The organism is Sphingobacterium sp. B16(2022), from assembly GCF_012030425.1.
Taxonomy (GTDB): domain Bacteria; phylum Bacteroidota; class Bacteroidia; order Sphingobacteriales; family Sphingobacteriaceae; genus Sphingobacterium; species Sphingobacterium anhuiense.
This window is the reverse complement of sequence record NZ_JAAUVN010000001.1, coordinates 2,076,175-2,306,860: the sequence shown is the minus strand read 5'-3', so window position 1 is coordinate 2,306,860 and position 230,686 is coordinate 2,076,175. Positions and strand designations below refer to the sequence as shown.

At 36.8% G+C, this 230,686-nt stretch carries 184 protein-coding genes, 1 tRNA gene, 2 pseudogenes and 1 riboswitch (2 of these 188 running past the window's edge); of the genes and pseudogenes, 110 read left to right on the top strand and 77 right to left on the bottom strand.

Annotated features, from left to right (window positions below; translation table 11 throughout):
- The 3 genes from HCX49_RS10060 to HCX49_RS10050 form a co-directional block, all read left to right on the top strand.
- Nucleotides 1-1,173, top strand: partial view of an NAD(P)/FAD-dependent oxidoreductase gene (locus tag HCX49_RS10060; RefSeq protein ID WP_168126965.1) — the 3' portion only. It extends 345 nt beyond the left edge of the window; only the last 1,173 of its 1,518 coding nucleotides appear in the window; its start codon lies off the left edge, out of view; the stop codon is at nt 1,171-1,173.
- Between the two features lie 95 nt (nt 1,174-1,268).
- Nucleotides 1,269-2,315: a ferredoxin--NADP reductase gene (locus tag HCX49_RS10055; RefSeq protein ID WP_168126964.1), complete on the top strand. Its 1,047-nt coding sequence runs from the start codon at nt 1,269-1,271 to the stop codon at nt 2,313-2,315.
- A 537-nt stretch (nt 2,316-2,852) separates the two neighbouring features.
- Entirely contained in the window at nt 2,853-4,772 is a 1,920-nt protein-coding gene (locus HCX49_RS10050; RefSeq protein WP_168126963.1) for an acetoacetate--CoA ligase, read from the top strand.
- Nucleotides 4,773-4,877: 105 nt separating this feature from the next.
- Here HCX49_RS10050 and HCX49_RS10045 read toward each other — a convergent pair whose 3' ends face one another.
- The gene (locus tag HCX49_RS10045) at nt 4,878-6,485 is read right to left on the bottom strand and encodes an acyl-CoA carboxylase subunit beta (RefSeq protein ID WP_168126962.1); all 1,608 of its coding nucleotides are present in this window, start codon (nt 6,483-6,485) and stop codon (nt 4,878-4,880) included.
- Between the two features lie 151 nt (nt 6,486-6,636).
- Here HCX49_RS10045 and HCX49_RS10040 point away from each other — a divergent pair, with 151 nt between their 5' ends.
- The 3 genes from HCX49_RS10040 to HCX49_RS10030 are packed head-to-tail and all read left to right on the top strand — an operon-like array spanning nt 6,637 to nt 9,418.
- A complete protein-coding gene (locus tag HCX49_RS10040; protein ID WP_168126961.1) occupies nt 6,637-7,782 on the top strand; it encodes an acyl-CoA dehydrogenase family protein in 1,146 nt (381 codons plus the stop codon).
- Complete coding sequence (locus tag HCX49_RS10035) at nt 7,775-8,620, top strand: hydroxymethylglutaryl-CoA lyase (RefSeq protein WP_168126960.1); 846 nt, start codon at nt 7,775-7,777, stop codon at nt 8,618-8,620. Before HCX49_RS10040 ends, HCX49_RS10035 begins: the two co-directional genes overlap by 8 nt.
- Nucleotides 8,621-8,632: 12 nt before the next feature.
- Complete coding sequence (locus HCX49_RS10030; RefSeq protein WP_168126959.1) at nt 8,633-9,418, top strand: enoyl-CoA hydratase/isomerase family protein; 786 nt, start codon at nt 8,633-8,635, stop codon at nt 9,416-9,418.
- Nucleotides 9,419-9,424: 6 nt separating this feature from the next.
- Here HCX49_RS10030 and HCX49_RS10025 read toward each other — a convergent pair whose 3' ends face one another.
- The 8 genes from HCX49_RS10025 to HCX49_RS09990 all read right to left on the bottom strand — a co-directional run bounded on the left by HCX49_RS10025 (nt 9,425) and on the right by HCX49_RS09990 (nt 17,509).
- The gene (locus tag HCX49_RS10025) at nt 9,425-9,892 is read right to left on the bottom strand and encodes a hypothetical protein (RefSeq protein ID WP_168126958.1); all 468 of its coding nucleotides are present in this window, start codon (nt 9,890-9,892) and stop codon (nt 9,425-9,427) included.
- Nucleotides 9,893-9,899: 7 nt separating this feature from the next.
- The gene (locus tag HCX49_RS10020; protein WP_168126957.1) at nt 9,900-11,759 is read right to left on the bottom strand and encodes a CocE/NonD family hydrolase; all 1,860 of its coding nucleotides are present in this window, start codon (nt 11,757-11,759) and stop codon (nt 9,900-9,902) included.
- 142 nt (nt 11,760-11,901) lie between these two features.
- On the bottom strand, nt 11,902-13,206 hold the full coding sequence (locus HCX49_RS10015; protein WP_168126956.1) for a DEAD/DEAH box helicase: 1,305 nt from the start codon (nt 13,204-13,206) through the stop codon (nt 11,902-11,904).
- A 76-nt stretch (nt 13,207-13,282) separates the two neighbouring features.
- On the bottom strand, nt 13,283-14,290 hold the full coding sequence (gene asnA / locus HCX49_RS10010; RefSeq protein WP_168126955.1) for an aspartate--ammonia ligase: 1,008 nt from the start codon (nt 14,288-14,290) through the stop codon (nt 13,283-13,285).
- Nucleotides 14,291-14,575: 285 nt separating this feature from the next.
- A complete protein-coding gene (locus HCX49_RS10005) occupies nt 14,576-14,902 on the bottom strand; it encodes a HesB/IscA family protein (protein ID WP_021189141.1) in 327 nt (108 codons plus the stop codon).
- Nucleotides 14,903-14,992: 90 nt separating this feature from the next.
- Nucleotides 14,993-16,177 (bottom strand): cysteine desulfurase family protein, encoded by a 1,185-nt coding sequence (locus HCX49_RS10000; RefSeq protein WP_168126954.1) that lies wholly within the window; start codon nt 16,175-16,177, stop codon nt 14,993-14,995.
- 25 nt (nt 16,178-16,202) lie between these two features.
- A complete protein-coding gene (locus tag HCX49_RS09995; RefSeq protein WP_168126953.1) occupies nt 16,203-16,637 on the bottom strand; it encodes a DUF983 domain-containing protein in 435 nt (144 codons plus the stop codon).
- Between the two features lie 2 nt (nt 16,638-16,639).
- Entirely contained in the window at nt 16,640-17,509 is an 870-nt protein-coding gene (locus HCX49_RS09990; RefSeq protein WP_021189138.1) for an AraC family transcriptional regulator, read from the bottom strand.
- A 136-nt stretch (nt 17,510-17,645) separates the two neighbouring features.
- Here HCX49_RS09990 and HCX49_RS09985 point away from each other — a divergent pair, with 136 nt between their 5' ends.
- On the top strand, nt 17,646-18,497 hold the full coding sequence (locus HCX49_RS09985) for a mechanosensitive ion channel family protein (RefSeq protein ID WP_168126952.1): 852 nt from the start codon (nt 17,646-17,648) through the stop codon (nt 18,495-18,497).
- 123 nt (nt 18,498-18,620) lie between these two features.
- On the opposite strand, the gene HCX49_RS09980 is transcribed toward HCX49_RS09985, so the two are convergent.
- The 5 genes from HCX49_RS09980 to HCX49_RS09960 all read right to left on the bottom strand — a co-directional run bounded on the left by HCX49_RS09980 (nt 18,621) and on the right by HCX49_RS09960 (nt 23,933).
- Entirely contained in the window at nt 18,621-19,604 is a 984-nt protein-coding gene (locus tag HCX49_RS09980; RefSeq protein ID WP_168126951.1) for a 2-hydroxyacid dehydrogenase, read from the bottom strand.
- Nucleotides 19,605-19,784: 180 nt separating this feature from the next.
- Entirely contained in the window at nt 19,785-21,215 is a 1,431-nt protein-coding gene (locus HCX49_RS09975; protein WP_168126950.1) for a serine hydrolase, read from the bottom strand.
- A 36-nt stretch (nt 21,216-21,251) separates the two neighbouring features.
- A complete protein-coding gene (locus HCX49_RS09970) occupies nt 21,252-21,992 on the bottom strand; it encodes a LytR/AlgR family response regulator transcription factor (protein ID WP_132842306.1) in 741 nt (246 codons plus the stop codon).
- A complete protein-coding gene (locus HCX49_RS09965; protein WP_168126949.1) occupies nt 21,985-23,028 on the bottom strand; it encodes a sensor histidine kinase in 1,044 nt (347 codons plus the stop codon). Before HCX49_RS09965 ends, HCX49_RS09970 begins: the two co-directional genes overlap by 8 nt.
- Nucleotides 23,029-23,030: 2 nt before the next feature.
- A complete protein-coding gene (locus tag HCX49_RS09960; RefSeq protein ID WP_132773016.1) occupies nt 23,031-23,933 on the bottom strand; it encodes a LiaF transmembrane domain-containing protein in 903 nt (300 codons plus the stop codon).
- A 284-nt stretch (nt 23,934-24,217) separates the two neighbouring features.
- On the opposite strand from HCX49_RS09960, the gene HCX49_RS09955 reads away from it, so the two are divergent.
- Entirely contained in the window at nt 24,218-24,547 is a 330-nt protein-coding gene (locus HCX49_RS09955) for a DUF3276 family protein (protein WP_132773015.1), read from the top strand.
- Nucleotides 24,548-24,592: 45 nt separating this feature from the next.
- Here the strand turns inward: HCX49_RS09955 and HCX49_RS25730 are convergent, their stop codons facing one another.
- Nucleotides 24,593-25,465, bottom strand: coding sequence for a DMT family transporter (locus tag HCX49_RS25730; protein ID WP_317166828.1), 873 nt, complete (start codon nt 25,463-25,465; stop codon nt 24,593-24,595).
- 217 nt (nt 25,466-25,682) lie between these two features.
- A complete protein-coding gene (locus tag HCX49_RS09945) occupies nt 25,683-26,414 on the bottom strand; it encodes a FadR/GntR family transcriptional regulator (protein WP_021189128.1) in 732 nt (243 codons plus the stop codon).
- 138 nt (nt 26,415-26,552) lie between these two features.
- Here HCX49_RS09945 and HCX49_RS09940 point away from each other — a divergent pair, with 138 nt between their 5' ends.
- The 3 genes from HCX49_RS09940 (at nt 26,553) to HCX49_RS09930 (ending at nt 32,449) form a co-directional block, all read left to right on the top strand.
- Complete coding sequence (locus HCX49_RS09940) at nt 26,553-29,852, top strand: SusC/RagA family TonB-linked outer membrane protein (RefSeq protein ID WP_237682750.1); 3,300 nt, start codon at nt 26,553-26,555, stop codon at nt 29,850-29,852.
- A gap of 20 nt (nt 29,853-29,872) precedes the next feature.
- Nucleotides 29,873-31,411 carry a SusD family outer membrane lipoprotein NanU gene (nanU, locus tag HCX49_RS09935; protein ID WP_168126948.1) on the top strand — a complete coding sequence of 513 codons (1,539 nt, stop codon included), beginning with the start codon at nt 29,873-29,875 and terminating at the stop codon, nt 31,409-31,411.
- A 117-nt stretch (nt 31,412-31,528) separates the two neighbouring features.
- Complete coding sequence (locus HCX49_RS09930) at nt 31,529-32,449, top strand: dihydrodipicolinate synthase family protein (protein ID WP_132773011.1); 921 nt, start codon at nt 31,529-31,531, stop codon at nt 32,447-32,449.
- A gap of 137 nt (nt 32,450-32,586) precedes the next feature.
- Here HCX49_RS09930 and HCX49_RS09925 read toward each other — a convergent pair whose 3' ends face one another.
- Together HCX49_RS09925 and HCX49_RS09920 are read right to left on the bottom strand one after the other, a co-directional pair.
- Entirely contained in the window at nt 32,587-34,407 is a 1,821-nt protein-coding gene (locus tag HCX49_RS09925; RefSeq protein ID WP_168126947.1) for an alpha-L-fucosidase, read from the bottom strand.
- 163 nt (nt 34,408-34,570) lie between these two features.
- Nucleotides 34,571-35,479, bottom strand: a complete 909-nt coding sequence (locus HCX49_RS09920; RefSeq protein ID WP_168126946.1) for an AraC family transcriptional regulator — start codon at nt 35,477-35,479, stop codon at nt 34,571-34,573.
- A gap of 584 nt (nt 35,480-36,063) precedes the next feature.
- On the opposite strand from HCX49_RS09920, the gene HCX49_RS09915 reads away from it, so the two are divergent.
- From HCX49_RS09915 to HCX49_RS09900, 4 genes are read left to right on the top strand one after another with little or no spacing between them, the layout of a single operon-like run.
- A complete protein-coding gene (locus HCX49_RS09915; RefSeq protein WP_168126945.1) occupies nt 36,064-38,820 on the top strand; it encodes a DUF1553 domain-containing protein in 2,757 nt (918 codons plus the stop codon).
- Between the two features lie 5 nt (nt 38,821-38,825).
- Nucleotides 38,826-40,319, top strand: coding sequence for a DUF1501 domain-containing protein (locus tag HCX49_RS09910; RefSeq protein ID WP_132773005.1), 1,494 nt, complete (start codon nt 38,826-38,828; stop codon nt 40,317-40,319).
- Nucleotides 40,320-40,331: 12 nt separating this feature from the next.
- Nucleotides 40,332-41,213: a sugar phosphate isomerase/epimerase family protein gene (locus HCX49_RS09905; protein WP_237682749.1), complete on the top strand. Its 882-nt coding sequence runs from the start codon at nt 40,332-40,334 to the stop codon at nt 41,211-41,213.
- Entirely contained in the window at nt 41,210-42,643 is a 1,434-nt protein-coding gene (locus HCX49_RS09900; protein WP_237682748.1) for a c-type cytochrome domain-containing protein, read from the top strand. The genes HCX49_RS09905 and HCX49_RS09900 overlap by 4 nt, the downstream gene beginning before the upstream one ends.
- A 204-nt stretch (nt 42,644-42,847) precedes the next feature.
- Here the strand turns inward: HCX49_RS09900 and HCX49_RS09895 are convergent, their stop codons facing one another.
- The 3 genes from HCX49_RS09895 to HCX49_RS09885 all read right to left on the bottom strand — a co-directional run bounded on the left by HCX49_RS09895 (nt 42,848) and on the right by HCX49_RS09885 (nt 44,306).
- Nucleotides 42,848-43,342: a GNAT family N-acetyltransferase gene (locus HCX49_RS09895; RefSeq protein WP_168126944.1), complete on the bottom strand. Its 495-nt coding sequence runs from the start codon at nt 43,340-43,342 to the stop codon at nt 42,848-42,850.
- A 49-nt stretch (nt 43,343-43,391) separates the two neighbouring features.
- Nucleotides 43,392-43,853: a VOC family protein gene (locus tag HCX49_RS09890; RefSeq protein ID WP_168126943.1), complete on the bottom strand. Its 462-nt coding sequence runs from the start codon at nt 43,851-43,853 to the stop codon at nt 43,392-43,394.
- Nucleotides 43,854-43,919: 66 nt separating this feature from the next.
- The gene (locus HCX49_RS09885; protein ID WP_168126942.1) at nt 43,920-44,306 is read right to left on the bottom strand and encodes a DUF2809 domain-containing protein; all 387 of its coding nucleotides are present in this window, start codon (nt 44,304-44,306) and stop codon (nt 43,920-43,922) included.
- 207 nt (nt 44,307-44,513) lie between these two features.
- On the opposite strand from HCX49_RS09885, the gene HCX49_RS09880 reads away from it, so the two are divergent.
- The 3 genes from HCX49_RS09880 (at nt 44,514) to HCX49_RS09870 (ending at nt 46,847) form a co-directional block, all read left to right on the top strand.
- Nucleotides 44,514-45,086, top strand: coding sequence for a Crp/Fnr family transcriptional regulator (locus tag HCX49_RS09880; RefSeq protein WP_132772994.1), 573 nt, complete (start codon nt 44,514-44,516; stop codon nt 45,084-45,086).
- A gap of 71 nt (nt 45,087-45,157) precedes the next feature.
- Nucleotides 45,158-45,979, top strand: a complete 822-nt coding sequence (locus tag HCX49_RS09875; protein ID WP_168126941.1) for an alpha/beta hydrolase — start codon at nt 45,158-45,160, stop codon at nt 45,977-45,979.
- Nucleotides 45,966-46,847: a DMT family transporter gene (locus tag HCX49_RS09870; protein ID WP_168126940.1), complete on the top strand. Its 882-nt coding sequence runs from the start codon at nt 45,966-45,968 to the stop codon at nt 46,845-46,847. The genes HCX49_RS09875 and HCX49_RS09870 overlap by 14 nt, the downstream gene beginning before the upstream one ends.
- Before the next feature lie 69 nt (nt 46,848-46,916).
- On the opposite strand, the gene HCX49_RS09865 is transcribed toward HCX49_RS09870, so the two are convergent.
- Nucleotides 46,917-47,393 carry a hypothetical protein gene (locus tag HCX49_RS09865; RefSeq protein WP_132842339.1) on the bottom strand — a complete coding sequence of 159 codons (477 nt, stop codon included), beginning with the start codon at nt 47,391-47,393 and terminating at the stop codon, nt 46,917-46,919.
- A 165-nt stretch (nt 47,394-47,558) separates the two neighbouring features.
- Here HCX49_RS09865 and HCX49_RS09860 point away from each other — a divergent pair, with 165 nt between their 5' ends.
- The 4 genes from HCX49_RS09860 (at nt 47,559) to HCX49_RS09845 (ending at nt 52,388) form a co-directional block, all read left to right on the top strand.
- Nucleotides 47,559-49,535, top strand: coding sequence for a sensor histidine kinase (locus HCX49_RS09860; RefSeq protein WP_168126939.1), 1,977 nt, complete (start codon nt 47,559-47,561; stop codon nt 49,533-49,535).
- On the top strand, nt 49,528-50,160 hold the full coding sequence (locus tag HCX49_RS09855; RefSeq protein WP_168126938.1) for a response regulator: 633 nt from the start codon (nt 49,528-49,530) through the stop codon (nt 50,158-50,160). Before HCX49_RS09860 ends, HCX49_RS09855 begins: the two co-directional genes overlap by 8 nt.
- A 162-nt stretch (nt 50,161-50,322) precedes the next feature.
- Entirely contained in the window at nt 50,323-51,279 is a 957-nt protein-coding gene (locus HCX49_RS09850; RefSeq protein ID WP_168126937.1) for a hypothetical protein, read from the top strand.
- Between the two features lie 92 nt (nt 51,280-51,371).
- A complete protein-coding gene (locus HCX49_RS09845) occupies nt 51,372-52,388 on the top strand; it encodes a hypothetical protein (RefSeq protein ID WP_168126936.1) in 1,017 nt (338 codons plus the stop codon).
- Between the two features lie 74 nt (nt 52,389-52,462).
- Here the strand turns inward: HCX49_RS09845 and HCX49_RS09840 are convergent, their stop codons facing one another.
- Nucleotides 52,463-55,027 carry an SEL1-like repeat protein gene (locus tag HCX49_RS09840; RefSeq protein ID WP_168126935.1) on the bottom strand — a complete coding sequence of 855 codons (2,565 nt, stop codon included), beginning with the start codon at nt 55,025-55,027 and terminating at the stop codon, nt 52,463-52,465.
- 374 nt (nt 55,028-55,401) lie between these two features.
- A complete protein-coding gene (locus HCX49_RS09835; protein WP_168126934.1) occupies nt 55,402-55,989 on the bottom strand; it encodes a glutathione peroxidase in 588 nt (195 codons plus the stop codon).
- A 301-nt stretch (nt 55,990-56,290) separates the two neighbouring features.
- Here HCX49_RS09835 and HCX49_RS09830 point away from each other — a divergent pair, with 301 nt between their 5' ends.
- Nucleotides 56,291-56,983 carry an alpha/beta hydrolase gene (locus tag HCX49_RS09830; protein ID WP_168126933.1) on the top strand — a complete coding sequence of 231 codons (693 nt, stop codon included), beginning with the start codon at nt 56,291-56,293 and terminating at the stop codon, nt 56,981-56,983.
- 177 nt (nt 56,984-57,160) lie between these two features.
- Here the strand turns inward: HCX49_RS09830 and HCX49_RS09825 are convergent, their stop codons facing one another.
- Genes HCX49_RS09825 through HCX49_RS09815 form a run of 3 tightly spaced genes read right to left on the bottom strand, consistent with a single transcriptional unit; the run spans nt 57,161 to nt 59,059 of the window.
- Nucleotides 57,161-58,144: an aldo/keto reductase gene (locus HCX49_RS09825; RefSeq protein ID WP_132842357.1), complete on the bottom strand. Its 984-nt coding sequence runs from the start codon at nt 58,142-58,144 to the stop codon at nt 57,161-57,163.
- A 13-nt stretch (nt 58,145-58,157) separates the two neighbouring features.
- On the bottom strand, nt 58,158-58,445 hold the full coding sequence (locus HCX49_RS09820) for a putative quinol monooxygenase (protein ID WP_168126932.1): 288 nt from the start codon (nt 58,443-58,445) through the stop codon (nt 58,158-58,160).
- On the bottom strand, nt 58,442-59,059 hold the full coding sequence (locus HCX49_RS09815) for an NAD(P)H-dependent oxidoreductase (protein WP_168126931.1): 618 nt from the start codon (nt 59,057-59,059) through the stop codon (nt 58,442-58,444). The genes HCX49_RS09820 and HCX49_RS09815 overlap by 4 nt, the downstream gene beginning before the upstream one ends.
- A 355-nt stretch (nt 59,060-59,414) precedes the next feature.
- On the opposite strand from HCX49_RS09815, the gene HCX49_RS09810 reads away from it, so the two are divergent.
- Both HCX49_RS09810 and HCX49_RS09805 read left to right on the top strand, forming a co-directional pair.
- A complete protein-coding gene (locus tag HCX49_RS09810) occupies nt 59,415-60,353 on the top strand; it encodes a LysR family transcriptional regulator (RefSeq protein WP_311732290.1) in 939 nt (312 codons plus the stop codon).
- A gap of 15 nt (nt 60,354-60,368) precedes the next feature.
- Complete coding sequence (locus tag HCX49_RS09805) at nt 60,369-61,352, top strand: Gfo/Idh/MocA family protein (protein WP_168126930.1); 984 nt, start codon at nt 60,369-60,371, stop codon at nt 61,350-61,352.
- Between the two features lie 94 nt (nt 61,353-61,446).
- Here the strand turns inward: HCX49_RS09805 and HCX49_RS09800 are convergent, their stop codons facing one another.
- Together HCX49_RS09800 and HCX49_RS09795 are read right to left on the bottom strand one after the other, a co-directional pair.
- Entirely contained in the window at nt 61,447-61,764 is a 318-nt protein-coding gene (locus tag HCX49_RS09800; RefSeq protein ID WP_132842363.1) for a hypothetical protein, read from the bottom strand.
- Between the two features lie 193 nt (nt 61,765-61,957).
- On the bottom strand, nt 61,958-62,512 hold the full coding sequence (locus HCX49_RS09795) for a hypothetical protein (protein WP_168126929.1): 555 nt from the start codon (nt 62,510-62,512) through the stop codon (nt 61,958-61,960).
- A gap of 523 nt (nt 62,513-63,035) precedes the next feature.
- Between HCX49_RS09795 and HCX49_RS09790 the strand changes: the two genes are divergently transcribed.
- On the top strand, nt 63,036-66,335 hold the full coding sequence (locus HCX49_RS09790; RefSeq protein WP_168126928.1) for a SusC/RagA family TonB-linked outer membrane protein: 3,300 nt from the start codon (nt 63,036-63,038) through the stop codon (nt 66,333-66,335).
- 13 nt (nt 66,336-66,348) lie between these two features.
- A complete protein-coding gene (locus HCX49_RS09785; RefSeq protein WP_132773801.1) occupies nt 66,349-67,941 on the top strand; it encodes a RagB/SusD family nutrient uptake outer membrane protein in 1,593 nt (530 codons plus the stop codon).
- A gap of 103 nt (nt 67,942-68,044) precedes the next feature.
- On the opposite strand, the gene HCX49_RS09780 is transcribed toward HCX49_RS09785, so the two are convergent.
- Nucleotides 68,045-68,788, bottom strand: coding sequence for a DUF1080 domain-containing protein (locus tag HCX49_RS09780; protein WP_132773803.1), 744 nt, complete (start codon nt 68,786-68,788; stop codon nt 68,045-68,047).
- 286 nt (nt 68,789-69,074) lie between these two features.
- Between HCX49_RS09780 and ligD the strand changes: the two genes are divergently transcribed.
- The 9 genes from ligD (at nt 69,075) to HCX49_RS09735 (ending at nt 79,020) form a co-directional block, all read left to right on the top strand.
- On the top strand, nt 69,075-71,546 hold the full coding sequence (gene ligD, locus HCX49_RS09775) for a DNA ligase D (RefSeq protein ID WP_168126927.1): 2,472 nt from the start codon (nt 69,075-69,077) through the stop codon (nt 71,544-71,546).
- A 433-nt stretch (nt 71,547-71,979) separates the two neighbouring features.
- Nucleotides 71,980-72,486 (top strand): RNA polymerase sigma factor, encoded by a 507-nt coding sequence (locus HCX49_RS09770; RefSeq protein ID WP_168126926.1) that lies wholly within the window; start codon nt 71,980-71,982, stop codon nt 72,484-72,486.
- Between the two features lie 185 nt (nt 72,487-72,671).
- Nucleotides 72,672-73,661 (top strand): aldo/keto reductase, encoded by a 990-nt coding sequence (locus HCX49_RS09765; RefSeq protein ID WP_168126925.1) that lies wholly within the window; start codon nt 72,672-72,674, stop codon nt 73,659-73,661.
- Nucleotides 73,662-73,734: 73 nt separating this feature from the next.
- The gene (locus HCX49_RS09760) at nt 73,735-74,694 is read left to right on the top strand and encodes a YihY/virulence factor BrkB family protein (RefSeq protein ID WP_168126924.1); all 960 of its coding nucleotides are present in this window, start codon (nt 73,735-73,737) and stop codon (nt 74,692-74,694) included.
- 198 nt (nt 74,695-74,892) lie between these two features.
- Nucleotides 74,893-76,011, top strand: a complete 1,119-nt coding sequence (locus HCX49_RS09755) for a hypothetical protein (protein WP_168126923.1) — start codon at nt 74,893-74,895, stop codon at nt 76,009-76,011.
- Nucleotides 76,012-76,172: 161 nt separating this feature from the next.
- The gene (locus tag HCX49_RS09750; RefSeq protein ID WP_168126922.1) at nt 76,173-76,985 is read left to right on the top strand and encodes a hypothetical protein; all 813 of its coding nucleotides are present in this window, start codon (nt 76,173-76,175) and stop codon (nt 76,983-76,985) included.
- Nucleotides 76,986-77,184: 199 nt separating this feature from the next.
- Nucleotides 77,185-77,931, top strand: a complete 747-nt coding sequence (locus HCX49_RS09745) for a WG repeat-containing protein (RefSeq protein WP_168126921.1) — start codon at nt 77,185-77,187, stop codon at nt 77,929-77,931.
- Nucleotides 77,932-78,005: 74 nt separating this feature from the next.
- The gene (locus HCX49_RS09740) at nt 78,006-78,299 is read left to right on the top strand and encodes a hypothetical protein (RefSeq protein WP_021189955.1); all 294 of its coding nucleotides are present in this window, start codon (nt 78,006-78,008) and stop codon (nt 78,297-78,299) included.
- A gap of 43 nt (nt 78,300-78,342) precedes the next feature.
- Nucleotides 78,343-79,020 carry a hypothetical protein gene (locus HCX49_RS09735; RefSeq protein WP_168126920.1) on the top strand — a complete coding sequence of 226 codons (678 nt, stop codon included), beginning with the start codon at nt 78,343-78,345 and terminating at the stop codon, nt 79,018-79,020.
- Between the two features lie 47 nt (nt 79,021-79,067).
- Here HCX49_RS09735 and HCX49_RS09730 read toward each other — a convergent pair whose 3' ends face one another.
- Together HCX49_RS09730 and HCX49_RS09725 are read right to left on the bottom strand one after the other, a co-directional pair.
- Nucleotides 79,068-79,226, bottom strand: coding sequence for a hypothetical protein (locus HCX49_RS09730; protein ID WP_165902415.1), 159 nt, complete (start codon nt 79,224-79,226; stop codon nt 79,068-79,070).
- 26 nt (nt 79,227-79,252) lie between these two features.
- The gene (locus HCX49_RS09725) at nt 79,253-80,458 is read right to left on the bottom strand and encodes a glycosyltransferase family 4 protein (protein ID WP_132773821.1); all 1,206 of its coding nucleotides are present in this window, start codon (nt 80,456-80,458) and stop codon (nt 79,253-79,255) included.
- A gap of 401 nt (nt 80,459-80,859) precedes the next feature.
- Between HCX49_RS09725 and HCX49_RS09720 the strand changes: the two genes are divergently transcribed.
- The 6 genes from HCX49_RS09720 to HCX49_RS09695 all read left to right on the top strand — a co-directional run bounded on the left by HCX49_RS09720 (nt 80,860) and on the right by HCX49_RS09695 (nt 88,183).
- Nucleotides 80,860-82,326 carry an ATP-binding protein gene (locus HCX49_RS09720; RefSeq protein ID WP_132773823.1) on the top strand — a complete coding sequence of 489 codons (1,467 nt, stop codon included), beginning with the start codon at nt 80,860-80,862 and terminating at the stop codon, nt 82,324-82,326.
- A gap of 7 nt (nt 82,327-82,333) precedes the next feature.
- Nucleotides 82,334-85,930: a response regulator gene (locus HCX49_RS09715; RefSeq protein ID WP_168126919.1), complete on the top strand. Its 3,597-nt coding sequence runs from the start codon at nt 82,334-82,336 to the stop codon at nt 85,928-85,930.
- Nucleotides 85,931-85,946: 16 nt separating this feature from the next.
- The gene (locus HCX49_RS09710; RefSeq protein WP_021188095.1) at nt 85,947-86,318 is read left to right on the top strand and encodes a response regulator; all 372 of its coding nucleotides are present in this window, start codon (nt 85,947-85,949) and stop codon (nt 86,316-86,318) included.
- Nucleotides 86,319-87,149: a CheR family methyltransferase gene (locus tag HCX49_RS09705; protein ID WP_168126918.1), complete on the top strand. Its 831-nt coding sequence runs from the start codon at nt 86,319-86,321 to the stop codon at nt 87,147-87,149.
- Nucleotides 87,150-87,161: 12 nt separating this feature from the next.
- Nucleotides 87,162-87,725, top strand: a complete 564-nt coding sequence (locus tag HCX49_RS09700) for a chemotaxis protein CheB (protein WP_132773827.1) — start codon at nt 87,162-87,164, stop codon at nt 87,723-87,725.
- Nucleotides 87,726-87,796: 71 nt separating this feature from the next.
- Complete coding sequence (locus HCX49_RS09695) at nt 87,797-88,183, top strand: response regulator (protein ID WP_021188098.1); 387 nt, start codon at nt 87,797-87,799, stop codon at nt 88,181-88,183.
- A gap of 150 nt (nt 88,184-88,333) precedes the next feature.
- Here the strand turns inward: HCX49_RS09695 and HCX49_RS09690 are convergent, their stop codons facing one another.
- Nucleotides 88,334-89,242 carry a diacylglycerol/lipid kinase family protein gene (locus tag HCX49_RS09690; protein ID WP_168126917.1) on the bottom strand — a complete coding sequence of 303 codons (909 nt, stop codon included), beginning with the start codon at nt 89,240-89,242 and terminating at the stop codon, nt 88,334-88,336.
- An 83-nt stretch (nt 89,243-89,325) separates the two neighbouring features.
- Here HCX49_RS09690 and surE point away from each other — a divergent pair, with 83 nt between their 5' ends.
- Both surE and HCX49_RS09680 read left to right on the top strand, forming a co-directional pair.
- On the top strand, nt 89,326-90,054 hold the full coding sequence (surE, locus tag HCX49_RS09685) for a 5'/3'-nucleotidase SurE (RefSeq protein WP_168126916.1): 729 nt from the start codon (nt 89,326-89,328) through the stop codon (nt 90,052-90,054).
- A 64-nt stretch (nt 90,055-90,118) separates the two neighbouring features.
- Nucleotides 90,119-90,301: a hypothetical protein gene (locus tag HCX49_RS09680; RefSeq protein ID WP_206368353.1), complete on the top strand. Its 183-nt coding sequence runs from the start codon at nt 90,119-90,121 to the stop codon at nt 90,299-90,301.
- Nucleotides 90,302-90,342: 41 nt separating this feature from the next.
- Here HCX49_RS09680 and HCX49_RS09675 read toward each other — a convergent pair whose 3' ends face one another.
- The 4 genes from HCX49_RS09675 to HCX49_RS09660 form a co-directional block, all read right to left on the bottom strand.
- Nucleotides 90,343-90,804 carry a ferritin-like domain-containing protein gene (locus HCX49_RS09675; protein WP_132773835.1) on the bottom strand — a complete coding sequence of 154 codons (462 nt, stop codon included), beginning with the start codon at nt 90,802-90,804 and terminating at the stop codon, nt 90,343-90,345.
- 284 nt (nt 90,805-91,088) lie between these two features.
- Nucleotides 91,089-93,386, bottom strand: coding sequence for a multicopper oxidase family protein (locus tag HCX49_RS09670; protein WP_168126914.1), 2,298 nt, complete (start codon nt 93,384-93,386; stop codon nt 91,089-91,091).
- Between the two features lie 141 nt (nt 93,387-93,527).
- Entirely contained in the window at nt 93,528-94,388 is an 861-nt protein-coding gene (locus tag HCX49_RS09665; RefSeq protein WP_168126913.1) for a DUF3347 domain-containing protein, read from the bottom strand.
- Nucleotides 94,389-94,479: 91 nt separating this feature from the next.
- On the bottom strand, nt 94,480-94,869 hold the full coding sequence (locus HCX49_RS09660) for a hypothetical protein (RefSeq protein ID WP_021188103.1): 390 nt from the start codon (nt 94,867-94,869) through the stop codon (nt 94,480-94,482).
- Between the two features lie 381 nt (nt 94,870-95,250).
- Between HCX49_RS09660 and HCX49_RS09655 the strand changes: the two genes are divergently transcribed.
- Nucleotides 95,251-95,976 (top strand): hypothetical protein, encoded by a 726-nt coding sequence (locus tag HCX49_RS09655; RefSeq protein ID WP_168126912.1) that lies wholly within the window; start codon nt 95,251-95,253, stop codon nt 95,974-95,976.
- Between the two features lie 72 nt (nt 95,977-96,048).
- Here HCX49_RS09655 and HCX49_RS09650 read toward each other — a convergent pair whose 3' ends face one another.
- From HCX49_RS09650 to HCX49_RS09640, 3 genes are read right to left on the bottom strand one after another with little or no spacing between them, the layout of a single operon-like run.
- Complete coding sequence (locus HCX49_RS09650; protein ID WP_206368351.1) at nt 96,049-97,461, bottom strand: efflux transporter outer membrane subunit; 1,413 nt, start codon at nt 97,459-97,461, stop codon at nt 96,049-96,051.
- Nucleotides 97,461-100,616 carry an efflux RND transporter permease subunit gene (locus HCX49_RS09645; RefSeq protein WP_021188105.1) on the bottom strand — a complete coding sequence of 1,052 codons (3,156 nt, stop codon included), beginning with the start codon at nt 100,614-100,616 and terminating at the stop codon, nt 97,461-97,463. The genes HCX49_RS09650 and HCX49_RS09645 overlap by 1 nt, the downstream gene beginning before the upstream one ends.
- Before the next feature lie 19 nt (nt 100,617-100,635).
- On the bottom strand, nt 100,636-101,784 hold the full coding sequence (locus tag HCX49_RS09640; protein ID WP_021188106.1) for an efflux RND transporter periplasmic adaptor subunit: 1,149 nt from the start codon (nt 101,782-101,784) through the stop codon (nt 100,636-100,638).
- 453 nt (nt 101,785-102,237) lie between these two features.
- Nucleotides 102,238-102,331: riboswitch (TPP riboswitch) on the top strand.
- A gap of 62 nt (nt 102,332-102,393) precedes the next feature.
- Here HCX49_RS09640 and thiM point away from each other — a divergent pair.
- From thiM to HCX49_RS09615, 5 genes are all read left to right on the top strand, one after another.
- Nucleotides 102,394-103,188, top strand: a complete 795-nt coding sequence (gene thiM, locus HCX49_RS09635; RefSeq protein ID WP_197086323.1) for a hydroxyethylthiazole kinase — start codon at nt 102,394-102,396, stop codon at nt 103,186-103,188.
- A complete protein-coding gene (gene thiE, locus HCX49_RS09630; RefSeq protein ID WP_168126911.1) occupies nt 103,188-103,826 on the top strand; it encodes a thiamine phosphate synthase in 639 nt (212 codons plus the stop codon). Before thiM ends, thiE begins: the two co-directional genes overlap by 1 nt.
- Nucleotides 103,823-104,656, top strand: coding sequence for a bifunctional hydroxymethylpyrimidine kinase/phosphomethylpyrimidine kinase (thiD, locus tag HCX49_RS09625; RefSeq protein WP_168126910.1), 834 nt, complete (start codon nt 103,823-103,825; stop codon nt 104,654-104,656). The genes thiE and thiD overlap by 4 nt, the downstream gene beginning before the upstream one ends.
- Entirely contained in the window at nt 104,643-105,293 is a 651-nt protein-coding gene (locus HCX49_RS09620) for a TenA family protein (RefSeq protein ID WP_168126909.1), read from the top strand. The genes thiD and HCX49_RS09620 overlap by 14 nt, the downstream gene beginning before the upstream one ends.
- A gap of 179 nt (nt 105,294-105,472) precedes the next feature.
- The gene (locus tag HCX49_RS09615; protein WP_168126908.1) at nt 105,473-107,257 is read left to right on the top strand and encodes a DUF4091 domain-containing protein; all 1,785 of its coding nucleotides are present in this window, start codon (nt 105,473-105,475) and stop codon (nt 107,255-107,257) included.
- A gap of 185 nt (nt 107,258-107,442) precedes the next feature.
- Here the strand turns inward: HCX49_RS09615 and HCX49_RS09610 are convergent, their stop codons facing one another.
- Nucleotides 107,443-108,387 (bottom strand): alpha/beta fold hydrolase, encoded by a 945-nt coding sequence (locus HCX49_RS09610; RefSeq protein ID WP_168126907.1) that lies wholly within the window; start codon nt 108,385-108,387, stop codon nt 107,443-107,445.
- Between the two features lie 281 nt (nt 108,388-108,668).
- Here HCX49_RS09610 and HCX49_RS09605 point away from each other — a divergent pair, with 281 nt between their 5' ends.
- From HCX49_RS09605 to HCX49_RS09595, 3 genes are all read left to right on the top strand, one after another.
- Nucleotides 108,669-109,529 carry a LytTR family DNA-binding domain-containing protein gene (locus tag HCX49_RS09605; protein ID WP_168126906.1) on the top strand — a complete coding sequence of 287 codons (861 nt, stop codon included), beginning with the start codon at nt 108,669-108,671 and terminating at the stop codon, nt 109,527-109,529.
- 73 nt (nt 109,530-109,602) lie between these two features.
- A complete protein-coding gene (locus tag HCX49_RS09600; protein WP_168126905.1) occupies nt 109,603-110,376 on the top strand; it encodes a CPBP family intramembrane glutamic endopeptidase in 774 nt (257 codons plus the stop codon).
- A 162-nt stretch (nt 110,377-110,538) separates the two neighbouring features.
- Complete coding sequence (locus HCX49_RS09595; RefSeq protein WP_132842425.1) at nt 110,539-110,877, top strand: cupin domain-containing protein; 339 nt, start codon at nt 110,539-110,541, stop codon at nt 110,875-110,877.
- Between the two features lie 22 nt (nt 110,878-110,899).
- On the opposite strand, the gene HCX49_RS09590 is transcribed toward HCX49_RS09595, so the two are convergent.
- The 4 genes from HCX49_RS09590 to HCX49_RS09575 form a co-directional block, all read right to left on the bottom strand.
- The gene (locus tag HCX49_RS09590) at nt 110,900-111,430 is read right to left on the bottom strand and encodes a YdeI/OmpD-associated family protein (RefSeq protein WP_132842426.1); all 531 of its coding nucleotides are present in this window, start codon (nt 111,428-111,430) and stop codon (nt 110,900-110,902) included.
- 37 nt (nt 111,431-111,467) lie between these two features.
- Entirely contained in the window at nt 111,468-113,069 is a 1,602-nt protein-coding gene (locus HCX49_RS09585) for a Na+/H+ antiporter (protein WP_168126904.1), read from the bottom strand.
- Between the two features lie 277 nt (nt 113,070-113,346).
- Nucleotides 113,347-114,216: a hypothetical protein gene (locus HCX49_RS09580; protein ID WP_168126903.1), complete on the bottom strand. Its 870-nt coding sequence runs from the start codon at nt 114,214-114,216 to the stop codon at nt 113,347-113,349.
- On the bottom strand, nt 114,213-114,914 hold the full coding sequence (locus HCX49_RS09575) for a hypothetical protein (protein ID WP_168126902.1): 702 nt from the start codon (nt 114,912-114,914) through the stop codon (nt 114,213-114,215). Before HCX49_RS09575 ends, HCX49_RS09580 begins: the two co-directional genes overlap by 4 nt.
- 290 nt (nt 114,915-115,204) lie before the next feature.
- On the opposite strand from HCX49_RS09575, the gene HCX49_RS09570 reads away from it, so the two are divergent.
- Nucleotides 115,205-116,014, top strand: coding sequence for a class I SAM-dependent methyltransferase (locus HCX49_RS09570; RefSeq protein ID WP_168126901.1), 810 nt, complete (start codon nt 115,205-115,207; stop codon nt 116,012-116,014).
- A 273-nt stretch (nt 116,015-116,287) separates the two neighbouring features.
- On the opposite strand, the gene HCX49_RS09565 is transcribed toward HCX49_RS09570, so the two are convergent.
- The 3 genes from HCX49_RS09565 to HCX49_RS09555 all read right to left on the bottom strand — a co-directional run bounded on the left by HCX49_RS09565 (nt 116,288) and on the right by HCX49_RS09555 (nt 119,134).
- Complete coding sequence (locus HCX49_RS09565; RefSeq protein WP_021188118.1) at nt 116,288-116,695, bottom strand: hypothetical protein; 408 nt, start codon at nt 116,693-116,695, stop codon at nt 116,288-116,290.
- A 273-nt stretch (nt 116,696-116,968) separates the two neighbouring features.
- Nucleotides 116,969-117,535 carry a DUF1772 domain-containing protein gene (locus HCX49_RS09560; RefSeq protein ID WP_206368349.1) on the bottom strand — a complete coding sequence of 189 codons (567 nt, stop codon included), beginning with the start codon at nt 117,533-117,535 and terminating at the stop codon, nt 116,969-116,971.
- 432 nt (nt 117,536-117,967) lie between these two features.
- Nucleotides 117,968-119,134, bottom strand: coding sequence for an MFS transporter (locus HCX49_RS09555; protein ID WP_168126900.1), 1,167 nt, complete (start codon nt 119,132-119,134; stop codon nt 117,968-117,970).
- A gap of 105 nt (nt 119,135-119,239) precedes the next feature.
- Here HCX49_RS09555 and HCX49_RS09550 point away from each other — a divergent pair, with 105 nt between their 5' ends.
- The 4 genes from HCX49_RS09550 (at nt 119,240) to HCX49_RS09535 (ending at nt 122,078) form a co-directional block, all read left to right on the top strand.
- Nucleotides 119,240-119,635: a VOC family protein gene (locus tag HCX49_RS09550; RefSeq protein WP_237682747.1), complete on the top strand. Its 396-nt coding sequence runs from the start codon at nt 119,240-119,242 to the stop codon at nt 119,633-119,635.
- An 11-nt stretch (nt 119,636-119,646) separates the two neighbouring features.
- A complete protein-coding gene (locus HCX49_RS09545) occupies nt 119,647-120,255 on the top strand; it encodes an HAD family hydrolase (protein WP_168126899.1) in 609 nt (202 codons plus the stop codon).
- A 132-nt stretch (nt 120,256-120,387) separates the two neighbouring features.
- Nucleotides 120,388-121,137, top strand: coding sequence for a DeoR/GlpR family DNA-binding transcription regulator (locus tag HCX49_RS09540; RefSeq protein WP_132842433.1), 750 nt, complete (start codon nt 120,388-120,390; stop codon nt 121,135-121,137).
- A gap of 23 nt (nt 121,138-121,160) precedes the next feature.
- The gene (locus HCX49_RS09535; protein ID WP_168126898.1) at nt 121,161-122,078 is read left to right on the top strand and encodes a sugar phosphate isomerase/epimerase family protein; all 918 of its coding nucleotides are present in this window, start codon (nt 121,161-121,163) and stop codon (nt 122,076-122,078) included.
- A gap of 190 nt (nt 122,079-122,268) precedes the next feature.
- Here the strand turns inward: HCX49_RS09535 and HCX49_RS09530 are convergent.
- Nucleotides 122,269-122,786: pseudogene (locus tag HCX49_RS09530) on the bottom strand (ClbS/DfsB family four-helix bundle protein).
- A 470-nt stretch (nt 122,787-123,256) separates the two neighbouring features.
- On the opposite strand from HCX49_RS09530, the gene HCX49_RS09525 reads away from it, so the two are divergent.
- Nucleotides 123,257-123,892, top strand: a complete 636-nt coding sequence (locus HCX49_RS09525) for a DUF4136 domain-containing protein (RefSeq protein ID WP_168126897.1) — start codon at nt 123,257-123,259, stop codon at nt 123,890-123,892.
- 910 nt (nt 123,893-124,802) lie between these two features.
- Nucleotides 124,803-125,225, top strand: a complete 423-nt coding sequence (locus HCX49_RS09520; RefSeq protein ID WP_168126896.1) for an organic hydroperoxide resistance protein — start codon at nt 124,803-124,805, stop codon at nt 125,223-125,225.
- A 68-nt stretch (nt 125,226-125,293) separates the two neighbouring features.
- On the opposite strand, the gene HCX49_RS09515 is transcribed toward HCX49_RS09520, so the two are convergent.
- From HCX49_RS09515 to HCX49_RS09505, 3 genes are all read right to left on the bottom strand, one after another.
- Nucleotides 125,294-126,364: a glycosyltransferase family 4 protein gene (locus HCX49_RS09515; protein ID WP_237682746.1), complete on the bottom strand. Its 1,071-nt coding sequence runs from the start codon at nt 126,362-126,364 to the stop codon at nt 125,294-125,296.
- A gap of 143 nt (nt 126,365-126,507) precedes the next feature.
- Entirely contained in the window at nt 126,508-127,785 is a 1,278-nt protein-coding gene (locus HCX49_RS09510; RefSeq protein WP_168126895.1) for an adenylosuccinate synthase, read from the bottom strand.
- Nucleotides 127,786-127,864: 79 nt separating this feature from the next.
- Nucleotides 127,865-128,434 (bottom strand): Crp/Fnr family transcriptional regulator, encoded by a 570-nt coding sequence (locus HCX49_RS09505; protein ID WP_168126894.1) that lies wholly within the window; start codon nt 128,432-128,434, stop codon nt 127,865-127,867.
- A 309-nt stretch (nt 128,435-128,743) separates the two neighbouring features.
- On the opposite strand from HCX49_RS09505, the gene HCX49_RS09500 reads away from it, so the two are divergent.
- From HCX49_RS09500 to HCX49_RS09485, 4 genes are read left to right on the top strand one after another with little or no spacing between them, the layout of a single operon-like run.
- Nucleotides 128,744-132,655, top strand: coding sequence for a response regulator (locus tag HCX49_RS09500; RefSeq protein ID WP_168126893.1), 3,912 nt, complete (start codon nt 128,744-128,746; stop codon nt 132,653-132,655).
- A 1-nt stretch (nt 132,656) separates the two neighbouring features.
- The gene (locus HCX49_RS09495) at nt 132,657-133,013 is read left to right on the top strand and encodes a response regulator transcription factor (RefSeq protein WP_168126892.1); all 357 of its coding nucleotides are present in this window, start codon (nt 132,657-132,659) and stop codon (nt 133,011-133,013) included.
- An 8-nt stretch (nt 133,014-133,021) separates the two neighbouring features.
- Nucleotides 133,022-134,089 carry a hypothetical protein gene (locus HCX49_RS09490; RefSeq protein ID WP_168126891.1) on the top strand — a complete coding sequence of 356 codons (1,068 nt, stop codon included), beginning with the start codon at nt 133,022-133,024 and terminating at the stop codon, nt 134,087-134,089.
- Nucleotides 134,083-137,505, top strand: a complete 3,423-nt coding sequence (locus HCX49_RS09485; RefSeq protein WP_168126890.1) for a sulfatase-like hydrolase/transferase — start codon at nt 134,083-134,085, stop codon at nt 137,503-137,505. Before HCX49_RS09490 ends, HCX49_RS09485 begins: the two co-directional genes overlap by 7 nt.
- Here the strand turns inward: HCX49_RS09485 and HCX49_RS09480 are convergent.
- A complete protein-coding gene (locus tag HCX49_RS09480) occupies nt 137,502-138,743 on the bottom strand; it encodes a YaiO family outer membrane beta-barrel protein (RefSeq protein WP_168126889.1) in 1,242 nt (413 codons plus the stop codon). The genes HCX49_RS09485 and HCX49_RS09480 overlap by 4 nt on opposite strands.
- A gap of 245 nt (nt 138,744-138,988) precedes the next feature.
- A complete protein-coding gene (locus HCX49_RS09475; RefSeq protein ID WP_021188850.1) occupies nt 138,989-139,885 on the bottom strand; it encodes a helix-turn-helix domain-containing protein in 897 nt (298 codons plus the stop codon).
- 194 nt (nt 139,886-140,079) lie between these two features.
- On the opposite strand from HCX49_RS09475, the gene HCX49_RS09470 reads away from it, so the two are divergent.
- Nucleotides 140,080-141,060, top strand: coding sequence for an aldo/keto reductase (locus HCX49_RS09470; protein WP_168126888.1), 981 nt, complete (start codon nt 140,080-140,082; stop codon nt 141,058-141,060).
- Nucleotides 141,061-141,271: 211 nt separating this feature from the next.
- Nucleotides 141,272-142,411 carry an aldo/keto reductase gene (locus HCX49_RS09465; protein ID WP_132773891.1) on the top strand — a complete coding sequence of 380 codons (1,140 nt, stop codon included), beginning with the start codon at nt 141,272-141,274 and terminating at the stop codon, nt 142,409-142,411.
- 250 nt (nt 142,412-142,661) lie between these two features.
- Here the strand turns inward: HCX49_RS09465 and HCX49_RS09460 are convergent, their stop codons facing one another.
- Complete coding sequence (locus HCX49_RS09460) at nt 142,662-145,028, bottom strand: glycoside hydrolase family 127 protein (protein ID WP_132773889.1); 2,367 nt, start codon at nt 145,026-145,028, stop codon at nt 142,662-142,664.
- 111 nt (nt 145,029-145,139) lie between these two features.
- The gene (locus tag HCX49_RS09455; RefSeq protein ID WP_021188845.1) at nt 145,140-145,844 is read right to left on the bottom strand and encodes an NUDIX hydrolase; all 705 of its coding nucleotides are present in this window, start codon (nt 145,842-145,844) and stop codon (nt 145,140-145,142) included.
- 304 nt (nt 145,845-146,148) lie between these two features.
- On the opposite strand from HCX49_RS09455, the gene HCX49_RS09450 reads away from it, so the two are divergent.
- The 16 genes and pseudogenes from HCX49_RS09450 (at nt 146,149) to HCX49_RS09370 (ending at nt 177,894) form a co-directional block, all read left to right on the top strand.
- Nucleotides 146,149-147,822 carry a ribulokinase gene (locus tag HCX49_RS09450; RefSeq protein WP_168126887.1) on the top strand — a complete coding sequence of 558 codons (1,674 nt, stop codon included), beginning with the start codon at nt 146,149-146,151 and terminating at the stop codon, nt 147,820-147,822.
- Nucleotides 147,823-147,893: 71 nt separating this feature from the next.
- The gene (locus tag HCX49_RS09445; protein WP_168126886.1) at nt 147,894-148,592 is read left to right on the top strand and encodes an L-ribulose-5-phosphate 4-epimerase; all 699 of its coding nucleotides are present in this window, start codon (nt 147,894-147,896) and stop codon (nt 148,590-148,592) included.
- A gap of 77 nt (nt 148,593-148,669) precedes the next feature.
- Entirely contained in the window at nt 148,670-150,172 is a 1,503-nt protein-coding gene (araA, locus tag HCX49_RS09440) for an L-arabinose isomerase (protein ID WP_132773883.1), read from the top strand.
- A 66-nt stretch (nt 150,173-150,238) separates the two neighbouring features.
- Complete coding sequence (locus HCX49_RS09435) at nt 150,239-151,939, top strand: sodium:solute symporter family transporter (RefSeq protein WP_132773881.1); 1,701 nt, start codon at nt 150,239-150,241, stop codon at nt 151,937-151,939.
- 37 nt (nt 151,940-151,976) lie between these two features.
- Nucleotides 151,977-153,119, top strand: a complete 1,143-nt coding sequence (locus HCX49_RS09430) for an aldose epimerase family protein (RefSeq protein ID WP_021188843.1) — start codon at nt 151,977-151,979, stop codon at nt 153,117-153,119.
- A gap of 6 nt (nt 153,120-153,125) precedes the next feature.
- Nucleotides 153,126-155,087 (top strand): alpha-L-arabinofuranosidase C-terminal domain-containing protein, encoded by a 1,962-nt coding sequence (locus tag HCX49_RS09425; RefSeq protein ID WP_021188842.1) that lies wholly within the window; start codon nt 153,126-153,128, stop codon nt 155,085-155,087.
- Between the two features lie 713 nt (nt 155,088-155,800).
- Entirely contained in the window at nt 155,801-158,374 is a 2,574-nt protein-coding gene (locus tag HCX49_RS09420; protein ID WP_168126885.1) for an alpha-L-arabinofuranosidase C-terminal domain-containing protein, read from the top strand.
- A gap of 8 nt (nt 158,375-158,382) precedes the next feature.
- Nucleotides 158,383-159,459, top strand: a complete 1,077-nt coding sequence (locus HCX49_RS09415; RefSeq protein WP_206368347.1) for a glycoside hydrolase family 43 protein — start codon at nt 158,383-158,385, stop codon at nt 159,457-159,459.
- Nucleotides 159,460-159,911: 452 nt separating this feature from the next.
- The gene (locus tag HCX49_RS09410) at nt 159,912-163,037 is read left to right on the top strand and encodes a SusC/RagA family TonB-linked outer membrane protein (protein ID WP_168126884.1); all 3,126 of its coding nucleotides are present in this window, start codon (nt 159,912-159,914) and stop codon (nt 163,035-163,037) included.
- A 12-nt stretch (nt 163,038-163,049) separates the two neighbouring features.
- The gene (locus HCX49_RS09405; RefSeq protein ID WP_168126883.1) at nt 163,050-164,906 is read left to right on the top strand and encodes a RagB/SusD family nutrient uptake outer membrane protein; all 1,857 of its coding nucleotides are present in this window, start codon (nt 163,050-163,052) and stop codon (nt 164,904-164,906) included.
- A gap of 11 nt (nt 164,907-164,917) precedes the next feature.
- Complete coding sequence (locus HCX49_RS09400) at nt 164,918-165,595, top strand: DUF3823 domain-containing protein (RefSeq protein WP_132773873.1); 678 nt, start codon at nt 164,918-164,920, stop codon at nt 165,593-165,595.
- A gap of 76 nt (nt 165,596-165,671) precedes the next feature.
- Nucleotides 165,672-167,594 carry a family 43 glycosylhydrolase gene (locus HCX49_RS09395; protein ID WP_206368344.1) on the top strand — a complete coding sequence of 641 codons (1,923 nt, stop codon included), beginning with the start codon at nt 165,672-165,674 and terminating at the stop codon, nt 167,592-167,594.
- A gap of 47 nt (nt 167,595-167,641) precedes the next feature.
- On the top strand, nt 167,642-169,585 hold the full coding sequence (locus HCX49_RS09390) for a glycoside hydrolase family 97 protein (RefSeq protein WP_132773871.1): 1,944 nt from the start codon (nt 167,642-167,644) through the stop codon (nt 169,583-169,585).
- Nucleotides 169,586-169,612: 27 nt separating this feature from the next.
- Nucleotides 169,613-172,114 (top strand): sugar-binding domain-containing protein, encoded by a 2,502-nt coding sequence (locus HCX49_RS09385; protein WP_168126882.1) that lies wholly within the window; start codon nt 169,613-169,615, stop codon nt 172,112-172,114.
- Nucleotides 172,115-172,198: 84 nt separating this feature from the next.
- A pseudogene (locus HCX49_RS25815) lies at nt 172,199-173,568 on the top strand (IS3 family transposase).
- Nucleotides 173,569-174,723: 1,155 nt separating this feature from the next.
- A complete protein-coding gene (locus tag HCX49_RS09370; RefSeq protein ID WP_206368342.1) occupies nt 174,724-177,894 on the top strand; it encodes a PVC-type heme-binding CxxCH protein in 3,171 nt (1,056 codons plus the stop codon).
- Between the two features lie 73 nt (nt 177,895-177,967).
- Here the strand turns inward: HCX49_RS09370 and HCX49_RS09365 are convergent, their stop codons facing one another.
- The 10 genes from HCX49_RS09365 to HCX49_RS09320 form a co-directional block, all read right to left on the bottom strand.
- Nucleotides 177,968-178,933, bottom strand: coding sequence for a 2-hydroxyacid dehydrogenase (locus tag HCX49_RS09365; RefSeq protein ID WP_206368340.1), 966 nt, complete (start codon nt 178,931-178,933; stop codon nt 177,968-177,970).
- A gap of 33 nt (nt 178,934-178,966) precedes the next feature.
- Nucleotides 178,967-179,452, bottom strand: coding sequence for a VOC family protein (locus HCX49_RS09360; RefSeq protein WP_021190653.1), 486 nt, complete (start codon nt 179,450-179,452; stop codon nt 178,967-178,969).
- Between the two features lie 22 nt (nt 179,453-179,474).
- Nucleotides 179,475-180,641 carry a mandelate racemase/muconate lactonizing enzyme family protein gene (locus tag HCX49_RS09355; protein ID WP_168126880.1) on the bottom strand — a complete coding sequence of 389 codons (1,167 nt, stop codon included), beginning with the start codon at nt 180,639-180,641 and terminating at the stop codon, nt 179,475-179,477.
- Nucleotides 180,642-180,823: 182 nt separating this feature from the next.
- Complete coding sequence (locus HCX49_RS09350) at nt 180,824-181,711, bottom strand: sugar phosphate isomerase/epimerase family protein (protein WP_132773942.1); 888 nt, start codon at nt 181,709-181,711, stop codon at nt 180,824-180,826.
- A gap of 44 nt (nt 181,712-181,755) precedes the next feature.
- On the bottom strand, nt 181,756-182,628 hold the full coding sequence (locus HCX49_RS09345) for a ThuA domain-containing protein (protein ID WP_132773940.1): 873 nt from the start codon (nt 182,626-182,628) through the stop codon (nt 181,756-181,758).
- Between the two features lie 282 nt (nt 182,629-182,910).
- On the bottom strand, nt 182,911-184,200 hold the full coding sequence (locus HCX49_RS09340) for an MFS transporter (protein WP_021189434.1): 1,290 nt from the start codon (nt 184,198-184,200) through the stop codon (nt 182,911-182,913).
- An 18-nt stretch (nt 184,201-184,218) separates the two neighbouring features.
- Nucleotides 184,219-186,372: an FN3 associated domain-containing protein gene (locus tag HCX49_RS09335; RefSeq protein WP_168126879.1), complete on the bottom strand. Its 2,154-nt coding sequence runs from the start codon at nt 186,370-186,372 to the stop codon at nt 184,219-184,221.
- A 7-nt stretch (nt 186,373-186,379) separates the two neighbouring features.
- Entirely contained in the window at nt 186,380-187,405 is a 1,026-nt protein-coding gene (locus HCX49_RS09330) for a 6-bladed beta-propeller (RefSeq protein WP_168126878.1), read from the bottom strand.
- Between the two features lie 12 nt (nt 187,406-187,417).
- Complete coding sequence (locus HCX49_RS09325) at nt 187,418-188,869, bottom strand: DUF1501 domain-containing protein (protein ID WP_132773934.1); 1,452 nt, start codon at nt 188,867-188,869, stop codon at nt 187,418-187,420.
- A 3-nt stretch (nt 188,870-188,872) separates the two neighbouring features.
- Entirely contained in the window at nt 188,873-191,194 is a 2,322-nt protein-coding gene (locus HCX49_RS09320) for a PSD1 and planctomycete cytochrome C domain-containing protein (protein ID WP_168126877.1), read from the bottom strand.
- Between the two features lie 465 nt (nt 191,195-191,659).
- Here HCX49_RS09320 and HCX49_RS09315 point away from each other — a divergent pair, with 465 nt between their 5' ends.
- From HCX49_RS09315 to HCX49_RS09300, 4 genes are all read left to right on the top strand, one after another.
- Nucleotides 191,660-192,823 carry a Gfo/Idh/MocA family protein gene (locus HCX49_RS09315; RefSeq protein WP_168126876.1) on the top strand — a complete coding sequence of 388 codons (1,164 nt, stop codon included), beginning with the start codon at nt 191,660-191,662 and terminating at the stop codon, nt 192,821-192,823.
- Between the two features lie 3 nt (nt 192,824-192,826).
- Nucleotides 192,827-193,882: a sugar phosphate isomerase/epimerase family protein gene (locus tag HCX49_RS09310; RefSeq protein WP_168126875.1), complete on the top strand. Its 1,056-nt coding sequence runs from the start codon at nt 192,827-192,829 to the stop codon at nt 193,880-193,882.
- Nucleotides 193,883-194,056: 174 nt separating this feature from the next.
- Nucleotides 194,057-195,079 carry an AraC family transcriptional regulator gene (locus HCX49_RS09305; protein WP_021190080.1) on the top strand — a complete coding sequence of 341 codons (1,023 nt, stop codon included), beginning with the start codon at nt 194,057-194,059 and terminating at the stop codon, nt 195,077-195,079.
- 253 nt (nt 195,080-195,332) lie between these two features.
- Complete coding sequence (locus HCX49_RS09300) at nt 195,333-196,238, top strand: AraC family transcriptional regulator (protein ID WP_021190079.1); 906 nt, start codon at nt 195,333-195,335, stop codon at nt 196,236-196,238.
- Nucleotides 196,239-196,277: 39 nt separating this feature from the next.
- Here the strand turns inward: HCX49_RS09300 and HCX49_RS09295 are convergent, their stop codons facing one another.
- From HCX49_RS09295 to HCX49_RS09285, 3 genes are all read right to left on the bottom strand, one after another.
- Nucleotides 196,278-196,622: a hypothetical protein gene (locus HCX49_RS09295; RefSeq protein WP_132773924.1), complete on the bottom strand. Its 345-nt coding sequence runs from the start codon at nt 196,620-196,622 to the stop codon at nt 196,278-196,280.
- Entirely contained in the window at nt 196,606-197,253 is a 648-nt protein-coding gene (locus HCX49_RS09290; protein ID WP_132773922.1) for a SatD family protein, read from the bottom strand. Before HCX49_RS09290 ends, HCX49_RS09295 begins: the two co-directional genes overlap by 17 nt.
- Before the next feature lie 135 nt (nt 197,254-197,388).
- The gene (locus tag HCX49_RS09285) at nt 197,389-198,531 is read right to left on the bottom strand and encodes a TlpA family protein disulfide reductase (protein WP_168126874.1); all 1,143 of its coding nucleotides are present in this window, start codon (nt 198,529-198,531) and stop codon (nt 197,389-197,391) included.
- A 298-nt stretch (nt 198,532-198,829) separates the two neighbouring features.
- Between HCX49_RS09285 and HCX49_RS09280 the strand changes: the two genes are divergently transcribed.
- Nucleotides 198,830-199,897, top strand: coding sequence for a DUF4476 domain-containing protein (locus HCX49_RS09280; RefSeq protein WP_165905992.1), 1,068 nt, complete (start codon nt 198,830-198,832; stop codon nt 199,895-199,897).
- Nucleotides 199,898-199,953: 56 nt separating this feature from the next.
- Here HCX49_RS09280 and HCX49_RS09275 read toward each other — a convergent pair whose 3' ends face one another.
- The 4 genes from HCX49_RS09275 to HCX49_RS09260 all read right to left on the bottom strand — a co-directional run bounded on the left by HCX49_RS09275 (nt 199,954) and on the right by HCX49_RS09260 (nt 203,612).
- Nucleotides 199,954-200,928 carry an alpha/beta fold hydrolase gene (locus tag HCX49_RS09275; protein WP_168126873.1) on the bottom strand — a complete coding sequence of 325 codons (975 nt, stop codon included), beginning with the start codon at nt 200,926-200,928 and terminating at the stop codon, nt 199,954-199,956.
- A 259-nt stretch (nt 200,929-201,187) separates the two neighbouring features.
- On the bottom strand, nt 201,188-201,943 hold the full coding sequence (locus HCX49_RS09270; RefSeq protein WP_021190073.1) for a Ku protein: 756 nt from the start codon (nt 201,941-201,943) through the stop codon (nt 201,188-201,190).
- Between the two features lie 60 nt (nt 201,944-202,003).
- Entirely contained in the window at nt 202,004-202,195 is a 192-nt protein-coding gene (locus HCX49_RS09265; protein WP_021190072.1) for a hypothetical protein, read from the bottom strand.
- A gap of 457 nt (nt 202,196-202,652) precedes the next feature.
- Nucleotides 202,653-203,612, bottom strand: a complete 960-nt coding sequence (locus tag HCX49_RS09260) for a YeiH family protein (protein WP_132773913.1) — start codon at nt 203,610-203,612, stop codon at nt 202,653-202,655.
- A gap of 266 nt (nt 203,613-203,878) precedes the next feature.
- Between HCX49_RS09260 and HCX49_RS09255 the strand changes: the two genes are divergently transcribed.
- The 7 genes from HCX49_RS09255 (at nt 203,879) to HCX49_RS09225 (ending at nt 211,553) form a co-directional block, all read left to right on the top strand.
- Entirely contained in the window at nt 203,879-204,040 is a 162-nt protein-coding gene (locus HCX49_RS09255) for a thiol:disulfide interchange protein (protein WP_132773911.1), read from the top strand.
- 418 nt (nt 204,041-204,458) lie between these two features.
- Nucleotides 204,459-205,502 (top strand): hypothetical protein, encoded by a 1,044-nt coding sequence (locus HCX49_RS09250; protein WP_132773515.1) that lies wholly within the window; start codon nt 204,459-204,461, stop codon nt 205,500-205,502.
- A 317-nt stretch (nt 205,503-205,819) separates the two neighbouring features.
- A complete protein-coding gene (locus HCX49_RS09245) occupies nt 205,820-207,148 on the top strand; it encodes a gluconate:H+ symporter (protein WP_168126872.1) in 1,329 nt (442 codons plus the stop codon).
- Nucleotides 207,149-207,200: 52 nt separating this feature from the next.
- A complete protein-coding gene (locus HCX49_RS09240; protein ID WP_021190979.1) occupies nt 207,201-207,677 on the top strand; it encodes a RidA family protein in 477 nt (158 codons plus the stop codon).
- Complete coding sequence (locus tag HCX49_RS09235) at nt 207,674-208,783, top strand: D-TA family PLP-dependent enzyme (RefSeq protein WP_206368338.1); 1,110 nt, start codon at nt 207,674-207,676, stop codon at nt 208,781-208,783. The genes HCX49_RS09240 and HCX49_RS09235 overlap by 4 nt, the downstream gene beginning before the upstream one ends.
- Nucleotides 208,784-208,786: 3 nt before the next feature.
- Entirely contained in the window at nt 208,787-209,866 is a 1,080-nt protein-coding gene (locus tag HCX49_RS09230; RefSeq protein WP_021190977.1) for a dipeptidase, read from the top strand.
- 208 nt (nt 209,867-210,074) lie between these two features.
- Nucleotides 210,075-211,553, top strand: coding sequence for a glycoside hydrolase family 130 protein (locus tag HCX49_RS09225; RefSeq protein ID WP_132773521.1), 1,479 nt, complete (start codon nt 210,075-210,077; stop codon nt 211,551-211,553).
- Here the strand turns inward: HCX49_RS09225 and HCX49_RS09220 are convergent.
- A complete protein-coding gene (locus HCX49_RS09220; RefSeq protein WP_132773523.1) occupies nt 211,531-213,747 on the bottom strand; it encodes a glycosyltransferase family 4 protein in 2,217 nt (738 codons plus the stop codon). The genes HCX49_RS09225 and HCX49_RS09220 overlap by 23 nt on opposite strands.
- Before the next feature lie 527 nt (nt 213,748-214,274).
- Here HCX49_RS09220 and HCX49_RS09215 point away from each other — a divergent pair.
- Nucleotides 214,275-214,463, top strand: a complete 189-nt coding sequence (locus HCX49_RS09215) for a CsbD family protein (protein WP_031289203.1) — start codon at nt 214,275-214,277, stop codon at nt 214,461-214,463.
- Nucleotides 214,464-214,975: 512 nt separating this feature from the next.
- Here the strand turns inward: HCX49_RS09215 and HCX49_RS09210 are convergent.
- A tRNA-Ile gene (locus tag HCX49_RS09210) sits at nt 214,976-215,049 on the bottom strand.
- Nucleotides 215,050-215,136: 87 nt separating this feature from the next.
- Here HCX49_RS09210 and HCX49_RS09205 point away from each other — a divergent pair.
- The 8 genes from HCX49_RS09205 (at nt 215,137) to HCX49_RS09170 (ending at nt 222,530) form a co-directional block, all read left to right on the top strand.
- On the top strand, nt 215,137-215,775 hold the full coding sequence (locus HCX49_RS09205) for an HAD family hydrolase (protein ID WP_206368335.1): 639 nt from the start codon (nt 215,137-215,139) through the stop codon (nt 215,773-215,775).
- 88 nt (nt 215,776-215,863) lie between these two features.
- Nucleotides 215,864-216,058, top strand: coding sequence for a 30S ribosomal protein S21 (gene rpsU / locus HCX49_RS09200; RefSeq protein ID WP_021190399.1), 195 nt, complete (start codon nt 215,864-215,866; stop codon nt 216,056-216,058).
- Between the two features lie 92 nt (nt 216,059-216,150).
- Nucleotides 216,151-217,029 (top strand): tyrosine-type recombinase/integrase, encoded by an 879-nt coding sequence (locus HCX49_RS09195; protein ID WP_021190398.1) that lies wholly within the window; start codon nt 216,151-216,153, stop codon nt 217,027-217,029.
- Between the two features lie 14 nt (nt 217,030-217,043).
- Nucleotides 217,044-217,388: a ribosome hibernation-promoting factor, HPF/YfiA family gene (hpf, locus tag HCX49_RS09190; RefSeq protein ID WP_132773528.1), complete on the top strand. Its 345-nt coding sequence runs from the start codon at nt 217,044-217,046 to the stop codon at nt 217,386-217,388.
- Nucleotides 217,389-217,584: 196 nt separating this feature from the next.
- Nucleotides 217,585-217,959, top strand: a complete 375-nt coding sequence (locus HCX49_RS09185; protein ID WP_021190396.1) for a DUF6686 family protein — start codon at nt 217,585-217,587, stop codon at nt 217,957-217,959.
- A 181-nt stretch (nt 217,960-218,140) separates the two neighbouring features.
- The gene (locus HCX49_RS09180; RefSeq protein WP_021190395.1) at nt 218,141-218,668 is read left to right on the top strand and encodes a ferritin; all 528 of its coding nucleotides are present in this window, start codon (nt 218,141-218,143) and stop codon (nt 218,666-218,668) included.
- Between the two features lie 140 nt (nt 218,669-218,808).
- On the top strand, nt 218,809-221,562 hold the full coding sequence (locus HCX49_RS09175) for an outer membrane beta-barrel protein (protein ID WP_132773530.1): 2,754 nt from the start codon (nt 218,809-218,811) through the stop codon (nt 221,560-221,562).
- A complete protein-coding gene (locus tag HCX49_RS09170) occupies nt 221,562-222,530 on the top strand; it encodes an NAD(P)H-quinone oxidoreductase (RefSeq protein WP_168126871.1) in 969 nt (322 codons plus the stop codon). Before HCX49_RS09175 ends, HCX49_RS09170 begins: the two co-directional genes overlap by 1 nt.
- On the opposite strand, the gene HCX49_RS09165 is transcribed toward HCX49_RS09170, so the two are convergent.
- Nucleotides 222,527-223,399 carry an AraC family transcriptional regulator gene (locus HCX49_RS09165; RefSeq protein ID WP_132773534.1) on the bottom strand — a complete coding sequence of 291 codons (873 nt, stop codon included), beginning with the start codon at nt 223,397-223,399 and terminating at the stop codon, nt 222,527-222,529. The two genes, HCX49_RS09170 and HCX49_RS09165, sit on opposite strands and share 4 nt — an antisense overlap.
- Nucleotides 223,400-223,540: 141 nt before the next feature.
- On the opposite strand from HCX49_RS09165, the gene fucP reads away from it, so the two are divergent.
- From fucP to HCX49_RS09130, 7 genes are all read left to right on the top strand, one after another.
- Nucleotides 223,541-224,797, top strand: coding sequence for an L-fucose:H+ symporter permease (gene fucP / locus HCX49_RS09160; RefSeq protein ID WP_132773536.1), 1,257 nt, complete (start codon nt 223,541-223,543; stop codon nt 224,795-224,797).
- Between the two features lie 10 nt (nt 224,798-224,807).
- Complete coding sequence (locus tag HCX49_RS09155; protein ID WP_132773537.1) at nt 224,808-225,143, top strand: L-rhamnose mutarotase; 336 nt, start codon at nt 224,808-224,810, stop codon at nt 225,141-225,143.
- 1 nt (nt 225,144) lies between these two features.
- On the top strand, nt 225,145-226,809 hold the full coding sequence (locus tag HCX49_RS09150; protein ID WP_168126870.1) for a UxaA family hydrolase: 1,665 nt from the start codon (nt 225,145-225,147) through the stop codon (nt 226,807-226,809).
- Between the two features lie 132 nt (nt 226,810-226,941).
- Nucleotides 226,942-227,706, top strand: a complete 765-nt coding sequence (locus HCX49_RS09145; protein ID WP_021190391.1) for an SDR family NAD(P)-dependent oxidoreductase — start codon at nt 226,942-226,944, stop codon at nt 227,704-227,706.
- A 48-nt stretch (nt 227,707-227,754) separates the two neighbouring features.
- The gene (locus HCX49_RS09140; protein ID WP_021190390.1) at nt 227,755-228,609 is read left to right on the top strand and encodes a fumarylacetoacetate hydrolase family protein; all 855 of its coding nucleotides are present in this window, start codon (nt 227,755-227,757) and stop codon (nt 228,607-228,609) included.
- Between the two features lie 9 nt (nt 228,610-228,618).
- Nucleotides 228,619-229,446: an amidohydrolase family protein gene (locus tag HCX49_RS09135; RefSeq protein ID WP_132773541.1), complete on the top strand. Its 828-nt coding sequence runs from the start codon at nt 228,619-228,621 to the stop codon at nt 229,444-229,446.
- A gap of 8 nt (nt 229,447-229,454) precedes the next feature.
- Nucleotides 229,455-230,246, top strand: coding sequence for an SDR family oxidoreductase (locus HCX49_RS09130; protein WP_132773543.1), 792 nt, complete (start codon nt 229,455-229,457; stop codon nt 230,244-230,246).
- Nucleotides 230,247-230,323: 77 nt separating this feature from the next.
- Here the strand turns inward: HCX49_RS09130 and gap are convergent, their stop codons facing one another.
- A protein-coding gene (gap, locus tag HCX49_RS09125) for a type I glyceraldehyde-3-phosphate dehydrogenase (protein ID WP_132773545.1) crosses the window boundary here: on the bottom strand, nt 230,324-230,686 show its end. 636 nt of this gene lie beyond the right edge of the window; the window shows 363 of its 999 coding nt (coding positions 637-999); its start codon lies off the right edge, out of view; the stop codon is at nt 230,324-230,326.

The window sequence follows — 230,686 nt, the reverse complement described above, 5'->3', positions numbered from 1 at the left end:
GGCAATCCAATTTTTGACGAAGAGCAATTGTCCTTTGCTCCACAGGAACGTTTATTTATCAAAAATTATTGGCAGGAAGGTATTGTACCGCAATATGGAAGTAGTGATGCTGATCAACAAGAGTTTACAAGGTTTCTGCATAAGATGGAAGAGTTTAAAGCCTTGAAAGATCAAAATGGCCATTATATTTTTAATATTCCAATGTGCTATTCTTCACCCGAAAAATTTGATTTAAGCCTTGATCAAATAACGATGGAAGAGTGGTTACGAAAAGAAGGTTATACTTCGAGCTATCTTCATGAGTATCTTAATTATTGCTGTAGGGATGACTATGGTACTGGAATAAAATATACCGCTGCATTTGCGGTGATTCACTATTTTGCCGCTCGAAAGCACGATTTTAAAAAAGATGAAGATGCTGTACTTACGTGGCAAGAAGGAAATGGTCGATTAGCCAAGTTATTGGCTGAAAGCTTCGAAAATCAAATTCTGAAACAACATATGGTTTACAAAATAACGGTAAATGAAAGTAATGTTGAAGTGTTGCTGTTCGATGCGCAGAGAAAGGTGTCAAAAAAAATAATAGCTGAAAAAGTGATTAATTGCTGTCCGCAATATGTCAACAAGTACCTATTGCCGCAGAGAGGCAAAAATTTTCAACTGCTACAGTATGCTCCCTGGATTGTTGCAACAGTGGTGTTGCATAAATTTCCTTTTGCTGATGGCGCCAATCTTGCCTGGGAAAACATTATTTTTGGAGCAAAGGGATTAGGGTATGTATATGCACAGCACCAGAGTTTAGGCCAATTCACAAGTCCATTTGTGATTTCTTATTATCATAGTTTGGATGGTACGGATTTAAATGAACAAAGGCGTAAACTGTATAATCAAACTGATGAGCAATGGAAGGAGTTTATTATTAAGGATCTTTCAATAGCGCATTTTGGTATTGAAGATGAAATCATTTCTATAGAGATTTTTAGGCATGGCCATGGCATGGTTTCCCCAATTCCGGGTTATTTGTCTTCTGAATATAGAAAACAGCTGACTCTACCAATTGCTAACAAGATTTTCTTTGCTCATTCTGATTTAAGTGGAGTTTCTATTTTTGAAGAAGCTTTTTATCAAGGAAGGGGTGCTGTAGATAATATGCTTGATAGTTGGGAAGCATAATGTTCCACTTTTTTGAAGAATTGTCTATTACAGCTATCTATAGTCTATTGCAATTAATGATTTGATAAAACTCGATGTGAATACTATCTTTGGTTATGCACAAGCTCAGAATTACGAACATCATTCCGCGTGAAAATCACAATGTAACCATTAATTTCGAACCAGTATCAGGGGAGTTTCCAACTTATAAAGCTGGTCAATTTTTGACTTTATCTTTTGAATTTGCTAATCGGGAGTTGAGGAGATCGTATTCTTTTAGTAGTTCACCAGATGTCGATGAACCCTTAAGTATTACGGTTAAGCGGGTTGAAAACGGTGAGATTTCCCGTTTTTTACATCATAAAATTCAGGAGGGAGATATTGTGGATGCATTAGATCCACAAGGTCTGTTTATTTATGAACCTATTGAAGATAGCGCACGTACCGTATTTTTATTCGCCGCAGGTATTGGTATCACTCCTTTATTCTCCATCTTGAAGACTGCGTTGGTTCGTGAAAGTAAATCAAAGATAGTGCTGGCTTATAGCAATAGCTCTCCAGAGGTAACTCCTTTTAAAGAAGAACTACAGCAATGGGCAAAAAAATATCCGGATCGTCTTCAGATCATTTGGATTTATTCAAATAGTAAAAATCTGATGACAGCACGATTGAATAGAGATTATATCCTTTCCATTTTGAAAAATCATTTGCCAACTGCACATCAGGACGTTCTGTTTTACACCTGTGGTCCAGTGATCTATATGGACTTGTGTCGTTTCACTTTGTTGGGGATGGGGTTTGATGAATCTCAAATCAAACGGGAGACCTTTTTGCTTCCTGAAAATGAAGAAGACGATGATGATGAAACAGAAAAAGAGGTGGATAAGACGACTTACTCCATCAAATTAAACTTTCAAGGCCAAAGCTATCATTTAGATATTCCTTATAATAAATCTATTTTAGATGTGGGTTTGGAAAACAAGATTAAGCTTCCATATTCCTGCAAGTCGGGTATGTGCAGTACATGTATATCAAATTGCTCCCAAGGAAAAGTGCGTATGTCGTATAATGAGGTACTGACAGATCGTGAAGTTGAAAATGGACGTATTTTACTTTGTACGGGACATCCAATTGAAACAGATACGATTATCGATGTGCTTTAGTACAAACATTAGCCATTATTTAGGGGTTCATGTTAATATTAAATACGCTTAGGCCATTTTCTTTTGATATCCGTTGGTAATGGTTCGGATATTGATTCGTGTTGGTTCGGGGATGCTAGGGAACTGGTTCGGGATTCGTTCGATGATTATTTGGCATTTGTTTGTCTTTTTATCGAAAAGGAGTCGAAGTACAGTCGAACAGGAGTCGAACGAAAGGCGGAGGTGTATCCTAGTAAATACCTATCAATGCAGAGCCGTTGTCGAGTAGAGTGTGGACTTTCACGGACTTTCATGGACTTGTACGGACTTTCAAGGAGTTCTCTTCACGATTTAACGGGGGTATAAAAGCTGATGTCTATGTTTGAATCTTTTAGATTTATTGATGTTTCTCGTAATGGCTACAACCCTGATTAGCATTTTTATTAGATTTAAGACCTGATTATAGCAATACATCTGTTGTTTACAAATCAATTTCTTGAGCTGATTTATTTTACATTATTTTCGTTAGATTTGATTCAAACCAAATGAATCAGAATAATGAGTAATTTACTTTGGAAGCCTTCTGTTGCTTATCAACAGGAATCTTCTTTATACCAGTTTAAGCAATTTGTAGAACAGAAACGACAATTTAAGATGGATTCTTATCCTATACTTTGGGACTGGTCAGTTTCAAATCTGGAAGAATTCTGGGAAGATATCGCCGCGTTTTTTGACGTAATTTTTCATACTCCTCACCAAGAAATTTTTCAAGCTTCTCCACAAGGATTTATTGGTTCTAAATGGTTTGAAGGTGCCACTTTAAATTATGCGGAACATATTTTCCGAAAATCTACTGCAGAACGGCCGGCTCTTTTGTTCCAGGAAGAGAATAAGCCCCTTCAGAGCATTTCTTGGGACGAACTGGAAGGAATGGTTAGTTCATTGCAGCCGTTCTTGATAGGGCAGGGTATAGAGAAGGGAGATCGTGTTGTGGGTGTGTTGAGAAACAGTCCCGCTTCTATCGCTCTTTTTTTAGCGGCTAACAGTATTGGCGCTATCTGGTCATGCTGTTCTCCAGATTTTGGATCTTCAAGTATATTGGAACGATTTTCTCAGGTGACACCTAAGCTTTTGTTCGCAGATGCTGCATACAGCTATAACGGCAAATTATTTGATCTTAAAGCTTCAATGATTGATCTATCTTCAAATCTGGAAAGTCTGGTACACGATGTCGTTTTTGTGGATGAACAGGTCTGGAAAGATGCGGTATCACAAGAGACAGGAGTGCCGTTGCGTTTTACAGCGGTACCTTTTGACCATCCAATTTGGATTTTATACTCTTCTGGTACGACAGGTAAGCCTAAGGCAATTACGCACAGCTGTGGTGGTATTTTATTGGAGCATTTAAAAGCATTGGCTTTACACCAGAATGTGCAAGAGGGGGAGCGATTTATCTGGTATGCAACCACCGGGTGGATGATGTGGAACTATGCGCTTTCTTCCTTATTACTGGGGGCTACCCTTTGTATTTATGAGGGTTCATTGGCCTATCCTGAAAAGTTATCTTTTTGGAATTTTATTGGACAGCACGAGATTGACCATGTGGGGGCTGGCGCCGCCTATTATATCGCCAATCAGCATATTGAATTGACGCAACCTCGTTTTCAACCCAAAACGATTGGTTCAACAGGCTCTCCATTGCCTCCGCAGACCTTTTCCTGGTTACAAAAGCAATTTCCCCAAGCGCAGATTGTTTCACTGAGTGGCGGTACAGATGTCTGTAGCGCATTTTTATCCGGAAATCCTTTATTACCTGTCTATGCCGGTGAAATACAGTGTTTAACCTTAGGGTCAAAGATTGAAGCCTTTAATGAAAATGGAGAATCAGTGAAAAATGAAGTAGGTGAACTGGTTATAACGCTCCCTATGCCATCAATGCCCATATATTTTTGGAATGATCTTCATAATGAAAAGTATCAGGAGAGCTATTTTGAAAAATACCCAGGAGTGTGGTGTCATGGCGACTGGATCAAATTTACGGAACATCAGGGTATTATCGTTTACGGTCGTTCTGATGCTACTTTGAATCGGGGTGGGGTACGTATCGGGACTGCTGAAATTTATAACATATTAAATACTTTTCCGGAAGTTGCCGATAGTTTAATTATTTGTCTTGATCATGCGGACGGGACGTCTACCATGCCCCTGTATGTGCAGATGGAGGACGGAGTCTCTTTGACCGATGAGCTGAAAGCGGCTATCAAATTAAAGCTAAGAAAAAGCTATAGTCCACGTCATGTACCCGATACTATTGTAGCAGTACCAATCATTCCTTACACGCTTAGTGGTAAGAAACTGGAGATTCCTGTGAAAAAAATTATGATGGGAACTCCGTTAGAGAAGGCAGTAAGCGTCGCTGTATTAAGAGATCCTAATTCTCTTGATTTTTGGGTTAAATTACTATTAGATAGTAAGTAGTTATTATTAATGTAAATAATTACTGTATGTAAATAAATAATGCCCCGGTCAAAAATCGGGGCATTATTTATGCTATTTTACTTTTGCAAAATGTGATGTAGGGGATCAGGTTTGGATCACACCGACATTGTAACGTTCTGTAATTGGGTTATGATTTGCAGCTTCTATACCAAGGCTAATAACAGTTCTTGTCTCATCGGGTCTGATTACGCCATCGACCCAGATGCGGGCAGCAGCATAGTAAGGGCTTAGCTGTTCCAAGTAACGTTTCTTGATATCATCTAGCAGTGTGTTCTTTTCTTCTTCAGATATATCTATGCCTTTCGCTTTTAAAGCAGATTCTTGAATCTGTAAGAGGGTATTGCCGGCAGCAGCACCGCTCATAACAGCCATCTGCGCCGTAGGCCAAGCATATATGAGTCTAGGATCGTATGCCTTACCGCACATCGCATAATTTCCAGCTCCGTAACTGTTGCCGATGATAAAGGTAAACTTGGGCACAACTGAATTTGCCATCGCATTGACCATCTTAGCTCCATCTTTGATGATTCCGCCCTGTTCGGAGCGACTACCGACCATGAAACCTGTTACATCTTGCAGAAATACCAGTGGAATTAATTGTTGATTACAGTTCATGATAAAGCGTGCAGCCTTATCTGCAGAATCACTGTATATTACCCCACCCATCTGCATTTCAACAGCACCAGCTGGTTTCTTTGCTTTAACAATTTCACGTTGGTTTGCAACGATTCCTACTGCCCATCCGTCAATACGGGCAAGACCACAGACAATCGTTTTGCCATAATCCTGTTTATATTCTTCAAAAGTACCTTCGTCCACTAAAGCTTCTAAAAGCTTGTGCATGGAATACGGTTTTGTGCGATCTAAAGGCAATATTTCTGCGATTTCGGAGCTTTGACGTAAAGGCGCCTTGGCTTCTTTACGATTAAATCCTGCTTTTGGATGCGCACCAAGTTTATCCATAACACCTTTTATAGCATCAAGACAGCTTGCTTCATCTGGAAATTTATTGTCTGTAACGCCAGAAATAACAGAATGTGTGCTTGCGCCTCCTAATGTTTCGGCATCAACAGTCTCACCGATAGCAGATTTGACCAGATAGGGGCCAGCTAAAAATACAGAGCCGGTTCCTTCAACGATAAATGCGTAGTCGGACATGATCGGTAAATAGGCACCTCCCGCAACACAACTGCCCATTATAGCGGCTATTTGAGGTATACCCATAGATGACATTTTAGCATTATTTCTAAAAATGCGTCCAAAATGCTCTTTATCAGGGAATATTTGATCCTGCATCGGTAAAAAGACACCTGCAGAATCGACAAGGTATATGATGGGAATTTTGTTCTCCATAGCAATTTCTTGCGCACGTAGATTTTTTTTGCAGCTAATGGGGAACCAGGCACCAGCCTTTACAGTTGCATCATTAGAGACAATGACGCATAATTCGTCTTTAACATACCCTAAAACACAGACAACACCTGCATTTGGACAACCGCCTTCTTCAGGGTACATATTGTCTCCGGCAAACTGGGCAATTTCAACATAAGCTTTGTGATCATCAAGGAGGTATTCGACACGCTCCCATGCAGTGAGCTTTCCTTTGGCTTTTAATTTTTTGATTTTATCTTCGCCACCTCCCAAGCGAAGTGCTGCTCTTTTTAGTTCTAACTCTACAATTAGTTCATTCATGTTATAATTGGATTTTAAGCATGTCAAATTCAGAATTTGATAATATGAGATAAATTTAACATTATATTTTGAGTTTCTCTAAAAAAAGATGTTATAATTTTGTTATTATTGTAAATAACAGAATTCCAATTATAAATTAAAGATTACATTTATGTTTATTGAAAATGAACAACAAATGATGATGATTCGCCAAAGTGCTAGAGACTTTGCTGAAACTCATATTCGTCCCTACATCATGGAGTGGGATGAAGCACAAACATTTCCTGCACCTTTATTTAAGAAGCTCGGCGAGCATGGCTTTATGGGCATTATTGTCCCGGAAGCTTATGGTGGATCTGGCTTTGGATACCAGGAGTATATAACCGTTTTGGACGAGATTTCCAAAGTTTGTGGTTCCATAGGACTTTCGGTAGCGGCACATAATTCATTGTGTACAAATCATATATTGAGTTTCGCAAATGAAAGTCAGAAGCAGAAATATCTACCAAAATTGGCAACAGGAGAATGGCTGGGAGCTTGGGGTTTAACAGAAACGGGTTCGGGGTCTGATGCTGGAGGATTAGCGACTGTTGCGGTTCGTGACGGTGATTATTTTGTGCTGAATGGTTCTAAAAACTTCATCACACATGCCATTAGCTCGGACGTAGCTGTTGTACTTGCCCGTACCGGTGAGAAAGGTGACAAAAAGGGTGTTACTGCTTTTATTGTCGAGAAGGGGACGGAAGGTTTTTCTGCAGGTAAAAAGGAAAATAAATTAGGGATGCGTGCTTCAGAAACCGCATGTTTGTTTTTCGATAATTGTCGTATTCATCAGGATCAGATGGTCGGTGAAGAGGGGCAGGGTTTTGTTCAGGCATTGAAACTATTGGATGGTGGCCGTATTTCTATCGCTGCTTTATCATTGGGTATTGCTCGTGGTGCTTATGAATGTGCGTTAAAGTATGCAAACGAAAGAGAACAGTTCAAGCAGAAGATTTTTGAATTTCAGGCGGTTGGATTTAAGCTTGCAGAGATGGCTACAGAAATTCAGGCAGCAGAGCTGCTGACCCGTCAAGCTGGATATATGAAAGATCGTGGTGAACGCATTTCTAAAATAGGAGCAATGGCAAAGCTATACGCTTCAGAAACGGCAGTTTCGGTTTCTAATGAATCTGTTCAGATTTTTGGAGGATATGGCTTTACAAAAGATTATCCTGCTGAGAAGTTCTTTAGAGACGCAAAATTATGTACAATAGGGGAAGGTACGTCGAGTATACAGAAGATGGTTATTTCTCGGGAAATTCAAAAAGATGCCTAAAAAAGAAGATATAATTTTGGTAGAATGTCCCAGGGATGCCATTCAAGGGATATCGCATGTGATTCCAACGGAAAAAAAAGTTAAGTATTTGAACATGTTGCTTGAAAGCGAATTGTTTGACTGGCTTGACTGTGGATCGTTTGTTTCTCCAAAAGCTGTTCCGCAATTGGCGGATACTGAAGAAGTGCTTCGTCAGCTGAATACGTCCGGTAAAACGAAGCTGCTGGGGATCATTGCTAATGAACAAGGTGCTTTACGTGCTGTGAAATCGGATAATCTCACTTATTTGGGATATCCTTTTTCCATCTCTGAGGTTTTTCAGCAACGAAATACAAATGCTTCTATCATTGATTCATTTGAACGTCTGAAAGGTATTGTGGAAATTGCACATCAACACAAAAAAGAAATGGTGGTTTATATATCCATGGCATTTGGAAATCCATTTGGTGATTTTTGGAGTAATGAGCTTGTGCTTGATTGGATGGACAATATTGCTGCCCTAGGGGTGGTGGAATTTTCTTTGGCAGACACAACTTCTGAGGCAACATTGCCACAGATAACACAACTTTTTGAACAGGCATTACAACGGTTTCCAACCTTAAATATCGGTGCACATTTTCATTCTCCTAAGGCAAGTAGTCTAGATAAAATCAATGCCGCTTACCTTGCTGGATGTCGAAAATTTGATGGTGCTATTTTAGGATACGGAGGCTGTCCGTTTGCCGAAGATGAGTTGGTAGGGAATATTCCAACGGAAGATTTAATATATTATTTTGAGCGAAAAGGGCAGGATAAAATATTGACCTTTGGTGGTGAATTTATTAATTTAATAGCATAAAGTCAGAAGTTTATGAGTGGTCATTTGAATTATAAGTTTATTAAGGTGAAACAGGCCGATCATGTTTTTTATTTGACCTTGGCCCGTCCTGAAAAACGAAATGCTTTTACACCGTTGATGATTGATGAGATCTATCATGCCATACAAATCGCAGATTCTGATCCGGATGTTAGGGTGCTTATTCTCGACGCGGAAGGTCCTGTATTTTGTGCGGGCATGGATTTGAAAGCTTTTGAAAATCCAGATGTTTCCGAGCTGGCAAAGACGGTTCCACATGTTGATTTGTCTTTGGGAGAAGTCATATCACAATTGAATAAACCTTCGATCGCAGTGCTCGAAGGAAATGTGATTGCGGGAGGTTTTTTAATGATTCTAGAATGCACCTATGTTATTGCGAAGTCGACAGTTCAGTTCTCTTTACCAGAGGTGCAGTTAGGATTGTTTCCTTTTCAGGTTTTGGCGGGTCTGCTGAAGCATTTGCCCCATAACAAAGCAATGGATCTATGCATTCGTCCAGAGGTGATTTCAGCTCAAGAAATGAAAAATATGGGTTTAGTTTTTGAACTGATGGATCAGAAACCCGATATGTTGCCAGATTTGATCAATAAGCTGACGTCTATTGCGCCATTAGCGGTTAAGATGGGCTTTGAGTCAGCGAAACAATTAGAAGGGCTTAGAAAGGCTGATCAGTATGCTTTTCTTCTTGAGCAGTTGCAAAGACTGAGAACAAGCCATGATTTTAAAGAAGGAATGGCCGCGCGTATGGAAAAAAGACCTCCAAATTGGAAAGGAGAGTAATTGTTATTAAAACATTCTGAAGCTAGGTCTACTCGTTAAAGGTGAAAATTCCCACGGGATAGAGGTGAAGATAATGCATATAGCCCAAGCAGTGTAGATAAATATCGTTTTGAATTTAGCTACACTGCTTTGTTGTTTACGGGCCTTTATATATCCAATGGTAAACACTAAAAGGCCAATAGTCATCATGGTGATGTGTTCCATTCCAAAAAAACGTACCTGACGCAGTTTGATGGCTTCATTAAAATTTTTGATAAAATAATGTACGATCGGACTTTCAAAATAGAGTGTTAATCCTACTATAAACTGTATGTAAAGTAAGATTAACGTTACTATCTGTAGTATATAATCATACGGTTTCATGTGATACTTTTTTTTCCAGCCCATATAGGCACGTACTAATAATGCGATAAGACAAACGACGATCATCCATCTGCTAGCCGAATGTAGGGCAAGAAAGAAATGGTAAAGCATGCTTTTTCTATTTTAAGATCGAAAATTCAATATATGACGAATTGTTGTGATCATGAAAAATACGATGTGTTGCTTTCCTGTAGTCACTCGCTTTGGCTTCATAACCTTCAAAAAACTGCTGTGGATTACGTTCTGCAATTGGAAACCAGGTATTTTGTACCTGAATCATGATGCGGTGTCCTTTTTTGAACGTATGCGCTACATCAGGCATGCTATAGTTAACCGCAGTAACAAAATCCGGTTGCATAGGTTCTGCCTTCTCAAATCCATTCCGATATTTTCCAGCCATAATTTCACCGCGAACCAGCATTTGGTAGCCATCCATAACTTTATTGTTGGAGGATGGACTGTTTGCAGGGTAGACATCAATAAGTTTTACGACATAATCTGCGTCTGTTCCAGAGGTTGATACTTTTAGGAAGTTTTTAATGGGGCCAACTATTGTGATATCTTCGTTTAAAGGTTCTGTTTGATAAACCATAACATCGGGTCTAGATGAGGCGAAACGCTGGTCGTCGATCATGTACTCACGTGTCCTGCTCTCCATAACACCACCTTGATAAGGTACAGGTTTGTTAGGATCACTAACATATTCATCCCAAGAATCTGTACGTCCTACTTTTTCAAACCCTAGTTTGCCTTGAGGTTGTAGGTAGAGTTTTTTGTCCTCTACATCTTTTGGAGGCCATTTATCAAATGATTTCCATTGGTTGCTTCCTGTTACAAAGATATTCGCTTCTGCCCCCTTAAAATCACCCTTCCCTTTCAGATAATAATTGAAAAAGGGTAGTTCAAATTTTTCCTGATACGTCACACTTGTTTTCTGGTCAAATTGAATATCACCAAAAGAGCTACCGTCACCACGTACCCAGCCTCCGTGAAACCAAGGGCCAGCCACAAGAATCGAATTATTCTTTGGGTTTTGTTTTTCGATCGCTTTGTAAGTTTCAAATGTTCCGTAGGCATCTTCGGCATCAAAAAAGCCTCCAACTACCATAACGGCTGGTTTAACATCGGTTAAGTGCGGTAATATCTCTCTATCTTTCCAAAACTGATCATAATGCGGGTGGTCAAAGACATCATTCCAAAATTTGATAGAATCGGCAAAATAGTTGTCTTTGAGGTTTTTCGCTGTCCCGGCATTCATGTAGAACTGATAAACATCTTTTGAAGGATATTGAAAAGTCTTGGGTGCCTGATCTGGCGTAATGGGTTTAGGTCTAGGAATACCGAAGCTGGACATGAATTTAAATGCATCTCCTGTGAAAAGTACGCCATTGTGATGAAAGTCATCGCCCAGGTACCAGTTTGTTACGGGAGCTTGCGGTGATACTGCTTTTAATGATGGATGTGTTTTCGTAAGACTTACTGTGGAGTAAAATCCTGGATAAGAAATGCCGTACATGCCTGCTTTACCATTGTAGTTCTTTAGGTTTTTGCTGAGCCATTCTAGTAAGTCATAGGTATCCGTACTTTCATCAATATCTTTTTTTCCTTTTTTTAAGTTTGTCGGTCTTATATCTTCAAAGTTTCCTTCGCTCATCCATTTGCCACGTACATCTTGGTAAACAAAGATGTAACCTTCTAAAGTCATTGCCGGGAAATTCCCTAATGTCTCTTTGTATTTATCTTCACCATAAGGGCCTACGGTATAAGGGGTGCGGTTTAATAAAACAGGATATTGCTGACTTTTGTCTTTTGGTGTGTAGATGGTGGTAAATAATTTGACCCCATCACGCGTCGGAACTGAAATTTCCTTTTTATCATAATTCTTTTTAACATAGTCTGTTTCGAGGATTGACTGAGCCTTTACTTGAAATGAAAAGGTTGTTGCAAGCACTGAAAAAGCTAAAAATACTTTGTTCATGGTATTAGATTAATTTTACGATAGGACAAGATAAGAAAAATGAATAAAGACTGGATTAAAAAAAAAGCCAGATTAAATATCATGATTTAATTTGGCCTTTTTTAATAACAGTTATCTGTTTTTGGGAGAGGATAGGAATAGCCTAGCTTCTCAATATTCTAATCTTTTTGCCTTTAATCTTACCGAGGTTAGAATGTTTAAGTATGGTGCTAACTAAAGAGCGTTTGACAGCAACGAAAGATTCCCTGTCTTTAACTTCAATAATACCGACATCACTTTTTTCTATTCCCTCGAGGTTAAGTAAGAAGCCAACGAGATCAATTTTGTTGACTTTATCTTTTTTACCTGCTGAAAAGTATAGGGTAGCGAAATCAGAGTTTTCAGGTAGCTTATATTCACCATCGATTTCTTCGATTTCGATATCATCCGCCACATATGGATAATCTTCGTCAGGTTTTAAGATGATAAATACTTTTCCTTTTGCTTGCATACGTGCTGTTCTACCATTTCTATGTGTGAAATCATCTTCACGGTAAGGTAACTGATAATGGATAATGGCATCGATTTCAGGGATATCAAGTCCTCGGGCAGCAAGGTCGGTCGTGATTAAGATATGATTGCTATTGTTTCTAAATTTCAAGAGTGCAAGTTCGCGATCACTTTGTTCCAGTCCGCCGTGGAATACATCATGTATGATATCACGGTTTTGTAGCAATTCGCTGATGTGGTCAACAGCATCGCGATGATTACAAAAGATAAGTACTTTTTGATTACCTATTTTGCATAGCAATTGAAATAGCGCTTCTAATTTTTTATGGATTGGAGCAACAATCTTTTTTATCGTTAACGCTGGTGCACTTTGTATGTGACTTAGAAAATTAACCTCCGTTGCAGCAGAAATGCCTGTGAAATCAGGTATTTCTTTCATTGCGGTAGCCGACGTTAAGATGCGTGTTTCTAAGTTAGTTAAGTAGTCAATTATAAAAGACATCTGATCCTGAAAACCTAATTCCAATGATTTATCAAATTCATCCAAAACCAGCGTCTTGATTTGTGTCGGATCAAAGTGGTTTCCTTCAAGATGATAAACAATACGACCTGGTGTACCAATGAGGATAGCAGGAGGATTCTTTAAATTGTTTCTTTCAGTCTTGGTATCATGACCGCCATAGCAACAGGTGATTTTAAAACCGGTAGCAACTCTTTTTAATACGGATTCAATCTGCAAAGCCAATTCGCGGGTGGGTACAAGGATCAAAGATTGGACGTCAGCTACATCTTTGTTTAATGTTTTCATCAAAGCAAGTGCAAAAGCTAATGTTTTACCTGAACCGGTTGGTGAAAGTAAGATGAGATTTTCTTTTTCTTTGAATTTATCCATGACCTCATTCTGCATGTCATTCAGCGAAGAGATATGGAGTTTTTGTAATATGGCGTCTATTTGCATGTTGCAAAAGTACACAAAGTATTACATAAAAAAAGGTCTGCCGTAAGCAGACCTTTTTTTATGTTTATGGATTCAATTATAATAAATGAATTCCTTTATCTTGTAATGATTGTTTTTCCTGTTCATCCCATATACTGACCTGAACTTCACCAATATGTGCTTTTTTAAGCATAAACATGCATACACGTGATTGTCCGATTCCACCACCGATGGCTTCTGGCAACTCATCATTTAACAACATTTTGTGGAATGATAATGTTGCGCGTTCAGCATTATTTCTAATTTTAAGCTGTCGCTCTAACGCAGTTTTGTCTACACGTACGCCCATAGAAGATAGTTCAAATGCAGTGTTTAAAATAGGATTCCAAACTAAGATATCCCCATTTAATCCATTTGTTCCACTTCCATTTTCAGTACTCCAGTCATCGTAATCTGCTGCACGTCCATCATGAGCTTCGCCATTCGATAAAATTCCACCTATACCATAGATAAATACAGCGCCATGCTCTTTTGCAATGGCATTTTCACGCTCTTTAGGTGTGAATGTTGGATATTTTTGCAACAATTCTTCTGAAGAAATAAAGGTAATCTCTTCAGGTAAAACAGATTTAATATCTGGGTATTGACGTTCTACTTGCTTTTCAGTGAAACGTAAAGCATCATATATTTTTAGAACGGTATCTTGTAGAAAAGAAAATGTTCTCTGTTCTGCGGAGATTGTTTTTTCCCAATCCCATTGATCTACATAGATAGAGTGAATCGGCGTATAGTCCTCATCAGGACGTAATGCACGCATATCTGTCAATATGCCCTCTCCAACCTCAAGTTCAAGCTCTTTTAATCTTAAGCGCTTCCATTTTGCTAGTGAGTGAACAACAACAGCCTTACGTTCCTGTAGCGCTTTGATAGGGAAGGCTACTGGTCTTTCGATGCCATTTAAATCATCATTTATACCTGTACCATCAAGTACAACCAAAGGTGATGAGATAGGAATCAATCCTAAATTATTTCTAAGTTGTTGTGCAAAAGTATCCTTTACAAAACTAATAGCAACTTCAGTTTTTAATAACTTTCTTTTATCCATGAAATGTATATATATCAAAAAATAGCCTCTTAGTTATCTATTTTTTATTTGTATCTGTTAAGAATCTGTATAGAGTAATACTCAAAACAAATTCTGATTCCCTCAATTTTCCTCAAAAATAGCAATATTTCAGACATAACAAGGTATTGTTGGTAAATTTATTTCCAGATTGATATATTTTTGATGTGATGGCAAGAAATTGCCTGAATTGATGAGATCTTAAAAAAATAAGGAGGTCGCCATTTTGATATGGCGACCTCCAATATTTTTTATATGTTTGTTTTTTTAAACGGAGAAACTTTCACCGCAAGCACAAGTTCTTGTGGCATTTGGATTATGGAATTCAAATCCTTTACCATCTAATCCATCAGAATAGTCAAGCTCTGTTCCAGCTAGATATAAGAATGACTTGATATCTAAACATACTTTAACACCTTTATCTTCACAAAACTGATCACCTTTTTTTTCTTCGTTATCGAAATGCAGTTTATAGCTTAGGCCTGAACAACCTCCACTTTCAACAGCAACACGCACAAAATAACTGCTGTCATATTTTTCAGTACTCATTATCTCTTCAATTCGAGATTTTGCTTTGTCTGTAACGGTTACCATATCGCTGAATAATTATATTAATATTGAATAGTACAAATTACGCTAACTTCTTTTTTATTTCCAATACAAATCTGACCCTAAATGTAATAATTAAGTAATAAGACCGGCTTGGAAGAGTTGCCAGATAGGAGAGTTTTGTCTAATTTTTGTCACTGCTTCTGTAATGAGCCTAGTGGTGGTGTCTACTTCTTCTTTTGTTGTCAATCTGCTTATACTGAATCGTACTGTTGCTAACACATCTTCTTTTGAAACCCCCATTGCAAGTAGTACGTGAGACGGGTCTCTGGTACCACTAACACATGCAGAACCGGATGATAATGCTAATTGTGGACAATGGGTCATGAGCTCGCTCGCAAGTAAATGCTTGAAACAGATCGACGTGGTGTTAGGTAAACGTGAAGTAGTCTTTGCATGAATATAAGTTGCAGGGATTTTACTTAATGCATTTTCTAAATATTCCCTCAATTGAATCGTATGCTCAAAATCTCTTTCATGATGCTGTATGTGGGTTATTGCTGATCCGAGACCAACAATATTGGGGACATTGTATGTACCTGCCCGAAAACCATTTTCTTGCCCTCCTCCTGTAATCAGTGCACTGATTTGGATGGGTTTGGACTTGCGACGGATGAATAATGCGCCGATGCCTTTTGGTCCATGGAGTTTGTGAGCACTTAAACATAGTATGTCAATGGGGATGTGAGCAAGGTTAAGTGGGATTTTGCCAATGTATTGTGTAGCATCACAAAAATATAAACAGTCTTTATCTTTGCATAACGCCGCAATTTCCTGAATAGGGTGGATATAACCGGTTTCATTATTTGCGGCCATAATACAGACTAATATGGTCTGTGCCGTAATATGCTCTTCTAGAACACTTAAATCTATTTTTCCAGTGTGATCAACATCAAGATAGGTAACTAAAGCCCCCTCTTTTTCTAATTGTAGCAGGGTTTCTAAAACAGCTTTGTGCTCTGTTTTGACTGTAATGATGTGATTGCCTTTGGATTTATAATTTTTATAAATTCCTTTTAGTACTGTGTTAATGGATTCGGTTGCACCTGAATTGAAAAAGATCTCTTTAGGTTGACAGTTAAGAGATCGGGCAACCTGTAGACGGGCTTTTTCTATTGCTCCGTTGGCTTCACGCCCCATGCTATGATACACACTGGATGCATTTGCATAATTATGGATGAAATAGGGTACCATGGTATCCCATACTTCATCCATGATTTTAGTTGTTGCATTATTGTCGAGATAAATTAACTCCTTCATTGTATAAAGGTAAATATTATCTTGTTTATAAAGTCCTTGATGTGGGGTTGATTTCTTTTTGTTTGATATTCGGATTGTAATTCAATCCTGGACTCAACCAGTACATCAGTACCACTCTGGAATAACGGTAATTGAAAGGGCTCAATACAAAAACGGTTACAAGTGCCACAATGGAGTAAAGCCAAAAAGAACTGTCATTTCCCGTTAGTATATAAGTTGCTACACAGGCTGTTATCATCTCAGCAACGGTGAATGCATAACTCACAAACATTGACACGTAGAAATAACCGGGTTCACGTTCGTAGCGTAAACCACAATAATCACAATGTGTGTTCATTTTTTGTGTTTTAAAGCCATAAGTATTCCCTGTGAATATTTTTCCTTTACGACAGCGTGGACATAGTGCCTTGCTGGCGGCTTTAAATTCTGATAATTCGTAAGTAGTTTCCTTCTCTTTCATATCTAACTGTTGTTTTTTCTGAATTCATCGGGTGTTAATCCAGTAGCTTTTTTAAAAAATTTAGTAAAATAAGAGTTGTCATTAAAATTCAACTCGATAGCGATCTCATTAATATTAAGATTTTTATTGACTAATAATCGCTTTGCTTCAAGTAATACGCGTTCTCGTATTATTTCTCCTGCTGCACTTCCGATATAGGATTTACAGATGGCATTTAAATGATTGGGAGTAATAAATAACTGTTCCGCATATGCTTTAGGTAATCTAATCTCTTTAAAATTCTTTTCCACTAAACGCTGGTAATTGTGGAATATGGTATAATTATAGGGATTACTCGCCTTTTCTGTTTTTGTACCATGCCAAGATTCAATCCAGAGCAATAGCTGAAGTAAGCTCACCCGTATTAAATCGCTAGCAGTCGGATTTTTACTTGTCTGGTAAAATGCCTCAAATATTTTTACAGCGTCTTGTCTATTCGACTCGGGAATTGTAAATACAATCTGATCATTCTGACCGCTTAAAAACGAGAAACGGTTTAAATAATCCGTTCGTAATAAGAAAGATTGAAAGTATTCCGGATCAAAGTTTACAACAAAACCTTCTTCATCACCGTTGAAATTCCAAGTGTGAACTTGCCCCGGGGCCATAAAGTAGATTTGATATGCTTCTATTTCGTGTTTCTCAAAATCGATCAGGTGATTGCCGGAACCATTTGTAAAGAGCACAAAATGGTAGAAATTGTGTTTATGCGGAAATACCATATTGTGATGCATAGCGATGTAATCAGCAAGATGATCGACAAATAAGAGGCTGCTCGAATCGTTATTGATGGAGCAGTTATCTAATACGGGTATGGTACTTTTCTTTATCACATTACAAATTTACTTCAAAAATCACATTTGCAACTGATTTAATTATCGATTTTATGGTGTTTTTCAACGATTGATAATTTTATTGCCAATTCGTGACTCAATTGTTATATTTATGAGAAACAAAAACAGATAACAAATGAATAGATTAGAAAGCAGTCTGGATACGTTACTAGAAGTTGTACTTTTAAAGACACCAAGTATTATTACAGGGATTATTATATTAATCGTTGGAAGCTACATTGTCAAATTTTTACTTGGCCTGATCAGTAGGAGATTTGAAAAACGTAATGTAGACTTATCAATACGGGGATTTGCGATGAGTATCTTGCGTGTTGTATTTTACGCCCTATTATTCCTAACAGTAGCGAGTACCATGGGAATTGAAACAACTTCCTTTATTGCCGCTTTATCAGCGTTTGGTCTGGCCGCAGGTTTAGCATTGCAGGGCAGTTTAAGTAATTTTGCGGGCGGGGTACTGATTCTTTTATTTAGACCTTTCGAAGTTGGAGACTATGTGAGCAGCAGTAACGGTACATCGGGCACTGTGGAAAGGATTGATATTTTATATACGACGTTAATTGCTGGAGATGGCGTTCGTGTATTTAGTCCAAATGGTCCCTTAGCAAATTCTGTTATTCAAAATTTTACCAAAATTACCAATCGCCGTTTTGAGTATACGGTCGGTATTTCATATGATGCCAATATTAAGGAAGCGCGGGAAATTATTATGGACGTACTCCATAATGATTCACGTATTCTGAAAACTCCTCCAGTTGAGGTTTTTGTGAAAGGGTTGGGAGATAGTTCCGTTAATCTAACCATTCGTGCATGGACAAAAAAGGAAGATTTTTGGCCAGCGAACAATGAAAATCAAGAAGCTATTAAAAATGCTTTGGATAAACATAATATCAGCATTCCTTATCCACAGACTGAGATGCGTATTATTTCGGATCTAAAGGGGGGACAGGACCGCATTATGAAATCTTAATCGAGTGATCGGATCAAAATAAAGTACCGATAAGCTAATATAGCTTGTTGGTACTTTTTTAGTTTTGAAGGATCTTTCTTTGCATACCGCGGTAAAATCAGTTTATTGATTTTATTGATGAATTTATATATTATTTTCATAAATCTCTTTGTTTAAAATTTGAGGCATTTTGATGTGCTTATTAGCGGCGATCAAATTATGTGCTGCCATTAACGCCATATTATCCCTAGCTTCTGTTGTAGCAGATCCGATATGGGGCAATACAGCCAGGTTGGGTAAGCTAAGCAGTGGATTGTCAAATGCCATAGGCTCAGGGTTAGTGACATCTAGACCAGCTCCCCACAGTTCTCCGCTTGTTAATGCCGTGTACAAATCTTCTTCTTGATGTAATCCCCCACGTGCTGTATTGATGAATATAGCTGTGTTTTTCATTCTTTTGAAGGCTTCTTTATTAAATTTCCCTTTCGTCTCTGCTGTAAGATTCGCATGAACCGATAGCACATCACTTCGGGTTAATAATTCATCATAATTTACGTAAGTAGCATCCAAAAGTCGTTTTGCATTACTGTTTGGTTGTCTATTGTAATAAATGATATCCATATTATAAGCCGCTTTGGCTTTCCTTGCTAGTTCAAAACCAATACGGCCTAATCCAAAAATTCCTAAAGTTTTTCCATCAAGCTCCACTCCGAGGTGTTCCGTTAATTCAAAATCTTTCCATTCGTTATTCATGATTTTTCGGTTCATGAAAAACGCTTTTCGCGACACTGCGAGCATTAATAGAAAAGCGATATCAGCAGTTGCGTTGGATAACACATCAGGTGTATTGCTTACAGGAATACCATATTTGGTTGCGGCTTCAAGGTCAACACTGTCATATCCGGCACTCATCAATGCTATTCCCTTAAGATGACTACATTGTTCGAAAAATTTTTCATCTAGCAGATTATGTCCGGCGGCAAATAAATAATCTACCTGTTTACAGGCATTAATTAAATCTGATTGAAGTATCTTCCCGGGTTCTGTGCGATAAGAGATATCAAAACCAGCTTGTTGTAAACTATCAATCGCTTTTTGAGGAATTGTTCTGCAGATAAAAACTTTCATACGCTTAAAATCAATTTTCTATTACCAAACTTAGCTAAATTTGTTTTATTTATGATGTAATTATATATGTAAAAACAAATCGATATCTCATTGGTTCATCATTATTTTATGGAGACGATTAAAAAAATAGGGGACATATTGCATAATATGTCCCCTAACTATTTGAATGGTTGCTTTATCTTATTTTTGAGAAAGTAGAAAATGGAAAATCGATAATCCAGTTGTCTCAATAGATTCGGCAGCATTGGAAAGTAAAACTACCGCTGTTTTTTTATCTGGTGCAATAGCTATGAATGAACTGCTTCCACCTGTACCACCTGTGTGGTAACAGTAAGTAATATCATCCAATAAATCCATGTGCCAAGCCAGACCAATGTCTGTGCTAGGAGGAAGGAAATATGTGAACTGACGTGTCAGTGCCATAGCGTTCTCCAATTGCGTTTCCGGCATTTTGAACTGTGTCTGCGCAAAGGTCATTAAATCGGTAACAGTCGATTTTAAACCTCCAGCCGCACTAAAAATTTGAAAATCCCATGCTTTCGTTTCTTCTCCTTTTATGTTATAGACTTTTGGCAGATATTGTGTTTTAGGATTTAGAACATCAGTAGTCGATGTTAAGCCTAAAGGTTTTGCGATAATTTCCTGAATTTCCGTGTTGTAACTTTTTTTATGGAGTGATGTTAATATATCTCCTAATAATGCATACCCAAGATTACTATATTCATATTTTTCTCCGCTTTCATTTTCGGCTTTGAAAGTTGCCAAATATTGGTGTAAATATTTCCTATCATAATTTTTGTACGGGTTGTTGGGGTCAAAACCTTTTGTTTTATCAAGATTATCTGGTAATCGGGGCAAACCGGAAGTATGATTTGCTAAGGTTTTAAACGTTATCTTTTGTAAGCTAGGATTTATTTTTAATGAATCAGGTAAAAAATCAACGATATGCTGTTCTAAACTTAATGTTCCACTTTGAACGAAATCCGCTAATAATGTAGCCGTGAAGATTTTTGACAGTGAACCTATTTCATACAGGGTACTGCTTGTGGGTAGAATTTTATTTCCTTTTTCAGTCTCACCATAAAAGTAGGTATTTAACTGACCATTTTTTATGATACCAATTGCTAAAGATTGTGTATTCCCCTTTTTGGTATAAATATTGGCAGCAGAATCAATGAAAAAATCAACTTTATTTTCGACAACGGTATTTGTTAATACGGGTGCCTGTTTCTCTGCAACAGGTTTTGTTACGGGTTGAAAACCTAAAGTGTGGTAATGCAACGTGCTATCCACACCGAAAGGAACCTGAAAGGATTTATCTGTGAAATCTACACGATATTGATTTACTCCATTACTGTAGTTTATTTTTTCAGCATGTTTGATCCTACCTAACGGATAAATCTCATTTTCCAGTAAGTTTTTTAAAGAAGAATAAGGTACTGCTCTCTTAAAATTTTCATTCGCCAGTTTATAAATGGAATCTGTCTGTTGTGAATTGATAAAAAATTCTATTTTATTATAGAACGTGTGATTAATTTGTTCTTGATTAGAATTTTGAGCAACAGCAGTCAATGAGCTACTGAGTAAAAGTGCAGCAATAAAATTTTTCATAATGATTATACTGCTACAAATTTACATAAACTTTATTTATATGCCAATCATTTGTTTTAATCTGGCATATCCAGATTTACTGATGTTAAGCTTTTCACCGGTTATTAAAATAGCGACAAAGCTATCTTTTTCCCAAGGTTCAATGCGTGCCAGCTGATCGATCTTGATGATATAAGAACGGTGTATTCTAACGAATGTCTGTTCATCGAGATGCTTTTCAAAGAAAGCCATTGTTTTATTTTTCAGATAGAGACCATCTGCTGTATGAATTTTCACATAGTCATCATAAGCTTCCAGATATTTAATCTGTGGAACGGGTATTATTTTAATCTGTGTTCCTGTTTTTACAACGATGCGGTCTAGTTTTGACTCCTCTTGATGAATGACTGCTTCATAATTAGGTGCCGGTTCTGCATTTGGTTTTGAAAAACTTAATTTAAACTTCTCGAATGCTTGCTTAAATCTGTTCGGTGAAATTGGTTTCATCAGATAGTCAATCGCATTTTTTTCAAAAGCTTTGAGTGCATAGTCATCAAATGCTGTTGTAAAGATTACTGCGGGTGGGTTTTCGACTAATTCCAACATTTCGAAGCCTGTTAATTTAGGCATTTGAACATCTAGAAAGAGTAAGTCTGGTTGGTGTTGCTGTATTGCTTTTACTCCTTCAAATCCATCTCCACACTCTGCAACAATAGAAACTAACGGATCTTTGCTCAGGTACTCTACTAAGATAGAACGCGCTAGAGGTTCATCATCTATAAGGATAACTTTAATCATATTGCGGGATTTTGATACTGCTTGTAAATATATTTTGTTCGGTTTGTGTTGTTAGTAGGTCATTTCTTCCAAAAAGAAGAAATAAGCGCCGTTGAATACTGGTAAGCCCAAAGCCTGTTCCTTTAGATTGCACGGATTCACCTGGCTCAAAGGGATTTTCTATCGAAACATGTAATGTTTTATTTTCTAAGAAACATTTAATGCTGATGGTTACATTTTCTGTTACATTGTATAGGCCATGTTTAATAGCGTTTTCAACTAGCGGTTGCAAAATCATCGCCGGTATTTTGGTCGATAAAACATCTTGGTCATGATCAATGTGGATATTAAGCCGGTGACCGAATCTTACTTTTTCAATATCTAAGTATAGTTCGAGATGGTTTAATTCCTCTTGAAGTACGATCAACTGGTTATTTTCCTTTCGGAGTGTACCCCTTAAAAAATCGGACAATTGAAAGGTCATATTGCGGGCCTGATCTGGCTTACTACCTATTAAAGCAATAATGGAATTGAGACTGTTAAAAAGGAAATGAGGCTGTAATTGCTGTCTTAGGTTGTACAGTTCTGCTTCACGCAGTTGATTCTCCGAATCTTGCTTTCTTTTGATGTTAGAAATATATTCTTCCTGTATATTCCATACAATAATGAAAATAGCTACTGATGTTAAGATTAAAAAATTAACAATATAGCGATAAGGAATAATGAGGTCATAGATTTTTAAATGCTCCTTCGGAAGATAATATTGAACGACCAGTCGGCTTCCAAGAATGCTTATGCCGCTCATAATGAAGCCCATAATAAGCACCTTCCAGATTTGGTTAGGTTTAGGTATATAGTAATTGAGCGTGGTGGAAATTGCATAGCAACAGAGCATCATCATTGAACTGTTGATGATGGAGTCCTTTATTGTTATTTCGCTTGGAAACCCGGACCTATACATTAAAGCATATTGCATGACAAAGTAGCCAAGCAATATGCTTAAACAAATGATTAAAATCAGTTTATTTTTATTCTGCAATAAAAGTTTATCCTTCATGTCTAGGCATTTCTAATGGTTAAATTTCCAAAAAGACAAGTACCTGTGATATATAATTTTTTAGCTGGATCTCTTGTTAGACCTACATTGAAACGTCGGTCATCAACATCACCGAACACGGATGAAACGTTAGAATAAACGGTCCAATTCGCAGGAACAATAATTTTAGCACTTCCGAACATTTGGAAAGCATCAATTACGGCTATGTCGGTTATATCCGCCTGTGTCAGATCAATGGATACGCTACCGAACATACAAGCTATGTTACCACCTCTAAAATTTTTAGATAGAATAAATTTTTTGAGGCTTGCAAAGATGGAATTGACATTTAAAACATCTTCAAAGCTATTTTCTGTCTGTGCATAATATGGAGTGGCAAAGGCCTGCTCATTAGGCAGACCTTGATTGCTATTTGTATTGCTGTTGGCGTTTCCGCTTGTCTCGTCATTTTCAGCTACTGTTTGTTGATCATTTTCAGTTGCCGGATCGATAACACGCTTATCCCAGTCAAAGTCTACGGGAGGCTTTGGAGGACCACTCGGGTTGATAGGCATGGGAGGCATAGGAGGTAAACCTTTTTTTCTTCCCATGATAAAATATGCTCCTAATCCAATAATCAAGATCGGGAATATAATTCCTCCAAAATCGGTGTGCATGATTCTTCTAGCTAGAAATGCTAGACCAACCGCAATTAAGATGATAGAAGATTTTTTTTGAAAATTAGAATTGACACCTATTACAAGACCGATAATAATCAAAATCATATACCAGCCAAATATCCATGAAGGGAAGAAGAAGTCTAAATCTAAATTTTTTAATAGTAATAGAATACCGATGAGTATGATGATACCACCTATGATATTTTTACTGTTGTTGCTTTTTGGTACGAATGGCTCTTTTTCCATGACTTTTAAAATTTATACTTCAAAGGTATAGTTGTTATATAACCCGAAGTAATTGAAATAGGTAATCGATCAATAATATTCGGTAAATGTAATAAAATCCTCGGTGAAAAAATATCGTTGAGGAGCGATAGGTGACATTTATCGGCTAAATATAAAAATCAAGTTCGTTAAAAGAGCTTATCATAGATTCAAAATTTATTTTTTTTGAATAATATTTGGAAGTTACATGCTAAATATTATATATTTATCAAAGATTAAGATAACTTAAACTTAAATAATAACCAATGGGAGATTTTGAAAACAAAGAGCGAGAAGAGGTTTTTTCAAAAAAAGTGAGAGCGGGTAAGCGTACCTATTTTTTTGATGTAAAGGCTACACGGTCTAACGATTACTACATTACCATCACTGAAAGCAAGAAACGTTTTGAAGACGGCCAGTTTATTAAACACAAAATATTCTTGTATAAAGAAGACTTTGAGAAATTTGCAGAGGGTTTGACAGATGTTGTTGAATACATTAAATCGAATCAGGAAGTTCTTGAAAAACGCTACGAGCCTAATTTTGATGATCCAGCATATGTAAGTGAATCATCTAAAGATGATTTTTCTTTCTAAGATTTTATAAATTATTTAAAGGCTGTAATAATCTTACAGCCTTTTTTATTTTTTACTTAATATGAAGACCGTAGCGATAATGCAGAAAGTTCCTATCCAATCCCACAAGGAAAAGGGAACATGAAGCCAAGATACGGCCAAAAATGTGGCAGAAAGAGGCTCAGCTGATGCTAACAGACTCGCTTTCTGTCCACCGATTAATTTTACGGAAGTCAGATAGAAGTAAAATGGAAAAACAGTTCCGAAAAGAATAATGAGTGCCGTAAATAAATAAGTTTTAGTATCCCAAACGCCCTGAATATCCCAAGGTGCTTTCATGAAACTGAAGGCAATACCACCACAAAGGAGAGACCAGCCAATCACTACAGAGGATTTGTGTTTTGATAGTAATGTTATCGGCATTAAAGTGTAGATCGCTAGTGCGACCGCAGAGCCTAAGCCAAAAAACAGCGCGGTATTGGATATGGCGAGGGTATTGATATTACCATTTGTGACTAATAGAAAAGTTCCAATTATTGCCAGAATAATAGCAAATAATTCTAAAAGGCTGGGTAATCTTTTATGCTTAAACGCTAAATAGATGGCGATTATGATTGGACCAGCATATTGTAGCACAGTAGCGGTAGCGGCATTCGAATGCTTAATGGCCGCAAAATAAGTATATTGTACAGCCAGCATACCAAAAATGCTAAAGGCAAGTAGTTGTAAACGGTCATTTTTAGTTTTCCAAATTTTAAATATAGGCGCTCTTTCGCTAGTTTTTGCAAAGCTTAGTAAGCAGATGCCAGATAGTAACATACGAACTGTAATCAACCATTCAACATTTATTTCCCTTTTTTGAAATAGAAATTGTGCTAATGTCCCAGATACTCCCCATAGGATAGCCGCTGCAATTGCTAAAGAAAAGCCTTTATAAATCGTACTTTTTTTGTGGGCATAAAGGTAAATAGAAGTGAGCTATAAAATTAGAATAAATATAGATGTTGTTCGAATGAAGTCGGCTACGGGAGCGCTACATATTCATTATACTTAACATTTAAGTAGCAAGTTGATAGGTATGAGATACACTGCTTTCATACTTCTGGTATGAAAGCAGTTGCTGTATAGTAATAAGTTATGATGAAATATTGAATCTTTAATCAATAGGTTTGTTATCGTATTGTTGTATACGTTGAAAGTGATTATCTAAGTGCTGGCGCATCGCATTTCTGAAAACTTCAGGAGTTCCTACCTTTAATATGTCCACCAAGCCACGGTGAGATATAAAATTCTTTGAATTTGACTTTTCAATCAGCATGCCACTCGAATGTACAAATTTAAAGACTGGTAAAAGAAGATTTTGAAAATCTTTAAGCATGATATTCCCACTGATCTCATATAATTTACCATGGAATGCAACTTCTGTTTCGATATCAAATATGCTGTTGTCATTATCATTTGATTCTTTAGCAACAATTACTTCTAATTCTTGAATATCTGCAGGAGTAATTCTTTGATAAAGTAAATCTGCCATTCCAAGTTCCAATATCAATCTCATTTCAAATAAATCACGCAGTGTCTTATCATCCATGATCGTTGGGTAAAGCGATTTTTTCATCGGACTGATCAGATCCGGACTGGTTAATACAGCACCTCTATGTTTTTTAGATTCTACTAAGCCTACTAGTCTTAAACGTAACATTGCTTCTCGGATCACCGTGCGGCTTACTCCTAAAGTTTCCGCTAATTCTAATTCCTTGGGAAGTGCATCGCCTATTTTTAATCCCTGACTAATGAATAAATTGATGATTTCTTTCTCCACTTTATCAACGAGTGAAGAGGTATCAATGGTGTTAACAAAATTGATCAATGTTGGATTTGTACTCATAAAAGTGCATTTATACGCCTAAAAACAAATATACATATAAATTTTTACAAGTATGTTGTACATAATGTTAATTTAATGTTGTTTTTTACAAATTAAATTATATAAATTTGCTTTATGTAATACTTAATAATAACCAATATGTATTCAAACCGAAAATTAAAACATTTATTACTCTGGTCTATGCTAGCAGGAAATCTAGCTGTAATCCATGCGCAGGATCGAAACATTCAAGGTAAAGTCAGAGATGCCGTTACAGGAGAAGTTTTGGGAAATGTAACTATTAACGTGAAGGGAAGTAAACAATCTTTACAAACAAAAGCTGATGGTTCCTTTATTTTACCGACAAATCCGAATGCGATCCTGGTCATTACTTCTACAGGATACAAACCTCAGGAAGTAAAAGTTGGACAGGCAGAATCCTTGGAAATTAAATTAGAATCTTCCAATCAGCAAATTGATGAGGTTGTTGTTGTGGGCTATGGAACACAGAGTAGGAGAAGTGTGACCGGATCTATTGCTAAACTTGATAAAGAGGTACTTCAAAATTCTCCTAGATCTAATGTTGCAACTGCACTTCAAGGAAGTATTCCGGGATTACAGGTTGTCAATAAATCTGGTCAACCAGGTGCAGCTCCCATGCTAAAGTTACGAGGAGGAGCTTCTATTAATAACCCAGGAGGGCCGTTAGTTATTGTTGATGGGGTAATTCGTGATTTGAATGATATTAGTTCTGAAAATATTGAATCGATAGACTTATTAAAAGATGCTTCTGCAACAGCTATTTATGGTGCTAGAGCAAATAATGGAGTACTTCTTGTAACTACAAAAACAGGTAAATCGGGTACTGCTAATGTATCATATAAATTTGTAGGAGGATATAATCAACGTAGAGCCGGCTATGCATATATGAATGCGGGTGATTATATAAAATATACACGGCAAGGCTATTTAAATGCTGGACGATCATTGGAATCTGTCAATAGTTCAAGGGGACTAGGGATTTCTTCTGATCCTGCTTACAATGCTTCATTTGACATTAGAAAATTCACCGATGAATTAAAGCCATTATTAAATGAGGGTTGGAAGCTTGTTGATGATCCCTATGGAGGCCAGATAATTTATAAAGATCATAGTGGTGAAGTAGAGAATGCTTTATTTAGAAATACTTATACGAAAGATCATTATGTAAATGTCACTGGAGGGAATGAGAAAGGAAAGTATTTCGCAGCGTTTGATGCTTATGATGAAGATGGGGTTATAGTTGGATCTAGCTATAAAAGGTATACAGGAGATATCAATGGTTCATATAAGTTAAAACCAAATGTGGAAGTATCTACCAATGTTACACTCTCTACTGCTTCTCAATATGGTACTCCATCTACGGAAACCAATGCACTTTATAGGACATTAGCAATTTGGCCTACTTTTAATCCGTGGATTGATGAAGCGCAAACACAGCCAAATCCGGGAGTTTCTGCAAGTGATGGTAATCCCCTATACTGGTTAGGTCGGTTAAAGCGTAAAAATGAAACGAATCGTATTGTGGCAAATGCTTCATTAAAATGGGACATTATTCCCGGACTTTATTTCAAGGCAACAGCTAATGCCTATATGAAAGAAGTGTTAAATGAATCTTTTCAGATGTCAACACAAACATATTCTAACATTTTTTCAAATCCACAAACCATTGGTAGTACTTCAAGAGATGCTTACCGTAACTTGAATAGAGATTTTCAAACACAGTTTAATGGTATCTTGAATTATTCGAAAAGCATTGCCGAAAAGCATAATATTTCAGCAATGGTAGGTGCGGAATATTTTAAGGTTAAGACTGATTACATGCAAGTGTATGGAAAAAATGCACCTACAGATGATATCACTACCGTCAATGCCTCTACCGTTTTTCCTGTAGGAAATAATACAAGCACTGCGTCTGAATACCGCATCATTTCTTCCATGGGACGTCTTGCATATGATTATGATGGCAGAATTTTGGTGAATGCTGTTTATCGATTGGATGGAACTTCAATACTGGCACGCGGCAACCGTACCGGATTTTTTCCGGGAGCATCTGCCGGCTGGAATATGCATCAGGAAGAGTTTTTTAAAAAATCTGTTCTTTCAAAATATATTACTACGTTCAAACCACGATTAAGTTATGGGGAGAACGGAAATATTGCAGGATTAGAGCGTTACCAAGTACAGGGAGTGTACAACGTGCAGCCTAGTTACAATGGTCTTGCAGGTTATTTAAATACTTCACCAGTAAATAAGAATCTAGCCTGGGAAACAAGTAAAACAACAGGTGCTGGTTTAGACTTAGGCATACTGAACAATCGTGTTACAGTATTATTAGATTATTATGATCGTCGCACAAGTAATTTGTTAACTAATTTGCTATTACCAAGTTATACTGGTTTCCCTTCCATTACAACAAATTTAGGAACGCTTCAAAATAAAGGATTTGAAATTGCTGTTCAATCTCAAATATTAAAAGATCCTGAAGGTTTTAACTTAAGTATAGGCGCAAATGCAGCTTTTGTTAAAAACAAAATTCTTGAACTTCCTTATAATGGGAATGAAAATAATAGACAGGGTGGTTTGCAAATCTATGACCCAGTTTCGGGTCAGGTGAAGTGGGTTGGGGGCTATCAAGAAGGTCATACTTTGGGGGATATTTATGCTTACAAGCAGGTTTCTATCTTTAAGGACGATGCAGAAGTAAATCAAATCGCAGGAAATAGGACTGATAATATTGCCGGAATTACTGGACCGAATCTACCAATTGGGAAAAATGGACGTATAACACCAGGAGATGTAAACTGGCAGGACGTTGACGGTAATAATATTATTGATTCTCGTGATCAAGTGTATATAGGGAACATCAACCCTAAATGGACTGGTGGCTTTACAACAAACATGAGTTATAAAGGATTCAGTATGTTTTCTAATTGGGAATTTGCATTGGGTCATACTATTTATAATGATTTGGTAGCACGTACATTAGGTAATTATCAAGGGACTTTTAATTATTTAGAAATGCAAAAACAGGCATGGTCTCCAACGAATACAGATACAGATATTCCAAAAGTTTACTTTGCAGATCAGGTTTTAGGATCGAAACAAAACTATACAAGAGGAAATAATGCAAATCCAAATTTGAACAGTAATAACTCAAGATTTTATGAGAAAGGAGATTACTTAGCTCTTCGTGAGATTACGCTTTCTTACGATCTTCCGAAATGGTTGCACTCAAAAACTCATATTCTTTCACGTGCTCGAGTGTATGTAAGTGCGAACAACCTATTTTATATCACTAAATTTTCTGGACCAACACCTGAACCGCCAGTAGATGTAAATAATGTAACAACAGGCGTATATGGAGGTACATATCCAACTCCGAGGTCTTATGTATTGGGCGTTCAACTTTCTTTTTAATTGTATTAATTGAAACTATCATGAAAAAAACAATATTAACATATCTTTTTTTAGGAAGCCTAATCTGTATGGGATTAAACTCCTGTACGAATGATTTAGAACTTACACCGATCAGTAACTATAGTGATGAAATTTATTGGAAGACAGCTGATCAATTTGAAGCGTTTGCTGTGGGTTTGCATTCAAGATTTAGAACGAATGAACGTAATTTTTTACTTTTAGGTGAATTACGTGCCGGTCTATTTGGTAATGATCCAGGAACTACGGCGTCCTTCACAGGTGAAGCATCACAAGGTTTAGAAAGAATGTGGCAACACAATCTAGATATGGATAATTCTGGAGTGACTAATTTTGCTAATTTGTATGAACAGATTAATCAGCTTAATTTGATGATTAGTAAACTAAATACAACAACTGTGCTTACTGAAGGAAGCAAGAATTATTACCTTGGGATTGCACATGGTATGCGTTCTTTTTACTATTTTCAATTGTATCGTACCTGGGGAGATGTTGTCATTCAAACAGATGCATTACCAAGCAATATTGATGTTTCCAATTTAGCGAAAGCTGCATCACCGGCCGCTGATGTTATGAAATTGATCAAAGCGGACTTAGAAAGCTCAATTTCAGCTTTTGGTACTGATTATTCTATACGTCAAGAACGTTCTTTTTGGTCTAAAAATGCGACTTTAATGCTCAAAGCAGAGGTCTATTTGTGGTCAGCGCATCGTGAGGGCGGTAAACCAGATGCTACTATTGCGAAAAACGCACTTACAGATGTGAAATCCAATTTGCCATTAGCTTTGCAAACAGACTTTAATAACGTAAATGATGTAAAAAGTAGGGGCAATAATGAGATGATATTTGTGCTTCGACATAAACTGAACGAGGCTACTCTTGGATTTATTACTGATTTTGTTCCCAATTCAAATATTCTTGTTAACTTTTCTGATTCATTGACTAATCGTAAATTTAGCGTAACACAAGATAATTATGGAGGCTTATTAAGGATACCAACGCGTATTAGTACATATCGTAATTATAATGACCTAGATACCCGTAAAAATATATCTATTCAGGCTGCATACACTAAAGATGGTAATGGAAACTATAAAATTGCTGGCTGCTTCCTTAAGAAATATCAGGGTGAGCAAAATGCGGGTTCTAGGGCCTACACCAATGACTATGCATTGTATCGCTATGCTGATCTATTACTATTGATGGCAGAAGCTAAAGTAATTTTAGGAGAAAATCCAAAAGAAGAAATCAATCAGATTCGTACCCGTGCTTTTGGAAGTAATTATAGTGAAAGTGTATTTGGATATCCAAATCAAGCAGTGGATAAAAATGCAAATGAAGCGATATTGCAGGAACGAAAATTGGAATTTTTAGGAGAAGGCAAATATTGGTATGATCTCAGAAGATTTGGAGATCAGTATGTGTTTTTACATACAGGTTTATCTGCACAAGAATCCTATAAATTGTTTTGGCCTATTGATCGTACTTCTTTAACCAACAACAGAGCTCTTAAACAAACGGCTGGTTATCCTGAGTTTTAATTTTACTAAAATACAAGTACTGCAATAACAAAATCCCGGTTATTCCGGAACCTAACCACAAAAATTCTACTCCATAACGGAGTAGAATTTCACTTTAGAAAAATCTAATTATTATATATGATCACAAAAAAAATAGATGGCTTAATTGCCGCCCCTTTCACACCATTTGACGAGAATGGAGCATTAAATTTAGCACAAATACCAAATTACTACCAGTCTTTAAAAAATAATAAGGTTACGGGAGGCTTTATCTGTGGATCAACAGGTGAAGGAGTTTCATTAACTTTTCAAGAAAAAGTCGATGTCTTAAAAGCATGGACCAAGTTAACAAAAAGCGATCCTGATTTTAGTTTAATGATTCTCTTAGGAGGTACAAACATTAAAGAATGCCGAGAGTTGGCCACAATTGCTGAAGCAGAAGGCGTAGACGCTATTTCATTTACATCACCATTTTACTTCAAGCCTTCAAATGTGGATCAGCTAGCTAAATGTTGTGCCGCTGTTGCTGAAGCAGCTCCCAATACGGCATTCTATTATTATCATATTCCGGTGTTGACAGGTGGTAATTTTCCAATGATTGATTTACTGAAAGCAGTAGATGGCAAAATTCCGAATTTTGCAGGAATTAAGTACACACATGAAGACTTTATGGATTTTCTATCGTGTATGAACTATGCGGATCGAAAGTATGATATGCTGTGGGGCAGAGATGAGAATATGCTATCTGCTCTAGTATTAGGAGCAAGGGGAGCGGTTGGGAGTACTTACAATTATGCCGCACCATTATATTATGACCTGATCAAAGCATTTGATGATGGTGATTTCGACAGGGCAAATGATCTTCAGCAACAATCTATTGATATGATTACCCTTCTTGGAAAATATGGCGGTATTTCAGTAGGTAAGGCATATATGAAACAGGTTGGACTAGACTGTGGAGAATTTCGACTACCAGTCAAAAATATGACTGCAGAGCAATATAAATCATTCGAATCTGATGTTAAAAAATTGAATTTTAATTCTTTCTGTTCAAAATAGTTTAACGGCAATTAATTGAAAACAAAAAATATTTTTCATTTTTTGTGAAACTCGACATCAAATTTAAATGAAAAGAGCCCGTTTCCATTTACTTTTTAAAGATGGAAACAGGCTCTTAGCTGTCTATTTATTTCAGTTTATTTGACAGGAACGAGACTGATTGAACTAATCTCAGGTAATGAATTTCCCGTAATTTCAAGCGCTTTTAGTTCCGCTTTTAAAGCGGTGTCTCCAAGTGCCTGTTGTGAAATTTCAAATGTTCCTGTTTCAACATCTACAAATTGGCTACCTTTGGTTGCCTTGAGTTGATAAGATAAGTTGTTCGTTCCGAGACTTAGCGAAATAGTTCCTGATTTTTGCTCGTGCGGAAGATAATTAACGACTATCTTATAGGTGCCAGGACGCTGGATTTTTACATCCCACGCCACTTGATCGGATTTTTTAGACCAGTCGCCAATTGCATTTGGACGATTCGGATCATGAGTCGTTGCGCCAATAAGTTTAATTCCTCCAGTACCGATTAATTTAGCATTGTTAGCCGTTAAGATTATTCTACCATCTTTTTGAGTTAATATCTGTTGCTGTATTACTTGAGGAGTTCCTTTGATTTCTGCAACAATAACCATTGGCATCTGTCCTTTAAAGTCCGCAGGTAATTGGATTGTTTTTCCCGCAGCAGATTTTGATATCTTTAATGATTTTTTAGAACTTCCTAATAAATAGGCTTTATGAATAGTACTAGCCAATGGTACTTCTATACTGCCATTTGATGGAATATCGAATACATGGAAATATAGTTTACCATCTTTTTGAGTACAGTAGCCCCAATCTAATCCTTGAAACGGACTTGCAGTGGTTCCATATATGGATTCATTATTTACTTTCATCCATTTACCGATGTCCTTAAGCAGCTTGACGGCTTTCTCTGGAATAGCACCTTCACCATCCGGACCAACATTGAGTAGGAAATTTCCACCTTTACTTACTGTTTCGATAAATAGACGCATTGTTTTATCAAATGATTTCCAGTTCTGGTCATGTGCACTATAGCCATAGCTTTCATTCATCGTGTGGCTCACTTCCCAGTCCATACCCGGAAGACCTGTTGGTGGTATATATTTTTCGGGAGTTCCAATATCCCCATTTTTATTTTCAAGACCATCCCAGAAACGGTTATTGACAATAATCCGAGGTTGCCATTTAATTAAATCTGTAAGAATACGTTTTGTACCCCAGCTCTCACCCTGATGATTTTTACTACTAAAGTCAAGCCATAGGACATCCAGACCTCCATAATTATTCGCAAGCTCTTTCACCTGCCCATATAAATAATCTTTATAGACTTCATGATTGGGCTTATAGCCAGTAGGGTTGGGGTTTAAATAGGACAGACCTTCATATGAGTCCGGATGTTGCCAATCTAATAATGAATAGTAAGCACCCGCTTTTAGACCTTTAGCACGAAAAGCTTTAACGACTTCTCCGTAAAGATCACGTCCTTTAGGTGAAATATTAGTACCTCCTGTGATGTCATTTTTTAATGAATAAGGTTGTTGACTATTAAAAATTGAGAATCCTTCGTGGTGACGTGAGGTTATAATAACATACTTCATGCCTGCTTCTTCTGCAAGGGATGCCCAAGCAGAGGCATCAAATTTTGAAGCTGTGAATTTTGGTTTTAAAACTTCGGCATATGGCTTGCTCGGTACTTTTGCCCATGCTTGAATCCATTCGGCATAATGTTGTGGATATTGTTTTCCTTCCCAGCTACCTCCAGCGGCACTGTAAAGTCCCCAATGGATGAAAAGTCCAAATCGGGCTTCTCTGAACCACGCCATCCGACTATCTTTTGTTTCCTCCCATCCGGATACTCCTTCGTATGGAATAGATTGCGCATTACTCGATAATACTGCTGTCGATAATAATCCTAAAAGAGCAATTTTCTTAATTATTTTCATTTAGTTTTTATGGTTTATGTTGATATTATATATCTACTATAGAATACCCTTTAACTTTTATTCTTTATCAGTTCCAAAGAAAGCGAATTATTTTTTATTTGAAAACTTTGGAATATGAATGTTACCATAATTATTTAGGACATTTTATTCGTTGTGAATAATACTAATCATTGGAAGAAATAGATTTAAGTGGTGCGCTAAATCTACCTACTTCCATTTCTTTTCGATAGGTTCTCGGATTTTTATTCATAATTTCTTTAAAAAACTTATTGAAGTTTGTTAAATTTTGATAACCGCTAGCATAACATACCTCTGAAATATTCAGATTCTTATCTTCCAGCAATTTGCAGGCATGTCCTATGCGTGTTTCATTTACGAATTTAGAAAACGATTTTTGGGTGTGTTTTTTGAAGAACCTGCAGAAAGCATTTGAGTTCATATTTAAGAGGCTAGCCGCTTCCTGCAACGAAACGGTTTCTCTAAAGTTTTGCATTACGTAAACATAAATGATGTTTATCCGTTTATTATCCTTTTCGCTGTAAACAGGTTTATATGTCCCTGATGATAAATGATCATATTCGGCACTTTGATGCAATAATGCTATAAGATTTAGGAAACCGGTTATTTTTGAAAAAGAATCTTTATGGACTAGATCCCGCATGAGTGTCATTGCATTTTTTAATGTATTCCCATAAAAACGTAAACCATCTTTAGTCTTATCAATAAATTTTTGCATGGCTTGAATTGTCGATTGATCATCGGTCAATTGAATAAGAAAGTCAGCTGGAAAGTAAATAACAAGAGCTTTAGCACGCTCATGGTAGTCTGGCTTTAAAAAAGCATCATCATTATGCCAAATATGTGGAATGTTAGGCCCGATTAATACCATATCTCCTGCACTAAATGAGTCAATATGATTACCAACAATACGTTTGCCGTAACTTTCTTCGATAAGGACGAGTTCGCATAGTTCATGAAAGTGCAAAGGATTACTAAAAAAAGCTTCGTCCACATGTTTGATATGTATTGTTTTCTTCGGAAGTGGACTGATTTCTATTAATTTAGCTTTCATTCGTCTAGATAATTGGCTTGTAACCTACGAATATATAAATTTCGGTATAATAAAACAATTTTTGATCTTTTGTGATCATTGATCGCTTTTTAGGGATATATAGTTGTAAAAGATGAACTGCTGATGTTGATTTATGCTAATAAGCATTAGAACAATGTGATGGATGAGCGACTCCCCATAAGCGAGGTGATCAAATCTTGAATAGTAAAATTTTTGATATTGTAAATGGTCGCTAGTTTTAAAGGGAAAAAGTCTCCATGATAGCCATAGCATTTCAAGTTATAAAGAGCATCATAAATTAAACATAGGTTTACTATGACGCTGAAAGAAACAAATAAATTACACAAAAAAGGTATTAACGTCAATATACTGTCATTATTTGTTAATGAGGTTGTATTTTATGAGGTTGAAGATCCTTAATTTTATTTTTTATAAATGAAGAAGAACTGCTGTTAGCAAGATACATTATAAAACCTTTGTATTATTTTATAAACCTAATAAGCGAATACAACTAATTTGCTTTGTTTAAAATCGCTGTACTGCGATTTAAAATAAAAGCTTAGAAGTTATAAATCGTATTAAACATGAAAAAGAAAGTCGTCGTCGTATCCCTCTTATTGAGTGCCATTGTGGTCGTCGGATTGTTTACCTTTAAGAAGGAAGATCCTGTTGATTTTAGTGCTGAAGTGAAACCTATCCTTAATAAGCATTGCATTACTTGCCATGGTGGCGTAAAGAAAAATGGAGGTTTTAGTTTGCTTTTCGAAAATGAGGCATTTGCTAAGGCAGAGTCTGGTAAGCCGGCTATAATCGCAGGCGATGCAGATCATAGTGAATTTATTAAACGGTTGACCATTGATGATCCCGAGTTAAGAATGCCATACAATGCACCACGATTGAGTGATGATGAAATCGACATCTTGAAAAGATGGATCAACGAGGGGGCGAAATGGGGCAAGCACTGGGCTTATACGTTACCTGAAAAAGTGGAAGTACCTAAACCATTTTCTTTTGCTGGTTTATTTGGAATGAATCCATCGGGTATATCCAATAATATCGATTATTTCGTTCAGGATAAAATGAAAGAGAAAGACCTGTCTTTTTCAAAGGAGGCGGATAAGGAGACCTTATTGAGACGATTGTATCTAGATGTGGTCGGTATTCCACCAAGTTTAACCGAATTGCAATCATTTGTAAATGATACGAGGGGAAATGCTTACGAGTTAAGAGTTGATAGTTTACTAGCTTCACAACAGTATGGTGAAAAATGGGCTAGTTGGTGGCTGGACTTAGCCCGATATGCGGATACTAAAGGTTATGAAAAGGATGGGTCAAGACAAATATGGCCTTATCGCGATTGGCTCATTAAAGCTTTTAATAAGGATATGCCTTTCGACGAATTTACGGTACAGCAATTAGCGGGTGACTTATTACCTGATCCAACTAAAGATCAACTTATTGCAACTGCTTTTCACAGGAATACAATGAATAATGATGAAGGGGGGACCGACAGTGAAGAGTTTCGTGTGGCCTCTGTTCTAGATCGGGTCAATACAACTTACCAGGTTTGGCTAAGTACAACTTTTGAGTGTGTACAGTGTCACAGCCATACTTACGATCCATTTAAATTTGAAGAGTATTATAAATCTGTTGCTTTTTTTAATAATACACGAGATGAAGATACCCAAGGTGATCATCCAAGGTTGCGGTTCTATAAGGCCGAAGATGAAAGCAGAGTGGATAGTATCAAATCTTGGTTGACCCAGAAAGGGAATCAAAAGCTGATTCGTTCTACAGACTTATTCTTGCATACATTGGAACCAAAAATTCATGCACATTATAGTGATCAGGTTGAAAATGGCGCTTTGTATGATACTAAATGGCTCGGAATACGTTCAGGAGGAAGTGCTCGATTGAAACACATCACCTTGCAGGGTAAAAAGCAATTTTATATTAATTATTGGACATCATTAAATGGAGGTGCCATAGAAGTCAGAAAGGGTAGTAAAACAGGCCCGTTACTGACGACAGTCCAATTGCCTAGTACTTCAGGAAGACAAGTTATTCAAGCAGATCTGAAGGAAGATACCGGAGTTCATGACCTTTATTTAATATTTAAGAATGCAACAGCAGCAAAAGATCAGCCGATTTGTATGATTGAGTGGTTCGCATTGCGCGAAGGGTTTCCAGTATCTGCAGACCCGGAGTCCCAGCGTATGCAAAATAACTTTATGCAACTGATTAATACAAATCCTGAAAGTGTACCTGTGATGATTGAAAATCCTGCAGAAATGCATCGTAAAACACATGTTTTTGAGCGAGGAAATAGATTAGCGCTAGGTAAAGAGGTGCAACCTGCAGTTCCTGAAACATTAAACCCTTTTCCAAAGGGAGCTCCTAACAATAGATTGGGCTTTGCTAAATGGATTGTAAGTAAAGATAATCCTTTGACAGCACGTACTTTGGTAAATCGAATTTGGGCGCAATTATTTGGACGCGGGTTGGTGGAACCACTAGGAGATATGGGGACGCAGAGTACACCATCTATGCATATTGATTTATTGGATTACTTAGCGCTAGATCTCATGCAAAATAAAAAGTGGAGTATGAAAGCGCTTATTAAGGATATTGTTATGTCTTTCACCTATAAGCAATCATCGAGTTTAAATCAAGGAGATGCGGAGAAAGATCCGGCTAATATATTTCTAGCGAGAGGACCACGGTTCAGACTTTCGGCAGAGCAGATTCGGGATCAGACATTAGCCGTAAGTGGTCTTCTAAGTTCTAAAATGTATGGACCTTCGGTGATGCCCTATCAGCCGGATGGTGTATGGATGACGGTATATAGTGGTGAATCGTGGGCAACAAGTACAGGTGAAGATCAATTTAGAAGGGGGTTATATACATTTTTAAAACGGACAAGTCCTTATCCTTCATTTATTTCTTTTGATGCATCGAGTCGAGAGGTCTGTTTGGTTGATCGGATCAGAACAAATACTCCATTACAAGCATTAACCACGTTAAATGATCCCGTTTATCTGGAGGCAGCTAAACATCTTTCGACACTCATGCAGAAAGAAGGAGCAGGAGATTCTAAAAAAATAATTTCTTATGGTTATAAGAAACTGATGTTAAAAAATCCGAGTGCAGAAAAAGTGGTTGCACTGGAAAAATTATATAAAGAAGCATTACAAAATTTTAATAAAAAACCGGCAGAGGCGGCTAAATTCATGGCTGTTAATGCGAGTGATTTAAAAGATCCATCTTTAACATCAAAGGCTGCCTACATGGTGGTAGCCAATGCTTTATTAAATCTGGATGAATTTCTTACAAAATCTTAAACGACATGAAAGATCTCGATAAATTATTTCGTGAATTGCAACAGCAGAAATTGCAGGCGGTAACGCGTAGACATTTTTTGAAAGATTGTGTGGCAGGTGTTGGAAGCATAGCATTAGCAAGTTTTTTGGCAAGTTGTGGAGGGAACTCCAGTGGATCTGGAGCTATAGATTTAAATGCATTAAATCCACTTGTACCAAAATCACCTCATTTTCCTGGAAAAGCAAAAAGTGTCATTTACTTGCATATGGCAGGGGCTCCTTCACAATTGGAACTTTTTGACTATAAGCCAGTGTTGCAGACATTACATAATCAACCCTGTCCTGAGTCACTATTAGCAGGTAAAACTTTTGCATTTATCAGAGGTACTCCTAAAATGCTAGGTCCTCAAGCGACTTTCAAACAGTATGGGCAAAGTGGAGCTTGGGTTTCCGATCATCTACCGCATTTTAGTAAAGTTGTGGACGATGTAAGCTTTTTAAAGGCTGTACATACAGACCAGTTTAATCATGGTCCTGCACAGATGTTTATGCAAACTGGTAGTGCAAGATTGGGTAGGCCTAGTATCGGATCTTGGGTAACTTATGGTTTAGGATCAGAAAATAGCAACTTGCCAGGTTTCGTAGTATTGACTTCAGGAGGAAAGACTCCTGATGCCGGAAAAAGTGTTTGGGGATCAGGATTCTTACCTTCAGTATATCAGGGTGTGCAATGCCGTTCGAAAGGTGATCCTGTTCTATATCTTGCCGATCCGGAAGGCATGAGCAGAGACTTAAAGAGACATGCTATCGATGCGATTAATGAAGTCAACAAGGACGAATATAATACCTATAAGGATCCTGAAACATTATCTCGAATAGCCCAATATGAGATGGCTTACAAAATGCAGGTCGCGGTTCCAGAGGTTATGGACATCAGTCAAGAACCGGCGCATATTCATGAATTATATGGTACAGAACCGGGTAAAGAGTCTTTTGCGAATAATTGTTTATTAGCACGAAAACTGGTCGAACAAGGAGTCCGTTATGTACAGTTGTTTGATTGGGGATGGGATAGCCATGGAACTAATGCCTCCGATTCTATCGATTATGGTTTCCGTAATAAATGTAGGGAAATTGACAGACCTATGACCGCATTGATTATGGATCTTAAGCAACGTGGATTGCTGGACGAAACGCTTGTAGTGTGGGGAGGAGAATTTGGACGAACTCCAATGCAGGAAAATAGAGATAATAGCGATATGCCCTTTTTAGGACGTGATCATCATACTGATGCCTATACGATCTGGATGGCAGGAGGCGGTGTCAAGAAAGGGGTGACCTATGGAGAGACCGATGAAATCGGGTTTACGGGTGTAAGCGGAAGATCGTCCGTTCATGATGTACATGCGACAATGCTTCATTTGCTCGGTTTCGATCATGAAAAATTTACTTATGAATTTCAGGGCAGACCATTCCGTTTAACGGATGTTGAAGGTAACCTGATTAGTGCAGTTGTTTAATAAATAATTGGAATGAAATATATATACAGCATTATGCTTTTTATTTTATGGGCTCAACCAAATCAAGCTCAAGTGAATAATAATTTAAAAATAAAGTTCTATTGTACCAATTGGGGTATGTCAGAGTCATGGGACAGCTACTGTGCTCGAGTAAGTCAGGCTGGATTTGATGGTTTAGAGACCTGGCTTCCAGCGGCAGGGGAAGAGCGTACAGCCATGTTTAATGCTTTAAAAAAACATAACCTTTCTTTGGGTTTATTAAGTGGAGGTGGCGGTGCCAATTTTGATCAGTATCTTGCTTCTTTTATAAAAAATGTTGAGGATGCCGCGCAACAAAAACCAGATTATATTAATTGTCATACTGGAAAAGAGTATTATACGTTTGAACAAAATAAAGCTTTGATTGATGCAGCAGAAGCCATTTCTAAAAAAACGGGTATCCCAGTTAGACATGAAACACACCGCGGCCGATTTAGCTTTGCCGCACATATTACAAAAAAATATTTAGAAGAGATTCCGCATTTGCGTTTAACATTAGATATATCACATTGGTGTAATGTTCATGAGTCCATGTTATCAGATCAGAAAGAAGCCGTTCAATTGGCGCTTTTAAAAACTGGACATATACACGCCCGTGTTGGTCATCCGCAAGGACCACAGGTTAATGATCCCGCAGCTCCAGAATGGAAATCTATTTTGGATCAGCATTTGGCATGGTGGGATGAAATTGTACGTATTCACAAAGAAAGTAAAGCAAAAGTCCTAACCATAACAACTGAATTTGGTCCCGCTGGATATTTACCGACTTTACCTTATACACAACAGCCTGTAGCCGATCAATGGAGTATCAATGTCTTTATGTTAAATCTTTTAAAGACACGCTATAAATCATGATGTTGTTTTTTGAAGAGTTAATGAATTTTACAGGAAGATGGCACCCAGTTATGGTACATCTTCCTATTGGAATGTTAGTTATTGCCTGTGTATTGGCACTTTTCTCAAGAAAGGAAAATTATAAGAATATAGGCCCAGCAATATCATTATCCTTATTGTTTGGTAGTGTGGCGGCTATATTCGCTTGTTTTACAGGGTATCTGTTGTCTTTACAAGGCGGTTATGAGCAAGATACTTTGAATTTCCATCAGTGGTTAGGACTTGCAGTTGCTGCTATTAGTCTTTTTTTATATTTTTTATATAAGGAAGGTGTTCGTAATTCATTCATTGAAAAGTTTAAATCTAAGCGTGATACATTATTATTTTTGATGTTTATTCTTATTGGCATTACTGGTCACTTTGGAGGTACTTTAACACATGGGAAAGGGTATTTTACAGATGCGCTTCCTACAGCGATTAAAACTGTTGTCGGGATAGAGGATGCATCTGAAGAACCTGTTTTACTGACTAATGTGCAACAAGCGCAGGTATATTCCGGAATTATTCAGCCCATTCTTAAACAGCGATGTCAAAGTTGTCACGGCGAGAAAAAGCAAGAAGGTGGTTTTGCTCTTCACGATCAAGCACATTTATTAAAAGGTGGTGATGGTGGGACAGTACTGGTTGCAAATGATTTAGAAAAGAGTGAATTATATGCGCGATTGATATTGCCAGAGGGTCATAAGAAAAGAATGCCTCCAAAAGGCCGCAAGCCAATTACTGCAGAACAAATTAAGTTGATCGGATGGTGGGTGAAAGAAGGTGCTGATTTTGCTAAAAAATCAAGTGACTTGGCGCAGACAGCAGAAATAAAAGAAATTTTAGGGAAATTAGAAAAGGGAAGTGAACCGACTTCTCCATTTGAAGAATTACCGGAGGCAAAAAAGCTACCGGCTGATTTTGTACAGCAGTTACAAGCAAAAGGAATTAAAGTTTTGCCTATTGCAGGTAATAGTGAATATGTAACCATCAACGCAATTAACTATCCTGAATTTAAGGATCAAGACTTAAAAGATCTTTTAAAGATCAAGGATAACATTGTGCAGTTGAAATTAGGGAATACCGCTATAACTGATCAAAGCCTCAAGATGATGGCCGAGTTCCCAAACCTAATGAAGTTACATTTAGAAAATACAAAAATTACAGATTTAGGACTTGAACATCTGAATGGACATCCAGCTTTATCCTATCTAAATTTATTTGCAGTGCCAGTTACTGATAAAGGGTTAGAAAAGCTCAATAAAATGCCAAAATTGAAACAAATCTATGCCTATCAGACAAAAGCGACGTTGGCAAGTGTTGAAAATTTAAGGAAGATATCAAAACAAGTTCTGATCGACACAGGATCTTATCAGTTACCATTTCTAGCTTCTGATACCGTTCGTTACTAATAACGATAGATCAATTTCGCTGATTGTTGGTATGTCCGTACAGCGCACATTTTAATGTTGTTTCTTGGGAATGATATCTTAAGAAACAACTTTATTTTATTTAATGCTGTTCTAAGAATCATTGTAATAATGAGTTTTTATGATTATATAGTGAATTGTTACTGGGTATTTTGAAGGATGATATGTATACAGGATATATCTTTTTTAAGTCCGTTTTAATATCAGCTTTTCGATTGTAGTACCATCTTCATTTCCTTTAAAATAGCTTTTAAAATTAAATTTTTCGACTAGTTTTCTTGAAGCGATATTTTCTGGGTGAATGATAGCAATTACATCATTTTCTTTATTGACGGTCGACGCTTGGGATAACAAATATTCACAAATTTTAGTTCCTAGACCTTTTTTCCAATGCTCTTTTCGCAGTAAATAACCAATTTCAAAAATATGGATATTTCTTTTGTAGAAGACTAGTTTGCAATCACCAATGATTTGATCAGTAGCTGTATCCAATACTTGGTAATAACCAAGAGAATCATGCTGTTTGCCTAAATCTAAGATAAATGCAAACCTTCTCTTAGCATCTGTTTCAGATAGACCTTTTCCGGTGATGTATTGCATCAGGTCATCTTCTTTAACAAGATTAAGATAGTCTGAAAAGTCTTCTTCGGTATATTTTTTAAAAGTTAGCTGGGTGGTCATAAGATGTGAAAATATCGATAAATAGAGATGTCTTTAAATATGAATTTATTTACTTTTCATGTTTTCCTACTACTTTTAACCAATCGGCATAGCGCAGTACACCATGTTCTGGTTGCCCTTTTCCTTCAAGCATACTGATGAATTCCAAACTATTGCCATCAGGATCATCAAAATAGATTGCAAGTGCTGGCATCCATGCAAAAACCATAGGTTCTGTCGAATCATCTTTCAAGAAATTGTAAGGTTTTAGATCATTTTTTTCTAACCAAGATACTGCATCGTCGCGTACAAACTCGAGATCACATTGAAATGCGAAGTGTCTTTTTTGTATAGAGGTATTTTTTTCCCATAAACCTAACATCGCCTTTTTATCTGCAGTCAGCCATAAAAATGCGATTCGACGTGGGTGGTCAATGAAAGCTAATTCCAAATTTATTTTTTTTGAATAGAATGTGATTGCATTTTCCAAATTACTCACTTCAATATGAGTTTCAAATAATCCTTTAATCATAAGTTTCTTTTTTATTATAAATAAATATCTAATACAGTTATTATCATGATACTATAGTTCTGACTTTTAATTCTCTAAAGTTTTTCTAAGAGTTCTGTCCAATAGATAGGCAATACCGGTACCCGCGATATAACCGAATAGATCTGACCAGAGAAAACCTTGCCCAAAAACAAGACGAAGAACTGGGTTGTTTCTGATATAAATAAAGAAGGAAGTTTGTATTAATTGCATGCATTCTATCGAAAAGCAGAAAACTAGAGTGAGTATAATTGAAAATAGGAGTGGACGCGTAAAAAATAGAAAACGAAAGATCCAATATACCATTATAGCGTATAACACGTCGCCTGTTATTGCAGGAACAAAATCAATTCTTCTAGAAACCAAACCAAGTATTATTGTGATAGCTACTAAACCAACGTAGGTTGTTCTTTTATTTTTACTGTTTTTTATCATGTATTAGCAACATTTCAAAATTTCTTAAAACACTTTTAAAATATATTCTTTTAAAGCTGATGTTTTATAAATAGCGATCTAGCGAAAATAACTAAATATTTCGGGAAGCTGGTGGTAATTTATGCCAAGTGATTATTAATGCATACAGAATATAGTCTAATATTTATTTTTCATTACCTAATTTAGCGGATAGTAATTCAACTCGACATGGATGATTTTTTGAAACAGATAAATGCCTATTATTCACTATCTGAAGAAACAGCAGATGCTCTGAAGGCAATCTGCAAAATACACTCTTTTAAAAAGAATGATTTAATTTTAAGAGCGGGAGATATGGCACGTTATTATTATTATGTTCGTAAAGGATTGCTGGGTTACTATACTATTAATGAGAGTGGTAATACAATTTTCAAACTTTTCTTTGAAGAGAATAGCTTTGTGGCTTCCACAGCCGCAATTATTGAACATAAGCCAAGTTTATTCCACATCATAGCGCTTGAAGATTGTGAAGTAATTATGTATCCTGCTCAAGTTTTTCGTGAATTGCTGATCAAATATCACGATCTTGCATTGTTTCATATTCATTATTTAGAGAAAAATTGGGTTGTAAAAAAAGAGCCTTTGGAAATCGACCTGAAATGGGATACAGCAAAAATACGTTATATCAAGCTTTATGAAAATCAGAAATTGTTTAAAAGACTTAAGCAACATCATATTGCCTCCTATCTTGGCATTACGCCAACACAACTCAGTCGAATACGAAAAGAATTAAATTTTTAATCCTTCAACATATGTAAACGTTTTTCATCTTTTGAAACTTGACTTTTGTCTTGAATTAAAACAATAAGAAGATGAAAAAAATTGCAATGATGTGCTTTATTTTTACATTAATACTTCCTGTTTTTGGACAACACATAGTCCATGAACATGTTTATAGTGCGAAAATGAACAAGAAAATTCCAGTGGTCATTATCACACCTCATATAATAGCGGAGAAAAGCTATAAATCTGTTTATATTTTGCACGGTTATAGTGGCAATTCCGAAAGAACTCATCAGCAAGATATTCCAGATCTTGTCGCAAAGTCGGAACTTTACCAAACTATTTATATTTTACCTGATGCTAATTTTAACAGCTGGTATGTCGATAGTCCCGTCGACATAGGATCACAATATCAAACTTTTATTGGAGATGAATTAGTAAACTATGTAGACGCACATTATCCAGTCTTTGCTCATAGAGAAAGTAGAGGGATTCTCGGTTGGAGTATGGGAGGCTATGGCGCTATAAATATTGGTGTTACCTACTCAAAATCATTCTCATTAGTAGGCAGTTCATGTGGAGCATTGGATTTTACTCGATTTGGAGAAGCTTATCATGGATACCAAGTTGATCAAGTATTAGGTCAATACGAACAGTTAGATCGAGCATTTCTGACATCCAGTAAGTTCGCAAAAATGCAAACTGCTGATCAGTTTTATATTTTGGACTGCGGTATTCAGGACGAGCAGATGATCGGTATGAATCGTGACTTTCATAATCAGCTGATAAAGGCAAATGTAGATCATATTTACCAGGAATCAAATGGTCGTCACGATACCGCTTACTGGAGCAGATCGCTTTCCAATCAATTGGCTTTATTTAATAACTACTTTTACTATGAAAAACTTTAAAGCAGTTATTTATGTACTTGCAGGCGCCATTAGCTACGGATTATTGGCGACTATCGTTAAATATGCGAATGGTTTAGGTATAGGGACAAGTGCCCTAACATTTTGGCAATTTTTTATTGGATTTATATTTCTATTATTCCTCGACCTGATCTGGAAAAAAAGAAGAGGGGAGAAGAAGGTTATTGTATCTTTCAGATCAAAGTCAAGATTGGTATTTTGGGGAACATCACTTGGACTCACAACCACATTATACTACCTTTCGATTCAGTATATTCCTGTATCCGTAGGAATTATTCTTCTCATGCAGTCTATCTGGATTAGTCTCATTGTGGAGATTGTTGTCCATAAAAAACGACCCACTACAGCTAAAATAATCGGTGTAATCATTGTTTTAATTGGTACAGTGCTTGCGACAAATATTTTTGAAACTGAACTTAATATCAGCGTAAAAGGTCTTCTATTGGGATTAGGAGCCGGAGCCTCATACACTTTGTCACTCTTTGCTTCAAGTTCCGTAGCTTTAGATGTACCCAGTCATTTACGAAGTAAGTATCTTGTTCTTGGTGGATTAATCTTAGTTTTTTTATTCTGGAATATTCATATTGTCGAACAAATGAGTGCGGTCAGTTTATATTGGGGAATTATGATTGCGATTTTTGGAACTATTCTGCCTCCACTTCTTTTCACTAAAGGTATTCCGCAAGTTGGAATTTCACTTGGTAATATCTTTGCCAGCTTGGAGATTCCTGTATCGATATTATCGGCAGTAATTATATTAAATGAGTCAGTTCATACAATACAGTGGGGTGGAATTATATTGATTCTGTTTGCTATTGTATTAATCAATAAACAAGAAAAGCCTCGATAGAGGCTTTTCTTGTTATATCACGAGATTTTAAATAAAATCTATTATAAATAATATAAATAGGTAAGAATCTTAGAACGAATATTGTTTCGTTAAGTTCGCACCATCTCCTGTTAGTGTAGGATTTTCAGTAACTTTAACTTTACCATCTACTTCTATTTTATAGTCTACAGATAAAGGTGCGCCATAATTGATTATTTGTACACCGCCCGAAAATGCGCGAATCGGTTCTGTCGTTTCAATAACGTATGTTTTAGTAGGACCAGTGAAATCAGTATCGCCTAATCCAATAGCCGATTCACCTGTTTTCACGACACCATTAACTTTCCAGACATCTGTTTTTCCGCCTGGATTTCCTCCTGCCACAGCAATCGAAACAAAATCCTGGTCAGCATTTACATTGTTAAGGGTTACTGTGATTTTATAGTGACTTCCCTTTTGTTCTGGTATTGTATTATCATCATCCTTGCTACAGCCTATCGTCAACATGCTAAATGTCAGCGCTGACAAAATCCCTAAAAGTGCTATTTTTACATTTACTTTTTTCATAATTACTAATTTTATTTATTTTGTGATAGCAAATTTCCATAGATTGGGTTATTTGAACAATCATCTTAAACCATGATTTAATTTCTAATGGTTTACCATGATTTTTTTTGCAAATAAAAGATCAACTCTTTTTATGCAGATATTTGTCATTTAATTACTAAACCCATGTTAAAGCGATATTTTTTATCAATCATATTTTCGATTTTTATTTTTGCATATTATGCGAAAGCACAACAGCTTATCCCGTTGGATGAAGAGGCTTATGTAAAGCAAATTAATGATCAGATCAATCGTGGTAATAGCGATAGTACACGCCTCTACAATTATTTACTGCTTTCAGAATATTGGGCGCCAACAGACGCTTTAAAAAGCAAGCAGGCATTGGATGCAGTATTACACGCTAAGAATAAAAATATTTTAAGCTCCGGACTTTTAAGTTATTACCAGGCAGTGTATGAAACAAGTCAAGGTGATAAAACTAAGGCTAAACAATTGTACAATGATGCGATATCTATACTTGAAAAAGAATCAAAGAATAAAGGTACCTTGATCAAATCTTGGTATAACTACGCATACATGCAAATGGAGGAAAAAGGTTATGATTTTTTAGTCAAGACTTTGACTGAGAAATGTATACCCTTGAGTGAAAAAAGTGGAAATACAGAACTTTTAGCTTATTGCTATACCCAATTAGGCTTAACTTTTATGTCTGTTGGACAGCTTAATACTGCTGAAGAATATCAAAAAAAGGCATTGGAGCAACTCCTTAGTATACCTGAACAAAATACAGCTCATCTTATTACTTATCTCAATCTTGTTAGTAATTACTGTTATAAACCTGACAGCAAAACTGCAAAAATCTATCTGGACAAGGCAACAGCACTTATTAAAAAATATCCCAATACACAGCATGCGGCTAATTATTATTATCAGGTAGCCATGTATCATACAACAAAACTGGAATTTACTCCAGCTTTGGAAAATCTAAGTAAGGGTATTCCATTGGCAAAAATAAAAAAGCAAGGAAAGATGTTGCAGATGTTAAAATTTAGGATGTATAATGTTTATCTGATGCAAAAAGATTATACGAAAGCTAAAGCCTTAATGGAGGGGATTTTAGATGAGGATATCTTGACAAAAGAAGGTATCAATCGTAAGATAATAATAACCCAATTGGCTACGGTTAATGAATTAATGGGCGACTATAAACAAGCTTATCAATGGTTAAAAAAGTCAAGCGCATTAAGCGATAGCCTGCAACAAAAAAAATTACTGGAGAAAATGAACGCGTTGGAAATCTCACATCAAACTTCAGTAAAGCAACAAACCATAAATCGTTTAGAACAGGAAAAAAAGGAAAATGAACTCTTAGCTAGAAATAAGAATCTGCGTACTATATTATTGGGCATTGCGCTTGGTTTGAGTTTGGTTATTGCATTCTTAGCCTATCTCAATTATTCGAAACAGAGGAAATTGAATGAACAAATCAGTTTGAGTCATCAGCAACAGTTGTTACGTATTGAGAACAAAAGGAAATATGATGCAACACACGCTCTTTTACAAGGAGAAGAGCAGGAACGTCAGCGTATTGCCCAGGATCTACATGATAGTATGGGAGGAATGCTGGCCAACATCAGAATGTCCATTTCAAAGGATGGGATAGGAAATATTAATGAAACAAATGATATCGTCCAAAAGCTAGATAGGTCTATTTCGGAAATGCGTCGTATTTCTAGAAATTTGATGCCTGAGACCTTAAAAAATCTAGGTCTTGAAACTGCATTATCAGAGCTTTGTGAATCCATGAGTTATAAAAAATTACGCATTCAATTCGAAGCTTTTGATTTATCGGAAAATATTCCTTTTGAAACTCAGCTTGCTCTTTATCGCATTACCCAAGAAAGTATAAGCAATGTCATCAAGTATGCACAGGCAAATAATGTAATTGTTCAGATCAGTCAGAATGACAATCTTTTGAATCTTACCATTGAAGACGATGGCGTTGGATTTGATAAAAATCAAATTACAAAAGGATTAGGATTAAAGAACATTGAAAACCGTGTACAATTGATTAATGGAACGGTAGATATTACTTCTGCAAAAGGGGAAGGGACTACAATAAATGTCGAATGTTATGTCTAGTAAAATTACGTTAAATCTGGCAATAGTTGATGATCACCCGATGATTGTGGAGGGACTAAGATCTTTACTTCAAAATGAACATAAATTTCAAGTGTTTTCATTTACAAAAGGTGCCGCTATATTGGATTTTATTCAGGAAAATACAGTCGATATTGTATTATTGGATATTATTTTAAGTGATGGTAATGGATTGGATTTTTGTAAAAATATTAAACAAAAATCATCACATTCCATTGTACTTGGTATAAGCAATCAGGCTGAGCGCAGTATTATTTTCCGGTTTTTAGAAAATGGTGGTAATGGTTATATCTTAAAAAATGCTGATTCAGAAGAAATCGTTGCGTGCATCGAAAAAGCATTGGGCGGTGAGATTGCTTTAAGTAAAGAAGTACAGCAGATTATGTTAAGGCCTTCCCTCAATACTTTCGAAATACCACGACTGACAAAGAGAGAACAGCAGATTCTAAAATCTGTAGCTGACGGACTAACATCAGCAGAAATAGCTGAGAAGTTATTCATTTCCATCATTACGGTAGAAACTCACCGCAGAAATCTCCTGAAAAAATTTCAGGCAAAAAATATGATCGAATTAGTAAGGGTTGCAACAGAGAATAAATTGATCTAATCTATATTATTTCAACAATTTCTTATCCTTAACTCATTTCATCTAACCAAACGACAACTATATTTAGCCTGTAAAAAGTACTATTAATATATGCTTGATCTTTATATTTTTTTTAACTTTGACAATACAACTAATCAATTTTAGTAAACATAAATTCCATTGATGATGAGTCGCATATATCCTAGTCGCCTTTTAGCTATATTTTCAATTATATTTCTATTTTTTTCTTGTAAAAAATCGGATGTCAAACAGGAGCTCTTAAGTAATGGTCTATCCATTATCGCGACTGATGGCCACGTTGCAATTAGTGGCTATCGATCCTTTGTTGGTGAAGTTAGTACAGTCTATTGGTTAGATGGTCTAAAGATAGATGCGACTACATTTATTAAAAATATTCCGAATGGAACTTTTTATCGTAAAGCTATTGATGATAAATCAAGAATAAATTTTGAATATAAAAATAAGTCAGGAGCAAAAGAATCCTATCAGATGGACCAAGGTAGCTTCCTGTTAGATACCGTTATGTATTATTATAAAAACAATGTGAAGGTAAAAATGAATAGTGATAGTGTGGGGGTCCTACGTACTATGACTATGTATAATGATAAACCATTGTTTGCAGGTATGTATGGAAAGGTTTCTGGAAATTTCGGAGGAAGCTCATTAGCTATAGGTAAACCTTTTTATTGGAATGGTGTATCTGCGCCAGAAGAATTACCGTTGCCGAGCAAAGGAATATTTAAAGAAGTAACGACAATTTTTCAAGGTAGTGCAAATACAGTTTATATAGGTGGTAATTGTGGTTTTCCGGTCTATTGGAAAAATAAAGAACTTGTTGTATTGGATGAACGTTATGGTGAAGTTCTGCAGATTACACAATCGAACAATGATATCTATGCTGTTGGATTAATTAATAAACATCAATCAAACAGTACTGGTCATACTGCTTGTTATTGGAAAAACGGCGTTCTTCACGAATTAGAAGATAATGCTCAAGCTTCAGGAATTTTTATTAACGGTGAAGATGTTTATGTAACAGGTTCAACAGGAGACGTTCCTGTAAATTATAAGCCATGTTATTGGAAAAATGGTGTTCGTGTTGATCTGCCTACATCATAATTTTAACCTTACTTTTTTTCTTTTAAGATTTGCTGTGATTAAATTTGAATATTTAAAAATAAGTGTAATTTAGGTCTTAAAATTATAACCCAATGCGATATTCAATACATTCTATTTTATTGCTTCTTTCTCTTTCAAGTACATGTCTATTGGCGCAGACTAAAGAAGAGCTTAAGAAAAAATATGAAAACAGCGATCTTCATAAGGAAACGGAGAAAAAGATGAGAAATTCTAGAGCCTATCCCGATAGTGTGATTCTAGCACCTCTTCATTTTACAAACTCTTTCGTTACTTTAGATAGCGCTGTTAGTGACTTTCAATCTTTCAGTATCGATGTAGAAATATTGAATGACATTCCTGATGATTATGCGTTTTATATTTCACCTTTCAACATCAGCTTAAATGGTATGCCTATATATGGGGGCATCCAAACCCATTCTGATGGTTTTAGTGTGAAAGATAATTCCTATCAGCAGATCGGCAGAGGTGGGATTTTTTCGCGTTGGTATGAACGAAGTAAGGAAGCTACTCGCTCCAAAGGATATTACAACAGTAGTGATGGCGAAGGTGATTTCATCAGTGTTCGCAATAAACTTAATTGGAATAAGGGAAAATATCGCCTAAAACTTTCAAAAGCAGATTATGTTCCTGGAAAAGCAGTTCCAGAACACTATAATCCTAAAGATCTATATTTCGCCTGGGGCGATATGGAACATACGTGGGTAACCTACACGGTTGAAAATTTGGAAACTAAGAAAATTGATACCATAGGTTCCATGGCTTTTCCTGGCAAGAAGTTAGTGATGGGCAAAAGTATCATATACTTTACAGAGCAGTATCATAAAGCGTTTGATTTTGCCAGTAAGGATCGTAAACTAGGAGAGGGGTATCTCCGATATAAGGATATCCCAGTCATTGATATGACTTTAAGTAATTTGAGGATAAATGATAAAGAGTTTATTCCAAAGGAAATAAAAACTCATCATAACAGAACACATCATCCGGATCAGGATCAGATTGCAATGCCAATGCCGGTTCTGTCGACAGATAGCTATAATCCAACAACTGGAGTATTGACTTATCGGATCGGTAAGTTGGTGAAGTGGTAAATAATCAGTAAATAGTAATGTCTATAAGGCCACAGAATATTCTGGTCTTATAGACATTACTATTTATGGCACTATTACTTTTTAAATAGATTTTTAAAAAATGAACCTAATGTGTCTTTTCGCTGTTTATCAAGACCTAAGATTTTCAGATCTATTTCGATATTATTTTCTTCCGCATACGCATACCATTTTGCAAATTGAACTTCATCAGCATATTCTGAAGCAGGTCTATAATAATATAATAATTGGTTTACAGCATGATGGTAAACACCTATCTGCATTGCTTTTTCGTAATAGCTGATTGCTTTTTTAAGATTTATTTTTAATCCACCGAGGCCACGTTCATACATAATACCATAGTAAATAGGTGAAAATTCTTCATCGTAATCTTTTTTTAAAAGCGGTAGAACCTTTTTATAATCTTCTTTTGTAAAATATATATCGGCTAGCTTATCCGAATTGAAATAATATAATTTCTGGGCTTTTAAATAATAATCTAACGCTTTGTCTTCATCTTTTTCTACCCATTGGCCGTGGTAATAAAGATCTCCCAAATTAGCCCATCCTAATCCATTGCCCAATTCTCCAGCTTTAGTGTATGCATTTACTGCTTTATCAATATCTTTCTTACAGCCCAGGCCATTTTGATAGTGATATCCCAAATTGTTCCAGGCATTCTTTTCTCCTAATTTTGCAGCCTTTTCATATAATGCGAGACCTAAAGCTAGGTTGGCATGAACTTTATCTTCGGTATCGGTATAAATCATGGCCAATTCGGTCATCATTTGAGGATGCTTTCGCTGCACACCTATTTTTAAAACTTCAATTGCATCCTCTATTTTGTTTTTTTTCAAAAGATCAAGACCTAATTCGTACAAGCTTTGATTATCGAAATAGTGAAAGTAATTTGCGCCGATTTTAGATTTCCAACCGGTGTAATATTTTAAGAAAAAAGCTAAGTCTTTTCCCCTTAAGTTCTCTTTTTGGTTATAGCATTTACCCATCTCCTCAGGTGTAATTTTTCTGATTTTCATCAGTTTGTCAAGACAAAACAATTCTTCTTTCTGATAGAGGAAAAGCTCATCGTTATGATGGTCAATTACTTCTGAAACATACTCGTAAATTGGACTTAATTGATTGGTCTGTCCATCCCAATATTGCATTCCATCTTTTAAGTGCACTCTTAAAAAGTGTTTTTCAAGCTGTTCGATTTTAAGATAAGAAGCATTGGGCTCTAGTAACCAATGGTTGTTAAAGGCATCAAAAATTCCATTACCAATTTCGGTATATAATATGTAGATATCTTTAAAGAAGTTTGCCAGATAATCAATTTCAATTTTTTGAATATTAGCATCTTCTTTTAGATAATTTTCATTTATCGGATTATAAATAAACCATTTTTTAGCCTTAAGGTAAACAAAAGTCTGGTAGTTCGAAAGTGTGATTACCTGATCTATTTCTGTATCAAGAATTTTTCCATCAGATTTGATAATTTCAATTTTTTTATTCCCTTTATTTGGTTTTACATAGAAAAAGTTATGGGGCAGTACATGTAATACATCTTCGAGATAATCGCCAATATGGACCCCTCTATTATTAAAATACTTACGCTTTGAAGTTCCTGCAATTTTTATAAAGAAAAGTTCACTCCCGTCAAAATCAAAAGGACTTTCACTATCTTGATTGATGACGTTTTCATTTTTATGATTGATTAACGTGTATGTGCTACCTGTTTTTGCATTAAAATAATTCCCATATAGATGTGTTAGCTCCTCATAAATAGGTGGAATAAGCAATTGATGATCTACCATATTTATAAGCCCAACCTTAGCATCAGAAGTTACACAACCAACTAGATGCTTAAATTCGTAATCGTAATCTGAAACTAGTCCGTAATAAATTTCAAAAACATGAGATGCATCATCATAAGTTGGTGGAACTATTTCAGTTCCTTTTGTGTCTAGGTAACCAAATTTGTTGTTTTTTTGAATAACTGCAATTCCATCCTCAAATTCAGATATTTCATCATAGTAGGCAGGAGTAATGATATTACCTTTTATATCTTTTAATCCTTTTACATCATTTTCTGTAAACACTTCAGCATAATCGTGTTTATAAACATCTTCATTCCAATATCCTAATCCGTAGTTTATCCAATCTGTTTTCAGAGCCTCAAGAAAATTTTGATAACCGGATGCTTTCAATATACTATCGAGCGGTTTTAAGCTTTGAGATTTTGTTGCCTTTAGGTAACTTTTATTTTTTTGTTGGATTTCAATAACCCAATCTTTCGCTTGTTCTGATTTTCTTTCCTCATTCATATTGAAGACATCCGTACCATCGATCAAGAACGTATCATAGGGTAAGTTTTCTAACAAATCAAATAGCTGATTGACGGGCTCGTAATACACCTTTTTATAGTGCAATTGGTATTCATCGGCCAATAGCGTGTAGAATTGCCTTAATAACACAATTCCCGCTTCTCGGTTTGCATATAATAGTTTTCCTTTTGCCCTGATTTCAGAAGCAAAAAGTGGTAATAAAAGAGGGGGTATTTCGTAGTTCCATTCTCCCAAATAATAGGGATAGCTTTCACCAGATTGGGAGTCGATATTATAGATGTAAATGCGATGTGCCATTTTTATAATTTTATTAAGATCCTGATCAAAGATAAAAAGATTAGTTTCTTAAAACATTCGCTGAAATTGGGGATTTTTAAGGAATGATATCTGCATACAAGTTATATTTTTCAGAATTTATGATAGCATAGAACCAACAGTATTCGGGATATATCGGTCAAAATAATGAAAAATATTGTTTAAAATTTACTGAAAATAGTATCTTTATTTAATAACAACAATACTAAATATTATAATCCTTTTACAAGTTATCTAATGAGATACATTTATTTGCGTTATGCGATGAATTTAATGAAAAATTTTAAATAGATTTTGAGACAAATACCTAGTAAAATCTCTGGCCACTAAAACATAATCGATGTTTTAATAAAATTTTAACTTTCCAATGCTTTTAAAAATACTGGATCCAAAGGAGATATGCTCGACGCAAAATAATGACTTAGATTACCGTTTTCATTGACTATATATTTGCTGAAATTCCAATCGGGTGCATGATCATTCCATCCATTTTGTGAAGCTTGAGTTAACCATTGGAATACAGGATGCTGTTCATTAGATTTGATCACTATGTTTTTTTTTGCAACAGGAAAGGTGACTCCGAAGTTTACCTGACAAAATTGCTCAATATTTTTGTCTGTGCCTTTTTCTTGCTCTCCAAAATCATTGGACGGAAAAGCGATGATAGCAATGCGGTTGCCCATTTTCTGATATAACGCTTGTAATTCCTCATATTGACGTGTGTAACCGCAATCAGAAGCGGTATTGACAAGGATTACTTTCTTTCCCTTAAAATCTGAGAAGTCTATTGTCATACCATTGCTTTTTACTGCTGTTAACTGGTAAAAAGACTGTAGTGCAGTTTTGCCAGAAGGAGCATGCAATATTGTTCCCATTTTTCCGGATCTGGAAAGTTTTTTGATTAGGGGATATAAAGTATGTAGTATTTTTTGTTTGAAATTCATAGTAATGTAGCGTTGATGAAAAGTAAAAGATATTATATGTTTATAACAAGAAAATAACTCGATGAAAATTACTTGGCTAAATATTGTAAAAAGTACTAAGTTACATATTTTGATAAGTTTTTTCCTTACCTATACATTCAACTTTAAATTAATGACGGATAAATTCTTTTAACATCCTAGGGAATTTATTGAAACAGCTTGTGAATGCCTTTTTGATATATTTTATTTTATGACAAACAAAAAAGTGTGATTATTTATTTATAAAGATGTTATTTGAATTTTGTAAAATAAATATAATAGTATGGAAAAGAATGATATAACAATTGTCTTGGTACATGGAGCCTGGGGAGATGGATCACATTGGAGTAAAGTAACAAAAATCTTATATGAGGCAGGATATAAGGTTAGAAGCGTGCAGAATTCTTTAACCTCCATGGCCGCTGATATTGAAAGAACGATCGATCTTATTGATAAAGAAGAAGGTAAGGTGCTACTTGTTGGACATTCTTATGGTGGCGCTGTGATTTCAGGGGCTGGTCATCATGAGAATGTAGCGGGACTAGTTTATGTTGCGGCATTTGCTCCGGACAAGGGTGAAAGTTTAGGAGGTATTTTTTCACGTAGAGAGCAGCCCAGCGGTGCTGCTAATATTGTCCCTGATGCGAAGGGTTTTCTTTGGATCAAGTATGACAAGTATCATGAGAGTTTTTCACAGGATCTTGATCCTATAGAATCAATGGTAATGGCTTTGTCTCAGAAACCTACTCATGGCAGTATTTTTGGCGCTGAGGCTGATGAACCCGCTTGGAAAGTAAAACCGAGTTGGTATCAGATTTCCAATAACGATCATATGATTCCACCTGAAACACAAAAGGAAATGGCCGAAAGGATAAAGGCAAAAGAGGTAATTGGTCTTGATGCCAGCCATGCTTCTATGGCTTCCCATCCTAAAGAGATTGCAGATTTCATCATAAAAGCAGTACAAGCTTTGTAAATTTAAAGTAAATACTGTTTTAGAGTTGTCTATAAACCATTGAGATATAAGTAACTTAATTTAGAATGGAAACAAGACCAGAAATTTTAACTTCTGGTCTTGTTTGTTTAAAAATGCATGTATTAGAGCGAGTCATTGAATACATTTCATTTCTAAGGGATAATAATCTTATAAAACTTATAATTTTGATAGTTCGTTATTTATTAAAATAAGTTCCTCTGCAGTAAAATTGATATCCATTGCCTGTGCATTGGCTATCGATTGTGACGCATTTCTGGCGCCTGCCAATACCACAGTGATGCCTGGTTGCAATGTTGTCCAGCGAAGGACCAATTGTGCTACGGTAACTCCCTTGTTTTGTGCAATAGGGGCAAGTGTTGCGATCAGGCTTTTTACTTTTTCGAGATCAAACTGTGAGAAATAACCGTTGCGGTGGTCATCTTGTTTTAAGGTGTTTTCTGTGAAGTATTTTCCGGTCAGTAGTCCTCTTTCCATCGGGCTGTAGGCGATAATGCCGGTTTGGTTTTCCAATGCATAAGGCACTAGATCCTGTTCAATACTGCGGTTGAGCATGCTGTATGAAACCTGATTGCTGGCTAGGGTAAGTGTTGCCGATGCTTCTTTTAATTGATCAACGCTGTAGTTACAAACGCCCGCTGCACGGATTTTTCCTTGCTGGATCAGAACTCCTAAAGCCTCCATCGTCTCGCTGATAGCGGTAGTCGAGTCCGGCCAATGGATCTGCAACAGATCGATGTAGTCGGTACCCAAACGTTTCAAACTTTCTTCCAGCTCTTTAATGATATTGGCTTTAGATGCAAATTTATATACCGGTATTGTTTTACCGTTCTCTGATGCATCAAAGAAAAATTCACCTTTTCCCTGGTTACTTCCATCCCAGACCAAACCAAATTTGGTCAGTAACTGTATTTTTGATCGGTCTTTTCCTTTAATGGCTTCGCCGATCATTTCTTCACTGAGACCAAATCCATAGAAAGGTGCAGTATCAATACTTGTCACACCGTGATCAAGTGATGCATGTACGGAAGCAATGGAGTCTTTTTTTTCATTTCCGCCCCACATATTGCCTCCAATGGCAAATGATCCATACGTGATGGCCGATAATTCTAATGCTGTATTTCCTAATTTTCTATATTCCATTGTGCGGTTGTTTTTAAATTAATGTTGTTGCAAGAATGATTGGTTTTTCCTGAAGCTTATCTGCTACAAGTTCACCAAATGCCTGGATGTAGGGTTGCTGATTGTGCGCATCTAAACCTTGCTGGCTCTTCCATATTTCATAAAAGGTGAACAGGTTGCTGTCATCGATTCCTTGATGCAGGCTATATAGTTCGCAGGCATCCTCTTTTCGGGTTTGCTCTACCATATGCTGCAGTACGGAAAGAACTGCAGCTCTATGTTCATCTTTTGTTTTAATGATGGCTGTTAAATGTATTTTCATGATACTAATGCTTCTGTTAGTTGTAGGGTAAATACTTTGTCAAGGTGTTTTTGGTAGGCTTCCATATCACGTAATATGTCTGCGTTTTTTTCCACATCATGGAAGTGAAAGCTTTCTAATTTTTCAAGGGATGCAAATGCATTCATACGATGAAAACCAAATAAAGGACCGTCATCTACACTGGTTTGATTGAAAAACTCTCCGGGTAAAGTGAAGGCAGTCTTTGGCGCATTCCAGCTGCTGGTCACCATATATTTGCGACCCTGCAACATACCACCAGTTCCGTAGTTGATGTCCGGGTTTTCAGAGCGGCGGCCGTCACTGTGGTATATGCCTGTACGGTGCCCTGCGGTAAACACTTCGTCAATATACTTTTTAAAAGCATTTGGTACCTGGAACCACCACATTGGAGTGTGGTAAATAATGTAATCTGCCCAAACAAATTTCTGAACTTCTTCGTCATGATCGTAACCATCTGCAATATGGGTTACTTTGATTTCTACGGAGTCAAATTTTTCAAAAAAAGCGATTGTATTTTCGGTTACTGTTTTATTGAACCGTCCGCTTGAATGCGCGAATGATTGTCCGGCGTTGATAATTAATATATGTTTCATATGTAAATGAATTTTCTTTTAATGGGCATATGGAATATCCAGATTATTTTTATTGCTAGGCTATCGTGGATATTTCATTTTGCTTTATTTTAAATTTACTGTTACAAAGGTATCGGGGTTTTTGTTATTACAGAAATAGTATAAATTATAATTAAGTATTATATTTATGATACTTGTATTTTCACATCATACCGTACATGATTTACCAAACTTAATATAGACGATTATATAGGAATTAGGAGGGTGAGCATTAATGAACCTTGTTAATATTCTGAAAAATGACGGTTTATGTTCTAGTGAAAATGACCGATACTAGCATTTATAATCTTTTTATTATTATAGACGTATTATTTTTATGATACTTTTAGTATTTTTAAATCATATTTTTGATAATATGGTTAATTTGGAATGGTACCGCACTTTTAAAGCGATCTATAAGACAGGAACATTAACAGGTGCTGCGGAAATCTTATTTATTTCACAGCCGGGTGTTAGTTTGCATTTAAGTTCATTAGAAACCTATGTTGGTAATAAGTTGTTTGACCGTACAGGTCGAAAAATGATCCCAACAGAACATGGAAAAGTATTATATAATGCGTTGGTCGAGCCCTTAACAAAACTCGAGGAGGTGGAGAAAAACTTTCAGCGCTCAACAGAGAAACATATCCCGACAATAAGTGTAGGCATGTGTTTTGAAACTTTTCAGATTACTTTGGAACAATATGTCTCGACACTGCCTTTTAATCTGATTATCAGTTTCGGCGAGTATCCCGAAATGCTTGATCAGCTGGACAAAGGTATTCTAGATTTGATCATCACCCCTAAAAAGGGGGTGTCGGCCAATATTGAGCATGAACCGTTTTCATATGAAAAAATAGTACTTGTAGGGGGTAAAGAGGTCGATATTGACGCTTTTAAAGAAGTCCTGAAAACAAAAAATAAGGGTTTTATTGAAGATTGGCTGAAACAGCAGAAGTGGTACGGTACAACTGGCGATATGGAACATCTTTTTAATTTTTGGAACTTAAATTTTGGTAAAAAACCAGATTTTAGACCTAATTATATTGTCCCCAATCTGAATTCTATCGTACGCTGTTTAAGTGCAGGTGGAGGTCTGGCTGTTGTGCCTGATTTTTTATGTAATACTGAGATTGATAACGGGCAGATCCAACTGGTGTGGGAAGGAGATAAAAAACTCAAAAATACGTTATATTTTGGTTGTCGAAAAAAGACACTCCATCAGGAAGAAATTGATCATATTAAAACATTGTTTAGAAAAGTAATGGCCCGATAATTTTAAGCGTATTTTATGGAAACTACTAAGATAAAATGGGGAATAATAGGCTGTGGTGATGTAACGGAAAAAAAGAGCGGACCTGCTTTTAATAAAGTACCGGGTAGTGAGCTGCTTGCTGTTATGCGTAGAGATGCTGAGAAAGCTGCTGATTATGCGCATAGGCATGGAGTTCCTTTTTGGTATGCTGATGTTGACGGAATACTAAACAATCCCGAAATTAATGCCATTTATATTGCAACTCCTCCATCTTCGCATCTGGAATACGCACTTTTAGCATTGAAGCACGGAAAGTATGTTTATGTTGAAAAGCCTGTGGCACTTAACGCCAGTGAAGTGTCGATTTTGGCAAATGCTGTTCAGAAATATCAAGGTAAATTGGTGGTTGCTCATTATCGCAGACAGCTTCCGCTATTTTTAAAAATTAAAGAAATGATCAATAATGGTCTTATTGGTAATGTCCGGATGGTGGAGTTGCGTCTTTGGCAGAGCCGTTCTCCGGCTTTAGTCACTAAGGGAGCTGCTGATTGGCGGACAGATCCTGCGATATCTGGTGGTGGTTATTTCTTTGATCTTGCACCACATCAATTGGATCTGATGATCTATTTTTTTGGCACGCCTTTGTCTTATCATGGTTTTAGCCTAATTCAATCTACGGATAGTGCTGTTGCTGATCAAACAAGAGGCACAATTGTTTTTGATAACACGATCGTTTTTAATGGAAGCTGGTCTTTTAATGTAGCATCGTCGGATAACGTGGATTGCTGCGAAATAGTTGGAGAAACGGGGAGCTTAACATTTTCAATTTTTAGTAATAAAGTTGTTTTGAAAAATGAAAGTGGAGAGGAGGAATTTTCATTTGATCATCCCGAAAATATACAGCTACCAATGATTGCAAGTACAGTTAATTTCTTTAAGGATATGGGAGCTAATCCAAGTTCCATTGAAGAAGCGGTAACGTTAATGCAGATTATTGATGCTTTTGCTACTGTGGAATAATGAGGGTATTGATTTAAAAAATAAGGGTTGTTCAATTATTGAACAACCCTTATTTTTTAATGTTTTTGTCTATTACAAAATAGACTGACATACTTTAAGCGACCTCTAGTGTTGCTTGAATTGTCTTCGTAATCGCATCCAATAATACTTCCTTATATGCCATGAAATGGATCTGACGATCTACTTCTTCAGATACTTTTAAAGCTGTCTTAGCTGTCTTTACAGCTTGCAGTTCATTTAAATAAAGATCGTTAAATGTTGCGGTATCTTTATTTTTTAGTATTCTTATCGTGTGTGAATATTGTTCAAATATATCCGTGATGACAGCTAAATTTGCACTATCAAAATGTTGAAGTTCATTTGTTTTTTCAGAAAGCTTCTCAAGCTTTTTTCTTTCTTTTGCGTAACCCATAATCCTGCGAAGTTACAGATTTTTCTACAGCTATTTGCAAATGATGTGGAATACTCTTAAGAGATGTCAGAGTGCTATGCTTTCAGTAAATCTTTACATATCTAAAGATTAGTCGTAATCTGAGGAAATTAAAAAGGTTTCAAATCTGATTAGCGACGCTTTTTGATTGAATGAAAGTTAATTTCATAACTGGTTACCATGTTTGAGGTCGTAAGGTTCTAGCAACCAAATACGGTTTATGTTTTGCAAGTTTTGCATGAAATGCGGCCAACCCATAGAGCAATCCACTTATACATACGCTTGTACCATCTTGTGCATAGAGACGTATTTCATGCCGGGTTTTGTCAAATTCTGCATCTTTGATTTCATCCCAATTGATTGTTTTAGCTTTTCCCCAAGCATTGATCACAGATATTTTATTTTCACCTATGTATACTTTATGATTGTGGTAATAATTTGTTATATAAAGGAATCCGTAAAATAAGCTAGCCATGAGAAGCGCTGAAAATAAAATTAAGAGCCAGGAGCTATCTTGTCCCATATCCCAATTGAAATAATAGCCTAAGCCTATAAAAAATACAAATATTAAACCTATGCAATAACCTAGTATGGCAAAGAGAATATGGTTTTTAAGTATTTTGACGCCATGCTGTGTATTTTCAAATGAATTTTCTTTTTTTCGTGCGCGAGCAAATGTCCAAATAGTGATGGATGGTAAAATCAGTGAAATAAGAATATCAGCTAACATAGTTTAATGATTTTTTTTATTTTAAAAGGACTTTTCAAAAAGATTGATGCGAATTTAACTTTCATTTTTGATGTTTCACAAAAAAACTATAATATGTTTTGTTATGCTGTTTTTCACAATTTAATTGACACGGACAGTACATCGTTTTACAACAAAGGAACGGTGACCAAAGTAAAGTATTTGTTAACTTTAGTGTTACAATAGCCTCTCCATCCATTTTTTTATCAGTTTAGCATGACTGTACTGAAAACCCTTGATTTTTCAAATTCAACTTGATATGCAAGTAAGGGTAATCTAGCATAATAAGGTCATTTTCTACTATTTAGCTCTTTATAATGAAGGGTCTTGTGTTGCGATTATTGCAATGAATATGGATTTTTGATTGCTGTTTTGCTAATGAATGTTAGTTAAATTTTAAATTGTTTTCGCAATTAATGGTTTTTATTAAAAATATTTTATTTATTTGTTTCTGCGTGTTCACTTGGAATCATGCACACTAACATACATTAACGAACTAAATTAAATGAAAAATTCTAAACTATTTCATGTTTTAGCCTTTTCTATGGTATTTGGATTTGGTGGTCTCAACCAATCGATCGCCAGTACGCTGTCTGAATATCAAAGCAACCAAGTTAAGATTTCTGGAGTTGTTAAAGATGCGACTGGTCCGATCTCAGGAGCATCTATTGCTGTAAAGGGCACATCGATCGCCACTTTTACGGATGCTTCAGGTCGATTTACTTTAGCGACTATTCCTGCAGGATCAAAAATTGTGATCAGCTATGTTGGCTATGCATCTAAAGAAATTGAATGGAAAGGGGAAAGTACCTTGAATGTGCAACTGGAGTCTACATCAAATGATCTGGATGAAGTTGTTGTGGTTGCTTACGGTACCGCTAAAAAATCAACCTTTACAGGATCTGCCTCGGTGGTGAAATCGGATCAGCTGGAGAAAATATCAGGATCGGGATTTGCAGAGGCATTGCAGGGGATGAGCCCAGGTGTTAATGTGGTGAATAATGAAGGTAACCCGGGCGGTGACACCCGTATTCAAATTCGTGGTATAAGTTCTATGTCGGGTAATTCTAATCCGCTATATGTGGTGGATGGCATGCCTTATGATGGACAACTGAATTCAATATCGCCTTCGGATATTGAATCGGTTACAGTATTGAAAGATGCTGCAGCATCATCATTGTACGGTTCGCGCGCAGCAAATGGTGTGGTCGTGGTGACAACTAAAAAGGGGAAAACAGCTAAACCGCAATTGAATTTTAGATCGGCATGGGGTACTTCGGACAATGCAGTCAAAAATCCGACAAAAGCTTCTCCGCAGGAACAATTACTGAATACTTGGGAAGCCATGTACAATGATCAGTTCTATAAATATAACTTAACATCGGACAAGGCCGGAGATTGGGCTTCGGACAATGTCTTGAGTAAACTGCTTAAGCAGGTGACCAATTCGAAAGGTGAACCTACATATGTTTCTCCTTTTCAGCATATCAATGAAGACTATGTGTTGCATGATGGTAAGGGTAATCCCTATATCAATCCAAACTTGAAAATGATCTGGAATGAAGAAGATTATGATGTGTATAAGGCTGTTTTTTCTAGAAAACTAAGACAGGATTATGGCATGGATGTGTCGGGAACTGCTGGTGATGGAAAGACAAACTATTTCCTTTCATCTTCGTACCTAGATGATAAAGGATATGCTTCCAATCAGTACTTTAAGCGTTATGGCTTCCGTGCGAATGTGACGACTCAAATCAACAAATGGTTACAGGTGGGTGGAAATGTTTCTTACAGTGGGTCTAGACAGAATGTTTCTGGTGCAGCACGTGCTTTAGTGTTTACGACATCGATGTATTCACCTTATTTACGTAATCGCGATAATACAGATTGGGTTTACTCCGAAAAAACAGGTAAACGCATGTACGATTATGGCGATTATGTTAATAATTTCTTTGGAGCCAATGTGTTACAGAATAATGGTGATTATTGGAATAATGACAATGATGAAGATTTTAATAATTTTATGCGTACGATGATGGCATCCCGTTTCTTTGCTCAGGTTACCTTGCCTTATAACTTGAGTTTCAAAACGAGCCTCAGTATTGACGATAACAGTTCTAAAAACTTTTTGTACGGATCTGCAGTTCATGGAGCAGGACAGCTCGCTCCTTATGGTGTAACGGTGCTTACTAATGGTGGAAATGCGACTCGCTCGAATACGAACACTAAATCAGTGACGTTTAACAATATCTTAAGCTGGAATCAGGATTTTGGTAATCATAATTTTTCTGCATTGGCCGGTCAGGAATCGTATACCAACAACAGTCTTTACGACTATGGTTATGGTGAAGGCATTATGCAATTGGGGCAATATGAACTAAGTTCGACAACAAAGAATTGGCAGGTTCAATCTAACAAAGATCGTTTTGCTCTACTATCTTACTTCGGAAAGTTAGATTACAATTATAGCGGTAAATACTATTTATCAGGTTCATTCCGTCGTGATGGATCTTCCCGTTTTCATCCGGATAACCGCTGGGGGAATTTCTTTTCCGCAGGACTTTCCTGGCAGATTGCTAAGGAAGATTTCTTAAAGGATGTGAGCTGGTTAGATAACTTATCCTTCCGCTCCAGTTATGGTACTACCGGTAATGATAAGTTAAGCCGTAGAGGAGATAATGGCGTTGGAGGTGGTGATATTTACTATGCCTATCAGGGTGTATATGAAGCAAGCGATCTATATGGTCAAGCGGGTTTAAAACCATCTGCATTTCCTACGCCTGCTTTGATCTGGGAGAAGAACAAGCAATTTAATGCTGCATTTGATTTTGGTATTCTGAAAAACATCTACGGTACCATTGAGTATTACTCCCGTACTGCTTCTGATTTGCTTTACTACAAAGAGTTTCCACTTTCTGCACAGGTCGGTAATGCGAATGGTTTGAATACAAACTTAGGTGATTTGAAAAATTCGGGTTTTGAATTCTCATTGGGTGCTGATGCGATCCGTAATGAAAACTTTAGATGGAAAATTGATGCGAATCTTTCGACGTTGAAGAATGAGATCACTTATTTGCCAGGAGGTGAATTTACGTACAACAACCGTGGTGCTGGTTATAAACTTTCGGAGGGATATTCCTTGTATGAATTTTATATGGTGAAAAATGCAGGTGTTAATCCTGAAACAGGAAACATGCGTTACTGGATACGTGATGGTGAAAACTGGAAAATGACGGAAAACTATGATAAGGATGTCACTTCGAATGATTATCAACGTATAGGGTCTGCTCTTCCTAAAGTGTATGGTTCTTTGACCAATGCGTTTAATTATAAAGGGTTGGATATGTCCTTCATGTTGTACTATTCGCTAGGTTCTAAAATGTTTGATTATGCTTATGTGGAGCGTACAGCAGTACGTGGTGGTGTTGGTGTAATCCAGGATCTAATAGAAGACCATTGGCGCAAACCTGGTGATCAGGCTTTATTACCTAAATTTTCGAATGATGACTATGCGAGTACCCGTAAAAATTCTGATTTCTATGTGTTTGATAACGATTACTTAAGACTTCGAAATGTTTCTCTAGGTTATACGCTGCCGACAGCTACAATGGCGAGACTGGGGCTGTCTAAAGTGCGTCTGTATGTTTCTGGAGACAACTTATTAACGTTTGGGTCGGCTAAGAATCGCTATTCTGATCCGGAGACGGCTTTATCTGGTAATAATTATAATGGTTCTGCAGATAAAGATAACGGAATCCAAGGTTCAAGAAGAGTGTATATGGCTGGTTTACAAGTGTCATTTTAAGAAAGAATAGAAAATGAAAAATATCGTTAAAAGTTTACAATATATTGCATTAGGAACTGTTGTTTTAATGCAAACAAGCTGTAAGGATTTCCTTGATGCTAATTCTTCAACAGCGACTTCAGAGAATGTTGTTTTATCAAGTGCTTCTCAATTGGAGCGTGTATTGACTGCTACTTATAGACAATTGTATTTCAATGATCAAGGAATGGATCGGGTATATGCTGGTTTACCCGGTTTGCAGATGTATGTTGATTTAGGGGGTGCTGATATTGTGAGTCACACCAATATGGGAGGCAATCAGGTAACAGCATATACTTATGAACCGCAAAAAACACAGACGACAGGTTTATCTAATGGAATTTGGACGATGATGTATAAAATCATCAATCAAACAAATATCATTATTGAAGCGTTGCCTGCCGCGCAGGGGGAAGAGACATTAAAAAACCAGATTATGGGTCAGGCAAAAGCGATTCGTGGTCTTTGCTATTTCCATCTGATTCAAAATTATCAGCAAACTTATATGTTGGCTAAGCAGAAACCAGGTGTTATTTTGCGTTTGAGTCCTAAGGAAAGTGAAAATTTACCTCGAGCTACTGTAGAACAGACTTATGCGCAAATCGTCAAAGATTTGACGGATGCAAAATCGTTATTAGCTAATTATACACAGCCTAATAAATGGACCATTGATAAGTATGTGGTTTCTGGTCAGTTGGCACGTGTGTATTCGGTGATGAACAATTGGCAAGGTGCTTATCAAGAGGCGAAAACTGCTTATACAAATTATAGTCAATTGATGACCAAGACACAGTATCAGTCTGGATTTGATGATGTGATTACAAACAACTATGCTGAGGTGATGTGGGCAGTTCCATTTACAACGACTAATAACCTAGGTGGAGGAACACAATTTAACTTCTGGTATAACCAGGATGAAAGCTATGGCGAGGGTTATACGGATGGGCCTATTTACTCATTTTTGGATTTCTTTGCTGATGGTCAATATGAAAAACTGTTTGAAAAAACGGAAGATCGTTACCAATTTTGGAAACGTACTAAAAATGCTTCTAAAGAATGGTCGACAAAATGGGCGTATAATAAGTACAAACATTATGGTGATGCAAATGGTGCTAAACAGGGAAATACGAGACCTGAGGTTTCTTTAATGCGTGGATCTGAGATGTTATTGATTATGGCTGAGGCTTCAGCTCAATTAAGTAATGGTGAGGGTTTGGGTTATTTAAATAGATTGCAAACGGCTCGTGGAGTTAAAGGCTTGACAGTTGCCGCTTCTGGAACTCCTTTGCTAGAGGCTATTTATGTGGAAAGACGCAAGGAACTGTTATGTGAGGGAGTTACTGGAATTTATGATTTATTGCGTTTGCAAAAACCACTTATCCGTATTCAGGAAACAGCAACTTATGTAGAGGGGCACTATACTTGGGGTGTGACGAACTTGAACGGTTATGTTGCAAGCAGTCCGGCACCAACGGGAACTTTTCCTTCTAATGACTACCGTATGCTCTGTCAAATACCACAATTGGAAATTGCCAATAATACGGCACTTTCAGAGGCTGATCAAAACCCTTATTCAGGAACAAACTAAGGTAGTCTGTATCCTGCAAAAAAAGTTTTACAGATACAAGCTATAAATATGAATGTAAAATGGCCGAGTGTAATTCACTCGGCCATTTTTATTCTTTTACTGATTAAAGACGTCTTATCCAGATATTGCGGAAGTCAACAAGATCGCCATGGTCTTGCAATACGATTGGTCCTGGACCGTGAACTAATGTTTTTGGTAATCCGATGTACTCCGTAGTTCCTTCGATCTGCGTATTGTATTGTACCACAACACCATTGTGTAAAACGGTTACGATGCCTTTTTTGATTAATACACCATCGGCATTAAATCGTGGAGCGGTATACAAGACGTCGTAAGTATGCCATTGTCCAGCTGGTTTGGTTGCTGTGACCAAGGGTGGCTGTTGTTTATAGATCGATCCTGCTTGTCCATTGACATAGGTTGGGTTATTATTGTTGTCTAAGACCTGTAATTCATATTGACCCTGCAAAAAGATACCGCTGTTTCCTCTTCCTTGTCCTTCACCTTTGATGACTTCCGGACTTTTCCATTCGACATGAAGCTGGAAATCTTCAAAGTTTTCTTTTGTCTGGATATTCCCTGTTTTTGGGGTGGACGTTAAAACGTTATTTTGTACTTTCCAGGGTGCCTGCTCTTTTACGTTATTGGAACTTACCCATTGATTAAGATTGGAGCCGTCAAAAAGAACGATCGCATCAGAAGGAGCTTTGTTCTCAGTAGTTGTCACCGTACGCAGTACTGGAGTATAAAACTCGGTATCCTGCGGTTGAAATTTCGTTTGGGCATAACTTAAAGAACCAATTAGGCTCATGCTGAGGACACAGCAAGATATATAAATTTTGTTCATTTTGTAATAGATTGATTTCACGTAAATATAAGTATTCAATGTTAAAATCTGACATGCTTTTATGTAAGACTATTGTGATTGAAGTTCAGAGTGATTGAAAATGATCATCGAAAAAGAGGGTATAACTCATGTTTTAAAGTCGGGACAAAAGGTTGTCCGCCAAAACTAACAAAATGATGCATTTAAGCGTTATAATTATAAAAGGAAACACTTTATCGTCACCTAGTTTTTCATTCAGTCATGATAGAGCCCTTCGAGGGTTTCATGTACATCAATAACTAAAAACATGGATACACTAAAGCAATATCACGAAAAACGTAATTTTAAAAGTACAGAAGAGCCTAAAGGTAAGTTAAAGATTAAACGTGATAAAAAATTGCGCTTTGTTGTACAAAGACATCATGCCAGCAGATTGCATTATGATTTTAGATTGGAAGTTGCCGGTGTACTAAAAAGTTGGGCTGTACCAAAGGGACCATCATTGTTTCCTGCCGATAAGCGATTGGCTGTTCAAGTTGAAGATCATCCCGTCGATTACGCAAATTTTGAAGGGACAATTCCGGAAGGTAATTATGGTGCTGGTACCGTAAGTGTTTTTGATAAAGGGTATTATGAGTCTTTAAATGGACAAGATGAAGATAGTTTTTTAAGTAATTTAGCGGATGGGTCTATTAAGTTTGTCCTACATGGAGATAAGCTCAAAGGAGAATTTGCTCTTGTCAGAATAAAAGGTGATCAAGAAGGTAAGTCGTGGTTACTCATTAAACATAAAGATGAATATGCAACCGAAGTATCCTATAATGCTGAAGATGCAGTTCCTGAAAAAATAAAAAAAGAAGGATTAGAATATAAAAAAGTAGGAGCAAAGAAGAAGTCAAAACGAATAGCTAAGCCATCGAATAATAGTGAACCAGAGCTGACTCAGCTGTCGCCAATGTTGGCCAAGCTAACCGATGCTATGCCCGAAGGGAATGATTGGTTATTTGAAAAGAAATTTGATGGTTTTCGCATTATTGCTGTAAAAGAGGATGAACATATTTTTCTTTATTCCCGAAATGGAAAAAATATGAATAAACTATTTCCTTCCATTGTGAAGGAGCTAATGGCTTTAAATAGGAATGTTTGGTTAGATGGGGAAGTGGTGATAGAAGATCGCACAGGTAAATCGTATTTTCAGATGTTGGCAACCGGCGAACCATTGGGTAGTTCCTATCAACTGCATTATTATATCTTTGATATTTTGAATTTGGATGAAAATGACTTAAGTCAATACCCTTTATCTGAGCGAAAAGAACTATTGACTTTGTTTTTTAAAGGATTCAAAGGTCAAATGATTGAGTTGGTTACCTCACTAAAAGGGACGCCTATGTCCATTTATCGTCAAGCGGAACGAAAGGGATGGGAAGGAGTCATTGCCAAAGATCTTACCAGTCTTTATCATGCTGGAAAACGAAGCAATCAATGGCTTAAGATTAAAATTCGTCAAAGCCAGGAAGCTGTTATTTGCGGTTTTACAAAACCGCAGGGAAACCGTTCTTCTTTTGGAGCTCTCGTTTTGGGGTGCTATGACAATTTGGAGTTAACCTATCTAGGTAACTGTGGTACTGGATTTAGTGATGAGTTGTTGGAAATATTAATGGATAAATTGAAAAGGCGTATAATAAGCAAGAAGCCGTTTCCTCAAGTATCTATTGCGAAGGAAAAAGAAGTGACTTGGGTGAAGCCGGATCTCGTCTGCGAAGTTTATTATTCAGAGTGGACAATGGACCATCATTTACGTCACCCTGTTTTCAAGGGATTACGTACAGATAAAAAAGTTAAGGAGATCGTCATGGAAGAGGTCAGAAATGAAAGGGTAAAAGAGAAGATAATTTCTATAAACCGCCATAGTGTAAAACTAACTAATCTTGATAAAATATATTGGCCAGATGAAGGATATGTGAAAGGTGAAATGCTTGAATATTATGAACAATATGGTGATTTACTATTGCCTTACTTAAAAGATAAGCCAATTTCACTTCATCGTTTTCCTAATGGAATAGGAGCTGATAGTTTTTTTCAAAAGGATGTCGATTTAAAACAAATTCCAGATTGGGTAAAGACCGTGCCCATATATGCTGAAAGTACGGATAAAAATATCGATTATATGGTGTGCAATAATAGAGCAACCTTATTATATATTGCGAATCTAGGGTCTATTGAAATAAATCCTTGGCTATCTACATATAAAAAGGTGGAAAATCCGGATTTTGCTGTATTGGATCTTGATCCAAATGGAGCAGATTTTGATTCGGTCATTGAAATAGCGCAGACCGCTCATCGAATTTTTCAACAAGTTGGAGTTGCAGATTATATTAAAACATCTGGTTCGACAGGATTACATATCTACTTGTATGTCAAACAACGGTATACTTATGAGGTTGTACGCGATTTTATCCAGCTCATCGGAGAAATGATTCATGAGGAGCATCCTGATACAACAAGCCTTATCCGGGATCCTAAGAAAAGAAAGGGTTTAATCTATCTTGATTTTTTACAAAATAGAAGAGGACAGACCATCGCAGCTCCATATTCTATACGTCCTAAACCTGGTGCTACTATCAGCACGCCTTTACATTGGGAGGAAGTAAAGAAAGGTTTGGACATCAGGCAATTTAATTTAAAAACTATAACGGAGCGATTGAAGAAAGTGGAGGATCCATGGAAAACCTTTTTCGACACACCTAGTAATATTAAAGAAGCTTTAGCAAACTTATAACAATTGTCAAAGCGCGAACACTTAATTGATGTTTTGAATATTTTCAGATTTATAAATACCAATTTTTGTCTTACTTTTAGTAAATTGTATAGAGAAGTAGACGATTTATTTGTTGAATAGCAATACCATAAAGAAATTTAACCATTTATGTGAAAAATTATGATCTTTCATTGGGGTTAAATACCCGCTCTTGCGTATAAATTCAATGGTTGAATACACATTTCTAATTGTTTGAAAATAGTGTTGATGATTTAACTTGTGGTTTAGGGGGTATTAATACTCTTTTTTTTGAAAAAATATTAAAGGATATAGCACAGCGATTGCTTTAATGTTATCAACAATGCATGAATATTAAAATGATCCATGCTAGATAAAATTAGATTAAGTGTTAACAAAAGATGTGCGCAAGTACAGCAATAAAAAACTATCCTTTATGACAAAGACAGAATTTAACACCCAAGTGATCGAGCAAACAAATGAGCTCAAAGTTTTTGCAAAGCGTTTTACAAATGATTATGACGAGGTCAATGATCTTTTGCAAGATACCATGTTAAAAGCAGTAAGCTATTTCCGTAATTTTCAAGAAGGATCTAATTTAAAAGCATGGCTTTATACCATCATGCGCAATACTTTTATTAATAATTATAGACGTACAACTAAAAGTCGTTCTTTTATTACAACAGAAGAAGAGATCAGTACTTCGCATTTGCAATATTCTTCGGTAAGAAATGGTGGAGAAGATAAATTTGTGATGGAAGATATTCAGAAAGCATTGGGAGAATTGGATGAAGGGTTCTACATACCTTTTACTATGCTGTACGAAGGATATAAATATAATGAAATTGCTGAACATCTTAACCTTCCTATTGGTACAGTGAAAACTCGTATCCATATTGCAAGAAAAAGACTAAAGGGAACTTTATCAACATATAAAAATTAAATAGGATTAATTTCCATTTTGTGAAAAGAAGGGCATTCCTTGGGTTTAGACCTTAGGAAGCCCTTCTTTTTTTGTTTTCAACTTTCCTGTTTGTATTTCTTATAATGGTATTTTCCTATTCCATAAAAGGAACATTTTTATGGATTTTGGGTTATTATATAGGAAGCAGGATATAAAAATTGTATATGAAGAATTTATTTAATGAAAAACATCGCTTGGGCTTAGGTGGCGTGGCTATAGGAACTGGTTTTGAAGTATTATCAGATAAGCAGTCATATGATATACTGCAAAAGGCATGGGATCTGGGTATTCGATACTATGATACGTCTCCCTGGTATGGTCTAACAAAAAGTGAAGCGCGATTTGGAGAATTTTTAAAAGATCAAGATCGGTCTGACTATATCCTCTCTTCAAAAATTGGTCGATTATTTGATCCAGTGATACCCGAAGCTGTTCCGCCTACCATGTGGAAGGCACCATTTCCATTTGATTTCGAACATGACTATACTGCAGATGGAACTAAGCGTTCGATTGATGATAGCTTACTGCGGATGGGCGTTGATCATCTGGATATTGTATTTGTACATGATCTGTCTGAAGATCAGGTTGGTGACCGCTATGACTATTACTTCAAACAAGCAGCAGATGGCGCATTTAAAGTATTATCGGACTACCGTGACCAAGGTATAATAAAAGGCTGGGGACTTGGTGTCAATAAAATTGAACCTATTTTGGACTGTCTTGCAGTAGCGGACCCTGATATCTGTCTGTCTGCCACTCAATATTCAATATTAGAACATGAAGATGCTGTCGACCGCCTTCTACCCGCTGTGCAAAAAAGTGGAGTAAAGCTCGTTTCTGGTGCTGGATATAATTCAGGATTTATTGCTGGGAGAAACCGATATAATTACAAATCTTTTATACCAAAGGGCATGATTGAAAAACGTGAGCGTATTGCACAAATAGGAGCTTCTCATGGTGTCGGAATTATCCCTATTGCCCTTCAATTTGTGCTTGCAAGTGAGGATTTCGTTTCAATCATACCTGGTGCAAGTACTACAGATCAAGTACGATCCAATGTTGAGGCTTTGAATACCGTAATTCCCCCTCAACTTTGGGCGGAATTAAAAAATGAAGGTTTAATTTATAACAATGCTCCTGTGCCACAAATTTAGTGTTACAGCGACATTGTGTTATAGATAAATTATAAAAAATGATTTCTAGGCGTTTAACAAAGTGATCAGGACTATGGAAAATAAAAAAAAAGGATTTATAAGTAAATACATAAACATATTTAAATCGACAGTATCGGGATTTATGAATGAAGATTGTCTTAAATACAGTGCCTCACTTTCGTATTACACTATATTTTCAATCGGTCCGATTCTCGTGCTTATGATTTCCCTTGCAGGGATCTTTTTTGGAGAGGATGCGATTCAAGGGAAAGTGTTTTCAGAAATGAGAGGTTTGGTTGGTCCAAGCGCCGCCAGACAAATTCAGGAAGTGATCAGCAATCTGAAACTATCAGGTAAATCAAATTTTGCATTGATTGCTAGTATTATCACCTTGGTAATTGGAGCTACGACTGTATTTGGAGATATTCAAAATTCCATTAATAGGATATGGCATGTTCGGGCAAAACCAAAACGAGGCTGGCTCAAGTTGATTACGGATCGATTGCTATCTTCCTCTCTAGTTGTTGGACTTGGATTTTTATTAATGGTCACATTGGTTGTCAATGGTATCATTCTAGCTTTTACAGATCGATTGCAGGTCTATTTCCCTGATATAACAGTTTTCTTTATGAATGCAGTTAATTTTGCATTAAGCTTTGGAATTATATTTATTTTATTCGGAATCATATTCAGAACATTGCCTGATGTTAAGATCGAGTGGAAGACTGTACGCACGGGAGCTCTTTTTACAGCCTTATTATTTATTATCGGTAGGTATGCCATTGGATTATATTTAGAATCTTCCGGAACTGAGTCAACCTATGGTGCTGCAGGTGCACTTGTATTAGTATTATTATGGGTATACTATACTGCTGCTATCTTGTATTTTGGTGCGGTCTACACACGTGAAAATGCCATTGCAAACGGTATACCGATTAAACCTGCTGACTATGCGGTTTATGTAGAAGAAAAGGAGCGTGAGCGTGTGGTGGAAGAAATTCCGGCCAAACCCGCTGATCAAGGTGTGTCTTAATATAATGTTGTCAGATGATTATCAGGATTTTATGCTGTTATTTCGATTTTCATGAATAGGAGGTGTATAAATTTTTTGATAATACTATTTCGAAAAGGTTAATATTAATGATAAGTTTGTTGTTATCATTGCTATTTTCTTTCCGATCTGCGGTAAAGATATCTGGCAGTTGAATTACTTTTCAATTAATAAATATAAATGATGATAAAGACATCTTTAATGGTATGTGTTATGATGATGGGAATTTCTGTATCGGCACAGCGGAAGGGTTATCTTCCGCAGGGAGAAAATCAAGAAAGATATAAAGAAATCAGTGGACGGTACGGGAGTAATGACGGCATCTGTCTTTTTGAAGATGGTACTTTTATGCTTTATGGCTATGCTACAGCAGTTTTTGGGCATTATGGTTTTGAAAAGGACTACTTACTTTTTTATACGGATAAACAAGATCTATTTGAGATCTATGCCCACCAAGATCCATCTCTAGGCGCGGGAACGAAAATGGCTTTTGTAGGTTTTGAAGATGGAAATACCTATGTCAAGTTTGATAAAGACAGTGTACAGCAAGTGTTTAATGACGATGCGAACTGCTTTAGTAGCCCATTTGTATATGAAAAAAATACTTTTCCGAGAAGTATTAGTTTATATGCCGCAGAAAATAGTCAGGACGATTCTCTAGCTTCATGGAATTATCAGAATGATAAAGGCTTTAATAATTTTGTGCTCGTACACAATAAAGCCCGACGAGAATATGAAGATTTTTCCGGAGCGTTATATAAGAATGAAGATAATCAATTGGTGATCCAGCTTTCTAATTATGGAGGGGAAGACGGTTATAAGAAACAGGAAAGTGATCATGAATGGAATGATATCATGATGATGAAAAATGAATATCTTACATCGTTTAAATCACGTGATTTTATGCTTGTTAATAAGCATTATGGCACTTTTGAAAGGGATCTTTCTACCTATCGTCTGGACAAATTTACTAACCAGTATATGCGGCAGGATGACTCGGATAATGATGCCTATTATGAAGATAATGTGTATCAGGATGATCGTATCTTGAGTCAGTTTCTTAAACAGAATCTTATGGATAGGGTTATGAAGGGACGAGAAGAATTAGTATTTTCCGATTCAACTATCTTTTTCAGTAGCTGTACTGAGATCGAAAAGTCATATCGTTATAAAGGAAAAGTATTGAAGAAGGTCGATGATGAAGAGCTGAAGGAGGTTGTGGCACCTCTTATCATGACATTGCCGGTCGAACAAACTAATACGGGGAATGAGAAAAATAGTAAAAAGATCCATAAATAATATAAACCTTCATAGACGATGTAATCTTTCTCTTTGTCCTAGATAGATCAATGTGTACATGGAATAATTTCTTTTTAATTGAGGCTATGCGCTAAAAAATTCAGGTTGTTGCTTATATACTTTGATACCATACATTGATGATATTTTGAAGTCAATTGATAATGAGTAAAAAAAATAATTCTATCAGTATTTCGAAAAAAAAGTTTGGAAAGAATAATAGTGCCATTTCATTAATTTTTGTCATTATGTTTTCTCTTTTAGGAGTCATTGGCATTATAATAGATTGGAAAAGTGGACTTTCCGGACTTGCTTTAGTAACTGTACTATATGTTGTTCATAGCTTCGTCAAGTTCAACTATTTTCTCTACTTTATTGGCTTGTCCTTTGTTGCTATATATCTGTTGAGTGAATGGCAGGATATTGAATTTTTACAGATCGTCCTTTCTTCGATTTTTCTAACTTTTTTATTTTTCATAAAATCGAGTTATCAAACTTATAAAGCACTTGATAGTTTTGAAATTTTCTATTTGGATAGCAGAGAGCTACATTGTTTATCAACGGAGAATGATGCAGATTATAAAGGCTATGCACTAGATCCTAGAAGTTATTTAAAGAAGTATGCTGCAGAAAAAATTAGCGCTATCTCTTTCAAAAGAAAAGATATGACCATTGCAATAGATGATCTATTGATACGACCTAGAGCGCTAACAACAATTGATCTAGAACAGATTTACGATTTTGTAAAAATTAATTATCCAAATCTTTTAAATAGAGACGAGTTTATTCAACAAAATCTAAGTAAAGAAAATCAATATTACATTCATAAGATTTATATTTTTAGTCCTATCCTCGTTTTGGCACTTGTTATCTATTTCTTCGGAGATAATGGTAAAGATCATATCCTAACGCTTTGCTGTTTAATATTAATGGTTATTCTGCCAGTTGTCATTAGTAAATTTTTAGCAAGAGTATGAAGTGTACTTTTTAGTATTAATATTTTCATAGCTAAATCATATACTAGTTTTTTCGTTTAAAATAATCGAACACGGATTGTAAGATCTCTTAAGCGAATTGTAAACCCATCACAATATTGTCGATGTTTAAGGTATTTTTGTAATAGTAACAATTGAACATCATCGAGATTGCTAATGGTGTCATTTTCAAATTATATAAATGAACTATTTATTATTATTTTTCTTTACGATTTTATCTGCCTGTACCAATAATACGATACAAAAGCAGGACATGCGAAAATCTAAAATAGTGCAATTGCCAGGACATTATAATGTGCAGGATAATGCATGGGAAAACAGCGATCCCAATTATGATGCTTATTCTTCATTTGGAGAAGATCTTTATGCCACATTCAGTAAGTTGGATAAAGATGGAAATAGTTTGGGTCTGGGTCTTATTGATAAGAGTGGGAAAGTTATTATACAGCCTATTTACAGCAGTGTAACGATGCGCATTAGGACGGAAAATGATTTTTTCGTCGTTAGTGATTCCCTTAATAATTATGGTATAGTCAATAGCGAGGGTGTTGAAATTGTAAACCCTCAATTTGATGATATCTATTTTGGGAATAATGCGGCCGATTCGATGGATACAAAATTTGGATTGATAAAAGTCAGTAAAAATGATAAGAAGGGCTACATCAATGCCGCTGGTCAAATTATTGTTCCGGTAAAATATGATGATTTATTTATGATGGGCAAGAATGGCTTGATCATGTTTCAAGTTTTGATTCCTATAGGTAACGGTAACAATACCGCTAAATGGGGAATTATGGATTTTAATCAAAAAATAATTAGCCCACCTCGTTTTTCTTATCCAAGTCGTTTTGAAAATGGTAGCGTAACACTTGTATCAGAAGGTATAGAATATGATGTAAATGAAAATGGAATAATTAAAAAAAAATAATGAACACTTTTTTTTAAGCCTTATTATGTATCATAATAACGTTGCGAAAATCTGCTTATTAAAGCTATTGAAAAATGAAAGATTTTTTTAAAAATAAAATAACGATCTTTTTTACGTTAAGTGCATTATCGATTTTGATCGGAATTTTAATTGCGATTGTATTAGCTACGGGGGTTTCTGCTCCAGATAAGTTAGCCGCGATGTACATTTTTTTTGGACTGATTCCTGTTTTGCTCATCATTGTGATTGACAGAATCTGCGTTTGGAAATTTGGAACAAGAAAAGTAAATAAAATTCAGCTTTATATCCTGATCTGTTTTATTGGTCTGTTTGTAATCAATTGGATAAGACTACGATTGCAGGTGTAAAAACCTCAGTAATATAAATAATTAAAACATAAGATAAATTTAAATGAAAAGTAACAAAACCAAAATGATTCTTTTAGGAACAGTAGCTGTATTAATCGTATTGCTTATTGCTAGTAATTTTATATATATCACGCCAAATGAAACATTGCTCTATAAAGCGCAGCAATATGTAACCTATTCAAAAGCTGATTGGGAAAATTATGAAGAAAATAAAAGAATATTAGCAAATAATCCAACAGACGGTAATATTCAAACTGAGGTAGCTGCGGTAGTTTCTCCTGATGATATTTACTCGTTAGATACGAGCCGTGTGGCACCTGAAGTTGTTGCAAGTGAACTTGAAAAGATTAAAAAAGCAAATTTTGATCGTCTTGTTGAAGCTAAAATTAGACCTGATCATGAAGATGCACAGGCTGCGTTGATCCGCCATACTGATGGCCGATTAACGGACGTCATTATTAATCAAAAGATCAATATAAAAGTTGGTAAGTGTTACGATAACCCAAATACAGATGGCAATTACAATTGTGTAAGCTGTATGATTTTGTTATATAATAGAGATAAGAAAGATTGGCAGGAAGCACCTGATGGAGATAATTTTCTTAAGCCCGCGTATGATTTTTATCAGCCGTCAAAAGGCGATATTTGGGAAGCTAAAGATCTGACGATGCGTATTCCATTTGATTATGATCTGTACAAAAAGTTTGAAGGTAAAGAATAAATTTTTGAGCTCAATAATTGGAATGTAGTGCCATGATAGTCATGGCACTACGTGTCGTGATTGTCCACTTCATTTGGATTTGGCGGAAGCGGATTCGTGTCTTTTTTTGGTGGTGTACCGGTATTGCTTTTCACTTTGTTCTGAGATAAATCATTAGATTTCTCTTTGGGAATTTTTGCTATTGTTTTTAGAGCTTTATTTTTCATATAAACAAATCATTGTGGTAGTTTCATTATGAAGATAGTCTTTTATTGCTGTGAAATATGTTCGTAATGTTGTTTTGCTGAACAGTGTCATTGAAACAAATTGTTGAAGTTTTCGATGCTGTGCATAGCTCATTCAGTAACTGAAATTGTTTCTTTCCTACATTTGCCCAAGACATTTGTTTTCCATATTCTAAAGCATTGTTTCTGTAATAGTGCATTTTCTCAGGTTGATCTAAAAGATCATTGACAACTGACGAAAGTGCATGTGCGTCATTAAAAGGAAAGAATAACCCACGGTCATCTGCTAAGAGGTCTTTAGCATACCAATATGGAGTTGAAATACAGGCCGCTCCAGCGCCCAGTGCAAATGACAGTGTTCCACTGCTGATTTGGTTTTCATTTGGGTAAGGAGTGACATAAATATCGCAAGCGCTCAAATATTCCTTTAATAGTTTTTCGGATGCAAATTGATTGACAAATTGCACTTTATGACCAATATTACGGGCCATGACCATATCCATCAAATCATGTCTGTACGCGTCACCTTCATGCTTTAAAACATTTGGATGTGTTGAACCTAATATAATATAAACGAAGTCGTCATTCTCAATTTCAGAAACTGCCTGAATCGCTGTTTCAAAACCTTTGCTTTTACCTAAAAAGCCGAAACTGAGCATGACTTTTTTATTTTGAAATCCTAATTTTCTCTTCGCCATCTCTTGGTCGCAATCGAAGTTTGGAACACCGTGTGGTATTAGACTTACCTGACTACGATCAATTTGATATATTGTCTCTAGCATATTGATGGCACGACTCGTCATAACCGTGATTTTACTGCTATACTGCGCTAGTTCACGGAGAATACGGTATTCATTATGATGCGGATGTTCCAGCACGGTATGTAAGTTGGTAAGAATGGGTACATTTAAGTGTTGAAGTAAGTCAATAATGTAGCTCCCTGTTTCTCCGCCAAATATTCCGTACTCGTGTTGGATGATACAGGCATCAAATGCATTGTTGATGACATCGGCAGCCTGAATATAACTATCTAAATTTTCTTTCTCTACGATATAAGTTACTTCTTCAGGAAACACATATTCCGAACCATCAGATACCGCAAATATGTGATGATCATTCGCTAAAGATCGTGGCAGGGAGTGATATAGATCATGTGAAAACGTTGCAATTCCGCACTGCCTAGGTGGGTAAGTTCCAATAATAGCTATTTTCATTTTTTAGTATAAATTAAATCCACAAGAATTATTGAATGATATGGAATATTTCTGTACATTCTTCTTGTATTAAGAACAGGGTAAACGCTGTTAAGTTCAATTCGAATCGAATCCGATGATGTAAACAGGCATTTATTCTTATAAACAGGTATAAATTACTGTTATCACCGAGGTTGTCTCTTTATTTGTCAGTAACTCATAGAATTATCGTTTAAATAATTCCTTTTTATTGTTCATAATTGGAAAATATCGCTTTTTGCAAAGTAATATTTTTGGACCAATATAGTTTGCTTTGTGTCTAGGTGTCATTATTAAAAAATAAAATCCTATTTTTAGACTTTATCATTCGAATACCTGTGTTTACACGATTGTTGTTTACAGACGAATTGAACTAAACTGCTATGATTTTAATTGTTGACGATCAAGAAGCGAATATTTATTCACTTAAGAAATTACTCGAATCTCAAAATTTTTCAGTTGATACTGCGCTATCTGGAGAAGAGGCACTAAAAAAGGTTTTAAAGAATAATTATGCATTGATTATCTTGGATGTTCAGATGCCTGGAATTGATGGTTTTGAAGTTGCAGAAACGTTATCCGGTTTTAATAAAACTAAAGATGTTCCGATTATTTTTTTGTCGGCAGTCAATAAAGATAAAAAGTTTATTACTAAAGGTTATGCATCAGGTGGAATAGATTATGTTACGAAGCCTATTGATCCAGATATTTTAATGCTGAAAGTGAAGACTTTCTCTCGTTTATATGAACAGACGGTAGCTTTAAATGATATGCAACAGGTGCTTCGATTGGAAATTGAAGAACGGAAAAAAGCGCAGCAGGAGTTAAAGGAACAAGTAGAAAATTTGCATTCGACATTAGAGTCGCTACCACAGTTGGCATTTACGGCAAATGGAGATGGTGAAATAGAATTTGTGAACAGTAAATGGCTATCCTATGCAACATCAAATAAATTTCCTACAACGCATGCTGATGATCCGGATATACATGTATCTTGGGCAGAAGCATTAATTGCTGAAACACCAATCGAACTCGAGGTTCGTATAAAAGAATTAAAAGACGAGCTTTTCAGATTTCATTTGTTGCGGATTATTCCGATTAAAGAAAAGAATAATCAGGTTAAGTGGGTCGGTACCTTTACAGATATTGACGATCAAAAACAGATGGAAAAGAAAAAGGATGAGTTTTTGAGTATAGCCAGTCATGAATTAAAGACCCCATTAACCAGCATTAAGGCATATGCCCAGTTATTGGAACGAACAATTAATACTGCTAAAGACGTCACCGCAGTCAAGTACATCAATAGGGTACAAAGCCAAGTAACCAAACTTAGCGGACTTATTACAGACTTGTTGGACATCTCAAAAATTGAAAACGGGAAATTGAAGATTACAAAAAAGAATTTTGATTTTGAAAACTTACTAACCAATGCTATTGATATTATTTATCAAACCCATGAAAATAATTCCGTTACTATTGAGAGGGAAGGTGATCGAATAGAAGAGCTCTTTTTAGGTGATGAAGTTCGGATTGAACAGGTCTTGATCAATTACTTGACAAATGCCATTAAATATGCGCCTAATACAGATCGAATCATTGTACGTACAGAAAAGGAGGATGATCAATTAATCGTTAGTGTAAAGGACTATGGTATCGGTATTCCTGAACATAAGCAAAAGAATATATTTGGTAAATTTTATCGGGTAGAAGAATCTTCGGTGCGATTTCAGGGACTTGGTATAGGCCTTTATATCTGTTCGGAGATCATAAAACAACATAATGGTACGGTAGGTATCCAAAGTGAATTGGGCCAGGGATCTACTTTTTATTTTACTCTACCTTTAAATTAGTAAGAAAATGTCTAAACCATTTTTAAGAAATTTACAGATTGGCTTTGGTTTTTCCTTGGTTCTGTTATTGGCAAGTTCTACTGCATCTTATATAAGTATTAAAGAGCAGATCAATAACCGTACAAAAGTTGATCATAGTCGGCGCGTCATCGCATCAGCAAATAAAATATTAAATGATTTGCAAAATGCAGAAACTGGTCAACGGGGGTTTCATCTCACCGGTAAGGAAGCTTTTTTAGAGCCGTATATTAATAGTCAAAAATCTTTACCTCAAGCGCTAATCTTGACAAAAGAACTTGTGACTGATAACCCTGAACAAAGTCAAGTAGCGGACAGTCTATCTTCATTAGTGACTTCAAGACTTGGGATTTTAGCTAATCTCATTACAATAAAACGACAAGGGGGAGAGGTCTCTTTATCACAATTGGAAGAGGGTAAACAATATATGGATAGTTGCCGTGCTATCATTGCCCGGTTTATTGATGTTGAAGAGGTTCTCCTGAATAAAAGGTCTGATGAGCTCAATAAATCCTCTTTTTATACCTCTATTTTTGTCGTTATTGCGGCTATTGTTTCGTTGTTGATAACTATAGTTTTTTATTTACGTATTCGAGAAGATTTTATTAAGCGAGAAGAGTTACAAAAGTCTTTGACAAATAAAGATGAAGAAATCAGCAGGAGATTAAAAGTTACGCAACGTATAGCAAATCAAATAGCTAGCGGTGATTATACGGTCAATGTGAATGATACGGAACAAGATGATTTAGGAAGTTTGGGAGGCTCTTTGAATCAAATGGCTGATGCTTTAAAACGATCATTTGATGACTTAAATAATAATGAATGGAGACAAACAGGTCTGGCTCAGCTAAATGAAACTCTTGTTGGAAATAAAACAGAACAAATCTTAATAGCCGATGCTTTAAACCAGCTAATTAGCTATGGAAATTGTACCAATGGTGCTTTTTACCTTTGGGATCAAGATCGTATTGTGCTTAAAAATGCATATGGTTTAGAAGACCGTATGGTAAAGTCCCTATCGCCAGGAGAAGGTATGATTGGCCAGGTTTTTAAGGAAGGAAAAGTTAAACGATTTGAAAATCTATCGAACAGTGATTATGTCGTGAGTTTTGCCAGCGGTCAATTTCGTATCGATAATGTGCTTTTATTGCCTGTTTTTGCGGATTATCATTGTATAGGTGTTATTGAATTGGGATCGATCAATGCTGTAGAAAATGTAAAACTACCTTATTTCATTGAAGCAACCCGCAATATAGGGATTGCGATAGCTGCAGCGAAAAGCCGTGATCAGGTACAGCAACTTCTGGAAGAAACGCAAACGCAAACGGAAGAACTGCAGGCACAACATGCTGAATTGGAAAATTTAAACACGGAGCTCGAGGCGCAGACTCAAAAATTACAATCATCTGAAGAAGAATTGAGAGTCCAGCAGGAAGAACTTGTACAGTCCAATCACGAATTGGAGGAACGGTCAAAATCTCTTGAAGAAAAAAACCATCTTATCGCCGAGCGTAATCTAGAGATACAGCGGAAAGCTGAAGAGCTAGCGCTGAGCACAAAATATAAATCGGAATTTTTGGCGAATATGTCACATGAACTTAGAACTCCGCTTAATTCTATCCTTCTCTTATCACGATTGATGTCAGAGGATACGGACGGTAATTTGAATGAAGATCAAATTGAATCAGCAAAAGTTATTCAGAGTTCAGGAACAAGTTTATTAAGTTTAATAGATGAAATCTTAGATCTTTCTAAGATCGAATCTGGTAAAATGGAACTTGACTATCAAGATGTGAAATTACAAGATATAACGCATGATTTGCAGAATCTGTTTTTACCATTAATCAAGGAAAAATCACTTTCTTTTGATGTGTCTATTGATTCGAATATTTCTGATACGATAGAGACCGATCGTTTAAGATTAGATCAGGTTTTAAGAAATCTGTTATCAAATGCTGTTAAATTTACGTCGGAGGGTAAGATAAGTTTATCAATTTCTGAAGATAAAGATCATCCCGAGAATTTAATTTTTGAGGTTAGGGATACTGGAATTGGCATAGCTGAAGACAAGCAGAAAATTATCTTTGAAGCCTTTCAGCAAGCAGATGGGTCAACACGGAGAAAATTTGGCGGTACTGGACTAGGACTTTCTATCAGCCGGGAAATAGCGCGCCTCCTTGGTGGTAAGATTTTATTGACTAGTAAAGAAGGAGAGGGTAGTGTCTTCAAACTATTTATTCCGAAAAGCAAAACTTCTGACGTAATAAAACCATCGTCTGAGCGATTGATCGATATCATTGCTTCTGATATAGATGAAATGAAGAGTATCGTTGGTGAAGCAGTTTCTCCTAATATAGTTTATACTATTCCTGAAGAAGTCGAAGATGATCGCGATCATATTGTAAAAGGTGATAAAGTTATTCTTATTGTGGAGGATGATACTGCATTTGCGAAGGCTTTGCTCAAATATACACGTAAACAGAATTATAAAGGGGTAGTTGTGGTAAGAGGAGATATTGCTGCAGAATTTGCTGCTCGCTATTTGCCCTTAGCTATTTTGTTGGATATTCAGTTGCCTATAAAAGATGGCTGGCAGGTTATGGATGAAATAAAAAGCAATCCACTTACTAGACACATACCTGTTCATATCATGTCTTCACTTCAGGTCAAAAAAGAGAGTCTACTCAAAGGTGCTATAGATTTTATTAATAAACCTGTTGCCGTTGAGCAGATCGGGATCATGTTTAAAAAAATAGAGGATGCGCTAACGCGTTACCCAAGAAAGGTTCTGATTGTTGAAGAGAATCCTAAACATGCTTCAGCACTTTCTTATTTTTTGAGCAATTTTAATATTACTGCCGAAATTAAGACAAATGTTGATGAAAGTGTTCAAGCATTAAGTTCGGATGGCGCCAATTGTGTGATTTTGGATATGGGGGTGCCTGATAAGATTGGTTATGAAACTTTAGAAGCAATCAAAAATAATAAGGGTTTGGAAAATCTTCCTATTATTATTTTTACAGGAAAAAATCTGTCACATGCAGAGGAGGTCAAAATTAAACAATACGCAGATTCTATTGTTATTAAAACGGCCCATTCTTACCAGCGAATTTTAGATGAGGTAGGACTTTTTCTTCACTTAGTTGAAGAAAATTCTGCTGACGTACAGAAAAGAAAAGTGAATAAGCTAGGTTCTCTGAGTGAAGTGTTAACAGGAAAGAAGGTTTTGATCGCAGATGATGATGTAAGGAACATATTTTCATTGTCAAAAGCATTAGAAAAGTACCAGATGAATGTTATATCAGCTACAAATGGGAAGGAAGCTTTGGTACAGCTAGAAAATAATCCGGATGTATCTATCGTTCTGATGGACATGATGATGCCAGAAATGGATGGTTATGAGACGATCAGGCTAATGCGAAAAAATCCGAAATATTCAAAATTACCAATCATGGCTGTTACGGCAAAAGCAATGACTGGTGATCGGGAAAAGTGTATTGTAGCAGGTGCTTCTGATTATATATCTAAGCCGGTTGATACTGACCAACTGTTATCTTTACTCCGCGTATGGTTATATGATAATTAAGAGCATAAAATAGGTGATGAAGAAAGCTAAGTTAGTATTGATTATTGATGATGATAATCGCAATATCTTCGCATTGCGATTGGCTTTAAAGTCGCGAGGATATCAGTCACTTTCCTGTAATAGTGCCCAAGAAGGCTTTGAATTATTGGCTAATAATAGCGATATTGAGATTGTTTTAATGGATATGATGATGCCCGATATGGATGGTTATGAAGCTATTCAGGTGATTGGGGCATCTGAAACTTATGGTCATGTTCCCGTGATTGCAGTAACAGCTCAAGCTATGCAGGGAGATCGTGAGAAGTGTTTGGATGCTGGTGCTCGTGCTTATGTGCCAAAACCAATAGATTTAGATCTATTAATAGGTATAATTGAACAGAATAGTTAGATGTGGGAACCGAGTATTATAAAAAATGAGGATATCGAGTTGCTTTTGACAGATGTGGCAGAACGGTATGGTTATGATTTTACACAATATAGTAAAGCGTCATTGAAAAGGCGATTGAATCGACTATGTCTGATCGATAAATTTACAAGCTTTGCAGAACTGCGATATCGGGTGATAAGCGATCCGGAATATCTGCTACGGTTTGTTGAGGAAATTACCGTCAACGTCACCGAAATGTTTCGGGATCCAAATTTTTATAAGGCTTTACGCGAGGATGTTTTTCCACGGTTAGGTACTTATCCCTTTATAAGGATCTGGATAGCGGGCTGTTCTACTGGAGAGGAGGCCTATTCGATTGCAATTTTGCTTAAGGAGGCCAATTTATATCATAAATCATTGATTTATGCCACTGATATAAATCCTGGAGTCTTAGAGCGGGCAAGTAGTGGGATGTTTCCCATCAGTCAAATGCAACATTATTCAGAGAATTATATTCAGTCTGGAGGGATAGAGGATTTTTCTAAATATTATACCGCTAATTACGATTCTGTAAAGTTTAACGGTGATTTAAAAGATAAAATGATCTTTTCAACACACAATTTAGTATCGGATACTTCTTTCAATGCATTTCAGCTAATTCTTTGTCGGAATGTGCTGATTTATTTTGACAAGGATTTGCAAAATAATGTTTTTGATTTATTTGATGAAAGCTTAGATACGCTGGGATATCTGGCATTGGGGTCTAAGGAAACTATTCGTTTTTCTAATTTGGAGAAAAAATATAAACAAATTAATGATGAACGAATATGGAGAAAAACCCGTTCATCATAATTCTCGTTTCAAATGAGTGATTCAATATTCGTAATTGGAGGTTCAGCAGGAAGTCTCAAGGTGCTGTTGGAGGTATTACCTCAACTTGATACGGATATATTGTTTCCTATTGTTATTATTGTGCATCGTAAATCCTATCCGGGATCTGTACTCAATAGATTATTAGCTAATAGCAGTAAATTGCCGGTTATGGAAGTAGAGGATAAGATGACTATTTTTCCCGGGAGCATTTATATCGTTCCGCCTGACTATCATATGCTTTTTGAAAATCAAACCCTGGTATCCTTAGACTTTTCAGAAAAATTAAATTTTTCACGTCCATCAATTGATATTACATTTCGATCAGCCGCAGAGACCTTTAAGGAGAATGTTGTTGCGTTGCTGTTATCAGGAGCAAACGCTGATGGGACGAATGGATTGAAAGAGATAAAGAAATATGGAGGAACTATCTTAGTGCAGGATCCAGAGACAGCAGAAATAGATTATATGCCTAAGCAAGCCCTATTGTCTATGGCGGTAGATCTGGTATTAAAACCATCCGAAATTGCGTCTTATATCAATCAATTGCGTATTTAACGCAACTAGCCTTGCGTTAGTTTTTTATTATATTAGCACCTTATTAACGTTTTCCTATACTTTGATTTACGATGAAAGATAAGACTATATTGCTCTTTGATGATGATGTGAATATACTGGAGGTTTGCACCATTATTTTGGAAAATTATGGATATCAGGTGGCTACATCTGAGACATCACATGATATTATTGAAAAAGTAACGGCTGTTAAACCTGATGTTATTTTAATGGATAACTGGATTCCTGAAATTGGCGGAATCAAGGCTACTCAACTTGTAAAACAGCATCCGGATTTTAATCATATTCCTGTTATATATGTTTCTGCGAATAATGATATTCAGCTATTAGCAGAAGAAGCGGGTGCTGACAGTTATCTCGAGAAACCGTTTAATTTGGACGATCTTGAAAATGCCGTTAAATCTATGTTGAACTTAGCGAAATCAGATTTAAATGTTTAAATGAATGGCTTATTCAATATGAATTAAAAAAGGATCCTGCTTGTTCAGGATCCTTTTTTAGTTCAACTCTATATTTTTTAAAACATTTATTTATCATTCATTAATTTTTATCTCCTGCGAGTTGTAAAGGATTCTAAAATAAATGTTTATCTATGATTGCGGAACAAGAAACTCAAGGACGTTTTCTCTTACTTCCAATATTGCAACATTCTTGAGCGGCAGTACCAGTTCGTCATCTATATGCATGTAGGTACTCTCACAATCAATGGTAAGCTGTTTAGCTTCAAATTTTTTATAGTCAAATGTAACTTCTTCTCCGTTTAATCTTTTCTTAATAAAAGCAGCGAAATCTGATCTTTGTGCCTCATCTACATATACGACATTGAAAAGACCATCATCTGTCACCGCTTCTGGTGATAATATTAGATTAGGACCCACGGATTGAATGTTCATAATTTCAAGTAACAAGCATTTGCCTTCGTAGATTTTATCATCGGCTTTTATCCAAAATTTTTCAGCTTTAGCAGTCGTAATAATTTCATGAAGGACTTCTAAAGCTAATTTTAGTTCATCTTTTGCGGTGTCAACTTTACTTTTATCAACGGATTCCATTTTCTGGATTAGGTGTGGAAAAACACCATATCCAGCGCCCTCTAAGAAGAAATCTGTCGTATCAGCATTTTTAATCACCCCTACATCAAAACGCTGTCGCTTACTGTTTTTCCAGTTTTTGATATGATCTAGATTTTTTTTGGTACTGTCAATCCCCAATGCTATGGACAGATTATTAGCAGTCCCCATCGGTAATATGGTGATAGGGATTTTCTTTTCAAGTGAATTTCTTTTCACCAATTCCTTAACGACTCCTCTTACGGTTCCATCGCCACCGGCTATTACAGCAAAATCTGCTTGATCTATTTGATGAATCCATTGATCTCCATTTTTTACCGAAAAGTATACACAAGCATAACCTTCCTGTTCAATTAATGTTATTAAATCAGATTTTAAATGATCCTCATCGCCTGCGCCCGGATTGTGTAATAAGATTGCTTGTTCCATAGATTTAATTTATATAACAACATTTAGCTTATCCATTTGTTGTTATTTATATAAAATATTTATTTGCAGAAACGATAGAAACTATGAGAATTTTAATAACAAATGACGACGGTATTTATAGTCCAGGTATTGCATCTCTAGCAAAAGTGGCTCGGAAATTTGGACAGGTAAAATTAGTGGCACCAGATGTTGAGCAGTCTTCGATGGGACATGCAGTCACACATTCTAGACCATTGAGTTATAAAAAATCTCCGATTGTATTTGAAGATGTGGAGGCTTATCGCGTAAACGGAACTCCAGCAGACTGCGTTGCCATGGGCATACATTTATGGAATGATGTTGATGTGGTTTTATCAGGAATTAATATGGGACCTAATCTAGGTAATTCGATGTGGCATTCGGGAACTTTGGCGGCCGCCAAACAGGCCGTCTTGTTTGGTATTAAAGGTATCGCACTGAGTACACCCGTGGGAAAAACAGAACCTGACTTTGAAGCGCTAGAACCCTTTGTAGAGCAAACATTGGCGCTTCTGTTGGCGGATAAGGAATTGGCTCTTTATAACGTTAATTTTCCTGAAAAGCCAACAGAAATCATCTGGACGAGACAGTCTGTGCGATTATATGATGGTACAATTATACCCGGAACGGACCCATTGGGACGAAAGCACTATTGGTTTACGGTATCTCCACTAGAGCCAGCTGATGAAGGTACAGACAGATGGGCTGTGGAGCATGATATGGTATCTATTACGCCATTGCGATTAGATTTGACGGATGAAGCAACGCTTTTGAAAAGGCTTGGAGAAAAATAGGTAATATTATTATCAATCGCGCTATTTATTTAAATGCTGATGTACATTAAATATATAAATGAAAATGAGAAATTTAAATATTGCTTTAATACTGATTATGAATGCCGTTTTCTTTTCGTCTTGTGGCGAGAATATGAAAAATAATTCCGATCTAAATAATACGCTAGATACAGTTCATCAGCAATTAAAAGGTCTTCCCCTCAATAATCTTGATCGGGAGAATCCTACAGATACCGTAGGTCATTAATAGACTTAAAGAAGCTTTGTTCGTTTTATCTAATGCAACGCTTAATCTGCTTCATCTCTGAGGGTGCGAATCTGATCGTGTGCCTTTTTTTGCTTTTCTGCATGATTTCGAATCATAGTGACGATAGCTATAGGAAGATCTGGGGCTTCTTTTAAAGCCTTTTCATACTCTTTTTTACTTGCGTCTTCACCACGTTCACATTCTTCGAGAATCTGTTTACGATCATGACCACTTAATGTTGCTTTCAGATCTAACCAGAAGCGATGCAATTTACCGGAGATGCGCGGGGGAATTGTTGGAGCTTCGCCATCGACAACGGTAAATGGAGCAAGCTCGGAGTTGAACAGGATGGTTTCTTGGATATAATCTTCGAATAGTGAACGTAAGTCATTATCACGATTTGTTTTTAGGTTTTCTAATGCTAAGGTATAGCCTTCGATTCTGTCGTTGTTAATCTGAATCAAATCTATTAAAATTCCTGCGGTTACAGTATCTGTATACATAATTTACTTTTTAGAAATACAACTATTAGAGGAACAAACTGATCCCTTAAAAAGTTTTTCGTTGAGTTTAATGCTCTTATTTGCTGATATTTTTCTAAAACAAAAATAAAAGATACAGAGTATTTGTCAAGATGCGTTAAGCCGGGGGATTACTGATAAAGTAACTATAAATCTTTAACGAAAAGGGTCTAATGAAAATTAGACCCTTTATCTATACGTTCAGCTGTACCGTATTTTTTGTTTCCTCATTAACGATACAGCATATTATGTGAAATAAATCAGTTTTAATAGTTTAATGATAAACCGAATCCCCAGCCCATATCACTATCGTAATGCGTACGTATACCCATATTTTTATTGATTACATATGTCAGGTCACCCATATATTCTAGATCTGTGTTGACCATAAAACCACCTCTTAATCTGGGTGAAATAGGAATGTCTTCGCGCATTAATTGTAAGCGTACTATTCCGTCATGATATACTTCAGCTTGAAAATTTACGAGCATAGGGAGCGTATACATAAATCCGGCACTGACAGCCCTTCTGACATCTTTCTTATTAACCTGTCCAAAGATGTTTTTTTCATGCTCGTCTTCACCCATTCTTCTATATCTCCAATCAAAACCTACAAATGGCATAAACCATTGCATTTTTCCGATGTATCGGCCTAAATGGGTCTCTACTTCATATCCATGCATATCATTATAGCCCAATCGCCATTCTGTTCCTAATGACCATCTGGCATTTTGTATCATTGCACCACCGTCATTACCGTTAGTCGCGAAATCATTTTGCACCATGAAGTGGGCCATATTACTTTCTTTCTGTAACGCTTTATAGGCCTTTTCTTTGTCTGGGAGTAACGGATTTTTATAATCGCCAACTTCAAACACTCTATTCATGCCCGCCATCATGTGGTATAAAATATGGCAATGGAAAAACCAGTCCCCCTCTTCGTTAGCTAAAAACTCAATAGTATCGACTTCCATGGGCATGACATCAATAACATTTTTCAGCGGTGCATTTTCTTTTTTACCGTTGATTACTCTAAAATCAAACCCATGCAGATGTATTGGGTGTCTCATCATGGAGTTATTGTAGAGGGTGATGCGTAATATTTCACCTTTCTTTACCGGAATTTTATCACTTTCAGCCAACACTTTATTGTCCATACTCCAGACATATCTGTTCATATTTCCGGTTAAGGTAAATTTAATATCTCTTACCGGCGCCTCTTTTGGCAGGGTGGTATTATAAGGAGATTTGAGCATTGCATAATTTAGCGTTACAATATCTGCTAAAGCATTGGCATTATACCGATCTTTATCATCGGTCATTTTATGGGAGCCATGTTGACTATGATCCTCTTTCTTTGTTTTGTCACCAGATTCTTTTTTTGTCTTATCACCAGATATTTCAGGATACATAACTACGTTCATATCCATTTGGTTCAGGCTCATCTTCATGCCCATATCATCCAGATCCCCGTTCATTTTCATCATGTCATTCATCATCTTCATGCCTTCAAAATATTTAAGGCGAGGTAATGGAGATATAAGCTGTTTTTTCCCGTTTCCTACAAAGTAACTTGTTGATTTTGTTCTATCTTCTGTAGTGGCCATGAATTCATACGAAGTGCCTTCATTAGGGATTGTGAGTACAATATCATAAGTTTCAGATACTGCAATCATTAATCGATCTACTTCTACAGGTTCTACATCGTTACCATCATTGGCTACAACGGTTATTTTACCTCCTGCATAACGAAGCCAAAAATAGGATGATGCACCACCATTTGATATGCGAAGACGAACTTTGTCTCCTGCTTTCAAAGTCTTATTATCTATTTTTTCTAGATTGGAGAACTCGTTCCCGTTCATTAAAACCTTATCGTAGTACACATCACTTACATCCATAGCCATCATACGTTTCCATTCATTTTTGACTTTAGTTTTAAAGTGACCTTCTTTAATAGCCTCGGCATAAGATTGGGTAGCACCTTTTTTGATGGCGGCCCAATCATTCGCATTATGCAGCATTCTATGTATGTTATCCGGATTTAGGTCTGTCCATTCACTTAATATAATTGGTATAGTAGGTAAATCGTCAATTCCTTTTCTGAAAGTTTTATCATCACTTCTTTTTTTCAGGATGAGACTGCCGTACATACCGATCTGTTCCTGTAAACCCGAATGGGAGTGATACCAATGTGTACCATGTTGGATAATAGGAAAGCGATAGGTATATGTTGTATTGGGTTTTATCGGTTCTTGGGTAAGATGGGGTACTCCATCCTCTTTATTAGGCAAAAATATGCCGTGCCAGTGTAAAGATGTATTTTCTTTTAGTTGGTTATGCACCACAATTTCGGCAGTATCACCTTCTGTAAATGTAAGAGTGGGCATAGGAATTTGTCCGTTAACCGAAATTGCCCGTTTTTCTTTCCCTGTAAAATTGACAATGGTATCTCGAACATACAGGTCATATTTGACAACTTTTTGTGCAAACGCAGTTGTTGCACAAATGAGCATAATCAATGTCTGTAACGCTTTTATAGATACATGCTTAGCTATATACATTGTTTATTTATTTTTTAGTGGAAGTTATTCCTGATGTTTTAACCAGTGAATAAGTATTTTTGTTTTTTCTGCATTTAATAGTTACATATAGCATATAAGAATATGATATACGTTGTCTATCTTATTTTAGAACTGTATTTATTAATTCAACGTTTCCACTGTGCTACCACAAGTCAACATTTTAGAACCAAAGTATGGGTTTTTGATGTCACTATCTTTACTCAACCAATGTGCACCTTTTCCTGCGTTAAACATCGGACAGTGCTGGTAGTAAATAGGACTCTCCAATTTAGATACTTTTGCTAGATCATAAATTGTTTTGGAAACATTTGCAAATAATTCACGTTGTTTTGGAACGGATTTAGATTTGGAAATACTTTCTACATGAGCAGTTAAGTCACTGATTCCTTTCATCCATACATCATGTTCTTTAGAAGATAGTGTATTCATATCTACTGCTTTAACAGTCGAAAGTAAGACAGTTGCTTGGGTGGAGGTAGCTGCCGCGTCAGTCTTTATTAAAGCATCTTTGACCGAAAAATAGCTATCAACAACTGCCTGCAATGGATTTTTGCTTTTTGTGGTAGCATCATGCGTTGCATGATTGGACATCTCATTATGATCTTTCAGCAGCATGGCATCAGTTTTGGTGCCAGTCTTTAATTCTCTTGTATATTGGCAACATTCAGGAAGCTTTATATATACATCCGCAGGAGCTAGAAAATCTTCGCTGTCATAACCTGCTAAGGCAATACGCTTTAAGATTTCTTCTCTACTCGTTTTTTGAGTATCATAACTGATTATAGCTTTTTTTGTATCAACATTCCATTCTACCTGAGCGACATTTTTGCTATTTCCTGCTTTTTCAATGGTTTTTTTACACATGTCACATTCTCCATAGATATTGACGGTTTCAGTTTTTGTATTATTAATTTGGGCATATGTATTTATAGATGATAATAATACAGTGATTACTACCAATATTTTTGATGTAGATTTCATGATTTTAATAATTAAAATAATATAAATTAAGGATTTTCAAAAGCTGATTATAGCTTTTGATAAGACGTACTTTGGGCATTAAGGGCCCTTTTTAACCTATTTTGGGAGGTAACCAGATGTTTGAAAATTCCGAATAATAATTATTTTGCTGAAATCCGAATTTTTGTTTGGCAACAAAAGAAAATTCTTTCAGATTTATATCAAATGGAATGGTTAAGAAAACGGAACAAGAAGAAGAGAGGCATCTACATGTTACATGATCGCACTTGCTATGGTTGCAGTCTCCGTGATCAGCTTTTTTAGAAGTATTATCTGAACAGGTATTATTTGTTTTTGAATGGGTAGTGTGCTGTTCGTGCGCAGTTGAAGTATGTTGCTTTTTAGTACTATCCTTTTCACAGGAATAGCCCGTACTTGGCAACAATAAAAAGCCAAGACAGATTAACAAGATAATACCAATATGAGTCTTCAAATTCTTCAATATTACAAATTTATAAATTAATTGTATTATTTAGCGATATGATGGTAATTTTTATTTTCTGTAATAGCTATGGTATCATTTTAAATGTTTACATATAATTACTGCTAGCTTCTTCAGCCATGGAAATTTTACATTGAACAATATTAAAAACAGAAAATTATAAGTTGATATTTGTATTGTTTTTTAATCTCTTAAAAACTATTAAAAAAATTGATGCCTGAAATATCTGGTTTCTAGATTTATTCTGATCTCATTATCTAACCAACCTACTTTACTAAAACAACTTTATCAGTTATGTGTTTAATCTTAAACATCTGATCTGCAATGGTTCGTGTTTTGTTTTTTTTAATAAATTAAGTTGAACAACCTAAAGATCACGTTATGCAGTTTGCTACTCTGACCAGATCCATCCTGTTAGACCTGCAGTCAAAAGGATATAATATATTAACCTCTAAGAATAGGATTGATGATGAGAACCCTACCTGGTATCCGATCAGTGTGCCCAATGTATGGGATTATCTGCTACAGCTAGATAGTAAAACAAATGTATTGAGTTTTCAGGAACCGGCTGTCCTTGTTATTGAAGATGCTTTGTTAAATGCGGAAGATGAGCAGCTTGATGGGGAGGTATTTATTGAGGATGATCATTATTTAAGACTGAACCAACGGCTTCACATCTATAATCAATATTATCAATTTGTAGCCAATCCGGAAGTTTATGATTTTTCATTCGACCCGCAAAGATTGATTATCCGTAATTATGCGCTGCATACTGGGGATCATAGTATGTATCTGGACTATCTGCAATTACATTATCCTGAACATGTTGCTGTAGGAATGAATGATTTGGAGTCTTTGACTCGATCTTTAATCTGTCTTGATGCTACTCAAGCACATAAGTGGTTTATGATGCACAATGTCGCAGTCGTAGAATCTGATATTTGGGTCTGTGATGAAGATGCTATTTTAAAAGTATTGGCTGTTCGGGGAGATGATTATACCTGGCATATTTCTGGTGATACTGACGAATTAATCTACAATCTTATTGCGCCACAAGATGTCTTGCCTATGCATGATCTGTTTTGGATTGATACAAGGGTAAGATAGGGGATATTATGCTATCAAAAAAAAAAGGATCGATTGTATGTCGATCCTTTTTTTTTGATATGCTATGATTATTTATTCTGTTCCTCCACCCAATGCACGATAAAGATCTGTTGAAGCATCAAATTGTTCTTTTTGAATCGAAATGGCCTCTAGATCATTTTGAAGGGAGTTATTCTGTGCAGTGATAACTTCAAGATATGTTGCCATTCCACTTCTATACAGCAACATTGCATCACTAACAGCCTTTTGCAATGCCGTTTTTTTCTGTTCTATCAGTGTAATACGTTGGCTTGCGTACTCTCTTTTTGCTAAAGCATCAGATACCTCACTCACAGCAGTCATGACTGCCAGACGAAATTGTTCGGCAGATTTTTCCTGTTCGATTTTTGCTATTTCATAAGCTGTTTTTAACTTCTTATTTTGAAAAATAGGTTGGGTAATGTTACCAGCAATATTCTTTACTAATGAACCAGGTAAATCAAACCAATTTTCAAATTGGAATGAATTTGTTCCAATAGAAGGAGTTAATCTCAAAGAAGGATACATCTGAGCCTTTGCAAGACCAGTACCTGCGTTAGCAACTACCACAGCATATTCTGCAGCTCTAACATCAGGACGTCTACTGAGCATATCGGCAGGAACACCTATTGGAAAGCTTTTCACAAAGGGTGTCGTATCCATTGTATTTGCTCGTGATATGCTATCTGGAAAAGACCCACAAAGAATACTCAGTACATTCTCTTGTAGTGCGATGTTTTGCTTAGCAAGGGGTACCAATAATTCAGCAGTTTTCTTCTGGGCTTCAGCTTGATCCACCGCCAGTGAATTGGTTTGCGCAGACTCGAACTGAAGTTTTATGATGTGCAAAGTCGTATCGCTCAAAGCAATGTTTCGCGAAGCAACTTTAAGTTGCTCATCCAAAGTAATCAAATTGTAATAAGCCTGTGCGACTTGACTTACAATACGTGTTCGCAATGCTGATAAATTTTCACGTTGCATGAAGAAGCTTGCTCTTGCAGATTCTTTTTGCAACGCAACTTTCCCCCATATATCCGCTTCCCAAGAAATATTAAGAGAAGCAGAATAATCGTCCATGTGTTGATTTCCTGTAAACTGCTCACTCAAAGAACCGTTCAAAGAGCTTTTTGATAGGTAGTTTCGTGCAGCAGATATCGAAAGATCAGCTGTTGGAAGAAGTCCCAGTTTTGCCTGTTTATAGGAAAGATCCAGCTGACGGAGACTCATCATAGCGATCGATATATCCTTGTTCTTATCAAGTGCCTTATCGATCAAAGCCGTCAAATAAGTATCTTTAAAGAAAGTTTTATAGGGCAAACTAATGGTATCACCTGTCACCTCAACCGTATTCCTATAACTTTGTGGAGTCTCCAACTCTGGACGACTATATTTTTTGTTTACAGAACATGAGGACAACAAAGTTGCCACTCCAATACCGTAAATTATATTATTTATAGATAATGCCATTATTCAACACTTTGAATTTTTTGATTTTTATTTTTACCCGATACCTTTTCCTGAAGATATTGAAAGAGTATATAAAGGATCGGTATGACAAACACACCTAATATTACGCCTGAAAGCATCCCTATTGCGGCGCCCGTACTGATCGATCTATTACCCATTGCAGATCCGCCCGTAGCAAACATTAATGGAATCATACCAGCAATAAAAGCTAGAGATGTCATGATAATAGGACGTAATCTTGATTTTGCACCCTCAATGGCAGACTCTACAATAGAATAACCTGCAGCTCGCCGTTGTACGGCAAATTCAATAATTAAGATTGCATTTTTAGCTAATAATCCCACAAGCATAATCAATCCTACCTGTACATAAATATTATTATCCAATCCGATGGCTTTAATCGATGCAAATGCACCAATAATACCTGTTGGAATAGATAGCAATACTGCAAGTGGTAAAAGGTAACTCTCATACTGTGCCGCTAATAAAAAGTAAACGAATAGGAGACACAACGATAAGATAACTAACGTTTGATTTCCTGCTGACTTTTCCTCTAAACTTAAGCCAGTCCATTCGTAACCGTAGTCTGACGGCAACTTGCTTAATACATTTTTTTCCAGATTATCCATGATTTCTCCGTTACTGGCGCCGGGTAGAGGCACTACACTAATGGTCAGCGCATTGAATAAGTTGTATCTACTTAAGGATTCTGGACCATACGCCTTATGTAGTGTAACCAGTGATTTCACAGGAACCATTTGATTTTGGTCATTACGGACAAATATTTCATTAAACGAATTTTCGTCTGTTCTGAATATTCCATCAGCTTTTACGTTGACACGGTAGAATTTACCAAATCGTGTAAAGTTCATGGATTGATCACCTGCGAAATAGGTCTGGATTACGTTCATCATGTTACTGATTTCGACACCCATTTGTTGCGCTTTATCCTCATCAACTTCAAGTTCAAGTTGGGGGAAATCGGTACGGAATGTTGTATAAGCAAATTGTACCCCTGGTTGTTGCATAATTTGTCCGATAACCTCATCGGACATCTTTTTCAGTTTTTCTGGCGATTTTCCACTTTTATCCTGTAATACGATTTCGGCACCGCTTGTAACCCCATATCCGTCTATTGGAGGGCTTCTAAAGGCCATTATAGTTGCTTCTTTAACAGTTGCAAACTTTGCTGTTAGATTTCCTAAAATCACATCAATATCTTTCTCCGCACCACGATCTTTCTTATCTTTCAACTTGATAAAACCCATAGCATATGCTGGACTGGCACTATTTGATAGAATGTTGAAGCCTGTAATAATGGTACTATTCTGTACTGATTCTTCTTTTTCCAACATATCATCTATACGTGCAGCAGCGGCAGTTGTCCGATCTAAGGCGGTACCCGGAGGCATACTTAAACTGAAGATAATAAATGAATCATCTTCCATCGGAACAAAGCTTTTTGGTGTACTGATCATCATCCAGCCTGCTAGTGCAGTAATCACAATAACTAAACCTGCACCGATCCACTTTTTAACAATTAAGAACCGTAATCCTTTGATATATTTACCTGTTAAATTCTCAAATCCAGCATTAAATGCAGTAAAGAATCGTTTTCCAAATCCTTTCTTTTCGACTTCTCCATGATGACCCTCGGCATGATTATTTTTCAATAATAAGGCACAAAGGGCAGGAGTAAGGGTTAACGCATTAACCGCCGATATAATAATTGCAATCGCCAATGTATAGGCAAACTGCTTATAAAAAATACCTGCAGAACCTGTCATAAATCCGATCGGTATAAATACCGCAGACATAACTAAAGTAATCGATACAACTGCACCCGTGATCTCACCCATAGCACTATGAGTTGCCTCTTTTCCGGTCATGTTTGTGCCTTCCATTTTACTATGGACGGCTTCGACGACCACGATGGCATCATCGACGACGATACCGATTGCAAGTACAAGTGCAAAGAGTGTCAGTACGTTTATTGTGAAACCAAAAGCAAGCAGAAAGAAAAATGTTCCTATGATCGCTACCGGTACAGCAATTGCAGGTATAATAGTCGATCTAAAGTCCTGTAAAAACAAGAATACGACGATAAATACCAGAATAAATGCTTCAATCAAAGTAGATTTCACCTGGCCTGTTGCTTCGTCCAAACGCTCTTTTGTACTCATCAAACTGGTATAGTCTACGCCAGGAGGAAAGTTTTTGGAAGCACTCTTTAATACATCGCGTACACCGATTTCGATGTCATTTGCATTAGATCCTGTAGTTTGCAGAATTGCAACAGTAACTGAGTTTTTACCGCTCATAGTTGTATTTCCACTATAACTAAGAGAACCAAATTCTATACGAGCTACATCTTTTAAGCGTACCAAAAGCTCACCATCACGTTTAACAACGATATTTTCATATTCATGAGGTTGGCTTTTTTTACCTTTATAACGCATTACGTACTCCAGTGCAGCATTCGATTCTTCACCCAATTTACCGGGTGCCACCTCTAAACTTTGAGTGCCGATGGCTCTACTTACATCTGCAGGTTCTAAACCATAAGAAGCCATTTTCTGCGGATTGAGCCAAACACGCATTGAATAGTCCTTTAAACCAAAAACCTGTGCCTGACCTACACCGGGTACACGTTTAATCTGTGGTATGACATTGATGTTGACATAGTTTTGAAGAAACAACTCATCATATTTTTCATTATCATCCGTATACACGTTGAAGATCATGATCATACTGTTCTGTTGTTTTGAGGTCGTAAGCCCCATCCGGATTACTTCCTCTGGAAGTATCGGCGTTGCTTGCTGTACTCTGTTTTGCACGTTTACAGCGGCCTGATCAGGATTGACACCTTGTTTGAAGATAATGGAAATGGAAAAAGAACCATCATTACTTGCAGTAGACTTGATATACTGCATGTTTTCCACACCATTGATCTGCTCTTCCAGTGGTGTTACCACTGAGCGGATCACGGCCTCACTGTTCCCACCAGGATAACTCCCCGAAACCATTACGGTGGGTGGAGATATATCTGGAAATCTTGTTACAGGAAGTCTTAATAATCCTATAACACCCAATATTAATAGCACAACCGAAATAACGGTGGCCATTACTGGTCTATCTATAATCTTTTTTAACATGTTGATACTCGTCTAAAAATTAATTTTTTAATGAGTCTTGACTGATTACTTTAGGTTGAACTACAATTCCTTCTGTTAATTGGTCAATACTATTTACGGCTATTTTATCGCCCGCTTTTACGCCGGATTTGATGATATAATCTGCACCTGTTCTACCATTTATTTCAATAGGTTTCATTGCCACTTTATTGCTGTCAGCGAGGACATAAACAAAAAATTTGTCTTGAATATCTTTCACTGCTGCCATAGGTAGCTTGATTGCACTGTTCAGACTTTTAGTTAAAACCACTCGCGCTGCACCTCCTGAGCGTAAAATTTTATCTGGATTTGAAAATACCGCTTTTAGTGATATCGTTCCTGTGTTACGATCAATGTTACCACTTGCAATTTCAACCTGACCTTTTTGATTATATTTGTTACCGTCGGCCATGATAATCTCTACCGTGTTCATTCCGGCATCTGTTTTTCTATCATTCATAAAAGCAATAAATTTTGCTTCATTGAGGTTGAAGTAAACAAATACCTGATCGATTTCAGATAAACTTGTCAATGGATTGACATCAGAAGGTGTGACCAAATTTCCGACCCTACTCGGAATACGGCCTATATATCCACTTACTGGTGCTTTGATAATTGCGAAGGCAGCGTTTAACTGTGAAGAGCTCACTGCTGATTTGGCTTGTGCCACTTGAGCACTTGCTGCATCATATTGCGCTTGTGCAGTTTTTAGCTGTAGGTCTGAAACAACCTTTCCCTGAACTAGAGGTCTTATTTTTTCTAATTCAATCTGTGCATTTGCCTGTGCAGCTAGTGCCGATTGTAACGAAGCTTTACTGTTATTCACCTGCTCATTGAAGACATCACTTTTAATTTTAAAAAGTGATTGCCCCTTTTGTACATATTGTCCTTCCTTCACATATGTCACTTCTAGGTAACCGGAAACTTGTGCTCTAATATCGACATTGACTGTTCCCTCTATGGTACCAGGATAAGTTTCTACAATCGTAGTCGGAGACTCTTTTAGCTCAATGAAATCAGCAGGAACAGCTTGTTGTTCATACGATCCATCTTGTTTTTGTCCGCCACATGAAATAAATAATAAACCGAAAGCAAATACGGCTGTATATAGATTGAAATTGTTTGTTGCTTTGAATTCTTGCTTTACCATTTTTTTATGATTAAAATTTCAAATACAAATAACAGAAGATTAGATGGTTTAAGAAAGAAATAATTGACTGAACTGGTGAAAATAGCTTCTGAACCGAAATAGTGATCTACTGAATCATCACGATGTAAATTGGTAAGTATAGCCGATTGTTTTTGTTTTAATACGATAAAATTAGAATTAAGTCTAGTAACAATTAGGATGTTAAATTTAAAATTATCGAGAGCAACAGCTATATTATTTTTATTTCATGTAACAGCAGTTTTGTAATTTATTGCTTTCTGTTGATGGAATTTTTTGTGATCAGAATGGTTTTTAATGTCAAAACAATCAATGTGTTGTGTTTTTTTACAATTATGTCATGTGATTTTTTATAGATAAACTCAACATAATAATTATTATTTCAAAATGTCAATGTTCATGCGATGGGAATGAATGTTTATATTTTATATCTTTGTTATGCTTTAGGGGTATTCTAAAAAAGAATTGAGAGAGTCCCTTTGAACCTGACACGGCTAATACCGACGTAGGGAAAAGCAATACAGTACACCTGTGCTGTTTTGTATGTGGTTTTTTCCTAAAGCATTCAATCTTTTATTAAATGAAATGAATATGGAGAAAACACTTTGGATGCATATCCAACAAGTAAGAGCACAATCGCCACTCGTACATAACATTACTAATTTTGTCGTCATGAATAATACTGCCAATGCCTTATTGGCTGTTGGAGCTTCACCTATTATGGCTCATGCTAAATCTGAAGTAGTCGAGATGGTCACTATCAGCGATTCACTTGTTATTAACATAGGAACATTAGATGAAGTGTGGTCAGAATCTATGTTATTGGCTGCAAATACTGCTTCTCAATTAGGGAAACCTTGGATTTTAGATCCTGTTGGAGCGGGGGCGACATCTTATCGCGATCATATTCTAAAAGAATTGCTTCGTGAAAAACCAACTGTCATAAGAGGTAATGCATCTGAAATTATTGCACTAAACAAATCTAATCTTATAAAGACGAAAGGAGTGGATAGTACTTCTCAAAGTGGTGAAGCAGTTAAAGCCGCATTAGATCTTCATCGACAATATGGTTCCGTTGTTTGTATTTCTGGCGAAACTGATATTGTGATTTCTGGGAGTCAGGAGATTCATCTAAAAAATGGACATCTTTTGATGACAAAGGTAACCGGGTTAGGATGTTCTGCAAGTGCGATTGTTGGAGCCTTTATAGCTGTAATAGCCAATAAAACAGAGGCAGTAACTGCTGCAATGGCTCTCATGGGAGTAGCTGGAGAACTAGCTGAAAAGGAAAGTGATGGACCGGGTAGTCTGCAGGTTAAACTTCTTGATAAGCTATATAACATCACTGAAACTGAATTTGGGAATACATTAAAATTTAGCATATAATGGATTTCGATACTTCTTTTCCTTATCAGTTATATCTTGTGATTTCAGAGCAGGATTGTCGTGGAATAAATTATCTTCATGTTGCGGAGCGCGCTATTATTGGTGGTGTAGATATTATACAGCTTCGAGAAAAAGAGCTAACGACCCGTCTTTACTTGGCAAAAGCCCGCCAATTGAAAGAGATCACTGACAAATATGGGATTCCTTTAATCATCAATGATAATCTTGAAGTGGCCCAAGAATTGGGTGCGGCTGGTATTCATGTAGGTAACCATGATATTTCTCCTAGTCATATTAGAAAAGCTTGGTATAGCCCAAGACCTCTGGTCGGTTATTCTATTGAAAATCTTGAACAGTTGAAAAATGAGCAGATTCCATTATCCGATTACTTGGGTATCAGCCCTGTATTCAATACTGAAACCAAAAAGGATACCATCACAGAATGGGGCTTAGAAGGTATTGTGAATATTCGACAACGAACAGATAAACCGTTGGTTGCTATTGGCAATATCCATATACAAAATGCTCGTCGTGTTATACAGGCAGGTGCCGATTGTTTAGCTGTAGTGTCTGCGATATGTGGGAGTGAAAATCCAGAAAAAGCAGCATTTGAACTTAAAAATGAAATTTTAAAATGAAAAAATACCGATACCCAACTACGCTGACGATCGCAGGTTTCGACGGAAGTGGCGGAGCCGGAATACAAGCGGATATCAAAACTTTTTCGGCATTAGGATGCTATGCTACCTCGGTATTGACAGCATTGCCTGTGCAAAATACGATGGGAGTCCGAAAGATTTATCCCATAGCACTGGAAGCTGTAGCAGATCAGATTGAATCTATTATGGACGATGTCTTTCCTGATGCCATAAAGATTGGAATGGTCCATACACCACAATTGGTTATTACAATTGCGCAGACGCTTCAGAAATATAAAAAAGTACCCCTTGTATTTGATCCTGTAATGGTTGCTACTAGTGGCCACCGGCTTATTGAGGAACAAACTATTGCAGCAATGATCGACCTACTTTTCCCCTTAGCAGATTTAATTACACCGAATATGGATGAAGCCGGTATACTGGCCAATGCGAAAGTAGAAACATTAGAAGATATGTATGTTGCAGGGGAAAGTATCCTAGCATTAGGTTGTGAGCGCGTCTTGGTAAAGGGGGGGCATCTGGAGCAGGATACGCTGCAATCTATATTATTTGATAAAAATTGCCGTCCCGAAATATTTAAAAGTAAAAAAATTAAAACAAAGAATACCCATGGTTCCGGGTGTACGCTGTCATCTGCAATAGCCGCTTATCTGGCACAGGGGCATACGATATCTGAAGCAGTTTCTTTAGCGCAAAACTATGTTTTTGTGGCAATAGAACAAGGGGCAGATGTACAATTAGGAATGGGCAATGGTCCTTTAAATCATTTTTTTAATCCTCAAAAACAAATTAAATATGAATTGGTCTGAACAGGTTTGGAATAGTATCTCAGATAAATATCAGTCTATATTAGACATGCCTTTTATAAAGGAACTTACGACAGGAAATTTGCCTAAAGAAAAATTTCAATTTTATATGGCTCAAGATTCGCTTTATCTTGAACATTTTGGTCGAGCATTAGCCCTTATTGGTGCTCGAGCACATGATGTTCAAGATGCGCTATCCTATATGCGTTTTGGAGAAAATGCAATTGTCGTGGAAAATGCCTTGCACGACTCTTATTTTAAGGATTTTGGTGTTACCGAGAAAGGTGATATTCAGCCTGTTTGCCATCATTATGTGCATTACCTAAAAAGTACAGCAGCGCTAGATCCTATAGAGGTTGGGATGGCTGCAACTTTACCCTGTTTTTGGATATATAAAGAAGTGGGGGAGTTTATTGCCAGACAAGAAAAAGTAGTTGATAATCCTTACCAAAAATGGATTGATACATACGGAGGAGAAGATTTTGCTATTTCTGTACGGCAAGCTATTGCTATGTGTGATCAAGTAGCCGCGAATACGACTGTTGCTATTCGTTATAAGATGAGTGAAGCATTTGTTTTAGCATCTAGACTGGAGTACCAATTTTGGGAAGCCGCTTACGATCAAAAGGTCTGGAATTAACGTGTTGATAAAAATGAGCAAACGTTTGTTCTTGTTTAGCATTTGTATACATCTTAAAATTTAATTAGTTTGCTTCATATTGTGAAAATATATTTTGTGATTACTTATTAAATATTCTTGTTTAAAAAGTAATCACATCCTTATGGTAAATCTGAATTGAAAAAATAAGTTATATAAATATGAGCTTTAAGAATAAAACTTTAGCGTCAGCACTTCTTGTCGGAGCGTTATGGAGTATACAAACGGTAAAGGCACAGACGCCTGCCTTTGAAATGGTGAATTTTCAAGAAATGGCGGATCCAACGAAAGATGCATTGTCTGACTGGTCCACGGTTAAAAAAGGCTTACATAGCTCATTCGTAACAATAGATAAGCGTTATCCTAAATCGCTGGTTCCTGATTTAGAGAAGAAGTCTAGCGATGCAGTAGTTGGCTGGCGTGGCGAACGTGTTTCATCACAAGTGTTATTATGGACGAAAGATGCCGCGCCGGATGTCAAGGTGACTATATCAGATTTCAAAGGTGCAAAGGGTGCTAAAATGTCTTCAAATGTTGCTTCAGCACGTTTCGTTCGGTATGTAATGACTGACGAATTTGCCGCTGGCTGTGGATATCGGAAGAAAGAGGATTTTGCTTCTTCATTATCACCAGATATGTTAGATGATCTAACAGCATTCGATCTGGAAGCTAGCAAAGCACGTCCTGTTTGGCTGACGGTGAAGATCCCGAGTGATGCTAGCCCAGGTGAATATGAGGCTAAAGTAAGTATCGCAAGCAAAGGCAAGGTTACTGACCAATTAACATTAAAAGTTACTGTATTAGAAAATATATTGCCTAAGCCAAGTGACTGGGTCTTCCATTTGGATCAATGGCAACATCCGTCGGCCGTAGCACGTGTGCATGGTTTAGAAATGTGGAGTGATGCTCATTTTGAAGCTATGAAACCTGTTATGAAAATGTTAGCTGATGCAGGACAGAAAGTGATCACCGCAACCATGAACAAAGATCCATGGAATGTGCAGACTTATGACCCGTATGCTGACATGATTGTTTGGAACAAAAATGCAGATGGTACTTGGGCTTACGATTATAAAGTATTTGACCGTTGGGTTCAGTTTATGATGGACCTAGGCATTAAAAAAATGATCAATATTTATTCGATTGTCCCATGGAATAATGAAATACATTATCGCGATGTAGCAAAAAATGAAGTTGTCAATGTTGTTGCAAAACCAGGTACACCCGCATTTGAGGAATTATGGACCCCTTTCCTAAAAGATCTTGTAAAACATTTGGATTCAAAAGGCTGGTTGGGAATTACAAACATCGCCATGGATGAACGCACAAAAGAAGAAGTTGATGGTGCTTTATCTCTTTTGAAGAAGGTGGCGCCAACTTTAGGCGTTTCTTATGCGGATAATCAGAAAACGTATCAGCGCTATCCTGACAGTAAAGATATTAGTATTGCTGCAAATCATCCCTTTTCTCATGAAGATTTGCTAGATCGTAAAAAAAGAGGTTTGATTACTACTTTTTATGTGTATTGTGGCAATAATTTTCCAAATCAATTTACGTTTTCAGATCCTGCAGAATCCGCTTATATGGGCTGGTATGCTGAAGCGGCAGATTTTGATGGATTACTGCATTGGGCATTCAACTCATGGGTAGAAAACCCAATTTTAGATTCCCGATTCCGTACCTGGCCCGCTGGCGATACCTATATTGTGTATCCAAATGGGCGAAGCTCGATCCGTTATGAAAGAACACTCGAAGGTGTTCAGGATTATGAAAAAGTGCAAATCGTCAAGAAAGCGCTTAAGGAGAAGGGATTGACTGAGGATTTGAAGCGTTTCGAAGCGGCGATCCAGAAGTTAAATAGTGCAGAAAGAACTAAAGTTTGGAATTCAAATCTAAACGAAGCTAAGGCCCTATTGAATGAGCTATCGATTAAGATAACGAACTAATTGTAAATTCATATTAGCACTTGTTTTTGCGACTGCTATAATCATTATTTGTAACCCTCCGGAATAAGAGTTTCGGAGGGTTTTTTTTTATATTTTCGGTTTTTTGATTTTATCCTTATGGCTAATGTATGATCTTTTGTTTTGGTCAGATCAGGTCGTTATTTATAAGCTGATGATGGTTTGATCTAGTTACTGGGTTTAGAGGATCGTAAGGTACTGTTATATATCGATATTAAGGCTTCTGCAACAAGCTTTGGATCCTGTTGATGAATACCATGACTGTATTTTGGAAGTAAGATCAGCTTGCTGTTATGGTTATTTTTTATCATCTCAGCATAGTGTTCTATACGAAGTTGATCGAGTTCTTTCCACCACGGGATTAAGTTGATACCCAAGTTTAGCTCTTTATTCATCTTTGTTTCGTATTGTTCGATATGCTTACTGTATGCAATCATTACGGTAACTGGAATGTCAGGTAGTGGTGGTAAAGAAGTATAATTTTTGAAAAAATGTGGCGTACTTTCATTCAGTTCTCTCTCTGCTTCATGTCGGAAACCTGTCGATGTGGACGGGTCTTTAATGATATTTTGAAGGTTTATATTCAAAAGTTCCTGATATCCTGTTTTACTTCCTGTTTTAAACTTTAGTTCATCATCCTCTTCTTTGGTCAGCATAAAATCAGTTGGATCTATGAAAAATAAACCAGCTATTTCTTCAGGGTGTTTTGAAGCAAACAAACGAATAAATGGCCCGCCTATTGAATGTCCAACTAGGAGGTAGGGTGGGCTTATTTTTAAAGTAGTCAGTAAGTCGTAAAGTCTTTTTACGACATCGGCATCGGTTTTTACTGCACTATCTAATTCAGATTCACCTATTCCGTTTCTATCGTAAACAATACCTGCAAAGCTACCTTGAATAAATGGGAATAAACTGCCATTACTTCCTCCAGAAGAACCGAGTCCACTCTCAAATACAACAATAGGTTCGTCGATTTTTCTATTTTCAAGTCCAAATGTACGATAAGCCATTTTTTTATTGTTAATGGACACCAATTTTCGTTCCGATACCTGAGCTAAGACTGAGGATATTGCAAAAAAGGTAATGAGGAAAACAGCGGCGATTAATTTCATAAGTGATTATTAAGGGTAAGATACTTATATGTTTTTTGTAACGGTTTAATTATAGCTGAATTTGAATGAAATATTTCATTTTGTCTAGCGGTGTTCGGTAAATACCATTGAATCAGCGGTAAATGTCCATATTAATCCTGTGGAAGGAGTAAATCATCGCTATTACTTTTAGACACGATGAAATGAAGGAGCATATATAAAAATTAATTCTCAGTGTTGGATTTGTTTGTGTTATTAAACTTTTAGATATTTGGTTATTACCATTTTTAACAAAAATAGCGATGATATTAGATGCTGCTTATCCAGACAGTGAATCACATCAAGAAATTATTTTAACGTCAACACTTGTAGGCATCTTATTCTATGTGTTATTGATTATTTATCAGCCTTTTGGAACTAGCCAGTTTGAGCATACCTATAAATATTTGTTATTATTTCCATACGCAGTAATGACTTCATTTTCATTTTGTACTGTCAATCTTTTATCCTTGCAGTGGAAAAAGAAATGGACAATAGGTTTGGAATTATTTAAGGCTTTTTTAATTTTATTTCTGATTTCAATATTTGCATACTTATATAATTCATTGTATTTGAGTGAAGTGCAGCTCTCTGTTGAAAATTTTTTGTATATGTTTGCTTACACTACGGCATTAGGAATTCCAGTTTCATCTATTTATATCTTGGCACGATTTATTTACCTCAATAATAAAGATCGATCTAATGAAGTGCGAGAGAACTATCAACATATTGAAAAAACAGATAATTGTATAGAAGAGGAAGATAATTTGAAACTATGTATTGTTTCCGACTATGCTAATTTTCATCAGGAAATGGATGTTGATGATTTTATTCTTGCAGAGGCTGCCGATAATTATTGTATCCTGCATTTTTATGAAAAGGGTATTCTAAAAAAAGAAATGGTCCGGATTTCTTTGACTAAATTATTGGATCAGGTCGAGTGTGACACGATACAAAAAGTGCATCGCTCCTTTATTTTTAATTTAAGAAAGGTGACGAAATTTAAAGGGAATACTGCCGGATATAAAATATCATTAGAAAATATAGATAGGGAGGTCACGGTTTCGAGAAATTATATTACTCCGGTTATTCCTCTTTTAAAAGAGTTTGCCGTTCGTCCCTAATATTTGCTAACGACCACTTTGTTTTTCCATGGTGTTTTAAGTCGCCTATATTCGTAATTATAAAAAAACAACTATGGACAGATTAAGATTTTATTTAGTTTTCATTATTGGGTTTGTAATTTACTTTTACATTGATGCCAATTTCTTTGCCTTAATACTAAAAAGTGTATTCTCAGTGACGTATTCAAAAGCCTTGGGACATGTTACGGCATATATGATAACATTGATACCTTTATTTATTACCGTCGGGATTCTTCATAAAGATTATCGACATATTCCTGAAAAATTGGGTTTATCCGACAGTTTATCTAGGGGTATTTCCTTTGCTGTAATAGCGACATTACCCATGTTGATTGGTTTTATATTCAAATTTGACTTGAACAAGGCACTTTCTTATGATACTATAATTATCAATACAATCTCCGCTGCTTTTTTTGAAGAACTGATTTATCGTGGTTTTCTTTTTGGACAATTATACCGGTATACACAACTAGGTTTTTTTCCTTCTGTATTTTTAGGTTCATTATTATTTGGATCGGCGCATTTATATCAGGGTAATGATATCAGCGAGTTGATCCAAATTTTTATGTTGACATGTTTAGGTTCGGTTTTATTTTCCTGGATCTATGCTGAATGGAAGTTTAATTTATGGACGGCAATTTTTTTACACTGCTTTATGAATTTGTATTGGCTTATTTTTGATGTCGATACCAATGCTTTGGGGGGAGTTTATGCCAATGTTTTTAGGTTTTCAACCATTTTCATAGCAATTGGAGGTACTGTTCTGTATAAAAAATATAAACAGATTCCTTTGGAAATAACCAAGAAAACTTGCTGGATAAAATAAAGAGTTTGTGATTTCATTATTTGGGAGTGCTGTCGGGGTCTTTGACCTACAACATCAGGGTTATGCTTTGACAGTACTTTTAATAATATTCAAAGGAACTTTTTTTTAGAACGAATCATTCCTATATTTAGCGTAAGACGTATAATAAAAACAGTTTGGCATATGAAAAATGAATTATTTCACTTTGAAAATGAAAATGATTGGGAAGATTTGGGAGGAGGGGTTAAGAGGCAAGTTGCGGTACATAATGAATTTATGATGCTCACTAAGGTTAGATTTGATGAAGGCGCTAGGGGCGAATTGCATCAACATCGTCATACACAAATTTCATACGTTAAATCGGGCGTATTTCATTATACTATTGGTGATGTTGTACATGTCATGAAAGAAGGGGATAGTTGCATCATTCCTGGAAATATAGTACATGGTTGTGAGTGCATATCTGCTGGTGAACTAATCGATTCTTTTAATCCTCCACGTGAAGATTTCCTACTAAAATAGGATTTGATAATCAACTATGCTGCTAAATCTCATCTCGGTCTCCTTTAATATTTAAGGTTTTCCGACCAATAAAAGGACCTTGCCCCATTAAAAAATTTATTGCTTTTGCAATATTCCTGTTGATACTTTCTTCAGTTTTTAAGAATGAAATATATTTAATAATTTCTAATTTTAAGGATGGGGTAAGTTCATTGAATCGTTTTTCAGCGACCTGATTGTTTTTTAATGCATATACCAATTTGGGGTGCGGAATTATAATTCTTGATGCAGTATCGAGCTGTATAGTCAGTTGTAAAAGTTCACCGATTCTTTGGGGTGAATTTTTTAACATTGTTGTATTTATATAGAGCCGCCATTCTCCTTTAAATCTTAACAATGTCTGGTTATAATCTGTATTATTTACCCGACCTTTTACTGGAATCTTTCCTTTTTCCTTTTGGGCTCTTCTTAATATTTCAGATAAAACCGTCTGGGGTAAAAACACAAACGGATTTATTCCGATAATTTCTAATTTAGCTTCAAATGAAAGCAATTCTTTATTTTCACTACTCATGACCCATCTTGAATTATACTGAAAACAATATGTTTTTCTATTTGCGTTTTAATCTGGATTCTTCTAAATCAAGTGTATATTCCAGATCTTTGATAATGCTACTGTCGTAGTGTTTTTCTTCTCGCAATTTGTAAAGTCCATTTCTTCTAACGGCAACTATTTCTAGCATGATTTTATTATAAAGACTTCTTACGGCAGTCAACTGTGCACGCCTATCTTCCAGTTTAGCATTTTCAGATACATGGATACTTCTCTGTAATTGTTCTTTAATTCTTGCAATTGTTTCGTATTCTTCCATCTCCTTGCTGTAGTTGCTATCCAGATAGGCAATGGAATCTTTTGCCAATTGAACCCGAATCTCGTCAATCTGATTCTCTATAGGTTCTTCCACATCCACATCATCCATCTTTATTATTTTGATGAGAATAGGGAGTGTCAGTCCTTGAAAAACTAATGTAATTAAGATGACAACGAAGGTGATAAAGAGAATTAAATTACGGTGTGGGAATGGATCTCCATTATTTAGTGTTAATGGTATAGCCAATGCTGAAGCTAGTGATACTACACCTCTCATACCTGCCCATCCTACAACTAGTGGTAATTTCCAACCTGGGCTCTTTTCTCTTGATCGGATCTTTTTAGAGAGAAAACGGGGGAGGTACTCTGATAGATATACCAAGACAATACGCAATACTATAACAATGGCACTAATAATTAAGGCATAGTTAATCGCTTCTTCCTGTGAATACTGCCCTAGTCCTGCAACGATAACTGGTAATTCTAAACCAATTAAAATAAATACGAATCCATTTAACAAGAAACCTAATGTAGCCCAGACTTCCTTGGTTTGAATTCGGGTATGATGATTTAAATAATCGCCTGAACGGAATGATAGAAACAGTCCACCACTTACAACGGCTAATACACCTGACCAATGAAAATGCTCTGCAAGAAGGTACATGATATAAGGAGCGATCAATGTAATAGGAGTTGAGATACTTGATGATTTTGCTACATAACGCAAGAATAAATATAATATATGCGCTACTGCTAAACCTACAACAACCCCCATGATGGATAATATGACAAATTCTGAGGCTGCCTTTTGAAATACAAATTGACCTGTTAGAATCACTGCTACAGCAAACCTAAACACGGTTAAGGAGGCTGCATCGTTTACTAAGCTTTCCCCTTCTAAGAGTGTTATGCCACGTTTAGGAATCTTCACACCTTTTAATACTGAGGTAGCTGCAACAGCATCAGGAGGAGAAATAATACCGCCTAATAAAAACCCTAATGCCAAGGTAAATCCAGGGATAATATTTACTGAAAAGTATGCGATAGCAATAGATGTAAAAAACACTAGTCCAAAGCCTAAGCTCATAATGGATCGTCGCCATTTTTTTAAACTGTCCCAACTGGTATACCAGGCGGCTTCAAATAGGAGAGGTGGTAAAAACACTAAAAATACCAAATCAGGATTGATGCTGATCACGGGCATGCCTGGAATTAGCGAGATGCCTAAACCTCCAATGACCAATAAAATGGGATACGAAATTTTGATCCTTTGACTTACTACAAATAGCATCGCCATGACAAAAAATAGCGATAAAACTAATAGGACATTCTCCTCTACCATAAGTTCTTTTTAATAATTCTTAATGCACAATTGTATCCAGGTTATAAAGGTAAAACATTTCGTTTTATTGTATCTATTTAGACGCCTAAAAATAAACTGTATTTATATTTTGTTATAAAAGCGGGAGCTAGATTCCGCTATTAATGATTTATTTGATCCTGTTGACCACCTACAATTCTGAATTATTCGAATTTTATAAAGTATATTAGAACTATGAAATTCTTTGATTCGCTATTTTAATGACGTTTTATTTAGATTGTTTTCGCCAATTAGTAGGCTATTGTTTTTGAAATATTTCATAATTAAATTTCAAAACATTTAAATTCCATAAGGTTAGCGTTTGTGTTGCAGTCAATTGTTTATCAGCTTCGCTTATGATTAATTCATCACGGAATGAACGGATATATTTTGACCAATGCTCACCTTTAGAATCTTTTAGCAAAAAATAAAAACCTGCATCACCAAAACGTTGACCAGACGAATTTAATACTAATTCACCATTTACGCCAACTTTAGGAGCCATAATAACGGTGGCATTACCATGAGGTAATGGGAAAATAGCTTTTACACAATACCGGCCACTTGGCAATTGACAGATCCCATATGCTCCAGAATATATTCCTTTGCCAGTTGATGCAATTTTTCTGAGCCAGAATATATATTTAATTTGGTTCGTTTTGGCATCCAAAAGTCTTACTATTTCGCTTGTAATAGATTCCGAATTTTGCATATCATAGATTGGGATATTTAATTGATTTAACCTATTGCTGAATAATTTTTTTAACAGAAATCCAAAAACTTTAAAAAAAGAATTCCATTTTACTGAAACATTTAGATCATAATGTCCTGTTCGTTCATAAAAATCAATCACTTTAGCTGATAATCGGGCGTATTCATGCGGAGAAAAATGAAGTTGGCTCATTGTTGGTATCAATCCATGCATTTCGGATGGAGTATCAATTATTAGATTTTCTAGCTTAGCAAGTTTATCGATGTAGTTCTTATCAATTGCTTCCAAATTACCAAATGGACCCATTAACCAGTTATCATTTTTTGAGTCAATTTTTCGACCGGATAGAATTACCCATTGTTGTGTAATCCAATCTTGAATCTTTTGCATCGGATGGGCGAAACTTATTTTGATCATAGAAGAGGTATGAGGTTATTACGTCCATTCCATTCACCAAATTCAGATAAAGGCTTAAATCGCAAAGTTGTAAATTCAAAGTGAAAATCTTTGCGTTTTCGTTCCTTCATTGCATCGACATGTCTTGTCGGAGCATGAACATTACTATGCCCTAAAACCATATCAGTCATTTCTTTTTGGGATTTCCAAATTGAAAATGTAGAAACAGTTCTCGGGTGTCTTATCGATGCCAAAGAAAAAGTAGTGCCGGGATGATCACGGACCAGTTTTTCTACGGGTTTGCCCCAGCGTATAAATCTTGGAATTTCAAATAATTTCATGCGAGCTAAGGTTACTGCTACAACGGGGCTATCAAGAGGTTCGAGTTCAAGTGTTACTTCCGGAATCTGGAATTTAGTTATTTCCCCCCATTGCCTTAGAAAAATTAATCGTGTGTGCCATCCTTTGGACAATACTCTCCCAAATTTGTTTTCGATTAAGAATTGGTCAACCGATGCTTCATCGTTCCACTGTGCGAATACAGCAACCTGCTTAGAAAAAAGTCGAGAAGGAGATGTGATGGCAGAGCCTAATGTCATTGCTGTCATACATTCCATATGAATTAATCCCGAATTATGAAATGGCTTAGGCGGAGATAAAATGGCCTTTAAAGCTGATAAATAGGATGTCTTTACTAAATGGTATGTAAATATGCTCATACTCAAAAATAAGTTTAATTTATCTTATTCCTGAAGAGTAAAGGTGTATTAGATAAAATACTAAAAAAAACTTACTGTTGCCTGTGTTTTTGTTCATCTTATGTAAAAGCTAAGTTAGCTTTGAAAAATAAATTGTAGATAAGAATCTATAGGAAACCAACTGGTTTACCATATCAAATCCAACATTGTTCCTGTAATTTTTTGTAATTTAGCCTTAACCAAGGTGGGAAAATTATAAACGGGCATAAGTCATAATTTAATGAATGATTGTGTTTTTTAACAAAACTTAAATGGAAACTGAAGATAACTATATTGAAATAAATAAACATTCATGGAATAATAGAACTGATACGCATTTAAAATCAGAGTTCTACAATCTTGAAGGATTTTTAAAAGGAGCAAGCTCACTAAATCCAATAGAAATAGAATTACTCGGAGATATTGAAGGTAAAAGTATTTTACATCTGCAATGTCATTTTGGGCAAGATACCATTTCATTAGGTCGACTTGGTGCGAAAGTTACAGGTGTTGATTTATCTGACAAAGCTATTGAAAGTGCAAAAAGAATTGCTTTAGAAACAGATTCAGATGCCCAGTTTATTTGCTGTGATTTGTACGATTTAGAAAATCATTTAGATAAGCAGTTTGATATTGTTTTTACAAGCTATGGTACCATAACCTGGTTGCCTGATTTAGAGAAATGGGCAGCATTAATTTCGCATTTTTTGAAGCCAGAAGGAAAATTTATTTTTGTTGAGTTTCATCCAGTTGTTTGGATGTTTGATGATAATTTCGATAAAATTGGTTATAATTATTTTAATGTGGCTCCCATTGTGGAAACAGAAAACGGAACCTATGCAGACAAAGATGCAACTATTTCTCAGTCTTATGTAACTTGGAATCACAGTATGAGTGAAGTTGTGCGCAGTTTACTCCATCACCAAATGGAAGTTGTGGATTTTCAGGAATACGATTATTCGCCTTATGATGTTTTTAATAACATGATTGAGTTCGAAACTAAAAAATATCGGATTAAGCATTTGGACAATAAAATACCGATGATTTATTCTATCGTTGCAACTAAGAAAAAAAAACCGTAACAAATTTTCTGAAGCTATTCTTTAAGATATACTTTTAAAGAATAGCTGTGATACATACCCTATTTTCAAATACCGGGAGAGTAAGGTTTGAGAACTCTATTAACCTGTTGTTATATAAATTGTTTCGGCTTGTAAAGCGAAATTTATGACCTTTTCCGCTATTTTGATTATTATAATATTTTCCATATCATTTATTGTTCAGGCCTTTACTTGAAATAGTCATGAATAGCTTTTGCCAGCAGTAAGGATTAAATCCTTTCACGGAGATCCAAATTATAATTTTACGATCCCTTTTTCAATCATTTCTAACATTACTGGTGAAGCATTTTTAAATGTAGGTGGCTGTTCTGTAAGACTTCCTGCATTTTTTTTGTTGATTTTAAATGTTAGATCCATTTCGGTAGTGAAAAGCAAAGCAGTTATAAAAGGATTTTTAAGGTATGAACTTAAAATTGTCAGTGCTTCATCAAGAGTGTGAAAGCTCTCAATTTCTTCTGTTTTGTATCGCAATGTTAAGGCAAGTTTATACCCTCCGGTTTCTAAAATATGAAGACGGACATAAATATTTTTAAGGTCAGTATCTCCAATTGTTTTGGCCAAGGTAAGTTTTGCAAAAGTTCCTTGATTGATACTTAATTTTACGTGTTCATAAAATTCAACAAAAACAGTTTGATATGGCATTTTAATATAATTTAAACTACAAAATTACACTAAGTAGATGATAAATAGCTCCTTTTTTTACAAAAAGGCAGTAAATTTAAAATTAGTCTATTAATTATAGTCTTACAATTGAAAAATTAGGAGAGTAAAAATGTACAGTTTGTAATAAGGTCATGTGTTAAAATTAAATATCTTCAGTTAGTATTTCTGTTTTAGTTAGTAGCGGATCTTGCTAATTGCTGTTTAAATAGTGTAATTGTTGATAGGATATTGTCTCTTTTATAAGGATCTAAATCAGTCGTTTAGGAAAGTCAAAGCTATGACCAGACAGACGAAAGCTATGAATGAAGCTAATGTCCTTATATTATTCCAAAACAGCCAGGGCTTTTCAAAGATAACTCTCATTTTCTGTAATGATTCTTCCGATGCTTTTGAGATATCAAATAGTTCTATTTTATTATTCAATGGCACATTCCGTACAGCTGTAATGCCGAATACACCGATTACATAACTTATACATGAAAAAAATATCAGAAGAAATTTAGGCGAATGAATATCGAAATACATGATCGAAGATATAATAAGTGAAAATAAAGTGCCGAAAAAACTAATATAAAAAATGGAATTTAATACTTCTTTATTAATACTTTGCATTGCAGTTAGGTATTCCTTATTATTTAGTTTGGCAAGACCCAGATTCACTGAAAATGTATATGCAAAAAAGAAACCCGACATTAGACCAGATAGGATTGTTGTCACTGCTAATAATTCTTGTGCATACATAAATGAGTTAAATTTGTTCTGATTAGATGTGTCTTCTTGTACTTTTATTTTGAGAAAGTTATATCTAAATATATCCATAATAATTATATTTCAAAAATTGGATTTGCAATTCCATCTAATTTTCAACTGGGATTGGAGGAAAATTTGAGATTTGTCTCTTCATAGCGCAGTTCAAGATCGAATCGGCAACTTTACTTCTGGAGTTATTATCAATAATTAAAAGGGCTAACTTTCATTAGCCCCTTTATGTTGGGAGTTTAACTGCATCGTGATTTTTATGTTTACAACCGTCTTCTTTTTTGGTTCCCATAGCTGGTTTATTACACCTAGGTTAAGAAAACTATTTTACAACATCTCTATTCGATCAGTTTTTACAGCTTTTAGTTTTAATGTGACAGTGTTTTTTATCAGTTAACAAACAATTTAGAAGTGTACAATTACTATAAAATATTGTTTTTTAATAACGCTAAGGTCAATGTTAATTTCATGCTGGTATCACCATTTTTGTTTTTATTTACGGAAAAAATATAAGACCGCAATTAATACCATTAAAGATGCTGAAAATAAAAATGCTACTTCAAGATTGAATTGATGAGCAATTAATCCTAAGATAGCAGGTCCCATGAGTTGACCTGCATAGCCCATTGTTGTTATTGCAGGAATACTTACAGAAGTAGGGACGACCTTTATTCTGCCAGCTTCACTAAAGAATAAAGGAACAAGATTTGCAGAGCCTATTCCCAATAATAAAAAGCCAAAAAGAACGAAGGGAATCCAAGATGAATATATGGCTATTATTAACCCTAGAGCAGCTACTAGACTACCGCCAATAACAATTGTTTTTATATTCAATTTTTCAACTATACGATCCCCCATTAATCTCATGGTGGCCATGGCAATAGAGAAAGTGGCATATCCTGCTCCTGTAAATTCGACATCAATATCTTTAAGATCTTTTAAAAATACAGCACTCCAGTCTAGCATAGCGCCTTCCGAGAGAAAACTTGCAAAACATAGTAGACCAAAAAAGAGTACTGCCCTATTAAAGATCAGTTTTTTTGAACTATGTTCTAGCTGTTTTTCTGGTTTTTGTATAATCTGATATTTTTGTTCTGTAGCATGATCAAATAAAGATTTGAATTGACTGAGCACAATTAAACATAACAGGAGTGAGATTGAAATTGCCGCTATTTGAGGAACTAATCCCATTTTAATTAAAAATCCTAAACCAAGGGATCCAAATAAGCCTCCCAAACTGAAAAGACCATGTAAAGAAGACATAATCGGTCGACCATATTTGTTTTGAACTAGTATACCGTGAGAATTCATAGCAACATCTATGGCGCCAATACTAGCACCAAAAACAAATATACAGAATGCCATAAGTGAAGCAGATGAAATAATCAGCAGTAAAGGAAGTGTAAGAGCAATGATTGCTGTTGTACATAGAATCACAATTTTATTGCCATAGTGTTTTGATAAAAGACCTGTTATTGGCATCATAATTACGGCACCCAAGCCAAGAAATAAAAGTAATAATCCTAACTCGGCCTCATTAATATCCAATCTTTCCTTTACATAAGGTACCATTGGTGCCCAGCTTGAAATTGCTAATCCACACACTAAAAAAATGAATTGAGTTGCTCTTTTTGCTTTTTTTGTTTGATTTTCTATCATTATTATTTTTCTAAATGTATTTTCTAATGCTTCATACTGTTTTGCAAACATATGCAAATTTATATAAATTTGCATATGTTTGCAAAACAATTAAAAAATAATAAGATGAACATGAAAATTGAACACATTGGAATTTGGGTAGATGACTTGGAAAAAATGCGCAACTTTTACCTGACTTATTTCAACTTAGAATGTAGTGAGAAATATAGGAATTTAAAAAATGGCTTTACATCATATTTTCTCAAGTTTGGTACTTGCGTTACACGGTTAGAACTTATGAACAGACCCGATATTCTTGATGAACCGTCAAAAAGAGGTTTTAACAAAGGAATTGCTCATTTTGCTATTTCAATAGGGGGAACTGAGGCTGTTGATCTGTTGACAGAAAGGTTCCGAAATGATGGTTTTACTATTGCAAGTGAGCCGCGTACTACAGGTGATGGATATTATGAGAGTGTAGTGCTGGATCCGGAGGGAAATTATTTAGAAATTTCGGCTTAAAGATAGAAATAATGATAAAAGCTGTAATTTTTGATATTGGGGGCGTTCTTTTAGATTGGAATCCTCGCTATGTATATCGTGATATATTTCCTCAAATTGATCAAATGGAGTGGTTCTTAGAAAATGTCTGTTCTACAGATTGGAATCTGCAACAAGATAGGGGAAGATCATTTAAAGAAGGAATGTATGTGTTAAAAAAGCAGTACCCCAACTTTGAAAACGAAATCGATGTATTCTGGAAAAGATGGCCGGAGATGCTAAAAGGTGAAATTATTGGTACTGTTGCAATTCTACAGGAGTTAAAAAAAAATTATGAAGTCTATGGTTTAACGAATTGGTCTTCCGAAACGTTCCCATTAGTTAAAAATAGATTTGACTTTATTGCAGATTTTGATGGCATTATTGTTTCTGGTGAAGAAGGGTATATTAAACCCGATGAAAAGCTCTATAAAATTTTGTTGGAAAAATATAATTTACGGGCAACAGAATGCATTTTTATAGATGATAACTCCGAAAATATAAAGGCCTCCGTAAAACTTGGATTTGTTGCCATACATTTTACAAATTCAATAGCATTAACAGTGAAATTGAAAAAATTGGGGATACAGGGCATTTTGTAGCATTACTATATTTAAAAATTGGTTTGCAATTTTTTGCGAATTAAAATTTTAATGCATATTATTGCAAATGAAGTTCTGTTAGAAATAATAGAAAATCCTGTTGGCAAATCTTTATATCAGTAAGTAGTAGCTATGTTAAAAGAAAAACGATTTGAATTCATACTAAATCAACTCGAAAGTGAGGAGATGGTCAGCTATGAAGTATTAGCAGAAAAGCTCGATGTGTCCGAAGATACTGTTAGGAGAGATATTGATCATTTGCATAAAATAGGTCTTTTATCTAAAGTGCGTGGTGGTGCAATTCAACGTTCTAAAAATCCGCTTACTTTCGAAGATCGAAACAGCTATTTAAAGAGTGAGAAGGATGTTATTGCTCTTAAGGCACAGCAGTTTATAAAAGAAGAAATGACTCTGTTTATGGATGGGGGCACAACAATATGTGCCATTGTTAACTACCTGCCTACGGATATTAAGCTTAGAATTATAACAAGCAATGCCATGCTTATTCCAATTCTAGAAAACTATCCCAATATTGAATTGATTTTATTGGGGGGAAAATATCATAAACAAACAGCAAGTACAGTTGGGCAGACAACCTGTAATGAGGCAAGAAGTTACATTGCAGATCTTTATTTCATGGGGACATGTGGGGTTGATTCGAAATTTGGTATATCTGCTGTCGTTAAAGAAGATGCAGAAGTTAAATTGGCAATGCTTGCATCGGCAAAGAAAGTTTTAGCTCTTGCAAATCAGGATCGTTTAAGAGTTACAGAGTCTTTTAAAGTATGTGATGTAGAACAAATCGATGTATTGATTACCAATTTAGCTACTACAGATAAGAGCTTAGACGAATTTAGGCACCAACCGATAACATTGGTTTAAGACAAAAAAATAAAACTTAATATATGAAACTTAAATTTTTAACCTATTCACTTCTTTTTGCTGTGACAGGTATGGGTATTACTTTCAATAACGTACAGGCGCAAGAACAAATAAGAACAAAAGAAATTGGTTTACAGTTATATTCTGTTAGAAGTATGATTGGAAGCCATGTTCAGCCGGACACTTATAATGCTGATTATTTATCCGTTTTACAAAAATTGGCTAAGATGGGTTATACATCTGTTGAGTCTGCTGGATTTAAAGACGGAATGTTTTATAATACCACACCGCAGGTCTTCAAAAGTAATGTTGAAAAAGCAGGTATGAAAGTTCTTTCTTCACATGCTTCGAGAACCTTAACGAAAGAGGAATTAGCGACCGGTGATTTCTCCAAAGCCTTAGGGTGGTGGAGAGAGACTATTATAGCACACAAAGCTGCGGGCATTAAATATATTGTTACCCCATGGTTAGATTTACCGAAGACAATAAAAGATCTCGATACTGAATGTCAGTATCTCAATGAGATTGGTCAACTTTGCCGTGAATATGGTATTAAGTACGGATATCATAATCATGCCCATGAGTTTGAAAAAGTAGAAGGAAAAGTGGTTATGCTTGATTACATGATCGAACATACAAAACCTGAAAATGTTTTTTTTGAAATGGATGTATATTGGACGATCATTGGAAAAGCAAGTCCTGTAGATTATTTTAAAAAATATCCAGGAAGATATGCTACTTTGCATATTAAAGATCACCGTGAGATTGGCCAGAGCGGTATGGTAGGTTTTGATGCTATTTTTGCTAATACCGATATTGCAGGTGTTGAGAATATATTTGTAGAGCTGGAAGAAACAACTGCCGACCTGGAAGTTGGACTAAAACAAAGTATAGATTATCTACTTAAGGCACCATTTGTAAAAACAACATATCAAAAATAATTCTATCTGTAATTATTTCATAAACAAAGCCTTGTTTCAGTTAAATGAAACAAGGCTTTGTCTTTATTATTTAATTCAAAGTATTAGTTTATATGAGCGCTTGGTTTTGTATCTATTTATCTTCCCTGTTGGTAGAGTCTTCCTACTTTAAGTGTCATGTTTTTTACAGCAGAAGAGTTTTTTAGTTTTTTCATAACTCTTGATCTTGACGCTTATTGATCCACTTGCGAAGACGTCCTCTAGCATTTGTATAGGGGGAAGCGGTATTGAACTGGATCATCCTGCCCAGCGTCCATTTCTCATACCAGGCTTCAGCATATAATTCTTCATTGCTTTTGCTCTCTACGAGTGATATTAGGTCTTTTACTGTTTGTCAAATTTTTGAATCAAGATCTGGAAGTTATCCTCTTCAAAGTCCGAGTAAAACTTTTGAGCCAATTTGCCTAGCTCATTCCATCTGTAACCGGTTTCTGGAAAATCTACAGGTAGGTTATCGGTTCTCATTTTGTTCCATTTCAGGACCAGCTGTCCCCATCCTATAAGATAAGCTAAAAGATTGTTGACACTCATCATTGTTCCTTTGGCATGACCCTCAAGTTCTTTTAAGTCGCTAAGCTCGTCTGATATATTTTTAAGTTCACTGTACAACTTATCGTAATTTGCTGTAATCGCGTGAAGTAATTCTTCTTTTGTTGTAGGAATTGGCATTGAGAGTGTTCTTGAGAAGCAATTTACAAAAAAATCTAATATTTATAAGAAATTATACCTAAAGCACATTTTTTGACATGTTATAGCAGTGATAGTAGGGGAGCGTTATTTACTTACTTAGGTATCCCTCAATATCCTTATATTAAATTTATACATATCCTTTTATTCGAACCGATCTCATTGTTTTATACTGATAAAATAAGACACTGACAACATCTTAAATTCGATTTGTTAATTCATAATACCAGTTATGAAATGAATATTTTTTCATTATTAATAATCGTGATGAAAAAAGCTAAACAAAATAGGCTTAAATTATGTTCTTACATTGAAATATTGTTATCGAAAAGTATAGTATGATGTGTTTATTTTAAAATATCTTCTAGATGTTCCTATATCATCCCAATTTAGGGGGCAGAAATCCAATTAAAATCAGGTAGTAAAACAAAGAAACAATAAATTTTATAATTATGAAAAAGTTAATTTTACAGATTTGCACCATAGTGCTTATTTTTTCCAGCTGTGCAACCAGCAGTATGATTACAGGATCGTGGCGTGATCCCTCTGTCGATTTGAAGAAGTATAGTAGAATATTTGTAGCAGTTATGACAGATAATGTGCCTGCTCGTCAAAAGGTAGAAGATGAAATTGCCTCATCACTCACTTCACTAGGTTTAACGAGTGTAAAAAGTATAGATGTCTTTCCGCCTAATCTTGCAAGTATGGAACCCAAGCGCTCTGATCTGGCGATGCAAAAGGTGGCCGGAACAAATAGTGATGCCATATTAACCATTGCTTTGATTGATTCTAAGTCAGAATCAAGATACATTCCGAATGTTTCAGTTTACCCTGTGAACACTTTTGGCTATTATAGAACATTTGGTGGTTATTATGATTTTTGGTACGGTAACCTTTATAACAATGGCTATTATACAACAGAGAAAACCTACTATATTGAGACAAATCTTTATGATGTTAGTACCGGTAGACTTGTTTGGTCTACCCAGTCAGAAAGCTACAATCCTGGTTCTCTAGATAGTTTTCTATCGGGGTATAAGAAGGCTATGGCCAAGCAGTTAAAGAAAGATAATTTAATAGTACAATAGCGCATAATTCCAATATTTATATTATTTTTATCTGTAAAAAAGAGGGTATACTCTCATAAAGTCATGGCAACGGACAAAGTTTAATCAAATTAAAAACAACGATCAGGGATTTATCCTTTTACAAACAAAAATTATGTCTATCAGTCAACTATAAAAATTGCTATATCAAGTCTGGAGGAAACGGAGTATTATCAGATAATCAACGGTAATTATTATCAAATGGCCTGTTTGAAGCCTAATTAAGTACTATTATGTTGTACAGCATAAATAACTTTTCATTGTTAATGATTTGATTGAAGTGAGGCTCAAGAGTCTCTTCGTGAGTTTTCAAGATAGAAAGTTTGACAAACCAATCACAAGGGTAGAAGGAAGCTAGGGAACGAATTTGGAATAAAGCCGTACAAAAAAATAAAATATTATTTTTTATTATCTGATAATTATGTTTATATTCACATAACCTTTCATAAAATTGCACACAGATAACTTGTTGTGCTCCAAAGCCTCCAGACCTGGAGGCTTTGCTGTTTTTATCTTTTTTTAGGTGAGGGATGGAGTATTGTTGATACACCTAAATTTGTTACAAACATGGCAAGATGTTGAAAAATGTGTTATAGTTCAAATAACAGCTAACGAAAAATCAATTAGCTTGCAACATTAGACTCATTTACTAAAAATGCTATGACATCATTTGGAAATGCCACTTGTATAAGTTGATGTAGACAAGTATTTGTCAATATTGGGTAAAATCTAGTTGTATTGCTAGATATTATATTGTGCGCAATATAATTTTATTAAATTTGTATTGTAATTAAATGACAGGATAATATATTCTTTAACGATATGGAATGCAAAGCTTATCGGTGGGGACGCGGTCAAATTAAAAAAAGCATTAAACTTTAAATATATAACAATGAAAAATTTGTATACAATAGGTGCGACAGCTACTGGCGGTAGAAATGGGCAAGTTAAAAGTGAAAATAGTGTGTTGAATCTTGAGGTGCGTATGCCGAAAGCCTTAGGGGGAGCTAACGATGATTATGCCAATCCTGAAATGTTGTTTGCGGCAGGATATGCAGCGTGTTTTGACAGTGCACTGAATTTAGTGATCAAACAGTCAAAAGTGCAAACAGGGGAGACCACTGTTACGGCAAAAGTGAGTATAGGGCAATTGGAAAACGGTGGTTTCGGATTAGCAGCTGAACTTCAAGCCAACATCCCGGGAGTCTCATTGGAAGAAGCGCAAGCATTAACAGAAAAAGCACATCAAGTATGTCCTTACTCTAACGCTACTCGAGGAAATATCGAAGTTAAGATAAGTGTTTCAAATCAATAAAATATGCCTCCAGCCCTCGCTATATGAAACTAAAGTGGAAGCTGGAGGTTATTTGTTTTAAATAAGATTTATCTGTTTAAAATTTCTCTATATACTGCTAAATAGTTCTGACACATTCTTTCCTTGGAAAAGTGATCCTCCACTTTTTTGCGACATGCTTTTCGGTTGATGAAACCGATATTTTTAACCATTTCTACGGCCTCGTCAATGTTTTCAGCGAGAAATCCATCTTGTTCATGATCGATTAGTTCGGGCATACTTCCTTTGTTAAAGGCAACAACTGGTGTGCCAGATGCCATCGATTCGACTACTGATAAACCAAAGGGTTCCTTAAAATTTATAGGGTGTAACAATACGCTGGCATTTGAGAGTAATTCATTGCGTCTTTCCGGACCAACGGAACCTATATATTCAATTTTACCGGGTTTTAAATGGGGCTGGATATGCTGTCTAAAGTAATTTTCATCTTGAATAATACCAGCTATGATTAGACGTTTTCCCAAGGCTTGGGCTATTGCTATAGCTTCTTTAGCTCCCTTATCATGATGGATTCTGCCGTAAAACAATAAATAATCCTGAGGGTTGTCGTTAAAAGTAAACTGTCCAAGGTCAATCCCATGGTAAACGGTAGCAATATAGTCCAATTCTTCCGCACGATCGGCATTGCTGATGGATACATAATGACCGTCTATATTATGCTTTTTATATACAGGAAGGATACTTCGGGACGAAAAACCATGGATCGTGCTTACGACAGGTGTCTGCACCAATCTGGAATAGGAAAGGGGAAGGAAATCAAATTGATTGTGTATAATGTCAAATTCGCGCGCATTTTCGAAGCACTCTGAAATATGCAACGATTCCCACACTTTGGCATTGATGTCACGATCTTCTTCATATCCTAAGAGACAAACAGCTTGGAGACGTGCTTTGGTAATTGAATTACCGGTCGCAAATAATGTGACTTCTACACCTAATTTTACAAGTTCTTCAGTAAGTAATGAGGTAATCTGTTCCCATGGACCGTAGTGAACAGGAGGTGTCCGCCAAGCGATTGGCGCAAGCATTGCAATCTTCATACCTCTACAACATACGATACCTGCTTTTGTTATTATTAATCGTTTTTGTCTAAGCCTCATTTATAAATACGATCGATTTGAAATGCACTATTTGAAGATGTCTTTGGGTTGGCAAATCGCTCTGATTTGAAAAAGGGGGTGTCCTAAATTGTTGGAAACCCCCTTTTATCATTTATCACCTATTTTTATAGGTGTTTTCAACCTTAATAAAGCTTCAAAGTTTGCTTCCGATCTGGGCCTACAGATAAAAATTTAATGGGAATTTGCAGTTCTTTTTCCAAGAAATTAATATATGCTTTGAGCTTCAGTGGAATTTCGGAAACATCGGTGACTGTGCTGATATCTTTATGCCACCCGTCTATTTTCTTCAATATAGGAGTTGCTTGTTGAGTAATTAACTCATAAGGCATATAATCGATCACTTTACCATGGTGGCGATAATGGGTGCAAGCAAAGATGTGATCTAAACCACTGAGAACATCTGCCTTTGTAATCACCAATTGAGTCACACCATTAAGCATTAGGGCATATTTTAGTGCAGGTAGATCGATCCATCCAGTACGGCGGGAACGACCGCTTACTGCACCAAATTCTTTGCCTGTTTGACGGATCTGCTCTCCTGTTTCATTGGCCAACTCTGTTGGGAAGGGACCACTGCCAACACGGGTGCTGTATGCTTTAAAGATACCGATCACCTCACCGATTTTGTTTGGAGCAATCCCTAAACCTATACAAGCACCTGCTGTTGTGGTATTGGATGAGGTAACAAAAGGGTAGGATCCGAAATCAAGATCAAGCAAGCTTCCCTGTGCACCTTCGGCTAAAACCCTTTTCCCTTCCTGAAGATAATGATTGACCAGATGTTCCGAATCCACCAGAGGATAATGCTTCAAGTGTTCGATTGCATCAAAAAAAGCAGTTTCATTTTGAATCGTATTCACTTCTACCTGATAAAATGAAGCAAGCATTGCTTTATGCTTTGTTAACAATTTTTGATAACGTTCTTTAAAATCTGGGAGCAAAATATCGCCTACTCGGAGTCCGTTACGTCCTGTTTTGTCCATATACACCGGACCAATACCCTTTAAAGTAGATCCTATTTTGTTCGTGTCTAGATTTTGTTCGGATGCCGCATCAAGCAAAAGATGTGATGGTAAGATTAGATGTGCTTTTTTTGAAATCAGTAGGTTACCTTTTTTCAATAAGTCGTGGCCGGCTTTTTTAAGCATATCCAGTTCTTTGATTAAACTGATCGGATCCAGAACAACTCCATTTCCGATCAGGTTCATGGTATGATCGGAAAAAATGCCGGAAGGAATCGTATTTAATACAAATTTTTTACCGTCAAATTCTAACGTATGACCTGCATTGGGGCCGCCCTGAAAACGCGCTATGAGATCATAATCTGTACTTAACACATCAACAATTTTCCCTTTACCTTCGTCGCCCCATTGGAGGCCTAATAATACATCAACTTGCATAATCGTATGTTCAAATATTTAATACGACAAAGTTCGGGAGAAAGGGTCAGGCTACACTTGCCAATTGGCAATAAAACCTTTAGCTAATGGTTTTTCGGATGCGGCTAAGCGATGTTGCTGTAATGCCTAAATAGGAAGCGAGCATCAGTTGTGGAATCCGGTTGGCTAATCCAGGATAATGCGCTAAGAAATGTAAATAGCGTGTTTGTGCATTCTGCACCAACATATTGCTGCTTGCCCTCATTTTATTTTCGAGGACATAAGAGGTGATTTTGGAAAAGATGTCTGACCAGCCGGGAATGGTGGCGGCTAGCTCCATAAAATCTTTTTTAGAGAAAACGAGCAGTTTACAGTCGGTTACGGCTTCGATATATTCTGCTGAAGGTAACTCATCAATGAAACTGATTGTATCGGCAACGAAGCGATTTTCGTAAACGAAATAACGAGTGAAGCTATCGCCTGCTTTATTGTAATAACAGATTCTGAAAACTCCTTGGGTGACGTAGCCTATATCTCTTGCCACTTTACCCGCTTCAGAAAAAAAATCTCCTTTATTGACCTGTCTATGCTGTGCTTTAGCTGATATTAAAGCACATTGATTCTTGTTGAGTTGTCCAAATTTGAGCAGATAATTGATCAAGTCTTCCATTTTTCAAAAATAAGATTATGCAATTGATTTTAAGTTGTCAATTGGCAAGATTTTACCTGAAATTTTAATTCTACAATCTTTCATGAATAATGCAATTTACACAGCTTTAAAGGTGTAATTGTACCTTATAACTTTGCTATCTAAGAGTTCTGCAAAGCATAAAATCTGAAAATTTAGGGAATAAATGCTTATGATATTGTAATTTAAGATTATTGCCGATTTTCGTTTGTTATTTATTTAAAAGGAGAACTATTTTTGTTATTTTCACAATCTCAATGAACACATCTATTTACTATATAATTTAAAGGCATGGAGCAATACCCGGTCCCGGAAAATGAATTGGAGCGTATCCGCCAATTAAAATCTTATGAGCTATTGGGATTGGGGAAAGACCCTGATCTTGATGTGTTTGCGCAGGCAGCCTGTCTCATAACAGATTGTCCAGCGGCACTTATTGCCATGATGGAGGAAGATACGCAGAGGATCCAGAGCTGTGTTGGTATGGAGTTGGATACTGTTGAAAGACGTAATACGGTATGTCAGTACACGATTATGAGTAAAGATGTACTTGTCATCGAAGATACTTTTGAGGATCCAAGATCGGCCACCAATCCTTTGATCAGAGAGGGAAATATTCGTTTTTATGCGGGAGTACCTTTATTGGATGACGAAGGGCATGCACTTGGTACGATCTGTGTCATCGGCTTCGAGCCTAAGTCGTTATCTGTTAAGCAGGTAGATTCTTTAGGACAGCTTGGAAAAGCTGTAACCAAAATTCTTTTAGGGAAAAAGAGAAAGGTCCAGGCAGGATATTTTGAGGAAGTATTTCATATTACCAATAATATGATCTGCGTATTGGACGACCAATATCGGATAAAAGAACTGAATCCTGCTTTTTCTGAGGCGCTTAAAATTGAAAAGTCTAAGGTGTTAGGAGCCTCTTTTTTTACATTATTGGATAATCATGATGAAGGTTTTCAGCAGCGTCTGAAAAATCTGGCAAATATTACCGAAGGTATACAATATACAACAGTAACATCGCAGGATGAAGGTAGTGATGTTGTGATTGAATGGTATTTCAAGTATGATGCAGCAACGTTAGAAATTTTCGGATTTGGGAGGAATGTTACTAGTGAACGGGAGGAACAATTAAAGTTAGCTGTTTCTGAACGGAAGTTTCGCAATTTTTTCGAGAATGCCATCGGTTTAATGAGTATGCACGACATGGAAGGTAATATTCTTGCTGTAAATGAGAAAGGCCGTAATCTTTTGAAGTATTCTGAGGAGGAAGCGAAGCATCTCAATCTGAAGCAACTTGTACCTACACATCACATGCAGGCTTTCGATGATTATCTCAAACGTATTCTTCAAAATGGGGAGGATTCAGGTATGATGATTCTAAAATCGAAGGATGGCGAAAAGATCTATTGGCTTTATCATAACATGCTCGAGCTGGATACAGAAGGGAAACCTTATGTGGTTAGTACTGCACTCAATATGACGGAACGGATACAGCTTGAAAATGACCTCCTGCATACGAAGCAGATTTTGGAGCAGACGAATACTGTTGCACAAGTCGGTGGATGGGAGGTTAATCTGGATCTGCATCAGGTTTTTTGGTCCGATTCAACAAAATTGATTCATGGAGTAGGTAAAGATTTTGTTCCAAACTTTGATCATGCCGTCGGATTTTTTGATGAAGACAGTCAGGTTAAGCTAACGGGTATTTTTGAGGAAGCAACGCAGCATGGCTGTTCATTTGATGTTGAATTGCGATTGAGACAGCAAGAAGGTGAAATCATTTGGGTACGTGTTAAAGGAATTCCCGAGTTCGATAACGGAACCTGTAAGCGTGTTTTCGGTATTATACAAAATATTGATACGAGTAAAAACCTTTACCTAGAATTGGAACGTAAGGAAGCGATGCTCAGAGCATTTGTGGATTATGTTCCGGCTTCTGTAGCGATGTTTGATCGGGATTTTCGTTATGTATCCGTCAGCCATCAATGGATGGAAGACTTCCATAAAGATAGGGATAATATCCTAGACCAGAATCTGTTTGATGTCTTTCCTAATATACCGGAAAATAGAAAAAATATTTACTATGATGCTCTTGAGGGTAAATCTTATAAAAATGTCGATGAATTGATTGATGTTGATGACTATGTGGAACCGCAGCACTTTAATTGGGAAGTAAGACCTTGGAATTTGTCTGATGGTAGTGTTGGCGGTATTATTATTTTTACTCAAAATATCACCGAATCTGTTGCTGTAAATTTAGAATTGAAGAAAGCAAAAGAACTTGCGGACTTAGCGAGTAAAGCAAAATCTGAATTTTTAGCTAATATGAGCCATGAGATCCGAACCCCTTTGAACGGTGTGATCGGATTTTCGGATCTGCTGCTCAAAACACCGTTGAACGATGTACAGAAACAATACCTCAATTATATTAACGAGTCGGGAAGCAGTTTATTGAATATTATCAATGACATCCTTGATTTTTCAAAAATTGAATCTGGAAAATTGGAACTGTATATCGATAAATTCAATGTATATGATTTGGCACATCAGGTAATCAATGTTGTACTTTACCAAGCACAGCGCAAAGATGTCGAACTCTTATTAAATATTGAACAGGGATTACCTGCTTCTATCTGGGTAGATGAGGCACGCATCAAGCAAATCTTGATCAATCTATTGGGAAATGCCGTTAAATTTACGGAAAAGGGAGAGATCGAACTTAAGATCGAAAAGCGCAGCAGTGACGAAAGCAAAATTAAATTACGTTTTTCTGTTCGTGATACTGGTATCGGTATTCCGGTAGAAAAACAGCAACGTATTTTTGATGCCTTTACCCAGGAAGACAGCTCTGTGAGCAAACGTTATGGTGGCACCGGTTTAGGACTCACCATTTCCAATAATTTATTGAAATACATGGGAAGTAAACTTTGTCTGGAGAGTGAACTGAATAAAGGATCTGATTTTTACTTTGATCTGGAAATCGCTTATGAAGAAGGTGGCATTGAAGAGGATGAGGAACTGCCTTTAAAACGCGTTCTTATTGTAGATGACAATGCCAATAACCGCACGATTATACAGCATATGCTGACTTATAGAGGGGTTGATTCAGTACTTGCAGAGAATGGTCTGGCGGCTTTACAATTACTGATGAGCGGTGAAAGGTTTGATGTTATTTTAATGGATTATCACATGCCTATTCTCTCCGGATTGGAGACGATCGAAAAAATAAAGGAATTGTTTTATAAACAGGAGGAAAGTATTCCACTCATTGTATTGCACACTTCTTCGGAGGAGCATGAGGTCATTTCTGCTTTCAGGCAACAGGAACGCTCATATTGTTTGCTTAAGCCTATTCGATCCGACGAACTTTATATTACTTTACGTAAAGCTATACAGCAAAGTAAAGCTGATGTTAATCATTTGGGACAGGATAGTGATAGTGGAACAACGGTTTACCAACAACAGGCTAGGGTTCTTTTAGCCGATGACAATTCTGTAAATATGGCGCTCAATCTGCGTATGATGGCCACTATTATGCCTAATGCTGAACTGATAGAGGTTACTAATGGAGGGGATGCAATCGAAAAATGCCTGCAGTCAAAGTTTGACCTTATCTTAATGGATGTGCAGATGCCTGGTGTAGATGGTATCGAAGCGACCAAACAAATAAGGCTATTAACAGGTTATGCTGCTATACCTATTATTGGTATTACTGCTGGAAATGTCCGTGGAGAAAGAGAAAAATGTTTAAAGGCCGGTATGTCTGAGTTTCTTCCTAAGCCGATAAGGCAACATGATCTGTACACGGTATTGCAGCAATTTATTCAGAAACAGGTGCTTGAACAAAAAGAAGAGGCTGTGATTGATGATCATCTAGATATGGATGCACTTCAGGAACAGATTGGAGATGACGTTAGTTTTAAATCTTTTTTCTTAGATCTTGTGATCAAAGAGATTAAGCAAGCATGGTTTCAATTGGAAAATGTCAGGGAATCGGAAGATATTGAACGAATGAAAGTGATCCTCCATAAATTGCGGGGAACAGCATCTACTGCGGGGCTTAAGAAACTGAGCATGCTGACATCTAATCTGGAAAAAGAACTATCGTCCAGTAACCCCGGATTGGATTTGCTGGATGATATAAAGCAAGAAATTGAAATAGGATTACAGTTAATCACGAATCTTTTAAACGAAAAGTAACATGTTGATTTTAATAGCGGAAGATGACGAATTGATTTTACGAACAATAGAACATAAATTAATTAAAGAGGGGCATACTGTCATTTTAACACGCAATGGAAAGGAAGCTATTGAAAAGATCAGTGAATTGGATCTTGATCTGGTTGTGACCGATATCATGATGCCGTTTGCATCGGGAATTGAGATTTTGTCGGCCATGCACACAATAGGAAAAAAAATACCGGTCATTGTGCTCTCTAGCATGGGACAGGAGGAAGTTGTGACAGATGCATTTGATTTAGGGGCATCAGATTTTATGGTCAAACCTTTTAGTCCAAATGAACTGCTGTTGCGGATCAAACGTCTGACAGCTAAATAAAGATTACTATGTTTCAAAAAATAACACTTCACGAACTGGTATTGGCCATAATCATTGTATTTGTGCTGGTATTGCTATTGATTATTGCGGTATTGTTTTATAGTTTTTATAAATACCGTGTTTTATCTAATAGACAAGTCTGGACACAGATCATTGAAAATAAGATTACTGAATCTATAGTGTTGGGACAGAATTTTGTTGAAAACGATGAATCCTTTGATATGCATCTGCGGGAACCAGCGTTCAGAAGTGTTTTTTTAGATCTTTTAGTGGCTTCAGAACGCAAATTTTCTGGTGTTGCCCGAGAAGAGATTACACATTTATTTTATAAGTTTAGTCTTGAGGATGAGGCCTGGCGTAATCTGATTAAAAAGAAAGCATATCACATAGCAGGAGGGATTCAGGAGCTGACCGCAATGCGTGTTTTACGTGCATTACCTAAATTTACATCCTTGCTGGAGCACCGGGAGAAACAGGTATATTTAGAAGCACAGTATGGAATAGTCAGTTTTAAAGGAGCTGAAGGTTTAAGTTTTTTAGACAACCTGAAGCATCCTCTTTCTGAGTGGCAACAGCTTCGTTTACTGAATTCTATTATTGATATTCCCGATCCGCAAATTGTCAATATTACTTTATGGTTGCGAAGTGAAAATACATCTGTGGTTATTTTTACGCTGCGTTTAATGCGGAAATTCCAGATGTTGTCTTATTATAGTGAAGTGCTAGAATTACTAGCGCATAATGATACTGCTGTAAAGCTACAGGTAGTGCGTACACTGGAGGCTTTTGAAAATAATAATACGATGGAGCAATTGGTGAGCGCTTTTCCAGAAGAAACATTAGCCGTTCAGATTGAGATCCTAAAAGCAATGAAGGTGTCCAAGAGTCTGGAATGTGATGCGTTTTTGAAAAAACAGTTGTGGGAGCATCCAGCAGTTGCGATCAAAATCTGGTCCGCCGAAGTGTTGGTTAGTTTAGGGGAGCGTCAGTATTTACGGGATATGGCTTTGGATGAGAACACGCCGGATGAGTTTAAACATATTATTAACCACGCATTGCAGGAAAAAGTATGCTAGAATTTTCACATATTGTTTACGAAGTAGTGATCTGGATATTTCTTGTATATTCGGCCGCTATATTTTTGATCTCTGCGTGGGTGGGTATCTATGCCTATGGTGCAGTAATACGTTATAAGCATGATAATTCCTATACCGATTATAATCTCATTGCAACCAATGTCAATGCACCTCGTTTTAGCTTAATCGCCCCGGCCTATAATGAAGGTATGACCGTCGTTGAAAATGTACGATCGTTATTATCTCTCTACTACCATAACCTAGAAATTATTATTGTTAATGATGGAAGTCGTGATGATTCTATGGAAAAGCTTATTGAAGCTTATGCATTAGAATCTGTTCCGTTTTTTATACAAGGTGATCTAGAAACCAAAGAGATCCGCGGTATTTATAAAAGTAAAAATGCCGCTTTCAAAAAGCTGATTGTCGTTGATAAAGAGAATGGCGGGAAGGCAGATGCGCTCAATGTGGGGGTAAATATATCTTCTGGCGATTATATCGTCTGCATCGATGTGGACTGTATACTAGAGCAGGATGCACTTTTAAAACTTGCAAAACCTTTCCTAGAGCAGACTGATAAAAGGGTCATTGCTTGTGGTGGCGTCATCCGTTTAGCTAATAACTGCCGTATAGAAAATGGTAAAGTAGTTGACGTTAACCTTCCTAAATCTTGGCTTGGACGTACACAGGCTTTGGAATATATTCGTGCTTTTGTATTGGGAAGAATGGCTTGGTCCCGAGCTTCTGGTCTTATCTTGATTTCAGGGGCTTTTGGGGCTTTTGATAAGCAGATTGTACTAGCCTGTGGTGGATATGACAGTAAAACTGTAGGTGAAGATATGGAACTGGTGGTACGCATGCGCCGTTATATGGAAGAACAGAAACTTCCTTATGAAGTGGTCAACATACCGGATCCATTATGTTGGACTGAGGTGCCTGAGTCTAAGGAGATTTTGAAAAAGCAGCGGAATCGCTGGATGAGAGGTACCATGGAAACACTTTGGAAGCACCGTAAGCTTATGTTCAACCCGAAGTACGGACGGTTAGGAATGGTCAGTATGCCCTATTGGTTTTTCTTTGAATTCCTTGGTCCTGTAATTGAATTTTCAGGATATATTATTTTTCTGATTTTTCTTTTTCTCGGTATTATAAACTGGCCATTTTTCTTTGCACTCTTTGCGCTGGTTATTTCATCGGGGATCTTATATTCTATTTACGCTATTTTGGTCGACTTGGTGAGTCACCAGGTGTATACCAAGAAACAAGATCTTTCCAAATTGATAGTTACAGCTATTTTGGAACCTTTTTATTTCCATCCAATTGTAGTCGGTGCAGGTGTACGCGGTGTGGTGGATTATTTTCGTAAACAGCATAGCTGGGGCGATATGAAACGTCAGGGTTTTCAGCAAGGGGCTGAAGATATTCCATTTTTTAAACGGATTGGTTTACAGTTGCGTATTGGATTGAAAAATTATGGTGCTGTAAGCCTTGTGTTTTTAGTGTTGTATATGCTTTCTGTCGCTGTAGAATGGTGGTGGTATAACGGGCAATTTCCACAATTAGGTCAATCAAATGGTTTAATACCACTTCTTTTGAATAATCTCGTTTTCGCTTTTCAGATACTAAGTGGTTGCGGTCTTGTGTATCTGATAGTACAACTTGTTCATCTTTCAGTAGCCAGGATATTATCCATCGTGTTATTATCTTTTGTCGTGGTAATGCAATATATTTTATTTTTATATTTTGCAGAATCACGCAATTTGTTGGGAGCGGATATGTTTTATTATAATACTGCCGAGATGATGCAAATTTTGGAAGCGAGTGGTATGCTGAGTTTTACCAATATCGCTTTATTAATCTTGCTCGTCGCATGTGCCTATATTCCTTTTTGGATAGCGTCGAAAAAAACGATTAAGAGCACCTATGTAGGCCTAAGTATGCTATTTTTAGGAGTTATTGTAAGTTTTATTCCTGTAGACCGCTTTAAGGTTTTTAAGATATCTGGTGATGAGTTTGCTCAAAATGCTGCTCGTAGTAAATGGCGTTATTTTCTAAATTCTAATGTCACCAATTATATCGAAGAACATCCGGGAATGTTGGTATTTGGAGCAGAAAAAGAGACGTCAGGGGAAAACCAAAGCTATCCTTTTCTTCGAAATGAAGATACAAAGGACATATTAGGGACCTACTTTCAAAAAAGTTCATCTGTCCCAAATTTGGTCATTATTGTGGTCGAAGGATTAGGGCATGCCTATAGTTCTCCTTCAGGGTATATCGGAAATTTTACACCTTTTATAGATTCTTTATCGAAGAAGTCCTTGTATTGGGAGAATAATTTAAGTTCTTCAGGCAGAACTTTTTCTGTTTTGCCGACATTGACAGGATCGTTGCCCTTTGCTTCGCATGGCTTCTTAGAACAGGATACTCTACCGGCACATTTTAACCTGTTCAATATCTTAAAAGCAAATGGATTCAATACAGGTTTTTTCTATGGCGGTAATTCAAAGTTTGATTTCATGGAAAAATTCATGACTTACAGTAAAGTGGATACTTTGGTCGATCAGTGGTCTTATGCCGAACCATATAAAAAGCTTCCCGAAAAAGGGGGAGAAAGTTGGGGGTATGAGGATCAAGCGGTATTCGCAAAAATGTTGGAGGTACAGAAAGTGCAGCAGACACCTTACTTTCATCTTTTGTTAACGCTCTCTACCCACAATCCTTTTCTAATCAATAATGCTGCTTTTTATGAAAAACTTTTTGATAAGCGGTTAGCTCTGGGCGATCTGACGCCTGATCGCAAAAAATGGGCTTTGCAAAACCGGAAGCAACTGGTGTCTGTATTGAACTTGGACGATGCATTGCAACAGTTTTTCAGGGATTATCAAAAGCGGGCAGATTTCGCTAATACGATCTTTATTATAACCGGTGATCACGCTATGCCTGAGATTCCTTTAGAAAGTAAAATTGATCGCTATCATGTTCCATTAATGATTTATTCACCATTACTAAAGGCGGCACATACTTTCCGTCATAAGGTAAGTCACTTTGATGTGACACCTTCTCTGCTTGCTTTTTATCGTAATAATTATCAGGTGAATACCCCAGGACAGGTAACCTGGATAGGCCGTGGTATGGAGATCGGAGCTTCTGCTAAAGGAAATGGAGCGGCGATGATGCAAAGTAAGAATCAGTTGATTGACTTTGTCTATGGTGACTACCATATTTCGGATGGCCAGTTGTATAAATTAGATGCAACACTTAATGAGGAACCTCTTTCTGAGGGTTCGGAGCGTGATCTGCTCATCAAGCGTTTCGAACTGTTTAAGCGTCAGAATAAGCAATTCTATACTAAGAAACAGCTACTGCCTGACAGTATTTTTAAGAATTATTTTAAGCAAACGATATCAAAACCCTAAAAGGTTTTGATATAGCCCACTGTGATATCGATCTGATTACCCTTCTCATTAGGTCTAAACTCTTGATTGAAGTATGTAGAAGAAATGGAAAACAGATTTGTACGGTTGACCGAAAAGTTATATTCTGCTCCGATCTTGAATGTTTTAAGCTTATAAATGGACTGGTCTAGGAGATTATTCCGGTTTTCTTCAGGACTAATTCCTGTTCCGATTAGAAATCCTAAATAGTCATTTGCTCCTTTGGTATAGTATCGAACTGTACCAGCGTATGAATGTGATATATTTTCATTGCTTGGGGTTAGATACGTTTTTAGGTTGAACCAGAAATTCTGATAATATTTGCCTATTGATGCTGTATACATCCAGATGTTATCACTGAAATATAGCTGTCTGTATCCGACTTCACCCTCAAAGCTGTGCGGTAAATTTGCATATAAAGAAACACCAGTTCTGTATTTAGGAAATATACCTACATTATTGGAATAGCCCCCAGCCACATAGAGATAAAACATTTTAGATAATCTTGGATAAGCCTCTACTTCAAATTGTAGTCCATTGTCAGCAAATTTATTCGCATAGTTTGTTCTGAAGATTACTGATCCTAGTGGTGTTGCTCTTTTATAACTAAGTGCTACAATATGCCAGTTATCGTCAAATTGTTTGTCAAAGTGAACAAAGTTATAATTAAGCCCGATAGCATTTTTAGCTGTATACTCCTGGATACTTTTTGCTAAAGCTCTTGCTTCAGCATTTTTAGGATTTAATTTTAGTAGATTATTTACTGATTTTTCAGCACTTTCATACGCATTATTACTGTATTCTATTTTTGTCCTTAAAAGGAGAAGATCTTCTGACGTCGGGTGAAAAGAAAGACCTTTATCCACCAAGTTTATTGCTTTGGCCGCTTGATCGTTCCAATACTCTAAAGAAGCATAGGCTATGTACAAATCTTCATCTTGCACATTTTGACTTTCCAATTTGGAAAATATGGTACGGGCACTATCTATTTTATCAGACCAAGTGTATAGACGTCCTAAAAAGATACTGATATCCGTATATTCGGGAGCCTGTTTCAAAGCCTGTTTACTGATTTTTATCGCTTCCGCATAATTTTTTTGATCAAAAGCCTCTGTTCGTGCTTTAACAAAAAGTTCATCGGCAGTCAACGTTGTTTCCTGGCCAAAGGAAGCAAACGGAAATCCAAATAAGTAAAGCGATAAATAAACAAATTTATTCATTTCCAATAGATTGTTTTATGTAATATGGTCGATCTTAATAAGCTATAAAGTTAATGAAATTTGTTTGAGATTGAACTGACTAAATGACTTTATCATCATGCATATAAATCGTTGGCGGTCTTCTTTAAAACGAATTGACGAAGTTGATCAAGAATTTGATAGACTTCCTTTTGTATTTCTTCTTATTTAGCATCATTTTAAGACAGTCCTGAGGAGAAACTTGTGGATTAAAACTATTTATCAAATTAGTTTAATGATCGGTATTCGGAGGGGGACATGCCTACTTTTTGCTTGAACAAACGAGTGAAATGCTGGGGATAATTGAAACCTAATTCATAGGCAATTTCACTGATTGATTTTTCGTGATCAAAAATTCTTTCTTTGGCGAAATCTATAACCTTAGTTTGGATATATTCCTGCGCAGTAATACCAGTTTCGCTCTTGATGATATCGCCGAAGTAATTTGGAGATAGGTTCAATTCTGAAGCACAGTAAGCTACCGTCGGTAGTCCGATCTTTTGAGATTTATCTTCGGTAAAATAAGCGTTTAATATATCTTCGAATTTTTCCAGTATACCCTTGTTGGAATGGTCCCTGGTTACAAACTGTCTGTCATAGAATCGGGTACAGTAGTTTAAAAATAATTCAATATTGGATGTAATCAATGTTCTGCTGTGCTTGTCAATGCTTTGTTCCATTTCATATTGGATTTTGGTAAAGCAATCTAAAACAATATGCCGCTCTTTTTCGGAAAGATGTAAAGCCTCGTTTACATCATATGAGAAGAAGTTATATTCATGGATTTTCTTTCCCAATGAAGTTCCTTTGATCAGGTCAGGATGAAACAAGAGTGCCCACCCTGAGGGTTGAAAGGTTGTGATATTAGGCTGTACGCCCAATACTTGTCCCTGAGCAATGAAAACCAATGTTCCTTCCTGAAAATCATAATTGTTGCGACCGTATTTCAATTCGCCACATTTTAATTCTTTCAGAAAGATGGCATAAAGACCAAAGTTAAAAGTCTGTGCAGGCATCGGTTTTGTTTTCGATAAGTCGATTACTGTAATTAAGGGATGCAAGGTTTCTATGCCACGCATTTTATTGTAGGCATCAATACTGTCTATTTTGATGATTTCTTCCATAACTCTTTTTTTATAATTCAATATTAATCAATTATAGCATAGGTCGGGATAGGCTAAGGCTGTTAACAGTAATAATGGTAAGAATTGCCGTAATCTGTATAAGCAAGAATCAACTGAACCTAGCGAATTTTGTCCTGTCATTTAACAAATGATGATTGGCTAATGAATTTAAACAAATTAAATGGGTAAAGAAAATGAAAAAGCGAGTTTTAGGAAATAGCGGACTTGAAGTGTCAGCAATAGGGATGGGCTGTATGAATCTGAGTTTTGGTACTGGAAAGGCAGTTAGCACACGGGAAGGTGTTCGTGTGATACGTGGAGCTTTTGAGAAAGGAATCACATTTTTTGATACAGCGGAGGCTTACGGACCTTTTACAAATGAAGAATTGGTGGGTGAGGCGTTGATCCCTATTCGCAAGGAGGTCGTTATCGCAACCAAGTTTGGTATGATCTCGGAAGAAGGTGGCTTGAACAGTCGACCTGAACATATACGTAAGGTTGCGGAGGCTTCACTTAAGCGATTAAGGACAGATTATATTGATTTATTTTATCAACATCGGGTTGATCCGAATGTTCCGATTGAAGATGTCGCCGGTACGGTGGGAGATTTAATTGCGGAGGGGAAGGTAAAGCATTTTGGACTTTCTGAGGTGGGTGCATCTACTATCAGAAAGGCGCACGCTGTTCAACCGGTTACTGCTGTTCAAAACCAGTATTCGATTTGGACACGTGAGCCGGAACAATATGTGCTACCGCTTTGTGAGGAACTGGGAATTGGTTTTGTACCGTGGGGCCCTTTGGGTACTGGTTTTTTGACCGGTACGATAACAGCAGAAACTACCTTTGATCCTGAAACTGATCTGCGCGCGAGCTTTCCCAGATTTACTAAAGTAGCGATGCAGGCGAATATGCCTTTAATCAAAATGTTAAATGCATTGGCACTAAAAAAAGGAATATCAACGGTGCAGCTCGCATTAGCTTGGTTGCTTAGTAAAAACCGTCTTATTGTTCCTATCCCGGGAATGGATAAGCTCGACTACATTGATGATAATATTCAGGCGCCCAACGTCATGATGACTGCCGAGGATCTGATCGAAATCGAGGTTGCTCTGACAAAGATCTCCATTCAAGGTGAGCGCCTATCTGCTGAATTGCTCGCGATCTCGGAAGAATAGGATGATAATTCATGCAATCGTAGAACATGTTGTGTGTCTGATGGGAGTCTTAAAGCATGTAATCTGTAATAATGGTAAGTTAAACAGTAATTTGTATCCTATAACGCTACATATTTGTGTCGATTTTTGAAGAAGTGCAAGAACGTGGATTCTTTAGAGCTTGAATCGACTTTTGGGATTTTTTTAATAGTAAAGAATAAACTTAAATGATATGGAACAGAATAATCGAAGAGACTTCTTAAAAAAGGGAGCGTTTATCGGAACGAGCTTATTGGCAACTTCTTCTTTAGGACTTGTAGGATGTAATCGTTCATCCGAAAAAGAAAACCATAGTGACAAAAGTAAAATGAACCTTTCATCAGAAAAAAGGACTTTGGGTAAAGGGAAGCAAAGTCTTGAAGTATCAGCTTTGGGATTAGGCTGCATGGGTATGAGTTATCATCGGAGTTTTATTCCCGATCGAAAGGAAATGATTGACCTATTGAGACGTTCTCCAGAATTGGGTTTGAATTTTTACGATACAGCAGAAGCTTATGGTCCCCTGTTTAATGAGGAACTGGTTGGGGAGGCATTGGCTCCGTTTCGTAAGGATATCATTATAGCCACTAAATTTGGTTTTAAAAATGGTAAACCGTCTGAAGGACTCGATAGTCATCCAGATCGTATTAAAGCAGTTGTCGAGCATTCGTTGAAAAGCTTAAAAACAGATTACATCGATTTATTGTACCAACATCGTGTTGATCCCAATATCCCTATTGAAGAAGTCGCTGGTGCAGTGAAAGATCTCATAGCAACAGGTAAGGTGAGGCATTTTGGAATGAGTGAGGCGAATGTGGACAATATAAGAAAAGCCCATGCTGTGCAACCGCTAACAGCTTTGCAGAGTGAATATTCTTTATTTACACGTGAACCGGAAAAGGATGTGATTCCGCTATGTGAAGAATTGGGGATTGGTTTTGTCCCGTATAGTCCGCTAAGTCGTGGGATGATTACGGGATACTTAAATGAGCGTTCAATATACGATCCTAATAATGATAACAGGCCTTCATTGCCACGGTATCAGCCTGAAAATGTAATTGCGAATTGGAAATTGATTGACACTCTTAAAGAATTTGGAGATCTCCGTGGATTAACCGTTGCACAGGTGGCACTATCATGGCTCTTAGCGCAAAAATCTTTTATCGTACCGATTCCAGGGACAACTAAATTAGCCCATTTGCAGGAGAATCTTTGGGCTGCTGTTTATGCATTTTCCGCTTCAGATTTGACTAGTTTGACTGCAAAGCTAAATGAGATTCCGATTGTCGGTGACCGCTTAACAGGTTTATCTGCTGAGCAAGTAAAGAAGTAAGATGATTATAATTGGTTGATTGGTAGGCTCCCAGAAGAAATTCTTGGAGCTTTTTTATTTTTAAAGGAGATATGGAATTTTAATCTAATTGCCATAGATTCCGTATTGAAATTGCTTACGGAAAAAATCATTGATTTGAAGGCGGATGAGGAGCAATAAAAATATGAACCCTGAGACTGGGTATTGAGTCTCAGGATATCATCATGCAAGGTAAAGTATTGCCAGTTATAGACATAATTATCTCAATTTTTTATTGATTTTTGAGGATACGAATTTCGAGAATTTTGTGGCTTCTATTCTGGTCTGCTCCTTTGATTTTTATGTTTAATTGTTTTTCTGCTTCTAGACCCTGTGTCAATGTGAAACGTGCTGTTTTGATATCAGATGTTGCTGTTGCTGGCACTAACTTTCCAACGATAACATCGTTTACCATGATTTCTGTCGTTCTTGGACCTTCTTCCGTTAGATATTTGATATAGATGTCTGCATTTTTGCCATCTTGCTTTTTTAAGATATAACTGAACCAGCCATCTGCTTCACGCCAACGGGTATCGTCAAATACACCTGCATGACTATTCAGCTGTTGAATAAAATGATCAGATTCCGGTTGTTGCTCCCCGCAGACAACTTTATCCACGGTTAGGGTGTTTAAACGGAGACTCTCTTGTTCATCGCGTTGCATTTTTTCCTGTGTACTAGCAAGCTCTTGTTCCGTCGCTTGCGGCCAATAGATGATGTATCGGCTGTCGTGAATCTTATAAAATGGTTCAAGTTCCATGTTAATATTTTCTTTTGCAAGACGAAGACCCGATAATGAAAAATGTAATGGCTTTGATGCAATAGGTTTTACTAGGTTTGGTATAGCAGAAGGTTCTGTCGTTAGAATTGGTAAGTCTCTCAATGGAATCTGGATTCCTTTTGCGACATGCCCCATCCGACTATCGTCGGATAACAAGTCGGGTAATGGTCCGGATGTGCGCGCTCCTAATACAATTGGACCATAGAGTAAACTATAGTATTTACTTTGATCTGGTAGCTGTTCTGTATGTATACCCATAGGAAGCTGAATAACGACTTGATCACCTTTTTTCCATTCACGATCAATGGTGAAGAAATCGCCCTCAATTCTATCAATTTTATAGATTTTACCATTTATGCGTATACTTGGTTTTTCGGACAACCATGCGGGTTTTCGCACATGTAGTGCAAATTTTTTGCCATTCTTTTTTGGGTGAATGTGTAGGGTTGTACTTGCTTGTTCTGGAAAATTGTTTTCTTGGACGATTTCGACTTCTTGGTCGCGCCAGTTGAGACGTGAAGGTATAAATAAATTAATATATAGATGATTACCTTGATACGCATAGATCATCTCGCCGTATTTCGAATGATTTTCCATTCCGGATCCAACACAGCACCACATACTTGTATGTGGTTGGGAGTATACTCGATAATGTCCAGGCCTAATTTGGGTAAAGTAAACGAATCCTCCGTTTTCCGGATGTTGGCTAGATAATATATGATTATATAAACTACGTTCATAATAGTCTAGATATTTGCCCTTTGGATCGGTTTGATGAAGCATCTTTGTCAAACGTAGCATATTATAAGTATTGCAAGTTTCGGGGCCTTCAATGCTATGGATCATTTTTGAGAAATCATTGGTCGGATTAAAATGCTCACTAACACTATTGCCTCCAAAGGAAATGGAGCGTTGTGTTACAACACTTTCCCAGAAATATCGGACAGCACTTTCCCAGGTTTCATCTTGAGCAATATCTGCGATTCTCTTAAAACCTAATACTTTTGGAATTTGTGTGTTAGCATGTTGTCCGGTAAGCTTATCTTGGTGTTTAATTAATGGATCTAGTACCTCATGATGGCTGAATTGACGGGCAAGTGCAAGATATGCTGGATCTTGTGTGATAGCTGCAACATCCGCAAATGTTTCGTTGAGTCCGCCATGTTCGCTACGTAACATTTCCTGAATTTGTTGTTCAGAAAGTTGTTGTACTAATATAATAGCCCAGTCGGTCATCTTTATCAGCATCTTTTTTGCTTCCTCATTTCCTGTAAGAAGGTAAGCATCACGTAGACCTGCGTAAGTCTTATGAATATTGTATAGCGGTACCCATTTACCATTTAAGCTAAATCCACTTGCTTGAATATTGCCTTGTGCGATTTCTTTCCAAATGGTTTTTCCACCTGGAACCCCACCAATATAGCCATTGCCATTAGCGTCTTGACAACTTTTTAAATTGGAAAGCATATAATCCAACCTTTTTTTTATTTGTAGGTCGTCAGTTGCCGCATACATATGTGCAAGGGCAGAAATATAATGACCACCGATGTGGCCATCTAAGCCTGTATTTTCCCAATTGGTATAAGATTCTTTCTTTTGAGGTAGCCCAGCTTCGCGTAGGAAAGGAGCTAATAAACGATCTGCATCGATCTCTAATAGATATTTTAAATCAAGATCTTGGGCATGCTTGAAAGGGCCTTGAAGCAAGCGGACATCGTTCAGATCGAAATAGTTCAGCTGAGGCTTAGTTTGTGCTGATAATTCGGATGAGCAGATGACCATACAAGTAAAGTATGTAATGATTCTTTTTAAAGTCATGGCATTTCTGGTTTAAGATTTATACTTAATCTTACTTTTATTATTTAAATGTTATTAATACATTTATTAATTTAAGCCAAAAAAAGGTATTCAACTGTTTAGAGCTGATCGTTAACTGTTTATTGACCAGCTTGGTAAGTAGCTTAGGAATGACATGATTTTTTCTTTGTAAATGTCCTTGTTTAATCGAAAGTAGAATGCTCCTTTCTTAGATTTTTCCTTATCTTTTTCTTTTAGTTTAATGATCAGTTCCGAAGAAAGCAGCTTACGGCTAAAATTGCGTGTATCCAATTCGGTATCGTAGACACTTTCGTAAAGTGATACAATTTGTGGAATCGTGAATTTTTCTGGTAATAGCTCAAATAGAATAGGGTAGAGTGCCGCTTTTGCTCGAAGCTCACGTTTCGCTTTCTCAATCATCTGATTGTGATCAAATATTAATTCTGGGTGATCTTTGAGCGGGAACCAACAAGCTTCAAATTCTTCACTGATGATGTGTTTATATTGATGTACATCAATTAATGCGAAATGTGCGATACTGACCACACGTCCATATTTTTCACGGTCAGGATCGCCAAAAATGCCACAGTCTTCCATATAGACTCCATCTAAACCTGTCAGTTTCTTCAGAATACGAGAAGATGCTTGTTGCGGATTTTCTTCTGGTTGAACAAATCCACCCATTAAGCTCCATTTATTGCGTTCGGGCTCAAATCCTCTTTTAATAAGTAAAATTTCTAATGATTCGCCATTAAATCCAAAAATAATACAATCCACAGCTAATAATAAGCTTGGCTCATTTTTGTAAAAATCCATAATTGAGTAATCTCGTTTATAATTAATTAAAGATACAAAATGTATCGTACCTGTTACAATCTATCTAGTATTTCATATAAAAAACCATTCTATAACGATTAACTTATATCGTATTTATATAAACGGATTAATATTTTATTTCTATACAAAACAACGAAAAATAAATTAAAATTTCATTTTTTAAAAAAATAAATGTTAATTTGACATTAATTACTCCGATTAACAACTCAGCTTGCTGGATTTAAATAGTTTGTTTTCTAAGTAAGAGATTATAAATCAATATTATAAACCAAAAACACAAATAATGAAGAAAGCTTATGTGATCGGCTTAGATTACGGTAGTGATTCCGTTCGATCGGTTTTAGTAGATGCGGATAATGGCGTAGAGATATCTAGTGCAGTTTTTTACTATCCGCGATGGAACAGCGGAGAGTTTTGTGATCCGGTGACAAGTCAATTTCGGCAGCATCCTTTAGATTATATTGAAGGATTGGAATTTACAATACTTGAATGTCTTCAAAAGTCAGGTAATGCTGAAATTGCCAAATCTGTAAAAGCAATTTCTATTGATACAACTGGTTCTACTCCTATAGCAGTTGATGAAAAGGGTATTCCTCTTGCTTTAACTGAACGTTTTGCTAATAATCCGAATGCCATGTTTGTTCTTTGGAAAGATCATACGGCCGTTAGGGAAGCTCAGGAAATTAATGATCATGCTCAAAAATATGATATCGATTATTTAAAATATGTTGGTGGAATTTATTCATCGGAGTGGTTCTGGGCAAAGCTACTGCATGTGCTTCGTGATGATCAGGAAGTGCGCAATGCACTCTATACTTGGGTCGAACATTGTGATTATATACCGTTTTTATTGACAGGAGGCAAACGTGCCCAAGACATTAAGCGTAGTGTCTGTTCAGCAGGGCATAAGTCTTTATGGGCCGCTGAGTTTGGTGGTCTTCCTCCGAATCAATTTTTTGCAGAACTGGATCCGTATTTAGATGGTATGGTAGATCGTTTATTTACCGATACGCATACTGCAGCCGAATCTGCCGGAACACTTTCGGAGGAATGGGCAACCCGATTGGGTCTTTCTACTGAAGTAGTTGTTGGTGTAGGTGCTTTCGACTGTCATATGGGAGCAGTAGGCGGACAGATTGAGCCGTATTATTTAAGTAAAGTGATGGGAACGTCGACTTGTGACATGTTAGTCGCTCCGCATGATGAGGTTGGTGAAACCCTTGTAAAGGGTATATGTGGACAGGTGGATGGATCGATTATCCCTGGCATGATTGGTATGGAAGCGGGTCAGTCGGCTTTTGGCGATGCTTATGCTTGGTTTAAGCAAGTACTATCATGGCCATTCGCTAATATAATTGCACAATCTAATGATATTTCACCAGCAGATAGAGTAAAGATCGCTAACCTAATTGATACACAATTGATTCCTGAGTTAAGTCGAAAAGCTGAAGCACTACCAGTCACAGAATCCTCAGAATTGGCAATAGATTGGTTTAATGGACGTAGGACACCAGATGCTGATCAGACTTTAAAAGGTGCGTTATTGGGTCTTCATCTAGGGACAGATGCAGTGCGAATTTTTCGATCAATCGTCGAAGCGACTTGTTTTGGTGCCAAAAGTATTGCAGATCGTTTTGTTGAGCAAGGTGTACCGGTGAAGGGATTAATCGGGTTAGGTGGCGTTGCAAAGAAATCTCCTTATATCATGCAGACGATGGCTGATGTTATGAATATGCCTATTCGTATTCATAAATCTGAACAGACTTGCGCTATGGGAGCAGCTATGTTTGCTGCTACAGCTGCTGGTATTTATGCAAAGGTTGAAGATGCAATGGAAGCTATGGGACAGGGTTTTGAAAAAACGTATGAGCCTCGTCCAGAAATGGTCGCAATCTATGCCAAAAGATATGAACATTACAAGAGTCTTGGTGCTTTTATCGTAGAAACCAAACATTAATTGTGGCGAAGTAGCGCCTTATTCGTCGCTTCTTATATATATGATTTTTTAATTTTTTGAACTATAAAATAATGATTTATACAGACATAAAAGAAGAAGCTTTTCATTGCAATATGCAATTGCCTAAATTGGGATTGGTGCTTTTTACTTTTGGAAATGTTAGCGTTGCGGATCGTGATCGTGCCGTGTTTGCAATTAAACCTAGTGGTGTACCCTATGATGAATTGACTCCAGATCATATGGTCATTGTTGATTTTGAGGGGCGTGTGGTAGAGGGGAAGCTGAGACCTTCATCTGATACGCAAACTCATGCTGTGCTTTACAAACACTGGACGGAGGTAGGTGGTATTACACATACGCATTCTACTTATGCAACTGCTTGGGCACAGAGCCAACGTGATATTCCAATTTTTGGAACGACTCACGCAGATCACTTAACAACAGACATTCCGTGTGCGTCACCCATGGATGATCAAATGATAATGGGGAATTATGAATATGAAACGGGATTTCAGATTATAAATCATTTTGATGAATATAAACTCGATTATAAAGAAGTTGAAATGGTTTTAGTAGGAAATCATGCTCCATTTACATGGGGGAAAACCGGTGCTAAATCGGTATATAATAGTGCAGTTTTGGAAACGGTGGCACAAATGGCTTTGTTGACAGAACAGATTAATGCGAAAGCGCCACGCCTGAAAGATGCTTTGATCAAAAAGCATTATGAACGTAAGCATGGCGGAGCTTCGTATTATGGGCAAGAGTAAAAAGAATAAATAATCAAATATAAACGAATAAAATTGAAAGGAGATTGGACCTAAAGCCAATCAAGAAATTATAAACTATGAATATCGATTTAAATAAATTGGAAGTTTGGTTCGTTACTGGGAGCCAAGATTTATATGGTGAAGAGACCTTAAAACAGGTGGCTTTACATGCTGAAGAAGTAGCTCAATATTTTTCGGCACATAGGGAGATCCCTGTACAGGTAGTATACAAACCCATTGTCAAAAATAGTGAAGAAATATACAGTACTTTAACTGCAGCTAATGCTGCAGCAAACTGTATCGGTTTGATTACATGGATGCATACATTCTCACCTGCAAAAATGTGGATTAGAGGGTTGCAGGCTTTACAGAAACCATTACTTCACCTGCATACGCAATATAACCGTGATATTCCTTGGAGTACGATGGATATGGATTTTATGAATCTAAACCAAAGTGCACATGGCGATCGTGAGTTTGGTCATATTGTGACCCGATTGAATATCGGTAGAAAAGTAGTTACTGGTCACTGGAAAGATGAGGAGGTAATTGAACGCATAAATGTGTGGGTACGTGCAGCTGCTGCTTGGCATGATTGGCAGGGGGCGAAATTTGTCCGTTTTGGTGATAACATGCGTTATGTTGCGGTTACTGATGGGGATAAAGTGTCGGCTGAGACGCAATTTGGATTTTCAGTGAATACCTACGCCGTTGGCGATCTTGTCGCGGTAGTAGATGCGGTTACGGAATCGGAAATTGATACTTTACTGCAGGAGTACGAGGCCACTTATGATCTCGCAGCTAATGTAGTAGCAGGAGGAGAGCAACGCCAAAGTTTGGTAGAGGCAGCCCGTATTGAGCTTGGATTGAGGAAGTTTTTAGAATCTGGCAATTATAAAGGATTTACCGATACTTTTGAAGATCTTCACGGTCTTGTACAACTGCCTGGATTAGCCGTACAGCGATTGATGGCTGAAGGATATGGATTTGCCGGAGAAGGTGATTGGAAAACACCCGCATTGGTGCGTGCATGTAAAGTAATGGGTGCTGGTTTGCCGGGTACTACAGCTTTTATGGAAGACTACACATATCATTTTGATCCTGAGAATGAAATGGTACTCGGTTCGCATATGCTTGAGGTGGATCCAGCTTTAGCAGCTGATAAGCCTCGAATAGAAGTACATCCGTTGGGAATTGGCGGTAAGGCTGATCCTGCGCGTTTGGTGTTTGATGGCTTAAGTGGTCCTGCTTTGAATGCCTCACTGATTGATTTAGGAACTCGTTTTCGCTTGATCGTCAATAAAGTGATCGGTGTCGATGTGAAAGAGGAGTTGCCTAAATTGCCGGTGGCACGGGTTCTATGGAAACCCCTTCCGGATATGAAAACTGCTTGTAGTGCCTGGATCTATGCTGGTGGGGCTCATCATACTGCTTATAGTTTGAGTTTAAAACCTGAATATCTGGAAGATTTTGCCCGTATTGCTGGACTGGAGTATGTCGCTATTGATGAAAACACGACGTTAACGCATCTGGAAAACCAGTTGAAGTGGAATGAACTCTATTTTTTAATGAAGAAATAAACGGAATGGTCCTGCGCCTTTCTTAATAAAAGGAGTAGGACTTCATCATAAGCAAATCGCAATACTATGGATAAATTTGCAACAGTAGATTACATTATTTTTGTCGTCTACTTTATTATTGTAGCCGGATATGGCTTCTGGATATACAGTAGAAAAACAGCAGCCAACAATAGTAGTAAAGACTATTTCTTGGCAGAGGGTTCATTGACCTGGTGGGCTATTGGAGCCTCATTGATTGCTTCCAATATATCTGCCGAACAATTTATTGGTATGAGTGGAAATGGTTTTGAAGTCGGTATTGCCGTTGCGGCTTACGAACTCATTGCAGCTGTGGCTTTAATTATTGTAGCCGTGTGGTTTATACCGGTTTATCTTAAGAATAAGATCTTTACAATGCCTCAGTTTTTAAACAATCGGTATAATGAAACGACCAGTCTGATCATGGCAGTTTTTTGGCTTTTCTTATATGTGTTTGTCAACCTAACGTCGATCTTATACCTGGGCGCAATCGCTATATCGAGTATGGCTGGTGGAGGAGATAGTTTTCACTTGATTATGGTGGCCTTAGCTGTTTTTGCCGTCATTATTACCTTAGGAGGTATGCGGGTCATCGGTTTTACCGATGTGATCCAAGTGGTGGTTTTGATTATCGGAGGTATCGCTACGACTTACGTTGCATTAACCTTGGTAAGTGAGCACTTCGGTCTTGGTAAGGATGTCTTGGCAGGTTTTAATAAACTCATGGAAGATTCACCTAAGCATTTTGAAATGATCGTGGATAAACCCGGAGTTGGGGCTACACAAGAAGAGATTAACAAATACCTCATGTTGCCAGGGATAGGGATGTACCTAGCTGGTATCTGGATTGTGAACTTGAACTATTGGGGTTGTAACCAATACATCACACAACGTGCTTTGGGAGCTGATCTAAAAACTGCCCGTATGGGTATTTTATTTGCCGGGCTTTTGAAGTTATTGATGCCACTTATCGTCATGCTACCTGGAATTGCCGCGTATGTGCTTTATAAAAATGGTGCATTGCAAGAGGAGATGGCACCAGGAGGGGTATTTCATGCTGACAATGCGTATTCCGCTATTCTAGGTCATTTACCAAATGGTATGAAAGGTTTAGCACTTGCGGCACTAACGGCTGCTATCGTTGCCGGTTTAGCGGGTAAAGCAAATAGTATTGCTACTATTTATACGTTGGATATCTATAAAAAATACATCAATGCCGGAGCATCTGAATCGAAGATGGTGTGGGTAGGTAAAATTACAATTGTCGTTTCTATTCTTGTAGCTGTATTGTTTACTTGGAATGATACCTTAGGCATTGGAGGTGCCGGTGGATTTACCTTTATTCAAAAATATACGGGCTTTATTAGTCCAGGTGTGTTTGCTATGTTTTTATTGGGAATGTTCTGGAAACGTACCACTGGTCCTGCTGCAATCACGGGATTGGTTTCGGGATTTGGTTTATCGATCTTTTTCAATGAATTTGCGACAAAAGTATTTGGTCCTGAAACTTGGCTGTATACAGCCTACATCAATAAAAGTGGTCATTACGAAATTCCATTTCAAATCTGTATGGGACTAGCTTTTGCTTTTACGTTAGCCTTGATGATCGGTGTTAGCTTATTTGGTCCAAAAGAGAATCCAAAGGCATTTGTACTGGACAAAAAAATGTTCAAAGTAGAGCCATCGATTTTGGTATTGATTGTGGTAACACTCTTATTAGTAACAGCTATATATGTGCGTTTTTGGTAGATGTAATAATGATTAATCAATTGTAAATCATAACAATATGAATAGTAAAATTATAAATGGTATTTTGTTGACGTCCGCATTGGCTTGTGGTTGCCAACAGACCTCGAATAAACAGCATACGACTGAAAAAACAGATTCCGTGGATACGTCTTTTGATTCGGTTATCGATAGTAAAGATGTCAAATTGTATACATTAACGAATGGCAAGCTTAAAGCTGCGCTGACAAATTATGGTGCAAGGTTAGTGAACTTACAGGTTCCGGATAAAGCCGGCAACTTGACAGATGTGATCCTTGGTTATGACAGTGCTGCGGAGTATAAAGCTAATGCGAGTAATTTTTATGGGGCTATCGTAGGTCGTTATGGAAATAGAATCGGGGATGCAACTTTCACTTTGCAGGGAGTTAAATACGAACTGGAGAAGAATGATGGAAAAAACTCCCTGCATGGGGGTACTCATGGTGTTTATAATCAGGTATGGGATGTCGCGAACAGTTCGGATTCATCCATTACCTTCACTTATCTTTCTCCTGATGGAGAGGCAGGTTATCCTGGTGAAGTGAAAATGCAAGTAACCTATACCTTAAGTCATACCGGTGGCTTGGTCATGGATTATCAAGCAAATACGGATAAAGAGACGGTACTAAACCTAACGAACCATGCTTATTTCAACCTAAATGGTGCAGGATCTGCAACGATACTGGATCATGAGCTCCAAATCGATGCTGCAGCTATTACGGAAGTGGATGATACCTTGATACCGACTGGAAAGAGTATTCAAGTCGCGGGAACACCATTTGACTTCCGTAAAGGATTTGTCATCGGCGATCGTATTGAAACAGATAATGCTCAGTTGAAGATCGGAAAAGGGTATGATCATAACTTTGAATTGTCTCAAGCGGCTGGTTTTAGAAAGGTTGCTTCTGTGTATGCGCCGAAAACGGGAATAGAAATGCAGGTATTGACTACAGAACCGGGTTTACAGTTTTATAGTGGCAATTTCATGAAGGACACTGATCCTAAAGGAAAAGGTGGTTTGGCATATCCGTTCCGTTCTGCATTTTGTTTAGAAACACAGCATTATCCCGATGCTCCTAATCATCCTGCTTTTGCTTCGACAGTATTGAAACCAGAGCAGACTTATAGCACGAAATCGGAATATAGATTTACGATAAAATAAAATAGGATGAAAAAAATTGAGCTATTACTAGCAGCTTTAATGGCTGGTTCTACACCTTTGTTTGCACAGAGTCCTGTCAATCTTAAAGTAGACCTTGATCAGCCTGCCGGAAAGATGTCACCAGATATGTGGGGTGTTTTCTTTGAAGATATTAACATGGGTGCCGATGGTGGGATATACGCCGAATTGATTAAAAATCGTTCATTCGAATTTAATGAACCTTGGATGGGTTGGAAAAAACTGACCAAAGAACCTGAGGGAGCGTTTCTGATTTTAAACAACAGCAAACGAAAAGGTAATCCGCGTTCATTGAAGATCCATAACCCAAAGGGTGTGCAACTAGGAATACAAAATGAAGGGTTCCGTGGTATGGGAATTAAGAAAGGGGAGCAGTATGAGTTTTCGTTACTCTTTAAACAAGCAACTGCCGGAATGCGTATTCGTGTTGAGTTGCTGGATGATCAGGATAAAGTGGTCGGAAATAGTAGTTTAATATTGTCTAGTGGAAGTGATTGGAAAAGTAGTTCTGCGAAGTTTACGGCTTCAGAGACTGTTGCTAAAGGCAAGTTAAATGTCTGGATCGAAGGAGCTGGAGATGCAGAACTTGATATGATTTCTCTTTTCCCGACGGAGACTTGGAAAAATAGACCTAAAGGTTTGCGGAAAGATATGGTACAGATGCTGGCCGATATGAAGCCTGGATTTATTCGTTTTCCCGGTGGTTGTATTGTGGAAGGTAGGGATTTAGCGAGCCGTTTTCAATGGAAAAAGACGGTCGGCCCGATCGAGGAACGCGAATTGATTATCAACCGTTGGAATACTGAGTTTAAGCACAGACCAGCTCCAGATTATTTTCAAACTTTTGGTTTGGGTTTTTACGAATATTTCTTAATGGCTGAAGATATTGGAGCTAAGGCGGTACCGATCTTAAATTGCGGGATGGCCTGTCAGTTTAATACGGCAGAGCTTGTTCCGATGGATGAGTTGGACACCTATGTACAGGATGCATTGGATCTGATTGAGTTTGCCAATGGGGCAGTTACAACGACCTGGGGTAAACTTCGTTCGGACATGGGGCATCCGGCTCCTTTCAACCTTGAAATGCTTGGTGTAGGAAATGAAAATTGGGGACCTCAGTATATAGAGCGTTTAGCTGCATTCAAAAAGGTTTTAAACGAGAAGCATCCTGAAATAGCCATTATTGCTAGTTCCGGTACAGATCCCGATGGCGAGCGTTTTGCTTATTTGGATGAGCAGCTACGGGATATGAAGATTGATATTATTGATGAGCACTATTATAGACCACCAACGTGGTTTTTATCCAGTGTCTCCCGTTATGATGATTATGACCGTAACGGCCCGAAAGTGTTTGCTGGAGAATATGCTTCGCACACCACCCGACCTAATGGCCCTGGCCGTAGTACTTGGGAAGCGGCGCTTTCAGAGGCAGCTTTCTTGACCGGACTGGAACGAAATGCAGATGTCGTGCAAATGGCATCGTACGCGCCATTATTTGGTCATGTCGATGGTTGGCAATGGACCCCAGACTTGATTTGGGTCGATAATCTACATGCATACGGTACGCCAAGTTATCAGGTACAGAAATTGTACTCGACCAATAAGGGGACTGATATTATCCCCGTTAAATGGAATGGCGATGCGGTGGCAGGGAAGGATAGTTTGTTTGCATCTTCTGTATATGATAGTGCAAAGAAGGAGTTGATCATCAAATTTGTTAATTATAATAGTAAACCGGTACAGGTTAATTTTGATATCAATTCGAAGAAAAAAATGAAACAGGCAGCTGTAAAAACGACCTTGGCAAATGCGGACTTGAGTATTTCGACAAGTTTTGAAGAACCGTTGAAAATACAGCCCAAAGTGGAGCAGGTCAGCTATAAAGGGAAAAAGATAGTGGATACGTTTGCACCATACTCTTTGACCGTCATTAAGTTGGCTGTTCAATAAAATAAGTTTTTTACAATGATACGGTCATGGGTCGCACGTAGATGCAAATCACCATGAACTAAACGAAGCTTTGTCTTAGACAACGCAGTTATATGATTAACTCCTGAAGCCTTCACCTAGGCGTCAGGTTATAAATATACTCGTGATCGTATCATTGTCTTTACCCTGTCGTGTCTGCAAATATGTGATCAGCATGATGCTGGCATTTGTGGGGTGGGATATGATGTGAAGTTCTACTTGGTGCCATTTGGAAAAATAAGTACATCACGGTCTTTAAAACTCAGGTGACACAGTCCATCTTGGTTGTGTTGGTACTGTGGGGCAGATGCAGTTGTAAATCGGAATCGATGCGATCTCGTAAAGATGATACATTGTGATGGTCTTTAAACCGAAAGGTGAAGCAGGCATATGGTTGTGTTGGCGCTTTTAGACTGATGTATACAGTTATTTACGTCGTGTCATTTCAACGTGTTCACTGCAACAATAAGACCTTAAAAGCTGAGGTAAAACAGTCAATCTTGATAGGGTGTGAACTGTTGGACCGATGTTACTTAAAATTCTATTTGGTGCCATCTAGGACTCTTCATGTCATGATAAAAAGAAAGGGTATATAAACACCAGTATTTATAATTCATATCGCTACCATTGGCAAGCTATAGCCAATAATGAAGTTATGAACTTGAACATAAATAACTACTACTAATTTTATTCTGATGAAAAAACAGCTTATTTATATATGCTTATTGTTATTCTTTGTCGTAAAACATGCAGCATTATATGCCAATGAGCCGGATTCGGCTTATATATTTGCCTATAGTTCGGGAAAGAATGATCACCACAACGGGCTACATTTTGCATGGAGCTTGGACAAGAAAAAATGGACCACCATTGGTGCAGAAGCTAGTTTCTTACGATCTGACTACGGTCAATGGGGATCGCAGAAGAAGATGATTGATCCTTTCCTGTTTTTATCACCGACAGGAATCTGGCATTGTGTATGGAGTTTGAATCAAGAAGATGGTGCTTTTGCACATAGTGCATCGCGCGATTTGATCCAATGGGAAAGTCAGTCTTACCCTTTGGTATTTGCCGGAAGCAACTGCCTTAGTCCTGTTATTGATTACAATAAGACAACGGGTACTTACCAAGTGATTTGGAAGACGGATCGGAGCGCTAAAGGATACTACGCTGTAGAAACGAAGGATTTTAAAATGTTTTCTACCGCAAAAAAAGCTACTGTTGTGCATAATACAAAAGTAGCGATCCGTCTCTCTGATGGTAACTATACGGGAACAGTTCATAAAGTCGCGTGGCAAATCCTAGAGAATCTGTTAAAGAAACAGCAGTTGGATGCTTATAAGGGAAAGTTGAATAGTGAACGGATGGTCGATGATGTACAACGCTTTGCTTCACTTACTCCCCTGAAAGGAAATCTAAAATTAGATGAACATATTCCAGCGCGTAAGATCAGTGATCTACTTATCGGAGCATTTTTTGAAGATATCAATTATGCCGCTGATGGTGGATTGTATGCCGAATTAATACAGAATAGGGGATTTGAATATACGCCTATGGATCGAAAAGAATGGCATAGTTTAACTGCTTGGCGCACCACGAATAGGGAAACTGTTATTACGATTGATACGCTATCTCCGATTCATGAAAATAACCGGCATTATGTGACTTTGCAGGGTAAACCTGGAGCAGGAATCGTCAATGAAGGGTTTGGCGGTATTTCCATTAAGAAAGACGAGCAGTATAATTTTTCAATATATGCCCGAGGGAAATCAGGACAGTTGGGCCACTTGCAGATTCGCTTAATCGATGGGCACGGTAATACTATTGGAGAAACAAAAACGAAGAAGTTATCAAAAAAATGGGAACAGTACAAATTGGATATGGTTGGAAATGTGACCATTTCGGATGCTCGATTGGAGATTACTTATTCCAACAATGGAGCCGTCGATATGGACATGGTTTCGTTATTTCCTAAAAATACTTTCCGAAATAGAGCTAACGGTTTAAGAGCAGATCTTGCTAAGACTATTGCTGACATGAAACCTCGGTTTGTGCGTTTCCCTGGCGGCTGTGTAGCTCATGGAGATGGTATCGATAATATCTACCATTGGAAAAATACGATAGGACCTGTGGAGCAACGAAAACCACAGCGTAATCTCTGGGGGTATCATCAATCATTTGGCTTAGGCTATTTTGAATATTTCCAGTTTTGTGAAGATATGGGTGCAGAACCTGTACCCGTGGTGGCTGCAGGTGTACCTTGCCAAAATTCGGGACATCATGGTCACGAACTGGGCGGGCAGCAGTGCGGTATCCCTATGGAGGACATGGGCGATTATATTCAGGATGTTTTGGATCTCATTGAATATGCGAATGGTGATCGTAAGACATTGTGGGGAAAGAAACGTGCTGAAGCGGGTCATCCAGCTCCCTTTAACTTGAAATATATTGGCATTGGTAACGAAGATTTGATTACCGATCTGTTTAAAGAGCGCTTTACCCTGATTTATCAAGCCGTAAAAGAGAAATATCCTGATATTGAAGTCATTGGTACAGCAGGTCCATTTTATGAAGGATCGGACTATGTGGAAGGCTGGGATTTGGCAACTAAATTAAATGTTCCTTTAATCGATGAGCATTATTACAATCCACCGGGTTGGTTTATTCATAATCAGGAGTTTTACGACCGTTATGACCGCAAGAAAGCTAAAGTATATCTTGGTGAATATGCTGCACATGTTCCCAATCGTGCTAGTACGATTGAAACAGCATTGGCAGAGGCATTACACCTGTGCAATGTCGAAAGAAATGCCGATGTAGTCACCATGACTTCATATGCACCTCTGTTGGCCAAAGAAGGTAATACGCAATGGTCTCCAGATTTGATCTACTTTAATAATACGACAGTGAAACCTACTGTGGGTTACTATATCCAGCAGGCATTTGGACAGCATGCAGGCGATACGTATCTCTTTAGTGAATTAAAGTTATCAAATCACGATGAAGCAGTGAACAAACGTGTTGGAAAATCAATTGTGCGCGATGCTAAATCGGGTGATATCATCGTCAAATTGGTGAATTTATTACCTGTTGAAATTGACCTTGATCTTTCGACTATCGGTGTTGCAAATCAACAAGTGAATGCAACTGTTATTTCAGGAAAACCAACAGATCAGACAGCTAAACCTGTTGCAGCAACATTTCAATTAGACAGGTGCAAATTGTCTCCTTATTCGTTCACCGTTTTTCGCATTCCTGCCAAAAAATAGTAAGCATTATGAAAAAGATACAATTTATGATCAGGTGGTCATTGCTGATGTTATTTATACAGCATGGAGCAATTGCACTTGGACAAAGTAAAAAGGCTTTAAAAATTGCTCCAGTAGCCTATCTGTTTGCTTATTTTTCTGACAACAGCCCTGACGGTGAACAGGTTCGCTATGCAATAAGTAAAGATGGTATAGATTTTCAGCCTTTGAATGGAGGGGAACCGGTCATTGCATCGGACAGCATTGCCTTAAAAAAAAGTATTCGGGATCCGCATATTATGCGTGCTGAAGATGGAAAATCGTTCTATATGGTTTTAACGGATATGCGTTCAAGCGAAGGTTGGCAGAGTAATGATGGTATCATCTTGATGAAAAGTACCGATCTTATCCATTGGGAACATCAGGCGATTGATTTTCCAACACGTTTTCCTAATTTAAAAGGATTTGATCAGGAAAATTTACATGCCGTGTGGGCGCCACAAACGATTTGGGATGTAGTCGAGAAAAAATACATGATCTACTATTCGATAGGTAGACATGACTGGGAGTATGCAGTAGGGGATAAAAAACAGCCCTATTTTAAAATCTTCTACTCCTATGCAAATGCCGATTTTACGGATATCAGTACACCAGAGCTGTTATTTGATTTTGGCACAGCAGCCATTGATGGTGATATCGTATATGATAAAAAGATGCAGGAATATGTGTTGTTTTTTAAAGATGAGGGCTTATCTACAGTGAATAATGGTTTTCGTACAAGAAGTGGCGTAATGCGGGCAACAAGTAAAAATATAACTGGACCATATGAGACCGAATATCGTCATCTCAATGTGGATCAAAAGAAACCTGTTGAAGGTTCTAGTGTATTTAAATCGATTCATTCAGATGAATACATTTTGATGTATGACTGCTATACGGAAGGCTATTATCAGTTTTGCAAAAGTTCGGACCTTACGCATTTCAATTTTATAAAAAATACGCCGATGGGTGGAGCATTTACACCAAGGCATGGTTCTGTCATGCCGATAACTGCTAAAGAACTGTCCATGTTGACTAAAAAATATGGAATGCCTACAGGCTTTTAAGATTGGAATGCATAACAGTTCTCCTCCAAATAAAGTCTCAATATAGATGGTCACAGGAAGGAGTGATCATCTATATTGTTGTTAATTAGTCTTTTAAATCTTGTTTGTTAAGTGTAATTACTTAGGTAGATTCAAACTTATATGAATTTTAAAAATAAATGTTTGTTTTACATTTATTTTTTTATATTTGTTTTACAATTATAACCAACACATTTTTAAAACCCTCAATAAAAGACTATGAATTTGTAATGCTATGCTTGACTTTTTTATCAGGGGTAAAAAAAATTTGTCACTTTTTTTTAAGTGTATTTTTAACATTTAATAAATAACTTTTTATGTATTCTTAAACATGCTGACTTGCGGTATACTTGTCGCTTTATTTACGTCAAGAAATTATCTAAAATTGGCAAGATCGTAGGTAACCAAAATCAGTTATTGAAAACGAATAAATTATGAAAAACTTAAAGATTCTTTACTTATATGTTTTTATGAGTTTAATATCCATAATGACATATGCACAAACTAAAATTACGGGGCAGGTAATTAACAAGGACAAGGAGCCGATTGTAGGAGCCAGTGTGCTTGTTGAAGGAATGCCCAATTTAATAACCAGTACAGACAATACTGGTCGATTTCAACTGCATGATGGAAAAGGCTATTTAGTGATCACTTATGTCGGATACAAAACACAACGTATTGCGATTGGCAACCAGACTAACTTTTCGGTTGTGTTGGAAACGAGTGATCAATCTTTGGACGAAGTTGTGGTCGTGGGTTACGGTACGCAATCCAAACGGAATATCTCTGGCGCTGTCAGTAATATCAAGTCAGATGATATTGTACGTACTTCTTCTACGACAGCTGCAGGAGCTTTGGCAGGCAAAGTACAAGGTATCTCCGTCCGTGGAAAAGACGCTCGTCCTGGGAGAGGAGCAGCAATTGAGATTCGTAATATGGGAAATCCGCTTTATGTGATCGATGGTATTTCCTATGGCGGTCAAACAGGAACGGATTGGGTTGGAACACAAAACGGTTCTGGAGCAGATATGTTCAATGCCTTAAATTTGGAAGATATCGAAAGTATATCGATCTTGAAGGATGCTGCTGCTGCAATTTATGGATTTAGAGCAGCGGGTGGTGTTGTTTTAATCACGACAAAAAAAGGAAATAAGGGCGGAACTGCAAAAGTAAATATCAATGGCTATCAAGGCTGGCAAAATCTAACTCGTTTTCCTGAATTAGCCAATGCAGCGCAATATACCCGAGGTCTTGTGGAAGCGGCTCAAAATGAAAACAAAGATCCAAATGCGGTATATACACCCCAAGAACTTGAAAAATGGCAAATGGGGACAGAGCCCGGCTACAAAAGTTATGATTATTACGACATGATTATTCGTAAGAATATACCACAACGCTACATCAATGCGAATATGACAGGAGGGAGCGATAAGTCTAATTATTTTCTTTCAGTTGGACACCTGACACAGGATGCGATGATCAAAGACTTTAATTACAAGCGTACCAATTTGCAAGCCAATATGGAAGCGACTGTTTTGGAAGGATTGACAATAGGTACACAGATTTCAGGAAGGCATGAAGGAACACAAGATGTGGGTCTGCCAGGAGGAGATGGCTATTTTTCATCTATTTTGGCGATGTTCAAAAACAGGCCTACTGTAGCACCTTACGCTAATGATAACCCTAAATATCCGAATCATACTAACGACTTTGCTTATAATCCAGCAGTTTTTGATCGTGATATTGCGGGCTACAAGGACAATAAATATTTGGCAGGTAATGTAAACCTATTTGCCTCCTATAAAACAAAATTTGGTCTTTCTGCTAAAGGAACTGTGTCGTACAACTATACCAATAATAAATTTGATGGTTTCCAGTATACTTATGATGTGTATCGCTTTGAAAACGATGAATATAAAGCTACAGGAGGCACACGTTCTGGATGGCGTTATGATACCAATCGGGATATTGTTTCGCGCTCGGCGCAATTCCTAATTGATTACAATAAAAATATCGGTCATCATGCCCTTTCAGGTACATTAGGATATGAACGTTCGGATTGGGTACGTACGATCCGCTCATTAGGAGCAAATCCAACGAACAATTACATCCCGATAATGCGACTCGCTGAAGTTAATGACCTTGGAGATGATTGGTCTTATGAAGCTCGTGCAGGTTACATAGGTCGATTAAACTATAATTACAAGGGTAAGTATTTAGTTGAGTTATTAGGTCGATACGATGGTTCATACTTATATTATAAGGATCGCCGTTGGGGATTTTTTCCGGGAGCATCTGTCGCATGGCGAGTATCGGATGAAAACTTTTTTGAACCCTTGAAAAGTGTTGTCACAGACTTCAAAATTCGGGCATCTGCAGGACAAACAGGTTTGGAAAATGGCGTCAATATGCACGGCTATCTAGCAGGCTACAATTGGTCTCAAGGAGATGCGATTCTTGATGGTAATTATGTGACAGGTGTGCAACCACGTGGTGTTCCTATCAGAAATCTATCATGGGTGAAGAATACCACTTACAACATCGGGCTGGATGCAGGTTTATTTGGTAATAAATTGACGCTGACAGCTGATGCCTTCCAGATTATCCGTACTGGATTTCCGGGTAAACGTTATGATGTGTTATTACCTGATGAGATCGGATATGCGCTACCTAATGAGAATCTGGGTAAGAATGGATACTATGGAGCTGAAGGTATGATCACTTATACGGATAAAATCGGTGAATTGAATTATGTGGTGAGTGGAAATGTTACCTATTCTCGTTTTAAGAATATCGAATCTTATAAACCGCGCTTCAGCAACTCCTGGAACGAATACCGGAATTCAAACGAAGATCGTTGGGGAGGTGTATGGTGGGGCTACCAAGTTGTCGGCCGCTTCCAATCGGAAGAGGAGATTCGCAATCATCCAATTAACAATGATGGTTCAAATAACCGGAACCAACTGCCTGGAGATTTTATCTACAAGGATGTTAATGGTGATGGTGTGATTAATAATCTGGACGAACGTCCAATCGGTTATCAAACCGGGTGGGCTCCGATTATTTCATTTGGAGGACGAATAGGACTAAATTGGAAAGGTATTGATCTGAATGCTGATTTATCCGGAGGAGCGATGCAATCATGGTTTCAAGATTACGAATTGCGCAATGCATTCCATGGTGGCGGAAATTCACCAGCATATCTCTTAGAAGATAGATGGCATCGTACTGATCCTTATGATGCAAATAGTGAATGGGTATCAGGATATTATCCTGCACTACGTAATGGTAATTCTGGACCTAATCATAGAAATAGTGATTTTTGGTTAACAAATGTTCGTTATTTAAGAATCAGAAATCTTGAGCTTGGCTATAATTTTTCTAATGATCTCATCAAAAAAATTAAAGCTGAGAAAATCCGAGTGTATGTCAATGGTTCTAATCTATTTTCCTTTGACAACGTGAAGAAATTTCAGATCGATCCAGAGATTGAAGCTGCGGCAGCAGTGGTATATCCGCAGCAGCGCGTATTTATGGTTGGGTTCAATTTAACATTTTAAAGAAAATCAACAATGAAAAAATTATATACTTGTTTAGCGCTGTTTGTCTGCCTTGGATTTGGAGGTTGTAAACACGACAATTGGTTAGATCGAGATTCAAAAACATTAATTACTGACGATCAACTTTGGAATGATCCAAAATTGCTGACTTCGTTGATGGCAAACTATTATAACCGTTTACCGACGTTACATGGTGTTTTCAACAGCGGAGGAATGACTGAGCTGGACGATGCCATGTGGTCTGGGCACCGTGATCAGAATGGACGCAATGATTTTCAATTTGGGGATGATTATGGACGCTATTGGGATTATGGATTGATTCGAGATATCAACCTTTCGCTAGAAAATATAGAAACTTTGGGTCTCCAACTAACGGAAACAACAAAAAAACAATATATAGCTGAAATGCGCTTTGTCCGCGCGCTTGTTTATTTTGAAATGGTAAAACGTATGGGTGGAGTTCCTATCGTGACAAAACAGATGATTTATGACTTCAGTGGTGATCCAACACCGCTTCAGTTGCCCCGAGCAAAGGAGCATGAGGTTTACGATTTTATTTACCAAGAGATGGAAGCGATTAAAGAAGATCTCGGAAATAATGCGACTAGTAAAACCAGAGCCAATAAATATACTGTTCTAGCTGTACAGAGTAGAGCCATGTTATATGCAGCATCCTTAGCCAAATATAATGGGCTGATGGCTGAACCTGTAGTAACAGCAGGCAATGAAGTCGGTATACCTGCGGCTATGGCCAGCGATTATTATCGTAAATCATTGGCCGCTTCTAAAGAACTTATGAGCGGTCCTTTTACCTTGTTTAAAGAGAACCCTGACAAAGGCGTTAATTTTTACGAAATGTTAAACAAAAAGACTGGATCTGAAGTGATTTTTGCAAAGGATTTTGCTGTGGGTCTTAAAGTTCATCGATTTGCGCATGAAAATATTGTCAAAAGTTTAACGGAGGATAATGAAGCCACCTCTGGAATCTCGCCTTCGCTTAGCTTAGTGGAAAGTTTCGATTATTTAGATGGTCGAAAAGGAACATTACAGGATCGTGATGCGAATGGAAACTATATTGCTTATGCACATATTGATGATATTTTCAAAAATAAGGATGCACGATTATATGGTACCGTCATTTACCCAGGAAGTTCCTTCCGAAATACAGCAGTTAGTATTCAAGCAGGAGTTGCTACTTGGCAAAATGGGGCGTACCAACTTGTCACCGCGCCAGAATTGGGGGAGCAATTGGGCGATGAACTTGGGACAGCAAATGCAGGTGGATTATGGACTGGTTTTGACGGCCCCAAAGATGATGCACAGGATGTGAGTAATACAGGATTTTACATCCGCAAATTTGTTAGTGATGCACCTGCTGCTAGTGCTAGAGGTACTTCGGCTGCAAATTGGTGGCCTTGGTTCCGTTTAGGTGAAATTTATTTAAACGCCGCGGAAGCAAGTTTTGAACTCGGTCAGGTTGGCGAGGCCACGCAATATATCAATACCTTACGTGAACGTGCTGGATTTCCAGCAAACAGCATCAGCACATTGACGATGGAGATCATCCGTAATGAGCGTCGGGTAGAATTGGCTTTTGAAGATCACCGGTTTTTTGATTTAAAAAGATGGCGTTTGGCGCATATCATTTGGAATGGCGCTGAAAATGATCCTAATGCTGTGGTACGGGGCTTATATGGATACCGTGTAGTGCGTCTAGGCCATGCAGATCATGGGAAGTTTATCTATGCACGTGTCAAACCTAGTCGTTTCCGTAGAGCACGATTCTTTCGTTTAGCAAATTATTATTCTGCTATTGAGCAAAAGGTATTGGACAATAATCCAAAAATTGTTAGAAATCCGTTGCATTAATTTATTGAATTATGAAAAAGAATATTTTAACTCTACTAACCGCTACACTAGGTTTTTTGGCTGTTGGTTGTGAATATGATAATTTTGAAGCTCCTAAAGAATTTTTATCTGGCAAAGTGGTCTTTGAGGGCAAGGCGGTTGGTGTAAGAAATAACGGTACTGAACTGGAGCTATGGCAGGACGGTTATCCCTTAAAATCAGCTATCCCTGTATTTATTAATCAAGCAGGAGAATTTTCTGCAAATCTGTTTCGGGGCAAATATAAATTGGTTCGAAAAGGAAATGCGCCTTGGCTACAGCAATCGACTGATACAATTCTCGTAAACGTGAATGGAAATACGGTGCTTGATGTGCCGGTAACGCCTTATTTCGTCATTGGAAATGAAAGTTTTCAGGTTGCCAATAATCAAATAGCGGCAACCTTCACGGTTAAAAAAACGACCGAATCGGCTAAACTCGATCAAGTGAAACTTTTCTTGAGTAAATCTATTTTGACCGATCATGTTCTTTCTGATCAAGATATTAATGTTGATCTTCCACAAGTCTTATTCGGTACTGAAACGCGCATCACGAGACAATTGTCTGATAAATTCAAAGGGCAGGCATATATCTTTGTGCGTATCGGGGTGAAATCTTCATCTGCTGGAGAGTATATTTATACTCCGGTACAAAAGATCATGCTTAATTAAAGTATGTTGTTCTATTTGTAAATTCGTGAAATGCATGCTCAACCTAATTTTATTTACTCTATAACTTAAATCTTACATGAACAAAAGAAAATGGCAATTGGCCAGCATCTTAATCACTTTTTTTACAGTTAGTATGATGGGGCCAGCCATCGGACAGGAATATAAATCTGGTCCTACGGAAAAAGACTTTGTGGGCTATTTATTTGCTTATTTCAAAGGCAATGCAGTAGCTGATGAATCGGTTTGTTTTGCGGTTAGTACGGATGGCTATACTTATCGCGCCCTCAATAACAATCAACCTGTGCTGGACTCAAAGCTTATCAGTACAACTGGTGGAGTGCGCGATCCGCATATCTTAAGAGGGGAGGATGGTAAGTCTTTTTACATGGTATTGACGGATATGACCTCATCGAAAGGCTGGGATTCTAATCGTGCTATGATATTATTAAAATCGGACGACCTTATTCATTGGAAACATAGTGTAATTAACATCCAAGATCGGTTTAAAGGTAATGAAAGTTTGAAGCGCGTTTGGGCTCCACAGACGATCTATGATCCTGCTGTTGGTAAATATATGGTTTACTGGTCGATGAAGCATGGCGACGGTCCTGATATCATTTATTATGCTTATGCTAATCGTGAGTTTACCGATTTGGAAACAGAACCAAAGGTGTTGTTTATGCCTAAAAATGGTAAATCTTGTATCGATGGAGATATCATCAATAAAAACGGACTTTTCTATATGTTTTATAAAACAGAAGGGCATGGTAACGGTATTAAATTGGCTATAACAGATTCGCTTACTTCGAGCAAATGGATCGAACAACCGGGCTATAAACAACAGACTAGAGATGCTGTGGAAGGATCAAGTGTGTTTAAACTTAATCAGTCTGATCGTTATATTTTAATGTACGATGTATATGGGAAGGGCAAGTACCAGTTTTGTGAATCGGTTGATCTGGATCGCTTTAAAGTAATCGATCATGAGGTTAGTATGGATTTTCATCCGAGACATGGTTCAATCATTCCATTATCCAGAAGTGAATTTAAAGCCGTTACTGAGCGTTGGGGAACACCGGCAGACATCAAATTGGTAACTAGAAAAAATCCGATATTGGATGGTTTCTATGCCGATCCAGATGTGTTATATTCAAATAAAACAAAGAAATATTATATCTACCCAACTAGTGATGGATTTGACGGTTGGGGTGGTTCTTATTTTAAGACTTTTTCTTCCGTTGATCTCAAAGAATGGAAAGATGAGGGTGTTATTCTGGATTTGAAAAAAGATGTGCCTTGGGGCCCGCGCAATGCCTGGGCTCCAACGATAGCGGAGAAAAAAATAAAAGGGGATTATAAATATTACTATTATTTCACAGCAGCGCAAAAAATAGGCGTTGCTGTTGCTGATCTACCTACTGGACCTTTCAAAGATTCGGGAAAACCATTGATCGATTTTAAACCAGCAGGAATTAATAAGGGACAAGAAATAGATCCTGCTGTTTTTAATGATCCGAAATCGGGGAAAAGCTACTTGTATTGGGGCAATGGTTACCTCGCTGTTGCGGAACTGAATAAGGATATGGTATCCATCAAACAAAATACGACAAAGACATTAAAGATTGATGGTACATTTCGTGAGGGTGTCTATGTGATCTATAGAAATGGCACGTATTATTTTTTATGGTCTGAAGATGATACCCGCAGTGAAAACTATCGGGTACGTTATGGAACATCTTCTTCTCCTGTAGGAGAGATCCATCTTCCTGAAAACAATATTGTGCTTGAAAAGGATCCGTCTAAAGGAATTTATGGTACTGGCCACAACTCCGTACTTCAAATACCGGGTACTGATGAATGGTATATTGTATATCATCGATTTAATTACCCTGACGGTATACACATGGGAGATGCAGCAGGTTACAACCGTGAAGTATGCATGGATAAATTATCATTTGGAGCTGATGGAACCATTAAAAAGGTAATTCCTACACACTAGTTGGATTTACGTTCTTAATAATTTTTACACAAAAAACTTACACTATAATGAAATGCTTACTTATTGTCACTTTTCTCAGCTTGAGCTCACTGTTGAGTTTTGCACAAAATGTGACTGTTTCTGGACCCGATAAACGATTAGTAGTCAATTTGTCTTTAGAAAATGGTCATCTCTACTATGATGTTCAGTTGGATGGAAAGGCAATGCTTGAAAAATCTGCACTTGGATTAAAAGGTCGTCAGGTTGATCTATCGAGCAATTTAAAACTGGTGGATCAGCAGTATAATAAAATTGATGAGCAGTATGAGGAACAGAAGATAAAACGTAGACAGGTACATTATCAGGCAAATGAGTTGATTTGCAAATTAGAAAATGGAAATAAACAAGCTTTACATGTCATATTTAGGGTAAGTAATCATGATATTGCTTTTCGTTATCACGTGCCACAGGTAGGTGAAGCAGCTAATTTATATATCGAAGAGGAATTGAGCTCTTTTAAATTCCCGAATGTAACAACAACTTTTCTAACTGCTCAAGCACCACCCATGTCTGGCTGGATGAAGACGAAGCCAAGTTATGAAGAGGAGTATGTGGCAGATGAGCAATTGGGTGCTCCTTCCAAGTATGGCTATGGTTTCAGCTTTCCGGCATTATTTCACGTCGGAGATCGCGGTTGGGTACTTGTTTCTGAAACAGGTGTAGGAGCACTGTACTGTGGATCTAAGTTGAGTGAAGGAACAAAAGATGGTCAATATAAGATTGCATTTCCGGAGATCGGAGAAAATAATGGCATAGGGAGCGCTAATCCTGCAATTGCATTACCAGGCAATACACCGTGGCGTACACTGACTGTCGGAAGTACGCTAAAACCTATTGCAGAAACCACCATCGCGTTTGATGTGGTTGAACCCATGTACAAAGCTTCAAAAGAGTATAGGTTTGGACGTTCAACTTGGAGCTGGCTGGAGTGGCAGGATGGCAGTATTAATTTTGAAGATCAGAAGAAATTTGTAGATATCTCTGCTACGATGGGTTATGAATTTGTTTTGGTCGATAATTGGTGGGATAGCAAAATCGGACGCGATAAAATTGAAGCCTTGATTGACTATGGAAAAGATAAAGGTGTCGGAATTTGTTTGTGGTACAATTCCAATGGTTTTTGGAATGATGCACCACAAACACCTAAAAATATGATGAATACAGCTGTCGCTCGAAAAAAGGAGATGGCTTGGATGCAAAGTGTTGGTATTAAGGGTCTAAAAGTTGATTTTTTTGGCGGTGACAAGCAGGAGACTATGAAGCTTTATGAAGATATTCTATCCGATGCGAATGATCATGGTTTATCCGTTATTTTCCACGGATGCACGTTACCACGAGGCTGGGAACGTATGTATCCTAATTTTGTGGGGAGTGAGGCTGTACTCGCTTCTGAAAATTTGATTTTCACACAACATGCTAATGATACCGAAGCTTTTAATGCGAGTTTACATCCGTTTATTCGCAATACTGTAGGCTCAATGGATTTCGGTCCCGTTCTTCTTAATAAAAGACATAATCGGGAGAACAATGGAGGAATGATACGGAAGACGACAGAGACATTTCAATTGGCTACTGCCGTGCTATTTCAGACCCCTGTACAAAATTTCGGAATCACACCCAACAATCTAACCGAGATGCCCGCACATGTTATTGATTTTATGAAACAGGTACCCACGATCTGGGATGAGACTGTTTTGATTGATGGCTATCCCGGCAAATATGTCGTTTTAGCGCGGAGGAATGGTGACCGTTGGTACATAGCCGGTATCAATGCAGAGAAAAAAGTAAAAGAATTAACTCTTCATTTACCAATGCTTTCGGGCGAAAAGTGGGAATTGCACCAAGATAATAAGGATCGGTCACCACAGCATAACGTGTTGCCTGCGCCAAAAGGTAAACAATTAAAGGTGACACTTCAGCCTGATGGTGGATTTATCATAGTAGGACAATAAATACATAACCTTTTAATTTGCTTAAAGATGCTTCGAATAGTAAAACATATCATCTTGCTTATCCCGATCTTTTTGTTTGGATCAAGATCTTTATTTGCGCAACTGGGATTTGGAAGTAGCGAGAAAATAAATGGAGACTGGCAGTTTCATCTTGGAGATTTGGATATAACCAAGATAAATACGCTGTCTTCTTCGGCTTGGCGGTCGGTTCAACTGCCTTATGATTGGAGCGTGAAATATCCACTAAGTCCAAATTTGGCCAGTGCTACAGGTTACTTACCAGGAGGAATCGGCTGGTATCAAAAAAAAATGATCATTCCTATCGCAGATCAAGGTAAAAAGTTATACCTCTATTTTGAGGGGGTATATAACCGGAGTGAGGTATTTGTTAATGGAAAATCTGTTGGTAAACGCCCTTATGGCTATATCTCGTTTTCATACGATGTATCTTCTTTAGTCGAATACGGCAAAGAAAATACAATTGCGGTAAAGGTCGATCACAGTCATAGTGCCGATTCGAGATGGTATACTGGATCTGGCATCTATCGCGATGTTTGGATTGTAAAGGCTAACCCTGTACATTTAGAACAATGGGGTGTATATGCCTACCCAGCAGTGAAAGGAAATCAAGGAAACTTACACGTAGAGGTAGCACTTGTGAATGAAACAAGTGCGGCTACAGCGGTTGAATTAGTACAAGAATTGATTGATGAATCCGGGAACACTGTCGGCAAAATTGTTAAAAAAACAACAATTTCTCCCAATGGCCGCATATCAGTACCCGTGAAGATAACGGTTAAGAATCCGAAATTATGGAGCTTGGAGCAAGCGAATCGTTATAAGTTAAAAACAGTGGTGCTGCACCATGGCAAAGAGATCGATCGTTCGGAGGTGAAAACGGGTTTTCGGACCTTGGCTTTCGATCCTGATCAGGGTTTTGCTTTAAATGGAAAATGGACAAAAGTAAAGGGGGTATGTATTCATCATGATGCGGGTGTATTGGGAGCTGAATTTTACCCCGAAGTATGGCGCCGTAGATTGCTGACTTTAAAGTCGCTGGGTGTCAATGCAATCCGAACCAGTCATAATCCACAAGCAACTTCATTGTATGATCTCTGTGATGAATTGGGCCTTTTGGTGATGAATGAAGCCTATGATGAATGGGAATATCCAAAGCGTAAATGGATAGCTGGTTGGAATGTGGGAACAGCAGGATTTGAAGGTGCATACGATTTTTTTGCAGATTGGGGTGAACGTGATCTTGCAGATATGGTGAAAAGAGATCGCAATCATATTTCTATTTTTGCTTGGAGTATCGGCAATGAAGTTGACTATCCAAATGATCCTTATTCTCATCCTATTCTTGATGGAAGTCAAGGGAATGGATTTACACAGCCTATTTTTGGAGGCTATAAAAAAGATGCTCCTGATGCCATGCGGTTGGGAGATATTGCTAAGCGATTGGCTGCTGTTGTTAAAAAATACGATACCAGTCGACCCGTTACTGCTGGACTAGCAGGTGTTGCGATGTCTAATGAAACGGAATATCCAGGAGTGTTAGATATTGCAGGATATAATTATACAGAAAGCCGTTATCAGGAAGATCATAAGCGCTACCCTAAACGAGTCATATTTGGTAGTGAAAATAGACATGATCTTGCTGCTTGGAAAGCTGTTCAAGAGAATAATCATATTTTCGGCCAGTTTCTATGGACTGGAATTGATTATTTGGGCGAGTCTGGTCGTTGGCCATCAAGAGGCTTTTATTCTGGCCTATTAGATTTTGCGGGATTAATTAAACCGAGAGGATATTTTCGTCAAGCCTTATGGTCAGAAAAACCAATGGCTTACTTAGGAACTTATGCCTTAAAAGGTGAGGTTGGTAAAACTGATGTGTGGTCGGATCTCGAAGCTGAAAGGGGGCAACGTAAAAATGAAGCTCCATCGATGGATGCTTGGCCTATATGGAACTATCGGGAAGGTCAATTGATACGTGTTGTCTGCTATACGAATACCGCTTTTGCAAGATTAGAACTAAATGGTAAAGTTGTCGGTGATATCAAATCGTATAATGAAGAACAGGGCATTGTTTATTGGGATATCCCGTATGCAGAAGGGAGATTGGAAGTTATTGGATTTGACAAGGAACAAAAGGAGCTGGTACGTCAAGTTCTAGAAACATCCGGACGTTCTCATGCCTTAGCGATCATCTCAGAATCTTCTGTTTCGGCAAGAACTGGCGACGTGATTCAAGTGGAACTGCAGGTGGTTGACAAAAACAACAGACCTGTTGTGCTGGCAGATGATGAGGTTACCTGCAGGATCGTAGGTGCCGCTAGGCTTTTGGGACTGGAGGCTGGAAACAACAGTGATATGACAGACTATACTGATAATAGACATCGCGTATATCATGGCAAAATGATTGCTTACATTCAATTGAATCCTGGGCAAGGAAATGTTTCTGTCCAATTTTCAGCACCATGGCTTGAAAATACTTCGATGCTCATTCAGCGTAAGGAGAATAGGTAGTATTATTTACTGGGAGTCAAGAAAGGCTGTTTCATCATAAATGCAGTGCCCCCAAAAAGTTAGACACTTTCTGGGGGCATTTTTATGAATAAGAAAAACAAGCACAGTTTTGAATTTAAGTTGAGCTGTGTTAGACAAATGGATGAGCATTATCGTTCTGCAAAGTCTTTGGGAGAAGAATTCGGGATTACGTATTCTTTGTTTGAGACCTGGTACAGAATATATAAGTATCAGGGGGAATCGGGGCTACTTCCCAGGAAAGGGAAAAGACACTTTAGTGCTTCTTTTAAGCTTTCTGTCCTTACCGCAATCCGAGAAGAAAGTTTATCTTTGAAAGAAGCCCGTGTACGCTTTGACCTTTCCTCGGATGCCCATATCATTGAATGGCAGAAAAGGCTGGACAAGTTCGGTCCAGAAGGATTGGAGGCACGGCCAAAAGGAAGACCCCTGATGACAAAGAAAGCAAATCCGCAGATCAAGCGAAAAGTTAGAAAAATGAATAAAGCGCTCACGCGTGAAGAGGAACTTTTGCAGGAGAATGAGTATTTACGTGCAGAAAATGCCCTGCTAAAAAAGCTCAGCGCCTTAGCTCAAGCCGAAAACAAGCGAAAGCCATAATGGAGCTAAGGCATCAATTTGATCTTGATATCCTGCTGAGTTGCGTTAAGATGGCATGAAGTACTTTCTATTATCATTCCAAGAAGGAGGGACAAGCAGATAAATACGAACAGGTCAAAGCGCAAATCAACAAAGTTTACCATGTACATAAGGGCCGCTTTGGCTATCGCCGCATTACCCTGCAGCTCAAACGGGATGGAGTGGATATCAATCATAAGACCATTCTTAGATTAATGAGGGAAATGGGTTTGAATAGTCTGATCAGGATAAAGAAATACAGGTCATACCGGGGTGAACCGGGCAAGATCGCCCCCAATATCCTCAACAGGAAATTCCAGGCTGAGGGGCCTTTGCAAAAATGGGCCACGGATATTACTGAGTTCAAAGTCAAGGAAAAAAAGCTGTATCTCTCCCCAATAATTGATCTGTTCAATCAGGAAGTTATAAGTTATGAAATTACTGACAGGCCGGTCTTTAAAGGGGTAATGGATATGCTCAAAAAGGCACTGCCCAAAGCAAGGGGGGCATCACAACTGCTTTTACATTCAGATCAGGGCTGGCAATACCAAATGCCTAAATATCAACAGTGGCTCAAAGAAAACGGAATCACTCAAAGCATGTCCAGAAAAGGAAATTGCCTTGATAATGCCGTAATTGAAAATTTCTTCGGAATTTTAAAATCAGAACTGTTTTATCTAAAACAATACGAATCAACAGAGAAGTTAAAAAGCGAAATAGAAGATTATATCTCCTATTACAATAATCAACGGATAAAACTAAATTTAAATGGAATGAGCCCGACAGAATATCGAGCTCATTATTACAAATCTAATTAACTAAATTTGTCCAATATTTTGGGGGCAGTCCAAAATGAGACAGCCTTTCTTGTTAAAAAAAATTTTAGAAAGATCGTTGGTGCTCGATAGGTTGATCTTCATAATTGTGCTTTTTCCAAATAAAAATCACGAAATAGTTTCTTTGGTTGTAGACTAAGATTTACTTAATTTTCTACGTAACATGGACAGGGAGCGCATGTGGTTTATCTTGTCGCGGTATGGCTTATGCACAAATCCTTATACTTATTTTATTTCGCCGTACCGAAATGCAAAGTTGTCCTATGGGTTTTTCGTTACGACAGTAGGAAAAATAGAATCCCCGAGATGATTTCTAACAGATTCAATTAAAAATTAGACTTCCCCTAGCTGGATAGGTGGGCTGCGAGAAGTTCTTTTGATCTTGACAAGAGACTAGATAACACTTCCGTTTTACATGCTAAGTAATTAATTATTCTTAATAATGAAATACTATTTCCTTTAAAGCATGTTACGTAGCCATGGTTAATGGCCATTCAGCATTGTTAATAAACCATATCACAATATGAACTACCTGAAGTACAAAGATATATCGCCTCATAGCAATCTATTATGGCGATGGTAAAGAAGCAATTGACCGTAGCGAATAGCTGATCCGCCATGGCGCAAAATGATTAAGCTGCAGCGTGAATACAAGAAGCCATACTGCTATAAGAGTTGGCAAGGATGGGAAGTCAATGTGCCCTAACGCATTGTTTTATCTCCATGGCGCAAAATGATTTCTCAAGATTACAGTGTGGCAATGCCTTTTCCGTATTGTCGTCAGTCAAAATCATAAAAAGAGCATTGTGGAATGCAGAACCTGGTTCTATTTTGGTTGTTGCATGATACGCTTTCTATGAAAAAAAAGAATATTTGGGATGATAGTCTCTTTTATTTTTATCCCGCTATATCTGTATGTTTCAATAATGATACAAAAGAATAATTTGCGACATTTTCTGTGTTTTTTGGCTTGTAGTACTCCTAAGCGTGTGTTTTTATATTATTCGGAGGTTTTTTTGAAAAGGGTTTTTTATAAAATAGCATTGTTTTAAAAATGTAATTGCTTGATAATTTGTTATATTGCAACGTAGACGCAACCAAGCTTAATGAATATTGAGCGATAACCTAAATGACAAAATGATGAAAATTGTAACGAAAAGAACGTGGGTTCTTTTTATTATCGTGGCTGCCGTGGCAGTTGGCGGTATTCTTTTTCTAGTACGATCAAAGCAACCAACCTTACCTTTAAAAAAAGGAGCGCATATTGTTCTTATTGGCAATAATTTGGGATCTCGGATGATGAATTATGGGCATTTTGAAACAGAGCTTCAGTTACGTTATCCGGATTCAAACCTCTATATCCGAAACATGTGCGATGGGGGCAACACGCCTGGTTTTAGGCCTCATGCGAGCCGGAAATCGCCTTGGGCTTTTCCTGGAGCAGAAAATTTTCAAACGGATCTTGCTCAACCCTCAGGAAGTGAAGGTTTTTTTGAGACTGAGGATCAATGGCTGGCTCGTTTAAAAGCTGATATCATCATCGCTTTCTTCGGCTATAACGAATCGTTTGAAGGCGCTGAGGGTTTGGAAAATTATAAGTCGGAGCTGGATGCTTTTATTAAACATACAATTAAACAACAGTATAACGGTACATCTCCGGTGAAACTGGCATTAGTTTCTCCGATTGCTTTTGAAAACCTCTCTAAGCAGTATGATCTCCCTGACGGGAAGCAAGAGAATCGGAATTTGTCTTTATATGCTGCTGCAATGAAAGAGATCGCAGCGAAGAATAACGTACACTTTGTCGATGTGTATAACCCTACAGAGCGCTGGTATTTCTGGACAAAAGAGCCCCTAACAATAGATGGATCGCAGCTTACAGATGCTGGATATGCGCGTTTTGCGCCTTTGTTGGCAGACCTAATTTTTGGGAAGGCTGATGTTAAAAATGAAGATAATCGTGATCTTATACGTCATGCTGTTCTTGAAAAAAATTGGATGTGGCATAACGATATTAAAATTCCGAATGGGGTACATGCTTATGGTAGAAGATATGATCCATTTGGGCCTGATAATTACCCTGCTGAAATTAAGAAAATCCGAGAAATGACTGCGATCAGAGATACGGCAATCTGGCTGGCTGCGCATGGAAAGAAAATGGATGTGGCGGCAGCGGATAAAAAGACAACCCCGGTACCTGAAGTAAAAACAAACTATGATCCTGGAAAGAATGGCAATTTGGCTTATCTGTACGGTGATGATGCTTTAGCAACCCTGAAAGTTGCCCCAGGTTTTAAGATTGATCTTTTTGCTTCAGAAAAGGAATTTCCAGATTTGGCTAATCCTTGTCAAATTACGTTTGATAATAAAGGTCGTTTATGGGTTGCTACAATGCCTAGTTACCCTCACTATAAACCAGGAGACTCGAAACCTAATGACAAGTTGATTATACTCGAAGATACTGATCAGGATGGTAAAGCAGATAAGCAGACCGTTTTTGCGGATGGACTACATCTTCCTGTAGGCTTCGAAATTACTGCTGACGGTGTTTATCTGTCTCAAGGAACTAATTTTATGCTTTTAAAAGATACGGATGGCGATGATCGGGCTGATGTCAGAGAGATTTTATTGAGTGGTTTTGATGATCATGATACCCATCATAATATTCATGCCTTTACGGTCGATCCTTCGGGAGCGATCATTATGGGAGAAGGAGTATTTTTACATTCTAATATAGAAACTTCTTATGGGCCAGTTCGTGGTACGAATGGTGGTTTTTACCGTTATAGTCCACAACGTCGCTATTTGGAACGGATGGCGCAGCCTAATGTACCCAACCCCTGGGGAATAGCTTTTGATGAATGGGGACAAAATTTTTATGCTGAAACCTCCGGACCTGATGTCAGCTGGATGCTGCCCGTGACTATAAAACCTAAATATGGTGTAGCAACGACCAAATCCCGGAATCTGGTACAGGATGAACATCGGGTGCGACCGACTTCTGGTCTTGAGTTTGTTTCAAGCCGCCATTTCCCCGATTCTCTACAAGGTGATTTCTTAATCAACAATACCATCGGCTTTTTAGGAACGAAAGAACACCGGTTGAATGATGATGGAACAGGTTACAAAAGTACACATCGACAGGACTTATTGCAGAGTTCGGACAAGAATTTTAGGCCTGTTGATCTGGAATTTGCTCCGGATGGGTCTTTATATATTGCGGATTGGCACAATATCTTAATCGGGCATATGCAGCATAATGCCCGTGATCCGTTGCGCGATCATGTACACGGACGTATTTATCGGATCACTTACCCGTCAAGACCACTTTTAAAACCGGCTCAAATTGCTGGAGCATCTATTTCTCAATTACTTGATAATCTGAAATTACCGGAATACCGCACCCGTTATCGTACCCGTGCTGAACTCAGGGGGCGGAAATCCTCAGAAGTACTGCCACAATTAAAAGACTGGGTAGCGAAATTGGATAAAAGTAATCCGAAATATGCGCATCAGCTGGTTGAAGCATTATGGGTAAGCTGGGGTTTGAATCAGGTTGATCAAGAGTTGTTGAGGAAGGTGTTGAAATCGGATGATTATCATGCTCGGGCTGCAGCAGTAAGGGTATTGCGCTATACGGGGCATCAGGTAAAAGATCATGAAAAGTTGCTGATGCAGGCCGCATCTGATCCGCACGGCCGTGTACGTCTTGAGGTGCTTACCGCCGCATCTTGGATGCCAAGGGAGAAAGGCATGCCGATCATGCAGGCAATAGCTAAAAAGGGTGTTGATGATTGGATCGAACCTGCCTATACAATGGCTGTTGCTAATTTGACTGGGAGGGAGGAATTGAAGGATAGTCCAGATAAAGTCAAAACGTCTCTTACCGGAATAGAACGTGATCAGTATATTAAAGGTAAGGCCCTTTTTGCAAAAGAAGGATTTTGTATCACCTGTCATCAAGCTGATGGCAATGGTTTACCGATGTCAGGATTTCCACCTCTTCATGGAACGAAATGGGTGACAGGTAGCCAAGATCGTTTAATTAAAGTAGTACTTAAAGGTTTACATGGGCCGATGGAAGTCAATGGAACAAAATTTCCGGGTCAGGTACCGATGACACCCTTTGAAGGAATGCTCAGTGATGAGGAAGTGGCCGCGGTATTAACATATGTACGCAATTCCTTTGGGAACAAAGCATCTTCAGTTTCCAAAGAAAAAGTAAAAGCAGTCAGGGCAGCTTCAGAAAGCAAAAAGGGGTTTTATGCTCCAGCGGAATTGTTGCAGGAGTTTCCATTAGAAAAGTAATGTTACGAACTTATTTGATACTAAGGGTTAAGTAGTGTTATGCTACTTAACCTGTTTTATATCGCCGATACCCTTAAGCTTGCTTCTGTAAGGCACTCAAATTATTGACACTTCTACTTTCTGGTTTTTCGTCCTGTAAAAGAGCCAGTACATTGGTGATGGTATAGACGCACATGTGTCTATAGGTCGTAGCAGTAAGGCTACCGGAGTGCGGAGTAATGAGTGTGTGTCGATGATCGACAAGTGCGTCCGGATGCTTTGGAGGTTCCTCTGGTAATACATCGGCAGCAAAACCTGCAAGGCTGTTTGTATTTAGTGCCTTTACAAGTGCTTCATGATCGATCAATGCTCCGCGGGCTGTGTTAATGAGTAAAGCCGTAGGTTTCATCAGATTGAGCTCTTGCGCACCCAATAAGGTTCCGATAACAGTAGTATAGGGGAGATGGAGACTGACAATATCGGCCTGTTGTAGGAGTTCTGTTTGTGTAACCTGTAGATAAGGAACATCTTTGGTTGATCGGCTTGAATATATGACGTTCATACCAAATGCATCAGCTAGTTTAGCCACACGTTGACCTATATTGCCCAGACCGATAATACCAAGGGTCTTTCCATGGAGCTCATCTCCGTTATATTGGTTACGCCAGTCCCAGTTGTTATTTTTTACCTGCTGAATGGATTCGTACAGGTTGCGTGTGAGCATAAGCATGAGGGCTAGAGTATGTTCTGCAATTGTTGAAGCATTGGATGCAGGAGCATGTATGATGCTGATATTGCGAGCAGTCGCTTCATGTACATCAATATTATCAAGGCCTACACCACATCGGGCGACCGCCTGTAGGGCGGGACAAGCATCCAATAGTGCCTTGTTGACCTGACCCTTTCCACGGGTAATGATGGCGTTTATGGTGTATTTGTCAATTGCTTTCTGCAATGAAATACTGTCGTAGCCTGTCAGTACATTAACTTGATCTTGCAACATGACTAAGGCTTCTTCAGCTATAGTTTCCAGTAATAAAACGTTTTTTTTGATTGTCATATGATAGGATTCCGCAGTACTCTTTATTGGCGTTTATTTGTGATATAAGGTCGCTTCATCAGATTTGTACCCTCTGAAATCATTTCTATTTGAAATATAGATACCTTCCTCATAGAGTTCGTCTTCTAGAATAAGTGGATCTATATCACTGCCAGGTGCTGATGATATTTCGACGAGATTGCCTGCTGGATCACGTAGAAAAAGCTGCATGGCACCATCCGGTAATTTTCTTACTTTCCCCCAGGGTGAAATATCGATCACCTGGAGTTCTTTCATACGGAAAAAGATCTTGTTAAAATCATCTACTTGAACGCAAATATGTCCACGAAATGAAGGCGTATCTTCCCATTCCGAGAGATGAAGCTGTTGCTCATCATTAAATTTAAAAAACATCACAGGGTAATCAAATCTAAAGGCAGCAAGGGGTTCCAGACCCAATTCGTTTTGATAAAATGCTGCCGCCTTTTCAAGATTATCTACGATAAGTGTGACGTGGTTGATTTTGATTGCACGTGCCATATCTATTGATTTATTTTGTTAGTTAGATTTTCTGTTTAAACTCATTAATAAAATTCCAGTTGGGTGTTAGTCCCAGCCCCGGTGCCACTGGAGCCGCGATGACGCCATCAGTAACTGTAATCTGCTCGTGGACCAGATCATACATCATAGGATTACCTCCAAGTGAAAACTCAATGATTGTTGCCGCCTGGGATGCAAATGCGACATGGAGCCCTGCCATAAATGAGAAAGCAGAACCCCAACAGTGCGGAGCAAGTTCTAATTGATGAACACTTGCTAGGTGTCCTACGCGCATGGTTTCGGAAATACCTCCAATAATCGCTGCATCGGGCTGTATGACATCTAGCGCTCTGACTTCAAGTAAATCGCGGATGTCAAAGCTTGTAAATTCACTTTCTCCTGCAGCTATGGGAATTGTAGTGGAAGCTCGGACTTCTGCTGTACCGTGTCTATTGTCAGGATTAATGGGTTCTTCAAACCAGTACAAATTACAATCTTCTACTCCTCGACAGAACTGTTTTGCTTCAGGTACACTAAAGGTACCGTGTGCATCTGTCATGAGTTTAATGTGAGGACCGAGTGCTTTTCTTGCGGCTTTGACACGGTCAATACTGTTTTGGACAGTTTGATCCATGATACCGACACGCATTTTTACGGCATTAAATCCTTTAGCAACATAACTATTGAGCTGCTCGCCTATATGATCAACGGGAGCCCAGCCACCACTGGCGTACGCAGGCATTTGTTCGCGACAGGCTCCGCCAAGAAGGTCCATAACAGGTACTCCCAAAGCTTTACCTTTTAAATCCCACAGAGCGGTGTCGATACCGCTCATTGCGGCTATAGTTAATCCTCTTCGACCAAGGATAGGGAATCTTCGACCTCTTGTGAGTGCATAATGATCGCGTGTGCCATTGTACATCTCCTCCCAAAGACGGTTTATATTTTTTGCATTTTTACCAATTAAAATGGGTTTTAATTCATTTTCAATGCAGCTTACTATGGATGCGCATACTCCAGATGATCCGACAGCTGCTTTTGCCTCTCCGAAACCTTGAAGACCATCTTCAGTGGTAACGACCACGAGTGTCATGTCGAAATTGGTTAGCAGACCGTAATCTGAAAAATGCTGTTTTTCTTTTGGTATAGGACGTCGCAGCCAGAATGCTTCTATGTTTGTTATCTTCATTGTTTCTATTTCTAATAGGGTAAATAATGCTATTTACCGAAATTTAAAATTGATTACTCCTTAGTCTGTGATATCAAGTTCGATGAGTTATTCAATTGCATTATTGCTGGTGTTGCGAAAAGCTCATTTTATATTTTTGAATCCTGCTCGGATGTTGTAGCCTACAACATTTTTTGTGACAGCTACTTAATAAGTTTGGACAAAATCTCGAATGATTTCTGAGTGAGCATTGTATAAAACTCTTCCGAAACTGATGCACTGCCATGATCTTCAAGAAATTTCTTTTGTTCAGGAGAGAGGTTTTCGGGATGCTCATCAATAGAATTGGGGTAAGGGTTTGCAGGAGTACGGTCCAAAGGTGAACAAAATTCCACAGACAGCACTTCGTTATAACCAATCTGATCGAGTGTTTCAAGTATTTTACTCCAATTCAGCGTGCCCATTCCCGGAGCCATCCTATTGTTGTCGGCAACATGGAAACCAACAAGTTTTCCTTTGGCTCGTTTGATTGCTTCATAGAGATCATCTTCTTCGATGTTCATATGAAAGGTGTCAAGGCACACACCGCAATCGGGACCTACGGCCGCAGCAAGTGCTAATGCTTGATCACCTCTGTTAACGAAATAGGTTTCAAATCTATTGATTGGTTCAATACCGATCAATATGCCTGATGACTGTGTGTAGTGATATACGTCTTGTAGTGAGTCAATGGCCCATTGCCATTCTTCTTCGGGTCTGCCATCGGGTATGATTTTACCCACCGTACCGGGCACCACAGAGATCATGTGACCATCGAGTTCCTTAACCATGCGCGCCACATCTTTGACATATTGTATGGATTTGGAGCGCTGAGCTTCATCTTTAGCCAGTAAATTTCGATCTCCTAACATCAATGTGACAGAGCCCCAACATGATAATCCATATTGTTTTAAAAGTTTTCTGACCTCTTTAGTGTCATAATGTTCTGGACTACCAGCAATTTCAATTTTAGTATAGCCTAAACTGGAGGCTCTGCGAATTGTTGTTTCTATTGTTTCGGCTCGCATCCAGTTATGTATCGATAATTCCATAGGGTATATAATGTTTCGGATAAAGTATATCGTGTGTATTGAAGCTATTGTTGTCTATAGGGAACGTTGATATCTATTTTTCCTGCCCATTTCTTAGGGATAGGTTTTCCTACAGTCCAATGTATGGCATTAATCAGTAACCGCTGAAAACTTGCTATATTAAAATCATCGGGATGACCAAGTGTTGTTGTGAAAACTTTTCCTCCAGCAGCGGTTTTCCAGGTCCACGCCACAGGATTTTCAACTGCTTTTTTATCTGGATCTACAGCTTTTCCCATTAATAACCAAGTTGATCCTTTTGATGGATAATCGGGTACAACATGGTACAACCAGGAGCGTACATGAAAGTTTGGATCTACTCCTGTTAAGATCGGATTTTTACTTTGTGTGGGAATAATGGATACATCGGTACTGGAATTATGACCGTAATGGGTGTGACCACCTTTGCCCCATCCTGGAGGACCTCCCAAAGCAAATTCACCAAAAGCATTCCATTTCTCCAAGGGATGTCCACTGGGATAATTAAAAGCATGTGTGCTGGTTCTGAAACCAATAACCGGCTTTCCGGATTTTAAATAATCGTCGATATGTTTAACTTGATCGGCAGGTAATAGTCTCCAACGAAGGTAGAAAATAGCAAGATCGGCATCTTTTAGAGCTTCTAGTCCCGGGATATTTTCTTCTGAATTATAGTCAGGACTTGCTTTTAGCACCAAAGTTCGCATGCCATAGTTTTTCTCAAGTTCGGCTGCTATCATAGGCAGGGTTTCTTCGCCACTGTATTCGTGGTCGCCCGTTACAAATACAATTAGAGGTTTTTTGACTGTTTTCTTTTTGCTTTGACCAGCAGATGGAGATACATTTGATAGCAATATGCCTATTGTAATTAAACATATAATGCTTTTTAGATGCTTCATTATGGTTTTATAATTAGGTTTAATTGTATAAACGAGGAACAAATAGTACTGTAGAAACCAGTTTGTTATGCCGTTCGGTTTAACTCAAATATATAAATAAAATAAACGTAAAACAAGATAAAACGACGGGAAATGTTGTACATTAAATACGGTCATGTATGGTCAACTATGAATTGGTTTTTTAAGTATATGACGTTTTATATGAAACGATGATCAGCTATATCTTAGCTTTAAATTGGTAAAATGTAAGGACTATTGATTGCTATAGTCTTTTCGTTTTCTTCAACTTTTTAATTCACTACACTGCCTATAGGCACCTACTTCTTTCTTGTTTTTCATGTAAAGGTATAATCCTCCAAAAGCAAAGATCAATAGGATAGGAAGTATTAACGTGATCTGTAATACTTCCGGCCCAGCTAGGTTTTTAGCTGTTGTGTATGCCAAAGCTTCTGCCGTTCCTTCTGTTGCTGAACTATACAGATCGAGATTGGAACCAATTGGTAAATGCTTTATGATTAATCCATCATAATAGCTGCCCATGATCATCGTATAGATGGAAACAGCAAACATACCAGCTCCACCGATAAGATTTAAACCCAAAGCTCCAGATTGTGGAATATTTTCGGCAACAAAACCGATCATAGTTGGCCAGAAGTAACACACACCGATACCAAAAATAATTGCTGCAAAGAAAACAGCATTACCTGTAAAGCTACCAAGCATATATAGACCTGCTGCTGCAAAGATTGCTGAAAAAAGGAGCACACCTTGGGGTGCAAGTTTTTGAACAATTGGTTTTGCGAACGCGCGGCCTATTACCATAATTCCAGTGGTAATCGTAAGTAATAGAATGGCGTTGTCGGTTACATTTTTAAGCAGTAAACTAATCCATTGCCCTGTAAATAGTTCAGTAATAGCGGTCATAAACATGCATAGAAATAGGAATAGAAATAAAGGAGAGCCTACTGCCTTGTACATGTCTGCAGTGGAATATCCTGAGGATACCCGTTCTGTAACGGGGAAATCAAGCTTTGAGAAAATATAACCATAAATAACTGTTGGAATTAACATCATCCCAACTTGGAACTGCCATCCGATGCCCAGATGGACAAATAGCGTGACCAATAACGTACCTATCACAACACCTCCAGGAAACCAGAGATGGAAATAGTTGAGTCTAGTTGTCTTTTCTTGCGGATATAGTGCGGCCACTAATGGATTACAAGCGGCTTCAACCGTACCATTTGCAATGCCAATTAATAATGTGGAGAAGAAAAGACTCCAATAGCCTTGTGCAAAGATGGTCAATAGAATACCTGCTAAATGAAAAAGGAAAGCCATCACCAGAAGGCGTTTCATCCCGATGATGTCAACAATAAAACCACCGATAACGATGGCAAGTGGAAATCCCCAAAAAGCTGTAGCTGTGATGGTTCCCAACTGTGTCGCATTTAATTGAAAATCAATGCCGAGTTGATCCATCATACCCGCACGGATACCGAAAGAAAGCGAAGTGACTAAAAGAGCGAGACAACTTGCCCAAAATAGTTTAGATGTTTGAATTTGATGCATATATTTAGGTTAAATTGATTAGTTTAAAAGTATTTCATCCATAAATATCCAAGCTGGTTGTCCTTTTCCGGCGTGCCATTCTGGTAATTTTTTGAAGTTTTTACCTACAATTTTGATGCAGGAGATTGATTGCGATTTAAATTTTACTTCCATCTTGATAAATGCATCTGCTTCATCTTTTTGTGGCATTGGATTTTTTACACGTTGCAATAAGCGCATGTTTTTTTCGTTAGTACCACCCCATACTTCAAATTCCTGTGGGGGAAGGATATGTGTTTGGATTTTTTTCATCATGTTGACCGATATAGATTTGAGGGGTAGCTGTTCTTTGAAAAATAGCATTAATGCCATGTTTTCATTGTAACCGATCCATTTGCCATTCTGGATGTCAAAGCTGCCGAGTTGTAAATCTGTCAATGTCTTCGGTCCGTCACCTTTATATTTTTCACTTGGCGCTACTATAAATGCAATGCTGTCGGGGCTGTAGCGACTTTGATAAAAGTTAAAAGTCAAGACATCACTACCGTACCATCCGGTTTTATATGCTTTAGTTTTTAATGTAACGGACTCTTTAATTTCAATTTCTTTGTCGTAAAGAGGTGACTTTAAACTATCGGGTTCGGTTCCATCGGTTGTATACCTGATCTCTACACCGTTGATGGGATGTTTAATCTGTAATGGTATTCTATTTTTGAAAATAGAAACGGTTGTACTTAAATGTGGCTGGTTTAGCTTTATGGGACTCTTTCCGTCGTCTTTAAAGCCTGTAATAATGCGAATTCCTTTTGCTAATTGTTTCAATTGGCCAATTTCATTTTCCTTTATATCAGTTCGCCATAATGATAGCTCTTTTAGGTTTTTCATAGCAACAAGTTGCTTCACGGTATTGAAATTTACTGCTGTACCAGATAGTGATAGGGTATTTAACTGTTTTAATGGAAGTAAATGCTTCAGTCCGTCGCCTTTAATAGCTGTGAAGTTGAGATTCAGTTTACGTAAATTTTCAAATGTGCTGATCGTTTTTAGTTCTTCGTCTTGCACGGGTAATCCGTTTAAGTTGAGAGATACAATCTGTCTTTTTATTTCTGTCAATTCTTTTAGCGCTTCTGGTTTGTAAATCGTTTTGTTATAGATATTAACAGACAGAGCAGGGGAGCCTTTATCGAGGATGGAAATAACCCGATAATCATTATTTAGTTTTTTGACCGTTGCCTCTGATGCCGCTGCAAAATCATATTGTTGTGCCATTGAAGGTGATGGGCCTAAAGTTGTAGAAGCTAGTATGCGTAAAGAATCTTGCTGTGGTAAATCGATTACTTTTTTATCCAATTGTGCATTTCCTTTTATCCAGAGGGTCAGTACAGCTATTTCTGTGGCAGTAAGTTCGGGTTTTCCTTTTGGAGGCATTCTTTTTTCATCTTCAACTGGAAGATGAAGGCGTTGCAATAATAAACTGATTTGGGGATTGCCGGGAACAAATAGTTTTCCATTTTTGCCACCTTTTAACATAGATGCTGCGTCAGTGAGGTTTAAGCTTCCTTTTGCTTTTTCCATATTGTGGCAACTGGCGCATTTGGCTGTAAAAATAGGTAGAATCACGTCTTGATAGATCATCGCTTGCTCTATTGAGACTTTTTCTGGGGTGGGTGTGACAGGAGCGAGTACGAAATTTTCGCCATGGGTCAATATGGCTCCATAATGCCCCGTAAGAAGAAGTGAAATAATAGTGAGCAAGGCAAACATTTTTGAAAGTGGAGAATTGTACCATGATTTTTCCCGTATCCAATAAATGAAAGAAGATATAAAGACAAGACTTACGCCGGTCCATTTGTGCCACTGTAAAGTACTTCCGCTGTAACCATCTTCTTGTGATAGTAATAAACCCATAATGACCGTTACTGTTGCCAAGAAAATACCACCTAGCAGTAGTCCCGATGTAAATTTGTGATATAGGGTTAATGTTGCATAGGATTTATTGTAACGAAAAATTTCAAGCAGCATCGCCAATAGCAATAGCACAATTGGAAAATGTAGTAGCATGGGATGCATTCTTCCAAATGATTGAAGCCATAGTGGTACCGAGATCTGTTTTCCAAATATTAATAAAAAGATGATAAAAATATTTAGCGCAAACAGTGCATGTTCTGTAAATCCTTTGAAGGTAATTTTCATATAAAAATTAGACTCGTGTAAATTTATAGGGATATACTTTTCCTGATGCCCATTGTGCTACGTAGATATTTTCGTCGTCATCGATGCAAACATCATGTGGGTTATGTAATATTTGTAATTCTTGGGCCATGGGCTGTAAGGTGCCATTGCTATATACTGGGATGGTACCACCAATATTGGATATTACCTTATTGTTTTTGTCTAGAATCGTAACGAAACCACTGTCTGCTTTATTGAGATCAGGAGATCTTAAAACAGCAGCATAAAGATTTTCATTTTTGATGACTGGCCGGCAGATGCATGCTCCTGGCAATGCGATGACTTCTAGGAGATTGCCGTTCATATCAAAACGTTTAAAGCAGTTGCGTGTACGGTCAGTAACCAGTAAGGTCGGATTTCCACTTCTTTTATCTACGCAAACCCCAAGAGCATTGTCCAAATGTTTTACTTCTTTTCCTCTTCCTCCAAAGTAGCCCTGTAGCTTCCCGTCAGCATTATAATGAAAGACATACTGCAAGCCATAACCATCGGCAATATAGAAATCGCCATTGTCTGCAACAGCGACTTCAGTCGGCACAAATTCTTCTTTTTTTTGATATAAACCGGTTTCCATAGGACAATCGATGGTTTTTAATATGTTGCCATCTAATGTGGTTTTAAAAACCTGATGCCTATCGGTATCTGTAATAAATAGCGATTCTTGTTTGCCTTCATTGGCGATGGTCAATCCATGTGCACCTGGAAAATCATGGCCCCAGGAGTTTAATAATTTACCCGATTTGTTATAAATTAAGATATTATTTTTAGTTTCATTGGTTAATAGTATAATACGTCCTTTTTTATCTTGGACCATTTCATGGCAGTCATTTACTGGGTTTTTGAGCGGATTTAATTGTCCCCATTTGTTATCAAGTGTGTAGCGCATGTTATGATGTCCGTATATTGGACCTTTTGGTTTGGCCATGAGGTCCTTCATAATGAAGAAACTTGCAGATAAGGTTGCTGTATTTTTGATAAATGATCTTCTTTCCATAAAAAAATAAGGTTATACTAATATGTCATTGATTACTTTTCCTGCGACATCGGTTAATCTATAACGTCTGCCTAGATGTTTATAGGTGAGTTTTTCATGGTTTAATCCGAGCTGATGTAGGATTGTGGCATGAAAGTCATGCACATGAACAGGATCTTTGATGATGTTATATCCTAGTTCATCGGATTCACCGTATACGATTCCTGGTTTGACTCCGCCACCTGCCATCCATATACTGAAGCAACGGGGATGATGATCACGCCCATAATTATCTTTGGTCATGGCGCCTTGGCTGTAATTGGTTCGTCCAAATTCTCCTCCCCAGATGACGAGTGTTTCATCCAATAGACCTCTTTGTTTGAGATCTGTAATTAATGCTGCCGATGCTTGGTCTACATCTTTTGCCTGACCTGCCATTTCTGTGGGTAAGTTACCATGTTGATCCCAACCTTGATGATAGAGCTGAACAAAACGGACTCCGTTTTCACTAAGTTTTCTTGCAAGTAGGCAATTGGCCGCAAAAGTACCGGGATTAAGGCAGTCTGCGCCATACAGTTTGATGATATCATCGGGTTCTTTAGAAAGATCAGTGACTTCTGGAACTGCAGTTTGCATACGATAGGCCATTTCATATTGCTGTACCTTGGCATTGATCTCTGGATCGCCAAATTCCTGATAGGAGAGGTCATTCATCGCGGCTAATTGATCAAGCATTTTTCTGCGTTCAAAACGATTTAAGCCATCAGGGTCTTTTAGGTAAAGCACTGGATCTTCACCACTGCTGAACTGTACGCCCTGATGGGTCGAGTCTAGAAAACCGTTGCTCCACAACTTGGAGTAGACACCCTGACCATTACCTTTTCCGCGTGATAATAATACAGTGTACGCCGGGAGGTTTTTATTTTCACTTCCTAGACCATAACTAAGCCAAGCACCCATACTGGGTCTGTTTCCTTGTTGTGCACCACTTTGAAAAAATGTCAGTGCGGGATCATGATTGATCGCTTCTGTGAACATAGATTTAATGATACAGATATCGTCAACAACTTTTGCTGTATGTGGAAATAAATCGCTGATCCATGCACGCGACTCTCCATATTGTTTGAAATCATAGTAGGAACCTACTAAAGGGAATGACGCCTGATTGGCAGTCATACCTGTAAGCCTTTGTGCTCCCCGTATGGATTCAGGAAGCTCTTGACCCATCATTTCTCTGAGTTTGGGTTTATAATCGAAAGATTCGAGTTGTGATGGAGCCCCATTCTGAAAGAGATAAATTACACGCTTTGCTTTAGGAGCAAAATCTGGAATACCCGAGGGAAGTCCTGCTTGCTCAAAGCCTCCTTCAAATAGATCGGGAATGAGCAAAGATCCCAATGCTACACTGCCTAAGCCTAAACTTAGTTTTGAAAGGAATCGACGTCTATTGAAATTAAGACCATGTTCTAAAATATTTTTGTCCATAATTTAGGATTTTGTAATGGTTTCTTCTAAATTGTATATAATGGTAATTACGCCCATTAATGCAGCAAGTTGTGTTTTATTGACTTTCTGATCTATAGGAAACTCTCCGACGGCCAAGACTTTATCAGCATTTGCTTTTTGTTTGAATGTATTTAACTGGTCGGCATAATAAGTTGTTAATCGTTTTATTTCTTGTTCCTTAGGTTTACGGCAGACTATACGACGAAATGCGGTTATTATTTTGGTCTCCGGAGTTCCTTTGTCTTGTAGTAAGCGAGCGGCCAGTACTCGAGAAGCTTCAAGTACGGTTGGATCATTCAACATCGCAAGTGCTTGAAGAGGAGTGTTGGTATTAAGCCGCTTAACTTCACACTGATCTCTATTACTGGCATCGAAAATGGCCATCACTGGAGGAGGTACCGTTCTTTTTATGAATGTGTATAATCCTCGTCGGTATAAACTTGCCTGATGGTCTTGTCGGTATGAGGCCAATAATCCACGACCTGATGTGGCCGCTTCCCATAGCCCTGCCGGTTGATAGGGTTTGACACTTGGACCACCGATGGTTGGAACCAACAATCCACTACTGGATAAGACGACATCACGGACATGTTCTGCCGGAATACGGTAACGGGGAGCACGAGCAAGAAAAATGTTGTCGGGGTCAACGTTGAATTTGTCAGGATCTACTACCGCAGATTGTCTATATGTTGCTGAGAGGACGATCTGTTTGACTAGTCGCTTGATGTCCCAGCCATGATTCATAAAATCAACTGCTAGCCAATCTAATAATTCTGGATGTGAAGGTAATTCTCCCTGCATTCCAAAATCGCCAGATGTTTTGACCAGACCTCTACCAAAATATTCCTGCCATACTTGATTAACAAATACACGCGAGGTGAGGGGGTTTTGTTTGTCAAATAACCATTGCGTTAAACCAAGCCTATTTTTAGGATATTTTTCGCTAAATCCCAATACTGACTTTGGGGTGCTTGCCTGCACGACTTCTCCGTGCGCATCATATACACCTCTGTTGAGTACATAGGTTTTACGGAGGGTATCTTGATCTCCCATAACCGATACGATCAACTTATTGGTATCTTGTTTGTTGACAAACTTTAGGATATCTTGGACATCAGCATTACTGATTTCCATTAATGGTTTTTTAGCGAATGTCTCCGGTCCACCAACAGTTGATTCGAGTCCGACTTCTTTGACGTTATTGAAGAAACCGGTCATTTGAAAATATTCTTTTTGTGAAAAGGGGTCATATTTATGATCATGACACTGCGCACACTCTAGGGTGATTCCTAAGATAGCTTTTCCCAGGGTATTTGTTCTATCTTTCACATATTCTACACGGTATTCTTCATCGATTACACCACCTTCTTCTGTTATTTTATGATTTCGGTTGAAAGCTGTTGCTAAAAGCTGTTCTTTAGAGGATTGAGGCATCAGGTCGCCCGCGAGTTGCCAGCTGATAAATTTATTATAAGGAGTATTGTTGTTAAAAGCATGAATAACCCAGTCTCTCCATGGCCACTGGCTACGGTAATTGTCGTCTTGGTAACCGTGCGAATCTGCATATCTGGAAACATCCATCCAGTGTAAAGCCATCCGTTCTCCATAAGCAGGGCTTGCCAGTAGGGTTTCTATTACCTTTTCGTAGGCATTAGGACTGTTGTCTGCCATAAATTTATCCATCATCTGCAATGATGGGGGTAGCCCCGTAATATCCAAACTAACTCTTCTAAGTAATCGTTCTTTGTCAGCTTCGGGATTTGGTGCTATTTTTTTATGTTCTAGTTTATCAAGTACAAAATAATCAATTTCATTTTTTATCCATTTGGTATTTTTTACTTTGGGAATGATGGGAGTTTTGGGTGCAGTGAAAGCCCAATGCTTTTCATATTTCGCCCCCTGCTTGATCCACTTTTCAATAATAGCAATCTCTGTTGCAGTTAAAGTGAGGTTGGTTGCAATAGGAGGCATTATATAGGATGTGTCTTTTGATGATATTCTCAAAAAAACTTCAGAATTTTTAGGCTTAAAGGGTACAATACCATGCGCTGTGGCATTACTCTTTAATGCTTTGTAAGCTTCTTCAGGTATATCGAGACGTAAATCTGCATCGCGTTTATTTGCGTCGGGCCCATGGCATGCAAAACATTTATCGGAAAGAATAGGTCTGACATGAAAATTATAGCTGATACTGTCAGGTATAGGTTCTTCACTCATCTGATTTGATGACGGTCTATGGCATGCCTGTATCATATATATACAAGCGAAGATCACGAGCATAGAATAAATAGGTCTTCGATACATATTTACGAGTTGTTAGTACTTGCGTGTGATACGCAATTGGTTTGCTTGTTTATAATTGGTGACTTTTATAAATCACTGGTTTAATCAAATTTAATCAGATGAAACTGGAGAATCTGACTCAATATTACCCCAAACTAATGTTATATGAACATTCTTGTGAGATCGTGTTGCAATAATGCGTTCAAACTTATTTAAAGCCCATCTTTAGGTTTGTAACTTATTTGTTGAAATTTATTTAGGTTAATATTTGCCTGTTTTCTATTAATATAATGAATTAATTACATGCTGTTTAGCGGTATCTTTATTTTTATTAGTTTGTTTAATCAATCAAAACCATCATTTACTTTGTAGAGGCTGTGAAAAATAGTCTTTCAGAAATGAAACTAAACCTGGGGTAAAATAGTATCTGTTGAAGATTAAGAGTAGAAATAGTATCAATACATCAAAAAATATTAAACCAATAAAATGAATAGAAAACTACGAATGGGAATGGTCGGTGGAGGCAAGGATGCTTTCATTGGTGCAATACATCGAATTGCGGCTCATATGGACGGATTAGTGGAGGTCGTTTGCGGAGCTTTAAGTATTAATCCTGAAATAGCTAAGGAGAGCGGAAAAGCGTTATTTCTTCCTGAAAACCGAACTTATCTCAATTTTGAAGAAATGATTGAGAAGGAGCGGCAATTACCTGCTGATGAACGTATGGATTTTGTGACAATCGTGACACCTAATTTTGCGCATTTCGCCCCTGCTATGTTGGCATTGGATAATGGCTTCCATGTCGTTATTGAAAAACCGATAACTTTTAGTCTAGACGAAGCTCTACAGTTGAAAAAGAAGGTAGAAGAAACGGGCTTGCTTCTGATGTTGACACATACTTATTCTGGATACCCTATGGTAAAGCAGGCTAAGCAGATGGTTGAAGGTAATGCTTTTGGTAAAATCCGTAAAATATATGTGGAATATCCGCAAGGATGGCTAAGTACGCTCACCGAACGTGAAGGTAATGCAGGTGCCGCTTGGCGAACTGACCCGAAAAAATCAGGGAAAAGTGGAGCTATGGGTGATATCGGTACCCATGCAGCACATTTAGCGGAGTATATTTCTGGTTTGAAAATATCACATCTTTGTGCAGATCTGAATACGATTGTAGAGGGACGAAGATTGGAAGATGATGGAAATGTTTTGTTGAAATTTGACAATGGTGCCGCTGGTGTACTTATGGCCTCGCAGGTCGCTGCAGGTGAAGAAAATGCATTAAAGATTCGTATATATGGTGAAAAAGGCGGAATTGAATGGGCTCAGATGGAGCCCAACACTTTACTTGTAAAATGGCATACAGAACCCACCCAAACGTATCGGGCAGGAACAAATGGTTTTCTTTCTGATATTGCGAAATTTAATTGCAGAACACCTGCCGGACATCCGGAGGGATATCTTGAAGCGTTCGCAAATTTGTATCGTAGTTTCTCGTTGACTTTATCGGCGCGATTGGATGGTGAGAATCCTTCAGATTTATTAGATTTTCCTTCAGTCGATGAGGGTATCAGAGGAATGGCTTTTATTGATACGGTTATTAAAAGTGGTGATAGTAATGAAAAATGGACTGTTTTTGAAATAAATAATTAGAAAATGCAAACACTTAAAGGACCTGGTATATTTTTAGCGCAATTTTTGGGAGAAAATCCTCCATTTGATAATTTAGAATCCATTTGTCAGTGGGCGCAAAAGATTGGATTTAAAGGCGTGCAGATACCAACTTGGGCAACGTCTTATTTTGACCTGCAACTTGCTGCTGAAAACAAGGATTATGCCCAAGAGATAAAAGGGATTGTCAATAGCTATGGACTCGAAGTAACAGAGTTAAGTACACATCTCCAAGGGCAATTGGTTGCAGTACATCCGGTATATGATGATCAGTTTGATGGTTTTGCTCCCGAAAAATATCATAAAAATCCTAAGGCAAGAACAGAATGGGCAGTAGAGCAGGTGAAATATGCTGCTAAAGCTTCTCAGCATATGGGTTTAGATGCCGTTGCGACCTTCAGTGGTGCTCTTTTATGGCATACGGTTTATCCTTGGCCTCAGCGTCCTAATGGATTAGTTGAAACCGGTTTTAATGAATTGGCAAAGCGTTGGCTTCCAATCTTAAATGTTTACGAGGATTACGGGATTGATCTTTGTTATGAAATCCATCCTGGAGAAGATTTACATGATGGGGTAAGTTATGAGCGTTTTCTTGAAAAGGTAAATAACCATGCGAGAGCCTGTTTATTGTATGATCCTTCGCACTTTGTTTTACAAGCAATGGATTACCTTTCTTATATCGATCATTATCATGAGCGTATTAAGATGTTTCATGTCAAAGATGCCGAGTTTAATCCAACAGGTAAGCAAGGTGTATACGGCGGATATTCCAATTGGATAGACCGCGCAGGCCGTTTTCGTTCGCTTGGTGATGGACAGGTAGACTTTAAATCGATATTCAGTAAACTAGCAGCTTATGATTACAAAGGATGGGCTGTGATGGAGTGGGAGTGTGCACTGAAACATCCTGAAGATGGTGCAATAGAAGGTGCTAAATTTATTGCCGATCACATCATTCATGTTACAGATAAGGCTTTTGACGATTTTGCTTCAACAGGGAGTGATGAAGCTTACAATAGAAAATTGATTGGATTGGTTTAGTATATTTTCATATATAAATCTTTAATAAGGGGTGTCTATTATTTTTAATAGACACCCCTTATTCGTATTCCTTAAATTGTTTTTACGTGTCGATGTGTAATATTATCGTCGCATTTTTGGAATGATAGTCAAATGATCATTAAATTAGAAGATCGATGCCAATTGGATTAATTCATGAGAAAAACGCAAATAAAGAATTTTTATGATTACTATCAGCCTGATCGTTGTGAACCGTTAATTCATGCTTCGGAGAACGGGGCTGTGCAGATGAAAGGTCTTAGTCGATTTGATTATCCAGGACAGGAATTACCGGATGCTATTTTGCCGGGAATTTATAGTATGGGTTATTGGGATGCTAAAACTGATCAGAACTGGGGGTTGGACTGGCACCGGAATGAAGGAATAGAATTTTCGTTTATGGAGTCTGGTAGTTTATATTTTTCTACTGAAAGTGAGACTGTTCATCTTCACCCCGGTAGCTTAACCATAACTAAACCGTGGCAATTACATAAGGTCGGTAATCCGATCGTAACGATAGGTAAGCAATACTGGATTATTATTGATGTTGGTGTGAGGCAACCTCATCAGGAATGGAAGTGGCCTGACTGGATCATTCTTTCAAAAGAAGATTTAGAATATCTGACAAAGATCTTACGTGAGAATGATGTTAGGGTTTGGCAATCGGATAAGAAAATACAAGAATGTTTTATTGAGATAGGGAAGTGTCTGGATCATGCGGAAATAGAAATTCCGCAGTCTAGGCTTAATATCTTAATCAACAGCTTACTGCTGGAAATATTAAGTCTTTTTAAAAAGGGTGATATTGAGTTTGACCAATCGTTAACACATAATCTAAGAACTGTTGAAATCTTTTTAAACCATTTGCGTACCGATTTTGAAAAATCATGGACACTTGAAGATATGGCAGAACACTGTGGACTTGGAAAAACGAGTCTTTCTAAATATTGTAAGCATTTAACAAATATGACTCCTGTCAATTATTTAATTAATATCAGATTGGAAACTGCGGCAAAAATGCTGATTGATCAGGAGGAAGAACACGTAACCAACCTTGGTTATTCTTGTGGTTTTACTAGTTCTCAATATTTTGCTACTGCCTTTAAAAAAAGATATAAATGCAGCCCGAGCGAATACCGCAGCAGATTTAGAAATGGATATGTGGGAAAGACTGCTTAAATTCTGATTTCTTTTTGTGAAAGCGAAATGGTGGTTTTGAAGAATGGAAATATGTTCATTATTCAACAACGGTATATATTAAACATGTTGCATGTTTTTTAGTGCTATTTTTAGCATTGTCAATACATTTTTTTTATTCTTTAGTTTAGTGACGTGATAAGTCGATAGAAATTATAAAGAGGAATAATGTGCAACATGTGATTGTAAATAGGGAATTTAATCACCAACTAAACCACCAATAAGATCAATTAATATGAAAGTACTTCCATTTACTTTGCTTATACCTGATGGTAAGAGTATGCTATCGGAAAGAGTTGAATTGCCACATTTCTATCAGCATATGCATCATCATAATGAATACGAAATTATTTGGGTAGAACAAGGTGAAGGAACTTTACTGGTTGGAAATAATATGCATAGTTTTCGTTCAGGAGATATTTTTCTAATTGGAGCAAATGTCCCTCATGTATTTAAATCCAATCCGGAATATTTCACAATGAAAGATCGGTTAAAAGTGAAAGCATGTTCATTATATTTTAACCTTTCGGGTATATTATCGGGTTTATTCCAATTGCCAGAGATGCATGTGTTACGTTCTTTCTTAAATCAGAATAAACAAGGCTTTCAGATACCGGGCAGGTATACGGTCGAAATTGCAAATCTAATGCTACAACTTCACAATGCTAGCGGTGTGGATGTGCTGTTACAGTTACTAAGCTTATTGAACCAATTGAAAGAAATGTCACCTCATTTGTTACCATTAAGTACCGATGTGTATTCGTCTGATCTTAATGCGAATGAAGGAGTTCGGTTTGATGCTATTATCAATTATATCATGCAAAATTTTAATAGTCAGATTACTTTAGAGGATGTTGCAAATGAGGCACATATGACACCTCAGGCTTTCTGCCGTTATTTTAAAAAACATACCGGAAATACTTTTGTTACCTTTCTTAATGAGATCAGAATTAATGATGCCTGCAAAAGCTTATTGACAGGAAAACATAAGGACCGTATATCTGGCGTTGCATATCAAGTGGGATTTAATAGCTTGACAAATTTTAACCGGGCTTTTAAAAGTGTGGTTGGGCAATCACCAAAAGCTTATATAAATGCCTATCATCATGTTAGCAAAGGAAGTTCTCTGGCAACTGTGTAATTTTTTCTTTAGATTTGGATGGCAGTGCAATGATCCATTTTACTTAAATAATGTATAATAGAATATGCTTAGGGCTACGGAAATTAAATTTCCGATCAGATAATAGTCATTATAAGCCGCTTCTTTTTTGATGTTTTCAGGAGTGTCTTCTTTATCCGCGCGTTTAAGTCTTGTTCCTAATTTTAAAGCGCCAAAGAGTGTGAGCACATGTGGAAAACCTTGACATAAACTATAAGTCATAAATAAACGTTCCAAAATACCTTTTACTGTAGATTTAGGATCAAACTTTTTGTTGTTGACCGATTTAGGCGTGAAAAGCCAAAATAGAAGACTAAGAAGGACTTCTGAAAAAAGAATGATTATTATTTTATAAACGAAGTGCATGGGGCAGTTTACTTATTGATTTTAAAATTGTTTTAGTTGCTTCATAAGATGAAATATTTAAAGTTTTCTCACGTTTCCAAATCTGAGATCTTGTTTTATTTATTTTTTCAGCAACAATCTTATAATCATTAAATTTAATAAATGCAGAGATTAAATTATAATCTTTCTCGGGATTCCATTTGTCAATGATATTTTCGAAGATAAGAAATGTATTGTTTAGAAGAGAGTCTAAATTAATATCTCCGATCTGTATGTAAAATCTTTGAGAATTGGTCTTCATACTGTTGAGTTTGTATCGTGCATCGCGTAATCCTTCACCTAACATTTCATAGGCGATTCTCTTATTAATGTTGGTTTCAATATCACCGTAAATAAGCACGTAGCGTAATTGAAAATCAAACCCTTGTATGATAATTTCTTCTTCTAGTGCGATAATGATATTTAATGCTGTTTCTAAATCCTTTGTTAGTCCCTGAAATTCATCGCCAAGTGTGATGGTAAGCGGAGATAATAGACTGTTTTCATAATCATGATTGATTTTGCTTACTGTTTCTTTAAAGTTTTGCATCAACAATGCTTGATTTTTTTGACCGCTTCCAATCACATCGCTCATCAATATAAAGTGTTTCATGATAAATGATTTTTATTACTTTATGTCAAATATAATGAAACAAAGTGTTTTATTTCATTAAAAATGAAATTATAAAAAACATGGAAGCATTTTTTTAATAGCTCTTGACCATGACTGATTAGTATTTTGAAATGTTTATGAGTTTTCTTTAAGTAGATTTTCTAATACTGTTGTTAGATGTTCTATTTTGATATTACCATTTACAATCCGATTGGTTCTCATATCGACTAGAATATAACGAGGGTATGACACTATGCCGGCTTCAACTTGGAAAGCCGGGTATTGCTTTGAATCTAACCAATAATTGATAAAGTTAAAATTGTGGTTTTGTAAATATGATCTCCAATCCTGCATTTTACTGTCCATCGATATGCTTATAAACTTTAATTCACTTTGATCTGCATATGCTTTTGATATTCTTGAGAATTCGGGATGTTGCTGTCTACAAGGGCCACATGCAGTGTGCCAAAAATCGATAACTAGATAGTTAGAATTACCACTAACTTCTTTTAGACTTTTAACCTTATTATTTTGAGATGTTAATTTGATTAAAGGAAATAGAGCGTTTTTCTTATCGCTATAGGTTAAAATCATGTTGTCATAGGCATCATAGAGCAAGGTTGCTTTTTTGCTTCCAATAGTAGCAGTATCGATGCGTAAAACCGTATTTAAAATTTGTTCTCGATTTTTGAATACATGCCCCGAATTTATATAGTAAAACGAGGGGTTAGCTATCATGGATAATAACATCTCATAGGATACCAATGATTGAGGATAATCATTCAAAATAACTAAATATTGCGCTAGTTTGTTACGATCCCATTCTTCTTGACGGCTATTATCAGTTTGTAATAGCGGATCGCCAAATTCCCTATTTATTGCTACGATTTTTTGCATCTCCTCATTTAAAATAGAATTTTTAACATATACAATTTTTGTGTCATTATCGATACTGCAGTTTATATTTTTACGATCAATAATTACGGAGATTAAATCTCTATTGGGATTAATGTCCCCATTGCTAAAAGCTATATTTAATGCATTAAAATCTTTATAAATCGAATCAGAAACTATAAAAGTTTCCGAGCCCGAAATATCTTTCGTTATTTCTTTTTCTAATGTAAAGCTAAAACGCTCATTTACGATTTGCTGCTGATCTAATTTGCTACTTTCATATAAACGATAAATATATTTTGGAATAGGATTTTTTCCATAAACATTTCCATAAATGGTCACTTCTTGTGCTTGCGCAGTTACCTGACAAAAAATAATAAACAAGATAATTTTGACTACTTGTGTCATATATTAATAGGATTTTATATTGGTTTATAATGATATATTTCTTATCACTAAATGAATATAAAGATTAAATTTCACTATATCTCATTAATGGGGAAATTTAGTTGTATAATATATTGATTATTAAAGATGACGAGAGATCTAAAAGAATGAAATTTTTAAATAAAGCATTTTTAATAAGAATGCCAATCAATCATCTCTATTAAAATAAATTGTTACTTGCGTTAATCCTTTTATATTTATGTCTGTCGAATATAGACACCATCAATCCTTTTTTATGTTAAAGAAATCTTATTTAATTGCTGTTTTTTTGTTTTGCTTTTGCCTTGTTCACGGTCAAAATCGAAGTAGTCGAGGAGGAAATGTAACTGTATTTTCGGATCAGGAAGCATTCTACTTATACATCAATGGAATTCAGTATAACGAACGGCCCACGAAACAAATCAGAGTGGAGCGCATGAAAGACCATAGCTACGATATTCAGGTTGATTTTGTCGGAAGAGAAAAATCGACACTTTTAAAAAGGGGTATTTCAATGGTTAATGAAGAAGGTTCTTTTTTGGATTTGACTTATTTGGCTAATGCTTCCAGAAGTAACAGAACTCGTAGTTTGACTTTGTATGCTTTATTTCCTGCAGAAGAGGATATGCCTGACTCGCGTACAGCAAATGTATTTATTTACGGTCGCCCTAAGCAAATGATTGAGGGAGAGTTTGATCCAGGATCTGGTGGTGATGATTATTATGGAGAACAAATGACGAATGCAGAGTTTAATGCTTTTTTGAAAACGATAGATCAAGCTGGATTCGATAATGACAAATTGAAAATAGCTGGTATGACTGCTCCTCAGGTTGCATTTTCGGTGAATCAAATCAGAGAGGTACTTAAGAAGTTTTCTTGGGATGAGGGTAAGATTGCTTTTGCAAAAATGGCCTATTCTAATTGCCCGGAAAAAAGAAACTATATGACCTTAACTGATCAACTTGCTTTTGGAGATAGTAAAAATAAATTGATGGATTTTATAAAAAATCAACCTGTCGATCGTGATTATCTGGAGAGAATGACTGAGGTTGAGCTGAATGATCTGATTAAAGCAATGAGACAGAATGGATTTGATGACGACAAACTTAAAGTACTCGGAACTGTAAGTGGAAAGGTCGCTTTTCCTGTTGCTTCGATTAAAAGAATTCTCAAAGAACTAAGTTGGGATCAGGGAAAGCTATCTGCAGCACAAAAGCTGTATCCGAATTGTATAGATAAACGTAATTATGCAACCTTGTTAGAAGAGTTTACTTTCTTGGATTACAAAGATAAATTCACAGCATTTGTGAGAAATCAAAAATAAGTAAAGCTCTAATCAAATAAGGATCGCTAAATATAGCGATCCTTATTTTTTGAGACTTAAGGATGCTCAGTCACAGAGATCGATTCAAAAGGCAATTTACTTTCAAGCCATTGTAAGATTTCGATATATACCTTTTCTTTGATCGATTCATTGAGAAGTTCATGACGCATCATGGGATGCAGGTGGTATTTTACATCCTGATTACCATGGTCCATAAGGTCTTCAGCGGTCTTAATAACACCTTTTCCAAAATTACCTATAGGATCTTCTTTACCGCTTTCTAATAGAAATGGAAGTTGATTTGGAATGCCATCCGTCCAGTTTGGACCGGAACCACGATTGGCAACATATGCAGTCGCATAAAAAGCGTTGTTGGAAAATGGAATTCCACATAGTGTATCAGCTAAAAAATGGTCACGGTTTTCTTTTGCTAAACTCAACCAGTTGCTATTTTTTTGGTTAGGTTCATTTTTAAATTTTTTATTATTAAATGCACCAAATGAATAGTTAATAAAACTTGATCTGGTTTTAGGAAACATTTTGTTCAATAAAGCGAGTAGTCTTTCTCCTACAACAGCGGATTTATCCATTGTACCTGTACCGATGAGTACGGCTCCATGGAATAGATCACCAATTTCTTGTAAAACACAACGGGTAATAAAAGAACCCATAGAATGTCCTATAATAAAATGTGGTAGATCGGGATACTGTTTTGCAATTAATTTTGCCATCTCAATACCATCGTCTACTAATCTAACTCCCGGGTTTTCGCGTTGTATAAATCCTAATGCATCTTTATTTTTAACGGAGCGACCATGTCCCAGATGATCATAGGTCATTACTAAAAAGCCGTTTGTTGCGAGAAATCTTGCAAAATCATCATAACGTCCACTATGTTCCTGCATGCCGTGCAATATGAGTATTGTTGCTTTGGCTTTTTTTTCCGTGGGGAAGTAAAGAGTTTTAAAGATGTCATGTGTACCGCCTATGGTATCTGTAATCTCATGAAAACTAGATTCAAGATGTATCATGTTTAATAAATCAATTGGGGTAAATCCTAAAAATATCTATTTAAAATGCTTGATGCTTGATCTTTAATCCAAAATTATGGCCTGTTGATTCACAAACAATAAACAGATGTAAGATAAGTCTTTTTTACCTAATTCTAGAAATTGTCTTTTATAGATGATTGAGAATGCTTGTGAAATTATGATTTATTGATAAGACGTTTCTTACGCTGAGATAACATGTATTTTTTATTCAAAAGTTCTTTTCGTAAAATATGGTCATTTATGCGAGACTTGCTTTTAGCTTGGCGAGTAGATCGCTGGCCTTCGTATTGTCTATACTAATTTTTCTGATTGTTGCTCTTTTTCCTTTATCTTTTTGTTTGATTATTTTTAGCAGATCTTCAGTATATTCATTCTTGTATTTACTGATGTCAAATGGTTTGCTATGTTGTTTTATGAGTTGAAGAGCCATATCCATTTCATTCTTCTGAATTTTGATTGTAGTGGGTAACTTTAACTCAGAAATAGCCCTAATCTCTTGCTCATATCGGATCTTATTAAGCAATAATGTGCCCTTGTAGGGTCTGACTATGGCAAGGTGTTCAACATTGCGCATGACGAATGATCCAAGTCCAGCAGTTTTACTCTTTTCAAGTGCTTTTGTGAGTAATTGATACGCTTTTTCGCCACCTTTTTGAGGTTCAAGATAATAAGGAGTGTCAAAATAGATGCTATCAACTTCGTTGAGTTGTACAAAAGCATGTAAGCCAATAATCTTTGTTTTTTCTGGACTCGCTTCTTCAAAGTCAGCATCTTCTAAGATGACATAATGATCTTTAAGAAAATATCCTTTCACAATGTTTTCCCAAACAACTTCTTTTCCGGTTTTTTCGTTTACTCTTTTAAATTTAATATTAGCTTGGTCTTTACGATCGAGCATATCCAGATCTAGACTGCTACTTTCCGTAGCACTGTATAATTTTACTGGAATATTAACGAGCCCAAATCCTATAGCTCCCGTCCAAATAGCGCGCATAGTGAATGAATTTTACTGTTTACAACTAGGAATTAAATTCTTTAAAAGTTTATCTCCAGTTTATAGGGAGCAAGTCTGTTTTAGTCTCCTTAATACTTGATCGATGTATTCCGGAAATTGCGTTAAGGCTTCTCTTAGGTGTCGTTCGCCTTCTATAAATCCTTCTCTTCGTGCAATTTCTAGCGCCGAAAGGTATACTTTTTCAAGATAACCCTCTGGCATTTGTACAGAATCTAAGTCAGTGTTGCTCATAGCTTTAAAATTAAATATTGATGTTTTTCGTTGTTGACTGATTTGGTATAGCTTTAAATAAATGATAACTGCTATCCTTTAAATATATAACATATTGATCTGTAAATGGTTTTAATTTAACATGTTATTTTTAAATTGTTTTACGGATTATTTTGATGTAAAAGTTTTATTAAACTCAAGATGGTATTTATAGAAATTTGCAATTATTTATCTTCTAAATGTCGCGGAAATAATACGTAATAATTTGTACAGTATCGGTGTGTATAAATGGAGATTTTGAGCAGTATAAGGGACTGACTGAATAATGGAATGGCAGGTAAAAGCACAATCGATAATAATCGGTTTGGCTGTTTCGACAAATGAAAAGAGTTGAACAATGCTTATACCGTACATAATCTTCTGCGTTCCTTTTTAAGAAATTTAGATTTACTATTCCCTTCATTTATGATGGAAAAAATTAAAAAAAGTAAAGTATAGTCCCTAAAGAAAGCAGGGAAATGATGACCCAAAGTATTATTCCTTGAAGGAACGGTTTTATCCCCATTTCGATAATGAGTTTACGGCTTAGTCCACAACCTATTAGGAAAAGTGTTAGTGTTAAACCTGTTTTTGCAAAACAAGTGAAGATATGCTGATAGTTATGGATACTTGGTATATAGCTATTTGCCAACATGGCTACTACAAAAAGTCCTATAAACCACGGAATTTTTACTTTTGGACCATTGGTTTTAAACAAATAAGCTGCTAAAAAAGCAACAGGTATGATCCATAATGCTCTACCTAATTTAGCTGTTGTTGCTATTGCTAATGCCTCAGGACCATATTTATTGGCAGCGCCAACTACCGAGCTGGTGTCATGAATAGCGATAGCACTCCATATTCCGAATTGAAGTTGCGAAAGATCAAGCGCATTTCCAACTGCAGGAAATATAAACAGTGCTGCAGCATTAAGGGTGAATATAGTCCCTAATGCAATAGAAAGTTGTTTTTCTTGTACTCTAATAACAGGGGAAATAGCCGCTATTGCGCTTCCACCACAAATAGCTGTGCCGACAGCTATTAGGAAAGATGTTTTATTTTCTATTTTCAAAAGTTTACCAAGGAGATAACCAAAAATTAATGTGAATGAGAGGAAGGTCAACGTTAATAGAAAACTTGTTTTTCCTGTTTCTAACGCTTTGTCTATTTGCATACCAAATCCTAAGCCAACAACGGAAGCCTGTAATAAAATATGCGTTGCTTTTTGATTAAGATGGAGATAGGGATGCCCAACTGTTTGGGCAATAACTATCCCTAATAGGAGCGCTATAGGAGGTGAGATGAGTGCTGGTATACAGCAAGTGATAGCTATCGTTACAAATATAATTTGTCGGATACGATTATTCCTTATAACTACTATTTTGTCCTTAATTTCCATCTCTATCCTTTCGTTACTAGTCCTGTTTTGATTTGTGTTTTTGACTGATACAAATGTCGTGAACACAAAATTTTGATAGAAATGGTGATTTGTTATTGGGTATTACCTATGGTTATGATTTATTATTCTTATTTGTTATAGGTTTATTAGTGGAAAAGTTGAGAATTTAGTTTACACTATGTTACTTTTAAAAAAGTGCTTTAGCTGACTTGGCTTTAATTGTAAGGGAGGAGTTTTAGAATAAATCGCTTTTAACTTCATCTGAAGTGTCGGATTTGATAAAATGCAATAATGAGGCATCAAAGCTATACGGTATCAAAGCAATTCCTCAGAATTATTTGATTGGTCATGATGGAAAGATTGTTGCTATCAATGTTAAGGGAGAGTTTTTATTTAAAAAATTAAAACAAATATTTGAAGGAAAATAATTTTAATTATTATTGGAGCTTCGTTGTAGGTCAGAAGTTTTACTTCTGACCTTTTTTATGCATTTGATTTATGGCTAATCTCTAAAGTCATTGTTTTACAGTAGGTTAAATTAAGTTATTTAGAATGTAGAGATGTTCTAATGCATTTAAAAATAGATTTTTTGAGCTTTTAACATTTAGTAGCAGATTCTTAAATACTAATTGAATATACTATTTACATTGATAATTTATTAGGGTTTGCTGCCTGTATCATTAAGCACCACTTTTTTTAAAACTACAGATAACAGAAAGATGTCTTAAGTAGTTAATTTATACTTTGTTTTTTTTGACTATCATGTAAGATTGCTGTGTTCATATTTAATATTTGATTTTTAAATAAAAAATTAATAAATTTATATAACCAATAAAATCAAAGCTTATGCGAAAGTTATTTCAAAATAATCTTGGACTAAGATCTATAGTGCTGTACATTTTGATATGTATACTCGTTGTAGCTATCAGTGTTGTTTTTCTTCAATATCATAAACTCATAATTGTAAATGCTTTAGATAAAGCTTCTATAAATGGGACTTATATTCTTTACTCTTTGCTTGTAATAAGTTCATTAACTCTTGTAACGACATTTTTTGTTTCTCCCATATTCTTTTTTGAATATCTACAAAAGGAAAATGTTGATTATGTTTTAGTGAAATTGTTACCCTATTTGCCTATGGTTAGTGTATTTTGTGTATATTTTCTTTTATTTGGACCTGGCTATAATGAATTTACTAGTGAGGATAAGTGGAGTTTGATAGATACTGTTTATATAATATTGTCTGGAGTCACTGTATTGATTGCTGGTGTTATTGTTTTACATTTTATAAAAGGTTTTCAGTCTATTTTTAAAAATGCGATGGTTTTTGCCTATAACCAAAGTTATGGTAAAGCTGGAGATCAGTTTAGTTTAGATGATTTTAGAAAGCTTCCAATAAAAGAAAATGAAGAGCCAAAGTGTGAGGAAAATCCAAATGATGAATTGATTAAAAGAGTTGAGAAGTTAATTAATTCTACAGAAGAGTTGGAAGTTGAACCCATTGGAGATGTTAATTTTAATATCGTAATTTATGTTTACGGTGATGGTTTTGATTACTGTTTATTAGATTCCGGACTGGATATTCCGTTTATCTTTGGTGATGAAAATCCGGAAATAGTATTAGCAGAGTGTCACTTTTTACATATTAATATAGCTTTATATTTTAGGATAGATCAAGTGTATATTTTTAACTTTGAAGATAATTATGTTGTTTTAAATCCCGCCATCGATCGAAATTTACATAATATTAGAAGTAAGCGTGTGAATGAAAAACTAAATAGTTATCGTGTTAAAGGTAAACCTTCTGGTTATTTTCATATACATCCAAGTCTAGGTGATAAACTTCGTATAATTGTAGATGGATATGCAAATAAGCGTTTCAATCACTAATATTTGTCATTCAATTTTGTCGGATAATTATTTTTCATCCTTCTTATTCGTTTTAAAATAGCTATTGTTCTTTTTGTCATAAATTTTATGATATAAAAATAATCATCAACATATATTAAATTAATGGTTTCTTGTAATAAATTACGATTGATATAGTTTTTCATTATTGTACTGGGGAAGAGGTTTGAAAGGATTTTATTTTTATATTTTTTAGGAGTTATGAGTTTAGTTTACTAACTTCATTATTGAAAAAAATGATTTATTGAACCAATATTCTGAAGCAAACATGCTTTTGGGATAGACCTAAACTTGCTCTAATGATCTTGACCGTCATTGTATTAAGCTTGTTTTTGCTAATTGTTCTTATTACACAGGCAAAAATAAATGCTTTTCTATCTTTTTTAATAGTTTCTGTTATTTCTGGAATTTTGCTAGGCATGCATTTGGAGAGTCTTATTCTCGCTATTGAAAAAGGTATTGGCTCAGTAATGGGAAGCCTCATGTTAATTTTGGTACTAGGTGCTATGCTAGGGAAAATTGTTGCAGATAGTGGAGCCGCCGAGCGTATAGCGAAAGTCATGGTACGATTAATGGGAGAAAAGTATATCCAATGGGGTTTGATGCTGACTGGTTTTATAGTCGGAATCCCTCTTTTTTATGGAGTAGGATTTGTCCTGTTAGTGCCACTGATATTTTCAATATCCTATCGCTATAAACTTCCTGCCGTATATATTGGTCTTCCTATGCTTGCCGCATTATCAGTGACACATGGATTTATACCCCCGCATCCTTCTCCTGTGGCACTAGTGGCATTATTTCATGCCGATATGGGAGTAACATTGATTTACGGGCTTCTAGTTGCAACTCCTGCAATAATTATAGGAGGTCCTATTTTTGGAATGACACTACGAAATATAAGACCAAAGCACGAGCTGTTTTTTAAACCGGTTGGTACTGAAGTAGGTAGTGACTATAGTGTGCCCAGTGCATGTATTAGTTTTTTAGCCTCGCTATTTCCAGTTTTTTTATTGATTATCGGTACAGTTCTTCCTTATGTAATTGATACGGGTAATGAAAAATTATTGTCTTGGGTGAAATTCATTTCAAATCCAACCCTAGTTATGTTACTGGCTATTTTATTTGCAGGATATAGCTTGGGCATAAAACAGGGGCGAAGTATCAAGTCAATTATGGAGATCTTTGATGGAGCTGTGAGAGATATAGCAATGATTTTATTTATTATTGCAGGCTCAGGTGTATTCAAACAAGTAATGGAAGATAGTGGGGTCAGTTTGGCACTCGCTAATTATTTACAGACCTTACCCATTCATCCATTGGTTTTAGCGTGGTTGATAACTGCTGTGATACGAGGATGTATCGGTTCTGCAACAGTGGCTGCGTTAACAGCGGCTGGTGTGTTATTGCCACTAGCTACAGGTGGGCATATTCATCCAAGTTTGATGGTTCTCGCAATTGGAGCAGGCAGTTTGATGTTTTCACATGTTAACGATGCTGGTTTTTGGCTATTTAAAGAATACTTTGGGTTGAGTGTAAAGGATACGCTTCTATCATGGTCAATCATGGAAGCTATTGTATCTGTTGTCGGTTTACTTGCTGTCCTAGCGTTGGATATGATTATTACTTAAAATTTAATTACCTTAAATAATTATTTGAATAACATAAAATATATAACATATTATGAATTATAATGCAGACGAACAATTTGAAAAATTAGGTTTAACATTACCTCCGGCACCTGCACCTAAGGGTGTTTATAAACCTTTTGTAATTGATGGTAAATATCTCTATTTATCTGGTCATGGGCCTGTACAAGATGATGCATCATTAATTATTGGTAGAATCGGTGCAAGCCTTAATCCTGAGGAAGGTAAACTTGCCGCAAGACAGGTTGGATTAACAATGCTTTCTACTATAAAAACTAATCTAGGTAGCCTTAATCGTATAAAACGTGTAATCAAGGTGTTGGGAATGGTCAATTGTACTTCTGATTTTGAAGCGCATCCAGCTATTATTAATGGTTGCAGTGAATTGTTTGCTGCAGTTTGGGGAACTGAGAATGGAATCGGAACGCGTAGTGCGGTTGGATTTGGATCACTTCCGGATAATATTCCTGTAGAAATAGAAGCTTTGTTTGAATTACATGAAACAGTATGATTAAGCATTGGTATGAATTAAATGATGTTTCAGAAGTAGACTCTCCCGCACTCTTGGTTTATGAAGAGCGGGTTGTCGATAATATTCAAAAAGCTATTGAGATGGTAGGGGGCGATTGTAGCCGGATTCGCCCACATGTCAAAACAAATAAATCGACAGATGTCTGTATTGCTTTAAGGAAGGCGGGTATAAATCAATTTAAATGTGCGACTATTGCTGAAGCTGAAATTCTGGGAGATGTGGGAGCTAAAGACGTCCTATTGGCTTATCAGCCAACAGGTCCTAAGATTGAACGTCTGATTAAGCTTAAAAAACATTTTGGTAAAACCAATTATTCGTGCTTAATCGATCATAATGAGAGCGCTAGGGCATTAAATAGGGCATGTGTTTTAGCAGACTGCTCTATGGATGTGTATATTGATGTAAATATTGGGATGAATAGGACAGGGGTAGCATTGGAAGAGGTCGAGAAGTTAGCCGTGACCATACTGTCACTTCCAGGGCTTCGTTTGATGGGGGTACATGGATATGATGGTCATATCCATGACTCTGATCTCAAAATCAGAGAAGAACAAAGTGCTATATCATATGCATTATTAAGTAAAGCACATTTATTATTAAACCAATTATGTAGCTCAATATCAAGGATGATTATCGGAGGTTCACCTTCTTTTACTTTTCACGCAGATAGAACTGATGTGATTTGTAGTCCAGGGACGTTTGTATTTTGGGACTATGGTTATGGAGAAACTCTAAAAGAGCAACCTTTTGATTATGCGGCATTACTGTTAACCCGTGTTATAAGTATTGTTGATCAGCATCATATTTGTTTGGATTTGGGATATAAAGCTGTCGCAAGTGAATCAGCTTTACCGCGTGTCAAATTTTTAGATCAACCCGATCTTGAAGTCGTAAGCCAAAGTGAAGAACATATGGTCGTAAAGGTTCCAAATGCACAAGTATACGAAATAGGTGCAGCTTTCTATGCTGTACCAAAGCATATATGTCCAACTGTGGCATTGTACGAAAAATTGGTGGTCATCACTGATGGAGAGGTCGATAATTATTGGTATGTTACTGCTAGAGATAGAAAGATTAATTTCTAAAGGATGAAAAAACAAAGATTGATTTTTGATGCGCATTTAGATCTTAGTATGAATGCAATGGAATGGAATCGGGATTTAAGACTTCCGATTGCTGAACTAAATAGTAGAGAGCAGGGGATGGACGATAAACCTGATCGTGGAAATGCAACAGTCTCTTTTGGTGAACTGAAAAGGGGGAATATTGGCCTAGTTGTCGCTACTCAAATTGCAAGATACGTGGAGAAGGAAAGCTCTTTGCCTGGTTGGTATTCTCCAGAACAAGCTTGGGCACAAACACAAGGGCAATTAGCTTGGTATAGAGCAATGGAAAAGGATGGGTACATGCGCATGATCAAAACTAAAACGGATTTAGAAGAGCATATCATTCTTTGGAATGATGAGACCAATAAATCAAATAAACCAATCGGTTTTCTGCTAAGTTTAGAAGGAGCTGATTCTTTAATTGATTTATCTTATCTCGAATATGCTTATGAGCAGGGATTACGTGCGGTTGGGCCAGCTCATTATGGGCCAGGAAGGTATGCGAATGGTACGGACTCAAATGGGAGACTAAATGCAAAGGGAATAGCGTTATTAAGGGAGATGGAACGCCTTAATGTTATTTTAGATGTAACTCATCTTAATGATGATGCTTTTTGGGATGCTATGGATGGATTTAATGGTCCAATATGGGCTAGTCACAACAACTGTCGCGCACTTGTCGACCATAACAGACAATTTAGCGATGATATGATCAAAATCTTGATTTCGAAAAAAGCAGTAATTGGGGTGGCATTAGATGCCTGGATGATGGTTCCCAGATGGGTAAGAGGCGTATCTGACCCTAAGACAATGAATTGTTCATTAGAGGTTATGGCCAATCATATTGACCATATCTGTCAATTGGCCGGTAATACAAATCATGTCGGTGTAGGAAGTGATCTTGACGGCGCTTTTGGTAAAGAACAATGTCCATATGACCTGAAAACTATTGCTGATATTCAGTTGGTTTTTGATATATTGTCACAAAGGGGATATAGTGAGGATGCTTTAGATAAAATAGCACATTCGAATTGGATTAATTTTTTGCGAAATTGCTTATAAATGGTCCGTTTTTAGCGAATACGTGTTTTATACTTACCATACAATCGTTATAATTTGAATGATATTTCTCTGCAGAAGGTACTTCTAAATAATTAAAAATAAGATTTTTATAAATTTTAATAATCTTTTGTGCTTAAATTGTATAACAATGTGATCATTGATGTGTTTTATAAAAAGAATTTATTAGTCACTTTTATTGTTGATATGTATGTATAAACCCGTTCAAGTTAATCGGAAAGATATTTATTTTAGGCCAGATACCAAACGTGTCCTTGCTCGTTTTTTTTCATTAGGTGATGAACGTTCCATTAAAGTAATTCATCGGGTGCTACAATTATCGGATGAAAAACAAAAGGAAGTTTTTGGACAGGTTTTACGAAGTTATTCTCAGCGGCACCGAAGTATTGTGAAGGTGTTTGAGCGTAATTTTGATCGCATAAGACATCTATTGGAAAGATTAGAAATGCCGACGGATAAAATATCGATGACAGCTAAATTATTAATTGGTTCTTACTTTACGATGGAATATTCCATCGAATCGGCAGCTTTATTTAATCCATCTATTGTTGAGCATCCAGATCAGAGCGAGCTTTATAAAGGGGAGAAGAGGGTTATTATCAGTTTTAGAGCAACCGGTGAGGGGCATGTATCTTCGATAGTATTCCGCTCTGGTTATATTGATACGGAGAATAATATTCATCTAGATGTTGTGGGAACATTGCTGGACAAGCCTATCAATATTAAGAATCATCGGTATAATAAAAATAGCTTCATTTCTAAATTGGTTGAGTTGCATCCAAAAGATGCGACGGCTATGCAAAAGCTTAGCGAAAATCTAACAGAAACATTTACATATGAGGAGCTGAAGAGATATGTGGAGGGAATACGTGCTGAAATAGAGCATACAGAGGATAATGATAGTATATTGAAGCAAGCGATATGGCTCGCTTCATCGCATTATGAGATGACTTTCTCTTTGGATACTTCAATATCTGAAAGGGTTATTTTTCCAATTTCTGATACTGAAAAAAGGGGGATTGAAGATGCGAGATTTGTTCGTTTTATAACACCTAAGGGGGAGGTTATCTATTATGCAACTTATACTGCATATGACGGATTTAGTATTTTACCAAAACTATTGACAACTAAGGATTTTTATCATTTTACAGTCAAGCCCATCCATGGAGAAATTGCAAATAAAGGTGCTGCGATTTTTCCGCGAAAGATCAAAGGGAAATATGCTATGCTATGTCGTATTGATGGTGAAAATAATTATATCGCCTATTCCGATTATATCAACATTTGGAATGAAGCTATTCATTTGGTGCAAGAACCTGAAAGTCCATATGAGTTTATACAGATCGGAAACTGCGGTTCCCCAATTGAAACCGCAGCCGGATGGTTAATTATTACACACTCTGTTGGCCCTATGCGCGAGTATTCAATTGGGGCTTCATTATTAGATTTGGAAAATCCACATATAGAAATAGGACGCCTTAGTCTCCCTATTTTAACTCCTAATGATATGGAAAGAGAAGGGTATGTGCCAAATGTTGTCTATTCATGTGGAGCTATTGTTCATAATGATCAATTAATTATGCCTTACGCCATGTCGGACTATGCATCGACTTATGCGACCATTAACTTGAATGAGTTGATTCAGGCTATTCTTCAACCTGAAATTTGATTTTTAAAGACTTATAAACAGTTAAGTAGGCTATAAAATAACATAACGTGCTTTCTGCTCCTTGATTGCGGTTAATGCCATAAGTTTCTAACCCATCACAGCATCCTTTGGTGCTGTGGTCATATAGCGGGAGCTTAAGGTCATTTTCGCCTAAAAACCATTCAAAAGATCGAATCATTTTTTCAAAATATTCTTCATTTTTAGTGATTTCAAATACCTCCCTAAATAAAAGTACTGTGGCTGTAACATCAATGGGCTGTTGCCCGAATTTGCTTATATTTTGATTTTGTTTTGCCCATTTTTGATTGCCAATAATAGATAAAAACCCATTTTGCATAATGATATTTTCGAGAAAATAAAAGCTTGAAAATCCTATTTTTCTAAGTTTATCATCATTTAAATATTTGGTTGACATGAGTATTGCCAGTGGGATAATCGCATTGTCATATGCCAGAACTGGTTCAAACCATTTCCACTCATCATCAGCACTGGAATCATATTCATGTACTAATTTAAAAGCCAGTTTACGGAGTAACTCTGTGACTCTTTCATCATTTGGCTGTTGTTTTAGATATTCAGCAATACCCATCATAGTATAAGCGATAGCACGTATAGATTTTAAATTTTCAAAGTGTGGCATAGCTTTAAAAAACATATTTGATCCTAACTGATAGAAGTCAACAAAAGGTGCTGTATTAAATAGATATCCCAATGCCCATATAGCCCTACCAAAAGAATCTTCAGATCCGACTTCTTCTAAAAATTCATTCTGAAAATTCATGAAGTTATGAAATAATCCGTCCTCTCTTTGAGCATAGTAAATGTAATTAAGATAGGTCGAGATTCTCTTTCTAGTATCCTTTTCTCCAAAGGCTTCATATTGCATCAGGCTAACCAATAGCGCTCTAGCGTTGTCATCCAAACAGTATCCTTCTCGATAGTTGGGTGTTGCAAATGTGGCATGTTGAATAATTCCTACATAATTTGTCAATCGATCAAGATGATCCCATCTGAATTTTGGAAAACGCTCTAACATCGTTATTTTTATATCGGTGTCGAGATTTACTTGTGTAGAGGAGAGCTTTTGGAGTAACTTGACATAAGATCCGCCTAATTTGTTCCAAGTCATTTTCTCACCATGATGGCGAGCCCTACTTCTAAGTTCTTCTAGTTTTTTAGGGTTATCAAATAGGTCAATGAGAATATTTTTTAATTCTTTATGATTTTTAAAATCAAATAAAATGCCTCTTCCATCTGCCAATAAATCTTTCGCATGCCAATAGGGAGTAGATAATACAGCCGCTCCAGCCCCTACAGCAAATGATAATGTTCCACTCGTAATCTGAGCTTCATTAATATAGGGAGTAATATAGATATCACATGCTGTTAAGTAGGTGGTTAGGGTTTCGTTACTGACAAAATCATTGACAAAAATGATGTTGTTTTCCAAGCCCATTTGTTTTATTAAGGCAGTTAGATACTCCCGATATTCTTCGCCAGATTCCAATAAAACGTTTGGATGCGTTTTTCCTACAATAAGGTAAACAGTATTAGGATATTCTTGTACGACCTTTGGAAGTGCATGTATAACTGTTTCAATTCCTTTGTTACGAGCTATAAAACCAAAAGTAAGGATGATGCGTCTATCTGTCAACTGTAGTTTTTCTTTTGCATCGTTCTGTTGGTAATCAAAGGCTGGAACTCCATGAGGTATTAAACGTATTTTGTTTTCATGTACATGATATATTTTTTGGAGAAGTCCAATTGCATAGGAACTCATGACTACTATGATAGAAGCTCTTTTTGCAATTTCAATCAATATTGCTCTTTCATCAATATTTGGTTTTTCTAATATAGTATGTAAGTTGACCAATAAGGGCATATGAAGTAAATTGATCAAAGAGAGTATGTAAACACCGCTATTCCCTCCAAAAATACCATATTCATGTTCCAGCACTACACAATCATATTTATTCTCGTTAATAAAATTGGCCGCTTGGATATAATCTAATTGCTGTTGGGGGTTAATTTCGAAAACAACTTCCTCATTATAAGAATAAGATCGGTCTGAAAGAGCAATAATATGTTGGGTAATAGTTGAATCCTGATGGTCTATGGATTGTAGTAAATCATTGGTAAAAGTTGCTATTCCACATTGTTTTGGCAAATAAGTACTGATGTAGGCTATTTTCATGTTGAATTCTTAAATTTTTTAAATAATTAAATGATTTGATATGCCTGATTTTTTAGTTCAGCTGTTTTGATGAATTTACCTTATTTATGTTTCATGACTGAAACAGGTTGATATAATGGTATTCGGTGATCATTGTTATTTTTAATGAGTTTATTAAGAATGATCGTATTTATTTTTTAAGGAATGTACATGGTGTTAAAAAAATTATTTATATATGTATTTGATCCTCACGCTAGGCACGATAGCTTTTCATGGCTGTTGTGCCTAGTTTGAGAGCTATTGAAAGTATAGGTTCTGAATAAATATTAGTGAATTGCCCATATTCAACATACTAAACAATTAGAAAGTAGAAAAGTTGAATGTTTTTGAATTGTTGAAGGTACTTCTTTTTAAATCAACAATAGAAATTTCTTTTTACCGTACTGTTAAATATTTGTTAATCGAATCAAATTATCCAGCGCATGAAAACAATTTCACTTCCCAAGTGTTATATCTATAGTATTTACTTTAAAAAAGGAGATTTTATTATGAGCGAATTAACATGGAAAGGTCGTTGGAACGAACTAAAAGGTAAAGTGAAACAACAATATGCAGATCTAACGGATGACGATCTATTGTACGCCGAGGGAAAAGAAGATGAATTATTAGGTAAACTTCAAAAGAAAACCGGAAAAACTAAGGAAGAGGTAGAAGATTGGTTAGATAAATTGAAATAGTAAATTTTAGTTTTATATAGCATAAAAAATGGTTAAGTACGATAAGTGCTTAACCATTTTTTTTTGTCTCCAATAATTTATTATTACAACAGTGCCTGATTCATCTTTTAATGGATTAATATTTTAAAAAATAATACATTTCAATTGTTTGTTGTGAAAAAAAATGATCTGAAAATCAGTAGTTTGCGCATTATTTTTGGTATTTTCCCTTATTTGTGAAAAAAAAATTTTAGCTTTGTGAAGCCCATCCCAAAAGGGCATGTTTTTCATAGGTAGATGAAAAGGTCGCGTTAAGTCTAACACGACCTTTTTTTATTTCCATCCATAGATTTGTTATAAATAATAAGCGCATGTTTATTTATCAATAGTTTTGAAAATTGTTTATTCAACATATCTAATTTTACTCAATATTTTTTTGATAACAATCTTAGTCCTGTATATTTGCTTTTAGAGAAATGAGATGAATAGGTTGAACAGAAAAAGCCTCACTAAAAGTAAGGCTTTCTAAGCAGTGCTCCCAACTGGGCTCGAACCAGTGACCAAAAGATTATGAGTCTTCTACTCTAACCAACTGAGCTATAGGAGCGGTTATTATATTTTGTCAAAATGTAACGTTTACCGCGTTTTGACGATGCAAATATTGATATTTGTATTGATATTTCAAAATAAAAAGATGAAAAAAATTAAAAATATTATCCTCGATTATGGAGATGTGATCTTTATGATCGACTTTTTGAGGATGGAGTCTGCCTTTAGTGAGTTGGGAATCAAAAATGTACGAGATTATTATGGTCACCGAGCACAAACAAAACTTTTTGATGATTTTGAACAAGGAAAAATTCCCGCAAAAGCATTTCGAGATGGAATTCGTGAAATTTCCGGTATATATTCTTTGACGGATACACAAATAGATGCTGCATGGAATGCCATGTTAATTGGTGTGATGGATGGAAATCATGAATTATTGCTCGATCTTAAAAATGAATATCGATTATTTTTATTGAGCAATAATAACGAAATTCATTATGGTTGGATTATGGATTATTTAAAAAATAATTTTGACCTCGATGATAATACAGCTTTTTTTGAAAAAGACTATTATTCACATTTAATGGGTATGCGTAAACCCAATATTGAGATTTTCCAATTTGTATTAAAGGAAAATGGTTTGGTCCCCGATGAGACGGTTTTTATAGATGACAGTCCACAGCATTTAAAGACTGCGAGTGAATTGGGATTAAAAACTTATTTGCTCACTAAACCTGATACCTTATATGATTTAATTTATCGTGAAGGCTTATTGAAAAAATAGTGAGATTCTTTTTGTATATCTCAATCATAATTGTACCTTTGCATCACTTTAAAAATTAAAAGGCTACGAAAGGAGGTATATACAGAGCATGATTATCGTAAATGTAAAAGAAGGAGAATCTTTAGATAGAGCATTAAAACGTTTCAAGAAGAAATTCGAAAAAACAGGAGTTTTAAGAGAACTACGTTCTCGTCAAGCTTATGAAAAGAGATCTGTAACTCGTCGTATTCAAGTTAAGAAAGCGATCTACAAACAAGGATTAAACCAAGAGGTTTCAATCTAAGGTTTCTAAAAAGATATAAAAAAGGGAAAAGTTTACTTTTCCCTTTTTTTATGCGCTTTAATTCGGTAAATTAGTTACAAATAGAATGGATTATGTATATAAAAGAGTTTGAACGGTATCTTCAATATGAAAGGCGCTACTCTAAACACACTTTAATAGCTTATTTACATGAAATTAGTCTGTTTTTAGTGTTTCTAGAGAATGAACATCTTCCATTCGAAGAGGTTGGCCATCGTGATATGCGTCATTATTTCGCCATGATGACAGAAGCGAATAAATCGGCTACGACAGTGAATCGAAGCATCTCGGCATTACGGACTTATTATAAGTTCTTACAGCGAGAGGATATTGTGAAAGATAATCCGATACAAGTGAAAGCTCTGAAAATGCCTAAGAAGTTACCAGTGGTAGTTGAGAAGGATAAATTGATGTTGTTGCTGGACCACTTAGAAGAGAACGTGCATGATTTTGAAAGTCGTCGAAATAAATTGGTGATGGAACTTTTATTTGGTACAGGTATTCGACTTGCAGAATTATTACAAATTCAGGATAGAGATATTGATTATTATAACAAAAATATTCTTATATTCGGTAAAAGGAGTAAGGAAAGGTTAGTTCCTATTAATGGGACATTAATAAAAGAGCTACAGCTTTATTTACACGCTAAAAGTTTATACATTGAAAATAATAAATCAAGTTTCTTAATCGTTACTAAAGAGGGAAAACCGGCCTACGAGAAATTGATCTATAGAATTGTGCATAAATGTCTGTCGATGGTTTCTTCACAACAGAAGAGAAGTCCGCATATTTTGCGACATACTTTCGCGACAGCATTATTGGACAATGGTGCAGATCTTAATGCAATAAAGGAGCTCCTCGGGCATGCGGGGCTTGCGGCAACACAAGTCTACACGCATAATTCTGCGGAGCGGTTAAAGTCTATTTATAAACAAGCTCATCCAAAAGCTTAAAAAAAGGAGGAAAAATGAACATTACTGTGCAATCAATTAAATTTAATGCTGATCAAAAGCTAATTGAGTTTATCCAAAGAAAAACAGGTAAATTGAATCAGTTTTTAGACTCAATCATTGGTGGAGAATGCTATTTACGTTTAGAAAATGTAGATGATGAATCTAATAAGGTATCGGAAATTAAAATAAATATACCAGGGAGTCAACTTTTTGCAAAAGGACAAGCTAAGAGTTTTGAAGAAGCAACTGATATTGCAGTAGAATCCTTAAGGAGACAGATTAATAAACATAAGACCAAAACTAAAACACAGGCCAGTAATCATAAAGAGATCTTGACGACTGAAGAAGAAGAATATTAGTATATAATAGTTTAATAAATGAAAGACTAATCATTATGATTAGTCTTTTTTTGTGTAAAACAAGGAGTTAACAATGCGCATCTGGGCTTCTTTTTATGCTAAAGACAACTATTTATAATTGTTCAAAATAATTTAAAACTTACTTGGATTGATTATAAATAATGATTATTTTTGCTTCATCATAATGAATTAAGAAATGTCAAACAAAATCTGTCCATTAACAAATGTAGAAGAGGTCTTTAAAACTGAAACTGGTGCCATATATCAGTGTAGTCGTAAAAACTGCTATTGGATGGAATTTGCGGGTTCAACGACATCTTTTTCGGTGTCAGACTTTTTTAAATTTAAGAAATCAATAGATAATATTGATGTCGAGAAAATGCTAACAGACACTGCACGTTCTGCGGATTTTACATTGGTAATGCCTTTTCGAACAGAACGTTGCTTTCTCCTGGCAGTTCAAGATGTTTTGAATTTAAGAGATTTGTTAGATGGAGCTAAATTTATGATCGAATTAAATAGTATTGTTAAGGCTTGTTTACGTAGTTCTCAGATTACTGTGTTAGCTTAATTTTCCATTCTTTGTAATTATACTGATTCTAAACAGTTTAACCTTTTTTCCGCTAATTTAGACTGAATTCGTATTGCAAATTTTTTATACAAAAATCTGTAATGTCCCCTATATTTGTAGTGTTCAAGTAAGTCAAGTATTTGAAACTTGATTATTATAATTAGTATTAAAACTTACAGATATGAAAGATTTATTAAAATTAAAATCTTCTTTAACAGAAGAGATCGAAAATATATTAAATGCTCAAATTAAAGTTGAAGCACATTCTTCTTCACTATACTTAGCGATGTCATCTTGGTGTGATGATCAAGGTTTGGAGAATGCAGCAGATTTTTTTGCTAAACAGTCCAATGAAGAGCGTGAGCATATGTTGAAAATCTTCAATTATATTAACAATAGAGGCGGTCGTGCTATTTCACCAGAAGTAACAGGTATTCCTTCAGATTTTGATTCATTCCGTGGGATTTTCGAATCAGCATTGGAACAAGAGATGTTCGTTACTGAACAATTTAACAACATCGCAGACAAATGTATGAAAGCTAAAGATTACGTAACATTTAACTTTTTACAATGGTTCTTAGCAGAGCAAGTTGAAGAGGAATTTGTTGCGAGAAGAATCTTAGAATTATTTGATGTAATTGGAGAAGATGGTACTGGACGTTGGGAAATTGATAAACACTTACTTAAAGTTACTTTTGCTGGTGAATAATTAATTTATTCTTATAAATAAAATGAAAGGCGACTTATTTCAAATAAGCCGCCTTTTTTATATACAACTATTCATTATTTTGCGTTATGGTTGTGTAAATTATTATGTATATTGAGATACAAATAGAATAAGTTGTTTTGATGTCGGATAAATTCGAAATATCAGGAAATACTCATAGGGTCATCTTTCTTATCGTCTTCTTTTTTGTTGTGGGTAATGCACAAGCCCAACTCCAGAAAAAGGAGGTGTACGGATTTGTTGTGGATATCGATGGGCAACCGCTTGCTGGCGTCAATGTGCGTCTGACAACTTCTTTGGATACCGTCATGGCAATTTCTTCCAAAACAGGTTTCTACAAATTTTACCAAATTAAAGGAAGTAATATCCGTTTAAACTACAGTTCTTTAGGCTTACAGATTGTTGATCGTTCTTACCCTCAGTATAATACAACAGATCGTGTTATTGCGGAGACTGTTGTTTTAAAACCACAGGTTTCAGTGCTCAAAGAAATTGTTATTAAGAAATATAAACCAATCGTCTTCAAAGAGGATACGGTTCAATTTAATATGGGAGCTTTCCAGTTTGATCGACGCACACTGCTGGAGGATGCGCTTAAACAATTACCGAACTTCCAGGTTTCTCGTGATGGCTCTGTATATGCTTTTGGTAAACCGATTACTTCTGTACAAGTAGATGGTAAAAAATTCTTTGGAGGAGATGTGCTTACCGCTACTCGAAATCTTCCTGCGGATTTTATTAAAAATATTCAGGTTATTGATTTTTTCGGAGATGAAGCAAGTGCTAAGGGAACAAAAACTGGTGAGTCTGAGAAAATTCTAAATATTGTTTTGAAAGATGACAAGAAAAAAATAAGTTTTGGACAGGTTACAGGTGGTTTAGGTGATCAAGAACGATACCTCGCGAGTGCAGGCCTCAATAAATTCAATGATGGTCAGGAACTATCTTTTGTAGGATCTGTTAATAATACAAATACGAATCTTTTTTCTTTCGGTTCTCCAAATGGAGGAGGTTCCAGGGATCGTGTAATGGGCGAATTGGCAGACTTTGCCGACCCTACTGATGGTTTTAATGCTATTGGGTCCTTGGGAACAAGTTTTTCCACTAATTTGAATGATAAAATTAGTGCTTTTGGACGTTACAGCTATACAAATACAAAGAATACGACGAGGGGGAATTCCTATCTACAGTCTGTATATGGTAATAACATTATAACCAACCAAGAGGATTATGTAACAAAGACTGTTGATAATGCGCATCATATGAATTGGGGGTTTGATATAAAATTATCTGATTCAGATCTTTTAAAAATATCTCCAACTTTTTCATGGAATAAATCGAAAGGTAATGAATCTAGAGATCGATATATTAAGAATAGACAGATCACAAACGATGGGGAATATGCTTCTGACAACAGTAGTACGAGTCCAAATGCTGAAGTAGACATCTTATATGCCAAAAGTTTTAAGAAGCCAGGACGGAAATTAGTGTACAATTTACATCTGGGATATAATTCAGTCGATAAAAAAGAGGATATAGTTGACCGGAATAAGATTATAGATAGTGCGTTTAATCAAGTGCAAATTAAGGATAGTTTTTTAAATCAATTTGTGAAAAGTGAAAACAAAAATCAAGATATTAAAAGTTCGCTATCTATTATAGAGCCAGTGGACAAGGGCGGAGTATTAGAATTGAATTATGACTTTAGTTACACCTCAATTGATGCAAGGCGGTTAGTTCATGAACGAAATAATGAATTGGTAGATTTTGGTCGAGTTGATTCTCTTAGTTTAAGTTACGATTATGCTTTTTCATCCAATAGAGTTGGCATGAAATATCAACAGGATATATTCAATAAATTTAAATATAATATCGGATTTGCGGTTCAACCAACAGAACTTAAAGGTTTTTCTAAAGATAAATCAATTCAAACATCTTATAGTAATGTAAATCTTATACCAGCAGCGGGGGTCAAATGGAAATTTAATGAGAATTCTGATTTGTCAATTGATTACTTAGGTAAAAATAATCAACCTAATTTCTATCAGATTCAGCCGATATTGGATAATACAAATTCACAAAATATTATACAAGGAAATCCAGAATTACAAGCAGAATTCGCTAACCGTATCTTGGCTAAATATCGAAAATCAATTGTAAAAAGGGGACAATATTTTGAAAGTAGTATTGCTTATAATTTTATTTCAAATAAAATTGTCTCTAATCGGACTACTATTCCTAATTCAACAATACAAAAAACTACCTTCTTAAATACATCGGGTTATTATGATATCAAGGCATACTACTTATTTACTGCAGCTTTGTTTAACGATAATATACAGATGAGTTTGAATGGCAATGCTGATTTTTATAATAATGTCACTTACATAAATGACATTCGTAATGACGGTGGACATTTTTTATATTCGCAGTCTCTGCAATTCAGGTACATGTTTAATGATGTATTTGAAGCTGAACTTAATGGAAATTACGCATTAAACAAAGCTACCTATAAACGACCTTATAATGATCAAATTGTGGCGCATACCGGTGTGCTTGGTTTGGGATCCAAATATTATGTGAGCGCACATGGATCTTTTGGTGTAGAGGTATCGCAAAGGTTAAATTCGGGATATTCATCATCATCATGGACAAATATAAATCCCACAATTATTAATGCATATTTTGAATATACTTTTATGCGTAATAATTTAGCAATGTTACGGATTCAGGGCTTTGATTTACTAAATCAAAATTCAGGTATTACCAGAGATGTAATAGGAAATGATATATTTGACGTTCAAAATGAAAGGTTATCTCGTTATTTTATGGTCTCTTTAAATTTCCGTTTACAAAAATATCCTAAAAAATCATAATGAAAGCAGTTGTTATAACAAAATTTGGTGGACCTGAAGTTTTGAAGATAAAGGAGGTGGATACACCAACTTGTACTGGGCATCAAGTGTTGATTGCTGTAAAAGCAGCAGGTATGAATAGGCCTGATGTGTTTCAGCGGAAGGGAAATTATGCGGCCCCTGAAGGTGCCCCCGCTGATATTCCTGGTCTTGAGATTTCGGGAGAAATTGTATCCATTGGTGAGTTGGTAGATGAATGGAAAATTGGTGATCAGGTCTGTACTCTTTTATCTGGTGGAGGATACGCAGAATATGTCGCTGTTGATCAGGGACAGTGCCTGCTTATACCTAAAGGATTGACTTACGAAGAAGCTGCCGCTTTACCAGAAACATTGTTTACCGTGTACCATAATGTCTTTCAAAGAGGGGAACTAAAATATGGCAATAGCTTTTTAGTTCATGGTGGAAGTGGAGGTATTGGATCAATGGCAATTCAGTTAGCAAAGCTTGCAGGAGCAAAAGTGTATACAACAGTGGGATCGGGTGACAAAGCTACTTACTGTAAAGAATTGGGAGCGTCAGTGATCATTAATTATAAGGAGCAGGACTTTAGGGAGATTATTGGAGACAATAAAATTGATGTTATACTTGACAGTATAGGAGGCGATTATTTTGAAAAGAATCTTGAAGTATTGAAACCGGATGGTCATCTGATCTACATTAACGCAATGAAAGGTGCTAAAGTAGAATTAAATCTTTTTAAATTGATGCAAAAACGAATCTACCTATCAGGTAGTCTTTTAAGAAGTAGATCTATTTTATTTAAAAAAAATGTGCGCGATGACATAAATAAACAGATCTTACCTCTAATCAAACCAGGTGTTTTTAAAGCAAATATCTACAAGACCTTTCAATTGGAAGAGGCTTCTGTTGCCCATGCATTGTTAGATTCTGGTGACTTTACAGGAAAGCTTGTCTTTGTTCTTTAAAATAGATGTGCAATTCCTTTTTGATATTGTAATGGAGTAAATCCTGTCGCTTCTTTGAAATATTTGTGAAAACTGACAAAGTTTTGAAAACCACATTCGAAGCAAATTTGTTTCACATTATATTTACGTTCTGCTAACAATTTACAGGCATGCCCAATACGTATTTCAATAAGATATTGAAATAGAGTTTTTCCAGATTTAGCTTTAAAGTAGCGACAAAACGAGTTTGTAGTCATTCCAGTTAATGTCGCAATATCTTCTAACTTGATTTGTGATTTGTAATTTTGTGTAATATAATCCATAATAACAGTCATTCTTCTGAAATCTATATCTTGACTGTCAATCGGATAATTTTCACTGGACAACAAAGTATAGGCTTCAGATTCTGCTATTAAAGTTAAGACTTCTATTAGTGCTATTATTTTAGTTGAGTTGTTATTGTTTAAAACCTTTTCTATTAGAGATTTAGCTAATTGCAAAATTGATTTATTTAACTGAATTCCCCTTTTAGATTTTTTTAATAAATTCTTTAATTTATAATTTTCTGGCAGATTAAAGAAAGCGTCGCCAAGAAAATTTTCTTTAAAATGGGAAACTCTAATGTCCGCAGGTTCGGGACAGTTATTATCTAAATAGCAGGAGTCAAATAGCCAATAATGAGGTAAGTTAGATCCAACCAATACGATATCACCATTTGTAAAATTTTTAATACTGTCACCAATAAATTGGGTTCCCGATCCCTTTCCGAAATGAATTAATTCAAGCTCTTCATGGTAGTGCCAAATATTATGATTTTGTGGAATAATATCGTTCCTCACGCTGAATGACTGTACGTTACTATTATTGACTTTTAGTAGTTGTGGTTTCATTTATTAATAAATATATGCACTATATTTTACAGTTCTACTATTTTGAATGGTAATATAGCGTAATAATTGGGTAAAATACTTAAATTTTCTTTCATTAATTATTCCTTATTTTACATAAACCAATGATAAATTATATTTTATATGTCAGTTAGTAAAAATAATAAATTAGCGATTGTACTCGTAACATCCCTTTTTTTCTTTTGGGGCTTTGTTCATAATTTGGACCCTATTTTAATTCCACATCTTCGTAATGCATTTAGTCTAACGCATTTACAGGCTTCTTTAGTGGATTCAGCTGTTTTTATTGCTTATTTTTTACTAGCTATTCCTGCCGGTATGATCATGAAAAAATATGGTTATAAATCGGGTATTTTAATAGGTCTGACAATTTTTGCTATTGGTTGTTTTTTATTTATACCAGCAGCTAATCAGATTAGTTATGTATTCTTTTTAGCGGCTTTATTTGTTGTGGCTTGTGGTTTAACTATTTTGGAAACTGCGGCAAATCCCTATGTTACGGTCTTAGGTGACCCCAGTAAAGCAACACAGCGATTGAATTTTGCCCAATCCTTTAACGGACTGGCAGCATTTATAGCTCCAATCTTGGGCGGAAAATTTATTTTAGCGGAACAACCAAAATCTGATACTGAGATTGCCGCCATGAGCGAGCAGGTTAAATTAGCCTATATGGAGGCAGAGACTGCGACTGTAAAAGCGCCTTACATGATTTTAGGTTTAATTATTCTGATTGTTGCTGCGATTCTTTTTTTCACTAAGCTTCCTGATATTAAAGATGATGAAGGCGAACAAAAGGCTGGTTTCTTTCATGCATTTAAGCATAAAAATGTAAAGTGGGGAGTAATCGGACAGTTTTTTTATGTAGGAGCACAGGTGTGTGTGTTGAGCTTTATGGTACTTTATGCTACTGAAGTTGCTGGAATCACTCCCTTAAATGCTTCCAAATATGCTAGTTTTGCAGGTTTAGCTTTTATGTTAGGTCGTTTTGTTGGAACATTTTTTATGAAATTTATACAGCCACTAACTTTGCTAATGATTTATTCTATCATTTGTATTGCATTGTCATTTATTGTGATATACGGAAGTGGCACAATAACAGTCTATGCATTAATTGCAGTAGCATTTTTTATGTCGATTATGTTTCCCACAATATTTGCGGTCGGAGTTGAGGGAATTGGGGCAGATACGAAATCAGCTTCAAGTTTAATCATTATGTCTATTGTAGGTGGAGCAATTTTGCCGCCTTTATTGGGATTGATTTCAGATAAAACTGGTAATCTTCAACTGGGCTACTGGGTACCTATGATCTGTTTTATAGTAGTGCTTTTATTTGCTCTAGCTAATAAAAATAATTTAAAGACGAAATCTTCTCACGAATAATAATTGTAAAATGACTCAATATACTTTTGCCTTAGATCTGGTTAATGATCCTAAATTAATTGCTGAATATGAAAAATATCATAGGAGTGTTAGTTCCGAAATTCAACAATCAATTTTAGATGCCGGTGTTACTAAAATGCAAATTTTTAGATTTGAAAATCGCTTGTTTATGATCATGGAAGTGGATGACACTTTTACATTTGAAAGAAAAGCAAATATGGATGCTACCAATCCTAAAGTTCAGGAATGGGAACAGCTGATGTGGAAGTACCAGAGTGCTATTCCGGGAGCTAAAGAAAATGAGAAGTGGGTTTTAATGAAACAGATATTTGATTTGAAGAAATAAAATGATAAAAGATAAAAAAACATATTTGCAGATTCATCCAGAGGATAATGTATTAGTGGCTTTGCAAGATTTGCCTAAAGGAACGTTAATTGAATGGAAAAATAACAATTTCCATTTATTGCAAGATGTAGCTGCCAAGCATAAGTTTACCATCTCTCCTTTAAGTCAGGACGCTGAGGTTTATATGTACGGTGTGTTGGTTGGAAAGGTAAACTGTGCATTAGAAACTGGTGCCTTGATTTCTACAGAAAATCTACGTCATGCCGCCGATGATTTTAAGCTAAGTAAAAGAAGAACGGACTGGATAAAACCTGATGTTTCATCTTTTTTAGCAAAAACCTTCAATGGCTTTCATCGATCTAACGGATCGGTTGGTACTGCTAATTACTGGTTAGTAATCCCATTGGTTTTTTGTGAAAATAGAAATGTCCTGACTTTAAAGACAGCTTTTGAAGAGAAGTTGGGGTATAAAGTAAGGGCGAATGATTATACCACTGAAGTGGATGAATTGATCCGTTTATATCAATCAGGTGCAGATATTAATCAGATCATAGCTCAGGATTTAAGTTCTTCGGCAACGCGAGCAAGCGACCATCGCTTATTTGAAAATGTCGATGGAATCAAGTTTTTAAATCATGAAATGGGCTGTGGCGGTACACGTATGGATTCGGATGCACTTTGTGGTTTGCTTGCAGGCTACATTACACATCCAAATGTAGCAGGTGCAACCATCTTAAGTTTAGGTTGTCAACATGCTCAAGCCTCAATATTAGAGGCGGAGATCGCGAAAAGGGATTCGAAGTGTGATAAACCTTTGTATATTTTTGAACAACAAAAAGAAGGTACGGAGAAGGAATTAATGCAAAAGGCTGTGAAGGCAACATTTGCAGGAATGATGGAAGCAAATAAATGTATACGTCAACCCGCTACCTTAGATAAATTATGTATAGGTCTCGAATGTGGCGGATCGGATGGGTTTTCTGGTATCTCTGCAAATCCTGCTCTCGGATATCTTTCTGATATTTTAGTAACGTTAGGTGGATCTGTTATTTTAGCTGAATTTCCAGAGTTATGTGGGGTTGAACAAGAGTTAAGTGACCGATGTGTAGATGAAGAGACTGCGGATAAATTTATGGAGTTAATGCGTGTTTATAATGCGAAAGCTGAGGCTGATGGTTCTGGTTTTTATATGAATCCTTCTCCTGGCAATATTCGTGATGGTCTGATCACCGATGCAATAAAGTCTGCTGGAGCTGCCAAGAAAGGCGGTACATCGCCTGTAACTGCAGTAATTGATTATCCAGAGTTAGCCAATAAGCCAGGTCTTAATCTGCTATGTACACCAGGAAATGATGTTGAAAGTACTACCGCAGAAGTTGCTGCAGGAGCAAATATTGTTTTGTTTACCACTGGTCTAGGAACACCAACGGGTAATCCAATAACTCCAGTGATTAAACTGTCTACAAATACAAAGACATTTGAGAAAATGCCAGATATCATCGATATTAACTGTGGGACTATTATCGAGGGTGAGGAATCAATTCAAGAAGCGGCACATCGTATATTAGATTATGTGATTGAAGTGGCTAGCGGAACAGTGGTGCCGAAAGCGGTACTTTTGGGACAGGATGACTTTATTCCTTGGAGAAGAGGCGTATCTTTATAATCATAATTTTGTGTCAAGATTATCAGTAAAGCTTGATAGACACGTTCTTTTTGTTAATAAATTTTAATAATCATAAGGTAGCTGTTCATGAAGTATCATGGATCAGATATTAATAATAAATAATATAATAACATGTCAAAATTGCAAAATAAAGTAGCTGTTATCACAGGTGGTGGAAGTGGAATAGGTCGTGCAATAAGTTTACTTTTTGCCGCAGAAGGAGCAACTGTTCATATTCTGGATCTTAATATTGAAGGGGGGCAAAGTGTCGTTTCTGAAATAACTAATCAAGGAGGACGGGGATTTGTCCATGCATGTAATGTAAGTCTTCAGGATGAGGTGTTATCAATTGTAAATACTATCGGTAAAATTGATATTTTAGTTAACAATGCAGGTATCGCTCATGTTGGAAATCTAGAAAATTGTAAAACTGAAGATTTTGAAAGAGTATTTAATGTAAATGTTAAAGGTGCTTATAATGCGCTTTATGCAGTTGTTCCAAAAATGAAGGAAAATGGTGGCGGGGCAATTCTTAATCTAGCGTCCATTGCAGCTTGGGTAGGAATTACAGATCGATTCGCATATTCAATGAGTAAAGGTGCCATTTTTGCAATGTCACTATCGGTTGCTCGTGATTACATGGCTGATGGAATTAGATGTAATAGTATTTCACCTGCAAGAGTACACACACCATTTGTGGATGGTTTCATTGCCAAAAACTACCCAGGACAAGAAGCAGAGGTCTTTGAGAAATTGTCAAAGAGTCAACCGATTGGACGTATGGCACAACCTGAAGAAATTGCTAAATTGGCTTTGTTTTTATGTAGTGATGATGCCGGTTTTATCACTGGAAATGATTATCCCATTGATGGAGGTTTTATAAAACTAAATAATTAAATTAAGGATCTTTTGAGATCACTTATATATAATATTAATATTGAAAATATGAAATTAATACGTTTTGGAGCAGCGGGAAAAGAACAAATTGGTGTTCAGATAGATGGTGTAAATTATGATGTATCTGCATTTGGAGGTGATTATAATGAGTCTTTTTTTGAGAATGACGGTTTAGAGGCTTTAGAAGAGTTTGTTAAAGCAAATAATGGTAAATTAATTCCTGTACCAGATACTGAAAGAATTGGTGCACCATTTGCAAGACCTTCTAAAATAGTTTGTATTGGTCTTAATTACAAAGATCATGCAGAAGAAACAGGTGCTACAATTCCTGCAGAACCTATTATTTTTATGAAATCTACTACTTCTTTAGTAGGTCCATACGATCAGGTAATGATACCTCGCGATTCTGTTAAAACTGACTGGGAAGTGGAGTTCGGAATTGTTATTGGTAAAACCGCATCTTATGTGGAAGAAGCTACTGCATTGGATTATGTAGCGGGATATGTGTTGCATAATGATGTTTCTGAACGTGAATATCAATTAGAACGTGGTGGAACATGGGATAAAGGTAAAGGTTGTAATACGTTCGCTCCTATGGGACCCTTTTTGTCAACTAAAGATGAAATCAAAGATATTAATGACGTCAATATCTGGTTGAAGGTAAATGGTAAAATGTATCAAAATGGAAGTACTAAAAATTTAATCTTTTCAGTACCTTTTATTGTGAGTTATGTGTCTCAATTTATGACATTGTTGCCGGGCGACGTAATTTCTACTGGTACACCAGCAGGTGTTGGATTAGGATTTAATCCTCCAATTTATTTAAAACCTGGCGATGTGATTGAATTGGGTGCCGATGGTCTAGGTGAGTCCCGTCAAGAGGTAATTGCTTATTCAAAATAATTAATTCTTATGCGTATAGATGCTCATCAACATTTCTGGCAGTACGATCCCAGACGACATAATTGGATTACTAGTGAAATGAAGGTTTTACAACAAGACTTTATTCCGCTAGATCTGCAGTTTATACTGGAAAAGAATGATTTTGATGGCTGTATTGCTGTTCAAGCAGATCAGTCTGATGAAGAAACAAAGTATTTGGTGCAATTGGCACAAGAATATTCTTTTGTAAAAGGAGTCGTTGGTTGGGTCGATTTACGAGCTTCGAATATTGATGAACAGTTGCATCAGTATAGAGATGAAGCTATTCTTAAAGGATTTAGACATATTGTAGAAGGGGAGGAAGATCCCGATTTCTTACAGCGAGATTCATTTTTAAAAGGGATAGAATCTCTAACGAAATATCGTTATACATACGATCTTCTGATTCGTCCTCGTCATTATGCTGGTGCTATAACATGCGTGCAATCAAATCCAAACCAAACATTTATTTTGGATCATATTGCTAAACCCCCAATTAAATCACGCGAGTTTGAAGAATGGGCATTATTTATTGAAGAATTAGCAGCTTTTTCAAATGTTAGTTGCAAAGTTTCTGGTCTTGCTACTGAGGCAGACTGGAAAAGTTGGCGACTGGATGATTTTACACAGTATTTAGGACATGTATTTGATTCATTTGGTAAAGATCGAATTATGTTTGGATCCGATTGGCCGGTATGTTTATTAGCAGCATCTTATGAAGAAAGTGTTACCATTGTGGAATCGAAATTGGACGCATTTACTACTGCTGAGAAAGAGGCGTTCTGGGGATTGAATGCATTAAAAACCTATAATTTATAAGGTAGAATATGAATTTGAATTTGAAAGATAAAGTTATAATTGTCACAGGAGGTGCAAAAGGCATTGGTAAGGCAATTGTTTTAGGTTTGGCAAAAGAGGGTGCTATTCCGGTAATTGTTGGACGTAGACAGGTTGATAATGATCTTGTTAAGCAAGAAGTAGAAGCTCTTGGCGGGCAGGCTTTTGCTGTGCAGGCAGAACTGTCTGATCCGAAAGATTGTGAGACTGCAGTTGCGAAAACAATTACTCATTTTGGGCGTATAGATGGCTTAGTGAATAACGCAGGAGTGAATGACGGAGTAGGTTTAGCCTCTGGTAATTATGAAAAGTTTTTAGCTTCTTTACATAAAAATCTAATTCATTATTATTTAATGGCTCATCATGCATTAGATGCTTTGATCGCATCACAAGGTAGTATTGTAAATATTACTTCAAAGACGGCAGAGACAGGGCAAGGCAATACATCAGCTTATGCAGCCTCTAATGGCGGTAGAAATGCGCTAACGAGGGAGTGGGCTGTGGAACTGCTTCCACACCGAATCCGCGTGAATGCAATTGTCGTCGCAGAATGTGCTACGCCACAATATGATACCTGGATACAAACTTTAGATAATCCTGTAGAAACTTTAAAGAAAATTACAGATCGTATTCCACTAGAACATAGAATGACTACTTCAGAGGAAATTGCTAATACAGCATTATTTCTTTTGTCCGACAAATCTAGTCATACAACAGGGCAGTTGATTCATGTTGATGGTGGTTATGTTCATCTTGATCGCTCGATCATTGCCGAGCAATAACCATAGGAAGTTATTGAGGAAATAAAAAGGGCTTTTAATATTTATTAAAAGCCCTTTTATTATTCAATCGATAAGGATTAACCTAATTTACCAATTTCTTGAACTAAATCAACGATCTTGTTAGAGTAACCCCACTCGTTGTCATACCAAGAGATAACTTTAACGAAGTTTTCATTTAATGAAATACCCGCTTTAGCATCAAAGATAGATGTGCGCGCATCACCTACGAAATCAGTTGAAACAACTTCGTCTTCTGTGTAACCTAAAATACCTTTTAAGTCACCTTCAGAAGCTTCCTTCATAGCCGCTTTGATTTCTTCGTAAGTAGCAGATTTTGCTAAACGTACTGTTAAATCAACAACAGAAACGTCTGCTGTAGGAACGCGTAAAGACATACCTGTTAATTTACCTTTTAATTCAGGTAAAACTAAACCAACAGC

Bases quoted from the DNA above. Each gene is read 5' to 3' on its own strand.
- HCX49_RS09735 (WP_168126920.1), top strand. From the start codon at position 78,343: ATGAAAAGTAACAAAACCAAAATGATTCTTTTAGGAACAGTAGCTGTA.
- HCX49_RS09845 (WP_168126936.1), top strand. From the start codon at position 51,372: ATGCGATATTCAATACATTCTATTTTATTGCTTCTTTCTCTTTCAAGT.
- araA (WP_132773883.1), top strand. From the start codon at position 148,670: ATGAATATCGATTTAAATAAATTGGAAGTTTGGTTCGTTACTGGGAGC.
- HCX49_RS09865 (WP_132842339.1), bottom strand. From the start codon at position 47,393: ATGAAAAAAGTAAATGTAAAAATAGCACTTTTAGGGATTTTGTCAGCG.
- HCX49_RS09365 (WP_206368340.1), bottom strand. From the start codon at position 178,933: ATGACAATCAAAAAAAACGTTTTATTACTGGAAACTATAGCTGAAGAA.
- HCX49_RS09830 (WP_168126933.1), top strand. From the start codon at position 56,291: ATGGAAAAGAATGATATAACAATTGTCTTGGTACATGGAGCCTGGGGA.
- HCX49_RS09770 (WP_168126926.1), top strand. From the start codon at position 71,980: ATGACAAAGACAGAATTTAACACCCAAGTGATCGAGCAAACAAATGAG.
- HCX49_RS09755 (WP_168126923.1), top strand. From the start codon at position 74,893: ATGATGATAAAGACATCTTTAATGGTATGTGTTATGATGATGGGAATT.
- HCX49_RS09495 (WP_168126892.1), top strand. From the start codon at position 132,657: ATGTTGATTTTAATAGCGGAAGATGACGAATTGATTTTACGAACAATA.
- HCX49_RS09425 (WP_021188842.1), top strand. From the start codon at position 153,126: ATGAAAAAAATTGAGCTATTACTAGCAGCTTTAATGGCTGGTTCTACA.
- HCX49_RS09940 (WP_237682750.1), top strand. From the start codon at position 26,553: ATGTATTCAAACCGAAAATTAAAACATTTATTACTCTGGTCTATGCTA.
- HCX49_RS10055 (WP_168126964.1), top strand. From the start codon at position 1,269: ATGCACAAGCTCAGAATTACGAACATCATTCCGCGTGAAAATCACAAT.
- HCX49_RS09330 (WP_168126878.1), bottom strand. From the start codon at position 187,405: ATGGAAAGAAGATCATTTATCAAAAATACAGCAACCTTATCTGCAAGT.
- HCX49_RS09455 (WP_021188845.1), bottom strand. From the start codon at position 145,844: ATGGATTTTTACAAAAATGAGCCAAGCTTATTATTAGCTGTGGATTGT.
- HCX49_RS09465 (WP_132773891.1), top strand. From the start codon at position 141,272: ATGGAACAGAATAATCGAAGAGACTTCTTAAAAAAGGGAGCGTTTATC.
- HCX49_RS10050 (WP_168126963.1), top strand. From the start codon at position 2,853: ATGAGTAATTTACTTTGGAAGCCTTCTGTTGCTTATCAACAGGAATCT.
- HCX49_RS09740 (WP_021189955.1), top strand. From the start codon at position 78,006: ATGAAAGATTTTTTTAAAAATAAAATAACGATCTTTTTTACGTTAAGT.
- HCX49_RS09370 (WP_206368342.1), top strand. From the start codon at position 174,724: ATGATGAAAATTGTAACGAAAAGAACGTGGGTTCTTTTTATTATCGTG.
- HCX49_RS09475 (WP_021188850.1), bottom strand. From the start codon at position 139,885: ATGGAAGAAATCATCAAAATAGACAGTATTGATGCCTACAATAAAATG.
- HCX49_RS09340 (WP_021189434.1), bottom strand. From the start codon at position 184,200: ATGCATCAAATTCAAACATCTAAACTATTTTGGGCAAGTTGTCTCGCT.
- HCX49_RS09385 (WP_168126882.1), top strand. From the start codon at position 169,613: ATGCTTCGAATAGTAAAACATATCATCTTGCTTATCCCGATCTTTTTG.
- HCX49_RS09420 (WP_168126885.1), top strand. From the start codon at position 155,801: ATGAAAAAACAGCTTATTTATATATGCTTATTGTTATTCTTTGTCGTA.
- HCX49_RS09230 (WP_021190977.1), top strand. From the start codon at position 208,787: ATGAAAAAACAAAGATTGATTTTTGATGCGCATTTAGATCTTAGTATG.
- HCX49_RS09795 (WP_168126929.1), bottom strand. From the start codon at position 62,512: ATGTTAGCTGATATTCTTATTTCACTGATTTTACCATCCATCACTATT.
- HCX49_RS10045 (WP_168126962.1), bottom strand. From the start codon at position 6,485: ATGAATGAACTAATTGTAGAGTTAGAACTAAAAAGAGCAGCACTTCGC.
- HCX49_RS09595 (WP_132842425.1), top strand. From the start codon at position 110,539: ATGAAAAATGAATTATTTCACTTTGAAAATGAAAATGATTGGGAAGAT.
- HCX49_RS09910 (WP_132773005.1), top strand. From the start codon at position 38,826: ATGAAAGATCTCGATAAATTATTTCGTGAATTGCAACAGCAGAAATTG.
- HCX49_RS09700 (WP_132773827.1), top strand. From the start codon at position 87,162: ATGAGTGATTCAATATTCGTAATTGGAGGTTCAGCAGGAAGTCTCAAG.
- HCX49_RS09640 (WP_021188106.1), bottom strand. From the start codon at position 101,784: ATGGTAAAGCAAGAATTCAAAGCAACAAACAATTTCAATCTATATACA.
- HCX49_RS09185 (WP_021190396.1), top strand. From the start codon at position 217,585: ATGTCAAACAAAATCTGTCCATTAACAAATGTAGAAGAGGTCTTTAAA.
- HCX49_RS09250 (WP_132773515.1), top strand. From the start codon at position 204,459: ATGCGAAAGTTATTTCAAAATAATCTTGGACTAAGATCTATAGTGCTG.
- HCX49_RS09790 (WP_168126928.1), top strand. From the start codon at position 63,036: ATGAAAAATTCTAAACTATTTCATGTTTTAGCCTTTTCTATGGTATTT.
- HCX49_RS09825 (WP_132842357.1), bottom strand. From the start codon at position 58,144: ATGGAATATAGAAAATTAGGAAATACAGCATTAGAATTATCGGCCATC.
- HCX49_RS09280 (WP_165905992.1), top strand. From the start codon at position 198,830: ATGTTAAAGAAATCTTATTTAATTGCTGTTTTTTTGTTTTGCTTTTGC.
- HCX49_RS09745 (WP_168126921.1), top strand. From the start codon at position 77,185: ATGAACTATTTATTATTATTTTTCTTTACGATTTTATCTGCCTGTACC.
- HCX49_RS09925 (WP_168126947.1), bottom strand. From the start codon at position 34,407: ATGAAAATAATTAAGAAAATTGCTCTTTTAGGATTATTATCGACAGCA.
- HCX49_RS09235 (WP_206368338.1), top strand. From the start codon at position 207,674: ATGATTAAGCATTGGTATGAATTAAATGATGTTTCAGAAGTAGACTCT.
- HCX49_RS09325 (WP_132773934.1), bottom strand. From the start codon at position 188,869: ATGGACAAAAATATTTTAGAACATGGTCTTAATTTCAATAGACGTCGA.
- HCX49_RS09225 (WP_132773521.1), top strand. From the start codon at position 210,075: ATGTATAAACCCGTTCAAGTTAATCGGAAAGATATTTATTTTAGGCCA.
- HCX49_RS09520 (WP_168126896.1), top strand. From the start codon at position 124,803: ATGAAAAATTTGTATACAATAGGTGCGACAGCTACTGGCGGTAGAAAT.
- HCX49_RS09585 (WP_168126904.1), bottom strand. From the start codon at position 113,069: ATGGTAGAGGAGAATGTCCTATTAGTTTTATCGCTATTTTTTGTCATG.
- HCX49_RS09725 (WP_132773821.1), bottom strand. From the start codon at position 80,458: ATGAAAATAGCTATTATTGGAACTTACCCACCTAGGCAGTGCGGAATT.
- thiE (WP_168126911.1), top strand. From the start codon at position 103,188: ATGGATTTCGATACTTCTTTTCCTTATCAGTTATATCTTGTGATTTCA.
- HCX49_RS09175 (WP_132773530.1), top strand. From the start codon at position 218,809: ATGTCGGATAAATTCGAAATATCAGGAAATACTCATAGGGTCATCTTT.
- HCX49_RS09800 (WP_132842363.1), bottom strand. From the start codon at position 61,764: ATGGGTTACGCAAAAGAAAGAAAAAAGCTTGAGAAGCTTTCTGAAAAA.
- HCX49_RS09995 (WP_168126953.1), bottom strand. From the start codon at position 16,637: ATGAAAGAGAAGGAAACTACTTACGAATTATCAGAATTTAAAGCCGCC.
- HCX49_RS09135 (WP_132773541.1), top strand. From the start codon at position 228,619: ATGCGTATAGATGCTCATCAACATTTCTGGCAGTACGATCCCAGACGA.
- HCX49_RS09165 (WP_132773534.1), bottom strand. From the start codon at position 223,399: ATGAAACCACAACTACTAAAAGTCAATAATAGTAACGTACAGTCATTC.
- HCX49_RS09955 (WP_132773015.1), top strand. From the start codon at position 24,218: ATGGGAGATTTTGAAAACAAAGAGCGAGAAGAGGTTTTTTCAAAAAAA.
- HCX49_RS09275 (WP_168126873.1), bottom strand. From the start codon at position 200,928: ATGATACATCTTGAATCTAGTTTTCATGAGATTACAGATACCATAGGC.
- HCX49_RS09920 (WP_168126946.1), bottom strand. From the start codon at position 35,479: ATGAAAGCTAAATTAATAGAAATCAGTCCACTTCCGAAGAAAACAATA.
- fucP (WP_132773536.1), top strand. From the start codon at position 223,541: ATGTCAGTTAGTAAAAATAATAAATTAGCGATTGTACTCGTAACATCC.
- HCX49_RS09445 (WP_168126886.1), top strand. From the start codon at position 147,894: ATGATTTATACAGACATAAAAGAAGAAGCTTTTCATTGCAATATGCAA.
- HCX49_RS09540 (WP_132842433.1), top strand. From the start codon at position 120,388: ATGTTAAAAGAAAAACGATTTGAATTCATACTAAATCAACTCGAAAGT.
- HCX49_RS09395 (WP_206368344.1), top strand. From the start codon at position 165,672: ATGAACAAAAGAAAATGGCAATTGGCCAGCATCTTAATCACTTTTTTT.
- HCX49_RS09930 (WP_132773011.1), top strand. From the start codon at position 31,529: ATGATCACAAAAAAAATAGATGGCTTAATTGCCGCCCCTTTCACACCA.
- HCX49_RS09270 (WP_021190073.1), bottom strand. From the start codon at position 201,943: ATGCGCGCTATTTGGACGGGAGCTATAGGATTTGGGCTCGTTAATATT.
- HCX49_RS09290 (WP_132773922.1), bottom strand. From the start codon at position 197,253: ATGAAACACTTTATATTGATGAGCGATGTGATTGGAAGCGGTCAAAAA.
- HCX49_RS09240 (WP_021190979.1), top strand. From the start codon at position 207,201: ATGAATTATAATGCAGACGAACAATTTGAAAAATTAGGTTTAACATTA.
- HCX49_RS09545 (WP_168126899.1), top strand. From the start codon at position 119,647: ATGATAAAAGCTGTAATTTTTGATATTGGGGGCGTTCTTTTAGATTGG.
- HCX49_RS09435 (WP_132773881.1), top strand. From the start codon at position 150,239: ATGGATAAATTTGCAACAGTAGATTACATTATTTTTGTCGTCTACTTT.
- HCX49_RS09205 (WP_206368335.1), top strand. From the start codon at position 215,137: ATGAAAAAAATTAAAAATATTATCCTCGATTATGGAGATGTGATCTTT.
- HCX49_RS09580 (WP_168126903.1), bottom strand. From the start codon at position 114,216: ATGATCAAAATAAGTTTCGCCCATCCGATGCAAAAGATTCAAGATTGG.
- HCX49_RS09655 (WP_168126912.1), top strand. From the start codon at position 95,251: ATGCAGTTTGCTACTCTGACCAGATCCATCCTGTTAGACCTGCAGTCA.
- HCX49_RS09840 (WP_168126935.1), bottom strand. From the start codon at position 55,027: ATGGCACATCGCATTTACATCTATAATATCGACTCCCAATCTGGTGAA.
- HCX49_RS09180 (WP_021190395.1), top strand. From the start codon at position 218,141: ATGAAAGATTTATTAAAATTAAAATCTTCTTTAACAGAAGAGATCGAA.
- HCX49_RS09675 (WP_132773835.1), bottom strand. From the start codon at position 90,804: ATGTATACAGATACTGTAACCGCAGGAATTTTAATAGATTTGATTCAG.
- HCX49_RS09480 (WP_168126889.1), bottom strand. From the start codon at position 138,743: ATGAATAAATTTGTTTATTTATCGCTTTACTTATTTGGATTTCCGTTT.
- HCX49_RS09850 (WP_168126937.1), top strand. From the start codon at position 50,323: ATGATGAGTCGCATATATCCTAGTCGCCTTTTAGCTATATTTTCAATT.
- HCX49_RS09915 (WP_168126945.1), top strand. From the start codon at position 36,064: ATGAAAAAGAAAGTCGTCGTCGTATCCCTCTTATTGAGTGCCATTGTG.
- HCX49_RS09670 (WP_168126914.1), bottom strand. From the start codon at position 93,386: ATGTATATAGCTAAGCATGTATCTATAAAAGCGTTACAGACATTGATT.
- HCX49_RS09390 (WP_132773871.1), top strand. From the start codon at position 167,642: ATGAAATGCTTACTTATTGTCACTTTTCTCAGCTTGAGCTCACTGTTG.
- HCX49_RS09555 (WP_168126900.1), bottom strand. From the start codon at position 119,134: ATGATAGAAAATCAAACAAAAAAAGCAAAAAGAGCAACTCAATTCATT.
- HCX49_RS09695 (WP_021188098.1), top strand. From the start codon at position 87,797: ATGAAAGATAAGACTATATTGCTCTTTGATGATGATGTGAATATACTG.
- HCX49_RS09615 (WP_168126908.1), top strand. From the start codon at position 105,473: ATGAGCTTTAAGAATAAAACTTTAGCGTCAGCACTTCTTGTCGGAGCG.
- HCX49_RS09140 (WP_021190390.1), top strand. From the start codon at position 227,755: ATGAAATTAATACGTTTTGGAGCAGCGGGAAAAGAACAAATTGGTGTT.
- surE (WP_168126916.1), top strand. From the start codon at position 89,326: ATGAGAATTTTAATAACAAATGACGACGGTATTTATAGTCCAGGTATT.
- HCX49_RS09170 (WP_168126871.1), top strand. From the start codon at position 221,562: ATGAAAGCAGTTGTTATAACAAAATTTGGTGGACCTGAAGTTTTGAAG.
- HCX49_RS09720 (WP_132773823.1), top strand. From the start codon at position 80,860: ATGATTTTAATTGTTGACGATCAAGAAGCGAATATTTATTCACTTAAG.
- HCX49_RS09505 (WP_168126894.1), bottom strand. From the start codon at position 128,434: ATGGAAGACTTGATCAATTATCTGCTCAAATTTGGACAACTCAACAAG.
- HCX49_RS09500 (WP_168126893.1), top strand. From the start codon at position 128,744: ATGGAGCAATACCCGGTCCCGGAAAATGAATTGGAGCGTATCCGCCAA.
- HCX49_RS09780 (WP_132773803.1), bottom strand. From the start codon at position 68,788: ATGAACAAAATTTATATATCTTGCTGTGTCCTCAGCATGAGCCTAATT.
- HCX49_RS09490 (WP_168126891.1), top strand. From the start codon at position 133,022: ATGTTTCAAAAAATAACACTTCACGAACTGGTATTGGCCATAATCATT.
- HCX49_RS10015 (WP_168126956.1), bottom strand. From the start codon at position 13,206: ATGCAAATAGACGCCATATTACAAAAACTCCATATCTCTTCGCTGAAT.
- HCX49_RS09415 (WP_206368347.1), top strand. From the start codon at position 158,383: ATGAAAAAGATACAATTTATGATCAGGTGGTCATTGCTGATGTTATTT.
- HCX49_RS09245 (WP_168126872.1), top strand. From the start codon at position 205,820: ATGATCTTGACCGTCATTGTATTAAGCTTGTTTTTGCTAATTGTTCTT.
- HCX49_RS09315 (WP_168126876.1), top strand. From the start codon at position 191,660: ATGAATAGAAAACTACGAATGGGAATGGTCGGTGGAGGCAAGGATGCT.
- HCX49_RS09485 (WP_168126890.1), top strand. From the start codon at position 134,083: ATGCTAGAATTTTCACATATTGTTTACGAAGTAGTGATCTGGATATTT.
- HCX49_RS09835 (WP_168126934.1), bottom strand. From the start codon at position 55,989: ATGAATTTCAAACAAAAAATACTACATACTTTATATCCCCTAATCAAA.
- HCX49_RS09310 (WP_168126875.1), top strand. From the start codon at position 192,827: ATGCAAACACTTAAAGGACCTGGTATATTTTTAGCGCAATTTTTGGGA.
- hpf (WP_132773528.1), top strand. From the start codon at position 217,044: ATGAACATTACTGTGCAATCAATTAAATTTAATGCTGATCAAAAGCTA.
- HCX49_RS09620 (WP_168126909.1), top strand. From the start codon at position 104,643: ATGAATTGGTCTGAACAGGTTTGGAATAGTATCTCAGATAAATATCAG.
- HCX49_RS09750 (WP_168126922.1), top strand. From the start codon at position 76,173: ATGAGTAAAAAAAATAATTCTATCAGTATTTCGAAAAAAAAGTTTGGA.
- HCX49_RS09860 (WP_168126939.1), top strand. From the start codon at position 47,559: ATGTTAAAGCGATATTTTTTATCAATCATATTTTCGATTTTTATTTTT.
- HCX49_RS09550 (WP_237682747.1), top strand. From the start codon at position 119,240: ATGAACATGAAAATTGAACACATTGGAATTTGGGTAGATGACTTGGAA.
- HCX49_RS09650 (WP_206368351.1), bottom strand. From the start codon at position 97,461: ATGGCATTATCTATAAATAATATAATTTACGGTATTGGAGTGGCAACT.
- HCX49_RS09690 (WP_168126917.1), bottom strand. From the start codon at position 89,242: ATGGAACAAGCAATCTTATTACACAATCCGGGCGCAGGCGATGAGGAT.
- HCX49_RS09855 (WP_168126938.1), top strand. From the start codon at position 49,528: ATGTCTAGTAAAATTACGTTAAATCTGGCAATAGTTGATGATCACCCG.
- HCX49_RS09535 (WP_168126898.1), top strand. From the start codon at position 121,161: ATGAAACTTAAATTTTTAACCTATTCACTTCTTTTTGCTGTGACAGGT.
- nanU (WP_168126948.1), top strand. From the start codon at position 29,873: ATGAAAAAAACAATATTAACATATCTTTTTTTAGGAAGCCTAATCTGT.
- HCX49_RS09300 (WP_021190079.1), top strand. From the start codon at position 195,333: ATGAAAGTACTTCCATTTACTTTGCTTATACCTGATGGTAAGAGTATG.
- HCX49_RS10000 (WP_168126954.1), bottom strand. From the start codon at position 16,177: ATGAAGGAGTTAATTTATCTCGACAATAATGCAACAACTAAAATCATG.
- HCX49_RS09890 (WP_168126943.1), bottom strand. From the start codon at position 43,853: ATGATTAAAGGATTATTTGAAACTCATATTGAAGTGAGTAATTTGGAA.
- HCX49_RS09680 (WP_206368353.1), top strand. From the start codon at position 90,119: ATGAGAAATTTAAATATTGCTTTAATACTGATTATGAATGCCGTTTTC.
- HCX49_RS09150 (WP_168126870.1), top strand. From the start codon at position 225,145: ATGATAAAAGATAAAAAAACATATTTGCAGATTCATCCAGAGGATAAT.
- HCX49_RS09705 (WP_168126918.1), top strand. From the start codon at position 86,319: ATGTGGGAACCGAGTATTATAAAAAATGAGGATATCGAGTTGCTTTTG.
- HCX49_RS09360 (WP_021190653.1), bottom strand. From the start codon at position 179,452: ATGGCACGTGCAATCAAAATCAACCACGTCACACTTATCGTAGATAAT.
- HCX49_RS09430 (WP_021188843.1), top strand. From the start codon at position 151,977: ATGAATAGTAAAATTATAAATGGTATTTTGTTGACGTCCGCATTGGCT.
- HCX49_RS09815 (WP_168126931.1), bottom strand. From the start codon at position 59,059: ATGAAACATATATTAATTATCAACGCCGGACAATCATTCGCGCATTCA.
- HCX49_RS10030 (WP_168126959.1), top strand. From the start codon at position 8,633: ATGAGTGGTCATTTGAATTATAAGTTTATTAAGGTGAAACAGGCCGAT.
- HCX49_RS09295 (WP_132773924.1), bottom strand. From the start codon at position 196,622: ATGCACTTCGTTTATAAAATAATAATCATTCTTTTTTCAGAAGTCCTT.
- HCX49_RS09450 (WP_168126887.1), top strand. From the start codon at position 146,149: ATGAAGAAAGCTTATGTGATCGGCTTAGATTACGGTAGTGATTCCGTT.
- thiD (WP_168126910.1), top strand. From the start codon at position 103,823: ATGAAAAAATACCGATACCCAACTACGCTGACGATCGCAGGTTTCGAC.
- HCX49_RS09870 (WP_168126940.1), top strand. From the start codon at position 45,966: ATGAAAAACTTTAAAGCAGTTATTTATGTACTTGCAGGCGCCATTAGC.
- HCX49_RS09525 (WP_168126897.1), top strand. From the start codon at position 123,257: ATGAAAAAGTTAATTTTACAGATTTGCACCATAGTGCTTATTTTTTCC.
- HCX49_RS09130 (WP_132773543.1), top strand. From the start codon at position 229,455: ATGAATTTGAATTTGAAAGATAAAGTTATAATTGTCACAGGAGGTGCA.
- HCX49_RS10005 (WP_021189141.1), bottom strand. From the start codon at position 14,902: ATGGTAACCGTTACAGACAAAGCAAAATCTCGAATTGAAGAGATAATG.
- HCX49_RS09560 (WP_206368349.1), bottom strand. From the start codon at position 117,535: ATGGATATATTTAGATATAACTTTCTCAAAATAAAAGTACAAGAAGAC.
- HCX49_RS09265 (WP_021190072.1), bottom strand. From the start codon at position 202,195: ATGAGCAACACTGACTTAGATTCTGTACAAATGCCAGAGGGTTATCTT.
- HCX49_RS09945 (WP_021189128.1), bottom strand. From the start codon at position 26,414: ATGAGTACAAATCCAACATTGATCAATTTTGTTAACACCATTGATACC.
- HCX49_RS09405 (WP_168126883.1), top strand. From the start codon at position 163,050: ATGAAAAAATTATATACTTGTTTAGCGCTGTTTGTCTGCCTTGGATTT.
- HCX49_RS09895 (WP_168126944.1), bottom strand. From the start codon at position 43,342: ATGACCACCCAGCTAACTTTTAAAAAATATACCGAAGAAGACTTTTCA.
- HCX49_RS09335 (WP_168126879.1), bottom strand. From the start codon at position 186,372: ATGAAAATTACCTTCAAAGGATTTACAGAACATGCACTGTTTGCGCTA.
- HCX49_RS09985 (WP_168126952.1), top strand. From the start codon at position 17,646: ATGAATAGATTAGAAAGCAGTCTGGATACGTTACTAGAAGTTGTACTT.
- HCX49_RS09785 (WP_132773801.1), top strand. From the start codon at position 66,349: ATGAAAAATATCGTTAAAAGTTTACAATATATTGCATTAGGAACTGTT.
- HCX49_RS09355 (WP_168126880.1), bottom strand. From the start codon at position 180,641: ATGAAGATAACAAACATAGAAGCATTCTGGCTGCGACGTCCTATACCA.
- HCX49_RS09885 (WP_168126942.1), bottom strand. From the start codon at position 44,306: ATGATAAAAAACAGTAAAAATAAAAGAACAACCTACGTTGGTTTAGTA.
- HCX49_RS09900 (WP_237682748.1), top strand. From the start codon at position 41,210: ATGATGTTGTTTTTTGAAGAGTTAATGAATTTTACAGGAAGATGGCAC.
- HCX49_RS09710 (WP_021188095.1), top strand. From the start codon at position 85,947: ATGAAGAAAGCTAAGTTAGTATTGATTATTGATGATGATAATCGCAAT.
- HCX49_RS09765 (WP_168126925.1), top strand. From the start codon at position 72,672: ATGAAGAATTTATTTAATGAAAAACATCGCTTGGGCTTAGGTGGCGTG.
- ligD (WP_168126927.1), top strand. From the start codon at position 69,075: ATGGATACACTAAAGCAATATCACGAAAAACGTAATTTTAAAAGTACA.
- asnA (WP_168126955.1), bottom strand. From the start codon at position 14,290: ATGGATAAAAGAAAGTTATTAAAAACTGAAGTTGCTATTAGTTTTGTA.
- HCX49_RS09880 (WP_132772994.1), top strand. From the start codon at position 44,514: ATGGATGATTTTTTGAAACAGATAAATGCCTATTATTCACTATCTGAA.
- HCX49_RS09610 (WP_168126907.1), bottom strand. From the start codon at position 108,387: ATGAAATTAATCGCCGCTGTTTTCCTCATTACCTTTTTTGCAATATCC.
- HCX49_RS09320 (WP_168126877.1), bottom strand. From the start codon at position 191,194: ATGTATCGAAGACCTATTTATTCTATGCTCGTGATCTTCGCTTGTATA.
- HCX49_RS09805 (WP_168126930.1), top strand. From the start codon at position 60,369: ATGGAAACTACTAAGATAAAATGGGGAATAATAGGCTGTGGTGATGTA.
- HCX49_RS09575 (WP_168126902.1), bottom strand. From the start codon at position 114,914: ATGAGCATATTTACATACCATTTAGTAAAGACATCCTATTTATCAGCT.
- HCX49_RS09470 (WP_168126888.1), top strand. From the start codon at position 140,080: ATGAAAAAGCGAGTTTTAGGAAATAGCGGACTTGAAGTGTCAGCAATA.
- HCX49_RS09730 (WP_165902415.1), bottom strand. From the start codon at position 79,226: ATGAAAAATAAAGCTCTAAAAACAATAGCAAAAATTCCCAAAGAGAAA.
- HCX49_RS09460 (WP_132773889.1), bottom strand. From the start codon at position 145,028: ATGACTTTAAAAAGAATCATTACATACTTTACTTGTATGGTCATCTGC.
- HCX49_RS09645 (WP_021188105.1), bottom strand. From the start codon at position 100,616: ATGTTAAAAAAGATTATAGATAGACCAGTAATGGCCACCGTTATTTCG.
- HCX49_RS09565 (WP_021188118.1), bottom strand. From the start codon at position 116,695: ATGCCATATCAAACTGTTTTTGTTGAATTTTATGAACACGTAAAATTA.
- rpsU (WP_021190399.1), top strand. From the start codon at position 215,864: ATGATTATCGTAAATGTAAAAGAAGGAGAATCTTTAGATAGAGCATTA.
- HCX49_RS09760 (WP_168126924.1), top strand. From the start codon at position 73,735: ATGGAAAATAAAAAAAAAGGATTTATAAGTAAATACATAAACATATTT.
- HCX49_RS09510 (WP_168126895.1), bottom strand. From the start codon at position 127,785: ATGCAAGTTGATGTATTATTAGGCCTCCAATGGGGCGACGAAGGTAAA.
- HCX49_RS10035 (WP_168126960.1), top strand. From the start codon at position 7,775: ATGCCTAAAAAAGAAGATATAATTTTGGTAGAATGTCCCAGGGATGCC.
- HCX49_RS09350 (WP_132773942.1), bottom strand. From the start codon at position 181,711: ATGGAATTATCGATACATAACTGGATGCGAGCCGAAACAATAGAAACA.
- HCX49_RS09905 (WP_237682749.1), top strand. From the start codon at position 40,332: ATGAAATATATATACAGCATTATGCTTTTTATTTTATGGGCTCAACCA.
- HCX49_RS09220 (WP_132773523.1), bottom strand. From the start codon at position 213,747: ATGAAAATAGCCTACATCAGTACTTATTTGCCAAAACAATGTGGAATA.
- HCX49_RS10025 (WP_168126958.1), bottom strand. From the start codon at position 9,892: ATGCTTTACCATTTCTTTCTTGCCCTACATTCGGCTAGCAGATGGATG.
- HCX49_RS09195 (WP_021190398.1), top strand. From the start codon at position 216,151: ATGTATATAAAAGAGTTTGAACGGTATCTTCAATATGAAAGGCGCTAC.
- HCX49_RS09975 (WP_168126950.1), bottom strand. From the start codon at position 21,215: ATGAAAAATTTTATTGCTGCACTTTTACTCAGTAGCTCATTGACTGCT.
- HCX49_RS09345 (WP_132773940.1), bottom strand. From the start codon at position 182,628: ATGAAGCATCTAAAAAGCATTATATGTTTAATTACAATAGGCATATTG.
- HCX49_RS09590 (WP_132842426.1), bottom strand. From the start codon at position 111,430: ATGAGTAGTGAAAATAAAGAATTGCTTTCATTTGAAGCTAAATTAGAA.
- HCX49_RS10020 (WP_168126957.1), bottom strand. From the start codon at position 11,759: ATGAACAAAGTATTTTTAGCTTTTTCAGTGCTTGCAACAACCTTTTCA.
- HCX49_RS09875 (WP_168126941.1), top strand. From the start codon at position 45,158: ATGAAAAAAATTGCAATGATGTGCTTTATTTTTACATTAATACTTCCT.
- HCX49_RS09305 (WP_021190080.1), top strand. From the start codon at position 194,057: ATGAGAAAAACGCAAATAAAGAATTTTTATGATTACTATCAGCCTGAT.
- HCX49_RS09215 (WP_031289203.1), top strand. From the start codon at position 214,275: ATGAGCGAATTAACATGGAAAGGTCGTTGGAACGAACTAAAAGGTAAA.
- HCX49_RS09965 (WP_168126949.1), bottom strand. From the start codon at position 23,028: ATGAAGGATAAACTTTTATTGCAGAATAAAAATAAACTGATTTTAATC.
- HCX49_RS10040 (WP_168126961.1), top strand. From the start codon at position 6,637: ATGTTTATTGAAAATGAACAACAAATGATGATGATTCGCCAAAGTGCT.
- HCX49_RS09155 (WP_132773537.1), top strand. From the start codon at position 224,808: ATGACTCAATATACTTTTGCCTTAGATCTGGTTAATGATCCTAAATTA.
- HCX49_RS09260 (WP_132773913.1), bottom strand. From the start codon at position 203,612: ATGGAAATTAAGGACAAAATAGTAGTTATAAGGAATAATCGTATCCGA.
- HCX49_RS09715 (WP_168126919.1), top strand. From the start codon at position 82,334: ATGTCTAAACCATTTTTAAGAAATTTACAGATTGGCTTTGGTTTTTCC.
- HCX49_RS09970 (WP_132842306.1), bottom strand. From the start codon at position 21,992: ATGATTAAAGTTATCCTTATAGATGATGAACCTCTAGCGCGTTCTATC.
- HCX49_RS09570 (WP_168126901.1), top strand. From the start codon at position 115,205: ATGGAAACTGAAGATAACTATATTGAAATAAATAAACATTCATGGAAT.
- HCX49_RS09515 (WP_237682746.1), bottom strand. From the start codon at position 126,364: ATGAGGCTTAGACAAAAACGATTAATAATAACAAAAGCAGGTATCGTA.
- HCX49_RS09605 (WP_168126906.1), top strand. From the start codon at position 108,669: ATGATATTAGATGCTGCTTATCCAGACAGTGAATCACATCAAGAAATT.
- HCX49_RS09960 (WP_132773016.1), bottom strand. From the start codon at position 23,933: ATGGAAAAAGAGCCATTCGTACCAAAAAGCAACAACAGTAAAAATATC.
- HCX49_RS09820 (WP_168126932.1), bottom strand. From the start codon at position 58,445: ATGAAAATACATTTAACAGCCATCATTAAAACAAAAGATGAACATAGA.
- HCX49_RS09665 (WP_168126913.1), bottom strand. From the start codon at position 94,388: ATGAAATCTACATCAAAAATATTGGTAGTAATCACTGTATTATTATCA.
- HCX49_RS09145 (WP_021190391.1), top strand. From the start codon at position 226,942: ATGTCAAAATTGCAAAATAAAGTAGCTGTTATCACAGGTGGTGGAAGT.
- HCX49_RS09400 (WP_132773873.1), top strand. From the start codon at position 164,918: ATGAAAAAGAATATTTTAACTCTACTAACCGCTACACTAGGTTTTTTG.
- HCX49_RS09810 (WP_311732290.1), top strand. From the start codon at position 59,415: ATGATACTTTTAGTATTTTTAAATCATATTTTTGATAATATGGTTAAT.
- thiM (WP_197086323.1), top strand. From the start codon at position 102,394: ATGGAGAAAACACTTTGGATGCATATCCAACAAGTAAGAGCACAATCG.
- HCX49_RS09600 (WP_168126905.1), top strand. From the start codon at position 109,603: ATGGACAGATTAAGATTTTATTTAGTTTTCATTATTGGGTTTGTAATT.
- HCX49_RS09410 (WP_168126884.1), top strand. From the start codon at position 159,912: ATGAAAAACTTAAAGATTCTTTACTTATATGTTTTTATGAGTTTAATA.
- HCX49_RS09980 (WP_168126951.1), bottom strand. From the start codon at position 19,604: ATGAAAGTTTTTATCTGCAGAACAATTCCTCAAAAAGCGATTGATAGT.